Below are 230,686 nucleotides of genomic sequence, written 5' to 3' on the forward strand. Positions count from 1 at the left end.
AACGGGATGCCCATCAGCCACCCGATCCGCCGGGAACATCCCGCTTCGCGGGACGTTCCCGAAAACCAGGATCAACCCCCGCAAGCCGACGCCACCGGGGTTGACGAAACAGATAGGGGCACCCCCCCGCAGGGCCGGGCGGGTCCGGGTGACCGTCGCCGGTGCCGCACAATGTGCGGATGAACGGAGCACATCCTCTCCCTGACGAGCCCGCACCGGCCGGGACGGGGGCCGTCCACCGCCTGCTGGTACTGCCCGACCGGGACACGGCCGAGGAAGCGGCCGCCGAGGCGGTGGAGCGCTTCGGCCTGGGCAGGGAGCCTGAGATCGTACGCGAGGCGCTCGCCGGTGAGGACGACGCCGAGGACGCCCAGTGGCTGGTCGTGATCGAGGAGCCGGCCGCCGGCCGGGACCCGGTGGTGCTGAAGGCGCTGGAGGCGCTCGCGGCGGAATACGACGGCTGGCTCGAGTCCGCGTGACACCGGCACGCGGGAGGGCCGGAGGGGGCCGGACCGGGGCGGGCGCGGAGGAACGGACCATCCCGAACAGCCGTCCGGTGAACGGTGCGTGACGGGCCCGGTAATCCGTCTCCGGCCCCGCTGACCGTCCGTACCGTGCTCACGCCGGTCCGACCGTCCCCCGCGAGGTTCCGCTGTGAGAGTGCCCGAGACCGGGATCCTCCTGGCCGCGGCCGGCATCGGCGCCACCCACCTGCGGCATTTCCCGGGACGGCGGACTCACCGCCGGCTTCATGACCTATCCGCACAGCGACACCGCCAGGAACCCCTTGCGCGCCCACGCCCTCGTGCCCCGCGTCGACCGCCGCTCCCTGCCGGACGCGCTCTGCCTGCCGTGACGGCGGCACCCGGCCTGGCGGGCGGACCGGTCACCGCGATCGCCCCGTGCGTGTCCGTCCGCAGCACCACCGCGCCCCCGGCCCGGAGGGCCCTCAGCGTGCGCGGGGCCGGGTGCCCGTAGTCGTTGTCCGCGCCACAGGAGATGAGGGCGATCCGGGGCCGCAGACGGCTGAGCAGCCCCGGGTCCTGGTAGGCGGATCCGTGGTGGGCGACCTTCAGGATGTCGACGGGCGGCAGTTCGGACGACAGCGCCAGGCGCTGCTGGGCCGGCGGTTCCAGATCACCGAGCAGCAGCATGGTCAGCCCTCCGGTCCGGACCAGCATCGTGACACTGGCGTCATTGGCGCCCTCCGCCACCAGGCCCGGCAGCGGCCAGAGCACCTGCCAGGCGATCGGGCCCAGCCGGCGCGGCCCCGGCACGCTCCGCAGTACCCGCACACCTGCGGCGGCCGCGGTCCGCCGCACGAACGCGGCCTGGTCCGCGGGGTCGTCGAGCGTCGTGGTCTCGATGGCACCGACCGAGCGGCCCCGCAGCAGACCGGGCAGGCCGGCCACGTGGTCCGCGTGGAAGTGGGTCAGGACCAGGAGCGGGATGCGCCGGACGCCGAGGCTCCGCAGACAGCGGTCCACCGCCTCCGGCTCCGGTCCCGCGTCCACGACCAGGGCCCTGCCCCCGCCCGCCGGGAGCACCAGGGCTTCCCCCTGGCCCACGTCGCAGACGGCGAGCCGCCACCCCGGCGGGGGCCAGCCGGTGACGAACCTCGGCAGCGGCCCCGGGCGCAGTACGGCCGTCAGCAGGACCAGCGCACAGCCCGCGCAGAGCCACGGGTGGCGCACCAGCCGCGGGACCAAGGACACCAGCAGCGCCGTGACGGCGGCAAGCAGCAGCCCACCGGTCCAGCCGCCCGGCCAGTGCAGCTCCGCGCCCGGCAGCGCCGCCCCGGTGCGGGCCACGGCCGCGATCCACTCCACCGGCCACCCGGCGAGCCAGGCCAGTGTCTCGGCGGCGGGCATCGCCAACGGGGCGGCCGCGAGCGCGGCGAAACCGAGCACCGTGGCCGGGGCCACGGCCAGTTCGGCAAGCAGATTGCACGGGATTGCGACCAGGCTCACCCGCGCCGCCAGCACCGCGACCACCGGCGCGCACACGGCCTGCGCCGCCGCCGCTGCCGCCAGCACCTCGGCCGCCCTGCCGGGAACCCGCCGCCGCTGCAGAGCGGCACTCCAGCGCGGGGCGAGCGTCAGCAGCGCGCCGGTCGCCAGTACCGAGAGGAGGAAACCGTACGAGCGGGCGAGCCACGGGTCGTACAGAACGAGCGACAGGACCGCGGCGGCCAGCGCGGGCAGCAGCGATCTCCGCCGGCCGGTGGCGATGGCCAGCAGGGCGATCCCACCGCAGGCGGCGGCCCGCAGCACACTCGGCTCCGGCCGGCACACGACGACGAAGCCCAGGACGAGCAGTCCGCCGAGCAGCGCCGTACCGCGCAGCGGGATCCCGAACCGGGGGGCCAGTCCGCGCCGTTCGGCCCGGATGGCCAGATGCGGGGGCCCGATCAGCAGAGCCAGCACGATCGTGAGGTTGGCACCGCTCACGGACAGCAGATGCACCAGATCGGTGGCGTGGAACGCCCGGTCGAGTTCGGGCGGTACCCGCGAGGTGTCACCCACCACGAGCCCGGGGAGCAGCGCCCGCGCGTCGGCCGGAAGCCCGCCGGACGCCTCCCGGAGCCCCGCCCGCAGCCCTCCGGCCGCCCGCTGCACGGCGGTCGGTCCCCGCACCACCACCGGCGGCCCCTTGCCGGTGCCCCGCAGCACGGCGGCCACCCGGTCTCCCCCGCCCCGGGAGGGCACGGCACGCGCCTCCAGCCGCAGCCGGGTGGACGGCAGCAGCCGCAGCCACGCCGCCCGCTCGCGCGCCCCCGGGCGCCGCTCGCCCTCGGCTCCTCCGGGAACGGCCCGGAGCGGGATGATGACGAGCACCGGTGTGCGGACCTCGGTGGCCGTGCCGTCCGCGGCCGTGACCCGCCGGGCCTCGGCCGTGAGCACCACGGCGGGTGGGCCGCTCCGCGGACCGTGCACCCGCGGGCGGGTGAGCCGCGGATCACCGGTGACCGTCACCTCGGCCGTGATCTTCGCCGATTGCCGTGCCAGGCCGGGCAGCGGTCCCCGGTGCAGATCGGCGGCGTGGAGCGCCCCCGAACCGGCCGCGGCCGCCGCACAGAAGAGGGCCGTCGCCAGCGCGATGCCTGTGCTCCCCCGGCGCCGCACGGCCGGCCCCGGCTCCGTACCGGGCGGTTCCCCGGCCGTCCGGCCGGCGGTCCGGCCCCCGCCGGGGTCCTCCGTCCGGCCACGGGTGAGAGCCGCGTGCAACACCACCAGCCCCGCCACCGCACAGCAGACCGCGCCGCCCGCGGCCGCGACCGGCTGGACGCCGACCGCCACGGCGGCAGCAGCCCACGCGGCCAGCGCACAGGGCAGCAAGCGCAGATCCGGGCCCTCCGGGCGCGGGGTCGCGGAGTCAAGCCTCCGGCCGGGAGCGGCGGCGGGTGCGGGCGCCCCCCTCATGGCCGCACCAGGGGCTGGATGTCCGCGAATCGGCGGTCGCCGATCCCGTTGACCTCGCGAAGCTGGTCGACGGATGCGAACCCTCCCTGACGGTCGCGGTGTTCGAGGATGCGCCGGGCCAGAACCGGCCCGACACCGGGGAGGCCGTCCAACTGCTCGAGTGTGGCGGTGCTGAGACTGACCGGTCCGGCGGCAGCTCCCCCGGCCGCCGGACCGGGCGCGCCCGCCGCTGCCCCGCCGGTGCCGGGCGCGGCCGCGGGGCCGCCCACCACGATCTGCTCACCATCGGTCAGGACGCGCGCCCGGTTGAGCCCGGTGGTGTCCGTGCCCGGACGGACACCACCGGCCGCTTCGAGCGCGTCCGCGACCCGCGATCCCGCGGGGAGCCGGCGAATCCCGGGCTTGCGGACCTTGCCCGCCACGTCCACCACGACGGCGCGGTCCCCGCCCGGCCGGACGGGCCCGGGAACCGAAGCGGGCGGGGCCGGGTCCGTGGCCTCGGGCAGCGCCGCGGGACCGGCCGCGCCGGCCGGCTCGGCCGCCGGCACCCGCACGGTGGCGGGCCGTCCGGTCCAGAAATGGTGGGCCGCGAATCCGACCGCGACCACGAGGACGACGGCGAGCGCGGCAAGAGTCCTCGGCTCCGCCCCGCAGCGCAGACTCACCCACAGCGGCAGCCGTTCGCCGAGGGCGAGCCGCCATCGGGAGTGCCACGGCAGCGGACGCGCCTCCGTACTCCTCCGCCCCCGCGATTCCGGATCGCTCAGCGGTGTGGGCGCGGGTTCGGCCGGCGGCTCCGGTTCCGGGACGACCGGCTGACGGGCCGGAAGGCCGCCGAAGAGAGCCGTCGCACGCGCCCTCGTCCCGCCTGGTGCGTCCCGCCCGTACACGGGTACCGCACGAGGAGCCCGGTGCCGGCGCCGGACGCGGCGGTCCGCCCGGGGCCTCCCGGGCCCCCGCGTGGCACCACGGCCGGGACCCGACGCGGTCGTCACGGAGTGTGTTCGGATGTCCATGCGGCGACGGTAGGACGACTGGCCGCGCTCGGCGGAAATACCGGAAATGCCGTGGATAACTCGCCGGTTGTGGAAAACTCCGTGCCCGTTTCGGATGAATGTCCGCCTCTGGGCCACCAACTCGGCCCCGCTGCCGCTTCACTGCGGGGCATGACCCGTTTTCGTCTTCTCGCCGTGCCGATCCCCCGTCCACGCACCCTTCTGATGCGCTTCTCCCGAGTCCTCCGCATCCGGCCGCCCGGTGGTCCGGTCGCCGTGCCCGCCGGACTGCACGGCGCACCCCTTCCGCCGGCGGAGCAGGAAGTCGTTCCCGCGACCGAGTCCCCACTCCCCCGTCCCGCGGCGGCGTCCGGCCGCGGCACCGCCGGGCCGCGGTCAGATCCGCGGAGACACCACCACGCCCAGGAGCCCCGGCCCGGTGTGGGCGCCGATCACCGCACCGACCTCGCTGACCAGGAGTTCGGCCAGCCCGGGCACCCGCGTCCGCAACCGTGCCGCCAGGGCTTCAGCCCGCTCCGCCGCCGCGAGATGGTGCACCGCGATGTCCACCGGCCCCGCGGCGGCCCGCTCCACCACGATCTCCTCCAGCCGGGCGATGGCCTTCGACGCCGTGCGCACCTTCTCCAGCGGCTCGATCCGCCCGCCGCCCAGTCTCAGCAGCGGCTTCACCGCCAGTGCCGAGCCGAGAAGAGCCTGCGCGGCGCCGATCCGGCCGCCGCGCCGCAGATAGTCGAGGGTGTCCACATAGAAGTAGGCCGCGGTGTCCTCCGCGCGCTTCTCGGCCGCGGCCACCGCCTCGTCCAGACTGCCCCCTGCCTCGGCGGTCTCCGCAGCGGTCAGCGCGCAGAAACCGAGGGCCATCGCCACCATGCCGGTGTCCACGACCCGTACCGGGACCGGCGCCTCCCGTGCGGCGAGCACAGCCGCGTCGTACGTGCCGGACATCTCCGCCGACAGGTGGAGGGACACGATGCCCGGCGCCCCGGCCGCGGCCACCTCGCGATAGGTGGCGGCGAACACCTCCGGGCTGGGCCGGGATGTGGTCACCGGTGTCCGGTGTTGCAGCGCCTGGGCAACGGACCGCGCGGAGACCTCGGTGCCCTCCTCCAGGGCCCGGTCACCGAGCACCACGGTCAGCGGTACGGCCCTGATGGCGTGCCGTTCCATCGCCTGCGGTGGCAGATAGGCCGTGGAATCGGTGACGATCGCGACATGGCGGGACATGAAGGGGAGGTTATCCGGGGATGACGGGCGCGGACAGCGCGGGGGCGATCTGCGGGTCTCCGGTCCCGGCCGGAACGGACGGATACCGCGCCGGCAGGCCCGGCGCCGGAATACGCGGGACCGGCACACACCGGTCGGACGGCACCGGTTCGGGCGGCGGCCGTACGGCCGCCGCCTGCCGGACAGCCGCGGCTGGGACTGCCGCCGGGGGCACGCAGCACGCGCCGCCGCGGGGACGGCTCATGTGGTGCTCTCGGGGCGCCGGGTCTTCTCCCAGGGAAAACCGGTGCGCAGCCGGGGCTCGCGGGCCGTGAGGGCGGGCGGTGTCCGCGGGGCCTCCTGCGCTCCGGCCTGTCCGGGCTGCGCCTCCGGTCCTGCCGGATCCGCGGCCTCCACCGCGTCGGCGCCGCCGGCCCGCGTCCCCGTCGATGTCCCGGCCGGCGTCTCTGTCGGTGTCTCTGTCGGCGTCTCTGTCGGCGTCCAGTGCCGCAGTGCGCCCGCCTCCATCTGGATCTGTCCGGTGAGATCGCCCAGGTCGTCGTCGGCGAACTGACGGGCGCGGTCCTGTGCGGCCCAGCGCAGTGAATCCGCGGAGTGCACGATCCGCTCGGTGCGTTCCCGCAGTCCGGGAAGGCGTGTGGCGACCCGGCTCCGGTCGGGCTCGCTCTCCAGCCGCTTCAGTTCGGCGTCCAGTTCCCTGCCGTGCGCGCTGAGGCGGTCGAACAGGCTCAGTGCCTCGCCGAGCGACGCGTCCTCCGGCGCGGCCGCCCGCAGGGTCTCCTGGGTGGCGCGCATGGAGGTGCGGAGCGAGAGGCGCAACTGGGCCACTTCGCCCGCCGCCCCGGGCAGAGTCAACTGCCGGGCCCTGAGCGTGGTGTCCTCGACCGTTCGGCGGGCCTGGGCGACCGTGCGGTCGACACCGCGCTTGGCGGCCCCCACGGCCTTGGCCGTCGCGTAGACCCCGGTTGCGACGAAGAGCACGAAGAAAAGGACCACCACCAGAATCGCGGCTTCCATGAACGCTCCTCGCAGTCTTCCGTGTGCCGGTGCGCGGTGCCCGGAACCGTCGTCCGCACCGAGGGACAGCGCGTCCCTCCCTCCTACGGTAAACGCCCCGGGCGGGCCGGGGGGTGCGTGCGAACCCCCGGCCCGCCCGGGAAAAACCCTGAGAGACCCCTACGGGCAGGGGTCACGCCGGGACGATGTTGACCAGCTTCGGTGCCCGCACGATCACCTTGCGGATGTCCGCGCCGCCCAGCGCGGCACGGACCGCGTCCTGCGCCAGTGCCAGCGCCTCCAGTTCGCCCTCGTCGATGGACGGCGCCACCTCCAGCCGCGCCTTGACCTTCCCCTTCACCTGCACCACGCAGGTGACGGTCTCGTCCTGGACGTAGGCCGGGTCGGCGACCGGGAAGGGCTCGTGGACGACGGAGGCGGTGTGGCCCAGCCGGTGCCACAGCTCCTCGGCGATGTGCGGAGCCAGCGGCGCGACCAGCAGCACCAGCCGCTCGGCCACCGTCCGGGGCACCGGGCCGCCCGCCTTGGTCAAATGGTTGTTCAGCTCGGTGACCTTGGCGATGGCCGTGTTGAAGCGCAGCGCGGCCATGTCCTGGGTGACGCCGTCGATCGCCTTGTGCAGGGCGCGCAGGGCGGCCTCGCCGGGTTCGGCGTCGGTGACGGTCACCTCGCCGGTGTTCTCATCCACGACGTTGCGCCACAGACGCTGCAGCAGCCGGTACTGGCCGACGACCGCGCGGGTGTCCCAGGGCCGGGAGACGTCCAGCGGGCCCATCGCCATCTCGTACAGGCGCAGGGTGTCCGCCCCGTACTCGGCGCAGATCTCGTCGGGCGTGACCGCGTTCTTCAGCGACTTGCCCATCTTGCCCAGCAGCCGGGTGACCTTCTCGCCCCCGTACCAGTAGGCGCCGTCGCGCTCCTCGACCTCGGCCGCCGGGACCGCGATGCCACGGCTGTCCCGGTAGACGTAGGCCTGGATCATGCCCTGGTTGTACAGCTTGTGGAACGGCTCGGCGGAGGACACGTACCCCAGGTCGTACAGCACCTTGGACCAGAAGCGGGCGTACAGCAGGTGCAGCACGGCGTGTTCCGCGCCGCCCACGTACAGGTCCACACCGCCGTGCGGCTGCCCTGCGCGCGGCCCCATCCAGTAACGCTCGATCTCGGGGTCGACCAGCTTCTCGCTGTTGTGCGGGTCCAGGTAGCGCAGCTCGTACCAGCAGGAACCGGCCCAGTTGGGCATGGTGTTGGTCTCGCGCCGGTACATTCGCGGTCCGCGCCCGTCGCCCAGGTCCAGCCGCACGTTCACCCACTCCTCGTTCCGGGACAGCGGGGTCTCCGGGGAGGTGTCGGCGTCGTCCGGGTCGAAGGTGCGCGGGGAGTAGTCGTCGACCTCCGGCAGTTCCAGCGGCAGCATCGACTCGGGCAGCGGATGGGCGACGCCGTCCTCGTCGTAGACGATGGGGAAGGGCTCGCCCCAGTAGCGCTGGCGGCTGAACAGCCAGTCGCGCAGACGGAAGTTGACGGTGCCCTCGCCGATGCCGCGCTCGGTCAGCCAGTCGGTGATCCGCGCCTTGGCCTCGGTGACGGTCAGACCGTCCAGCGACAGGCCGTCGCCGGCGGAGTTGACGATCTGCGCGTCGTAGGAGGCGAAGGCGTCGTCCCAGTCGGCCGGGTCGGTACCGCGGCCGTCGGACGGCTCAACGACGCAGCGCATCGGCAGCTCGAAAGCGCGCGCGAAGGCGAAGTCACGGCTGTCGTGCGCCGGCACGGCCATGATGGCGCCGGTGCCGTACCCCATCAGCACGTAGTCGGCGATGAACACGGGGACGCGCTCGCCGCTGACCGGGTTGACCGCGTACGCGCCGGTGAAGACACCGGTCTTCTCCTTGGCCTCCGCCTGCCGTTCGACGTCCGATTTCGACGCGGCCTGCTTGCGGTACTCGGCGACGGCCTCGGCCGGGGTCGCGTGCCCGCCGGTCCAGACGGCGTGGGTGCCCTCCGGCCAGGCGGCCGGAACGATCGAGTCCTCCCCGGAAACCAGCTCGTGCTCCGGGGCCAGCACCATGTAGGTGGCACCGAACAGGGTGTCCTGCCGGGTCGTGAACACGGTGACCGCGCGCTCACCGCCGGCGGCCGTGCGCACCGGGAAGTCGACACGGGCTCCCTCGCTGCGGCCGATCCAGTTGCGCTGCTGCAGCTTGATGGCCTCCGGCCAGTCCAGTGCCTCCAGGTCGTCCAGCAGCCGGTCGGCATAGGCCGTGATGCGCATGTTCCACTGGCGCAGCTTCGCCTTGAAGACGGGGAAGTTGCCGCGCTCGGAGCGGCCCTCCGCGGTGACCTCCTCGTTGGCCAGCACGGTGCCCAGGCCGGGGCACCAGTTCACCGGCGCGTCGGAGGCGTACGCCAGCCGGTACTCGCCCAGCAGACCGGCTCGTCCGGCCGCGTCCAGCTCGCCCCAGGGGCGCCATCCGGCCGGGGTCTCCCGCTCCCCGCTCTCGAACTGCTCGATCAGGGTGGCGATCGGCCGGGCCTTGTCCGCCGCCTCGTCGTACCAGGAGTTGAAGATCTGCAGGAAGATCCACTGGGTCCACTTGTAGTAGTCCGGGTCGATCGTGGCGAACGACCGGCGCGTGTCGTGGCCCAGGCCCAGCCGGCGCAGCTGGGCCTTCATGTTCTCGATGTTCGCCTCGGTGCTGGCGCGCGGGTGCGTGCCGGTCTGCACGGCGTACTGCTCGGCGGGCAGCCCGAAGGCGTCGAAGCCCAGGGTGTGCAGGACGTTGTGGCCGGTCATCCGGCTGAAGCGGGCGTAGACGTCGGTGGCGATGTAGCCCAGCGGATGGCCCACGTGCAGTCCCGCCCCGGAGGGGTACGGGAACATGTCCATGATGTATTTCTTCGGCCGGTCGACCGCACCGGAGCCACCGTCCGCGGCCAGGTCGCCGGTCGGGTTGGGGGCCTCGTAGACGCCCTCGGCGTCCCAGAAGTCCTGCCAGCGTGCCTCGATGTCGGCTGCCAGGGCCGCCTCGTACCGGAAGGGCGCCGCGGCCGGCCCGGGGGCGGAATGGGTGTCGCTCATCGTCTCAAAGCTCCATCGATCGTCTCTGCCCTCTGCGAGGCACGTTCCGGAAATGGAAAAACCCCTCGCACAGGAGGGGACGCCGCGCCGATTCCGGCCCGGTGGTTCTTTCCACCGGCCGGGACTGATCAGCGCGGCTCGCTAAGCAGAAGGCGTACGGCACGCATGCGTGTCAGGGTACCGCAGCCGTCACAGCCAACGCACCGAGCCGGGATTGAACGCCGGGCGCCGCCGGTCCGTATTGGTCGTTCGAGCAAATATCCATACGCCCGGACGTTGCCCGACAGGCCACCTAGCATGCGGAGCCGGGACCCCTTCCTCGCGTCACAGGAGTCGCCTCGCATGAAACCTCATCGCAAGGTTCCACGGAACATGCCCTCCATCCCCAAACCGGCCGCGTCGCAGACGAAGGTCTTCGCCGCGTCGGTCGCGCTCCTGCTCGTCATCCCGCTCATCCTGGCCCTGGCCACGGGCGACCGCTTCCGTGCCTTCCTGGACTTCGGTGCCGGCGTCCTCTCGCTTCTCACGCTCACCGCGTCCGTGGTCTGGGGGCTGATCGCGGCCCACCGGCTGCTGCTGAACCCGCGGGACCGGCTGCTGGCGCAGGGGGTCCACCGTGCCGTCGCCGTCGCCTCGCTCGGCTTCCTGGTGGTGCACGTCGCGGTCAAGGTCTCGCTGGACCACGCTCCCCTGATCGCCGCCCTGGTGCCCTTCAGCCTGGGCATCACCGGCGCGGGCGGCCTGATCGGCATGGGCTCGATGGCCGCCTACCTGATGGTGGTCGCGGGTTCCACCGGCGCGCTGCGCAGCACCTTCGTGCCCAACAGGGAGGTCGCGGGCCGCTGGCGGGCCATCCACGCCGTGGCCTACCCGTCCTGGTGCTTCGCCGTGATGCACGGCCTGTACGCGGGGCGTCCCGCCGCGGGCTGGGTGACCGCCATGTACGGACTGTCCCTGCTGGCCGTGGGGCTGGCGGTGGCGGCGCGGCTGCTGCCCCAGCCGCAGCGCCGGCGGATCGCGCAACTGGTGCTGTCGGTGATGCAGCCGGACGCCGCCGGGCACCGGCCCGCCGCGGCGGCCGAGGAAGGCGCCCGCCGCGACACCTCGGTGTCCCCGCTGCCCGGTGCGGGGTTCCGGCCCCGCGGCGCGGCGGCGTCCGCGTCCGCGTCCGCCTCCGCCGGCGGCCGCGACGAGATGCGGCCGCCGCTCGACTCGACCCGGGCGGTGCCGATCGGCAGCAGCCTGGGATCAGGCCTGTCGGCGGGGTACCGCGCGATGTCGTCCGACCAGACGTCCGGCGGGCGGGGGGATCCCCTGTCGGGGCCCGCGCCGGGCGGCCAGGGCTTCGCCGAGGCTCCCACCCGGCAGATGCCGACCTTCGCGGAATCCGGTGACGGCACGGGCGGGTACGCGGGATACGGCGGATACGGCGGATACGGCGGATACAGCGGGGCGAACGGCGTGGCGGGTGAGCCGCTGACCGGCTCCGTGACGGGCCAGGGGGACCCGTCCGCGGAAGCCTTCCCCCGCCGGACGGGGGACCCGCTGGCGGGCCGCGGTCCGGACCCGCTGCGCGATCCGCTGACCGAACCGTTCCCCGGGGTGACGCATCTGGCATCATCCGAGCGCTGGCCGACGCCGTCCCCGCCGCCGCCGGCACCGGCCGAGAACATCAGGCCCGCGCCTCAGCCGGACCCGCTGACCGACACCTCGACCGGATTCTCGTATCCGCCCCCGCCCGGTGAACCCTGGCAAGAGACCGCAGGAGGCCGACCATAAACGCCGAGCTGCCCGACGTACTCGATCTCCGGGTCGTGGGAGTCCCCCAGCTGACCGCCGGCCTGGACCTCGCCCGCCGCCTGGATCTCGACATGCACCTGAAGGTGCACGGGCCACTCCAGCCCATGCCCGGCGAGCGCCTGGCCGAACTGGCCGAGCTCATCTCGCTGAAGGGCAAGGGCGGTGCCGGCTTCCCCTTCGGCAAGAAGCTGCGGGCGGTGGCCAAGTCCGCGATACGCCGCGGGGTCCGCCCCGTCGTCGTCATCAACGGCAGCGAGGGGGAACCCAATTGCCGCAAGGACACCCTGCTCATGAACCGGGCCCCCCATCTGCCGCTGGACGGGGCCCTGCTGGCGGCCGAGGCGCTGGGCGCGCGCACCCTCGTCATCGCCGTCACCCGCGACTCCACCGAGTCGTCCATGCGGCAGGCCCTGGCCGAGCGAGGGCTCTCGGACCGCCGCGGCCAGCCGCTGCGCGCGCGGGTCGTGCGCACGCCCGAGCGCATGGTGTCCGGTGAGTCCTCGGCGGTGATCCGGGCGGCGAACGGGGGGCCGTCGCTGCCGCCGGGCCGCAAGGTCCGCGCCTCCGACTCGGGTGTGGCCAACGCGCCCACGCTGCTGTCCAACTGCGAGACGTTCGCCCAGCTCGCCGTGGCCGCACGGCTCGGCGCCGACCGCTACGGCAGCATCGGCCTGAGCACCGAGCCCGGCACCGTCATGCTCACGGTCTCCGGTTCCGTGCCGCGGCCGCTGGTCATGGAGGTGCCCAGCGGGGTGCCGCTGCGGTACGTGCTGGAGCTGGCCGGGGCACCGCCAATGCCGCAGGGCGTGCTGTCCGGCGGCTACCACGGCAAGTGGATGGACGGGATGTCGGCGCACGGCGCCACCATCTCCCGGGCGTCCATGGACGCGGCGGGCGGCGCGCTCGGCGCCGGCGCGCTGCTCCCGCTGAGCCCGGACACCTGCCCGCTGGGCGAGTGCCTGCGGGTCGCCAACTGGCTGGCCGCCGAGACGGCGGGCCAGTGCGGCCCCTGCAAGCTCGGTCTCCCCGCCGCGGCGGCCGGGCTCGCCGAGGTGCTGGGCGGCGGCGGCCGTACGGCCCTGGAGGCGCTCCGGCAGGTCACCCAGTCGGTCAAGGGCCGCGGTGCCTGTGCGCACCCGGACGGCTCCGTACGGTTCCTCACCTCCTCGCTGAGCGCCTTCACCGACGACCTCGCGGCGCACGCGCTCCAGGGCGGCTGCGGCCGGCCCACCCATGGCGTGCTGCCGCTCCCGTCGCCCGGCTACCAGGAGGAAGGCATCCCCAGCGGTCAGAAGCTGATGGTGGACTGGACCCTCTGCAAGGGCCAGTTGATCTGTGTCGGGGTGCTCCCCGAGCTGGTCCGGCAGGGGCCGGACGGCTACCCGGTGCTGGCCGACACCCCCGTACCGCTGCATCTGCAGGGCGAAGCGCAGCGGGCCGTCCGCCGCTGTCCCGAGCTGGCGCTGCGCCTGGAGGAGGCCCCGGCGCCGCGCAACTCCCTGCCGTCCTCCGGCGGCCGCAAGGCGCTTCCCCGCGGCGGCGGATGACCCGGTCGCGCACGGCCGCCGCCGGTGCCCCGCACGCGTCGCGCCGACGCGTGCGGGGCACCGCGCTCCAGTGGCCCGCACGCCCCACCGGGGGGTGGGGAGAAGCGGCTGGGACGACGCGGGAGGGGGAGCAAGAACACCAGAGCGGGCCGTCCGATCGGACGGCCCGCTCTGTTCATTGTGGAGCTAAGGAGAATTGAACTCCTGACCTCCTGCATGCCATGCAGGCGCTCTACCAACTGAGCTATAGCCCCGTGCCTCCGCCCCGGTTCCCCGTGGCGGCTGCGCCAACATTACACGGACTCCACCGCTCAGCGCCAAATCATTGGCCGCGGCCGGATCACCGGCCGGGCGTCACCGGGGTAGCCGTCTGGTTAGCATCGGTCCCCGCACCCGGAGCACAGCCGGGTCCGTCCCCGACCCGACTGGAGCCCCGCAGCGTGAGCGCTACGGAGTCTGCCGACACGGCCCTCGCCCCGTCCCTCTCCCCGGCGACGCGTGAACTGATCCGGGGGCGTCCGCTGTCCACCGCTCTCGCGTGCTGCCTCCTCTCCTTCGCGGTGTTCTGGTGCGCTCAGCGCCTCGCGAACGTCACGATGCTCGACCTCATGGTCTACCGGGCCGAGGGCTGGGCCGCGCGCGCCGGTGCGGACCTGTACGCCATGCGGGCCACCGAGGCGCGGCTGCCCAACACCTATCCGCCGTTCGCCGCGCTCCTGTTCATACCGCTCACCCTCCTCGGGGTGGACGAGATGCGGACCCTGGCGACCGCGGGGAATCTGGTGCTGCTGGTGGTGCTCGTCCATCTCGCACTGCGGCTGGTGGGCCGCCCGCTGTGGTGGCCCCGCCCGGCGGCGACGCTCGCCGTGGCCGGCGCCGCGGTCTGGTGCGAGCCGGTCTGGACGACGCTGCGCTACGGCCAGATAAACCTGCTGCTGGCGGTGCTGGTGCTGTGGGACCTCTCCCGGCGGCCCGGGGACGCCGGCTATCGCTGGGCCGGTCTCGGTATAGGGATCGCGGCGGGGCTCAAGCTGACACCCGCGCTGTTCGCGGTGCTGCTGGCGGTGGCGGGCATCGTCAAGGGCCGGCAGCGGCTGCGCGGACGGGGGGCCGGGGCGGTGGGCGGGACCGGCCGGACGGGCTTCTGGAATCCCTTGCTGAGGCAGTCGCTGACGGCGGGTGCCGCGTTCCTCGGGACCGCCCTGCTGGCCGCGGTGGCGCTGCCGCGCGACTCACGGCGCTTCTGGACGGAGGTGGTGTTCAGCACGGACCGTCCCGGCCTTGTCGAGCAGACCGCCAACCAGTCGCTGCGCGGGGCGCTCGCCCGGCTACTGCACACCCCCGATCCCGGGCTGTGGTGGGCCGGGGCCGCCGCGGTGGTGGCCGTCGCCGGCCTGGCCGCCGGGACGGCGGCGCTGCTGGCGGGGCTGGACGCCTGGGCCGCCGTGGCCTGCGCCATGACGGCCCTGCTGGTGAGCCCGGTCTCCTGGTCGCACCACTGGGTGTGGTGCGTCCCCCTGCTGGTGCTGCTGGGGTCCGAGGTGCTGAACCGTTCCGGCCGGTGGATGTGGCGGGCGGCCGCGGCAGGGACGGCGCTGCTCTTCTGCTCGTACGCCCTGTGGTGGGTGCCGCACACGCCGGGCGAGCGGGCGGAACTGCGCCAGCACGGCGGGCAGATGCTGCTCTCGGCCGGTTATCCGCTGTGCGGCGCGGCCTTCATCGGTCTCACCGCGGTGGTCGCGATACGGGCCCTGCGGCGCCGGTCGGCGCCGGCGGCGGACACCGGGGCCGCCGCCGGCGTGGCGGTGCCGGCCGGCGCAGGGAGGGTTCAGGCGGTGGCGAAGGAGTAGAACCGTTTCAGCGTGCAGTATTCGTCGAGCAGACGGCCGTAGATGGGCTCGCCGTCGAGTTCGCGGTAGGTCTCGATGGGGTCGCCGACGATGATGAGGGCCCGCGCGCACTCCTCGCACCAGTACTGGTAGTCGGAGTTCAGCGGTTCCATGTCCCGCACGACGGGCGTACCGCTGCCGCACCAGTCGCATTTCCGGCTGTGGGCACCCATCAGTCACTCCAGCTGTGGCCGCAGGCCGTGCAGACGTAGGAGACTCCGCCGTTGTCCCCGAGCACCTGGGCCACCAGGGCCGACCCGCAGGAGGGGCAGTGGAGAAGGGTCACGGTACGGCCGGGAGGGCGGGCGGCCGCCTCGATTGTGCTCGTCGGCATCAGGCTCCTCCCCTTCCGGCGTCCGATTCTGCCACGGGAGGACCGGCCGGGTCAGCGCCCCGGCCGCCGGGGCCGCCGACCGCGGTCGCTGCCGCTGCCGTCTTCTCCCGCAACGCGACGATCCCGCCTCCCCGGAGGGAAGACGGGATCGAACGGCGGTGGAGCTAAGGAGAATTGAACTCCTGACCTCCTGCATGCCATGCAGGCGCTCTACCAACTGAGCTATAGCCCCGCGCTCGCCACGCGCCGACCGGGTCTCCGCCGCCGCGTTGTGAACGAGCAGAAGCTTAACCGGTGACCAGCCGGAATGAGAAATCCGCGGTCCGGCCCGCCACCGGCGGCCTCTCAGGTGTCGTCGCCGAGCACCGGCTCCGGCAGCGTTCCGGCGTTGTGCTCGGTGAGCCGCCAGCCCCGCACGCCCTCGCTCAGCACGGACCAGCAGCAGTTGGAAAGGCCGCCGAGCGCCTCCCAGTGGCGGGAGTCCAGGCCGAGCAGACGGCCGATGGTGGTGCGGATCGTGCCGCCGTGGCTGACGACGACGAGCGTGCCGCCGTCGGCGAGCTTGTCGGCGTGGCTCATGACCACGGGCGCCGCCCGGTCGGCCACCTCGGTCTCCAGCTCGCCCCCGCCGCGCCGCACGGGCTCCCCGCGCTTCCAGCGGGCGTACTGCTCGCCGTAGCGCTCGACGATCTCCTCGTGGGTCAGCCCCTGCCAGCTGCCGGCGAAGGTCTCCCGCAGGCCCGCGTCGTGGGTGACCTCCAGACCGCACAGAACGGCCAGCTCGGCTGCCGTGTCGGCGGCGCGCCGGAGGTCGGAGGCCACGATCGCCTGGGGCTCCAGCGCGGTCAGCAGCCGGGCGGCCCGGCGGGCCTGGGCGACGCCGGTGCCGGTCAGCTCGATGTCGGTCGTCCCCTGGAAGCGGCGTTCCACGTTCCAGGCCGTCTGACCGTGCCGCCAGAGGATGATCCGGCGGCCGCGGCCGCTGCTGCTGCCGTTCAGCTCAGCTCACCGTCCTGCCCGGCCTCGGAGGCCGCGCTCTTCGCGTACTCCTCGGACCGGCCCCGGGTGGCGGCGGCGTCGGCGGGCAGCTCCAGCTCCGGGCAGTCCTTCCAGAGCCGCTCCAGCGCGTAGAAGACGCGCTCCTCGCTGTGCTGGACGTGCACGACGATGTCGACGTAGTCGAGCAGCACCCAGCGGGCCTCCCGGTCGCCCTCGCGGCGCACGGGCTTCACGCCCAGCTCCTTGTTCAGCCGTTCCTCGATCTCGTCGACGATCGCCTTGACCTGGCGGTCGTTGGGAGCGGAGGCGAGCAGAAAGGCGTCGGTGATCGACAGCACGTCGCTGACGTCGTAGGCGATGATGTCGTGCGCGAGCTTGTCGGCGGCCGCCTGGGCGGCGGCGTTGATCAGCTCGATGGAGCGGTCCGTGGCGGTCACAGGCAGGCTTTCGGTCGGGGAACGTCAGTACCGGCCGCGGCGCCCCGGGGGGCACCGCGGCCGGTATCCAGGATCGCACGCCCGGCGGACGGCGCCGCACGGCTCCTCCGCCGGGGCCGCGGCCGGGGGTGCGGCCCTCCGCTACGGGGAGTCCGCCCCGGCCGGGTAGTCCCGGCCGAGGACGACCGTCACATCGGCGTTGGACGCTCCCTTGCCCTTCTGCACCGCACTCTCCGGCAGGCCCAGGGTGACGGCGATCTCCTTGGCCTCCGCCGCCCGGTCCGCGCCGGTGTACGTCACCTCGGAGAGCTGCTGCGCGGCGTCGGCACTGCCTCCGTTCACGACGGTGTAGCCGCCGTTGACCAGGGCGACCCGCGCCTTCTCGGCGGCGCCGTCGTCACCGGTGGCGTTGCGGACGCTGATCCTCGGGGCCGCGTCCGGGTCGGCGTTGGTGACCTTGCCGCCGAGTACGTCCTTGACCACGGTGTCGGCGGTCTCCGGAGCGAGGGTGCCGTCCGGGCGCACGGGCAGCAGCTCGGTCGCGTACTCGCCGCCCTTGGCCTGCTCCCCCAGCTCGGCCAGGGAGGCGCCGAGCTGTGCCTCGGTGAGCGAGGGGTCGGCGATCTGGTTGAGCGACCGGACGGTCTCGGTGGCCATCTCCGCCTCGCCGGGCATTTTCCGCAGCACGGCCCGCAGGACCCGGCCGAAGCGCTGGAGCTGGTCGGTCTGGTCCTCGCCCTTGCGCAGCAAGGTGGCGTAGCCGACGGCGGCCCGACCGCCGAGGCTCACGTCCTTCCCCTTCCGCGCGAGGGGTTCCTCGCCCTTCTTCTCGCCCGGGACGTCGGCGTCGGTGTCGACGGTGATGCCGCCCACCAGTTCGACGAGATTCTCCAGATACGGGGTGTCGAGCCGCCAGCTGTGCTCGATCTCCGAGCCGAGCAGCGTGTTCAGCGCGTCGCGGGTGGGGCCGTTGCCGTCCTCCTCGACGGAGGAGCCGAGGGTCGTGGAACCGCCGCCCTCCGCGGAGACCGCAAGGGCGTTCGGCAGCAGCAGGGTGGTGCCCTTGCCCGTGGTCTCGTTGTCGACCAGGAGCGCCGTGGAGCTGCCGCCGTCCTTGGTGTGCCGCAGATGCACGATGATCACGTCGCGCTTCTGGGGCCCGCCGGCCGCCTCCGCTCCCGCACCGGCCCCGGACAGACCGGGCAGCTTGCCCGCGTACCAGAGGTATCCGGCACCGCCCGCCAGGGCGAGGACGAGGACCACGACCAGGGCGACCAGCCGGTTGCGACCCTTGCGCTTGCGCTCGTCGCGCCGCTCGGTTCGGGTCTCGGCGAACTTCAGCCAGTCGATGACGTCCTCGGCGGCCTCGTCGGGCTCCTCGATGAACGAGAACTGCTCGGTGCGGTAACCACCGGGGTCCTCCCCGCCCACCGCGCCGCCGCCCGTGCCTCCCGTGCCGCCCGGGGACTCCGCGGTGCGGGTCTGCTGCGGGGGAACCCAGGTCTCCTCCCCGGCCTGCTGCGCCGGGTACGGGTACGGGCTCTCGTACGCCCCCGGCTGCGCCTGCCGCGGATGCTGTTGCCGCTGCCCGGTGGTGCCGGGACCCGCCGCGCCGTAGGCGGCCGAATCGTAGCCCTGCTGCCGCGGGTCCGGGTACGGCTGGTGGGGGCGGCCGTAGGCGTCGTACTGCTGCGGCTGCTGGTATCCGTACGGGTCGTAGGAGCCCCGGCCCTGCTCGCCGTAGGGGGCGCCATAGGGATCGTACGGGTGTTCCGGCTGGTCCGGGCGTCGCGCCTGCCCTGCCTGCGCCGGGTCGCCGCCGCCCTGGGAAGGGTCGTAGTACTGCTGGGTGTACGGGTCGTAGACGTAGGGGTCCCGGCCGTCCTCGGGCCTTCCGTACCGCCCGGAGTGTGCGTCGTTCACCAGTGCCCCTTCCCTTGCCGGACCGGATCGCTCAACCGGCGTCCCGGTACAGCCCGCGCTTGTCGATGTAGCGCACCACCCCGTCCGGCACCAGATACCAGACGGGTGCGCCCGCCGCCACCCTCGCCCGGCAGTCCGTCGACGAGATGGCGAGCGCCGGGACCTCGATCAGCGAGACACCTCCGTCGGGCAGACCGGGGTCGGAGAGCAGGTGTCCCGGCCGGGTGACACCGATGAAGTGCGCCAGGGAGAACAGTTCGGGGGCGTCGCGCCAGCCGAGGATCTGCGAGAGGGCGTCCGCTCCGGTGATGAAGAACAGGTCCGCGTCGGGGTTCCGCTCGCGCAGGTCCCGCAGGGTGTCGATGGTGTAGGTCTTGCCGCCGCGGTCGATGTCGATCCGGCTGACCGAGAACTGCGGGTTGGACGCCGTGGCGATGACCGTCATCAGATAGCGGTCCTCGGCCGGGGAGACGTTCTGGTGGCTCTTCTGCCACGGCTGTCCGGTGGGCACGAACACCACCTCGTCCAAGTGGTACTTGGCGGCGACCTCGCTGGCCGCCACCAGGTGGCCGTGGTGAACCGGATCGAACGTCCCGCCCATCACTCCCAGCCGGCGCTTCGCCGGACCGGTCACAGGCATGTCCTGCTCTCCCATGCGTGCAGAGCCTACTTCCCGGTCCGGGGCAGCGTCCCGGCCCTCAGCGGTCGCGGTTGAGCCGTGTGGTGATCCAGAGCAGCAGGAGCAGCGCGAACAGCGCGCCCCCACCGGTCAGATACGGGTTGAGGCTCTCGTGGTTCCCGCCGTGCTCACCGCCCTCGGCGGCGAGCGTGATCAGGGCGTGGGCGGAGCTGGGAAGACTCATCTCGCAGACCTATCCAGGTGTTCGTCGGGCAGGGACGCTTGGGTAGCGCCCTCATCGTAAGCGGGGCCCCGGCGCAACCTCACGCCGACTCCTGGCGTCCTACGGAGTCCGACCGGCGTCACCCCGCTGTCACCGCCCCGAACTAGGGTGGGGACCGCACGGGGGATGGGGCCACACATCCGGGCCGACAATGGGGGTCACGATGACCGAAGCAAGCCATGAGCGTGTGCCGGACCGCAACCGCAGGCGGTTCCCGGGGATCTCCTCGCGTGCCTACGAGCATCCCGCCGACCGGTCCGCGCTGGTCGCGCTGCGCAAGCTGAGCGGCTTCGACACCGTCTTCAAGGCGCTCAGCGGCCTGCTGCCGGAGCGGTCGCTGCGCCTGCTCTTCCTCTCCGATTCGGTGCGGGTGAGCGACCAGCAGTTCGCGCATCTGCACACCATGCTGCTGGACGCCTGCGACATCCTGGACCTGAAGAAGGTCCCGGCAATGTACGTGCAGCAGAACCCGCAGCCCAACGCCATGTGCATCGGCCTCGACGAGCCGATCATCGTGGTGAGCACGGGTCTGGTCGAACTGCTCGACGAGGAGGAGATGCGGGCCGTCGTGGGCCACGAGGTGGGCCACGCGCTGTCCGGGCACTCCGTCTACCGGACCATTCTGCTCTTCCTTACCGGGCTCGCCCTCAAGGTCGCCTGGATCCCGCTGGGCAACGTGGCGATCATGGCGATCGTGACGGCACTGCGCGAGTGGTTCCGCAAGTCGGAACTGTCCGCGGACCGGGCCGGACTGCTCGTCGGGCAGGACCTTGAGGCGTCCATGCGCGGCCTGATGAAGATAGCCGGCGGCAACCATCTGCACGAGATGAACGTGGACGCCTTCCTGGCCCAGGCCGAGGAGTACGAGGCCGGCGGTGACCTGCGGGACTCCGTGCTGAAGATCCTGAACGTGCTGCCGCGCAGCCACCCGTTCACCACGGTCCGCGCCGCCGAGCTGAAGAAGTGGGCGCGGAGCCGCGACTACCAGCGGCTCATGGACGGCCACTACCCGCGCCGGGAGGAGGACGGGGACACCTCGGTGACCGACTCCATCAAGGAGTCCGCGAGCCACTACGCCGACACGGTGCGCACCAGCAAGGACCCCCTCATGGGCCTGGTGCGGGACATCGCCGGGGGTGCGGGCGACCTGGGCGGCAAGCTGCGGGACAGGTTCACCGGCGCTGCCGGCGGCAACGGCAACGGCGGCGGTGGCGGTTCCGAGCCGCCCCGGAGCAGCTAGTGCTGTGACCGGGAGGGCGCTCAGCGCGAGCCGCGGGGCAGGTCCGGCTGGGCCGCGTCCGCGAGCTCCCCGCAGAGCGCGGGGGTGGCGCGACCCGGGGCGAACGGGTCGGTTCCTGCCGGGCCGCTCCGGTCCGGGCGCTCCCCGGCGAGCAGCGGCCTCAGATACCGGGCCGTGTCCGCGGCGCAGCTCATCGGTCCGGCGTGCACCTGGCTCTGCACCACTTCGACCCGGTGGTCCCGCAGGTCACCGCGGTCGAAGCGGAACCGGGTCTCGCGCCGCACGGTGAAGAGGGAAGCCTCCCCGCCCTCCCCGTCCCCCGCCCGCTCGGCGTCCGCCGCGCGGAGCGCGTAGACGAAGACGTGGTCGCCGGTGACCTCCAGCTGGTCCGGGCCCGCCTCGGTGACGGCGAGGCTGCCCCGCACGCGTATCCCCGGATCGGCCAGCGCCACCTCCCCGGGATCGAAGCGGACCAGCCACCCGGGGGCGGCATGCCGTCCGTCGCCGGCCGGGTCCTCCATACTGCGGTCGAACTGCTCCTGCTGTGCCGGATCCACCAGCACCCGTACCGGGCGCACCGTACCGCCGGTGAGCACGTCCGGGTCGAGGGAGGACCGGACGATGTACTCCTTCGCGGCGTCGAGCGCGGCGAGCACCTGGCTGTCGGAGAAATTCCCGGTGCGCCGGGCCGCCGGCAGCGAGACCCCGTCGGCGCCCACCCGGAAATCTGCCGCCGGGCTGTGCTCGAAGAGCGCACCCGGGGCCGCCCCCGGCACGCTGCCGCGCGGCGCCAGCGGAAGGACCGCGCTGCGCAGGGGGCCGGGATCGTGCTCCGCGGCCGCCTGGTAGGGGCTGCGCACACCGAGGTAGACGGCCGTGCCGAAGGCCAGGGTGATCAGAACGACCAGCATGAGCACCTGCCGGTGCCCCCGGCCGCGGTCCCAGGGGGAGCGGTCGCGGACCGCGGGGGCGCGGTCCGTGAGCCGTTCCCGGGCGGAGAACTCCTGAAGCCGGGCAGCACGGACGAACGATTCGTCGAAAACGACGGATCGGTAATCGTCGTCACCACCGCCCGGGACGCCCTCGGGTGTCCCCTCAGGTGGGTCTCCAGGACCGGCCATACCAACAGAGTAGGTCGGAAGGGCACCTGGTAAACGCGGGGATCCGGGCAAATTCCCAGGCGGCCGGGCTGGGCCGCACGGGTGACCGCCGGCCCTCAGCGCCCGGCAGCCGAGGCGGTGGGCCGGGGAGCCTCCGCGGTGGCGGGCGGCGGTCCGCCGAGTCCGCCGATCCGGTCGCCGTCCACCCCCGTGGTCGCGGGCGGCGGCGCGGGGTCCTGCCGGGTGCCGGACTCGCCGCGGTAGACCGCCGCGAAGGCGAGCGCCACCATGCCCACGCCCATCACCACGGCGAGGACCCAGGCCACCGGCCGGTGCCAGCGGACCCGGCCGCGGTAGGGGCGCAGACTGCCGCCGTAGGGTCCGTACGGGTCGTGTGGATCGTGCTCCGCGCCGGCGGCCTCGTACCAGGACTCCCCGGTCTCGCGCTCCGCGCGGCCGACACCGTAGAGCTCGTGCAATTCGTCGTCGGTCGTGGGAACGCCGGGCCGGGGGCGGCGGGCCGCCTCGGCCTCCGCCCGCGCCTGAGCGGCGGCCAGCATCCGCTCGACGGCGGTGGGTTCGTGGACCGGTGCCGCCCGGATGAAGTCCTCGTCGAACGCCACGGTCGCGAACTCCTCGTCCGCGGCCCCGTGGTGGTGGCTGTCGGGCTCGTCACCGTCCGGGAACGGCCTGCCCCCCACATCGTCCGGCACCCGTCCAGGTTAGCCCCGGGCCGGTGGATTTGGGCAGGGAGAGCTGAAAATCGGCCCGGCGCACCGGTGGCGCGCCGGGCCGGTGGACCGGTCAGCAGGCCGGGCGGCCGCCGCCGCGGACATGGCCGTCACCGGTGACGATGTACTTGGTGGAGGTCAGCTCCGGCAGGCCCATCGGGCCGCGGGCGTGCAGCTTCTGGGTGGAGATGCCGATCTCCGCGCCGAAGCCGAACTGGCCGCCGTCGGTGAAGCGGGTGGAGGCGTTCACGGCGACCGTGGTGGAGTCCACCAGCTGGGTGAACCGGCGGGCGGCGGCCTGCGACGTGGTGACGATCGCCTCGGTGTGGCCGGAGGACCAGAGCCGGATGTGGGCCACGGCCGCGTCCAGCGAGTCCACGACCCCGGCGGCGATGTCGTAGGAGAGGTACTCGGTCTCCCAGTCCTCGGTGGTGGCCTCGACCACGGTCGCCCCGGTCTCCGAGCGCCCGGCGATCTCCCGCACCCGCTCGTCGGCGTGCACGGTCACCCCGGCCTCGGCCAGCGCCTTCAGCGCCCGCGGCAGGAACGCCTCGGCGACGTCCTGGTGGACGAGGACGGTCTCGGCGGCGTTGCAGACGCTGGGCCGCTGTGCCTTGGAGTTGACCAGGATCTCCACGGCCATGTCGAGATCGGTCTCGGCATCGATGTAGACGTGGCAGTTGCCGGTGCCGGTCTCGATGACGGGCACGGTGGACTCCTCGACGACCGTCTGGATCAGCGAGGCACCGCCGCGCGGGATCAGCACGTCGACCATGCCCCGGGCGCGCATCAGCTCCCGTACCGACTCGCGGCTGTCGCCGGGGACGAGCTGGACGGCGTCCGCGGGCAGACCGGCGCCGCCCACCGCGTCCCGCAGTACGGTGACCAGGGCGTGGTTCGAGGAGGAGGCGGAGGAGGAGCCGCGGAGCAGCACCGCGTTGCCCGACTTGAGGCAGAGCGCGGCGGCGTCCACGGTGACGTTCGGCCGCGCCTCGTAGATGATCCCGATGACGCCGAGGGGGACCCGCACCTGGCGCAGGTCGAGGCCGTTGGGAAGCGTCGAGCCGCGGACGACCTCGCCGACCGGGTCGGGCAGAGCCATCATGGCCCGGACGTCGGAGGCGATCGCCCGGATCCGCTCGGGGGTCAGCGTGAGGCGGTCGATGATCGCCTCGCTGGTGCCGGCGGCCCGCGCCCGCTCCACGTCCTCCGCGTTGGCCTCGACGATCTCCTTGATGCGCACTTCCAGGGCGTCGGCGATCGCGCGCAGTACGTCGTCCTTGGCCGATCGCGGCAGCGGGGCGATCTCGTTGGCCGCGGCACGGGCGCGGTAGGCGGCCCGGATGACCGGGGACTGCGGCATGGGATCGGCGAGGGGCGAAGGGAAGACGCTCATGAGCCCAGGGTACTGAGCCGCGGGCGCGTATCCCCGCGTGTTCCGCAGCGCGAGACGGCCGGCCGCCCGGTCCGGGGACCGTCCGTACACCTGGGCGGTGGGCGGGGCCGGTCCGTCTCCGGGCGGCGGCGCCGCCCACCGCCGGTGACGGCCCGGGCCGGGCAGTGCCGGGCCGCCTCAGAACGGATGGACGCCGACCGGTGAGACGGGCGGCGGACCGTAGCCCTCGGTGACGCGCTGGTGGTACGTCTCCCGGTCCACGACCTCCAGTCCGACGATCTCCCAGGGCGGCAGCCCCGCCGTCGCGCGGTGCTCGCCCCAGAGCCGCAGGGCGACGGCCGCCGCGTCGTGCAGGTCCCGGGCCTCCTCCCAGTACCGGATCTCGGCGTGGTCGGCCGCGTAGCGGCCGGTCAGCAGGAAGGGATGGTCGTGGGCGAGCTGCTCCAGCCCCCTGCGGACCTCCGCCGGCGGCGTCCGCGCGCCGGAGACGCTCAGGGTGATGTGCCACAGCCGGGACGGCTCGCGCCGCCCCTCTCCCGGGCCGCCCGTCCACGGCCCCGTTCCGGCGGCGGGCGCGGCCGGGACGGCGGAGACGGGCGGGCGGGCGGTGCGGTCGCGGGCTCCGCCCGTGCCGGCCGGAGCCCTTCGCTCCGCCGCTGCCCGGCGCAGCGTCTCCAGGCGCCCTCGTCTCACCGGCGGTCTCCTGTTCCGATGCGGCGCTCCGCGCTCCCGCGGAGGCGCCGTGTGCTGCTGACGGGCCGTCTCCCCTCCGCGGAGCGCGGCCCCGGCCGCCGTCCCGGCGTCCGTACCAAGAGTTGACCAGTCCGCGGGCGGCCGTGCGGGGTTTTCGGAAAATGGCCGCCGGTGAAAAGGGGCGGAGCGCGGCCGTCCGCGGCGGAGTCCGCAACGGAGGAGTGGCGCGTCAGCCGGTGCTGCGACGGGGAAGGACGCCGGGCAGCCCGCGCGGCCCGGTGCGGTGCGGTGCGCCGCGGGGCACCGGCCCGCTACTCAGCGGAGCACCACGAGGTCGTCGCGGTGGACGACCTCCCGCTCGTAGGCGGGCCCGAGCTCGCGCGCGAGGTCGCGGGTGGAGCGGCCGATGAGCCGGGGGATCTCCTTGGCGTCGAAGCTGACCAGCCCGCGGGCGACCGGGATGCCGGCGGTGTCGCGGAGCTCGACCGGGTCCCCCGCGCTGAAGTCGCCCTCCACGGCGGCGATACCGGCCGGCAGCAGGGAGCTGTGCCGTTCGACCACGGCCCGTACGGCACCGTCGTCCAGGGTCAGTGCGCCGAGCGGGGTCGAGGCGTGGGCGAGCCACAGCAGCCGTCCGGCGGAGCGCCGGCCCGTGCGGTGGAAGTAGGTGCCGATGGGGCGGCCAGCGAGCGCGTCGGCCGCCCGGCTGGCGGAGGTGAGCACCACCGGAATGCCCGCGGCGGCGGCGATCCGGGCGGCCTCGACCTTGGTGACCATGCCGCCGGTGCCGACCCCGGCCCGGCCGGCGCTGCCGATGGAGACCCCGTCCAGGTCCTTCATTCCCCGGACCTCGGGGATGCGGCTGGTGCCCGGGGTGCTGGGGTCGCCGTCGTAGAGGGCCTCGACGTCCGAGAGCAGCAGCAGCAGATCGGCGCGGACGAGATGGGCGACGAGGGCGGCGAGCCGGTCGTTGTCCCCGAAGCGGATCTCGTCCGTGGCCACCGTGTCGTTCTCGTTGACGACGGGGAGGGCGCCCATGGCCAGCAGCTGGTCGAGGGTGCGGTAGGCGTTGCGGTAGTGGGCCCGGCGGCTGGTGTCGTCGGAGGTGAGCAGGACCTGGCCGACCCGGATGCCGTAGCGGGCGAAGGAGGCGGTGTACCGGGCCACCAGCAGGCCCTGGCCGACGCTCGCGGCGGCTTGCTGACGGGCCAGGTCGCGGGGGCGGCGGCGGAGGCCGAGCGGGGCGAGACCGGCTGCGATGGCCCCGGACGAGACGAGCACGATCTCCTTCGTGGCGGTTTCCCGCGCGTCGTTGCCGCGTGCGGTGACCAGGGTGTCGACGAGGGCGTCCACGCGGTCGGCGTCGAGCCCGCCCGCCGAGGTCGTCAGGGAGGAGGAGCCGACCTTCACCACGATCCTCCGGGCCGAGGTGACGTCGTCCCGGTCCGCTGTCGATCCCGCTGCCCCTGACACCGCGCTGCTTCCTTCTCTCTCGCCGGCCGACGAGGCCGGACCGGCCGGCCGGGTGATCGAACCGCTGTCCCGGAGAATCTACGCCAGGTCGCCGACGGCCCGCCCGGCCGTCCGCCTCGCGGGACGAGCCGCCCGGACGGCGGAGAACCACCCGTGCACCCCGACGCCCGTCCGCCCGGCCACGGGAAGACGGCCCCGCTGCCGTTCCCCCCTCGCGGCTCTCGGACCTCCCCCCAGAACGTTATGAAACGGTCATGACGGATCAGGTCGCCGGTCACCCCGGTGACACCCGTCACGTGAAATTGTCTTAGCGGCGGCGCACGTCATACGGTCAGTGGTTGTTCTCCGCGGCAGCCCGCGTTCAGTCCGCGGCGCGCGCACCGGACCCACGTGGTCGCCCCCCGTCCACTCCTCCCCGCCAGGAGCCCAGCTCGTGCCCTCCGCCGGACCAGCCACCCGCCGTGTTGTGCAGCTCACAGCACTCTTCGCGATGTTCGCTGCCTACACGGGCCAGCTCGTGGGCGCTCTGCTGCCCCATGTGCCGGTCTTCGTCGCCGCCTCGGCAGGGGGGCTGGCTCTCGATCTGTATCTGCAGCTGAAGCAGCCGGGCCTGCTGTCGCTGCTGAGCAAGGTCCGCTTCGACGTCACCGTCCGGCAACTGCTGCGCGACATGCTGATCGTGCTGGGACTTCTCCGGATGGAGGGCATCAACCCGATCGCGGAGCACTCACCGCTGACCATCGGGCTGCTGGCCTTCTACATGACGCACTTCGCGTGCCAGGCCACCGCGGTGCTGGTGCGCCGCAGCCGGACCCTGCCGATCGTCACCCGGAACATCGACACCTCGGCCCTGCGGCTCTCACCGGCGCCGCCGCGCATCCTGTCCCGCCGTCCGGGCCACCGGCTGCTGACCTTCTCCATGCCCGTCACCGCCGGTCTGCTGGCCACCGTGGTCACCCGGGACGCCCTGTGGGGCGGCCTCGGGCTGGCCCTCGCGCTGGCCGTCTCCATCACCGGCACCCTGTACCTCGCGGGCTGGCTGCTGCCGGCCAAGCGCTCGGCGACGGAGGCGCGGGTCCTGAAGTGGCTGGACGCCTGGCTGGCTGAGTACCGGCCCACGATCGGCATGTACTTCTCCGGCGGCACCACCTCGGCGTACCAGGCCAATATGTGGCTCTCCACACTGCCGCAGCTCGACGGGAAGCCGGTCATCGTGCTCCGCGAGCGCTTCATGGTGCAGAAGATCGATGCCACGGACGTGCCGATCGTCTGCATCCCGAAGGTCGCGCATCTCATGCATCTGGAGCACTCGACGCTCAAGATGATGCTGCACCCGGCCAACTCGGGTAAGACCTCGCAGGTTCTGCGCATCCCCTCGATCAAGCACGCGTTCATCAACCACGGCGAGAGCGACAAGCTCTCCAGCTGCAACCCCTACGCCAAGGCCTACGACGAGATCTGGGTGGCCGGTCCGGCCGCGCGCGAGCGCTACCAGCTCGCCGATATCGGCGTCGACGACCGGGACGTGGTGGAGGTCGGCCGCCCGCAGCTGTCGCCGATCCGCCCGTACGCCGGCCCGCCGGCCGACGACGGTCTCACCACCGTGCTCTACGCCCCCACCTGGGAGGGCTGGACCAACGACCCGGGAAACACCTCGGTGATCCTCGCCGGGGAGAACATCGTCCGCCGGCTGCTCGCCGACCCGGGCGTGCGGCTGCTCTACAAGCCCCACCCCATGACCGGCTCCGTCGACCCGCGCGCCGCCCGTGCCAACGAGCGCATCCAGTCCATGATCACCGAGGCCAACGCCCGCCGCGGCGGTCCCCGGCCCGGCCCGGAGGCCGCCGCCGAACTGCGCCGCCGCACCGTCGAACTGGACCGGCTGACCAGTACGCACTTCCGCCCCGACGCCGACGAGGCCGAGCGGATGATGATCCAGTCGACGCCCGACACCGACCGCGCCGCTGCCGTGGTGGCGGCGACGGCCGCCTGGGAACGCGCGTACTGGGCGTCCTTCCCGGAGTGGGAGCACCAGATCATCACCGGCCCCCGGCCCGCCATCTACACCTGCTTCAACCAGGCCGATCTGCTGATCAGCGATGTGTCCAGCGTCGTCTCGGACTATCTGACCAGCGAGAAGCCCTACGCCGTGGCCAACACCAGCGGGCTGAGCGAGAAGGAGTTCCGGGCCGGCTTCCCGACCGTACGGGCGGCGGCCATCCTCACCCCGGACGCCGACGGCCTTCCGGAGCTGCTGGAGGCCGTGCGCAACCCGGAGAAGGACACCCTCGCGGCGGCCCGCGCGGAGCTCAAGACCCATCTGCTCGGCCCCGCCGACCCGCCGTCCCTGGTCCGTTTCAACGAGGCCGCGGCCACCTTGTGCGCGAAGGCCGACGAGCGGCGCGCCCGAATGGCGGCCCGGGCGGCCTCCGATGTGCCCACGCAGCGCGAGGGCGCGGAGGAGACGGCGGCCGAGCTGGCGTCCGAGGAGATCGAGCTGGAGCCGACCGGGACCCGGGAGCCGGCCGGCACCGCGGACCCGGCCGACGCTCCGGAGAGCAGCGACTCGGTCAACGTCTGACCGCCGGCCCGGCCCAGTACCCGCGCGCCGGGCCGGCGGTACCAGGGGCGGGGCCCGGAGGCCGTCTCCGGGCCCCGCCCCTGTCCGTTCCCGCTGCCGCCGCGCTCCCGCCCGCGCACCGCCCGGCGCCGCGGACCCGCACCGTCCGGGCTCAGCCCGTGCCGGTCTCCGGGTGGCGGGCGCGCCAGCCGGCCCAGGCCGACTCCACCATCTCCCGCACTCCGTACCGGGCCGACCAGCCGAGCTCCCGGCCGATCAGTTCCGCCGAGGCGACCACCCGCGCCGGGTCACCGGGGCGCCGCTCCCGCACCTCGGGCCGCGCGTCCAGGCCGGTGACCGCACCGATGATCCCGATCATCTCGGTCACCGAAACCCCTTCACCCCGCCCGATGTTGAGCACCAGGGCGGTCTTCGGATCGGCGGTCAGCCGCCGGACCGCCGCCACATGCGCGTCGGCCACGTCCTCGACATGGATGTAGTCCCGGACGCAGGTGCCGTCGGGCGTGGGGTAATCGTCACCGAAGACCAGCGGCGCCCGCTTCTCGGACAGCCGCTCGAAGACCATGGGGACGAGGTTGAAGACGCCCGCGTCGCTCAGCTCGGGAGCGGCGGCACCGGCCACGTTGAAGTAGCGCAGGGAGACCGTCGCCATGCCGTGCGCCCGCCCGGCCGCGGCCACCAGCCACTCACCCGCCAGCTTGGTCTCGCCGTACGGGCTCATCGGCGCGCACGGAGTGGACTCGGTGACGAGATCGGTCTCCGGCATGCCGTAGACGGCAGCCGAGGAGGAGAAGAGGAAACGGCTGACGCCGGCGTCGGCCGCCGCTTCGAGGACGGTCCGCAGCCCGTCGACGTTCTCCCGGTAGTAGAGCAGCGGCTTCTCCACCGACTCGCCGACCTGCTTCTTGGCAGCGATGTGCACGACACCCGTCACGCCGTGCTCGCGCAGGACGCGGTCCAGCAGCTCGCGGTCGAGCACGGAACCCCGCTCCAGCGGGACCGCGGAGGGCAGCCGTCCCGCCTCTCCGGTGCTCAGATCGTCGAGCACCACGGCGCGTTCGCCGCTGCCGGTCAGTGCCTTCACTACATGGGAGCCGATGTATCCGGCACCACCTGTGATCAACCACGTCATGGCGCCACCCTACGCCGTGCGGAGCGACGGCAGGACGGCTCTCCGGGGGGCCCGCGGTCCGGGGCCCCGAGGTCAGGAGCCCCGAGGGTCAGGAGCCCCGAGGGTCAGGGGCGCGTCCGGCGTCCGGCGTCCGTGGTCCCTCCGTGCGGGTCGTCGGCCGTCCCGGGGGCGCGGCGCCCGGCCGGTCAGGAGAACGGGTCGAAGCCCCGGTACTCCGCCTCGGCCTCGTCCCGCTCCGCATCCCGGTCGCGACGGCGGACCGCGGCCGGGCGCGGCGCCTCCAGGCGATGGTCCTCGCCGCGGCGGCCGAGCATCTCGGCGCCCGCGGCCATGCTCGGCTCCCAGTCGAAGACCACCGCATCGTCCTCGGGGCCGATCGCCACACCGTCGCCCGCCCGGGCACCTGCCTTGACCAGCGCGTCCTCCACGCCGAGGCGGTTGAGCCGGTCCGCGAGGTAGCCGACGGCCTCGTCGTTGCTGAAGTCCGTCTGCCGCACCCAGCGTTCCGGCTTCTCGCCCCGCACGCGGAACAGGGCCTCCTCCTCCCGGGTGACGGTGAAGCCCGCGTCGTCCACCGCCTTCGGGCGGATGACGATCCGGGTCGCCTCCTGCTTCGGCTTGGCGGCGCGCGCCCTCGCCACGATCTCGGCCAGCGCGAAGGAGAGCTCCTTCAGCCCGGTGTGGGCGACGGCCGACACCTCGAAGACCCGGTAACCGCGGGCCTCCAGATCGGGGCGGACCATGTCGGCGAGGTCCTTGCCGTCCGGCACGTCGATCTTGTTGAGGACGGCGATCCGCGGCCGGTCGCCCAGGCCGCCGTAGCTCCGCAGTTCCTCCTCGATGGTGTCGAGGTCGGAGAGCGGGTCGCGGTCGGACTCCAGGGTGGCGGTGTCCAGGACGTGCACCAGCACCGAGCAGCGCTCGACATGGCGCAGGAACTCCAGGCCCAGACCTCTGCCCCGGCTGGCGCCCGGGATCAGCCCCGGGACGTCCGCGACGGTGTAGACGGTCGAACCGGCCGTCACCACTCCGAGGTTGGGCACCAGGGTCGTGAACGGGTAGTCGGCGATCTTCGGTTTGGCGGCGGAGAGCACCGAGATCAGCGAGGACTTGCCGGCGCTCGGATAGCCGACCAGCGCCACATCGGCGACGGTCTTGAGCTCCAGGACGATGTCCCCGCTCTGCCCGGGCTCGCCGAGCAGCGCGAAGCCGGGCGCCTTGCGGCGGGCCGAGGCCAGCGCGGCGTTGCCGAGACCGCCGCGGCCCCCCTGCGCGGCCACGTAGGAGGTGCCCTGGCCGACGAGGTCGGCGAGCACCCGGCCCTGCCGGTCGAGGACGACGGTGCCGTCCGGGACCGGCAGCACCAGGTCCTGGCCGTCCTTGCCGGAACGGTTGCCGCCCTCCCCCGGCTTGCCGTTGCCGGCCCTGCGGTGCGGGCTGTGGTGGTAGTCGAGGAGCGTGGTGACGGACTGGTCGACGACCAGCGTCACATCGCCGCCCCGGCCGCCGTTGCCGCCGTCGGGGCCCCCGAGCGGCTTGAACTTCTCACGGTGGACGGAGGCGCAGCCGTGGCCTCCGTTACCCGCGGCGACATGCAGTTCGACGCGGTCCACGAAGGTGGTCATACGGGTGCCTCCTGCTGTGCGTACCGGCCTTCCGGCCTGGTGACGGGGTTGTCCTGCGGTACTGCGGGTCCTGCTGCCGCACCCCGCGCCGCGCGGGACCTGCCGCACGGCCGAGGGGGTACGGCCTGGTCAACGCACCGAGGGCGGACCGGCTTCCCGCCGCGAGCGTGCGCTGCGCGGCGGGAAGGACGGCCCGCCCTCGGTGCTGTGTCTTCGCGTCCGGGCTGATTACTCGGCGACCGGGACGATGTTCACGACCTTGCGGCCGCGGCTGGTGCCGAACTGCACCGCACCGGCGGCGAGGGCGAACAGCGTGTCGTCGCCGCCGCGGCCGACGCCGTTGCCCGGGTGGAAGTGGGTGCCGCGCTGGCGGACCAGGATCTCACCGGCGTTGACGACCTGACCGCCGAAGCGCTTCACGCCGAGCCGCTGGGCATTGGAGTCGCGCCCGTTCCGGGTGGACGATGCGCCCTTCTTGTGTGCCATGTGTTCTCAGTCCCTTACTTCGCAGCCGCGGGGATGTCGGTGATCTTCAGCGCCGTGTACTGCTGGCGGTGGCCCTGGCGCCGGCGGTAACCGGTCTTGTTCTTGTACCGCAGGATGTCGATCTTGGCGCCCTTGTGGTGGTCCACGATCTCGCCCTGGACCTTGATGCCCGCGAGGACCCACGGGTCGCTGGTGACGGAGTCGCCGTCGACCACGAGCAGGGTCGAGAGCTCGACCGTGTCGCCGACCTTGCCGGTGGAAATCTTGTCAACCTCAACGATGTCGCCGACAGCAACCTTGTGCTGGCGACCACCGCTGCGCACGATGGCGTACACGCGGATCTCACTCTCTGCTCGAACGGGACCCCTGATGCCAGCCGCTCACGCGGAAGCCGGATCCGCGAAGGATCCGTACCCGCGGTTTCCGGAAGGACGAGCGGCCTCCCCCGGCGGACCGGGAGGGATGTGCTCAAGGGGGTGGCGTACACACGCCGACAGTCAAGATTACGGGGCCTTGACACGCCGGTCAAACCGGCCCTCACCGGCACCGGGGGCCCTGCGGCCCGGGCGGTCCCCGCCGTCCCCCGGCCCCGTCCCCCCGGCCGTCCCGCGGCCGTCCCGCAGCCGTCCCGGGGAACGCCCCGTACGACTCCCGGGGTCCGGCGGCGGCACCCGTGATCCTCCCGCCACCGGCGGCGACCGGCACGGCGCCGGGCCGGTGCTCCGCCCCCCGGAGGAGGAGGCACACCGGCCCGGCGCCCGCACGGACCCGTGGGCCCGCCCGCGGCTACGACTCGTCGGCCGAGGCCGCGACCGGGGCGGAGGACTGCTCCGCCGCCACGGTCTTCTTCGCCGTCTTCCTGGTGGCGGCCTTCTTCGCCGTGGCCTTCTTGGCGGCCGCCTTCTTCGCCGTGCCCGGTTCCTTCTTGGCCGCCGTCTTCTTGACGGCCGCCTTCTTCGCCGTCGCCTTCTTGGCCGCGGCGCGCTTCGCCGCCTTCTTCGCCGGGGCCGCCGCGGGCTCCCGGCCCTCGCCGGGTTCAGCGGCCTCCACGTCCTCCGCCGCGGGCGGCGCCGACGGCTCCGCGGCCGGCTCACCGGCGGGGACGACCACCACGGCCGTCTCCTCCGGCTCCTCGGTGCCCTTCGGCGGACCCGCGGGGGCCGAGGCCTTGCGGACCGCCCGGCGGCGGGTACGCGCCGGAGGCGCCGCCTCGGCGGCCGGAGCGGGCTCGGCCGCCGGCTCCGCAGTCGGCTCGGCCGCCGCTTCGGGCCGCGCCTCGGGCTCGGCCGGGGCGACGACCACGACCGCCTCCTCCGCGGCCGCCTTCGGGGGGCCCGCCGGGGCGGACGCCTTGCGGACCGCCCGGCGCCGGCCACGGCCGACCCGGGAAGCCGCGGCCTCCGCCTCGGCCGCGCTGCTGAACAGCTCCTCGTCCGGGCTGAACGCGGGCTCCGGCAGCGCCACCGGTTCGGCGGCCTCCGCCGCCACCTCGGCCGGGGTCTCCGGGGACGCCACCGCGGCCACCGCGGCCTCGCCCCCCGCTCCGACGTCCGACGGCTCAGGGGCGTGGATGTGCGGCTCCGCCGCGGCCCCGCCGCCCTTGCCCTTCTTCTTCCGCTTGCCACCGCCGCCGGGCGCCGACGGCTGCTCCATGTGCACGATGACACCGCGCCCGTTGCAGTGGACGCAGGTCTCGGAGAACGACTCCAGCAGCCCCTGGCCGACCCGCTTGCGGGTCATCTGCACCAGGCCCAGCGAGGTGACCTCGGCCACCTGGTGCTTCGTCCGGTCGCGGCCCAGGCACTCCAGCAGCCGGCGCAGCACCAGGTCCCGGTTGGACTCCAGGACCATGTCGATGAAGTCGATCACGATGATGCCGCCCAGGTCGCGCAGCCGCAGCTGGCGCACGATCTCCTCGGCCGCCTCCAGGTTGTTCCTGGTGACCGTCTCCTCCAGGTTGCCGCCCTGACCGGTGAACTTGCCGGTGTTGACGTCGACGACGACCATCGCCTCGGTCCGGTCGATCACCAGCGAACCGCCGCTGGGCAGCCAGACCTTGCGGTCCAGCGCCTTCATCAGCTGCTCGTCGATCCGGTACGTGGCGAAGACGTCGACGTCCGACGTCCACTTCTGCAGCCGGTCGGTGAGGTCCGGGGCGACGTGCGAGACATAGCCCCGGATGGTCTCCCAGGCGCCGTCACCGCTGACGATGACCTTGGAGAAGTCCTCGTTGAAGATGTCGCGGACGACGCGGACGGTCATGTCCGGCTCGCCGTAGAGGAGGGTGGGGGCGCCGCCGCCCTTGGCCTTCTTCCGGATGTCGGCCCACTGCTGCTGCAGCCGCTCGACGTCCCGGGCCAGCTCCTCCTCGGAGGCGCCCTCGGCGGCGGTGCGGACGATGACGCCCGCGTCCTCCGGGACGATCCTCTTCAGGATCTGCTTCAGCCGGGACCGCTCGGTGTCCGGCAGCTTGCGGCTGATGCCGGTCATCGAGCCCTCGGGCACATAGACCAGGTAGCGGCCGGGCAGCGACACCTGGCTGGTGAGCCGGGCGCCCTTGTGACCGATCGGGTCCTTGGTGACCTGCACCAGAACCGACTGGCCCGACTTGAGCGCGGTCTCGATCCGGCGGGGACCGCCCGACATGCCGAGCGCGTCGAAGTTGACCTCGCCGGCGTACAGCACGGCGTTGCGGCCCTTGCCGATGTCGACGAACGCGGCCTCCATCGACGGCAGCACGTTCTGGACCTTGCCCAGATAGACGTTGCCGACGTAGCTGGTGGCCTGCTCCTTGTTGACGAAGTGCTCGACGAGGACACCGTCCTCCAGCACGCCGATCTGGGTGCGCTCACCGCTCTGGCGGACGACCATCACCCGCTCGACGGCTTCGCGCCGGGCCAGGAACTCGGCCTCGGTGATGATCGGCACCCGGCGGCGGCCCTGCTCGCGGCCCTCGCGACGGCGCTGCTTCTTCGCCTCCATCCGGGTCGAACCCTTGATGGACTGCACCTCGTCGAAGCCCGTGCCGGGCTCCTCCTTCTTGCGCGGCTCGCGGATCTTGACGACCGTGCGCTCCGGGTCGTCCTGCGAGGCGTCGACCGGGTGGTCGCCGGCCTCGCCACTGCGCCGGCGCCGGCGCCGGCGGCGACGGCTGCTGCTGGTGCCGCCCGCACCGGCGCCGTCCTCCTGCTCGTCCCGCTCCTCGCGCTCGTCCCGGTCCCGGGTACCGGCACCCTCGCGGTCTCCGTCGGCGGAGGCCTCCCCGGCCTCCTCGCCCTCGGTCCCGGTGTCCTCCTCGCCGGTCTCCCCGGTCTCGCCGTTCCCCTCGCCCTCACCCCGGCGGCGGCGACGGCCACCCCGGCGGCGACGGCGGGACGGGCGCTCGCCGGCGTCCTCCTCACCGGCCTGCGCCTCCTCGGCCGCCTGCTCCTCCTCGGCGGGCTCGACGACGGCGCCGGCCTCGGGACCGGTGTCCTCCGCGGCACCACCCCGACGGCGGCGACGGCGCGTGCCGCCGGCCGCCGCGGCGGGCTGCCGCTCGGCGGCCTCCCCGGCCTCGCTCTCCTCTTCCGCGGCCTCGGCGGCGGCCGCCGCAGCGGCGCGCTCCGGCGTCTGGAACATGGGCTCGGTGAAGACCGGCGCCTGGAACACGGCCGTCGGCGGCCGGACGGCCCGGCGGCGGGTGCGGCCGGACGGCTCCGGCTCGGGCTCCTCGGCGGGCGCCGCGAACGGGGCGCGCCCGGCGGCACCGGCTCCCGCCTCCTCCGTCCCGGCATCGGCGACGGGCTCCGCGACGGGCTCCGTGACGGACTTCCGGCGCACGGCCCGGCGGCGCGAACGGGCCGGCTGCTCCTCGGCGGCGGAGCCCTCCACCGGCTCCGCCTCCCCGGGGGCCTCCCCGGTCTCCCCGCGGACGGGCACGGGGGCGTCGTCGGCCACCGGAGCGAGCTCCGGAGTGGCCAGACCGGTCTCGCTCCGGCGCGCGGAACGGCGGCGGGTGCGTCCTCGCGGCGCCTCCACGGCGTCGGCGACCGTCACGGCACCCTCGGTCAGCGGCTGCGCGGGGCTCTCCGGCGGGGCCTCCCCCTCGGGGGCGCCGCCCTGCACGGCCTCGCTCCCCTCGGCGGCGGCGGCCACCTCGGCCGGGGCACCGGCCGGAGCCGTGGCCTTGCGGACGGCACGGCGGCGGGTACGGCGCGGCGCCTCCTCCCCGGGCGGGGCGGAAGCGGTCTCGTCGGCCGGGGCCACGGCCGGGGTCTGGTCCCCGACGACCGTGGGCTCGGCCAGGTCACCGTCACCCGTGACGGTGGGTGCACCGGCCGGGGCGGTCGCCTTGCGGACGGCACGGCGGCGGGTACGGGCGCGGGGAGCGGCCTCCGCCTCGGCGGCGGGAGCGGCTTCGGCGGCCTCCGCCGCCGGAGTGCCGCCGGAGAGCTCGTCCTCCTCCACGGCGACCGCCTCGGCGGCGGCCTCCTCCTGAGCGGCGGTGGTCTCCTCGGCCGTCCCGGCCTCCTCCGGCTCCTCGGCGGAGCCGGGTGTCACGGCCTCGGGTGTCACGGCCTCGGGAGCGGCCTCGGCGGCCGTCTCCTGGGCCGACAGCGCCGTCAGGGCCGCCGGTGCGGCGGGCGCGGAGTCCGCGATCACCGTCGTGGCCCCGGCCTGCTCCCCTTCCGGTGTTCCCGCGTCCGGCGCGGCGGGCGGACCCGCCGGGCGGGAGGCCGCCCGGCGCCGCCGCCGCGGGGGCAGGGTGTCGCTGGGGCTGTTGTTCTCGGGGGTGTCCCCGGCGGCGCTGTCGTGCGCCGCCTCACGGGGCTCCATGGACTGGGACATGCGGGCGTTTCTCCCGTCACGCTCCCGGGCGCCGGGCCGGTGTCCGGTCGCGGGCCGCGTGATGTGCGCGGTCCCGCGGTCCGGGGCCTGGGCGCCGCACGGGAGCTGTCGTCTCACTCGCCGGTCCGTGGGGACGGCCCGGCGAAAGCTTCTGTGTCAACGCGTCGCCGGACCCGGGTGGCTCCCTGGTGCGTCGGCGACGCTTCGACGACCGTCCTTACGCGGTGCCCACCTGCGCTGCTCCGCCGAACGGCGGTGCCTCCGTCGCGGCGGCCGGTACGGCGGCCGTGGGTGGGGCGGCCGTGACAGCCTCGCGGTCGGGCACGAGCGGGTCGGTCACCGTGCCGGACTCCTCATCGAGCAGCCCCTGCGCCAGCCTGGTCACCGCTGCGGGGACCGGCGGCGCCAGGTCGGCCGTAGCTCGGAGGCCGGACAGGACGTCGTCGGGTCGTACGGCGGGTGTGGCATGCCGTACTACCAGGCGCAGTATCGCACAGGCCGTGTCGCCCGGCCCATCGGCCGGTGATTCCCCGGCCTCCAGCCGTACGACGGCGGCGCGCGCGTCGAACGTGCGGATCCCGTTCTTCGTCCGCCGCTCGACCTCCACCAACTCCGCCGCGAGAAAAGCGGCGACGGCCCCGCGGGCCTCCTCCGGACTCACCCCGGGAAGCCGCAGCTCCCACAGGGAAGCCTGCAGCCGGTCGGCCAGGCCGGAGGTCCGGGCCTCGACCGCGTCGACGACATCCAGACCGGCGGGCAGCGAAGCGTCGAGCAGCGCCCCGAGCTTCCCCGGGTCGCGGGGCTCGGTGAGGGCGATCTCCAGGAACTCGGCCTCACTGCCCGTGCCGGTGGGTGCGGCATTGGCGTAGGACACCTTGGGGTGCGGGGTGAAGCCGGCCGAGTACGCCATCGGCACCCCGGCACGCCGCAGGGCTCGTTCGAAAGCGCGCTGGAAGTCGCGGTGGCTGGTGAACCGGAGGCGGCCCCGCTTGGTGTAGCGCAGCCGGATGCGCTGCGCCACCGGTGCGGGCGGGGGGCCTTCGGGCTGTCGCTTGCCCAGGGTCGCTCAGTCCTTCGTGAGTCACGGTCGTCCTGCTTCCCAGGGTACGTGTGACGGGCACCGAAGGTTCCCGCAGGGCCGCCCGGCCGGAAGCGCACGCGGGAGCGCGGGAGCGCGAAGGCCCTCCGTTCCCGGTTCCTCCCGGGCCCGGAGGGCCTTGCGCACCGTCGGCCCCTTCGGGGACGGACGGCCCGGGGCCCGGCCCCGGCCGGCGTGTCCGGCTACTTGACGACCGTCAGCGGAAGCAGCTTCCTGCCGGTCGGCCCGATCTGGATGGACGTGTCCATCTGGGGGCAGACCCCACAATCGAAGCACGGGGTCCAGCGGCAGTCCTCGACCTCCGTCTCGTCGAGGGCGTCCTGCCAGTCCTCCCAGAGCCAGTCCTTGTCCAGGCCGGAGTCCAGGTGGTCCCAGGGCAGGACCTCCTCGTAGGACCGCTCACGGGTGGTGTACCAGTCGACGTCCACACCCTGCGGCGGAAGCACCTTCGCGGCGCACTCCATCCAGCGGTCGTAGGAGAAGTACTCCCGCCAGCCGTCGAAGCGGCCGCCGTCCTCGTAGACGGCGCGGATGACGGCGCCGATCCGCCGGTCGCCGCGGGAAAGCAGGCCCTCGACGATGCCGGGCTTGCCGTCGTGGTAGCGGAAGCCGATCGAGCGGCCGTACTTCTTGTCGCCGCGGATCTTGTCGCGGAGCTTGGCCAGCCGGGCGTCGGTCTCCTCCGCGGAGAGCTGCGGGGCCCACTGGAAGGGGGTGTGCGGCTTGGGGACGAAGCCGCCGATGGAGACGGTGCAGCGGATGTCGTTGCTGCCGGAGACCTCGCGGCCCTTGGCGATGACGTTGACCGCCATGTCACCGATCTGGAGGACGTCCTCATCGGTCTCGGTGGGCAGGCCGCACATGAAGTACAGCTTCACCTGCCGCCAGCCGTTGCCGTAGGCGGTGGCGACCGTGCGGATCAGGTCCTCCTCCGAGACCATCTTGTTGATGACCTTGCGGATGCGCTCGGAGCCCCCCTCGGGGGCGAAGGTGAGGCCGGACCGGCGGCCGTTGCGGGTGAGCTCGTTGGCCAGATCGATGTTGAAGGCGTCGACCCGGGTGGAGGGCAGCGAGAGGCCGATCTTGTCCTCTTCGTAGCGGTCGGCGAGCCCCTTGGCGATGTCGCCGATCTCACTGTGGTCGGCCGAGGAGAGCGAGAGCAGGCCGACCTCCTCGAAACCGGTGTTCTTCAGGCCCTGGTCCACCATCTCGCCGATGCCGGTGATGCTCCGCTCCCGCACCGGGCGGGTGATCATGCCGGCCTGGCAGAAGCGGCAGCCGCGGGTGCAGCCGCGGAAGATCTCCACGGACATCCGCTCGTGGACGGTCTCGGCGAGCGGGACCAGCGGCTGCTTGGGGTACGGCCATTCGTCGAGGTCCATGACGGTGTGCTTGGACACCCGCCACGGCACCCCGGAGGTGTTGGGCACGACGCGGGCGATCCGGCCGTCCGGCAGGTACTCGACGTCGTAGAAGCGGGGGACGTACACCCCGCCGGTCTTCGCCAGCCGGAGCAGCAGCTCCTCGCGGCCGCCGGGCCGCCCCTCCGCCTTCCACGCCCGGATGGTCTCGGTGATGGTGAGCACGGCCTGCTCTCCGTCGCCGATGACCGCGCAGTCGACGAACTCCGCGATCGGCTCGGGGTTGAAGGCGGCGTGGCCGCCGGCCAGGACGATCGGGTCGTCCTCCGTCCGCTCGGCGGCCGAGAGCGGAATCCCGGCCAGGTCGAGGGCGGCGAGCATGTTGGTGTAGCCGAGCTCCGTGGAGAAGCTCAGGCCGAAGACGTCGAACGCCTTCACCGGGCGGTGCCCGTCCACGGTGAACTGCGGTACCCCGTGCTCCCGCATCAGCTTCTCGAGGTCGGGCCAGACGCTGTAGGTGCGCTCGGCGAGGACGCCCTCGCGCTCGTTGAGCACCTCGTAGAGGATCATGACGCCCTGGTTGGGCAGTCCGATCTCGTAGGCGTCCGGGTACATGAGCGCCCAGCGGACGTCACAGGCGTCCCAGTCCTTGACGGTGGAGTTGAGTTCTCCGCCGACGTACTGGATGGGCTTCTGAACATGCGGGAGAAGCGCTTCCAGGCGTGGGAAGACCGACTCGACAGGCATCGCGGTGTCTCTCATGAAGCGGATAGGGGGACCATCCAGCGTACCGCCCGTCCCGCACCGGACGAACGCGTCGGCCGGGAGGACGGGACCGGGGGCGGCGCGGCGCCGCTCAGGCCGAGAGGGGCCGCTGCACCTTGATGGACTGGAGCAGGCCCACCGCGATCCAGACGGCGAACATCGAGGTGCCGCCGTAGGAGACGAAGGGCAGCGGCAGGCCGGCGACCGGCATGATGCCCAGGGTCATCCCGATGTTCTCGAAGGACTGGAAGGCGAACCAGGCGATGATGCCGGCGGCGACGATCGTGCCGTACAGCTCGGTGGTGTCCCGGGCGATGCGGCAGGCGCGCCAGAGGACGACACCGAGCAGCAGGATGATGAGCCCGGCGCCGAGGAAGCCGAGTTCCTCGCCGGCCACGGTGAAGATGAAGTCCGTCTGCTGCTCGGGCACGAACTGGCCGGTGGTCTGGGTGCCCTTGAAGAGTCCCGTGCCGTAGAGGCCGCCGGAACCGATGGCGATCCGGGCCTGGTTGGTGTTGTAGCCGACACCGGCCGGGTCGAGCTCGGGGTTGGCGAAGGCGGCGAACCGGTTGATCTGGTATTCGTCGAGCACGCCGAGCTGCCAGACGAGGACGGCGCCGGCGGCGCCGGTGCCCATCAGTCCGAAAACCCAGCGGTTGGAGGCGCCGGAGGCCAGCAGCACGCCCAGCACTATCACCGCCATGACCATCACGGAGCCGAGGTCCGGCATCAGCATGATGACGGCCATCGGTACGGTCGCGAGGGCCAGGGCCTGCACGACGGTCCGGTGGTCGGGGTGCACCCGGTCGCCGGCGTCCACCCGCGCGGCCAGCAGCATCGCCATGCCGAGGATGATGGTGACCTTGGTGAACTCGGACGGCTGGAGGGAGAAGCCGCCGATGTCGAGCCAGGCGTGCGCGCCGTTGACGGTGGTGCCCAGCGGTGTCAGTACGAGGGCGACCAGGACCACGGAGAGTCCGTAGAGGATCGGCACCGCGCCGCGCAGGGTGCGGTGGCCGAGCCAGACGGTGCCCACCATGAGGGCGAAGCCGATCCCGACGTTCAGGGTGTGGCGCACCAGGAAGTCGTACGGATCGCCGTTGTTGAGCTCCGTGCGGTTGCGCGTGGCCGACCACACCAGCAGCGAGCCGAGGCCGGAGAGCATCAGGGCGGCCAGCAGCATCGGCCAGTCGAGGCGGCGGAGTATCGAGTCGCGCGCGGTGAGACGGCCCCAGACGCCCTGTTGCGGGGTGTAGCGGCTGATGGAGAAGCCGAAGCCGTGCGCGGTCACTCGCCGCCCCTCCGTCCGGCCGCCTTGGGCATCTTGGCAGCCTTGATGGAGCCGTCCTCGCGGATCTCCGGCAGGTCCTTCTGCGGCTTGGGCAGCAGCGCCTTCTTCTTGTTGATGCCGCCCTTCTCGTCGATGCCGTAGAGCGCGTTGTAGAGGTTGCGCACGGCGGGGGCGGAGGCGCCGGATCCGGTGCCGCCCTGGGAGATCGTCATGACGATCGCGTAGTCCTCGGTGTACGTGGCGAACCAGGAGGTCGTCTGCTTGCCGTAGACCTCGGCGGTACCGGTCTTGGCGTGCATCGGGATCTTGTCCTGCGGCCAGCCGCCGAACCGCCAGGCGGCGGTGCCGCGGGTGGCGACACCCGCCAGGGCCTTGTCCATCTGCCGCATCGTCTTCTTGTCGACGGGCAGTTTGCCGCGTGCCTTCGGCTCGATCTTCTCGATCTCCTTGCCGTCGGGGCTCACGATCGCCTTGCCGACGGTCGGGGTGTGGAGGGTGCCGCCGTTGCTGATGGCGGCGTAGATGGACGCCATCTGGATGGGGGTGACGAGGGTGTCGCCCTGGCCGATGGAGTAGTTCACCGAGTCGTAGGCGTGCAGTTTCATGCCCCCCAGGCAGTTCTCCCGGGAGAGCACCGTGAGGTAGTCCTTCTTCTTCGGCCATCGCTTGGCGCGCTCGCACCAGTCGTCCTTGTTGGCCTCCCAGAAGTCCTTCTTCCACTGGCGGTCGGGGATCCGGCCGCTGACCTCGTTGGGGAGGTCGATGTCCGTCTTCTCCCCGAGGCCGAACTCGTGGGCGGTCCGGTAGAACCAGTCCTTCGCGTTCTTCTTCGGCTTGAGGCCGCCGTCCTTGCGCCACTCCTGGTGGGAGAGGCGGTAGAAGACGGTGTCGCAGGAGACCTCCAGGGCCCGGCCGAGGTCGATCATGCCGTGGTCCTGCGACTCGAAGTTCTTGAAGACCTGGTTGCCGATGCTGTACGAGCTGGTGCAGGCGTAGTTGCCGTTGAAGTCGTAGCCGGCCCTGACCGCGGCGGCGGTCGGGACGACCTTGAAGATGGAGCCGGGGGCGGCCTGGCCCTGGATCGCCCGGTTGAGCAGCGGGTAGTTGGACTTCTTGGCGGTCATCTTGGCGTAGTCCTTGCCGGAGATGCCGCCGACCCAGGCGTTGGGGTCGTAGTCCGGGTTGGAGGCCATGGCGACGATCCGGCCGGTCTTCGCCTCCATGACGACGACGGCGCCCGCGTCGGCCTCGTAGTTGCGGTTGGTGTTGCGGTCGTGCTGCTTGCGGGCTTCCTTCATCGCCTGGTGCAGTTCCTTCTCGGCGAGGGCCTGCACCCGGGCGTCGATGCTCGTGATCACGTTGTGGCCGGCCACGGCCGGGTCGCTCTCGGTCATGCCCATCACACGGCCGAGCTTGTCCACCTCGTACCGGGTGACACCGGCCTTGCCGCGCAGCCACTTGTCGTAGGAGCGCTCCAGGCCGGACCGCCCGACCTGGTCCGAGCGGAGGAAGGGCGAGTCGGTGTCCTCGGCCTCCTTGATCTCCTCGTCGGTGACGGGCGACAGATAGCCCAGGACCTGGGCGGTGTCGGCGCCGCCGGGCGCGGCGTAGCGGCGGACGGCGGTGGGCTCGGCGGTGATGCCGGGGAAGTCCTCGGCGCGCTCGCGGATCGTCAGCGCCTGCTGGGCCGTGGCCTCGTCGGTGATGGGGATGGGCTGGTACGGGGAGCCGTTCCAGCAGGGCTGCTTGGTCTTGGCGTCGCACAGCCGGACCTTCTCCATGACCTCCCTGGGCTTCATGCCGAGCACTCCGGCGAGTCGGGTCAGCACGGCCTCGCCGTCGTCCCGCATCTTCAGCAGCTCGGTGCGGCTGGCGGAGACGACGAGCCGGGTCTCGTTGTCGGCGAGCGGGACCCCGCGGGCGTCGAGGATGGAGCCGCGGACGGCCGGTTTGACGACCTGCTGGACGTGGTTTCCGGCGGCCTCGGCCGTGTACTCGTCGCCGTTGCGGATCTGGAGGTACCAGAGCCGCCCGGCGAGGGTGGCGAGGAGGGAGAAGACCAGGATCTGGATGGCGATGAGCCGGATGGTGACCCGGGAGGTCCGCCCGGTCTCCGGAATGTTGCTCACTGCGCTGCCCCCTGGAGTGCTGCCGCCGGCGGTGCCGTGTGCGCGGCCCGGCCGGCGCGGTCGTCGGGTCGTACGGGTGTGCCCCGGCGCGTCGTCACAGCCGCTTGACCCCCTTGATGCGGGCCGCCCGGACCCTGGCCGGGCGGCCGCCGCCCAGCAGTCCGCCGCGCTGGCCGCCGATGCGGCCCCCGGCCCGGCCGCCGCGTCCGGTCCCCAGCCGCTGCCCGGTGCCGCTGCTCAGCCAGTTGCCGTAGGCGCCCTTGCCGCTGCCGGTGCCGCTCGCGGATTCCGCCAGCGGGTCGATCTCGGTGCGGCGGGCCAGTGCCATCACCCCGGGGACGACGAAGGGGGCCAGCAGCAGGTCGTAGAGGGCCGCGGTGGCGAGCAGGCCGGGCAGGCCGACCTGGCGGGCGGAGGTGTCGCCGACGAGGGCGCCGACACCCGCGTAGAGGAGGGTGGTGCCGACGGCCGCGATGACGACCGCCAGCAGGGGGGCGGTGGCCGAGCGGAGCCGGCCGCTCTCCGGCTTGGCCAGGCCGGTGAGGTAGCCGATCAGGCAGAGGACCAGGGCGTAGCGTCCGACGGCGTGGTCGGCCGGGGGCGCGAGGTCGGCGAGCAGTCCGGCGCTGAAGCCGATCAGGGCACCGCTGACGTGGCCGTAGACGAGGGCCAGTCCGAGGACCACCAGAAGGGTGAGGTCGGGGACGGCGCCGGGCAGTTGCAGCCGGGCGAGAACGCTCACCTGGAGGACGAGGGCGACGACGACGAGGGCCGCGGAGAGCAGGATCCGGTTGAGGCGCATCGGTCAGTTCCCGTCGGGAGCGGGGATGGAGGGGGTGGCGGTGACCGTCACCGTGGGCGTCGGCTTGGGCCGCTTCGGCTTCGGCGGCAGCACGGTGTCCCGCGGGTCCTTGCGGGGCGGCTGGACGACGACGCCGACGATGTCGAGCTTGGTGAAGCCGACGAAGGGCCGGACCTGCACCGTACGGGTCAGCTCTCCCCGGGAGGGGTCGACGCGGGTGACCTCGCCGACGGGCACGCCGGCCACGAAGGGCTTGCCGCCCTGCGAGCCGAAGGTCACCATCCGGTCGCCCTTCTTGACCACGGTCTTCCCGTTGAGCAGCTGAACGCGCAGGTCGCGGCCGCCCTGGCCGGTGGCGAAGCCGAGTTCGCCGCTTCCTTCCAGCCGGGTGCCGACGGTGAAGTCCGGGTCGTTGGCGAGGAGGACGGTGGCGGTCGAGGGGCCGACGGTGGTGACGCGTCCGACGAGGCCGTCACCGTTGAGCACGGTCATGTCGCGGGCGATGCCGTCCTCGCTGCCGACGTCGATGGTGACCGTCCAGGAGAAGCCCTGGGCCGCTCCTATGGCGATGACCTGGGCGCCCTTGATGCGGTACTGGCCGGCGCCGGCGGTTCTGAGCATCTTGTCGAGTTCACCGGCCCGGCTGCGGGTGCGGTCGTCGCTGCCGAGTTTGAGCTTCAGGGCGGCGTTCTCCTGCTCCAGGGCCGCGATGCGGCTGTGCCGCTCGCCCGAGTCGCGGACCGCGCCGATGGCGTTGCCGATCGGGTCGACGGCGGACGCGACGCCGTTCTCCACCGGCCCGAAGGCCGATGCGGCGGCCTGCCGGGCGCCGTCCAGCGGTGACTCCTCGCCGCCGCGGATGTCCACCGTGATCAGCGCGAACGCGATGGCGATCAGCAGCACCAGGAGCAGCCGGCTCTCTCGTGTGTCCCTCACGTGCGACGGCGTGCCTTCCTCGTCGGACCGGCCGGCCGCGGCCGGGTCCGGTCATCATCGGGAGCTGTGGTCCTGGAACGGTCCCGTTCCGGAAGCGGTCCCGGGTGGCGGAACGGTGGGGGCCGCCGTGTGCCGCGGTCCCCGGGGAGGGGTGGTGGGCGGCGCGCCGGCCGGGCCGGCCGGTGCGCCGCCCGGGTCTAGCGGCGGGGCTGGGAGTCCAGCACCTGCTGGAGCGCCTCGAACTCCTCCACGCACTTGCCGGAGCCGAGCGCGACGGAGTCCAGGGGGTTCTCGGCGATGTGGATCGGCATGCCCGTCTCCTGGCGCAGCCGCTCGTCGAGCCCGCGGAGCAGGCCGCCGCCTCCGGTGAGGACGATGCCGCGGTCCATGATGTCGCCGGACAGCTCCGGCGGGCACTTGTCGAGCGTGGTCTTGACGGCGTCGACGATGGCGTGGACGGGCTCCTCCATGGCCTTGCGGACCTCGCCGGAGGAGATCACCACGGTCTTCGGCAGGCCGCTGACCAGGTCACGGCCCCGGATCTCGGTGTGCTCGTCCTCGCCGGAGTCGAAGGCGGAACCAATCGTGATCTTGATGTTCTCGGCGGAGCGCTCACCGAGGAGGAGGCTGTACTCCTTCTTGATGTGCTGGATGATCGCGTTGTCCAGTTCGTCACCCGCGACCCGGATCGACTGGGCGGTGACGATGCCGCCGAGGGAGATCACGGCGACCTCGGTGGTACCGCCGCCGATGTCCACCACCATGTTGCCGGTGGCCTCGTGCACCGGGAGGCCGGAGCCGATCGCGGCGGCCATCGGCTCCTCGATGATGTGCACCTGCCGGGCGCCGGCCTGCGTGGAGGCCTCGATCACGGCGCGGCGCTCGACCCCGGTGATGCCGGAGGGCACGCAGACGACCACCCGAGGGCGGGCCAGGTAGCGCCGCTTGTGGATCTTGAGGATGAAGTAGCGGAGCATCCGCTCGGTGATCTCGAAGTCGGCGATGACGCCGTCCTTGAGCGGGCGGACGGCGACGATGTTCCCGGGGGTGCGGCCGATCATCTTCTTCGCCTCGGCCCCGACCGCCAGAATTCCGCCGGTATTCGTGTTGATGGCGACGACCGAGGGCTCATTGAGGACGATGCCGCGGCCTCGGACATACACCAGGGTGTTCGCGGTGCCGAGGTCGACAGCCATGTCACGGCCGATGAACGACATGTTGTTCCCCATGAGGATATGTCTGGCCTTCCCAGCTGGAAATGATGACTTTTGAGGTCAGGCGGGGTGAGGACGATGGGTGTGAAGCTTCCATCGTAGTCACGACCGCGGCGGCTCCGCGCGACGGCCCTCCCATTGTCGGGGGAAGGAATGCCTGCCTCTGTAATGCTGACGTCGTGTCGGAGTGATGGGTTCCCCTCCGGGCCCCCGCATATGCCAAGGGGCGGCCGGTTTCCCCGGCCGCCCCAGGTCACACGCGGGTTACGACTGACAGATCGTCAGGCCACATGCCCCTCCGGAAGCGGTGCTCAGGCCGCCCCGGGGAAGAAGAGCTTGAACTCCCGCTCCGCCGACTCCTCGGAGTCCGAGGCGTGGATGAGGTTCTCGCGCACGATCGTGCCGAAGTCGCCGCGGATGCTGCCCGGACCGGCGGCGATCGGGTCGGTCGGGCCGGCCAGGGCGCGGACGCCCTCGATCACCCGTTCCCCCTCGACGGCCAGGACCACGACCGGACCGGAGGACATGAACTCCACCAGCGGCTCGTAGAACGGCTTGCCGACATGCTCGCCGTAGTGCTGCTCCAGCACCTCGCGGCCCAGCTCGCGCAGTTCCAGCGCGCTGATCCGCCAGCCCGCCTTCCGCTCGATACGGCCGATGATCTCGCCGATCAGATTCCTCCTGACCGCGTCCGGCTTGAGGATGACGAGCGTGCGCTGGCTCACGGCATGAGCTCCTTCGTGTCTGCGGGTGCGGGGTGGCACGAGGCTACAGGGGCGGCCGGAGCGGGCGGCACGCCGTGTCCGCGCCGGAACCCTCCCGGCGCACCCCTCCCGGAGCGCGCCACCGGACGGGGCGGATCAGGCCGCGGCGCCCGGGGCGTGCCGGGCCCTCGCCTCGTCGATCCTGCGCCCGTAGTGCACCGAGGCCCACCACAGGCCCGCGAAGACGGCGCCGAGGAAGAACATCGCCGGCACCACCAGGCCACTGGCGATCAGCGCCGCCTGAAGCGCCCACCCGGTCGCCACCGCGCCCGGCCGGGACAGCACACCGGCCAGGGCCAGGCAGAGCAGCATCGCCGTGCCGCTCACCGTCCAGACCAGCCCGGCGGAGAGGTCCGAGGTCCGCATCACGACCAGCCCGGCGAAGCCGATCACGAAGAACTCGCCGATCAGCGTGGACGCGCACAGTGTCCGCATCGCTCAGCCCCTGCCCTTCCCCAGCAGCAGCCGGGCCTCACCCACCGTGATCACCGAACCCGTCACCAGCACGCCCGCGGCGGCGAACTCGCCCTCCTCCTCGGCCAGGGTGATCGCCGCTTCCAGCGCGTCGTCCAACCGGGGTTCGACCTGCACCCGCTCCTCGCCGAACACCTCGACGGCGAGCGCCGCCAGTTCGTCCACGTCCATGGCCCGGTGGGTGGAGTTGCGGGTCACCACCACCTCCTGGAACACCGGCTCGAAGGCCTCCAGCAGGCCCTTGACGTCCTTCTCACCGCTCGGGCCGACCACGCCGACCAGATGGCCGAAGCCGAACGCCTCGGTCACCGTCGCGGCCGCCGCGCGCGCCCCCGCCGGATTGTGGGCCGCGTCCAGGACGACCGTCGGGCTCTTCCGCACGATCTCCATCCGGCCCGGCGACACCACCGAGGCGAAGGCCGTGCGCACCGTATCGGCGTCCAGCAGCCGGGCGTGCTCCGAGCCGATGCCGAAGAACGCCTCGACGGCGGCGAGCGCGACCGCCGCGTTGTGCGCCTGGTGCGCACCGTGCAGCGGCAGGAAGATCTCCGGGTACTCGCCGCCGAGGCCGCGCAGCGCCAGCAGCTGCCCGCCGACCGCGATCTCGCGGCTGGTCACGCCGAACTCCATGCCCTCGCGGGCCACGGTGGCGTCCACCTCCACGGCCTTCTTGAGCATGGCCTGCGCGGCGTCCACCGGCTGCTGGGCGAGGACGACCGTGGCGCCCTGCTTGATGATCCCGGCCTTCTCCACGGCGATCTCGCCGGTGGAGCCGCCGAGCCGGTCGGTGTGGTCCAGGTCGATGGGCGTGACGACGGCGACCCCGGCCTCGATCACGTTGGTGGCGTCCCAGCTGCCGCCCATGCCGACCTCGACGACCGCGACGTCGACCGGCGCGTCGGCGAAGGCGGCGTACGCCATGCCGGTGAGCACCTCGAAGAAGGAGAGCCGGTGCTCCTGCGCGGTGTCGACCATCTCCACGTACGGGGCGATGTCGCGGTACGTCTCGATGAACTTCGCGGCGGGCACGGGCGCGCCGTCGATGCTGATGCGCTCGGTCACCGACTGCACGTGCGGGCTGGTGTAGCGCCCGGTGCGCAGCTCGAAGGCGGTCAGCAGGGCCTCGATCATGCGGGCGGTACTGGTCTTGCCGTTGGTGCCGGTGATGTGGATCGACGGATACGAGCGCTGCGGCTCGCCGAGGACGTCCATCAGCGCGCTGATGCGGGTGAGGGACGGCTCCAGCTTCGTCTCCGGCCAGCGGCCCGCCAGCTCGGCCTCGACCTCCCGGAGCCGGCGGTCGGTCTCCGGGTCCTCGGGACGGGCGGGGGCCTCGTCGGCCCCCGGCGGACCGGCCTGGGTGCGCAGGGTCCGGCTGCCCGCCTCGATCACCGCCAGATCCGGATCGCGGCCGGTCTCCGCCTCGACGATTCTGTCGAAGGGGTCCTCGGGTTCGTCGGGCTGGGAATTCCCGTGCGGGGCGCGCTCACTCACGGGGGTCAGTCTACGGAGCCGTACGGGTGCCGGCGTCCGACCGGGCCGTGCTCCCGGTCACCCCCGCCGCGCCACGGCGGGCCGCCCGCCCCGCCCGGTGGATGAGGGGAACGGCGCGGGGAACGCCGCGTCCCCCGCGCCCGGCGGATCGGCCGGGCGCGGGGGACGGTGGCGTGAGACCGCCGGTCAGCCCTGGGGGAGGCCGGCGAGCTGGGCGGTGATGCGCTCGATGTCCGCCTCGGCGGTGCTCAGCCGGGTGCGGATCTTGTCCACGACGTGGTCCGGGGCCTTGGCCAGGAACGCGCCGTTGCCGAGCTTCGCCGTGGCCTGGGCCTTCTCCTTCTCGGCGGCCGCCAGGTCCTTGGTGAGCCGCTTGTGCTCGGCCGCGACGTCGATGGTGCCGGAGAGGTCCAGCGCGACCGTGGCGCCCGCGACCGGCAGGGTGGCGGTGGGCGTGAAGCCCTCGCCCTCCGGCTGGAGGCGGAGCAGCTGCCGGATGGCGGGTTCGTGGCCGGCGAGGTCCGTGCCCGCCAGGTCCAGCCGGGCCGGGACCTTCTGGCCGGGCTGGAGCCCCTGGTCGGCGCGGAACCGGCGGACCTCGGTGACCACCTGCTGGACCGTCGCGATCTCCCGCTCGGCCGCGGCGTCGCGGAAACCGCTGTCGCCGGGCCAGTCGGCGATGACGACCGACTCCCGTCCGGTGAGGGCCGTCCACAGCGTCTCGGTGACGAACGGGATCACCGGGTGCAGCAGGCGCAGCGTGACATCCAGGACCTCGCCGAGGACCCGGCGCGAGGCCTCGGCGGCGGGGCCGCCGGCCTGGAAGACGGTCTTGGTCAGCTCGACGTACCAGTCGAACACCTCGTCCCAGGCGAAGTGGAAGAGGGTGTCGCTGAGCTTGGCGAACTGGTAGTCGTCGTAGTACGCGTCGACCTCGGCGACGACCGCGTTCAGCCGGGAGAGAATCCAGCGGTCGGCCGGCGACAGCCCGTCCGCCGCGGGGAGTCCGCCCTCGACCGTGGCGCCGTTCATCAGGGCGAAGCGGGTGGCGTTCCAGATCTTGTTGGCGAAGTTGCGGGACGCCTGGACCCAGTCCTCGCCGATCGGGACGTCGACGCCCGGGTTGGCGCCGCGGGCCAGGGTGAAGCGAACGGCGTCGGAGCCGTACTTGTCCATCCAGTCCAGCGGGTTGACCGCGTTGCCGAAGGACTTCGACATCTTCTTGCCGAACTGGTCGCGGACCATGCCGTGCAGGGCGATGGTGTGGAACGGCGGGGTGCCGTCCATCGCGTACAGGCCGAACATCATCATCCGGGCGACCCAGAAGAAGAGGATGTCGTAGCCGGTGACCAGGACGGAGTTGGGATAGAACTTCGCCAGGCTGTCGGTCCGTTCGGGCCAGCCGAGGGTGGAGAACGGCCAGAGCCCGGAGGAGAACCAGGTGTCCAGGACGTCGGCGTCCTGCCGCCAGCCCTCGCCGGTCGGCGGCTGCTCGTCCGGGCCGACGCAGACCGTCTCGCCGTTCGGGCCGTACCAGACCGGGATGCGGTGGCCCCACCACAACTGCCGCGAGATGCACCAGTCGTGGAGGTTGTCGACCCAGCCGAAGTAGCGGGACTCCATCTCCTTGGGATGGATGGTGACCCGGCCGTCGCGGACGGCGTCGCCCGCGGCCTTCGCCAGCGGGCCGACCTTGACCCACCACTGCATCGACAGCCGCGGCTCGATGGTCGTCTTGCAGCGCGAGCAGTGGCCGACGGAGTGCGTGTACGGGCGCTTCTCGGCGGTGATCCGGCCCTCGGCGCGCAGCGCGGCGACGATGGCGCTGCGCGCCTCCAGCCGGTCCAGGCCCTGGAACGGGCCGTGCGCGGTGATGACCGCGTGCTCGTCCATGACCGTGAGGCTCGGCAGGTCGTGGCGCCGGCCGATCTCGAAGTCGTTCGGGTCGTGGGCGGGCGTCACCTTGACGGCACCGGTGCCGAACTCCGGGTCGACGTGCTCGTCGGCGACGACCGGGATCCGGCGGCCGGTGAGCGGCAGCTCGATCTCGGTGCCGACGAGGTGGCGGTAGCGGTCGTCCTCCGGGTGGACGGCGACGGCGGTGTCGCCGAGCATCGTCTCCGCACGGGTCGTGGCGACGACGATGGAGTTCTCGCCCTCGCCGTAGCGGATGGAGACCAGCTCGCCCTCGTCGTCCTGGTACTCGACCTCGATGTCCGAGATGGCGGTGAGGCAGCGCGGGCACCAGTTGATGATGCGCTCGGCGCGGTAGATCAGCTCGTCGTCGTAGAGCCGCTTGAAGATGGTCTGGACGGCGCGCGAGAGGCCCTCGTCCATCGTGAAGCGCTCACGGGACCAGGCGACGCCGTCGCCCAGGCGCTTCATCTGGCCGGAGATCTGCCCGCCGGACTCGGCCTTCCACTTCCAGACCCGCTCGGTGAACGCCTCGCGGCCCAGGTCGTGCCGGGACTTGCCCTCCTTGGCCAGCTCCCGCTCGACGACGTTCTGCGTGGCGATGCCGGCGTGGTCCATGCCGGGCTGCCACAGCGTCTCGTGGCCCTGCATCCGCTTGCGGCGGGTGAGGGCGTCGATCAGCGTGTGCTCGAAGGCGTGGCCGAGGTGGAGGGAGCCGGTGACGTTGGGCGGGGGGATGACGATGGTGTACGGCTCTTTGGCGCTCTTCGCGTCCGCCTCGAAGTAACCGCGCTCTACCCAGCGCTCGTAGAGCGGCCCCTCCGCGTCGGCCGGTGCGTACTGGGTCGGCAGGTGGGCGGGGGCGCTGCTGTGGGCCCCGGTCCCGGGGCGCTGGGAGTTGTCGGTCACGACCGTCAGTCTAAGGGCGGGGCCTCCGCTGTTACGAACCCGTTGCCGCCCCGGGGTAAAGCCCGCATAAGTCGTCGGGGAGGATGAGCCCAACTGTTCTGTGCACCGAGGGGGATTCATGAGTCACCACCAGCCGCCACCGCAGCCGGGCCCGTACGGGGGCGGCGCGCCCGGCCCGTACGGCCGGGGCGGTGCGGCCGGAGCCCCCGGCCCCGGCTGGTCGCCGCAGGCCCCCGGCCAGGTGCCTCCGCAGGGCTACGGGTATCCGCAGGGCGGACCGCCGCCCGGCCCGTACGGGCAGCCGCCGCAGCCCGGCCCGTACGGCGGCGCGCCGGGCCCCTACGGGCAGCAGCCCGGCGGCCCGCAGCCGCCCCACGGGCGGCCGCAGCCCCACGGCCGGATGCCCCCGCCCCCGCCGGGCGGCGGCAAGGGCAGGCGGGCGGGCGTCATCGTGGGTGCCGCGGTGGCGGTGGCCGCGATCGCCGGCACGCTGGTCTTCCTCACCGGCGGATCCGGCGACGACGGCCCGCACAAGCTGACCACGCCGCAGACGGTCGCCGGCGAGTTCGAACGCCAGGGCGAGGGCAAGGACGACTCCGGTGTCTCCGGCAAGGACCGGGAGTCGCTGGACCAGCTTCCCGGCGTCAAGGACCCGCATCCCGTCCAGGCCGAGTACGCGACGGCCTCCAAGAAGCAGATGCTGCTGACCGGTGTCTGGGGCACGGTCGACAATCCCGAGCAGGTCATCGACGCCATGTTCACCGTGCTGCGGACGATGGCCGAGGACGAGGGGACCGTCGAGGTCCTCGGCAGCCCCGAGGAGGCCGAGCCCGACGGTCTCGGCAGCGCCGTGATGAAGTGCCAGAAGTTCAAGACGACCAACGAGGACCCGAACGCCAAGGTGAAGGAGGCCGAGCTTCCCGTGTGCATCTGGGCGGACTCCAGCACGGTCGGCGGCGTCATGGTCATCGATCCGCTGGCCGTCCTCGCCGGCAAGGCGGACCTCGACGCGGTCGCGGAGACCACGGCCGAGGTGCGGGCGGACGCCCGGGTCGAGCTCGGCAAGTGATCCGGGCCCGGGGAGAGGACGAGCCGCGCATGAGCCACCAGCAGCCGGGTCCGTACGGCGGACCGCCGCAGCAGCAGCCGCAGGGCGGACCGGGTTACGGCCACCCGGGGCAGCCGGGCGGGTACGGCGGGCAGCCCGCCCCGTACCACCCCGGTGCGTACGGCGGGCACCCCCAGGGCCAGCCGCAGCCGTACGGCCGGGTGTCCCCGCCCGCGCCGGGCGGCGGCAAGGGCAGGACGGCCGGCATCGTGGCGGGCGCCGTGGTGGCGGTGGCCGCGATTGCCGGGGGTGTCGTCCTCTTCGGCGGTGGAGGCCCGGGCGGCGGCGGTGACATGGCCCCGTACACCGTGAAACTGCCGGAGAAGCTGGTCAACGGCGAGTACACCCGGGCCGAGGGCGGCGACGGGCAGGGCGGCGGGCTGGCCGGCGGGAAGGAGGCCGCGAAGCTGGGTGTCAGGAACGGCTCCTCCGTCTCCGGCAGTTACACCAACGCCGCGAACGACAATCTCGTCGTCGCCGGCCTGTATGGCGAGATCGACGACCCCGGGGCGGCGGTCGACCGCCTCTTCGCGCAGATGGAGAAGAACCAGGAAGCGGTCTCCGCCACCGTGCGGATCGACGAGGTCACCCCGGTCCGGGAGTACTCCCCGGACGGGTTCGACGGGACCGTGATGAAGTGCAAGACCCAGAAGGCGACGGCCGGTTCGGGCGCCGCCGAGGTCACCTCCGGGGCGACGTTCTGCGCCTGGGGCGACACCAGCGCCCTCGGGGTGGTCCAGTTCCAGATCACGTCGATGGACGACTCCAGCGAACTCAAGTCCACCGACGAGGTGGCGGAGATGACGAACACGGCCCGGGACGAGAGCCGCGTCGAGAAGTAGCCCGGAACGCCGCGCAGCACCCGGCGCGCCCCGGCACCCCGTATGTCCACAGCTCCCGGCGCACCCGGGCACCGGGAGCGAGAACCACCAGCAGCGCGTCCCGAGGGGGGACCTCATGAGCCACAACCAGCCTCCGCCGTCGCCCGGTCCGTACGGCGGCGGGCAGCCGCCCAACCCGTACGGCGCCCCGCAGCAGCCGGGCTACGGCTATCCCCAGCAGGGTCAGCCGCACATCCCGCAGCAGCCCCATCCGCAGCCGGGCTACGGGTACCCGCCGCAGGGCGGCCCCGCCGGTCAGCCGTGGCCGCAGACCCCGCCGCCGCCCCCGTCGCGCGGGCTGGGCAAGGGCGCCGTCATCGGGATCGTCGCCGGTTCGGTGGCGGTGCTGACCGTGGTCGGCCTCGGGGTCGCCGCGCTCCTCGGCGGTCCGGAGGGCACCGAGAAGCTCACCACGCCGCAGTCCCTGCTGGGCGGCGACTACGAACGCGCCGAGGACAGCGCGCAGTTGGAGCAGCAGCGCAAACTGCTCCAGGACGAACTGCCGTCCGACGGCACCGCGGTGGTCGGCCAGTACCTGAAGGGCGGCAGCATCGAGAAGGGTGCGCTGATCCTCTCCGGCGCCTGGGGGGACATCGACTCCGACCCGGCGGAGATGCGCAAGGACGCGCTGGACGGCATGGTGCAGGGCCAGCCGGGTTCGCAGGTCGTCCAGAAGCAGACGGACTACGAGATCAACGGTGACACGCTCAGCTGCCAGTTGGTGAAGGCCGGCCAGGGGCTGGCGAACATGTACATGCCCGCCTGTGCCTGGGCGGACAACTCCACCATGGCCGTGGTCGCCGTCGTCTCCGCCGACTACACCTCCGAGGGCTCCGTGGACCTCAAGGAGTTCTCCGAGACGGTCGGGAAGGTCAAGGAGGAGACCGTCCAGCCGAAGTGACGGCAGAACCCCCGGGCCCGCGGCCGCTCCGGCGCCGCGGGCCCGGCGACGCCGAAAGGGGCGGCCCGGTGCATCCCGGCCCGCCCCTTCGGCGTTGTGCTCACGGCGCCGTGCTGACGGCGCGGTGCCGACGGCGCCGTGCTCAGGCGCTCTTCTCGTGCCGCTCCCCCGGCTCGCCGCCGCGGCTGCGCGGCACGAGCGTCGGGTTCACATTGGAGTGCACGACCTCGGCGGTGATGACGACGCGGGCGACGTCCTTGCGGGACGGCACCTCGTACATCACCGACATCAGCACCTCCTCCATGATGGCGCGCAGGCCCCGGGCCCCGGTGCCGCGCAGGATCGCCTGGTCGGCGATGGCCTCCAGCGCCGGGCGGTCGAAGTCCAGCTCGACGTTGTCCAGTTCGAAGAGGCGCTGGTACTGCTTGACGAGCGCGTTGCGCGGTTCGACCAGGATCTGCAGCAGCGCCTCGCGGTCGAGGTTGTGCACGGAGGTGATGACCGGGAGCCGCCCGATGAACTCGGGGATCATCCCGAACTTCACCAGGTCCTCCGGCATGACCTCCTGGAACTGGTCGCTGGCCTCGATCTCCCGCTTGGAGCGGATGGTCGCGCCGAAGCCGATGCCCTTGGCGCCGGCCCGGGACTCGATGATCTTCTCCAGACCGGCGAAGGCCCCGCCCACGATGAACAGCACGTTGGTGGTGTCGATCTGGATGAACTCCTGGTGCGGGTGCTTCCGCCCGCCCTGCGGCGGCACCGAGGCGGTGGTGCCCTCCAGGATCTTCAGCAGGGCCTGCTGCACGCCCTCGCCGGAGACGTCGCGGGTGATCGACGGGTTCTCGCTCTTCCGCGCGACCTTGTCGATCTCGTCGATGTAGATGATCCCGGTCTCGGCCTTCTTGACGTCGTAGTCGGCCGCCTGGATCAGCTTCAGCAGGATGTTCTCGACGTCCTCGCCGACATAGCCGGCCTCCGTCAGCGCGGTGGCGTCGGCGATGGCGAACGGGACGTTGAGCATCCGGGCCAGGGTCTGCGCCAGCAGGGTCTTGCCGGAACCCGTCGGGCCGAGCAACAGGATGTTGGACTTGGCCAGTTCGATGCCGTCGTCCCGGCTGTCGCGGCTGTTCTCGCCGGCCTGGACCCGCTTGTAGTGGTTGTAGACGGCGACGGACAGGGCCTTCTTCGCGGCCTCCTGCCCGACGACGTACCCTTCCAGGAACTCGTAGATCTCGCGGGGCTTGGGGAGTTCCTCCCAGCGGACCTCGGAGGTCTCCGCGAGCTCCTCCTCGATGATCTCGTTGCAGAGGTCGATGCACTCGTCGCAGATGTAGACACCCGGGCCTGCGATGAGCTTCTTCACCTGCTTCTGGCTCTTTCCGCAGAATGAGCACTTGAGCAGATCGCCGCCGTCACCGATACGTGCCACGAGGTGCTTCCCCTTCGCCTGGGATCCGCCCTGATCATCGGACCCTGGTGCCTGTCTGGGTTGTCCGGAGTCCGCGACGCGGTCAGTCGTCACGGTCCGCCGCCCCCTCCCGACGGTACCTTGCCGGGCCCCCGGTCCGGGCCCCCCTTGGACCGACTCGGCCCAAGGGGGATACCGCAGTTATGCGGAAACGGAACTCTTCCGGGTCGAAACGATCTGGTCGATCAGACCGTACGCCAGGGACTCGTCCGCGTTGAGGATCTTGTCGCGCTCGATGTCGTCCTTGATCTGCTCGATCGGCGTGGTGGAGTGCTTGGCGAGCAGCTCCTCCAGCATCGAGCGGGTCCGGATGACCTCGTTCGCCGCGATCTCCAGGTCGGAGACCTGACCGCGCCCGATCTCACTGTACGGCTGGTGAATGAGGACCCGGGCGTTGGGGAGGGCCATGCGCTTGCCGGGGGTGCCGGCGGCGAGCAGCACGGCCGCGGCGGACGCCGCCTGGCCCATGCACACCGTCTGGATGTCCGGCTTCACGAACTGCATGGTGTCGTAGATCGCGGTCAGCGCGGTGAACGAGCCACCGGGGCTGTTGATGTAGATCGAGATGTCCCGGTCCGGGTCCATGGACTCCAGGCAGAGCAGCTGGGCCATGACGTCGTTCGCCGAGGCGTCGTCGATCTGCACCCCGAGGAAGATCACGCGCTCCTCGAAGAGCTTCGCGTACGGGTCGTACTCGCGCACGCCCTGGGAGGTGCGCTCGACGAAGCGCGGCACGATGTAACGGGACTCGGCCTGGTGACTGGTGTCGTACTGAGCGCGCAGACCCTCGGGGAGGCCGCTGCCGGAGAGATTGTTCATAAGACTGTTCACCGTCCTGGTGGCGATCTGTGGGCTGAGGGGTCTGGACTCGGGGCCGCCGTCAGGGCTCAGGCCCCGGTGCCGCCCCCGCCCGGAACGCCGGTGGCGGAGGGCATGACGTCGTCGATCAGGCCGTAGTCCTTGGCCTCCTGGGCCGTGAACCAGCGGTCGCGGTCGGAGTCGTGGGTGATCTGCTCGACGGTCTGGCCGGTGTGGAAGGCCGTGAGCTCCGCCAGCGTGCGCTTGTTGCGCAGCAGCCGCTCCGCGTGGATCTTGATGTCCGAGGCGGAACCGCCCAGGCCCGCGGACGGCTGGTGGATCAGGATCTCGCTGTTCGGCAGCGCGAAGCGCTTGCCGCGGGTCCCCGCGCTCAGCAGGAACTGGCCCATGGAGGCGGCCAGACCCATGCCGATGGTCACGATGTCGTTCTTGATGTACTGCATGGTGTCGTAGATCGCCATGCCGGCCGTCACCGAGCCGCCGGGACTGTTGATGTAGAGGAAGATGTCCTTGTCCGGGTCGGCGGCCAGGAGCAGCAGCTGCGCCGTGATCTTGTTGGCGATGTCATCGTCCACGGGCTGGCCGAGGAAGATGATCCGCTCATTGAGCAGCCGGTTGTAGACCTGGTCGCCGAGACCGCCGAAATTGGGCTCAGCGGCGGCGGAGGGCATCGGGATCGTCACGTGTCCACCTGCTCTAGTCGGACGGCGACGGGCCGTCTCAGCGTGTCTTTCGGGCCGGGGATCCGGGTGGTGCCGGGGCGCTCCCGGCGCCTTCCGGAGACTCCCCTGCCCCCGTATCTACGGACCCTAACGCGCTGGTCGGCGGGCGCCATCCCGCATTGTCAGCTGTTCGCTGTGAGCGCAGGCCCGGCGGCGCGGGGCGCCCGGACGGGGCACACCGGAACGCGGCAGGCCCGGACGCGGTGCGCGTCCGGGCCTGCCACAAGCGGTCCCCGCGGGTTCCGTACCGGGGGGCGCGGAGCGGAGGTTCAGGCGCCGGTCTCGCCGGTCTGCGCGGCCTTCTCGGTCGCCTCCTGACCGGCGGCGGCGGTGTCGCCGGACTCGGGGGCGGACTCCTCGGAGGCCGCCTCGGCCGTCTCCGCCGCCTCGTCCTCCTCCTCGTCCTCCAGGTCGACGATCTCGCCGTTGGTGTCCTTGACCGTGGCGGCCTCGACGACCACGGCGAGCGCCTTGCCCCGGGCGACCTCGCCGACGAGCATCGGCACCTGGCCGCCCTCGACGACGGCCTGGGCGAACTGGTCGGGGCTCATGCCGGAGGACTGGGCACGGCGCATGAGGTGCTCGGTCAGCTCCTCCTGGCCGACGGAGAGCTTCTCCTTGTTGACCAGCTCGTCCAGGACGAACTGGGTGCGGATGCCCTTCTCCGCCTGCTCGCGCAGCTCGGCGTCGAACTCCTCGGCGGTCTTGCCCTGGACCTTGAGGTAGCCGTCCAGGTCCATCCCCATCTGGCCGAGCTGGTGGTGCTCCAGGTTGTGCTTGCGGGTGTTGACCTCGTCGTCGAGGAGCTTCTCGGGGATCGGGACCTCGACCAGCTCCAGAAGGGCGTCGAGCACCTTCTCCTGGGCCTCGGTGGCCTGCTCGTACACCTTCGACTGCTCCAGGCGCTTGCGGCTGTCCGCGCGCAGCTCCTCCAGGGTGTCGAACTCACTGGCCAGCTGGGCGAAGTCGTCGTCCAGCGCGGGGAGTTCACGGGCGGCGACGGCGGTGACGTCGACCTTGACCTCGGCCTCCCTGCCCTGGGCGGAGCCGCCCTTGAGCTCGGAGGTGAAGGTGGTGCTGCCGCCGGCCTCCAGGCCGGTCACGGCCTCGTCGATGCCGTCGAGCAGTTCGCCGGAGCCGATGGTGTAGCTCACGCCCTTGGCGACACCGTCCTCCAGGACCTCGCCGTCGACCTTGGCCTCCAGGTCGATCGTCACCACGTCGCCCTCGGCGGCGGCGCGCTCGACGGGGGTGGTGGAGGCGAAACGGTCACGGAGCTGCTCGACCGCCTTGTCCACGTCCTCGTCGGTGACCTCGACGGCGTCGACGGTCACCTCGATACCGGAGTAGTCCGGGATCTCCAGGGACGGGCGGATGTCCACCTCGGCGGTGAAGGCCAGGACCTCGCCGTCCTTGAGCTCCGTGATGTCGACCTCGGGCTGGCCGAGCGGGTTGAGGTCGCCCTCGTTCACCGCGTCGGTGTAGAACTTCGGCAGCGCGTCGTTGACGGCCTCCTCCAGCACCGCGCCGCGGCCGAACCGCTGGTCGATCACCCGGGCGGGGATCTTCCCCTTGCGGAAGCCCGGCACCGTGACCTGCTGGTTGATCTTCTTGTACGCCGCGTCGAGGCTGGGCTTGAGCTCCTCGAAGGGCACCTCGACAGTGAGCCGAACCCGGGTCGGGTTCAGGGTCTCCACGGCGCTCTTCACGGTTCGGTCTCCTTGGGGCTGACTTCTGGGATGCTGCAGAGGGATCTCGACTCTCTGCCGATGGCGCCCCATGCGGTGATCGACTGGGTGGATCCACAGTGGATGACCGACACAGACGGACACGGGCACGCAGCTTGCATAGTAACCGCAAGCGGTATCCGGTCCCTAACGGGAGCGGGCCCGCCCGCGACCGCATCTCCCGGCGGCCGCGGTACCGGTGCCGCGGCCCGGAAAAAGCCGCGGTCCGTCGGTCACGGGGGGCGGGGAACGGCGGTGATGGTCGGGGTGGCCGGATTCGAACCGACGGCCTTCCGCTCCCAAAGCGGACGCGCTACCAAGCTGCGCCACACCCCGCTGGTGCGAGACGTAGGGTACATGGCCGCAGGTGCGGGAGGGCGCCGTAACGGGAGCGGCCGGTGACGGGTGTGCGAGTGACCGTCCGGACCCGCTACGATGCACACCGTGCCGCGGCGGCTCCGCCGGGCGGCGCGTGCGGGCGTAGCTCAATGGTAGAGCCCCAGTCTTCCAAACTGGCTACGCGGGTTCGATTCCCGTCGCCCGCTCCACAGGCATCGGGGCCGGATCCGGAAGATCTTCTTCCGGGTCCGGCCCCGGGTCTTTTCCACGGCCGGATCAGTAGGGTGACGGCATGGAGATCTGGGTCAACCCCGCCTGCTCGAAGTGCCGCTCCGCCGTACGCCTCCTCGACGACGCGGGCGCCGAGTACACGGTCCGCCGCTACCTGGAGGACCCGCCGAGCACGGACGAGCTGCGCGCCGTACTCGACCGGCTCGGCCTCGAACCGTGGGACATCACCCGGACCCGGGAGGCCGAGGCGGGGGAACTGGGCATCGGCGCCTGGCCGAGGGAGCCGGCCGAGCGGGAGCGCTGGATCGGGGCCCTGGCCGCGCATCCGCGGCTGATCCAGCGTCCGATCATCACCGCCGACGACGGCACCGCCGCGGTCGCCCGCGACGAGGACACCGTCCGGGACACCATCGCGCGGGGACGCTGAGGAACCGCGCGAGGGCGAGGAACCGCCCGAGGGCGGAGCCGGGAAGCGGGAGCGGGAGCCGGTGCGCGCCCGCGCGGAGCCTCCCGTGCGGGCGGCCCGCGGTCCCCGTGCGGCGGTGCGCCGGTCAGAAGCTGATCTGGTTGAGCGTGTCCGCGAGCGAGTCCAGCAGTCTCTGGATGGTCGGGGCCATGCCCGACGACGCCAGGAAGAAACCGAACAGCACGGCCACCAGGGCCGGTCCGCCCTTGAGCGACCCGGACTTCATCAGCACGATCATGATGATCAACAGGACGACAACAGCAGACAGCGAAATGACCACAACTGATCCCACCCTCGGTCGGAACGACGTCACCGGCCCCGGAAGTGCGGCCCCGCACCCCACGCCGGGACCATCGTGCCACCAACGCGGGACGGGGTTGTCCCCTGTTGGTATTTCGTCGGCCATCTGTTCACGCCAGCCCTATGCCCACGGCCGGCCCTCGGGCAAACGGCCGGGGCCGCGGCGGCCCGCGCCCGTGATCCATGTCATGTTCACGGACGGGGCCGATACCCATCAAACGGGCGGATCGTCCGCCTTGAGCTGCGCCGGACGGGGTAGCAGCCGTCATTGAAGGAGAGCAGGGGGAAGGTTTTACGGACAACGCCCCCCGACGCTATGGTGCCTCAGATGTTGCACGCTGCCCCGTCCCCCTCGTGCGCGGTGATGTCCCGGTCCGCCCTCCCCCAGTTGCGCTGGGAGGGCCCGTGACGAACGTGCTGCGCCCCCACGGCCACCAGCGGACGCCGCTCCCCCCGGAAACCCGCGCGTCCCCCCTCACCCCGTCCCACAGCTCCGCGACGCCGCATCCCGGGGGTTCCCCCACTCCCCCGGGCGGAAACGGCGCCGTCAAGAAGCGCGATCCGTTCTTCGACAACGCCAAGTACCTGGCGATCGTCCTCGTGGCCGTCGGCCACGCCTGGCAGCCGCTGACGGCCGACAGCCGTATCGCCGAAGCGGCGTACATGTTCGTGTACGCCTTCCACATGCCGGCCTTCATCGTCATCTCCGGCTACTTCTCCCGCAGTTTCGACATGCGGACCGACCGGTTGCAGCGGCTGGTCACCGGTGTGGCCGTGCCGTACGTCATCTTCGAGACGGTCTACAGCTACTTCAAGCGGTACGCCAACGACGATCCCGGCTACCCGATCAGTCTGCTCGACCCCTGGTACCTCACCTGGTTCCTGATCGCGCTGTTCGTCTGGCGGCTCACCACCCCGCTGTGGAAGATCGTGCGCTGGCCCGTCCCGCTCGCGCTCGCCATCGCCGTCCTGGCCTCGGTCTCCCCCGACATCGGCGACGACCTGGACCTCCAGCGGGTGCTGCAGTTCCTGCCGTTCTTCGTGGTCGGCCTGATGCTCAAACCGGAGCACTTCCAGCTGGTGCGCCGCCGCGAGGTGCGGATCCTCTCCGTACCGGTGTTCGCCGCCGCACTGCTCTTCTCCTACTGGGCGGCACCACGGATGGCGACGAGCTGGTTCTACCACCGCGACAGCGTGCAGGAGCTGACCGCACCCTGGTGGACCGGCCTGGTGATGACACCGGCGCTGTTCGGCTGCTCCATGGTGCTGGCCGCCTGCTTCTACGCCTGGGTGCCGCGGCGCGAGATGTGGTTCACCGCCCTCGGCGCCGGCACGCTGTACGGCTATCTCCTGCACGGCTTCCTGGCCAAGGGCTCCCGCTTCTGGGACTGGTACGACGCGGCCTGGGTGAACACCGCCTGGGGCGCCGCCGTGCTCACCGTCCTCGCGGCGGCCGTGGTGACGGTACTGTGCACCACGCCGGTGCAGCGGGTGTTCCACTTCGCCATGGAGCCGAGGATGGAGTGGGCGTTCCGGCGCGACGCGGCCGAACTGGCCCGCGGCCGGACGGGCGGGACCGAGAAGAAGCCGGCGGCACGGGCCGCCGGGGACGGCGAGGCGGCCGGCCGCGGCTGAGGCGCCCCACCGCCTCCTCGCCCGCCCCACCGCCTCCTCCACCGCACGGACGGCCCGAACGGGCACGGCGCCGCGGCCCCGGGTATTCCCGCCCGGGGGCCGCGGCGCCGTCGTGTGCCGTGGAGCGCCGTCCGCACCGGCCGCGCCGCCCGCACCGGCCCGCCGTCAGCTCCGGCGGTGGTGAGGATGTCGTAGTCGTCCACGAGGACGACGATCCGCGGGCCGGTGTACCAGGCGCCGTCGGCCAGCGCGTCCTGGTCGGCGAGGCCGTCGGGCATCCGCTTCTCCAGTTCCTTGGCGATGCCCGCCGAGAGCGCCCCGCAGATCTTGGAGTTGTGGGCGTAGCCGCCCCGGTACTCCCCGGGCACCAGGGTGCGCAGCCCGCGCCGCGGGTCCATGACGGCGAAGACGAGGTCGTCCTCGCCGTGGCGCGCCATGAGGCCGTTCGCGACCAGCCGCAGCAGATTGCTCTTGCCGCACTCGCTGTCGCCGAGCACCAGGAGATGCTGGTCGCGTTCGAAGAGGTCGACCAGGTCGGATCGGCGTCCGGTCAACAGCTTCAGCTCGATGGCCGCCTCGTCGCCCGCGCGAATGGGCCTCAGATCGCGGCGCGTCCTTGCCTGGTCTGCGATGACGCAGGCGTCGCGGGCGTCGGTCCTTCCCTCGCCGCGGTAGCCGTCAGCTGCCCGGTTGGCCAGGCGACCGGGGATGGGCTCGATCAACCCGATCAAGAACGTAGAGCCGCTTGACCTGCACGGACGTGATTCTCGGCACGCACAGTGCCGGGGACGGTCCACGGACGCGGGCGCGGTGACGAAGCGGGCGGGGCACGCGACGGCACGACGGGAAGGACCGCGCGGACGTATGCCACACGGTCTGGGAGGGGCATGTGCCACCCAACCGGGCTTGTAGCTGTGTGGCGGGAACAGCGTCAAGCAAGCACGACAATATTCTCATATCGGGCGGGGCGGGTGTCAGCCCTGGATTGCGTCCGCTTCTCCGGGGAGCGCGCCGGCGCAGGTCGCTCGCCCGAACTTGCCGACGGCGGTGGCGCTTTGGGCGTGCTTGCCGCGGACGGCGAGTGCACAGCGGGCCTGGCCGCCCTTCTCGCCCAGGACGATGCTGACGGTCGGCTCCTGGCCGAGGGGGACGTCCACCGTCTTGCGCCAGGGCAGGGTGGCCCCCTTGACGACGACGGCCTCGCCGGAGGTGTTGCGGGCCTGGTAGGTGATGTCGGCGGTGCCCTTGCCGGTGACTTCGTAGGTCACCGCGGCGGTGGGGGTACGGTCCGCCGGTTTCTCGTCGCCCTTGCCCGAGTCGAGCACACCGTACAGGGCGAGGCCGCCGCAGACGGCCAGGACGACGCCGCCGGCGAGCAGACCGGCGCGGTCGCCGGAGGGTTTCCTCGGACCTGGTGCATCCGTTTCCTCCGCTTCGGTTTCCTCGGTTTTTCCGGGCACGGTCGAATTCTCCTCAACGAGTGAATGGGAAGGCCCACAGGCTGCAGCCGGGCTGGTTATACACGATGCCACCGACCGATGACCAGCGAGCGGAAATATCGGACACCCCGCGTCCCCTTTGGCGTCAATTGCCCTGTATCTGAGATTACTTGACATGGCGTCATGAGAATGAATAGAAACCCGGCGCCGCTGCCTACGGCCTCTCGATCCGAGCTGGGAAGGCCGGTTTGCGGCAGCGGTGTTCGGACCATGACGGACAAGGAAAGGTTTGGCGTGAGACCCAGACTGGGCAGGCTTGTGGCGTGCCTTGCGGTGGCTGCGGTGACGAGTACCGCGCTGCCTCAGGTCGCTTATGCGGCGCCCGCTGATGATGGTGACGGAAAGGGAATTGTCGACACCATCAAAGGCTGGTTCGCGGATGACGGCGATGATGGCGGAGGATTGGACAAGCCTCCGTCGCATAACGAATTGGAGATGGCCGACCGGCAGAAACTGCCGAAGGGCAAAGCCGCTCCGAAGGCGAAGCGGGTCAAGGAGCTGAAGGGCCGGCGAACGGCAAACGCCCGTTTCTGGCAGCTGTCGGACGGCCGAGTGGAGGCGGAGCTGTCGGCGGTGCCGACGTCGTACCGTTCCGGCACGGGCGAGAAGACATCCTGGAAATCCATCGACACAACCGTGCGCGGTACGAAGGCGAAGGGTTTCGAGTTCGCCAATACCACGAACAACGGACGTACCTGGTTCGGCGGTGACGCCGGCCGTCTGGTGCGTTTCGCCTCGCCGAGCGGCCGTTCGGTCACCCTCGGCCTGGAGGGCGCGAGCGGCGACCTGAAGCCCACGGCCAAGGGCTCGACCGTCACGTACAAGGACGCGGCACAAGGCGCGGACCTGGAGTACGCCGTCGGCCCGGGCCGGGTGAAGGAGAACATCACCCTGGCCGAACGCCCGGACGGCCCCGTGCGGTTCACCTTCACGCTGGACACCGCCGGTCTCACCCCGAAGGCCCACAAGGACGGCTCGATCGCCCTGTACGGCGAGTTGCCGCACACGCCGGAGCTGGTCATCCCGGCGCCGTACATGACGGACGCGAAGAAGGCGGAGAGGTCCGTCTTCGGCCGGACCTACAGCACCAGGGTCAGCCAGAAGCTCACCAGGGACGGCGACTCCTGGAAGCTGACGGTCACGCCGGACACGAAGTGGCTGGCGGCCAAGGAGCGGCAGTACCCGGTCGTCATCGACCCGACGATCACCATCGCGCCGTCGCCGTCCGGCTCGCAGGACACGATGGTCCTGTCGGATCAGCCGTCGGTGAACTTCAACACCAGCTGGAAGCTGTCGGCGGGCAAGACCGACACGGGCACCTCCCGGTCGCTGGTCAAGTTCCCGCTGAGCGAGATCCCGGCGGGCACGCAGATCGACGCCGCGCGCCTGGAGATGTACTTCGACCAGGCACACACCACCAACGCCAACGACGTCACCATCGGTGCCTACCGGGCGACCGGGGCGTGGACCGAGTCGACGGCGACCTGGTCCAACACCAGTGCGCTGGTGGGTGAGCTGTCCGGCACCAGTGTGCAGGTCGACGACGGGGACCCCGGGACGACGGCGGCGGTCGGCACGTGGAAGCCGGGGTCGCAGACGTACGGGATCGACGGCGACTACCTGTACAACAAGGACTCGATCACCACCGACACCTACACCTGGCAGCCCAGGCTGCCGGAGACGGCGTCTTACCGGGTGGACGCACACTATGTGCAGTATTCGGACCGGGCCACGGCGGCCCCGTACACGGTGACAGGGCGGGACGGTACGGCCACCTACACGGTGGACCAGTCGGCGGGTTCGGGCGGGGTGTGGGCGCCGCTGAAGGGCGGCTCGCAGATCTGGTTCTCCAAGGGCACGGCCGGCAAGGTCGTCCTCGGGGACACGGATGCCTCGACCGCGGTCACCGCGGACGCGATGCGCTGGGTGAACCCGGCGTCGATCGTGAAGAACACCGGTGAGTACAACCAGTGGCACAAGTTCCCGGTCACGGACACGGTGCAGCAGTGGCTGGACGGCACCTCGGCCAACCACGGCTTCGTGCTGAAGGCGACGAACGAGTCCACCGCTCTGACCGGTGGCCCGCGCTATGAGGCCGGCGACGGCGACTACGGCGGCGAGACCTCGACGATCCCGCGGCTGACGGTCACCTACGGCAAGGTCGGCACGACGCTGAACTCGCCGACGGTGATCCACGGCACGGGCCCGGAGCTGTCGTGGAAGGCGTACTCCAACACCACCGGTGACAGCGGTCTGGACATCGCCGAGTACCAGCTGCACCGTTCCACGCAGCAGGCCTTCACGCCGTCGGCCGCGACGCTCGTCGCGCCGGTCGACAAGGCTGCCACCAGCTACACGGACACCACCGCGACGCCGACCCCGGACTCCTCGGCGAACGAGATCGGCCGCTCGTACTACTACCAGCTGGCGGTGCAGACCAAGAGCGGCGAGCTGCTCGGTTCACCGACCCGCGTCGTGGGCGTGCCGAAGGCGGGCCGCACGATGAAGCTGATCCAGGGCACGTCCGGGGTGACGGACACGACCCTGTCGTCCGCGCAGCCGAACACCAACCAGAACACCATCTCCTCCTGGGGCGTCGGGCAGAAGTGGCTGAGCGTGGGCAACAACTCCTCCACGTACGGCAAGACCCGCGCGGCGATGAAGTTCACCACCTCCGACATCCCCACCACGGCCACGGTGCTGGAGTCACGCCTCTTCATGTGGGGCGCGGAGACCACCACGGGCACCAACGGCGCGATCTACGAACTGCACGGACTGACCCGGGACTTCGCCGAAACCAGCGCCACCTGGAACAACGCCGACTCCGCCACCGCGTGGACGGCGCCGGGCGGTGACTACTCGGCGACCGTGTCGGACACCGTCGCGCAGATGTCGGAGGTGGGCCGCCACTGGTGGGACGCCACCTCGCTCACCCAGGGCTGGATCAAGACGCCGGCCGGCAACAAGGGCGCGATGGTCAGGCTGAAGGACGAATCCGCCACCGGCCCGCAGGAACGCACCCTGTTCCTGGCCTCGGAGACATCCGACCACCAGCTCGGCCCGCTGCTGCGCGTGATCTACGTCGACTCCACGGCGGAGGACACGTACTACGCGCCGCAGACCCCGGCCCGGATGACCCCGAACTCCACCTACACGGTGGACTTCACGGTCACCAACACCACGTCGAGTGCGTGGGCGAGCGGTGAGCGGGGGCTGTCGTACACGTGGAAGCTCCCGGACGGCACCGATGTCACGACCGGCGGCAACCAGCTCTCCACGGCGATACCGGCGCTGTCGCCCGGCCAGTCGGCGACGATCCAGGCGCAGGTCAAGACGCCGATCAACTCCGATTCCGGTAACAAGCGGACGGACTACGTGCTCGGCTGGGACGTGAAGAAGGTCTCCGACGGCAGTTGGCTGTCGGCCGGGACCGGCGGCATCGCACCGTTGAAGCAGAACGTGGCGGTGGAGGACCCCACCGCCAACACGCTCGGCCTGGAGAAGTTCTACTCCTACACGGGGAAGAACACGGGCGCGGGCTCGACGGTGATGAACAACCTGGCGTCGGGCAACAGCGTGTGGTCGTACAACGCGTTCACCAACCCGGGCCGAGGGCTGACGACGTTCGCGAGGTTCGCGTACAACTCGCTGGACACCTCCGACACCGTGTCGGGAGCGGGCTGGTCGGCGCAGCTGGCCGGGCCGATCCGGCTGGGCGCCCCGCTCGACTTCCACCCCAACCCGAACGCGAACGCGACGGAGATCCGTCTGCCGGACGGTGACGGCACCACACACGTCTTCACCCAGCAGGCCGACGGCACGTGGAAGGCCCCGGCCGGCGTCCACTACCGCATCACCATGAAGGCGGGCCTGGACTGCACCCCGGACAAGGACCCGGTACCGGACGCCTGGACCCTGCTCCGCCCGGACGGCACGCGCTTCTTCTTCGGCTGCGACGGCTACATGACGTCCGTCGTCGACAAGAACGGCAACACGCAGACGTACACGTACGAGGAACGCAAGTCCAACAACAAGCCGACCAAGTTCCTCACGTACATCACCGACCCGGCCGGCCGGCAGTCCCTGCGGGTCGAGTACTACAAGAAGGGCGACGCGTCGTACGACTACATCGACGACACGGGCGCCAAGGTCACCGGCTCGAACCTGACCAACTCGAAGATCTACGACCACATCAAGTCGATCACGGACATCTCCGGGTCCGTCTCGGGCCTGCCGGTCCGCAAGATCTCCTTCTTCTACACGCCGAAGGGTCTGCTCGGTCAGTTCACCGACGGCGACGGCTCCGGCCAGCCGAAGGTGTTCACGTTCACCTACGACGCCACCCAGGGCAACAAGAACGTCAAGCTGGTCAAGGCCACCGACCCGCGCGGCAACGGCACCGACCTGGCGTACTACGCCCCCAAGGAGGGCGACGACCCGAAGTATCACTGGTGGACGAAGACCGTCACCGACCGGCTCGGCCATGACACGGGCTTCGCGTACGCGGCGAACGCCACGAATACGGAGTTCACCGACACCACGGTCACCGACGCGGAGTCGCACGCCACGCAGTACGTGACGGACGATTTCGGCCGCCCCGTACAGACGACCAACGCCAAGTCCCAGACCAGCAAGTTGAGCTGGGACGCGGACAACAACGTCACCTACCTGGAGGAGGACAACGGCGCCAAGACCGCGTACTGCTACGACCAGAAGACCGGCTACCCGCTCTGGCAGCGCGACGCGGAGAACAACAAGACAGGCGTCCCGGACCAGACGACCACCTGCGTGACGGACACCAGCCAGTGGCCGGCCAACGCGGTCACGTACGAGTACCAGACGCGCGCCGACGGCTACTCCGCCGACCTGTTCCGCAAGACCTCCCAGGAGGGCCGGGCCTGGCAGTTCGGCTACGACTCCTTCGGCAACCTGACCACGGTCACCGACCCCAAGGGCGTCGCGACCACCTCGGTGCCGGACGACTACACCACGTCGTACGCGTACAACTCCTACGGCCAGCTGACCAAGGCGACCGACGCCAACGGCAACCCGACCGAGTACAAGGAGTTCGGCCCGACCGGATACCCGACGACGATCACGGACGCGAAGACCAACTCGACTGCGTACGAATACGACGAGCGAGGCCAGGTCACCAAGGTCACCGACGCCCACCAGAAGGTGACCACGCAGACGTACGACACCTTCGGCCGTCCGCTGGTCAACACGGTGCCCAAGGACCAGGCGGCGGGTGACCTGATCACCACCCCGGCACCGGTGTACGACGCCAACGACAACATCACCAAGTCGACGGCGCCGAACGGTGCGGTCTCCACGGCGGTGTACGACGACGCGGACCAGGTCAGCTCGGCGACGGCGCCGGCGAACAACCAGACCGACCCGCGCACCTCGACGTACACCTACAACAAGGTCGGCAACCTCAAGTCGACGACGGAGCCCAAGGGCACCGCGACGACGGCGGATTCGACCGACTACGTCATCACCAACCACTACGACGAGATCTACCAGCTCACCTCCGTCGTCAACGCCACGGGCGACAAGCTCTCGTACGAGTACGACAGCGTCGGCAACGTCACCAAGGTCATCGATCCCAAGAAGAACGCGACGACCGACACCACCGACTACACGACCAGGACCGACTACGACCTGAACCACCGGGTCACGGTCGTCACAGACACAGCCGGCAAGACCACCGAGAAGGGCTACGACAAGGACGGTCTGGTCACCTCGACCACGGACGCGGAGAGCAACACCACGCTCATCACCTACGACGAGCGCGGCAAGCAGACCGAGGTCAAGGTCCCGCACGACGGCACATCGGCCATCACGTACCGCACGACGAAGTACGAGTACGACCAGGTCGGCAACGCCACCAAGGTGATCACTCCGCGTGCCGTCGCGGCCGGGTCGACGGAGGCGTTCACCGCCCGTACCGAGTACGACGAGCTGAACCGTCCGGTCAAGCAGTACCAGCCCTACGACCCGGCGGACTCCCGCTACAACAACCCCGGCGTCTACACGCAGACCGTCTACGACAAGGTCGGCCGGGTGAAGAAGACCTCGCTGCCGCCGTCCGAGGGTGAGACGGTCCGCAACGAGACCACCAACAGCTACTTCGACAACGGCTGGGTGAAGTCGTCCACGGACCCGTGGGACATCGCCACCACCTACGACTACAACGAGACGGGCCAGCAGGCCAAGCGGACCCTGACCTCGGCGGGCGGCTCTTCGGACCGCACCATGACCTGGTCGTACTACCCGGACGGCTCGCTGAAGTCGCGGTCGGACGACGGCGTCCCGGTGGGCAAGTCGGTGGTCCTGGTGGACAACTCCGACACTCAGAACACAGCGAAGACCGGCACCTGGACGAAGGGAGAGGCCGCCGGTCAGCAGGGCTACAACCACGAGACCCACGCGGCGGGCACGGGCACGGACGCCTTCTCGTGGACGCTGAACATCCCCAGGGACGGCACGTACACCGTGTACGTGAAGTTCCCGGACGTGGCGGGCGCCGCGACGACGGCGAAGTACACGCTCACCCATGCGACCGGAACGGCCGACAAGACGATCGACCAGAGCACGGCCGCGAACCAGGACACCTGGGTTGCGCTGGGCTCCCACTCCTTCCAGCAGGGCAACGACGCCAAGCTGCAGCTGGTCCAGAACAGCGGTGGCACGGTCGTCGCCGACGCTGTCAAGCTCGTGCGTGACACCAGCGGCGACCCGGCCGACACGGAGAACAGCGACTTCGCCTACTCCTACGACCTCAACGGCAACCTGACCAAGATCGACGACACCTCGTCGACCGCGCAGATCGACGCGTACACCGTCACCTACACGGGCCTCAACCAGGTCCGGAAGGTGACCGAGTCGCTGTCCGGCACGGAGAAGAAGTCCACGTCGTACACGTACGATGCCAACGGCCAGCCGGAGACGGTCACCCACCCCGACCAGTTCTCCACGTACACGTACACCACGCGTGAGCTGGTGAAGACGGTCTCGGTCGGCAAGACGCCGACGGACGCCTCGCCCAAGGCGACCTCGTACACGTACACCGCCCGCGGCCAGAAGCTGCAGGAGACCAAGGCCAACGGCAACACCGTCGACTACGCGTACTACCTCGACGGCGCGCTGAAGACCTCGGTGGAGAAGAAGGGCAACGGCACCCTCGTCGCCTCGCATACCTATGCCTACGGCCCCAACGGCAACAAGGCGCAGGACGTCGCGAAGAAGATGAACGCCGACAACCACACGGCGTACCTCGAATCGACCACGGACTACACCTACGACCCGGCCGACCGGCTGGCGAAGTCGGTGAAGACAGGCAACGGGGCCGGGACGGAAACGTACATCCACGACGACAACGCCAACGTCATCAGCCAGACGGTCAAGGGCACCACAACCACCTACAACTACGACCGCAACCGCCTGCTGAGTGCCACCGCCGGTGGTGTGTCGGCGAGCTACACCTACGACCCATTCGGCCGCCAGGAATCGGTCACCAGCGGCGGAGAGATCATCTCCCGGAAGGTGTACGACGGCTTCGACCACGTCATCGAGTCCCAGAAGATGGATGACACGGGGACATTGAAGTCGACGACGTACGCCTTCGACCCGCTGGACCGTACCGCTTCCAAGACCGCGGACGGCAAGACCACCACGTTCGCCTACCTCGGCTTGGGCAGCGAGGTACTGAACGAAGCGGTCTCCGGCGAGCTGACCAAGTCGTACCAGTACAGCCCGTGGGGCGAGCGCCTGTCGCAGATCAAGCACAACAGCGACGGCACGACGGAGGACAGCTACTACGGCTACAACAGCCACACCGACGTCGAAACCCTCACCGACGACACCGGCAACACCATGGCGACGTACGGCTACACGGCCTACGGCAAGGCCGACGACGCCGAGTTCACCGGCATCGACAAGCCCGACGCCGCAGACCCCGGCAAGGAGCCCTACAACCCCTACCGCTACAACGCCAATCGCTGGGACGCCCACTCCGGCACCTATGACATGGGCTTCCGCGACTACGACCCGGGCCTGAACCGCTTCACCACCCGGGACATGTACAACGGCGCCCTCGCCGATATGAAGCTCGGCACAGACCCCTACACCAGCAACCGGTACGCCTTTACTGGGGGCAATCCGGTCAACTTCGTCGAGATCGACGGCCATGGCGCCTGCAAGGATCTCGGAATCTGCGAATTCGGCGGCGGCGAGTCCTCGGACGAGGTTGCCAAGGAAGTCGGCCTCGCCGGTTGCAGTTGGGTTCCCGTCGCAGGATGGGGCTGTGACCTGTACGACCTGAATCGGTCGATCGATGAAGGGGACGGGTGGGGAGTCCTAGCCGGTGTCATCGGCTTCCTGCCGTTCGGTGACATCGCCAAGGCGCCGCGTCAGCTGGACAGCATCAAGAAAGCCACCGACCTGAGGAAGTCCCCCGGCGGAGTCGTGGGCGGCAGCAAACTTCCAGATATCGACGGAAAGTGGCTCAAGGGTTCCGCCGGCAATGCCGGGAAGGTTCCGGGGCAGGTGGCGCGCGCCCTGCAAGGGCGAGAGTTCAAGGATTGGAACGAATTCCGAAAGGCGTTCTGGGTCGAGGTGTCCAAGGTTCCCGAGCTGGCCAAGCAGTTCGGCGACAGGGATTTCTACCGCATGCAGAACGGCGCAGCTCCGAAGACTGATCCCACGCAGGCGGTAGGGAAGAACAACAGTTATGTGCTGCATCACCGGACACCGATCCATGATGGTGGCGGCGTGTACGATCTCGACAATCTCGTGATTGTGACGCCGCAGTATCATGCTGAAGTGCTGGATCCCGGCTATCACTACGACTGAGGAGGTGCGGAGTGGCGCTGGGTGATCTTTCACGAGATCAGCTCGTCGAACTCGTGCGGCGTATCGTCGCCTTCGACGGCACCGAAGAAGAGGTCGACGCCATGGAGCAGCTGTTCGAGGAGAGCGTTCCGTATCCGGGCGCATATTCCTTGATCTACCGACATGACCCGGAGCTCACTCCAGAGGAAGTGGTCGACACGGCCCTCTCCTATGAGGCAATCGCGCCACCCCACAACCCGGGCGCGGCCTGACCGGGAACCGGCGGCCCACCACGTTCAGTGGTGGGCCGCCGGTCCATTTCCCGGATTGACCCGTCGCCGGGAGGTGTTCGGCGGGGCCGGCGGCTTGTGTCGTTGGACGGCACGCTGTTCGACGTGCCCGCCTCCGACGCCAATGCCGCCTTTTTCGGTAGCGGCGGCTCTCCTGCTTCACCGTGATCCGGATCCCCCTCCGGACGAATCATCCGGATGACCAGGGCGGAACCAGCACCATGGGCCCAGCTGGCCCGGGTCACCCGTGAACTGCGGAATCGCCTCGGGCTTGATCACACCGGCACCTGCCGGCCATGACCACCGTTGCCGCCATTGCCGCCGGCATCGCCCTGCCCCCGGGCAGCCTTCAACGCCGCCGGATCCCGGGGGGCCTGACGGGCACTCGTGTCCCCTCCGAGCGGGCAGGCGGACCGGCGGGCCGTGGCCGAAAGCCCGCGGGCCGGAGGGCAGGGGCGGAGGGTTCAGTCGCGGCAGATCATCAGCAGGGCGCGGTCGTCGTTGACGTCCTTCGCGACCGCCTCGATCAAGTGCCACGCGGCGCCGTGGAAGCCGGAGGCGACGTAGCGGTCGGCCTCGCCCGTCAGGCGGTCGAGGCCCTCGCTGAGTTCGCGCTCGGCCGACTCCACCAGGCCGTCCGTGAAGAGCATCAGGACGTCGCCCGGGCACAGGGTGCCCTTCACGGGCTCGAACTCCGCCCCCGCGTAGACCCCGAGCAGGGGGCCCTCGGCGCCTTTCTGCTCCCAGCGTCCCGTCCCGGCGCAGAAGTGCAGGCCCGGGGGGTGGCCCGCGGAGATGAGTTCGTAGTCGCCGCTGTCGAGGTCCAGGACGAGGTGGATGGAGGTGGCGAAGCCCTCGGTCCAGTCCTGGCGGAGCAGATAGCCGTTGGCGGCCGGGAGGAACTGGTGCGGCGGGAGCGAGCCGAGCAGGCCGCCGAAGGCGCCGGAGAGCAGCAGGGCGCGCGAGGCGGCATCCATGCCCTTGCCGGACACGTCGGTGAGGACGACCTCCAGGGTGCGGCCGCCGTTCGTGCGGGCCGCGACGACGAAGTCTCCGGAGAAGGACTGGCCGCCGGCCGGGCGGAGTGCCATCTCGCGGTGCCAGCCGCGGGGCAGGCCGGGGAGCTTGCTCTGGACGCGGATGCGTTCCCGGAGGTCGAAGAGCATGGTGCCGCCGCGCCGCCAGGGCACGCCGACGCGGCTGCGGAACTGGGCGATGATCAGCCCGGAGAAGCCGACCGCGCCGACGACGAGGATGTCGCCCGGGGTGACCACGGGAACGTTCGCGTACTCCTCGATCACCGACGCCTCGATGATGAGCGCACCGGCCGCCGCCGCGTACATCAGCAGCACGCTGGACGGCCGCAGCAGCAGCCCGGCGGCGACGATCGGGAGCACCAGGGCGGAGGGCGGGCACCACAGGGGCGCCGCCATGGTCCCGGCCGCGATGGCGGGGACGCTGAGCAGCAGGGCGACGAGGGCGATCCAGTCGGAGCCGTCACCGCGGAAGTAATCCACGGCGGCCTTGCGCAGCCCGATCCGGACCCGGTGCGTCCTTCTGCGCATGCGGGCCGTGAACGTCTCCACCCTCACCTCGTGTGCCATTTCACCGGGACCCTATCCACCCGTTCGGCGGCGCGTCGATTCACGGCGCGTCGGAATCCGCGGATCGTTGCGCCCGCCCCGCCTCCGTGCGCTCCCGACGCACCCGAAACCCGGTCGCCCGTTCGGAATGCTGCTGGTAGTGATGGGCTCATGACCACAGAGACGCGGGTACTGCGACCCGCGGAATGGGACGAATGGTATGGGCGGCTGGAACTGGCGTTCGGCGGGATCCCCGAAGCCCCGCAGGAACGCGAACTCTGGCGCGGCCTCACCGAGTACGACCGTTCGATCGGCGTCTGGGAGGACGGCAATTGCGTCGGCACGGCCGGCGCCTTCAGTTTCCGGATGACGGTGCCGGGCGGGGCACCGGCACCGGCGGCCGGGGTGACCATGGTGAGCGTCCTGGCGACGCACCGCCGGCGGGGGATTCTCACGGGCATGATGCGGCGCGTGCTGGACGACGTGCGCGCACTCGGTGAGCCGCTCGCCGTACTCACCGCCTCCGAGCCGGGCATCTACGGCCGGTTCGGATACGGCATCGCGTCCCAGGAGCTCGCTCTGGAGATCGACACGGAACGGGCCGGACTGCGGGTGCCGGACCGCACGGATGACGTAACGCTGCGGCTGGCCGCGCCCGGTGACGTCCAGGACCGGTGCGAGGCGGTCTACGCCCGGCGGGTGCCCGCCCGGCCCGGGATGCTCGCCCGGTCGCCGGGGTGGGAGCGGCTGCCGCTGCTCGACCCGAAGGCGAGCCGGGCGGGTGCCTCGCCGCTGCAGTGCGTGCTGGCCGAGCGGGACGGCGAGACGGCCGGCTACGCACGCTACGCGCTCAAGCCCGAGTGGGGCCCGCGGGGGGCGGACGGCACGGTCGTCCTGCGCGATCTGGAGGCGCTGGACCCGGCGGCGTCCGCGGCGCTCTGGCGCTTCCTCTTCGGGATCGACCTGACCTCGCGGCTGGCGGTGCGGAGCCGTCCGGTCGACGATCCGCTGCTGCATCTGGTGTCCGATGTCCGCCGCTGCTCGCCGCGGCTCCGCGACGGGCTGCATCTGCGCGTGGTGGACGTGGGCGCGGCCCTGGAGGCGCGGACCTACGCCTGCCCGGTGGACGTCGTGCTGGAGGTCACCGACGCCTTCTGCCCCTGGAACGAGGGACGCTGGCGGCTGAGCGGCGACGCGAAGGGCGCCACCTGTACCCGCACCTCGGACGCGGCCGAACTGTCGCTCTCCGTACGGGAACTGGGGTCCGCCTATCTGGGTGGCTTCTCGCTGGCCGCGCTGGCGGGCACCGGCCGGGTGCGCGAGGTGCACCGGCACGCTCTCGGCCGGACGTCGCGCGCCTTTCTCGGCGATGTCGCGCCCTGGCTGCCGCACGGCTTCTGAGCGGGGGGACCGGGCCGTGCTCCGGCTGCCGCGCGGCCGCGGAAGGGGGCGGCGGAACGCGGCTGCGCAACACGGCGGCGCCGGACGGGCCGGCGCGGCCGTTGCCGTCCCCTCGCGGGCCGCCGCCCCCACTCTCCGGCGGCGCCCGAGCGGGCTCAGCCGGGCTGGCAGCCGGGGCACCAGAAGAGGTTGCGGGCGGCCAGTTCCGCCGTGCGGACCTCGCCGCCGCAGATGTGGCAGGGCAGACCGGTGCGGCGGTAGACGTACACCTCGCCGCCGTGGTCGTCGACGCGGGGCGGGCGGCCCATCGCCTCCGGGGTGTGCTCGGGGCGGACGGTGTCGATCCGGTTGTTCCGTACGCCCTCGCGCATCAGCGTGACCAGATCGGCCCAGATCGCGTCCCATTCGGCGCGGGTCAGATCGCGGCCCGCGCGGTAGGGGTCGATGCCGTGCCGGAAGAGGACTTCGGCGCGGTAGACGTTGCCGACGCCCGCGACGACCTTCTGGTCCATCAGCAGGGCGGCGACGCTACTGCGGCTGCGGCTGATGCGCCGCCAGGCCCGCTCCCCGTCGTCGCCCGGGCGGAGCGGGTCCGGGCCGAGCCGGTCGTGTATGGCCCGCTTGTCCTCGTCGGTGAGCAGGGCACAGGTGGTGGGGCCGCGCAGGTCCGCGAACGCCTCGGGGTTCGCCAGGCGCAGCCGTACGGTCTCGGCGGGCGGCGGCGCGGGGGCCGGGCCGAAGCCCAGTTTGCCGAAGAGGCCGAGGTGGATGTGGATCCAGGTGGCGCCGGGGAAGCCGAGGAAGAGGTGCTTGCCGTGGGCCTCGGCGGTCTCCATGATCCGGCCGTCGACCAGGGCGGCGCCGTCGGCGAACTTGCCCTGCGGGCTGGTGGCGCGCACGGCGCGGCCGCCGAACCGGGAGAGGTGGTCGGCGGCCAGCCGGTGGACGGTGTGCCCTTCGGGCATGTGCTGCTCGGTTCCCCCGCTCAGTCCTGCCGCGGGTGGTGGGCCGGGATCTCGGGGAGCTTGCCGGTGTTCTCGTAGGCGCTGAGCATCTCGATGCGGCGGGTGTGCCGCTCCTCGCCCGAGTACGGGGTGTTGAGGAAGGTCTCGACGAACTTCACGGCCTCGTCCCGGCTGTGCATGCGGCCGCCGACGCTGATGACGTTGGCGTCGTTGTGCTCCCGGGCCAGTTCGGCGGTCTGTTCGCTCCAGACGAGCGCGGCACGGACGCCCTTGACCTTGTTGGCGGCCATCTGCTCGCCGTTGCCCGAGCCGCCGATGACGATGCCGAGGCTCTCGGCGTCGGCGGCGGTCCGCTCGGCGGCGCGGAGGCAGAACGGCGGGTAGTCGTCCTGGGCGTCGTAGATGTGCGGGCCGCAGTCGACGGGCTCGTGGCCGTGGGCCGTGAGCCACTCCACAAGGTGGTTCTTGAGTTCGAAACCGGCATGATCGGAGCCGAGGTACACGCGCATGGGAAGCAGTGTGGCACGGCCCGGCCGGGGCGTCGCCGAGGGGTGCGCCGAGGGGGTGGCCGTCCCGGCGGACACGGGGCGGCGGACAGCCCGGGACGCCCGGCGGACGCCGGACGCGGTACGCGGACGGGCGGTACGCGGACGGGCGGTACGCGGACGGGCGGTACGCGGACGGGCGGTACGCGGACGGGCCGGCCCCGCGGCCGCGGTGAGGCGGCGCGGGGCCGGCCGTCCCCGTACGGGACGCGGGTCAGCCGCGGCGGCCGGCGAGCTTCCAGGCGGCCGGCAGGGCGCCCATGGCGAGGGCGGCCTTCAGGGCGTCCCCGATGAGGAACGGCAGCATGCCGACGGCGACGGCCTTGCCGAAGGAGAGGTCCGCGGCGAGGGCGAGGTAGGGCACACCGACGGCGTAGATGATCAGCGAGCCGAGCGCCATGGTGCCCGCGGTGCGCAGCACGCCGCGGTCGCCGCCGCGCCGGGCCAGCGCGCCGACGACGGTGGCGGCGAGCAGCATGCCCAGGATGTAGCCGAAGGTCGCCGAGCCGGCGCCGCCCGCGAACCACGGCATGCCGGCCATGCCGGCGAGCGTGTAGAGGGCGAGCGAGAGGAAGCCGCGGCCGGCGCCGAGCGAGGCCCCGACGAGCAGCGCGGCGAAGGTCTGGCCGGTGACGGGGACGGGGGAGCCGGGCACGGGGACGACGAGCTGGGCCGCGGCACCGGTGAGCGCGGCGCCCCCGGCGACGAGGGCCGCGTCGCGCAGCCGGGCGCGGGTGGCGGTGGCCGCGGGCAGCAGGTCGGCGAGGACCGCGCCGGGGCGGCGGGGGCGGGTGACGGCGGCAGTGCTCATGGGTGCTCCGCGGGGTGAGGACGGCGGTGGGACAGAGTGACGCTAGCCGACGGGTCAACGATCGTTCACCATGAGCCGCCGACAAAGGCGGGACAGAAGGCTTGGTAGGTTTCCCATAACGGCCCGGTGGCGCCTGGGCGGGCGGGGGCGGGCCCCACGGGACCGCTCCGTGACTCTCGTCACGCGGAGCCGCCGGACAGAGTGGGGTCCGGAGTCGGCCGCCAAGGGCGGGCGAGGCCGCGGCAGATGGGGCCGGTCCTGTTGGGATCCACCAAAGCGGCTCCGGCCGGCCGGTGGCGCGTCGCCGACTCACCGGGGGCGCGGCACCGGGCCCGCGGGTTCCGCGGCGGAGGCGCGGGGCCACGGAGCGTCAGCCAGGCGTCCGGATATCGGTATGAAACCAGGCCGACTTTGTTGTGAGCGGAACACGCCAGGAGACTGAGGCGTCCCCCGACCTCTCGTGCACTGGACGTCACACCCATGAACCGGACGACCTCCCCGCCCTCCGCGCCCCCCGGCGCCGGGGCGGCCGGGACCCCCGAGCGCGGCACCCCGCTCTCCGGCGGCCTCAAACAGCGCCACCTGTCGATGATCGCCCTGGGCGGGGTGATCGGAGCCGGGCTGTTCGTCGGCTCGGGCGCCGGCATCGCCGCCGCCGGGCCCTCGATCGTGCTCGCCTACGCGCTGTCCGGCGCGCTGGTGCTGCTGGTCATGCGGATGCTCGGCGAGATGTCCGCGGCCCACCCCGCCTCCGGCTCCTTCTCCGTGCACGCGGAACGGGCCATCGGCCGCTGGGCGGGCTTCACCGCGGGCTGGATGTTCTGGACGCTGCTGTGCGTGGCCGTCGCCGCCGAGGCCATCGGCGCGGCCGCGATCATGACGGGCTGGCTGCCGGGCACGGAGTCCTGGATGTGGGTGGCCGTCTTCATGGCGCTGTTCTGCGGCACCAATCTGGCGGCGGTCGGCAACTTCGGTGAACTGGAGTTCTGGTTCGCCGCGTTGAAGGTGCTCGCCATCGCCGCCTTCCTGGTCCTCGGCGTACTGGCGATCCTGGGCGCGCTCCCCGGCACGGAGGCGCCGGGGACGGCCCATCTCACCGGCGACGGGGGCTGGCTGCCGAACGGCGTGGACGGCTTCCTCGTCGGTCTGCTCGCCTCGGTGTTCGCCTACGGCGGGCTGGAGACGGTGACCATCGCCGCCGCCGAGTCGGAGCGCCCCCGGCAGGGGGTCGCCCGTGCCGTGCGCACGGCGATGTGGCGGATCGCCCTCTTCTACGTCGGCTCCATGGCCGTGATCGTCACCCTGATCCCGTGGAACGACGCCTCGGTGGTCCGGCCGGGCCCGTATGTGGCCGTGCTCGACTTCCTCGCGGTGCCGGCCGCCGGGCAGATCATGAACGCCGTGATTCTCGCGGCCCTGCTGTCCGCGATGAACGCCAACATCTACGGCGCCTCCCGCATGGCGTACTCGCTGACCGCCCGGGGCGACGGCCCGGCGGCCCTGGGACGGGTCTCCGGCGGTGTGCCGCGCCGCGCCGTGGTGGCCTCCTCCGCCTTCGGTTTCCTGGCGGTGCTGCTGAGCTTCCGGTGGCCGGACACGGTCTTCGCCTGGCTGCTCAACATGGTGGGCGCCGCCGTGCTGGTGGTGTGGGGGTTCATCGCGGCGGCCCAACTGCGGGCCCGGCGGCGGCTGGAGCGCGAGGCGCCGGAGCGGCTGACCGTGCGCATGTGGTGGTTCCCGTATCTGACGTGGGTGGCGCTGGCCGGTATCGCGGCCGTGCTGCTGCTGATGCTGCGGGACGGCGCGACCCGGACGCAGCTCTGCTTCACCGCCGGGCTGACGCTCGTGCTGGCCGTCACCGGCCTGCTGCGGCAGCGGCGGGCGAACCGGCCCGCCGGAGACGGCACGCGCTGAGGGGCGCGACGAGCGCGGCCACGACGGCCCCGCGCGCACGGGTCGCGCGGGGCCGTGGCGCGGCCGCGGAGGCCGGTCAGTCGAAGACCGGCCCCTGGACGCGGGTCCGCTTGATCTCGTAGAAGCCGGGCGTGGAGGCGACCATCAGCGTGCCGTCCCACAGCTTCGCCGCGGCCTCGCCCTTGGGGGCGGGGGTGACGACGGGACCGAAGAAGGCGCAGGGCGCGCCGTCCGCGCCGGGCACGGCGATCACCGGGGTGCCCACCTCCTCGCCGACCAGTTCGATGCCCTGCTTGTGCGAGGCGCGCAGCTCCGCGTCGTAGGCGTCGGTGTCCGCGGCGCCGGCCAGTTCCGCCGGCAGCCCGGCGTCGCGGAGCGCGGCGGCCATGGAATCGCGCGAGACGCCCTCGCCGCGGTTGTGGAAGCGGGTGCCGAAGGCCGTGTAGAGCGGCCCCAGCACGTCGCTGCCGTGCTCCCGCTCGGCCGCGATGGCGACCCGCACCGGGCCCCAGGCCGTCTTCTCCAGCAGCTCGCGGTACTCCTCCGGAAGCTCGTCCAGCTTCGGTTCGTTGAGGACCGCCAGGCTCATCACGTGCCAGCGCACCTCCACCGGGCGCACCTTCTCGACCTCCAGCATCCAGCGCGAGGTGAGCCAGGCCCAGGGACAGACCGGGTCGAACCAGAAGTCGACGGGCGTCTTCTCGGGTGCGGTCACGGGAGTTCTCCTCATCAGGGGTTCGGTCCGCTGCACTGCGTGCTCAGGTGGTTCCCACGGTGAACCACTGGCGCTGTGTGACACATTCCCACCCGCCGGTGAGCGCGTGACACTATGGCGACTGTTCGCACTGTGAGACCGCGGTGCGTGACACATGTGAGTGACAGACGAGGCAAAGGAGCCGTCGTGCCCGGTGAGAACCTGACCCGTGACGAAGCCCGTGAGCGGGCCGGGCTGCTGACCGTCCACGGGTACGAGGTGGCGCTGGACCTGCGGTCGGCGACGGCCCCGGACACCTCCGGGCCGCGCACCTTCCGCTCCGTCACCACGATCCGCTTCGGCTGCGCCCGGCCCGGCGCGTCGAGCTTCGCCGACCTGCTCGCCCCGTCCGTGAACGCGGTCGTCCTCAACGGCCGCGAACTCGACCCGGCCGCCGTGTTCGACGGCACGCGGATCGCGCTGGAGGACCTCCGCGAGGAGAACGTCCTCACCGTCGACGCGCAGTGCGCCTACAGCCGCACCGGCGAGGGCCTGCACCGCTTCGCCGACCCGGAGGACGGCGAGGTCTACCTCTACACGCAGTACGAGCCGGCCGACGCGCGCAGGGTCTTCGCCACCTTCGAACAGCCCGATCTGAAGGCCCCGTTCACCTTCACCGTCACCGCCCCCGAGGGCTGGACGGTCCTGAACAACGGCGCGGCCGACGGCGAGCCCCTCCCCGCGGAGGGCGGCGGCGCCGTCTGGCGCTTCCTGCCGACGAAGACCATCTCGACGTACATCACGGCCGTCGTGGCCGGGCCGTACCACATGGTCCGCGACACCTACCGGCGCACGCTGGACGACGGCGGCGAGCTGGAGATCCCGCTCGGCGCCCTCTGCCGCAAGGGGCTCGCCCGCCACTTCGACGCGGACGACATCTTCACCGTCACCAAGCAGGGCCTGGACTTCTTCCACGAGCACTTCGGCTTCCCGTACCCGTTCGGCAAGTACGACCAGGCGTTCGTGCCGGAGTACAACCTCGGCGCCATGGAGAACCCGGGCCTGGTCACCTTCCGCGAGGAGTACGTCTTCCGCGGCAAGGTCACCCAGGCCTCGTACGAGAGCCGGGCCAACGTCATCCTGCACGAGATGGCGCACATGTGGTTCGGCGACCTCGTCACCATGGAGTGGTGGGACGACCTGTGGCTCAAGGAGTCCTTCGCCGACTTCATGGGCGCCTTCTCCCTGGTGGAGGCGACGCGCTTCGAGAACGGCTGGATCACCTTCGCCAACCGCCGCAAGGCGTGGGCGTACCGCGCCGACCAGCTGCCCTCCACGCACCCCGTCACCGCCGACATCCGCGACCTCCAGGACGCCAAGCTCAACTTCGACGGCATCACCTACGCCAAGGGCGCCTCGGTGCTCAAGCAGCTCGTCGCGTACGCCGGCCGGGACGCCTTCCTGGAGGGCGCCCGCCGCTACTTCCAGCGGCACGCCTACGGCAACACCCGTCTCGAACACCTGCTGTCCGTCCTGGAGGAGACCTCCGGGCGCGACATGGCCGAGTGGTCCCGCGCCTGGCTGCAGACCGCGGGCGTCAACGTCCTGACGCCGGACGTCGTGTACGACGCCGAGGGCCGGATCACCGAGCTGGCCGTCCTGCAGGAGGCGGCCCCCTCCCATCCGGAGCTGCGCCCGCACCGGGTCGCCATCGGCCTCTACCGGCGCGAGGGCGACAAGCTGGTGCGCTACCGCCGCACCGAGACGGATGCCGCCGGGCCCCGCACGGTCGTCGCCGAGCTGGCCGGGGCCGAGCGCCCCGATCTGATCCTCGTCAACGACGACGACCTCACCTACTGCAAGACGCGCTTCGACGCGCACTCCCTCGGCACCCTACGCGGGCACCTGGGCGACATCACGGACCCGCTGGCCCGCGCGTTGTGCTGGTCGGCCCTGTGGGGCCTCACCCGGGACGGGCTGATGCCCGCCCGCGACTTCCTCGACCTGGTGCTGCGCTTCGCCGGCCGCGAGAGCGACATCGGCGTGCTGCAGATGCTGCACGCCTGGGCGCACTCCGCGCTCGTCCACTACACCGCCCCCGACCGGCGCGAACAGAGTGGCCGGGCGCTGGCCGAGGGCGCGCTCGGCGAGCTGCGGCTGGCCGAGCCGGGCAGCGGCCACCAGCTGGCCTGGGCACGGTTCTTCGCGCTGACCGCGGGCAGCGCGGCCGATCTGCAACTGCTGCAGGGGCTGCTGGCGGGGACGGCCGGGATCGACGGTCTGGAGGTGGACCAGGAACTGCGCTGGGCCTTCCTCGAACCGCTCGCCGCGCACGGGGCCGCCGGAGCTGCCGAGATCAACGCCGAACTGGCGCGCGACGACACCGCCTCCGGCAAGCGCCACCAGACGCGCTGCCTCGCCGCCCGGCCCTCCGCCGAGGTGAAGGAGCAGGCCTGGGCCGATGTGGTGGAGTCGGACGCGTTGTCGAACACCCTGGTCGAGGCCACCATCGCCGGCTTGGACCAGCCCGGTCAGCGCGAGCTGCTGGCGCCGTACGTCCCGCGGTACTTCGCCGTGATCGAGCAGGTGTGGGAGAAGCGGTCCATCGAGATCGCGATGTCGATCGTGCGGGGCCTGTTCCCGATGCTCCAGGGCAACCAGGAGACGCTGGACGCGGCACAGTCGTGGCTGGACGAGCACCGGGACGCGCCGCCGGCGCTGCGGCGGCTGGTGCTGGAGGCGCACGCCGATCTGGCGCGTGCCCTGCGGGCCCAGGACTGCGACAGGGCGGCGGACTTCGCGGGCTGAGCACGCCCCGGCAACAGCGGAACGGCCGGCCGCCCGCTCCCGGGGTACGGGAACGGGCGGCCGGCCCGGGCGCGGCGGCGGGCGGCGGGCCGCCGCCGGCCGGCGGCCGGGTCAGGACGTTCCGCAGAACTCCGCCTCGGCGACGGCCCGTCCGTCACCGGCCCAGTCGCCGTTGACGTTGAAGGCCGCCGCGTGGTCCCCCGCCCGGGTGACGGTCGCCGCGGACGCCGAGCCGTGGATGCCGCCGCTGTGCCCCCAGATGGTGACGTCGCAGGAGAGGGTCTGCGGGTAGATGCCCAGACCGTAGCGCTCCAGGCCCTCCTCGCCGGTCGCCACGGTGGTCAGCATGGCCTTCAGCTGGCGGTCCGGCAGCAGCTTTCCGCGCACCAGGGCCCGGTAGAAGCGGTTGAGGTCGCCCGTGGTGGAGATCATCTCCCCGGCCGCTCCGGCGATGGAGGGGTTGAGCTCGGTGGTGTCGTAGATCTTCTCCTCCGGGTCGCCGCCGAGCGTGGAGTAGGCGCGGCCGTGCGGGCGGGGCATGTCCGGGTCGGTGCCGGGCACCGTGGTGGCGCGGAGGCGGAGCGGCCGGAGGATGCGGCGCTCGATCTCCTCGGCGTACTCCTCGCCGGTCACCCGCTCGATGACCATGCCGGCCAGGACGTAGTTGGTGTTGGAGTAGTTCCAGCCGGTGCCGGGCGCGAAGTCCGGCTCGTGGCTCGTTCCGATGCTCACGAGCTGCTCCGGCGTCCAGGTGTCGTAGCGGTGCTCCAGGAAGCCGGGGCCGAACAGCTTCTCGGCGAATGCGGCATCGGAGGTGTAGTCGAAGAGACCGCTGGTGTGGTTGAGGAGTTGCCGGACGGTGATCGTCCGGCCGTCGTTGCCCTGGCCGCGCACCACGCCCGGGAGCCACTTCTCGACGGTGTCGTCCAGGTCGATCCGCCGTTCCGCCTCCAGTTGGAGGAGGACGGTGGCGACGAAGGTCTTGGTGATGCTGCCGACGCGGAACCGGTCCTTCGGCAGCCGGGGCCGCTCGGTCTCCAGGTCGGCGACGCCGGAGGAGGCGTTCCAGGCCCCGTGGCGGTCGACGGCCTGGAGCAGCACCCCGGGGACGCCCGCCGCGACCTGGGCGTCCATGGCCTTCCGTGTCGCCTCGTGCCCGTGGCCGTGGCCCGGGGCCGGCTTCGCCGCCGCCTCGGCCGCCGGGCCCGCCGCCGCGACCGGGGCGGCGCCCAGCGCGCCGGCCGCCAGGGCCGCGGCCGTCAGGGCCGCGACGAGCGTGCCGCGCCGTCCTCTGCGTGAACGTGTCGCCATGAGTCCGTTCCCTCCGTTGCCTGCTACCGGTGGACCGCGCCGTGTCGGGCCGCGCGGCCGCGCCGGGGAGGACTCTCCGCCGGTGGCGGGGGTTGATCCCGTTCCGGCCCGGGCGGGCGGAGGGGCCGGTTCCGGCCGTCCCGCGGCGCGTTCCGGCCGGGGAGCGCGGCCGGGTGCTCCCGCGCTGCGGCAGCACCGGTCGGCGGCGGTCGGCGGCGGTCAGCTCCGGGCGAGCAGCAGTTCGGTGTTGCGGTCGCCGGGCTCTCCCGCGAGCGTGGTGCGCGCGCCGGGGGTGTTGAAGGACAACTCGCGGTAGAGGGAGGCCAGTCCGGTCTGGGAGAGGTCGGCGTGGTCCACCCGGTACGGGGCGGCCGACTCCACGAGCGTGGTGAAGAGGGAGAGCGTGCCGTCGTGGTTGTCCACCAGTTCGATCACCCGGGCGAGCTGGGGGAAGTCGACGTGTGAGGCGGTGGAGACCTCCCAGAAGCCGTCGCGCGGGGTGATGTTGTTCTTGTGGCTGTGCCCGTTGATCCAGGCCAGGACGTTGCGGTGGCGGCCGAGCAGGGCGAGCAGTTCCTCACCGCCGTGCCGTTTCTCGTCCGGCCGGGCCGGGTCGGGGCGCAGATTGCGCATGGTGGCGCCGGTGTGGTGGCTGAAGACCAGGACGTGCTCGTCCCGGTGCTCGGCGAGGGTCCGCTCCAGCCAGCGGAGCTGCGCGGTGCCGAGGGATCCCTCGTAGTGGCCGCCGTTGTCGGTGCTGTCGAGGCTGATGCCGAGGACGCCGTCGGCGATGCGGAAGGAGTAGTACAGGCGTTCCTCGGCGAGGTTGTCGCTGGTGTAGCCGTGGCCGCGCGGCCCGGGGCCGGTGTGCCACGGGTCCAGGTGCGCGGTGACGTATTCGAGCGGGGTGAAGGGGGCGCGGCGCTCGTCGGGGGTGACCTGGCGCATGCCCCGGGTGCGGGAGCGCAGCAGTTCTTCGAAGCGTCGGCCCTCCGGGTCGGCGGCCTTCCTGACGTTGGCCCAGAGGGCGGCGCCCTCGGCCGGGGGCAGGTTCTCCAGCTTGCGGCCGCCGACGGCGAACTCGGCGAAGAAGCCGCCGCGGGCGTAGGCGCCGCCGGGCAGGGTGTCGTGGTTGCCGACGGTTGAGTACCAGGGCATGCGCAGGCCGGGGCTGCGGACCTCGCGGATCGCGGCGCCGAGGAAGCCGTCGATGCGGGGGAAGCCGAGCTGCTTGTCGTTGTCGCGCAGGGCGTCCTCCGGCTGCCAGTAGAGCGGCAGGCCGCTGTTCTGCACGCCCTCGTAGCGGCGTTCGTCGCCGGTGTTGGGGATGATCCGGCCGCCGCTCATGGCGGTGAGGAACCACTGCAGTTCGGCCCGGGAGTTGTTGTCGGTGTTGTCACCGGTGGTCATGGCGAAGGCGAGCGGGCTGCCGGTGGCGGGGCCGCCGGGCAGCGCGTTGACGCGTTCGATGAGCGAGACGGTGCCGGCGACGGAGAGCGCCTCCTGCGGGCGCCAGGCGCTGGCCGTCGAGGCGCGCAGATACTCGTAGCGCAGCGGGTGCTGGACGTCGACGATGTGCAGGTCCGTGAACTGGACGAAGCAGGCGAGAGTGGTGCGCCGGCCGTCTCTGCCGCCCCGGGCGGACGCCAGTTCGGTGCGGACGACGCGGGGCCAGCCGGGGCCCTCCCCCAGCCGCCGGTAGCCCGTGGTGCCGCGCGGGGTGGCGACCGTGTCGAGCGTGGTGCCGTGCCGGAAGGAGGTGCCGCGGTCGCGGTCCGGCGGTGCGGCGGACGGCGCGGTGGCGGGCCCGGCGGAGCGGGGGCGGGGCGGCGCGGTGGCGGCCTCCGCCGGTCCGCCGCCGGAACCGAGGGCCGCGCCGAGGCCGGCGGAGACTCCGACGGCACCGGCGGTGGCGAGCAGGGCACGGCGGTGGAGGGCTGCGGAGTCGGTCGATCCGGTGCGGGACATGGGGGCTCCCCGGGTGCTGCGCGCGGACACGGCGGAAGCGGGGGGCGGGCCCCGCTCACCCGGATGCTTGGCACCGGGGGTGGCCTGCGTTTGAACGAGGCCGGAACGTCCGGCGCCCATCGCGGCACATCGATCACCGGTACGGGAAGCAGTCATCCGGCTCCGGCCCGCGGGTTCCCCGCCGCTCACCCGGAGTTCACCGGGCGCCCGCGCCGGGGCGGATGGCAGCACGACGACGGGACAGCGGTGGAGACCGCGGCAGCACGGCCTCCGGGGCGGCCGGGGAGGGCGTTCGCCCGACGTTCAACGAACTTTCACCACCGGCGAATTGGGGCTTGGCACCCGCTTCGCCCCCGAATGGCGGTGGCGGAAATACGCCACCGTCCGCTCAGCGGGCGCCCAACCCTCCCCAAACTCTTCGCACTTACATATAAGTGCGGTCAACCGGATCCGATTTCCGAACAAGGGTGGCCATGCCTTCTTCTCCCATACCCGAGCCGCCGTCCGGCCCGAGACGCGCGGCCCGCGCGGCGATCACCGCGGGCCTCGTGGCCGCGCTCGCCGCCGCCGGCCCCGTCCCGGCCTTCGCCGCGGACGGCGGCCCCGGCTCCTCCCCCGCCCCGGCGAAGTCCGCGGAGGACAAGCTCGGCTCCGCCGACGCCGAACTGCTCGCCGAGGCCAAGTCCGACGGCGACAAGAACATCACGATGATGCTCGCCACCGCCCCCGGGGCGACCGAGCGGGCCGTCGACGAACTGGAGTCCGTCAAGGGCGCCTCCGTCGGCCGCGCCTACGACAAGCTCGGCTACGTCCGGGCCACCGTGCCCACCCGCCGCGCCGACGCGGCCATCGCCAAGGCCGCGAAACTCTCCGCCGTCCACGGCATCGACCTCCGCCAGGAGATCGAGCTGCCCGACCCGACGCCGAAGGGCGACCGCGCGAAGGGCGCCAGGACCGGCCCCAGGGGCTCGTACGACGGCCCGGACGAGAACACCCCCGCGAAGAACCCGTACCAGCCGTCCCACGAGACCGGCGCCGTCGACTTCGTGAAGAAGCACCCGAAGGCGGACGGCCGGGGCATCACCATCGGCATCCTCGACTCCGGCGTGGACCTCGGGCACCCCGCCCTCCAGGAGACCACCACCGGCGAGCGCAAGATCACCGACTGGGTGACGGCGACCGACCCGATCGTGGACGGCGACGGCACCTGGCGCCCCATGGTCCAGGACGTCTCCGGGCCCACCTTCACCTACGCCGGCCGCACCTGGACCGCGCCCGAGGGCTCGTACCGCGTCAGCCGCTTCGCCGAGTCCGCCACCACCGGCGGCGACATGGCGGGCGACCTCAACCGGGACGGCGACACCACCGACACCTGGGGCCTGCTGTACGACCCGGCCGCCGGCACCGTCCGCGTCGACCTCGACGACGACGGGGACTTCGGCGACCAGGAGGCGATGAAGCCGTACAAGGACGGCTTCCAGGTGGCCTACTTCGGCACCGACGACCCGGACACGGCGATCGCCGAGCGGATCCCCTTCGTGGTGGAGATCCGCAAGGACGTGCCGATGGACCCGTACGGCGGCGACTGGACCGGCAAGACCGCCGACTTCGTCAACATCGGCGTCGTCGAGGGCTCCCACGGCACGCACGTCGCGGGCATCACCGCCGCCAACGGCCTCTTCGGCGGGAAGATGGACGGCGCCGCCCCCGGCGCGAAGCTCGTCTCCTCGCGCGCCTGCACCTGGTCCGGCGGCTGCACCAACGTCGCGCTCACCGAGGGCATGATCGATCTCGTCGTCAACCGCGGCGTCGACATCGTCAACATGTCCATCGGCGGTCTGCCCCCGCTGAACGACGGCAACAACGCCCGCTCCGAGCTGTACACCCGGCTCATCGACACCTACGGCGTGCAGCTCGTCATCTCCGCCGGCAACAGCGGGCCCGGCGCCAACACCATCGGCGACCCCTCGCTCGCCGACAAGGTGATCAGCGTCGGCGCCTCCGCCTCCCGCGAGACCTGGGCGGCGAACTACGGCTCCGTGATGCGGACCCGCTACTCGATGATGCCGTTCTCCTCCCGCGGCCCGCGCGAGGACGGCGGCTTCACCCCGACCCTCGCCGCGCCCGGGGCCTCCATCAACACCGTCCCGAGCTGGCAGCCCGGCCAGCCCGTCGCCGAGGCCGGCTACGAGCTGCCGCCCGGCTACGGCATGCTGCAGGGCACGTCGATGGCCTCCCCGCAGGCCGCCGGCGCCTCCGCGCTGCTGCTGTCCGCCGCGAAGCAGAAGAAGATCGAGCTCACCCCGGCGAAGCTGCGCACCGCGCTGACCAGCACGGCCCACCGCATCAGGGGCTTCCAGGCGTACGAGCAGGGCGCCGGGCTCATGGACGTGGTGGACGCCTGGTCCGCGATCCGCAACGGCGCGAGCGCCCACGAGTACACCGTCTCCGCCCCGGTGAACACCGTCCTCTCCGGCTACCTCAAGACCCCGCACCGCGGCACCGGCGTCTACGACCGCGAGGGCGGCCTCAAGGCCGGCCAGTCCCGGACGTACGACGTCAGCATCACCCGCACCAGCGGTCCGGACCGCCGGATCCGGCACGAGCTGAACTGGGCGAACAACGACGGCACCTTCTCCCTCGCGGGCTACGACACCGTCTACCTGCCGCTGGGCAAGCCGGTCACCGTCAAGGTCCGGGCCAAGGCCCGCACCGCCGGCTTCCACAGCGCCGTCCTGGAGCTCGACGACCGGCGCACCCGGGGCACCGACAAGCAGATCCTGACGAGCGTCGTGGTCGCCGACGAGCTGGCCGCCCCGTCGTACGCGGTGAAGAAGTCCGGCAAGGCCGAGCGGAACCGGAACACCTCGTACTTCGTCACCGTGCCGGAGGGCGCCAAGAGCCTGGAGATCCGGATGGACGGGCTCAAGGACGGCAGCCAGACCCGGTGGATCGCCATCAACCCGTACGGCGTGCCGGTCGACCCGAGCAGCACGATCTACTGCTACCCGAACTACAGCAGCCCCAACAACACCTGTGACCCGTCACGGCGCGGCTACGCCGACCCGATGCCGGGCGTGTGGGAGATCGAGGTCGAGTCGCGGCGCACCTCGCCGCTGCTGTACAACCCGTACACGGTGACGGCGACGGCACTCGGCACCGTGTTCGACCCGGCCGTGCGGACCATCGAGGAGGCCCGGATCGGCACTCCGGCCGCGGTGGACTGGAAGGTCACCAACGGCTTCGGTGCCATCGACGGCAAGCTGAAGGGCGGCGAGCTGGGCTCGGCCAAGAGCGCCCGCCCGTCCATCGGCGACGGCGCCTCGCAGGAGACCACCGTCGAGGTCCCGGAGGGCGTCTCCCGGCTGGACGTGACCATCGGCTCACCCTCCGACACCGGCGCCGACCTGGACCTCTCGGTCTACAAGGACGGCGCGCTGGTGGACTACGACGCGGACGGCGACTCCGAGGAGTCGGTGACGCTCACCGAGCCCGCGGCCGGCACCTACACCGTGGTGGTGGACGGCTACTCGGTGCCCGCGGGCACGACCGAGTACGACTACCTCGATGTGTTCTACGCCTCCTCGCTCGGCGAGGTGACCGTGGACGAATCGGCGGTCGTGAAGCTCGGCAACGGCGCGTCCGCGCAGGTGGGAGCCGAGGTCGTGGTGAACGGCGCGGCTCCGGAGGGCCGTGAGTTCTTCGGCGAGGTCAGCCTGCTGAACGCCCACGGCACGGTCACCGGCAAGGGCAGCGTCAAGATCGGAAAGGTCCTTCCGTAGCGGCCTGAGACACTGGACGGCGGGGCGGGCGCTCTCGGAGCACCCGCCCCGCCGGCAGTACGGCACCACAGGCAGCAGCACAGGAAGGCGTCCCATGAGGATCGGAATCGTCGGAGCCACCGGACAGGTCGGCGGCGTGATGCGGAAGATGCTGGCCGAACGCTCGTTCCCGGTGGAACGGCTGCGGCTCTTCGCATCGGCCCGCTCGGCCGGGAAGACCCTGGACTGGCAGGGCGAGCAGATCACCGTCGAGGACGCGACCACGGCCGACTACTCCGGCCTGGACGTGGTGCTCTTCTCGGCGGGCGGCGCCACCTCGCGCGCCCTGGCCGAGAAGGTCGCCTCCGCCGGCCCCGTGGTGATCGACAACTCCTCCGCCTGGCGGCTGGACCCCGACGTCCCGCTGGTCGTCGCTGAGGTCAACCCGCACGCCGCCATGCGGCGCCCCAAGGGGATCATCGCCAACCCGAACTGCACCACCATGGCGGCCATGCCCGTGCTGCGCCCGCTGCACGCCGAGGCCGGGCTGTCCTCCCTCGTCGTCTCCACGTACCAGGCGGTGTCCGGCAGCGGGCTGGGCGGGGTCCAGGAGCTGGACGAGCAGATCCGCGAGGCCGCGCCGTCCGCGACGGCCCTGACCCACGACGGATCGGCCGTGAAGTTCCCCGAGCCGCAGAAGTACGTGCGGCCCATCGCGTTCAATGTGCTGCCGATGGCCGGATCGGTCGTGGACGACGGGTCGGCCGAGACCGACGAGGAGCAGAAGCTCCGCAACGAGAGCCGGAAGATCCTGGAGATCCCCGGGCTGAAGGTCTCCGGCACCTGCGTCCGGGTCCCCGTCTTCACCGGCCACTCCCTCCAGATCAACGCCCGCTTCGACCGCCCGATCAGCCCCGAGCGCGCCAAGGAGCTCCTCGCGGGCGCCCCCGGCGTGACCCTGTCGGACGTCCCCACCCCGCTGCAGGCCGCCGGCCAGGACCCGACCTTCGTCGGCCGCATCCGCGCGGACGAGACGGTGGAGCACGGGCTGGCCCTCTTCTGCTCCAGCGACAACCTCCGCAAGGGCGCGGCGCTCAACGCCGTGCAGATCGCCGAACTGGTCGTCGCCCAGGCGGGCTGATCCCGGCCTGGTCCCCGGTCCCCCGGTCCCGGTCCGTCGCGGGCCGGGACCGGTCGTTTCCGGCACTGGTCCAGTCCGTTGCGACCAGCGGGGCGCCCTTCCGCGGCGGCCCCGGAGACCTGCCGGAACCGGGCCCGGCGGCTCGGCGAAACCTGCTGCGATCACGGGGGCGCCCCGTGCGAGGATGGCCGTTCCGTCCGACGAATGGGAGATGCCTACCGTGCCTGGCACGAACCTCACCCGGGAGGAGGCGCAGCAGCGGGCGCGCCTCCTGACCACCCACGCGTACGAGATCGAGCTGGACCTGAGCAACGCGCAGGAGCCGGAGGGGGGGACCTTCCGTTCGGTCACCACGGTCCGCTTCGACGCGGCCGAGGAGGGGGCCGGCACCTTCGTCGACCTGGTGGCGCCGGCGGTGCGCGAGGTGGTGCTGAACGGCGAGGCGCTCGACCCGGCGGAGGTCTTCGCCGAATCGCGGATCACGCTGCCGTCCCTGGCGGCCGGGCCGAATGAGCTGCGGGTGGTCGCCGACTGCGCCTACACCAACACCGGTGAGGGCCTGCACCGCTTCGTCGACCCGGTGGACCAGCAGGCGTATCTCTACACCCAGTTCGAGGTGCCGGACGCCCGGCGGGTCTTCGCCTGCTTCGAACAGCCGGACCTCAAGGGGACCTTCACGTTCACCGTGACGGCGCCCGAGGGGTGGACGGTCATCTCGGGCGCCCCGCTCGCGGACGGCGCGGAGAAGCCGGCGGACGGCGTCTGGCGGTTCGCGCCGACCCCGCGGCTCTCCACCTACGTCACCGCGCTGGTCGCGGGCCCGTACCACGGCGTGCACAGCACCTGGGAGGGCGAGGGCCGCTCGGTGCCGCTGGGGATCTACTGCCGCCCCTCCCTCGCCGAGCACCTGGACGCGGACGCGATCTTCGAGGTCACCCGGCAGGGCTTCGACTGGTTCCAGGAGAAGTTCGACTACCCGTACCCGTTCGAGAAGTACGACCAGCTCTTCGTACCGGAGTTCAACGCGGGCGCGATGGAGAACGCCGGGGCCGTGACCATCCGCGACCAGTACGTCTTCCGGTCCAAGGTGACCGACGCGGCGTACGAGACGCGCGCCGAGACCATCCTCCACGAGCTGGCCCACATGTGGTTCGGCGATCTCGTCACCATGGAGTGGTGGAACGACCTCTGGCTGAACGAGTCGTTCGCCACCTACACCTCCATCGCCTGCCAGGCGCACGCCCCCGGCTCGAAGTGGCCGCACTCCTGGACCACCTTCGCCAACTCCATGAAGACCTGGGCGTACCGGCAGGACCAGTTGCCGTCCACCCACCCGATCATGGCGGAGATCCGGGACCTCGACGACGTCCTGGTCAACTTCGACGGCATCACGTACGCCAAGGGCGCCTCGGTGCTCAAGCAGCTCGTCGCGTATGTCGGCACGGACGCGTTCTTCCGCGGCGTGCAGACGTACTTCAAGCGGCACGAGTGGGGCAACACCCGCCTCTCCGACCTGCTCGGCGCGCTGGAGGAGACCTCGGGCCGCGACCTGGGGGCGTGGTCGCAGGCGTGGCTGGAGACGGCCGGCATCAACGTCCTCCGCCCCGAGATCGCGGCCGACGGCTCCACGATCACCTCCTTCGCCGTACGCCAGGAGGCCCCGGCGCTGCCGCTGGGCGCCAAGGCCTCCGTGTCGGGCGAGGACGGCCCGCCGCTGGGCACGCTGCGCCCGCACCGCATCGCCATCGGCTGCTACGAGCTGCGCGACGGCAAGCTGGTCCGCACCGAGCGGATCGAACTGGACATCGACGGCGAGCTGACCGAGGTGCCGCAGCTGGCGGGGAAGAAGCGCCCCGCCGTGATCCTCCTCAACGACGACGACCTGTCGTACGCCAAGGTGCGGCTCGACCCCGAGTCGCTGGCCGTGATCACCCAGCACCTCGGCGACTTCACCGAGTCCCTGCCGCGGGCCCTGTGCTGGGCCTCCGCCTGGGACATGACCCGGGACGGCGAACTGGCCACCCGCGACTATCTGGAGCTGGTCCTGTCCGGGATCGGCAAGGAGTCGGACATCGGCGTCGTCCAGTCGCTGCACCGGCAGGTGAAGCTGGCCCTGGCCCTGTACGCGGCGCCGTCCTGGCGCGAGCTGGGCCAGGCGCGCTGGAGCGAGGCGGCCCTGGAGCACCTGCGGGCGGCCGATCCGGGCAGCGATCACCAGCTGGCCTGGGCCCGCGCCTTCGCCGCCACGGCCCGCACGGACGCCCAGCTCGACCTGGTGCGGGGACTGCTGGACGGCACGGAGACGGTCGAGGGGCTCACCGTCGACACCGAGCTGCGCTGGACGCTGCTGGAGCGGCTGGCGGCCACCGGCCGGGCGGACGAGCCGGAGATCGCGGCCGAGCTGGAACGCGACCGCACCTCGGCGGGCGAGCAGCACGCGGCGACGGCGCGGGCGGCCCGGCCGACGGAGGAGGCCAAGGCCGAGGCGTGGGCGTCGGTGGTCGGGTCGGACAAGCTGCCGAACGCCGTGCAGGGCGCGGTCATCGGCGGCTTCGTCCAGACCGACCAGCAGGAACTGCTCGCCCCGTACGCGGCGAAGTACTTCGCCGCGGTGAAGGACGTCTGGGAGTCGCGCAGCCACGAGATGGCCCAGCAGATCGCGGTCGGCCTCTACCCGGCGCTCCAGATCTCGCAGGCCACGCTGGACGCCACGGACGCCTGGCTGGACTCCGCGGAACCGACACCGGCCCTGCGCCGGCTGGTCACCGAGTCCCGGGCCGGTGTCGAACGGGCCCTCACGGCGCAGGCGGCGGACGCGGCGGCCGCTGTCTGAGGCCGCGACAGCGGCGCGAAGGGCGCCGGCCGGAGGCGTCCGACGGTTACGGAGAGGCGGGGAAGCGGAGAGCGGCGGGGCCGGCCGGTGCGTCACGGGCGCACGGCCCGGGCCCGCCGTTCGCGGCGCTCGCTCCGGACGGAGCGGGCCCCGGGGAGTCCGGGGCGGGCGGCGGACGCACAGCAGCCCCCGGACCACACGGGTTCCGGGGGCGGCGCGCGCCGGGCGCGGGGGTGCGGCGGCGGCTCAGGCCTGCCGCTTCTCCTGCTTGTGCGACTTGTCCAGCACCATCACCAGGCCGGCGATGACGAGGAAGGAGATCACCGGGAGGGCGACATAGAGCCCCAGGGTCTCGCCGACGCTCAGGCCCGGACCCGGGTCGTCACCGGCGTCGCGAACCAGTGCGAACGCGGGGGACGACATCAGCAGCATCATCAGCGTCGAACCGGCCATGACGGCACCGGTGCGCAGCACGTTCTTGTTGTCCACGGTGCCAACGTAGCGAACGTCCGGCGGGCCCGCGCGACCGGGTACCCCTTATGGCCGATCGGCCGCGCCGGTGCCGCCGCCCGCCTCCCCCGCGTCGTCCGCGTCGTCCGCGTCGTCCGCGTCCTCCGCCTCCCCCGGCGGTGCGGCGGCCAGGTGCTCGGCGAGGTCGGTCATCAGGGCGTGCAGGCGCGGTGACGCCGCGAGCTGTTCCAGGGTGACGGGGCGGCCGGTGGCGTCGGCGACCGGCAGCCGCCAGTTGGGGTACTGGTCCCAGGTCCCGGGCAGATTCTGCGGGCGCCGGTCCCCCACGCAGTCCGGCAGCCAGACACCGATCATGCGGGCCGGGGTGCGGCACAGGAAGCGGTAGACGGCACGGACGGCCGCCTCCTCGTCCCCCCGCCCCCCGGACAGCAGCCCGAGTTCGCTGAGCACCGCCAGCCAGTCGGCGATCTCCACCGCGTCCTCGGCCTGCTCCTCGGCCAGTGGCCGGGTCAGCAGGCCCAGCCGGTGCCGCAGTCCGACGTGCTCGCCCGTCAGCCGGGCGGCGGTGCTCGGCAGGTCGTGCGTGGTGGCGGTGGCCAGGCAGTCGGCCCGCCAGCGCTCGGGCGGCAGCGGCCTCGGCCGCTGCCGGGCGCCGGCGGCCGGGGCGGGGCCGGGGCCGGGGGCGGACGTACCGGCGGTCGCCCCGGTGGCCGCGGCGGCGCCGGCGGACCCGGCGGACTCGTAATCGCGTTCGAACCAGAGCACCGATGTGCCCAGGACACCGCGCTCCGCGAGCGCGTCCCGCATCCCCGGCTCCACCGTACCCAGGTCCTCCCCCACGACGACGGCGCCGGCCCGGTGCGCCTCCAGGGCCAGCACGGCGAGCATGGCCTCGGTGTCGTAGCGGACGTAGGCGCCCTCGGTCGGCGGGCGGCCCTCGGGGACCCACCAGAGCCGGGAGAGCCCCATGACGTGGTCGATGCGGAGGGCGCCCGCGTGCCGCAGCAGCCCGCGCAGCAGGTCCCGGAAGGGGGCGTAGCCGGTGCCGGCGAGGGCGTCGGGACGCCAGGGCGGCAGACCCCAGTCCTGCCCGTGCGGGCTGAAGGCGTCGGGCGGCGCTCCGACCGACATGCCGGCGGCGTAGACGTCCTGCCGCGCCCAGACGTCGGCACCGGAGGGGTGGACGCCGACCGCGAGGTCGTGCACCAGTCCGATGGGCATGCCGGCGTCGAGGGCGGAGCGCTGCGCGGTGCCGAGCTGGCTGTCGGTGAGCCAGGCGAGCCAGCAGTGGAAGTCGACGCGGTCCAGGATCTCGCCGCGGGCGCGGGCGGCCTGCGGGGAGCGCGGATCGCTCAGGCCGCCGGGCCAGCGCCGCCAGTCGGGACCGTGGAGTTCGGCGAGGGCGCACCAGGTGGCGTGGTCGTCGAGGGCCTGTCCCTGGTCGGCGAGGAAGGCGCAGTAGGCGGCGCGGCGGCCCGGGCCGAGGGGCACGGCGCGCACGAGTTCGAGCGCTTCGCGCTTGAGGCGCCAGACGGCGTCGCGGTCGATGAGCGCCCCCCGGCGCAGGACGCCTTCGCGCAGGGCCTCGGCGCGGGCGGCGACGGCGGCGGCGCGCTCGCGCTCCGGGGCGGGCAGCCGGACGTACTCGGGGATGTCCTCGACGCGTAGATGCACCGGGTCGGGGAAACGACGGGAGGAGGGCCGGTACGGCGAGGGGTCCGTGGGGCTTCCGGGCACGGCGGCGTGCAGTGGGTTGAGCTGGAGGAAGCCGGTGCCGAGTGCCCGGCCGGACCAGGCGGCGAACTCGGCGAGGTCGCCGAGGTCGCCCATGCCCCAGGACCGGGAGGAGAGCAGGGAGTAGAGCTGTACGAGGAAGCCGTGGGTGCGGCCGGGCGGTTCGGGCATCCGTTCGGGAGCGGTGATCAGGACGGCCCGGCCGGACCGGCCGCCGGGTGCCTCCGCGTGGAGCGTGTGGCAGCCGGGCGGCAGGGTCACGGCCGGGCCGGGGTCCCAGTCCAGGCTCTCGCCGGCCTCGGTGCGGACGCGCAGGACCGCGTCCTCCGGGAGGCCGGGGAGCGTTCCGGGCCGCGGCGGCCGGCCCGTCGTCACGACGACGGCCGGCGGCAGCAGCCGGTCACGCTCGGCCCGTTCCCGCCGGTCCAGGGCGGCTCGGACGGCCTGCGGGGTCGAGGCGTCGACCCCCAGCGAGGCCAGCACGGCGACGACGGTGTCCTCGGGGACCCGGAGCGTACGGCCCGGAGAGGGCTCGTACGACGTTGCGACCCCGTGCAGTGCTGCGAGCCGCGCGCGGCCCATTCAGACCTCCGTGCACTCCAGACCGGCGCCCATGCCGGTCGCCGTGGGTTCACTGGTCAGCGGAAGTTCGGTGGCGAGCGCGGGCTCGCTGGTGAGGGGGTTGCTGTCGGGCAGGGGTGGTTCGCTGGTGAGCGGGGGCTCGGAGTATTCGCCGGAGCTGGCGCCGTCGAGACCCGAGTCGATGTCCGTCAGTCCGTCGAGGTCCAGCGGATTGAACGGTTCGACCGGGTCGCCGGGTTTGGAGAGAGTCGAGAGGAGAAGAGCGGATGTGGCCACCTGGGCCTCCGTAGTTCGTGGTCGGTACGACACAGCAGCCCTACCCCGCTGGAGCCGTGGCAGACCCAAACGCGGGGCGAACGTGGCTCTCGTCACAATCGCTCCCCGATGGGTTGATTTCGCGGCCGGACGGCACTTCCGGCGCAGGGCTTGAAGCCGAAAGGGTAGTCACGGCGGCGGATTTCTTGCGAGAGCAACAAGGGGGTCAGTGGCGGAGGCAACGAAAAAAACGGGACATAACATCGCCTATCCTCCTGGTGAGCTCACCAGACGCGCGGACGCGGCCCCCAGCCCCACGCCCGCGGACGGGGCACGGCGGCCGCCTCGACCTGCGCGGCCAGCGCCAGCAGCGGGCCCTCGGCCCCGTGGGCGGCGCCGAGCATCATCCCGACGGGCAGCCCGTCCTCCGTCCATTCCACGGGCAGGGAGACCGCGGGCAGACCGGCGATGTTCCACGGCCCCGTGAACGGGGTGAAGGCCACCTGGGCGGCGAAATCGGCCGCCGGGTCCGCGTCGTTCCGCAGTGCGCCCACGGGCGCGGGCGGCTGGGCGAGCGTGGGGGTGAGCACGGCGTCACACCCGGCCACGGCCGCGGCGAGCCGCCGGCCGACCCGCTGCATGGACTCCAGGGCCCGCGCGTAGTCCAGCCCGGAAGCCTCGCGGCCGCGCTCCCGCAGCCACCGCGTCAGCGGCAGCAGTTCCGCCTCCCGCTCCGGGGGGACGGGCGCCAGCGCGGCCATCACCGCCCAGACCGGCGTGAAGGTGTCCCGGTCCCCCGGCCGCAGCGGCTGCTCCAGATCGACCACCTCGTGCCCCAGTCCGGCCAGCAGCGCGGACGTCCTCTCGTACGCGGCGAGCACCTCCGGCGCGACGGTGACACCGGGCACGTCCGGACGCGCCCAGCGGCCGATCCGCAGCCGGCCGGGGGTCCGGTCACACCAGCGGAGGAACGGCGTCTCCGGCGCGGCCAGCGGCACCGGGTCGCCGGGTACGGGGGCAGCCATCACATCCAGCAGCGCCGCGGCGTCCCGGACGGTGCGGGCGAGCGGCCCGGCGGTGGCCAGGCCGCTGACGTCACCGCCCGGGGCGGGACTGACCCGGCCCCGGCTGGGCTTCACACCGACGATGCCGCAGCAGCTCGCGGGGATGCGGATGGAGCCGCCGCCGTCACTGCCCTGCGCGGCGGGCGCCAGTCCGGCGGCCACGGCCGCGGCCGCGCCCCCGCTGGACCCCCCGGCGCCCCGCGAGAGGTCGTACGGCGAACGGGCGGGCGGCCCGGCCCGGCCCTCGGTGTAGGCGGGCAGCCCGAACTCGGGGGTGTTGGTCTTGCCCAGCAGGACGGTGCCGGCCTCCCGGAGCAGCGCGACGAGCCGGGGCTCCTCGTCGTCCTCGGGGACGGTGTGCCCGGCGAAGACGGCGGAGCCGTAGGTGCAGCGGACGCCCGGCACGGCGTCGAGGTCCTTGACCGGCAGCGGCACCCCCAGCAGCGGCGGCAGCCCGTCACCGCCGCCCGCGGTGCCGCCGCGGCCCGCCGTGCGCCGCGCGAGGAGGCGCTCGGCCCGCCGCGCGCCGTCCAGCGCGCGGTCGGCGGTGACGGTGAGGTAGGCGCCCACGGAATCGTCCAGGCGCTCGATGCGGCGCAGATAGTGCTCGGCGAGTTCGACCGGGGAGAGCTCCCCGCCCCGCACGGCCGTGGCCTGTTCGAGCATCGTCAACTCATGGGGATCCGCCATCCGCCCACTGTAGGACCGGGGCCGCCCCCGGCCGGCGGACGCGTCCGGCCAAGGCCGCCGTATACCCGCCCTGCTCCCGCCAACACCCCCGCCATACCTCGCCAATCGGGACATGCGGGGCCCGAACGTTGACACTTCTCCCGGGGCGGTGGTGGGCTCTTTCCGGTTGCCCGGGGTTCCGCCCCCCGAGGGGGCGGGCGGCCGGCAGGTCTGGACAGGGCGAGGAGACGACCGTGCAGTTCCGGTTCACCGGCCCGCTCGGTGGCGGCGCAGACGACGGACGGGGCGGCACGCGGACAGCGGGGGAACCCGCCGGGCCGCGCGACACGGGCTGCCGGCGCCGGGGCCGCCCCGCCGGCGGGCTGCGTCCCCGCGTCGCCGGAGCGACCGCGCTGGCCGCCGCGATGATCGGCGGACTCGTCGGAACGGCGCCCGGAGCGGCCGCGGCGCCCTCCCCCGCGGGCGGCCCGGCCTCCACGGCCGAGGACCGCAAGGGCGACGGCTCCGTACCGCCCGTCTGGCCCCGGCCGCAGGATCTGCGCGCCCAGGGGAAGCCCGTCCGGGTGACCGAGCGGGTGGCCCTGGTGTCCGACGAGCACACCGATCCGTACGCGCTGGACGCGCTGCGCGCCCTGCTGCGCTCGGCCGGCGCCCGGACGGTGCTCGACGTCCGCCCGGACGGCGAACCGCCCCGGGACGCCCTGGTGGTGCGCGCGGACGCCGGGAGCGCGGCGGAGGCCCTGCGTTCCCTGCGCGCGCCCTCGGCGGCGGATCTGCCGTCCGGCGGCTACCGGCTGGCGGTCGGCCGGACCGGCGGACGGGACACGGTCGCGCTCGCCGGCCGGGGCGCCGACGGCCTCTTCCACGCCGTGCAGACACTGCGTCAGCTCGTCATCTCCTCCGGGGACGGCGACGGAGAGAAAGGGGAAGAGGGCGAGGGTGACCGCGGCACCGCGGACCGTGCCGGCCGCTCCTTCGCCGGCGTCGTCGTGCGCGACTGGCCGGGCACCGCCGTGCGCGGCATCGCGGAGAGCTTCTACGGCACCCCGTGGACCCGCGAACAGCGCCTGCAGCAGCTCGACTTCCTGGGCCGCACCAAGCAGAACCGCTACCTCTACGCGGCCGGCGACGACCCGTACCGGCAGACCCGCTGGCGCGACCCGTACCCGGCCGGGCAGCGCGGGGAGTTCCGCGCGCTGGCCGAACGGGCCCGCGCCAACCACGTGACGCTGGGCTGGGCGGTGGCCCCCGGCCAGGCGCTCTGCTTCTCCTCCGACGACGACGTCAGGGCGCTCACCCGCAAGATCGACGCCATGTGGGCGCTGGGTGTCCGCGCGTTCCAGCTCCAGTTCCAGGACGTGAGCTACAGCGAGTGGCACTGCGACACGGACGCCCGGCGCTTCGGCTCCGGGCCGGAGGCGGCAGCCGAGGCCCAGGCCCGGGTCGCGAACGCCGTCGCCGGTCATCTCGCCGACCGCCACCCCGGCGCCGTCCCGCTCTCCGTGCTGCCCACCGAGTACTACCAGGAGGGCACCACCGCCTACCGCAGCGCCCTCGCGGGAGCACTGCGCCGGGAGGTGGAGGTCGCCTGGACGGGCGTCGGCGTCGTGCCGAAGACCATCACCGGCGGCGAACTGGCCGACGCCCGCGAGGCGTTCGGCCACCCGATCGTCACCATGGACAACTACCCGGTCAACGACTTCGCGCAGGACCGGCTCTTCCTCGGCCCGTACCGGGGACGGGAACCGGGCGTCGCCGTCGGCTCCGCCGCGCTGCTGGCCAACGCCATGACGCAGCCGGCCGCCTCCCGCATCCCGCTGTTCACGGCGGCCGACTTCTCCTGGAACCCGCGCGGCTACCGGCCGCAGGAGTCCTGGCAGGCGGCCGTCGACGCCCTCGCGGGCCCGGACGCCCGGTCCCGGCAGGCGCTGGGCGTCCTCGCGGCCCACGGCTCCTCCTCGGAGCTGGGCGGCAAGGAGTCGGCGTATCTGCGGCCGCTGATCGACGCGCTCTGGACCGCCCACAGCAGCGGTGACCGCGAGAAGCTGGAGAAGGCGGGCGAACGGCTGCGCGAGGCCTTCCGCGTCATGGGCCGGGCGCGGGACCACCTCGCCGGGCCGGCGGGCGAGGAACTGGCGGCGGACGGGGAGGCCGGTCCGTGGCTCGCGCAGCTGGCGCGCTACGGCCGCGCGGGCGAACGGGCCGTGGAGATGCTGCTCGCACAGGCGCGCGGGGACGGCGCGGCGGCCTGGCGGGCGCAGCTGGAGCTGCGGGAGCTCCGGAAGGAGATCGCCGCCTCGCCGGCGACCGTCGGCGAGGGCGTGCTCGACCCGTTCCTGAAGAAGGCGGCCGGGCGCGCGGACGCCTGGACGGGCGCCGACCGGGCCCGCCCCCGCGACGCGTACACGGAACGGCCCGGGGAGCTCCGCGTCGACCTGGGCGGCACCCGCCCGCTGGCCGCGGTGACCGTCCTGTCCCGCCCCGGCCGGGACACCGACGCGGCCGTCGAGGCGCATGTCCCCGGGGAGGGCTGGCGGAGCCTGGGCCGGCTGTCCGGGGACGGCTGGACGCAGCTGGGCGGGAAGGACGTCCGCGCCGACACCGTGCGGCTCACCTGGCCGCGCGGCGGGCGGCCCCCGGAGGTACGGGGCGTGGTGCCGTGGTTCGCCGACCTGCCCGACGCCCGGCTCGACCTGGCGGACGGCGAGACGGACGTCACCATCGGCGGCGAGGAGGAGGTCCCGGTCGAGCTGACCGCGGAACGGCCCTCGGACGTGCGCGGCCGGCTGGTGGCCACCTCCCCCGAGGGCATCGAGGTGAAGGTCCCGCAGGGCGTCACCGTGCGGCGGGGCACGAAGACCGAGGTGCCGGTGACGGTCTCCGTCCCGGAGGACACCCCCGCCGGCTCGTACGAAGTGCCGTTCGACTTCGCGGGTGAGAAGCGGACGCTGACCGTGCGGGCGTTCCCCGAGACCGGCGGGCCGGATCTGGCGCGCGGGGCCACGGCCACCTCCTCGGGCGACGAGACCGCCGACTTCCCGGCGCCGGCGGCGGTCGACGGCGACCCGGCGACCCGCTGGTCCTCCCCCGCGGAGGACAACGCCTGGTTCCAGCTGGAACTGGCCCGTCCGGCCCGGGTCGGCCAAGTGGTGCTGCACTGGCAGGACGCGTACGCGGCCCGCTACCGCGTCCAGGTCTCGTCCGACGGGCGCGTCTGGCGGGACGCGGCGGCCGTGCGGGGACGGCCGCGGCGGCCGGGAGTCGGTGCGGATGGACGCGCCGGACACCCGGTTCATCCGCGTCCAGGGCGAGAAGCGCGCCACCCGGTACGGCTATTCGCTGTTCTCCGTGGAGGCGTACGCGGTCGGAGGCTGAGCCCCGGGCCCGCCGCGGCATCCGCCTCCCCGCGCCCGGACGGCGCCGGCCCGCGCACGCCGCCGGCACCGGGCGCGCGGGCGGCACCGGGCGCGCGGGCGGCACCGGGCGCGCGGGCGGCACCGGGCCGCACGGCGGGCACAAGAGGGCCCGGATCTAGGCGGATATGCCGTCGATCCGGGCCATGGCGTCCTCGGCGCCGTAGGGCTGCAAATACGGCAGCCAGCGTGGGTCCCGATGCCCGGTGCCGATGATGCGCCAGGCCAGTCCGGAGGGGGGCGCCGGCTGGTGCCGCAGCCGCCAGCCCAGCTCCGACACGTGCCGGTCCGCCTTGACGTGGTTGCAGCGCCGGCAGGCGGCGACCACGTTCTCCCAGGAGTGCTGGCCGCCGCGGCTGCGCGGGATGACGTGGTCGACGCTCGTCGCGGTGGCACCGCAGTAGGCGCAGCGCCCGCCGTCCCGCGCGAACAGGGCCCGCCGGGTGAGCGGGACGGGCCCCCGGTAGGGCACCCGTACAAAACGCTTCAGGCGGACGACGCTGGGCGCGGGGACCGCCTGGGTCGCGCTGTGCATCAGGGCGCCGGAGTCCTCAAGGCTGACCGCCTTGCCGTTGAGGACGAGCACGAGGGCGCGGCGGAGCGGTACGACGCCGAGCGGCTCGTACGACGCGTTGAGGACCAGGACGTGCGGCACGGTGCCTCCTTGTACGCCGGCGGCGCGTGGCTCGCGCCGGGACGATCTGCAGATAGTTTCCCCTCAGCCCAGGTGATGGCGCCACCAGGTCCGCGTAACGCATCAGGAGTGTTTTCGACCACACGGTGTCCCGGCCCGCGGGAAGGGGTCGCTCCCCCGAGCGGAACGAACAGATGAACCCGCCCGTCCCGTTAGTCTGGTTGGTCTGCCGGCCGGACCATCCGGTGCCACCGGGCGGCCGGGTCGTACACGGAGGGTTTCGCTGTGTTCTGGTACCTCGCCGATGCCACCACTCCCGCCGCGCCGACGCTCCGGGAGGCACAGGAGAACGCCACCCAGGCGGCCGGATGGGTGGAGGAGAACTGGTCCGTCTGGCTGGGCGCGGGGCTGCGCATCCTGCTGATCGTCGTGATCGCCTTCGCCCTGCGGTCCGTCGTCCGGCGCACCATCACCAAGCTCATCAACCGGATGAACCGCGCCTCCCAGGCCACCGAGGGCCTTCCGCTGCGCGGTCTGCTGGTGAACGCCGAGCGGCGCCGGCAGCGCTCCGAGGCGATCGGCTCGGTGCTGCGCAGCGTCACCTCCTTCGTCATCCTGGGCACGGCGGCGCTGACCGTGCTCTCCGTGCTGAGCATCAACCTCGCGCCGCTTCTCGCCAGCGCCGGCGTGGCCGGCATCGCGCTGGGCTTCGGCGCGCGCAACCTCGTCACCGACTTCCTCTCCGGCGTCTTCATGATCCTGGAGGACCAGTACGGGGTGGGCGACGTGGTCGACGCGGGGGTGGCGAGCGGCGAGGTCATCGAGGTCGGTCTGCGCGTGACCAAGCTGCGCGGTGACGAGGGCGAGATCTGGTACGTCCGCAACGGCGAGATCAAGCGGATCGGCAACAAGAGCCAGGGCTGGGCGACCGCCTCCGTGGACGTGCACCTGCGTCCCGACGAGGACCTGGAGAAGGCCCGCAGGGCCATCGTGGAGGCCGGTGAGCGGATGGCCGCGGAGGAGCCGTGGAACGAGCGGCTGTGGGGCCCCGTCGACGTGCTGGGCCTGGAGTCGATGACGCTGGAGTCCCTGGTGATCCGCACCTCGGCCAGGACCATGCCGGGCAAACGGCTCGGAGTGGAGCGGGAACTGCGCTGGCGTGTCAAGCAGGCATTCGACGAAGCGGGCATCCGGATCGTCGGCGCCGGGCCCGAGCCCGCCGACGAGGCCCCGCAGCGGGACCCGCTGGCCGGGGTGGCTCCCCCGTCGGCCCTGGCCAGTCCCACCTCGCCGCAGTCCGTCAACGCCTCTCCGCTGCCGCAGAGCCCGCCCGCGCCGCCGTCGTCCCCGGCGTCCGGCCCGAACGTCCCCCACCTGTCCAAGTAGCGGCTGCGCACCACGGTCCGGCGGCCGGTCCTCCGGTGCGGCCGGGGAAGGGATGGCCATGCGACTCGCGGTCGTCGGCGGAGGATCCACCTACACCCCGGAGCTCATCGACGGGTTCGCGCGGCTGCGCGATGTCCTGCCGGTGGACGAACTGGTCCTGATCGATCCGGCGGCGGACCGGCTGGAGCTCGTCGGCGGCCTGGCCCGGCGCATCCTCGCCCGGCAGGGCCACCCCGGCCGGATCGTCCTCACCGGCGATCCGGACGCCGGGGTGGAGGGCGCGGACGCCGTCCTGCTCCAGTTGCGCGTCGGCGGGCAGGCCGCGCGCCGGGAGGACGAGACCTGGCCGCTGGAGTGCGGCTGCGTCGGCCAGGAGACCACCGGGGCCGGCGGCCTCGCCAAGGCGCTGCGCACCGTCCCCGTCGTCCTGGACATCGCCGAGCGGGTGCGGCGGCGCAGCCCGCGCGCCTGGATCGTCGACTTCACGAACCCGGTCGGCATCGTCACCCGCGCGCTGCTGGCCGCCGGCCACCGGGCCGTCGGCCTGTGCAACGTGGCCATCGGCTTCCAGCGGCGGTTCGCGGCGCTGCTGGACGCGGACCCGGCGGACGTCTCCCTGGAGCACGTCGGCCTGAACCATCTGACGTGGGAGCGCGGAGTGCGGCTGGGGGGCACCGACGTCCTGCCGAGGCTGATCGCCGAGCACGGCGGCGCCCTGGCGGACGCCCTGCGCCTGCCGCGCACCCTCCTCGAACGGCTCGGCGTCGTCCCCTCGTACTACCTGCGCTACTACTACCGGCACGACGAGGTCGTACGGGAACAGCAGGAGGGCCCCTCGCGCGCCGCCGAGGTGGCCGGGATCGAGCGGCGGCTGCTGGAGATGTACGCCGATCCGGCGCTGGACCACAAGCCGGAGCTGCTCTCCCGGCGGGGCGGCGCCTACTACTCGGAGGCGGCGGTGGCACTCACCGCCGCACTGCTGCGCCGGCCCGGGAGGAGCGGCGGGACCCGGGAGGACGGGGACCCGGGCGGCCGGAGTCCGGACGGCGAGGAGGACGTGCAGGTGGTGAACGTCCGCAACGACGGCACCCTGCCGTTCCTGCCCGGCGACGCCGTCATCGAGGTCCCGGCGGCGGTCGGCCCGGGCGGCGCCCGCCCACTGCCGGTACGCCCCCTGGAACCGCTGTACGCGGGCCTGGTCGCGCAAGTGACCGCCTACGAGCACCTCGCCCTGGAGGCGGCCCTCAAGGGCGGCCGCGACCGGGTGTTCGAAGCGCTGCTCTGCCATCCCCTCATCGGGCAGACCGACCACGCCGAGCGCCTGACCGACTCCCTGCTCGCGCACAACCGGCAGCACCTGGCATGGGCGTGACCCCCGGCCCCGCCGCCGGAACCCGGCCGCTCCCGGCGGCCGTGCTGGCCTTCGACGCCGGCAACAGCAAGACCGACGCGGCCCTGGTCGCCCCCGACGGCCGCGTCCTCGGCACCGGCCGGGCCGGGGGCTTCCGCCCGCCCGCCACCGGGATCGACGCGGCCGTGGACGTCCTCGCCCGCGCGGCCGCGGCAGCGGCGGAAGCGGCGGGACTGCCGTTCGGCGCCGCACCGGTCGCCGAGCGGGTGTCGGCCTGCCTGGCCAACGCCGATCTTCCCGCCGAGGAGCGGCGGCTGCGGGAGGCCGTGGCGGAACGCGGCTGGGGCCGCGCCACCGAGGTCGCCAACGACACCTTCGCCGTCCTGCGCGCCGGGGCGGACGAGCCCCGGGGGGTCGCGGTGGTGTGCGGGGCGGGCATCAACTGCGCCGGGATGACACCGGACGGGCGGACGGCCCGGTTCCCGGCCCTCGGCCCGCTCTCCGGAGACCTCGGCGGCGGCCGGTGGCTCGCCGGCGAGGCGGTCTGGTTCGCCGCCCGTGCCGAGGACGGCCGGGGCGAGCCGACGGCACTGGCCCGCGCCGTCCCCGCGCACTTCGGGCTGGCCACCATGGCGGAGCTGATCGAGGCCGTGCACCTCGGCCGCCTCGGCACCCGGCGCCTGCACGGCCTGGCGCCCGTGCTCTTCGCGGTGGCCGGAGCCGGCGACCCCGTCGCACGGTCCGTCGTCCACCGGCAGGCCGAGGAGATCGTCACCCTGGCCCGCGTGGCGCTGGACCGGCTCGGCCTGCTCGGCGAGGAGACCCCGGTCCTGCTCGGCGGCGGTGTGCTCGCCGCCCGCCCCCCTCTCCTGCTCGACGCGGTCACCCGGCTGCTGGCCGAGCAGGCGCCGAAGGCCGTCCCCCGCGTGGTCACCGCTCCGCCGGTGCTCGGCGCCGCCCTCCTCGGCCTGGACCGCACGGGAGCACCGGCCGGCGCCCGCGCCCGCCTGCGCGGGCACTACGCCGCCCGCGGGTGAACCCCTCCCGCCGCCCCGGTGATGCCCGGTGACAGGCCGCAACACGGCGCGCACCACCGCGAATCGGCGCGCACCTGGCAGGATCGGCACGGCGGAGCGCGTAAGGCGGGCGAGACCGGGGAGTATGACAGCGCGCCGCGGAAGGTGATCGGGGACGGCGACGCCGCGGCGGCCGCCACGCACACAGGAGAGGTGATCGATGGGGGTCCCGGGATCCGGCCCCGGCGCCACGGGGCAACCTCAGGGTCCGGTCATGGACGTGGAGGAGGTGGACCGTGCCCTGGCGCGGCTCTGCGCGGAGCACGAGGCGATCGAGACCTCCCTGCTCGCCCTCCAGGACCACGCGGGCCGCCGCCTGCTGGAGGGCGCCGAACTGACCGGTGTCACCAAGAGCCGCTGGGCGGCCACCGAGGAGGTCGTCGGCTTCCTCTGGACCTGTTTCGACGCCTGCACCGCCACGCTGAACCGGGCCCGGGAGCTGCGCTCCCGCCGGCGCTGGCCGACCGACGGCGAACTGGCCAAGCTGACCGCCCTGCTGCGGGACGAGGACGTCGTCCTGCCGCCCTCCGGGGACCCGGCTCTCGCCGGTGACGCGCCCGAGCCCGGTGAACGCTTGGCCCTCCGCACCGCCATCGACCGGATGAACAGCGGCTACGCGCAGGCCCTGGAGGTGGTGGTGGCCGCCGAGGCCGTCTGGTCGGCGCTGCCCGCACGGATCGACATGCTCGCCGCCGAACTCCGGCGCACGCGCTCCCTGGCGCACTCCGTCGGCGTCCGCCCCGGCGAGCACCCCGCGGGCGACCGCCTGGAGCGGATCACCGACGAGCTGACCGCGCTCCGGGCCGAGGTGGTCTCCGACCCGCTCGCCTACTGGACGCCCGCGCGCGGCAGTTCGGCTCCCGGTGGAGGCCGTCCCGACACCACCCGCTACGACCGCGAGGCCCGCGCCCTGGAAGACGTCCGGCGCGAGATCGAGGCAGTGCTCGACGTGCGGCAGGACGCCGAGCAGCGGCTGCACCGGCTCCGCGACGTCCTCTCCCGCGCCGACCGCACCCTCACCGAAGCCCGGGAGGCACGCGGCGAGGTGCTCGCCAAGATCGCCGCGTCGGAGGTGCCCGCCGTGAGCGGCCCGCCGACCGCCCTGCACGAACAACTGTCCACCGCCGCCGCGTATCGCCGGCACGGCCAGTGGCACCGCCTGTCGCCCCTGCTGGACCGCCTCGAACAGCGGGCCGAGGACGAGCTGTTGCGGGCGCGGGAGTCGCTGACGGCGGTGACCGCCCCGCTGGCCGTACGGGCCGAGTTGCGCGGACGCCTCGACGCCTGCAAGGCACGGCTCACCCGGCACGGTCTGGCCGGTGACCCGCTGCTGGCCGAGCGGTACGACACCGCCCGCCGCATGCTGTGGAGCGCCCCGTGCGACCTGCGGGCGGCCGAACGCGCGGTGCTGCGCTACCAGGAGGCGGCGGCGGAGGCCCTGGTGCCGCGCCGGCGGAGGCCGGAGGAATGAGAGACCCCCGGCATCCCGGCCGCGCGGCCGGCCACGGACACCCCGGCGGCGGGGGACCCCCGGACCGCGGTACGGCCGCGGCCACCGGCTCGCCGGCGGGTCCCGGTTCCGCGGCGGGTCCGGGCGGCCGCGCCGGAGCGCGGCCGTCGCCCCGTCCCGCGCCCGCCCCCGAAGCCCGTCCCGGGCCACCGACACCGGACCGCCCCCCGGCCGGACCGCTGCCGGCCGGAGCGGCGGGCGCCGCGGCCGGCCCGGCCGGCCTCCCCGGCGCGCCGGTGCCGGGAGACGACCCCCTGCCCGCCCACTCGGTACGGAGCTCCATGGAACCGGACGACTACCCGATCGCGGCGCCGCGTTCGGCCCCGGCGGCCGACCCGCGCGACCCCAGAGCCCCCGTCGCCCACGACCACGGGAACGGCGCCTCCGGTCCGCGCGGCGCGTACGGAACGGAGCGGCCGGACCGCCCCGCGGACACCCCCGGGGCGCGCCGCGGGGAGACTCCCGCCCCGGGGCCGCCGGGCACCGGCACGGCCGGTGGCGCCGCGGCCGGTACCGGTACGGCCGACGGCACGGCCGGGGAGGCGGCGGACGCGGGCACGACCGCCGGATCCCCCGGCGCGCTCTGCGTCGCCTGCCGCAAGGGCACGGTCGCCCCGGACGGCCGCTGCGAGCACTGCGGTCACGCGCAGCCCCGGGAACGCGACCACACGGAGAGCGAACTGGCCGGGACCGTCGCCGCGGTCACCGACCGCGGCCTGCGCCACCACCGCAACGAGGACGCGTTCGCGCTCTGCGGGACCGCCCTGCCGGGCGGCACTCCGGCGGTGGCGGCCGTGGTCTGCGACGGCGTCTCGTCGGCCACCCGCCCGGACGAGGCCTCGGCCGCCGCGGCCGGGGCGGCCCGGGAATCCCTGTCCGCCGCGCTGCCCTCCGGCACTCCGGTCCGGCAGGCGATGCACGACGCGCTGGTCGCCGCCGGGACGGCCGTCACCACCCTCTCCGGGGTGGACGGCACCGGCTACCGCTACGGGGAGCCGCGCCCCCATCAGAACGCCCCGGCCTGCACGATCGTCTCCGCTCTCCGCAGCGGTGACACGCTCACCGTCGGCTGGATCGGCGACAGCAGGGCGTACTGGGTGCCCGACGACCGCACCACTCCCGCCCGGCTGACCGAGGACGACTCCTGGGCGGCGCAGATGGTCGCGGGCGGACTGCTGTCGGAGCGCGAGGCCTACGCCGACCCCCGCGCGCACGCGATCACCGGCTGGCTGGGCGCCGACGCCTACGAACTGGCGCCGCACATCGCCACGTTCACCCCGGACCGGCCCGGTGTCGTGGTGGTGTGCACGGACGGCCTGTGGAACTACGCCGAGAGCGCCGGGGAGATGGCCCTGGCGGTGCCGGCCGACGCGCGTTCCCGTCCCCTGCACGGAGCGCGGGCACTGGTGGGGTACGCGCTCGACGGCGGCGGCCACGACAACGTGACCGTGGCCGTCCTCCCGTTCTCCGGCCCCCCGGCCGACGCGACGGCCTGACCCCGCCCGCCGCGCTGCCGGCGATCGCACGGCCGTCGATCGCCCCCGCCGTCGGTGATCCGACGGCAATACGGGGCGACAACGCGGTGAAACCGTTGACGGGTTGATTAGTGCGTCTGTGTAGAGCTGCCGGCCTCCCGGCCGGGACGGTCCGCGGCCCCGCCGTCCGCTCGCCCCGGCCGGGCGGACGGCGGTGGCCGCAGCCGCCCGGTGCCGGAAGCGCGGGCCGCCGTCGCACAGGCCCGCAGGTCACGAACGTCGGCAGCGGCAGCGGGGCGCCGGCCGCCACCGCCGTGAACGGAGCGAACCGTTCAGGCACGGTGCGCCTCCTCGAACAGGAGGAGCGTCACACCGTCCCGTGGTGGTGGGCGCTCCGTCCGCGGCGAACGGTACTGTGCGACAGAGGACAAGCACCGCGGAAACCGACGAGACGACGCTCAGATGCGCGCTCCTCCGGGACGGCGCGCGCCAGGCAGTGACACACCCGACGGGCTCTGAAGGGGCCCGGGGGAAAGGGGGAAGCACCGACATGCCGACCTGTCCGAACGGTCACCAGTCGGGGTCCGACAACTGGTGCGAGGTCTGCGGACTTCTCATGCCGGGCGCCGGCGCGCCCGCGGCCTCCGCTTCGCACGCACCCCCGCCCCCGCCCCCGCCACCTCCCGCGCCGGGTGCCGCGCCGGCCGGCCCGCACGGAGGGCACGGCGCCCCGGGGCCGCAGGGCCCGCCCGGCGGCTACGGCTATCCCGCTCCCCAGCAGGCGCAGACCGGCCCGCCGCCCCCGGGCCCCGGGGCGTACGGCATGCCGCCCGGCGCTCCGCAGGAGCAGTGCCCGCGCTGCCGCAAGCCGCGCGAGGCACCGGCGGCCTTCTGCACCGAGTGCGGCCACGCCTTCGACGCACCGTCGCAGGGCGGCTTCCCGCCGCCTCCCCAGCAGCCGGGCCACAGTCTGCTGCCCCCGGCCTTCCAGCAGCCGCCACCGGCACAACAGCAGCAGCCCGGCCGGCCCCCGCAGGACTCCGGCTACCAGGGCCCGCCGCCCCAGCAGCCGGGCCGCCCCGGCGAGCCCCCGGCCCCCGGCCCCGGCCCGCACCCGCATCAGCACCAGCACCAGCACCAGCACCAGCACCAGGGCGCCCCGCACCAGGCACCGCCGGCACCGCCGGCACCGCCCCAAGAAGCCGGCCCGTCCGGCGGGTTCCCGCCACCCCCGGCACCGCCCGGGCAGGGCTTCCCGGAGAGCGACTGGACCCTGCCGCCGCCCGGCCCGGCGGCGCAGCGGCAGCACCAGCCACCACAGCCGCCCGCCCCGGCCTTCGGCGACAGCCCGGCCTTCGGCGAAGGCACCGGCCACGGGAGCGGTCCCGGCTACGGCGCTCCGCCGCCCGGGCCCGAGGCACAGCGGGCCGCCGAACCGCAGCCGCCCCGGCCGTCCGCCGCCGAGCAGGAGTGGGTCGCCGTCATCGCCCCCGACCGCGAGTACTTCACGGCGATGCTGGCCCGCAGCGGCCCCGAAGCCGCCCAGCTGAACCTGCCCGCGTACTCCCCCGAGCAGCGGCTCGCACTGGACCGCCCGCAGATCACCATCGGGCGGCGGCGGCACAGCACCGGCGAGGCGCCGGACATCGACCTCTCCCAGTCCCCGGAGGACCCGGGCGTCTCCCACCAGCACGCGATGCTGGTGCGGCAGCCCGAGGGCGACTGGGCGGTCGTGGACCAGGACTCGACCAACGGCACCACCATCAACGGCGGCGAGGAACCGATCCAGCCGTATGTGCCCGTTCCGCTGCGCGAGGGCGACCGGGTCCACGTCGGTGCCTGGACCACCATCACGGTCCGCCGCGGCTGACGGCGTCCCGCCCGCCCCGGCCGTGACCCGGCCGGGGCCCGGCGGGCGGGCCCCGCGTCCCCCGGACGTCGTCCGGCGCGTCTGAGAGCATGGAAGGGTGAAAAGGATTCCGCGCGGCACGCTTCAGGAGCAGACCTTCTACGAGCAGATCGGCGGGGAGCCGACCTTCCGGCGGCTGGTGCACCGCTTCTACGAAGGGGTCGCCGAAGATCCCCTGCTGCGGCCGATGTACCCGGAGGAGGACCTCGGTCCGGCCGAGGACCGGCTCGCCCTCTTCCTCATGCAGTACTGGGGCGGCCCCACCACCTACAGCGAGAACCGCGGCCACCCCCGGCTGCGGATGCGGCACGCCCCCTTCACCGTGAACCGGGCGGCCCACGACGCCTGGCTGCGCCACATGCGCACGGCGCTGGAGGAACTGGAGCTCTCCCCGGAGCACGAGGAGCAGTTCTGGCGCTATCTGACCTACGCCGCCGCCACGTTGATCAACACCGACGACGACGCATGACGGCGGGCGCCGAGCCGGGCCGCTGAGCCGCCGGGCCGCTGAGCCGGCACGGCCCGGACCACGGGTCCGAGGGCTTTCCGGGCTGCCGGGAGCCCTCGGCAGAGCCGCCGCGTGCCGCTCGGACGGACGGGGAGCGGCCCGCAACCGATACGGGAAGCCCGGGCGCCGGGGAACAGGCCGAGCCGTTCCGAGGCGGCGTGCGCGTCGCCGAGCGCACCGGGGGAGGCCGGGCGGCCGGTATCGGCGCGGTCCGGCCGGATCCGGTCAGACCGGTGTGAGCGGCAGTCCCGGCGGGGTGCTGCCGCGCACGGCGATCGAGCCGTAGGGGGTGCGGAGGCGGAGCCAGGTGCCCGCGGCGAGGAGCGCCAGGGGCTCCTCCGGGACGGTGCGCGGGGCGACAGCGGTCGCCGAGGCCGTCGCGCTCGCCCTCACGGCCGTACCCCCGCGGGCGGGCCGGACCGGTCCGGCCCGCTCCGGGGCCGGGCGGAGGAAGCCGAGGGACTGCGCGGCGTGCGCGGCGCGCAGCGGAAGCCCCGTGCCGTCCAGCGTGCGGGACCAGATCTCGCGCCCGATGCGGTCGCGCTCGGCGCGGGTGCGGCGCGGCTCGGGAAGCGCCGCGTCGCGGGTGCGGAACTCGGCCACGGCGGCGGCGAGCGCCGCACGGATCTCCTCCGGTCCGGGCAGTCCGGGCAGCTGCCGCCAGCCGGTGCGCGGTGGCAGCACCCCGGCCCAGGGCGGGCCGGTGACGCTGCCGGGCACGCGGACGGACGCCCCGCCGTCCGGGTCACCGGACGCCGGGCCGGACGGGGACGCGGCGTCCAGCGCGTCGGCCAACTGACCGGCGGACACGGTCAGATCGAGCCCTCCCGGACGGCCGGCCGCGTCCGCGAGCCGTGCGGTGCGGATGGCGAGCACCTCGAAGGGCGCCGGGCGGCCGAAGACGGCGAGCAGGCCGCCCCCGGTCTGCAGGCGCACCGCAGCCGCGCGGTCGTAGTGGATCAGCCGGACCAGGAAGGCGGCGAGGTCCGCCGCCTCCCCGGTGTCCGCGAGACGCAGTGCGGTCATGCCGCGACGGCCTCCCCGGCGGGACCGCCGGCCTCCGGGTTCCCGGTGTCGGCACCGCCGGCGGCGTCGTCCGTGTACGCCTCCAGGAAGGCGCGTTCCTCGGCGGTGATGCGGCGCGGCCGGCCCTCGGCGAGGTTGTACGGGACGACGATGGTCGAGGCCCGGACGTACACCTGCTCCCGGTCCTTGACCTCGTAGGCGACGGTCAGCGACGCAGCCCCGATCTTCGTCACCCAGGTCTCGACGGTGACCGGCTCATGGCGGTGGACCAGCGGACGCAGGTAGTCGATCTCGTGCCGGGCGACCACCGAGCCGCCGGTGAAGGACGTGCTGCCCTCCCCCGGCGCCAGCCGGAACATGAAGTCGATGCGCGCCTCCTCCAGATAGCGGAGGAAGACCACGTTGTTCACATGGCCGAAGGCATCCATGTCCGACCAGCGCAGGGGGCAGGAGTAGACGTGTCGCACGCTCAGCCCCGGGTGAGCTTCTTGTGCGTGGCGCGGTGCGGACGGGCCGCCTCCGGGCCGAGCCGCTCGATCTTGTTCTTCTCGTACGACTCGAAGTTGCCCTCGAACCAGAACCACTTGGAGTCGCCCTCGTAGGCGAGGATGTGGGTCGCCACGCGGTCGAGGAACCAGCGGTCGTGGGAGACGACCACGGCGCAGCCGGGGAACTCCAGCAGCGCGTTCTCCAGCGAGGAGAGGGTCTCCACGTCCAGGTCGTTGGTCGGCTCGTCGAGGAGCAGCAGGTTGCCGCCCTGCTTGAGGGTGAGCGCCAGGTTGAGGCGGTTGCGCTCACCGCCGGAGAGGACCCCGGCCGGCTTCTGCTGGTCCGGGCCCTTGAAACCGAAGGCGGACACATACGCCCGGGAGGGCATCTCGACCTGGCCGACGTTGATGTAGTCCAGTTCGTCGGAGACGACGGCCCACAGCGTCTTCTTCGGGTCGATGTTGGCGCGGCCCTGGTCGACGTAGGAGATCCTGACCGTCTCACCGACCTTGATCGAGCCCGAGTCCGGGGTCTCGATGCCCTGGATCATCTTGAACAGGGTCGTCTTGCCGGCGCCGTTGGGGCCGATCACGCCGACGATGCCGTTCCGCGGCAGGGTGAAGGAGAGGTCCTCGATGAGGACCTTGTCGCCGAAGGCCTTGTTGAGCTTCTCGACCTCGACGACGACGTTGCCCAGGCGCGGGCCCGGCGGGATCTGGATCTCCTCGAAGTCCAGCTTCCGGGTCTTCTCGGCCTCGGCGGCCATCTCCTCGTAACGGGTGAGGCGCGCCTTGGACTTGGCCTGCCGGCCCTTGGCGTTGGAGCGGACCCAGTCCAGCTCCTCCTTGAGCCGCTTGGCGCGCTTGGCGTCCTTCTGGCCCTCGACCTTGAGGCGGGCGGCCTTCTTGTCGAGGTAGGTGGAGTAGTTGCCCTCGTAGGCGATCGCGCGGCCGCGGTCGAGCTCCAGGATCCACTCGGCGACGTTGTCGAGGAAGTACCGGTCGTGGGTGACGGCCACGACGGTGCCCTTGTACTTGGCGAGGTGCTGCTCCAGCCACTGCACGGACTCGGCGTCCAGGTGGTTGGTGGGCTCGTCGAGCAGCAGCAGGTCGGGGGCCTCCAGCAGCAGCTTGCAGAGGGCGACGCGGCGGCGCTCACCGCCGGAGAGGTTGGTCACCGGCCAGTCGCCGGGCGGGCAGCCGAGGGCGTCCATGGCCTGCTCCAGCTGGCTGTCCAGCTCCCAGGCGTTCGCGTGGTCCAGCTTCTCCTGGAGCTTGCCCATCTCCTCCAGCAGCGCGTCGGAGTAGTCGGTGGCCATCTGCTCGGCGATCTCGTTGAACCGCTGGAGCTGGTCGATGGTCTCGCGCACGCCGTCCTGGACGTTCTCCAGCACGGTCTTGGTCTCGTCCAGCGGGGGCTCCTGGAGGAGCATGCCCACGCTGTAGCCGGGGGTGAGGAAGGCGTCGCCGTTGGACGGCTGCTCCAGCCCCGCCATGATCTTGAGAACCGTCGACTTGCCGGCGCCGTTCGGGCCGACGACGCCGATCTTCGCGCCGGGCAGGAAGCTCAGCGTGACGTCGTCGAGGATCACCTTGTCGCCGTGCGCTTTGCGCGTCTTGCGCATGGTGTAGATGAACTCAGCCAAGAGAAACCGTCCGGCAATCGATGGGTGGGTGGGTACACCCATCTTGCCGTACCGCCGCTCCCGACCGGAAACCCGTTGTCCGCGTCGCGGGACGCTCGGGGCGCCGGCGCGGTACGCCCTGCCGTCCGGAGGCGGCGGGACGGGGACGGGCGCGGCGGCCGCGGGCCGTGAGAGCCGCGAACCGGCGCGGCCGGGGCATGGCGAAGGGCCGGAATCCGTGGATTCCGGCCCTTCGCTCGGGTGCTTCACAGGTCACCGCGGAGGGTGCGCGCCGCACCGGCCCGGTCCGCGGCCGGGGCGGCGGGGGTCACTCACCCGCGACGGCGGCCTTCTTCCGGCGGAGGAAGAAGACGGTGGCGCCACCGGCCAGCACCAGGGCGAACGCGACACCGGCGATCACCGGGGTGGCGCTGCTGCTGCCGGTCTCGGCGAGGTCGCCCTCACCGGCCGGGGTGCCGGAGTCGTCGCCGGCCTCGTCACCGGAACCGCCGGCCGTGGCCGGGCTCGGCTCCGAGGACGGCACGGGGCCCTCGCCGGTGCCGGTGGTCTCGCAGTCGAGGACGCCCTCGAAGGTCTTCTCGAAGCCGTTCGGGCCGGTGATGGTGAACTTGTAGGCCTGGTCCTCCTTCACCGGAAGGGTGACGGTCTCGGACTTGCCCGCCTCGATGGTGTGCTTCTGTCCGCCGAGCTCGAAGGTGAACGGCTCGTCACCCTCGTTGGCGGCCGTCACGTCCACGCCGTTCTTGGCGCAGTTCTCCTTGGCCGAGACGGCCGGGACGGGACCGGTCTTGGCCCACTCCGCCGTGGCCGTGGCGGTCACGGTGCTCTCGCTGGAGCCGGCCAGGATCTGCGTCTGGCTCTTGGTCGGGCTGGCGAAGGCCCGGCCGACCTCCACCTTGGTGGTGGCCTTGACGTTCAGCGAGGTGGAGCCGGCCGGGGTGTCGGTCGGCACGTCGAAGAACAGCTCACCGCCGTTGGCGATGCTGGTGACCGGCTGGCCGTTCTTGTCGACGACCTTGACGTCGGCCGCGGCGGCACCCGGCTCGACGGTGGCCGATTCGGCGTTCGTCTGCACCTTGATCGGGCCGAGCCGGTCACCGGGCTTGCCGGAGACGGCCGGCGGGTCCAGGACGAGCGACGCCTTCGGCTCCGCCAGGTTCTGCGCCGCCTTCTCCAGGTAGTCCGCGAGCTTCTCGGCCTCGGGGTTCTTGGCCTCGACATTCGCCTGGTCCGAGAAGCGCCAGATGGCGACCTGGGTGCCGGCCGCGGCGGTCTTCTCCGTCAGGCTGCCCGCACCGGCGCTCTTGGCCAGCGCGGCCAGGTCGTTCACCTGCGGGTAGGAGTTCTGCAGGATCCAGCGGATCTTGCCCGCGTCGGCGTTGTCGTGCAGCGAGGTCTGGTCCCAGGACTTCTCCTCGTACTGGGCCTTCTTCTGCGTGGGGTTGGCGATGTCGATGCAGTAGGTCTGCAGGCTGCCGCCCCCGTTGACGGTCATGCCGAAGAGGCCGGCGCCGACCTCCTGCTTCTCGCCGCCCTTGTGGGTGATGATCGCGTCATCGAACACCTCAAGACCGTTGAGGGTGGCGGTCACACCGCCCTCGAACGGAACGGCGTCGTCCGCGACGGCCGGCGCGGCGGTGGCTATCGCACCCGCCGCGACGAGGCCGGAGGCCAGAACCGCGGCGGCAAGGCGGGCAGAGCCCCGCCTGCGTACAGAGATCATGAAATTTCCCCTCCGAGCGAGGCAGCCTTGGGAGCGCCTCGCGGTCAAACCTGTAAGCCCCCGTGGCTACGCACGGGATCTTAGGAAGGAAGTGTGACCGAATGACCGGCCAGTTCAGCCGATAAGCGTTCCGAAGCGGAATCGTTATACGAGAGAGCGTTTCTGACCTGGGATTATCGATAAATCCGCACGCGGCCGGAGGGGCAATCACGGGGGATTGGGATCACACCCTCACGACCGGAACAGTCCACCGGAAGCCTCCGGATAGTCATCCAATCCGGACGCTCAGAACCCGGTGCCCGCGAGCCGCGGCGAGGCTTCCGCCGACGGCGGGCCCCCGGCCGCCGGGTCCGTTCCCGGCCGCGCTCCCGGCGGCGTTTCCCGGGGTTCGGGCGGCGACGCGCCCGGCGGCCCCGGAGCCGCGGCGGGCCGACGGGCCGTCACCTCCGCCGCCGGGCGCGTCACCCGGTGGAACGCCGAGGTGCCCCGCGCGAGGTCGTGGCCCACCGCCGTCGCGTCGATGTCCGCCGACACCCGCGGCCTGCCCTCGTGTTCCGTCTCCCGCACCCTCAGCCGGCCCCGCACGATGAGCGGTTCGCCGACGCTCACCGACGCCGCGACGTTCGCCGCCAGCGCCCGGCGCGTCCATACGGTGTAGAAGCTGGTGGGGCCGTCCGTCCACACCTCACGCTGCCGGTCCCAGCGCCGGGCCGTCGCGGCCAGCCGGAACCGGGCGACCATCAGCCCGTCGGCCGTCTCCCGGCAGTCCACCCGCGTCGCGGCGTTGCCCGTCACCGTCAGCACGGTCTCGTTCATCGCGTCCGCCTCCCCCTGGTCCCCGCGGTCCCGCTCTCGCGGCGCGGTCCGCATCCCGCCCTGTCCGTACGGCTGCCATCGTGGCCGGATCCGCCGTAGTCCGCTGGGGCCTGTGGACTACTCACCGGTTGTGGAGAACCGGCTCACCCGGAAGGAGGGCCGACAGCCGCGAGAACACCGGCCCCAAGTCCCGTGACCCACCTCACACCGGCTCCTGTCAGGAATCGCCGCGCCGTCCCGCTCAAGGAGCAAGCGATTCAGACAGGAGCCACACCATGAAGCACCGCATCCTCGTCCTCGGTGCCGGTTACGCCGGGGCCTTCGCCGCCGGCAGCCTGGCCCGCCGGCTCTCCCCCGCCGACACCGAGCTCACCGTCGTCAACGCCGAGCCGGTCTTCGTCGAGCGGATGCGCATGCACCAGCTCGCGGCGGGCCGGGAACGCCCGGCCCGGCAGCTCACCGACGTGTTCGCGGGCACCGGGGTACGCCTGCGCGTGGCGCGCGTCACCGCGATCGACCCGGAGCGCGGGACCGTCGCCGTGACCGGAGAGGACGGCACCGGCGAACTCGGGTACGACACGCTGCTGTACACGCTCGGCAGCCGGGTCGCCGACCACGGCGTCCCCGGTGTGGCCGAGCACGCCTTCGACGTCGCCGGGCGGCCGTCGGCGCTGCGGCTGCGCGCGCGCCTGGACGACCTGGACGGATCCGGCAGCGTACTGGTCGTCGGTGAGGGCCTGACCGGCATCGAGACGGCCACCGAGCTCGCCGAGGCGCGTCCCGGTCTTTCCGTGACGCTCGCGGCCCGGGGCGAGCTGGGAGCCCGGCTCTCCCCGGGAGCCCGGCTCCACCTCCGCGAGGCCTTCGACCGGCTCGGCATCACCGTCCACGAACACACCGTCATCGAGGCGGTCGGGGCGACGCACGCGGTCGGCGCGGACGGCACGTCCTTCCCCGCCGACGCGACCGTGTGGGCGGCCGGCTTCGCCGTGGACCCCTGCGCCGCCGCCGCCGGTTTCGAGGTCACCGGTGAGGGCCGGATCGTCGTCGACGACACCATGCGCTCGGTCTCGCACCCGGACGTCTACGCCGCCGGTGACAGCGCGTACGCGATCGGCGCGAACGGCCGGCCGCTGCCGATGTCCTGCGCCTCGGCGGGACACACCGCCCTGCAGGCGACGGACGCGATCGTGGGACGGCTGACCGGACGCCCGGTTCCGCGCGTCAAGAAGACCTACATCGGCAACCACATCGGTCTGGGGCGGTACGACGCGATCCTCCAGATGGTCGATGGCGGCACACGGGCGAAGTCCTGGTTCGTGGGCGGCCGGAAAGCCGCGCGGGTGAAGGCGGGCATCATCAGGGGCAGCCTGTGGGGCGTGACGCATCCGACCTTCGGCATGCCGAAGCGCAAGCGCCGCCTGACCGCCACCACAACTCCTGCCGTCACCCCGGCCGTTGCCACGGCGCCCGAGAATGCCGCCGCATAAGGTCGACCGCGTGGAGAGCACCGCCGCTGACCGCTTCGAGGCCGGCCGGGCCCGGCTGGCCTCGCTCGCGTACCGTCTGCTCGGCTCGGCAGCCGACGCCGAGGACATCGTGCAGGACGCGTACCTGCGCTGGCACGCCGCCGACCGGGAGCGGATCGAGGTGCCGGAGGCATGGCTGACCAAAGTCGTCACCAACCTCTGCCTGGACCGGCTCCGCTCGGCACCGGTGCGCCGCGAACGCGCGGCCGGCGCCTGGATGCCCGAGCCCCTTCTCGACGGCGATCCGATGCTCGGCCCGGCCGAGACCTTCGAGCAGCGCGAATCGGTGTCGCTCGCCGTCCTGACCCTGATGGAGCGGCTCTCCCCGGTCGAACGGGCCGTCTACGTCCTGCGCGAGGCGTTCTCCTACCCCCACTCCGAGATCGCCGCGATCCTCGACGTCTCGGAGTCCGCGAGCCAGCAGCACGCCCACCGGGCCCGGCGCCGGGTCGCGGCCGCGCGCCGCGGCGGCGGTGAGGTCGACCCGGAGTCCGCGCGCAGGGTCCTCGAGGAGTTCCTCGCCGCCGCGTCCTCGGGGCGTACCGAACGTCTGGTGGCCCTCCTCACCGACGACGCGACCGCGGTCTCCGACGGCGCGGGCCTCTTCAGAACACTGCGGCGCTACGAGACGCCCGAGCGCGTCGCCACCCTGATGCGGAACGCCGTCAAGCCCACTCCCGCGAAGCGGCGCCTGGTGGGCGGCTCACCCACGTTCCACATCGGGCGGGTCAACGGCCGGCCCGCCGTGCTCGCCGTGCTGGAGGACCGCATCGTGGGCGCCGCGGCGTTCGAGATCAGCGATGGCAAGGTCGCGGCGCTGCACGGCGTCGCCGCCCCGGAACGGCTCGCCCGCCTCACCGCGGCGTGGCGGCGGCACACACCCGGCGCGCCGCCCATCGGCCGGTGGTGACCCGCGTCGCCGCCGCCCCGCTCCGCCGCGCCGGGGTCCGCGTGACGGACGGCGGTGGAGCGCTTCTCCGGCCGGGGAGCCGGTGGGGCCGGGGGGCCGGGGGGCCGCGGCCCCACCGGGGCGTCCCCGGTGCCCGGCGGGTGCCGGGGACGCCCCTCAACCCGGCCGGGGGCCTCCGGCGGTGACGGCGTGCTGGGCCCGCGCCTCGCGGTAGCGCAGCAGTTCCGCGGCCATCGGTTCGAGGACCAGGGACCGGCCGCAGGCGGCGGACGCGTCGCGCAGCGACCGTTCCGTCTCCTCACCGCGGCGCCGGGCCGGGCCCCGGGACGCGATCCGGCAGAGACGGGCGAGCAGCGGGCCGCACACCGAGGCGGTGACCAGCAGCAGCGCGGGTCGCGGCCAGTCACCGGCCGGTCCGGCCGCCAGCCGCGTCATCAGCCAGACGGCGGCGGTGACGTGAAGGCCGAGCAGCAGCCACTGGGTGGCCGAGACCACCGCCCACCAACGGGGCCGGCCCGGTCTGCCGCCGGGCACCGGCCGGACGGCCGCCCGGTCCAGGGCTTCCGTCAGCTCTCCGGTACCGCCCACGGCGGAGTCCAGCACCGCGCGGGCCCAGGGCTCCGGAAGGCCGGCGGTCGCGTCGGCCGCCACGGCCCGCACGGCCTGCTCCACCACGGCGCGGGCGGCCCGCGGCCCGGACCCTCCGCCGCTGTCCGGTTCCGGGCCCGGGGGGCCCGAACCCGGGCCCGGGTTCGGGCCCCTGGACAGGCCCATGCCCGCGTCCGTGACCGGCTCGGCGGCCGGACCCGTGCCCGGGGCGGGTGCGGTGCCGGGTTCCGGGGCGGCCTCCGGGACGGCGGCCGGGCCGTCCCGCCGGGGCCGCCGGGCCGGGGCGCCCTCCCCCGGCTCGGGGCCGGCCGCCGAGCCGGTCACGGCCCGCGTCCCGGTCACGCTCCCCGTCCCGGCCACCACGGACCCGGGCGACCGCCTCGCCGCGAGGTGGTGGCGCAGCCTGGTCCACGGAGTGCCGCACGCCTGTTCCGACTGGCTCAGCCAGGCCCGTTCGGCCGCCTGCCCGGCCGCCACGGCACCGACCGACGCGGCCAGCCGGTCCTCGAACTCCTCGCGGCCCCGCGCCGAGAGACCGGTCCAGCCCTCGGCCAGGCAGACCGGAGCGAGCCGGTCGGCGGCACCGTCCACATCGGCGGCCAGTCTGCGCTCGGCGGCCTTGCGGGTCGCCACGAAGCGCGCGAGCTGTTCCCGCAGCTCGCCGACGCCCTCTCCGGTCAGTGCCGACAGCGCCAGCACCATCGCTCCCGGCTCGCCGTGCTCGCCGACGGCCAGTCCGTCCTCGTCCAGCAGCCGCCGCACGTCGTGCAGTACGCGGTGGGCGGCGTCGCCGGGAAGCCGGTCGATCTGGTTGAGGACCACGAAGGTCACCTCGTCGTAGCCCGCGAGCGGACGGAGATAGCGCTCGTGCAGCACCGCGTCCGCGTACTTCTCCGGGTCCACGACCCACACCACGGCGTCGACCAGGCCGAGCAGCCGGTCCACCAGCCGGCGGTGGCCGGGGACGGCGGAGTCGTGGTCCGGCAGATCGAGCAGGACCAGCCCGTCCAGGTCCGGCGCGGGGTGGTGCCCGGCACCCGGCGCGGATGCCGGTTCCGGTGCCGGTTCCGGTTCCGGCGCGAGGCCCGGCCACTGCCGGCACGGGTCGCCCGGGGCCCGGCGGCGCAGGGCGGAGGGCACGCCGAGCCGGTCCAGGAGACCGTCGGCCCCGTCCGACCAGGTGCAGGCCAGCGGCGCGGTGGTCGTGGGACGGCGGATGCCCGTCTCGGAGACCGGGGCACCGGCCAGGGCGTTGAACAGCGTCGACTTGCCGCTGCCGCACGCCCCGGCGAGCGCGACGACGGTGTGGCCGAGGGAGAGCCGGTGCCGGGCCACGGCCTCGTCGAGCACCTGTCCGGCCTCCGTGAGGAGGCGCGCGTCGAGCCGGGCGGCGGAGAGTCCGACGAGCTCGCGCAGCGCCTCCAACCGCGTCCGCAGGCCGCGGCTGAATCCGGCGGGCGGACGCGGCGGTTCCGGGGCCGGGTCGGCCGGAACGTGGCGTGCCGGGGAGGCGGTGCCACGTTCGCCGCGTTCGCCGCCCTCCTCGCCCCCGGCCCCGGTCCCGGCCCCGCGTGCCCCGGCGCCGGCGTCGTCCGCGCGGCTGCCCGGACGGGCCCGCTCGATGTCGTACGGACGGGCGGACCGGGGGACGCCTGCCCAGGGTGCGCGCCGGGCGATCAACCCGTCGTTCCAGGCCAGGTCTTCGGGTGCGGGCGGCTCTGCGGTCCGCTCCGGGCAGGGCCGGGGCTCCGCCTCCGGCCGCTCCTCCTCGCTCCGCGGCGCGTGGGAGGTCCGTGCCGGTGCCTCGGGTGGAGCACCGGCCCCGCGGTCTTCCGGTGCGGGCGCGGCTCCGTCGGGCCCCCTTACGGCCCCGTGTCCCGTGCGCGTCCCGGCGGGGCCGGGCCCGGCACCGGCCCAGGGGTGCGAGCCGGTGTCCGGGCCGGGCCCCGTCCTCCGGCGGGGACTCCCCGGCGCGGACGCGGACCGCTCCGGAGGCGCGTCCGGACCCGCGCCCCGGTTCTCCGGGTCCGCGTCCGCGCCCGCGTCCGGACCCGCGTCCGCGCCCGCGCCCGTGCCCGGATCCGCCTCCGCGCCCGGACCCGCGTCCGCGTCCGTGTCCGGCCCCGTGGCGGCGCGCACCGGGACGGACTCCGCGCCGGCCGTGCCGGCCGTGCCGGGCCCCCGGGCCTCCTCCGCCCGCGCGGTCGGCAGCAGTGGTGGCGGCGCCGGCTCCGCGGGCCGCGATCCGGCGGGGTCCGTGCCGGGCCGCGGGCGGTCGGCATCCTCGGGGCGGTCGGAGGTCAGGGCCATGCCGGTCACCTCTCCTTCTGCAGTACGGACAACGCGGCGATCAGCCGGGCCTGGTGATCGGGCGCCAGACGGAGGTCGTCGAGCGGCGCGAGCCGCCGGTCGCGCTCGCCGTGGAGGGTGCGCTCCCCGCATTCGGTGAGGAGCCGTTCCCCCCGGTCGCGAAGGCGTGCGGCGGCCTCCTCGCCCAGCATCCGGGCGAGCTGGTCGGCCGCCGTGCGGGCCCGGCCGCCGGCGAGAAGGGCGACGGCCAGCAGCGCGGCCACGTGGTCGGGATCGGCGGTGCCCGGACGGTGCGCCAGGGCGGCCTCCTCCTCGGCCAGTTCCTCGACACAACGGGACCAGCGCCGTACGGCCACGCCGACCCGGTCGGCGGAGCCGGCCGCGCGGGCGGACATCTCGGGGAGCGGGCCCGCTCCGGCGGCCCGGTCCCGCCGCCAGTCCCCGCGCATGCGTTCGTCGGCGTGGATGACGGCGCAGCACAGGTGCGCGGCGAGGCTGTCGGAGCACGCCTCCAGGAGTTCACCCGGTCCGCTGTGCCAGGGGTAGCCGCGCCAGCGGGCGAGGGCATCGCCCGCGAGGACCGCGCCGGCGGCCAGTTCACCGCGCGCCCGCGCCGCGGCCTCGTCATAAGCCTGTTCGACGCACTGGGACAGTCTGACGGCGGCGGAGTGCTGCGCGGCCGCCGCCGCTGCCAGGGCGGGCACCCGGACGTCCAGGGAGGCGAGTACGCCGTTCACCGTCCGGGTGGCGGCGACGGTCCGGGCCGCGGGGTCCTGCGCGCGCTGCGCGAGCCAGTCGCGGAGGCCGGCCACGGCGGTGGCGGGCAGCAGTCCGCCGCCGTCACCGGCCGACTCGGGAAGCTCGGGGACGGTGAAGCGGGGGACGTCCCCGAGACCGGCCCTGTCGAGCAGCGCCCCGTACTGCCGCGCGACCTCCGCGGCGACCTGGTGCGGCACCCGGTCGAGCACGGTGACGAGTGTGGCGTCGTACTCCTTGGCCGAGCGCAGCAGATGCCAGGGCACCGCATCGGCGTAGCGGGTGGCGGTGGTGACGAGCACCCAGACGTCCGCCGCGGAGATCAGCTGGGAGGCGAGTTCGCGGTTGCGGACGACGAGGGAGTCGATGTCGGGGGCGTCGAGCAGGGCCAGTCCGGGCGGGAGGCTGCTCGCCGTCTCGACGCGGAGAGCGGTCTCCGCGCCGTCCGTCCCGTCGTCGGCCTCCTCCAGTTCCTCCGCGAACAGGTCGTGCGCGTACGGCAGAAACTCACCGCGCCCGGCCTCCCGGCCGGCCGCGCGGACTCGCACCAGGTCGGGGAGCACCCGCCGGCCCGCGAACCAGTGGTGGTCCTCGGGATGGCAGACGAGCACGGGGGTGCGGGTGGTGGGCCGGAGCACGCCGGCGGGGCTGACGGGCCGTCCCACGAGCGAGTTGACGAGGGTGGACTTGCCGGCGCCCGTCGAGCCGCCGACGACGGCGAGGAGGGGCGCCTCGGGGGCTCTGAGCCGGGGGAAGAGGTAGTCGTCCAGCTGCGCCAGCAGCTCCGCCCGGTTCTGACGGGCGCGCACGGCGCCCGGGAGGGCCAGCGGGAAGCGCAGTGCGGCGACACGGTCGCGCAGTGCGGACAGTGCGTCGAGCAGCCGGGGCTGTGCATCCAAAGTCGCCACATGCGAAGAATGCCCGTTTTTAGTAGGTTTTTGAAGCGTATGACGGACCTGCGTGCCGGGAGATCGTGATACGGCTGTGACCCCCGGGGGCCAGGCATAACGAGTGCACAACACCCGACGGTTGAGACGTGAAAAGCGATGCGGGATTCGCACCTGCCTGCGATTATCGGGTTCGCTTCACTGAACCTCCACAAGGTGTCACGGAGGTGAAGCAAGCGGGACGAGGTGCACGGAGCCCTATCCTTGTCCCGGCAAGGCAAGGCCAAGGTACGCCGTTCTCCGGGCACCGGCACCACCGCCCGCAGCGCGGTCGGACCCGCTGGCGCCGGGGCTCCAGGCCGCCGAGGCCGCCATCCGGCCCCCGTAGCTCAGTGGATAGAGCAGGTGCCTTCTAAGCACTTGGCCGCAGGTTCGAGTCCTGCCGGGGGCGCCCAGAACATGGGAAGCACGGGACGCACGCGGCCCGGCGACTCCCTGCCCGCCACCGGGCTCCCGGCAGCCCGTAGCCCGTAGCCCGTAGCCCGTAGCCGCACGATCGGCCGGTCCCCGCGCCCCCGCAGCCGGGGAAGCCGCAAGCGGTTGCACACGGCATGAGGGCCCATCATCGACGGCGGCACCACTGATGGTGTGTCAGCGAACTCCTCCACCGAGCGGCTCTGCTTGGCCTTCAGCCGAATGATCTTGGTTCGGGGGGCTTCGATGCGGCCGGCATCGGCGTGCTGAGCCGTATCGCCCGCGTCAGCGAGCCGAGTGGCCGGCATCACGGGGAAACCTCGCCCCGCCCTTCGCATGGGCGCAGCGGACCATCGCAGGCGGACAAGCACCGGCTCCGGCACAGCGAGCGACCTGTGGCGCGCACGGCAGCGTGCGCTCATCGACAGCGGTCGCCGGAACCAGGCCAAGCAGATGAACGTCGACGAGATCAGGACGCTCTGCGGCACCAAGTACGACGCCCACATCGCCGATGTGATCGGCGGTCTCCGGCACAACGGGTAGTTCCACGCGTTGCTCACCCAACGCGGCTGGACGATCGACTACGACGTCCTGACGGAGCGACAGCGTGGTGCACGTGGACCCGGCGCTCGATCCTCCGCGTGGAGGCACCCGCGTTTCTCGGGATGAACGCTCGACGATGCCGTATCCGCCCCGAGCGCCCTCGGCGACCCCGAGGTGGTACGCCGCTCGGCCTCGTCGCTCGTCGCTCGTCGCCTGCGACAAGATCGTGATCCGGGCACTGTGCGAGGAGAACGAGAACGAAGTCTCGGCGATCGGGCTGTGGTGGCCCGGCGAGGGGACGGCCGCCACCTGGCTCCGCGCCTTTCCACCGCGGTCCGCAATCCTCTCCGTCAGCCCTGGGCGAGGCGACACGGTGCTGGTCCGGGAACTCGGGATCAACTCGGAGTCCCTGCGGGGCTGGGTGAAGAAGGCCGGCGCCGCCGAGCAGGCGAAGACGATCGAGATCGTGAGCATGCGGCCGCCTTCTTCGCGAAGGAGAGCGACGACCGGTGAGCACGGTATGCCGGTTCGTCCACACGGAGCAGGCGGACTACCCGGTCACGGCTGCTGTGCAAGGCGCTGGAGACGGCCCGGTCCACGTACTACGCGTGGGCCGCCCGGGCCGAGGCCCGGGCAGCGCGGCGACGGGCGGATGAGACCCCGGCCCACGAGATCACGGTGATCCACGCCGCCTCCCGGCGCGACTACGGCGTCCCGCGCGTCACCGCTGAACCGCGCCGCCAGGGCCGGGGGGTCAACCAGGCGGATGGAACGGATCACGCGGGAGCACGGCATCACCGGGAACAGCCGACGCACCGCCGTGGCACCGGCCGGGCAGCCCCGCGCGGCGGTAGGGCGCGGGGTGTGCGGGGCGGTGCCGGAGAGCCACGGCGGGGTCGGAGGGCCGACGGCCGGCGGCCGCGGCCGCGTCCCGCGCGCCGTGCCGCGGGGCAGCGCGGCGGATCGCCGTGGGTCCCGGCGGATCGCGCCGTGCGGCGGCGGTCAGCCCGCGGGTGCGGGAGCGGCGGAACCGGTGCCCGGGGGGTCACGGGCGACGGCGAGGAGGGCCATGTCGTCGGCCGACCTCCCGTCCGTGTGCGCCTCGATGTCTTCGAGCAGCGCGTCGAGGAGAGCCGTCGGCCCCGGGAAGCGGCGGCCGCTCAGCCGGGCCACCGGGTCGTAGAAGGCGCCCTCGGAGTTCCGCGCCTCGGTCACCCCGTCCGTGTAGAGCAGCAGCGTGGCCGACGGCGGGAAGGGCACCACGGCGCCGCCGTCCTCCGGCTCCTCGCCGAGCGCCAGGCCCAGCGGCAGCGCGTACGATCCCGGCTCCAGCGGCCGCACGGTGCCGTCCGGCAGGAGCAGCAGGGGCGGGGGATGGCCGCGGTTGACGATCCGCAGCCGGTCCGGTTCGCCGGCCGGGACCTCCGCGAGGACGGCCGTGACGAACCCCTCGTCCTCCTCCGTCCCGGCCCGCTGCCGGGCCTCCCGGCGCAGTGCGCTCTCGATCCATTCGGCGGCCTCCGGCAGGTCCGGAACGCGCTCGGCCGCCTCCCGGAAGGCGCCGAGCACGACGGTCACGGCGTCCACGGCCGACAGCCCCTTGCCGCGGACGTCCCCCACCACCATCCGCGTCCCGTACGGCGTGCTCTGCACCGCGTACAGGTCGCCGCCGATGCGGGCGCCCGTGTATGCCGCCTCGTACCGCACCGCGACGGACAGGTGGCCGATCCGGGCGGGCGGTGTCGGCAGGACGGCGATCTGGGCCGCCTCGGCGATCCGGCGGGCCGAGGCGAGCCGGACGACGCTGCGCCGCAGAGCGCTGTTGATGAGCGGGGACAGCAGGCCCACGAAGACGACCGTGGTCAGACGGACCAGCGCCTCCCCGGTGGGGATTCTGTCCCACCAGAAGGCGTTCACCGACATCACCGCCACCGCGACGGCCGACACGGTCAGCGTGCCGCGCAGGGTCCAGAGGGCCGCGGCCGCCAGCGGCGCGGCGGCATAGGTGGCGGAGACCGTCGTGCCCCTCGGCACCACCAGATTGATGACGACCCCGGTCAGGATCAGCCCGTACGGCAGCACCCACGGGGCGCAGCCGAACAGGCCGGTGCGGTGGAGGCGCTCCCAGGGGTCCTCACCGCTGCTGTCGTTCATCGGCCCGTGCCGCCCTTTCGCCCTTCCGGTGTCCGTGCCTCCGGCTCCGATTCCTCCGGCCCGCACCGCGCACGTCCTCGGCCTCCAATCTCCCGCCCGTCCGGTGCTCCGGCCAGCCGGTTGCCACCAGACGGACGAGATGCCGCGCAGGGACCGGGAGGGGCGTGCGATGCGCGGAGTGGCGTGACGTGCGAAGGGGCGTGACGCCGTGAGCGCCACGCCCCGCGAGGTGTTCGATGCCGGTCGATCGGGAAGGGGCCCGGCGCGGGCCGGGGACCCGGCGCCGATCAGGCCGCCGGTTCGCCTACGTGCGCTGCCGTCGGCCGCCTCCCGCCATGGCCGCGGTGGCGAAGGCCAGAAGGGCCGCGACGCCACCGGCGATGATGTTGGTCGTGAGGGTCCTGGTCGTCGACACGTCTCCGACGACGACCCAGGGCGCGACGACGGTCCACAGACCGATACCGGCCATCGCCCAGCTCATGCCGTGCGTGCGGTCGTAGGCGTCGCCGCCCATGCCGCGTGCCAGGAGGACGAAGGCCAGACCCGCGATGAGGTTGGTCACCGCCAGCGCCGTCAGGCCGCTGAATCCCACGATCCAGGGCGAAGCGGCGATGAAGAGGCCGGTCAGCAGGCTGAGGGCCTCGACCGCCTGAGCGGTCGGCGAGGCCACCGCCCGTTCGGACTGGGCCTGCAGGGCCATGATGTCGGGGTGCTGGGCGATGCTCGACGATGTCTGTGCAGTCACCTGGAACCCCTCCTTCCCTTTCGTCTGATGTGCCTACTACTAACGGCGTAACCAGGGGGTTCCCGCCCAAACGCGGCGTGTCCACCGGATCGGGCCGGGCGGACCGTCCGTGTCCGGACCGCCACGGTGCGCTTCCGGCCGGTGCTCCGGGACCGGAGCCGGTGCCATCCGGGCCCTCCTCCGCGCCGAGCGGGTCACGGCGGGCCGTGTGCTCCGCCCGGCCGGCGACCGCGATCCCGGGATGGCGCAGATCGAACGCCGGGAACGACCCGCCGTGTGACACGTCTCATGCCCGGCCGTACCGGCATGTGGCGCAGGTGAGTTGGGGACGCGGCCGGTGGTGTGCGGAGACACGGGGAGGGGAACACGGCATGCCCGCGCGCGCCACGGGTACGCGCGTGCTCGGCCTTCCGCGGCCGGACCGGTGACCGGCCCGTGCCGCACGGCCGCCCGCACCCTCGTCGACAGCGAAGGAACACCACCGTGGCCACGGCAACCGCGAACCCCCCGATCTACCAGCTCCTCGTCGAGGAGCACGGTGACGTGCTCGCCGCGACCCGGGACGCCGTCCGGGAGACGCAGCGCGCCGCGAGCGCCGCTCTGGACTGGAGCGATCTGCGCCCCGCCCGCCGGGCGGTGGAGCAGGGACGGGCGGACAACGCCGGGGGCGGCGCCCGGGACCGTACCCGGGAGCCCGGACGGGAGCCCGGGCCGAGGCCCGGCGCGACGGCCGGGACCCCTGCGGCCGGGGCGGAGGCCCCTGAGGCGGAGGCCCCTGAGGCCGGGAAGGGGAGCCCGGAGGCCGGGAAGGGGGGCCCGGAGGACGGGGCGGAGGCGGGCTGGTTCGGCCGCCCGGAACAGGCCGGGCCGTCCGGGCGGGAGACGCCCGGCACCGGCACTGCGGAGGAACTCCGGCGTTGACGTGCTCCCCGGCCCGGAGTCCGGGGACTCCCGGCTCGGGTCGTCCGGTCCTTCCGGGGGCTTCGTGCTTCATCGCGCTGTACGGGCACGGGTGCCCGTGTTGCCGGCGCTCCACCGGCATTCTGCGAGACTCCCGGGCGCCGGGGAATGCTTCACGGCGCCGGAACGGCTACGGCCGCCGTGCGCGGAGCACGGCGGCCGTGGTGCGCGGTCGGGCGCGGTGACGATGACCACCGCTGCCCGCCTCGCGGTTCGGATGCCCGTCCTTCCCCTCGGTCATGCGTTCCCTTCTGCGTTCCGCCGGCGCCTCAGTCGGTCGGGACCAGGACGACCGGGCAGTGCGCGTGGTGCAGCACCGCCTGGGTGACCGGGCCGAGCTGCAGCCCGAGGTGCCGGTGCGTGCGGTGGGTGGCGAGCACGATCACGTCGGCGGTGCGGCTGGCCTCGACCAGCGCGGGGGCCGCCGCGTTGCACTCGTGGTCCGGGATGACCTCCACGTCCGGGAACTCCGCCCGGAACGGCGCCACCTCGTACCGGGGCAGGGCCTCGGCCTCCTTGCGGCGCTCGTCGCCCTCCTTCGGGGGGACGTCGAAGGCGCCCATGTACGCGCCGGCCGGCAGCGGCGGGTACAGCCAGGCGTGCAGGGCCCGCAGCCGGGCTCCGCGCCGGGATGCCTCCTCGAAGCCGAAGCGCACCGCGTCGCCGTCCTGGTCGGACTCCACGCCCACCACCACGGTGCCGCGGGCGGCCGCGTCGGTGGCCTCACCCCGGACAATCATCAGCGGGCTCGCGCAGTGCGCGGCGACGCGGAGGCTGACCGAGCCGAGCAGAAGCCCGGTGAAGCCACCGTGGCCGCGGGTGCCGAGCACCGTCAGCGCGGCGGTCTCGCTGTGCCGCACCAGGGCGGGGACGACGGCCTCGCTGGTGGTCACGGGTATGACCTCCAGCCCGGGGTGGGTCGCGCGGACCTTCTCGACCGCCTGGCCGACCATCGCCTGGGTCTCCTCGGCGAGCGTCGGCGGCTCGTGCGGGGTCTCGCCGGGCAGCGGCGGCGGGTTCCACGGCCAGCCGCACAGGACCTCCAGCGCGGTGTCGCGCCGGACGGCCTCCTCGGCGGCGCGGTCGAGGGCGCGGAACGACGGTTCCGACCCGTCGAAACCGACGACGACGCGGCCGCGGATGTCTTCGTTCTTGCCGGTGGCGGTCATGACATTCCTCCCGAGTGATCCATCCGGTGCTGCGGTGGTGCGTGCAGCGGTCGTGCGGTGTGCGTGTGCGGTTGTGCGGTCCGGCCGGTCCCGGCCGGGGGCGGACGGCGCCGTCCCCGGCCGGGCCGCCGGGGCTATCCGGCGGCCGGGGCGACCCGGTCGCCGTAGTAGGCGGCGCGCATGATGGCCTGCATGTCGTCGAGCATCGGCATGCGCGGGTTGGCCGGTGCGCACTGGTCCTCGTAGGCGTTGAGCGCCTGCTGCGGCAGGGCCTCCAGGAAGGCGGTCTCGTCGACGCCGGCGGCCTTGAAGGACGGTTCGATGCCGGCCGCGTCGCGCAGCCGCTCGACCGCGGCGGCGTAGGACTCGACACCCTCCGCGGGGGTGGTGGCGGGCAGGCCCAGGGCGCGGGCGATCTCCTGGAAGCGTTCCGGTGCCCGGTAGCTCTCGTACTTGGGCCAGCTCGTGAGCTTGGTCGGCACGGTGCCGTTGTAGCGGATGACGTGCGGCAGCAGGATCGCGTTGGTGCGGCCGTGGGCGACGTGGAAGGTGGCTCCCAGGGTGTGCGCCATGGCGTGGACGATGCCGAGGAAGGCGTTGCCGAACGCCATGCCCGCGATGGTGCCCGCGTTGTGCACCCGCTCCCGGGCCTCCGGGCTGGCGGCCCGGTTGTTCACGGCCTGTTCGAGATTCTCGAAGATGAGCTTGATGGCGTGCAGGGCGGGGCCGTCGGTGAAGTCGTTGGCGTAGACGGAGACATAGGCCTCGGTGGCGTGGGTGAGGGCGTCGAAGCCGCTGTCGGCGGCCAGGGCCGGCGGCAGGTCGGCGGTGAGCAGCGGGTCGACGATGGCGACGCTGGGGGTCAGCGCGTAGTCGGCCAGCGGGTACTTGCGGCCGGTTGCCGGGTCGGAGATGACGGCGAACGGGGTGACCTCGGCGCCGGTGCCGGAGGTGGTCGGCACGCACACCAGGCGGGCGCGCTCGCCGAGGACCGGGAAGCGGAAGGCCCGCTTGCGGATGTCGGAGAACTTCTGCCGCATGTCGGCGAAGTCGATGTCCGGCTGTTCGTAGAGCAGCCACATCACCTTGGCGGCGTCCATCGGGGAACCGCCGCCCAGGGCGATGATGGTGTCCGGCTTGAAGTCCCGCATCAGGGCGGCCCCGCGCTGCACGGAGTCGATGCTCGGCTCCGGCTCGACGTCGTCGATGACCTGGACGGTGACCGGCTGCGGGCGGCGCTGCAGCACACGGTTGATCCGGTCGACGTAGCCCAGGCGGGTCATGGTGGCGTCGGTGACGACGGTGATCCGGTGGACGTCCGGCATGGAAGCCAGGTAGCGGATCGCCTGCGGCTCGAAGTAGATCTTCGGCGGCACCTTGAACCACTGCAGATTGTTGTGACGGGTGCTCATGCGCTTGATGTTGAGGAGGTTGGCGGCCGAGACGTTGTTCGAGACGGAGGTCGAGCCCCAGGAGCCGCAGCCCAGGGTCAGCGACGGCAGCAGGCTGTTGTAGATGCCGCCGATGGCGCCGTGCGAGGAGGGCGCGTTGACGATGACACGGACGGTCTTCATCCGGCGGCCGTACGCCTCGGCCAGCTCCTCGTCGGCGGTGTGGATGACGGCGCTGTGGCCCTGGCCGTGGAAGGCGACCATCGCCGCCGCCAGGTCGAAGCCCTCGTCGGTGGAGCCGGCGCGCAGCACGGCCAGCACGGGGCAGAGCTTTTCGCGGGTCAGCGGCTCGTCGGCGCCGACGTGGTCGGTCTCGACCAGGATGACGGAGGTCTCCGGCGGCACGGTGAAGCCGGCCCGCTCGGCGATCCAGGCCGGGCTCTGGCCCACGACGGCCGGGTTGACCTTGGCCTCGCAGCCCTCGCCGCCGCCGGCGCCGGCGGGGAAGAGGAACGCCTCCAGCTTCCGCTTCTCCTCGGCGGTGGCCCGGTGGGCGTGCAGCTTCGCGAACTCCGCGAGCGCGGCCTCGTAGATCTCCTCGTCGAGGATGACGGCCTGCTCCGAGGCGCAGATCATGCCGTTGTCGAACGCCTTGGACAGGACGATGTCGTTGACGGCCCGGCGGAGCACGGCGCTGCGGTGCACATACGCGGGGACGTTGCCGGCGCCGACGCCCAGCGCGGGCTTGCCGGCCGAGTAGGCCGCCTTGACCATGCTGTTGCCGCCGGTGGCCAGGATCATCGCGACGCCGTCGTGGTGCATCAGCGCGGCGGTGCCCTCGATGGACGGCTGCTCGATCCACTGCACGCAGTGCTCCGGCGCGCCCGCCGCCACCGCCGCGTCCCGCACGACGCGCGCCGCCTCGGCGCTGCACCGCTGGGCGCTGGGGTGGAAGGCGAAGACCACCGGGTTGCGGGTCTTCAGTGCGAGGAGCGCCTTGAAGATGGTGGTGGAGGTCGGGTTGGTGACGGGGGTGACCGCGGCGACCACGCCCACGGGCTCGGCGATCTCGACGAGGTCCTCGATGTCGTCGCGGCTGATGACGCCCACAGTCTTGGTCTTGGCCATGCTGTGGGTGACGTGCTCGCAGGCGAACATGTTCTTCGCCGCCTTGTCCTCGAAGACACCGCGGCCGGTCTCCTCAACGGCCATCCGCGCGAGCTGGGTGTGCTTGTCGAGGGCGGCGACCGACGCCTTGGCGACGATGTGGTCGACCTGCTCCTGCGTCAGGTGCTCGTACGCGGCGAGGGCCTTGAGGCCGTTGGCCACCAACGCGTCGACGGCAGAGGTGCGTTCGCCTGCCACGCTGCCGGTTGCCGCGCCGCCGCCCGCCGCGCCGCCGGAAGCCGGGCCGGTGACCGCCGCGCCGCCGGAAGCCGGGCCGGTGACCGCGCCGCCGGAAGCCGGGCCGGTGACCGCGCCGCCGGCGGGGGCCGGCTGGGCGGACTGCTGGTCGGACTTCGCGGGCTTGGCGGGCTTCGCGGCCTTGGCGGGCTTCGCGGCGGGCCGGGTGCCGGCGTCGTGTCGGGTCATTGCGGTGAGCCTCCGTCGTGGGGTCGCGTGACCGGTGCGGGTCGCGGGGCTCGGTCCGGTGGGGCCGTGTCCCGGGGGCTGGTTGCCGCCCCTCGTCCATCAGACTTCCGCAGCGACGAGGTGGTCCACAGGTCCCGAAGGTCCCGCCGCGGCAGGCCGATGGGGCTCCAAAACCAGGGTACGAAAGGGGACCCCGGGCCGGGTCCCGGCCGGGACCGCCGGGCCGGCGGGGACCTTGGGGCCCATCGGTCCCCCGCCCGGGGACGACAGGGACCTGTCGGGGCGCCGGTGCCCGGGGCGACCGTGGAGGCACGTCCTCACCAAGGAAGAGGCCCCACCATGGTCCGTTACGTGTACGACTTCACCGAGGGCGGCCGCGACATGGCCGGCCTGCTCGGCGGCAAGGGCGCCAATCTGGCGGAGATGACCCGGATGGGCCTGCCCGTGCCGCCGGGATTCACCGTCACGACCGAGGCGTGCCGGGCCTTCCTGGCCACCGGTTCCGAGCCGGAGGGCCTGGGGATCGAGGTGGCGGAGAGCCTGGCGGCGCTCGAACGGGACGCCGGACGGAAGCTGGGGCAGGCGGACGACCCGCTGCTGCTCTCCGTGCGTTCCGGGGCCCGGTTCTCCATGCCCGGCATGATGGAGACGATCCTCGACATCGGCCTCAACGACCGCTCCGTGCTGGGTCTCGCGGAGGTCTCCGGGCAGGAGCGCTTCGCCTGGGACTCCTACCGCCGCCTCATCCAGATGTTCGGCAGCACCGTCATGGGCGTCGACAGCGCCCTGTTCGAAGCCGCGCTGGCCGCGCTCAAGGAGCGCCGCGGCGCCTCGGACGACCTGCACCTGGACGCCGCCGACCTGACGGAACTCACCAGGACCTACAAGGAGATCATCCGCCGTGAGACGGGCGAGGAGTTCCCGCAGGAGCCCGAGGAGCAGCTCCAGCGGGCGATCCGCGCCGTCTTCGACTCCTGGAACGGCGAGCGCGCCCGCATCTACCGCCGGCGCGAGCACATCTCCGACGACCTGGGCACCGCCGTCAACGTGCAGCGCATGGTCTTCGGCAACCTCGGCCCCGACTCCGGCAGCGGTGTCGCCTTCACCCGCGACCCGGCCACCGGGCGCCCCGGCATCTACGGCGACTACCTGGCCAACGCGCAGGGCGAGGACGTCGTCGCCGGCATCCGCAACGCCGTTCCGCTGGAGGAGCTGGGGCGGACCGACCCCACCTCGTACGCGCGGCTGCGCGAGTACCTCCAGACGCTGGAGGACCACTACCGCGACCTGTGCGACATCGAGTTCACCATCGAGCGCGGCAAGCTGTGGATGCTGCAGACCCGGGTCGGCAAGCGCACCGCCGAGGCCGCCTTCGCCATCGCCTCCGAACTGGCGGACGAGGGGATGATCACGGAGGACGAGGCCCTGGCCCGGGTCTCCGGCGACCGGCTCGCCCGGCTGATGTTCCCCCGCTTCGACACCGACGCGGTCGGCGCCACCCTCGCGCGCGGCATCCCGGCCTCGCCCGGTGCCGCCGTCGGCGTCGCGGTGTTCGACTCCGCCGAGGCGGTGCGGCGCGCGGCGGCCGGGGAGAAGGTCGTCCTCGTCCGGCAGGAGACCACCCCGGACGACCTGCCCGGCATGATCGCCGCACAGGCCATCCTCACCAGCCGCGGCGGCAAGACCAGCCACGCGGCGGTCGTCGCCCGCGGGATGGGCAAGGTCTGCGTGTGCGGCGCCGAGGAACTGGCCGTGGACACCGGGGCGCGGCGGTTCACCACCAACGGCACGACGGTGACGGAGGGCACCGAGATCTCCGTGGACGGCTCGGCCGGCACGGTGCTCCTCGGGGCGGCCCCGCTGATCGACTCGGTCGTCATGCGGTACTTCGAGGACGGCGGCAGGATCGCGGAAGACGCCACCGCCGCCACCACCTCCGGCTCCGCCACCGCTGCCGGGGAGGACTCGGCGCCCGTCGTCGCGGCCGTGGACCGCATCATGCGGCGCGCGGACTCCGTGCGCCGCCTCCAGGTGCGGGCCAACGCCGACACCCCGGAGGACGCCGAGCGGGCCCGCCGGTTCGGCGCCCAGGGCATCGGCCTCTGCCGCACCGAGCACATGTTCCTCGGCGACCGCCGCAAGCTGGTCGAGTCGATGATCCTCGCCACCACGGACGAGGAGCGCGACGCGTCCCTGGCGGCCCTGCTGCCGCTCCAGCGGGAGGACTTCACCGGAATCCTCGCCGCGATGGACGGCCTCCCCGTCACCATCCGGCTGCTCGACCCGCCGCTGCACGAGTTCCTGCCCGACCGCACGGAGCTGTCGGTGCGTGTCGCCTCGACCGTGGCGCGCGGGGAGACCCCGGAGCCGCACGACGTCGAACTGCTGGCGGCCGTCAACCGGATGCACGAGGAGAACCCGATGCTGGGCCTGCGCGGAGTGCGCCTGGGCCTCGTCGTCCCGGGCCTCTTCGCCATGCAGGTGCGGGCCATCGCCGAGGCGGTGGTGGAACGCAAGCGGGCCGGCGGCGACCCGCGAGCGGAGATCATGGTGCCGCTCGTGGACACCGTCAAGGAACTGAGCCTGGTCCGCGAGGAGGCCGAGGAGGTCCTCGCCGAGGTCTCCAAGGCGTCCGGGGTGACGGTGGACCTCCCGATCGGCACGATGATCGAACTGCCCCGGGCCGCGCTCACCGCGGGCCGTATCGCGGAGGCCGCGGAGTTCTTCTCCTTCGGGACGAACGACCTGACCCAGACCACCTGGGGCTTCTCCCGCGACGACGTCGAGGCCGAGTTCTTCTCCGCCTACCTGGAGAAGGGCATCTTCCCGGTCTCCCCGTTCGAGACCCTCGACCGGGAGGGCGTGGGCCGGCTGGTGGAGATCGCGGTCGCCGAGGGCCGCGCCGCCCGCCCGGACCTGAAGATCGGCGTCTGCGGCGAGCACGGCGGCGACCCGGACTCGGTCCACTTCTTCCACGGCGCCGGTCTGGACTACGTGTCCTGCTCCCCGTTCCGTGTCCCGGTGGCCCGCCTGGAGGCCGGCCGCGCCGCGATCCCGGACGACGGCACCGACACGACGAAGTGACGTGACGATCGGCGACCGGGCCCGGCCCCCGAACCCCGGGGCAGCCGGGCCCGGCCCACCGCCCCGCCCGCAGTCCGCCGCCCTCCCCCGCGCCCGGACCCGGCATGTCAGGGCCGGGTCCGGGCATCGGCGGACGGAGGGCGGGGGCCTGGTCGCGTCGTCGCCCTGCCCACCGATCGGACCTTCCGGCCAGCGATCCCTACCCCGGCATGCCGGAGCCGCCGGCTCGGTACGGCGCGTCCGGGTCGGCGCCCGGCGGCTCCGGTGCCAACTCCGGTTCGGAGGTGGACAACCGCGCGGAGTGCTGTGCGGAGCCCTCGTTCGCTGACGTTGTCGTCAACTACTGCCGTCACCCCATACAGAAGCCCCGCCAGGACACACCTGACGGGGCTTCTGCATTGCTATCGCGTATGCCGGACTCGGCATCAGCTCGGCGCGATCAGTTGTCTATCCCCCGGAGGGAATCTGTCGCAGTAATTCACCGGACAGGAATTGCATGAATCCCTCGAAATCTCGCGCGATCACCTGTACCCCGGACTCTTCCACCTCATAAATATCACCGATGAGGGATCCGCCTTCCAGTCGAACAATCTCTCCGGTTTGACGATCGGCGGCAAACAATGCGCCGCCACCGTCAGAGCCAAACACGGCGACAGTCCGATCGGGAACGCTACTCACCTGCGTTGGCTGAGCACCACGCACTCCCTCAACCACATACTCGGCCTCGTCGACAAAGAACCCTGGACCGACATCAGGCAAGGAGATTTGTGCAACGTGCGAATAGAAGTCGATCAAATCCCTCGCACCCGCGTCGCTCAGGACCGCAGCGAGCGCGTCGCGACCGCTGCCATCTGCGGATCTTGACACATAGTGCTCACCGGGCGGATAGCCATGCATAGTCTCGAACCCTGCGACGAACCGTGAGGCTAGGCGCGACATTTCATCGATCCAGCTATCAACGTTCGGCCCAGAAATAGGCACCATATCCCCTATCAATCTGCCCCGCGAAGTCTTCTATTTGAGCTCGCGAGGGGTTCGGGTTCATGTCATGGAACCATTTCCATTGGTTGGTTATCTCTTGATGGACGTTGGCTCCACGAAACTTCATCCTACTGCCGGGCACCCCTCGCATGTTGGATGGCGCATCGAAATCAAAGTCACCAAGCTCCGGATGGTTTCGATACTCCTGCGGGATGGCATGGTGGGCATCCCAATCATCTGGCAGCCGCTTCATGCCGCTGCGGTGCAAGTGCGCCTGGAACCTACCTCGGTAGTTGCCGATGTCGATGGTAGGAGCTTCAGGCGCCTTACCCGTAGGACATCCGTTGCTGTTGTGAACGAGTACCGGAGTCTGCCCCGCCAGCACATAGTACGTGGGGGGACACGCATCAGCCCGGGGGAACGGTCCTGGGCCGGCGGGCAGCGGTACGCAGGTGTTGCCGGGTGTCCAGCCCGCCCCGGGATTGCAGTGGGCGACGCCGGTGTCGGGGTCGAGGAGGTTGCCGTTGGCACGTAGCCGTGGGACATTCCGTCACCCCGGAGGCACGCCAGTGTCCTCAGCATCCGCCGAATTCCGGATACAAAATTGCGCTCTCCGCCGACTTTTGGGATGCGAACAGAGAGGAAAGCATCGAGAACGAATGGTGGATATGCTTCACAGAGGTCAACGAAATCCGTGGGGAATTTCGTTCCGACTTCGCGTTCGACATAATTCCAGTCGATGCGCCGGCCACCACCGACTCGGCGGCTCGTGGGATTCCAGTGTCCTGATTCGTTAGTTCGTGTGCAGTATGCGGCGAGGGTTTCGAGGATCTGGTCTGCGGTCTTGGTCCACACGAACGGCTTGGGGTTCTTGTTCCATTCGTTGATCCAGCCGCGATGTCCCGTTCGAGCTCGACGACGCTGCGGTGGGCCGAGCGGCGCCGCCCCGGAACTCAGCTGGGCTGCTCCATGGAACCCTGGCTCAGGTACAACGAAACCCTGATAGGAGTATCATCGGGGTCAAGATGCTCAAGACCTAGGATGACGTGAACGTTGGCAACCTTCCAACAATCCACGTACACAAAGGGGAATTCGTCCTTGTCCAGCACCAAGTCTTCTGACCCAACCGAGAATTTCTGACCAAGTAGCTGAACAAGCCGGTTCGCCAGCTCCCGACAGTAATGGATTTGGTCCTTATACCCTTCGGATACAGCCTTGATGTAGTCGGCCGAATTCCAATCGACCTGCCACTCCTTTAGCGTAACACCGACGGCTACGGCGTCCCTGTCATATTCGATACCCAACAGAAGGCTGCCAAGCCCCAAGCGCTTCGGATACGGAAGAGACACTGAACCGACCGGTTCCCAGCCCGAAACGACGAGTTCAGACGAGATCTCCTCCGCGTCCCACGGACGTTCGAACCGTACAGCCACCTCTACGAGCTCAAGCACCGATTGCAGATCAACGTCAAAAATCATTTCATCCCCACTGTCGATACATGAAAGACCTGAAGTGCACCGCTTTCCATCTCCTCTGGGAACCATTCCTGGAAGACCGCCCGGTAAAATGCGGCACCACTGACATTTGAAACAGCATAGCGGACACCGCTACCGCCTAGAGCACCATTCAATCCGAGGAGGCGTCGCGCCTGGCCGACCGCGGTATCTTCATTGAAGACTGTTCGAGGATGCGAAGGGTTATAGAGACTCTTGTTCCAGGAGCCAGGGTGGTCATTTCCAGTCCACTTCGCCTCAGTGATGAAGCCATTCGCATCCGGCCCGCCGTCTACCTTGATCAACTGCCCGTTATGCTGCCACCACTGCTCTTCATCTGCACCGGTGACATATTCTTGATATCGGAACCCGACATTGCTCCGCTTCTGTGCTTCAGAAATTTTGTACGTGCCCTGGAAGACCGGACAGCCGCCTGACCCCACATGGTACGTGGGGGGACACGCATCAGCCCGGGGGAACGGTCCTGGGCCGGCGGGCAGTGGTACGCAGGTGTTGCCGGGTGTCGAGCCCGCCCCGGGATTGCAGTAGGCGACGCCGGTGTCGGGGTCGAGGAGGTTGCCGTTGCCGGTGCACTGGAGGCCGAGGAGGCCGCCGGCGCAGAAGCCGCTGCCGTCGGGGAACTGCTTGAAGTACTCCGCGAGATCCTCAGCGGAGAATTCGAGCTCCTTGAGCGACAGGGTGAAGGAGTCGTCGACGAACTCGTCGTGTTCGGCGTCGGTCCCAGCCTCGGGGCTCGGCCGGGCGGAGGGCGTGGTGAGCGCATCGGCGATCAGGTCCTCCCACGGCGGCGGAGGCGGAGGAGGGGGAGGGCCGACGTTGCCGCAGTCGTAGACGCACCCGCCAGAGCCGGGGCCAAGGCCGGGGCCGGGGCCGGGGCCATGACCGGAACCGGGGCCACTCGGGCTGATGACACTCCCCCGGTAGGGGCCGGTGCGGTAGTTGTTTCCTGGCGTCTTCTTCGGCCGGGGCTTGGGACCGCACGGCGGGCCACCAGGCAGCTCGCACGGGTGGGCCCCGAGGGTGCCCCCTGCGGTGTAGAAATCCCAGAACCAGCCGACGGGACCAAGGAGCCGTTTCCCGAGGGTGCGGGCAACCTGGCCAGGATGCCGGACTACCCAGCGCGCCCCCTTCTTCGCAAATCTTCCGGCTGTGTTGGCGTATCGCTCGGCCTCCCGGATGCCGTCATCGATCCACGTCGGCGTGCAGACCCCCCAAAGGCAGGCTTTGTGTCCGCTGGGGTCGGTGTTCAGCAGCGGGCTGCCGTTGCCGTAGCCGTACCGGTTGGCCGCGATGGACGGAACGGGGTTGAGCGTCCAGGTGTCGCGGGAGGAGAAGCCTCCGGTGGCCGGGTCGTACCAGCGGGCGTGCATGTTCACCTGGCCCGTGTCCGGGTCCGTGTACTCGCCCTGATAACCCAGCGTGCCGGTCGCCCCGGTCCGCGCGGTGACCTCGCCGAACGGCGAGTAGCCGGCCGAGCCGTCCAGCGCGCCGGTGGCCGGGTCGAAGGAACCCGTCACATCGCCGTGCTGGTCGGACAGGATCGCCGCGGCGCCCGTGCCGTCCGCGTCCGCCGAGGACAACGCCTCGCCCGACGGGCCGCGGAAGACCAGCTGTCCGCCGCCGGAGACCAGGTTGTTGGACTGGTCGGCGTAGGCCAGGGTCCGCGTGCCCTGCTCGACCAGGCGGCCCAGCGCGTCGTAGGCGTACGTCGTGCCATCACTGGTGATCATCCGGCCCTGCGCGTCGAACGCCGCCGTGTGACTGCCGTCCGGGCCGCTGCTGCCGGTGCGGGTGCCGCGCGCCGAGTACGTGTACGTCACGTCCCCGGCCGCCAGCAGGCGGTTGCGCTCGTCGTAGACCGCCGTCACGTCTCCGGCGCCGGTGCGGTTGCCCGCCGCGTCCCACGTGTAGTCGGTGACCGTGCCGTCGGCGCCCGTCCAGCTCGTCAGGCGGCCCGCCCGGTCGTAGCCGTAGGACTGGCTGCCCGAACCCGCCGTGCCCGTCGTCGTCCTGCCCGTCAGACGGGAGGCGTCGTCGTAGGCGTAGCCCACCGACGCCGTGGCCGTGCCGCCCGGTGCCTCAAGGGTGTCCGAGGTCAGGCGGTCCAGCGCGTCGTAGGCCAGGGACCGGGTGGCGCCGCTCGTGCCGTAGCCGATCGACGTCAGCCGCGAGGCCGCGTCGTAGCCGTATGTCCGCGTCGCCTGTGTCAGCGGGTCCGCCGCCGTCCGCAGACGGCCCGCCGTGTCGTAGCCGAAGGTGGCCTGGCCCGCCGCGTCCGTGCGGCCGGTCAGCCTGCCCTCCTCGTCGTAGCCGAAGCTCGCCGTGCCGGACGGGCCGTCGGAGGACAGCAGGTTGCCGCGGTCGTCGTAGGTGAAGGTGTCCGTGCCGCCCGGCGCACCGGCCGAGGTCAGCCGGCCGGCCGCGTCGTAGCCGAAGGTGTCCGGTGTCGTGGACGCCTCGGCGCCGGAGCCGGTGACCTCGGTGAGGCGGCCGAGCGCGTCGAACGTGCGTTGCAGGGTCACCCCGCCCGGCTGAAGCTCCCGCACCGGCCGGCCGGCCGCGTCGTACACCGTCGTCCAGGTGCGGTCCGCGGCGTCCGGGTGGGCCGTGGTGGACGGCTCCACCACCGACTCCGGCTCGCCGTGGCTGGTGTAGGTGTACCAAGTGGTGTTGCCCCGCCCGTCCGTCAGCCGCGTGCGGTTGCCCGCCGCGTCGTAGCCGTACGTCGTCGTGATCGACGTGTCCGCGTCGACCGGCTCGACCAGCTTCGTCAGCCGGCCCAGCGCGTCGAAGGTCTGCTCGACCGTGTGGCCCAGCTCGTTCGTGGCCTCGACCGGGTTGCCGTCCGCGTCGTACGCGGAGCCGCGGGTGCGCAGCACCGCTCCCGTGCCGTCCTCGTCCGTGACCGTGGTCGTCCGGCCCGCCAGGTCGTGGGACGTGCGGGTCGTACGGCCCTGCGGGGTGGTCACCGACGCCGCCAGGCCGGTCGGTCCGTAGGAGTACGCCGTCTGCCCGCCCGCCGCGTCCGTGACCGTGGTCGGCTGGCCGGCCGCGTTGTAGGCGCCGGACGTCTCAAGGCCCGTCGGGCTCGTCGTCGACAGCAGGTTGCCCGCGTCGTCGTAGGTGAGCGTCGTGGTGAACGCGCCCGGTGCCGGACGGCGTTCGATCCGGGTCGTGGTGATCTGCCGTCCGAGGTCGTCGTACGTGGCCTCGGTGCGGGCGCCGGCCGGGCCGGTGGCCGACAGCCGCTCGCCCAGCAGGTCGTGGGTGAAGGTGGCCACCGGGGCGGAGGCGCCCTCCGACGGGGCCGGCCGCGTCACCTTGGCGAGGTTGCCGAGCTGGTCGTAGACGTAGGCGGTGGTCTTGCCCAGTGCGTCCGTCTCACTCGCCAGGTTGCCGGCTGCGTCGTACGTGCGGGTGATCTCGGGCGTCAGGGGCGACGTGGCGCCCGGCGGCGTGTACTCCGGCAGCGTGGTGCCGACTTCGCGGCCCAGGGCGTCGAACGCCGTGTGCACGACCTCGCCGTTCGGGCCGCGGGCGTCGGTCGCCTCACCGAAGGTGTTGTAGCCGACGGTGGTGACCGGGCGCGCGGTGGCCGCCGCGGACTGCCGCGTCTCGACCGTCACCGGCGCCGAGCGCGTCTCGGTCAGGCGGCCGAGCGTGTCGTACGTGTAGTCCGTGGTGTGCGCCGCCGGATCAGCGCCGGTGACGTTGCCCCGCGGTGAGGTCTCGGACACCACCAGGCCCCGGTCGTCGACCACACGGGTCGTGACGAGGTCGTCGGTACCGTTCTCCACCGTCCGGCGGGTGACCGCCCCGGTGACGTCGCGCTCGTAGCGGACGTTCTCGGTGCGGGTGCCGCCCGCGCCGGAGTACGTCGCGGAGAGCACCGCGCCGGCCGCGTCGTAGGTGTACGCGGTGCGCCGGGCCAGGCCGCCGGGGTCGAGGACCTCGGCGGTCGTGCGGCCCGCGGCGTCGACCTCGTACGTCGTCGTGACCGCGCCGTTGCCGGTGGTCTCACCGACCAGGTTCCCGGCGGCGTCGTAGGTGCGGTCGCTCAGCACCAGGTCGCGGGTCGAGCCGTCCGGGTCGTGGAAGCCGGACAGGATCTCCTGCGCGGGCAGCCCGTCATCGTAGTAGGTGTACCGGGTGGTGCGGCCCATCGCGTCGGTGTGCTCGGCCAGCCGTCCGGCCGGGTCGTACGCGTAGGAGTCGAGGACCACATCGGCCGCGGCGGACGGGTTGTTCGGGTCGCCGGTCCAGCCGGTCAGGGTGACTTCGGCGAGCCGGCCGAGCGCCGTGTAGGTGTAGTGGTAGGCGCGGTCGCCGGGCAGGGTGCGGCTGGTCTGGTGGCCGTAGGCGTCGTAGCCGTAGCTCTCCTGACGCCCAGCCGCGTCGGTAAGCGTGGCCAGGCGGCCACGGCTGCCGTAGGTGCGCTCCACCGTGCGGGTCGCGTCGCCGCCCGCCAGGTCGGACACGGACTCCTTCAGGACCCGGCCGTCCGCGTCGTAGGTGTACGTGGTCCGCGCCTGGTGCCGGTCGCCCGTGATCCGGTTGGTGGTCTCGGGCTCGGTGACCGTCACCGGGCGGGACTCGCCGTCGTACACCGTGGTGGTGGTCACGCCGCTCGGCTGCGCGTCCGAGGTCACCGTGGCGCCGGTCTCCCGGCCGAGCGCGTCGTACGTGTAATCGGTGACGACACCGGCCGGGTCGGTGACCACGGCGAGGTCGCCGGCCGCGGTGTACGACCGCTCGGTCACGCCGCCGCGCGCGTTGGTCGTGGTGGACAGCAGCCCGGCCGGGACCGTGCCGCCGCCGACCGCGGTCTCGGTGCCGTCGGTGAAGGTGTGGGTCTCCGTGCGGCCGGAGGGGAAGTCCGGGGTGGCCGGGGTCGTGGTGGAGACCCGGTCGCCATGGCTGTTGTAGCCGTAGCTCGTCCGGTACGTGTCGTCCGTCGCGCTGGTCGAACGGGCGTCCCGCTCGGCGGTCAGCTGGTCGTTGCGCGGGTCCAGGGGATCGGCCGTGTTGAGGTAGTAGCTGAAGTGCGAGGTGTGGCAGGTGGCCTCGTCCCCGGCGTCCCGGCACGTGGTCTGGGAGATCTTGTTGCCGCGCGCGTCGTGGCCGAGGCGGGTGACCGTGCCGTCGGGCCCGGTGGTCGCCGCCAGGAAGCCGCCGGTGTCGTACGCGAAGCCGGCCGTGTTGCCGGCCACGTCGGTCTGGGCGACCAGCCGGTTGCCCTGGAGCGGGTCGTAGGTGTAGCTGGACGTCCGGTCGTCGGGATCGGTGACCGTCACGGTCACGGTGGGCTTCTCGGGTACCGCCGCCTGGTCGTCGGTGGCGGGTTTGCCGCCGCTGCCGGTGAGCCGGTGGGCGGAGAGCCGATAGGTGCCGCCGTTCGTGTCCGTGTAGGAGGACACGCGGTCGCGCACGGTGTCGTAGCTCACCTGGGAGTGCACCCGGCCGCTGGGCAGCGTCACCTTGGTGAGCTGCTGCGCGGTGGCGCGGGAGGCGTGGTGCTCGGCGACGGTGCGTGCGCCCAGCGGGCGGGCGTAGACCGCGGCCTCGTCGATGTCTCCGGCGAAGTGGCCGGTCGTCCCGGAGGTCGCGGGCCAGTTGTTCCAGTAGCCGGCCCCGAGGTAGACGAAGCGCTGGTCGTACTGGGTGATGTCACCGCTGAGGCTGCCGGCCCGGGCGCCGTCCAGGTACAGGGTCTGGGTATTGCCCGCCGCGGTCAGCGCGGCGTGGTGCCAGTTGCCGTCATTGACCGTGCCGGCCGAGGTGATGGGCGCGGTGGCGCCGTTCCAGAACTCGCCGCGCAGCTTGCCGTCCGTGCCCACATAGAGCGCGGGGGTGTACTTGCCGGGGGTGTTCTCCTCCAGGGTGTGGTCCTGATAGCTGAGGAGGACGCCGCTGCCGGTGGTGCGGAACCACAGTTCGACGGTCAGATACGGGGTGTCGGAGACCAGTTGGTCCGGCAGTTGCACGGACGACGTGCTGCCGTTGAAGGTCGCCGCGGTGTCCGGGCTTCCCGCCAGGGCGCCGGAGGTGCCCAGCTGGACGTTCCGGTAGGTGCCCGCGTGGTCGTCCCGGTCCAGCAGCAGATCGCTGGCCGCCGTGGTCGCACCCGCCTCCTCGTCCAGGCGCCAGTACGAGAACGGCCCGGCGTCCCGCACGACTGTGCGGTGGTGCGAGCCGTTGCCGTAGGTGTAGGCGGTGCAGGCACCGGCGGCGTCCTCGGGGCCGCAGACCTGTGTGAGCTGGTCGCCGTCGTAGGTGTAGGTCCAGGTGAGCGGGTCGGTGGTGGCGTCGGGCGCGTCGGTGGTGACGGTGGTCACATGGCTGCCCGCCCAGGTCAGGTGCAGGGCGCGGCCGCCGGTCGCGGTGACCGTGGTCAGTTCGCCCTCGGTGTTGTACGCGAGGGTCTGCTCGCGTCCCCGGAAGTCGGTCACCTCGGTGAGCCGCCCGGCGTCGTCGAAGACGTAACCGGTCCGGGCCTTGTCGGTCAGCCGCCAGCCGCCGCCGGTGCGGGCGGTCAGGGTGGAGAAACTGCCGTAGGGCGGTGCGTAGCTGCCGTCCGGGTTCTTGCCGAACCGCACCTGCCGGCCGCTGGGCAGGGTGATCACGATGTTGCCGGTGCCGTCGCCGTCCGGCTCGGCCCGCATGTCGTAGCGGGTGCTCCAGCCCGCCCCGAAGGCGTTGCCGGAGCGCGGGTCGCGGCTGTTGTAGGTGCGGGTGACCGTCAGGCCGGGTCCCACGGTCGCCACTTGGGCGTCGGTATCGGTGGTGGTGTAGTTGCCGATGCCGGGGTCCACCTCGCGGCCCGCGCCGTCCAGGCCCCGGCCGCCCAGGTGGGAGGTGATCGCGGGCTGCTCGACCGCAGTGGTGAAGGTGTAGTAAGGGCTGAGCGGTCCCTCGGTAGTGGCCTCACGGGACTTGACCCGCCACACGTACTGCTCGCCCCAGTTGAGCGTGGAGGACGGGACAGTCCAGGTGCGGTGCTCCACCCAGTCGGAGTCGACACAGTTCACGGGGACGTCGGTGGTGCCCTCGCAGAGCTCGAACCAGTAGTCGAGATCGGCGCCCGACGGGTAGTGGTCGAGGCTCTCGGCGTCCACGAACAGCGCGGGGGTGAGGGAGCCGACCTGTCCGCCGGGGTGCGGGTAGATGTCGGTGATGCTCGGCCCGACGTCCTGGGAGGTGACGGTGACGGTGGCGACCGGGACGCTCTGGCCGGAGAACCACTTCTGGCCGCGCAGCCGCTGCATATCGAAATTGATCTTGTACTTGCCCGGAGGCAGCGGTGGTATCCGGGCGCTGAGCGTCGCGTCGTCGCCGGGCGTGAGGCGCTCGGTGAGCCGGGTGAACGCGACGGCGTCGAGCAGGTCGCCGGTGTCGTAGTCGCGCACCCGTGCGCCGAGCCGCACCTCGTTCCAGCCGAGCGGCTCCCAGGTGAAGTCGCCGACGTTCTTCACGTTGACGGAGACCTCACCGCCCTGGTGGCCGGTCAGCGGCTCGGTCTGCGAGCCGACGCTGTACTTGGCGCCCCACGCGCTGTGGGTGATCGCCATGTAGGGCTTATTGGCGGAGTTGGCGCTGCCGAAGCGCTTCCAGGGGCCGCTGGTGGAGAAGTCCGCCCAGAGCGCCAGGCCGTGGTTGGCGGCGGTGCCCTCGACCCAGTCCTGGACCAGGTCGGTGCCCTTCTTGCCGAGGTCGATGACCCGCCATTTGGAGCCTCCGCAGTTCTCGCCGTGGGCGAAGGAGTCGGAGGCGATCACGTCGCTGTAGCTCGGCGGGCGGTTGTTCCAGGTGACCGTGGTGGAGCTCCATGCCCCGGTGACCTGGTGCACGGTCATCTTCTGCGCGGTGCAGCTGGACGACCAGACGTTGAACAGTCCCAGGTCGGCATTGAGGATGTAACGGTTTTTCAGCTGACTGCTGACGTTGTTGAACCGCATGTAGCTGATCGCGCGGCTCCCGCCCCCGTCGTAGCTGCCGATCTTGAGTTCGTCGTCCCCGGCGAAGTTCTCGTCCGGCCAGTCGTCCTGCACGAAGGAGTCGCCGTTGGTGTCGATGTCGTCCACGCTGGGGTCGACCCGCACGGGGTACTCACGCTCCGGCGCGTCCAGCCAGGCGTCGTCCAGCGCCACCTTCAGGGCCCACTGGTCCCCCTGCCGCTCCAGGCTGTAGGTGACGCCGCCGGACAGGGCCGGGCCACCGGTTCCCGGGTCGTGCGAGGAGTCCTCCATCCAGCCCTGCGGGATCACGGCCTGGGCCTCGCCCGCCGCGTCGCGCAGCAGTACGGCGCCATCGGCGTTGATCTCGGGTGTCAGTCCGTCGAGACCGAGCGGGAAGGTCCATTCACGGGGTGCGTCGGGTGAGTTGAGGACGATCGTCTCTTTGATCGCGCCGTGGTCCGCCTCCAGCACCACGTCCGAGTCCGGCCGGATGTTCTTGTAGTGAGCGGCGTCACCGTGCACCTCGGCGGCGGCGTCGGAAGCTCCGTCGACGCCGAACTCCACGCCGTGGTCGCCGCCGTCGACTCTCATCGAGGCCAGTGCGGGGTCGTCACCGCGGGACGCCAGGGTCAGCCCGGTGTCGTCGGATGCCGCGGCGAGGCGGTCGGCGCCGCTCGCGTCGCCGGCCTGGCCGCCCTTGGCCTCGCCGGCCGGGACCAGCGAGGTGTCGATCTCCTGCCAGGTGCCGGAGCCGTCCTGGTAGTGCACCGGTTCGGTGTAGAGCCGAGTGGTGTGCGTGCCGTCGGGGTTGCGGAACTCCTTGATGTTGGAGCCCCGTTCGCCGCTCACCTCCACGCTGTTCTCGCCGTCGAAGCCCGTGGGGGCAACCGCGTCGCCCTCGGCGGCCTGCCGCACGGCCTCCGGCTTCGCTTCCGGCTCGACCGGAGTGAACCCCGGGCCGCTCTCGTGGAGCGGGAGAGCCCCCTTGGCCGCCTTCAGGTCGGCGGAATCGATGCTGTTGCTGCCGTTGGCGTCCGTGCGCTCGGCACCGACCTCGTGCTTCCTGCCGGCCGCGGTACCCGTGCGCTGCGTCGGTGCCTCGGTGTCCGACCAGGGCGCGGCCCGCGCCACCGAGGTCAGCGCGGGGGGCGGCAGCAGGGTCGCGCACAGCGCCAGCAGCACGCTCCCCGACGTCAGGCCGACGGCGCGCGCCGGGCGCCCGCCGGGGTGACGGCGCCGGAAGCCCGGAAGCGTGCGCTGACGAGGTCGGCTGTGCACAGCACTCCTTCAAACCACAAGGCCGATCGCCCGCGTGAGGGGGCGACCGGCCAGATGCAGGACAGACGGATGCGCGCTGTGAAGGCGTGAAGCACCCGAGTGGCGTACACGTTAAATGATCAGCAACGTCAGCAGTGATGCCCATGACAACGCTTTTGTAACGAGATCAACCGAGATGTTCGACCTTCGCAAGTGGTTCACGGGCCCTCCAAGGGCCGTTCCCCCGGTGCCACAGGGGCAAACGGGCTCTCAGGACATCGGGCTCCGACCGACGTTGAACGGCTCCCGCCGTGATCAAGTCGAGATGAACGCGGGGATAACCTGCATCGCCGATCACGGCAGCGCGCATCTCGTTGCGGCAGCGCGCCGCGTACGCCACCCCCCGCAGCAGCGAAGGACGAGTGAAGGGCAGTCATGGCCGAGAAGAAGGCAAGTCCGCGCCGCCTGCGGAAATGGCATGCGGCGGTCGGTCTGCTCGTCTGCACGGGCGCGGTGGCCACGGCCGTTCTCGTCGCCGGTACCGGCGAACCGGCAACCGCGCCCTACGACTTCAACGGCGACGGCAAGCCCGACCTGGCCATCGGCCTGCCGGGTAACGCAGTCTCCGGTCACGCGGCGGCGGGCTCGGTCGTCATCGCCAACGGCACCGCGTCCGGGCCCGCGAGCACATCCGTGCGCATCGACCAGGAGTCCCCGGGGGTGCCCGGAGCAGCCGAGGACGACGACAGCTTCGGACAGGCTTTCGCCAGTGGAGACTTCGACAACGACGGCCACGCCGACCTCGCGATAGCCTCCCCGTTGGAAGCCGTCGACACCACCGAGGGCGCCGGAATGCTGACTGTGCACTACGGATCGTCCGGGGGCCTCTACGACTCCCGTACGGACGTCTTCACGGAAGACACGACCGGCATGCCCGGCGCCGTGGGCCGGGACGAGCTCTTCGCCTACTCCCTGGCCGCCGGGGACCTCAATGGCGACGGCTACAGTGATCTGGCGATCGGTCAGCCGCTCGACCTGGCGGGGGGCGATTCCAACGCCGGGTCCATCAAGGTGATGTTCGGTTCGGCGAGCGGCCTGACAGCCGGCTCGACCGTGTGGCTCGACCAGTCCACCGCCAATGTCCCCGGAACCCCGGAGCCCGGCGACCGCTTCGGCGAGCAGATCGCCATCGGCGACATCAACGGCGACGGCACCCAGGACCTGGTCTCGGCCACCATCGGCGAGCAGATCTCCGGCAGTTCGGACCGCGGCTCGATCCACGTGCTGTACGGACCCATTACGGACGCCCCGGCCTCCGGGGGGTACCTCGACTCCGGAAACGTCACCGGCATCGGCGAGTTCGCGGGCAGCGCACTCGCCCTCGGCCACTTCAACGACGACCCGTACACGGACGTGGCCATCGGCGTCTCCGACCAGAAGGTCGTCGAGGACGGTGCCGCCGGCCGCCTCGCGGTGGTCTACTCCGACGCCGAGGGCCTCTCCACCGACCGCGTGGAACTCTTCGATCAGGACACCCCGGGCATCGCCGGAGCCCCCGAGCAGGAGGACTACTTCGCCGCTTCGCTCGCCTCGGGTGACTTCGACGGGGACGGCGTGGACGACTTGGTCGCCGGCATGCGCAGCGAGGCGATCGGCTCGACCAAGGGTGCCGGAGCCTCCCTGGTTCTCTTCGGCAACGCAACCGGCGGCATCTCGACTTCCGGCGCTCTGTGGATCGACCAGGACACCGCCGGCGTACCCGGGGTCGTGGCCACGGCCGACCACTTCGGCTGGACCGTCGGCGCGCTGGACACGGACGGAAACGGCAGAGTCGAGCCGCTGATCGGGGCTCCCGGCAACGCGGCGGGCACAGTGACCGTGCTCGAGGCCGCCCCGGGCACGCTGGAGTCCGCCACCGCACTCGCAGAAGGCGACCTCGGCTGGTCCGCCGGGAGCGACGGCGACGCCTTCGGCATCGCGCTGCCGGCTCCGTAGCTTCTCCGCACGCCCGCACCGTCGCCGACAGGCATGGACCCGCACCGCACAGTCCGCGCCCGGGACGGTGGCTCGCGCCTCGGGCGCGGGCTTCCGTGCCGGGAAACCACTTCGTCCCCCTCTTCCGCGGCCTTCCGGCTGTGCGCGCCGAACCCTGGACGGACGCGATGGCGGCCGGTGCGGACAAAGCAGGCGCGGGCAGGGTCAGTTCAGCGACTTCTCGATCGCCTCGAAGATGTCCGCGTCGGTCTCCTGCTGCCAGGAGGGCAGCTCGGCCCAGTCGGCCACGTAACCGGGTTTCGGGTCCTCGAAGTGCTGGTACATCTGGGCGATCCAGCAGGTCGCGACATAGCGCCCCTTCTGCTCCCGGGTGAGGCGGGAGGCGTGCCCGCCGCTCAGTTCGAGGAACTGGCGCACCTGCTCGTGGACGGCCCCGGCCGCCGCCCGCTCCCACTCCGGCGTCTCGTCCCAGGGCGTCACATACCCGGGCTTCGGCTCACCGGGAAAGTGCGCGCGCATGCCCGCGATCCACGCCTCCCGGAACAACCTCGCGCCCTCGGTCCGGTCCATGCCTGCCCCTTGTCTGCCGTGGCTCTTCTCGCTGTCAGGTGTTGGCGCTCTGCCATGCTGCGGCGTGCTCGTCGAGCCTTGTGGCTTCGGCCGAGCCGCGGTTGCGGAACACCGTCAGGCTGCGGCGCATATCCGCTACGGCCTCCCGGGCGCGGGCCGAGTTCACTCCCCGCAACCCGCGCAGCGCCGTCGTCCAGGTGCCGCATGCGCTGTCCATCCGTCCCTGCCACAACTGCGCATGTCCCAGGTCGGCGAGAGTCAGTGCGTGGATCCGGGGGTGCGTCGCCGGGTTCCAGCAGCGGGCGGAGCGCCGGTACTGCTCTTCAGCGGCTTTCACGTCCCTCAGAGCGGTCAGGGCCTTTGCCGTCTGGTTGGCGAGCCGCGCCTCCGGCGGACCGCCCAGGCTTGCCCAGCCGGGCGGCTGGTCCGTCTTCGCGGTGTCCATCAGCCTCTCTGCGGTGGTGATGGCGGACAGGGCACCGGCACGGTTGCCCTCGGCCGCGTGAGCCCGGGCCAGGGTGAGCCAGAACAGGCTTTCCGTCTCCTTGTCGACCCGCCTGCGGACCCGGTTCAGCGCCGCGTCGGCCAGGTCCACGCAGTGCGTGTTGTGGCCGTTGTCGAACGCCTGGTGCGCCAGGATCCGCAGGACGTAACCGGCGTGCGCTCGCGGGTCCGCTTCCTCCGCCAACTGGAAGGAGTGCAGGTAGTAGCGCTGCGCCAGTCCCGCCCGCCCGGCATCGTGGGCTTTCCAGCCGGCGAGATACGCGAGTTCGGCGGCGGCTCCGAACATGCCGCGCCGCACCCCGTCGTCGGCGAACGTGCCACGGCAGTAGGCCGCCACGTCCGTGGCGAGATACTCCACGACCGCCGACCGGCCCGTGTCGCCGCCCAACCGCTCGTCAGCCCTGGTGAAGACCTTCGTCACCTCGCGGACGGTGGCGATCTCCGCTGCTCCGATACGCCCGCCGGCGTCGGCTCGCCGCGCTCGCTGTGCCGCCTCGGCGGTCCCCGGGGAAAGGGGCAGCGCCAGAGCGCTCACCGAGTACGCGGTGGTGCTGAGAAACCTGCGTCGGTCCACGTCCGCCCGTCCTAGGTGCGCGAGGGACTCGACCGGATCGGCTGCGAGTCCGGGGCCGCCCGCGTCTTCGGGCGACGGTAGCCCGATGTCGGCCGGCGTGACGAGACGCCCGAGTCTCCGGGAGAGAGCTTCGGCGACATAGCGGGTGGTTGTCGTCCTCGGCGGCGTCCCCGCCACCCAGTACGCCACGGCCGCGGAGCTCGTGCGGACCGTGTCGTCGCCGTTCTCCGCGGCCACCTCGCGAACGCGCCGCGCAAGAGCCGCGTAGCTCATCCCGGCTTCTTGCAGGACGGAACGGAGCGCCTCGTTCGGCTGCCTTCCCTGACGGGACATACCCCTCCCCTGGCGGCGGCATTGAGCACGTTGAGCGACCTGAGCCCACCGGGCCCGTAGTTACCCAAAGCTCCCATCAGTTTACTGAGCGTACGAAAGCCCGGAAGAGTGCGCTCGACGGAAGAGGTTCTTCGCCATGGCACCATCCCCCGCCTTCGCGAGCCGCGGTGCTCACGCCGATCTCCCGGACACGGCCGACGCGGCCCGCCCCGTCTCCGGGACACTCGTCAACCGCGCCGCTGACGGCCGCGTTCCGGCGTACGGCACCCCGGCCAACCGCGCCAACCGGCTGGACCTCGTCTTCGACCGTGCCGAGGACGGCGACCCATACCGCTGGCCGGGCCGCGCCCGCGTTGTGGTAACCGAGTACTTGATGCGCTGGGAACTCGCCGGCTTCGTGGACGAGATGCGGCTCTTGGTCTCAGAGCTCGTCAGCAACGCCGTACGCCACGGCTGGGGCGACCGGACGAGTCTCCACATGACCCGGGAGGACGGGAAGGTCCATCTCACCGTCGCCGGCGAGTCCACGGGCCGGCCCGGCCTGCGCGATCCAGGCCCGGACGAGGAGAACGGCCGCGGTCTTCAGCTCGTCGACCACATCGCCGACGTGTGGGGAACGGACGGCGACGGCACCGTGTGGTGCTCGGTCAGCACTGCTGCCGACGAGGATCCACGGCCCACGGCTACGAACGCAGACTGACTTTCGGTCAACGCTCCACCTCGTCCTGCCATCAGCAGGGGGGAGGCGGGCATGTCGCCGGACAACACCAGTGAGGAGCTGACGTGCCAGTACCCCATGACATCGCGGCGGAGCGCGAGCTCTGGGACGCCTACGCCGGCAGTGCCCGCAACGACGTGACGGATGCGGAGCCTGTCTTCAACTGGACGCAGTACAAAGGCCACGGTCCGGGGCCCGAGCTCCTCGGCAGGCCGGGCAGTGTGCTGGAGATCGGGTGCGGCACCGGACGTGCGCTCGCCTGCCTCGCTCAGCGGGGCGTCAAGGCGAAGGGGGTGGATCTCTCCCCCGTCATGGTCGGGAACGTCTCGAAGCGGTGGGGGCCGCTGGGGGTCGAGTTCGTGTGTGCGGAAGTCCTGGAGTTCCTGTCGGAGGACCGGGCGGCCTACGACGCCGTGTACTCGGTCTTCGGGGCCGTCTGGTTCTGCGACCCCGGCCGGCTCTTCCCGCTGGTCGCGCAGCGGTTGAACCCCGGTGGCGTCTTCGCGTTCTCGCAGCCGCCCGCCATTCCCGGGGCCTACGGGCCGCAGGGCATGTACAAGGGCGGCTTCGCCGGTCCGGCCCTGTTCACCTACCGCTACAGCTACAAGCCGGAGGTCTGGGCCCGCTTCCTCACTCGCGCGGGGTTCCGGGACGTTGACGTACTCGTGCTGGACGCTCCCGTCCCGGGGCACATCGGCACACTGATCGCCACGGCTTCGGCACCGCCGTGAACAGGTCCCCGGCCGGGCCCGTACGGCGGCCGCCTACACGGCGCCCGTCGAGGGCGGGCGTACGCCGCCGGGCCCCGTGAACGGCCGGGGAGAGGAGCCCTACGAGCTGGGCTTGATCGGCTTGTCCTCGTCACCGGACAGCAGCATCTGGGGGACCTGCCTGAAGGTCCACCCCTTCTTCGTGTGCTCGAACACCCACACCACGTCGAACCGGTGGCCCGGCCAGTGGTCCGGGATGTTCAGCCTGCTGCCGTCGGCTCCGGTCAGGTCTCGTGCGAGCTTGGGGATCGTCCCGTGGTGCCAGGCCACCAGGGAGGTCCCCTTCCGCCCGGCCAGCTCCTTGGCCAGCTTCTTCTCGTCGTCGTTGTCGTAGGAGGTGTCGATCGTCTTTCCGAGCTTGTCCGCCAGGGGGGTCACGGTCTCGATCGGGCGCCGGCTGACGGGCCGCCCGTGGTGCTCCGCAGAGGTGGCGTAGATCCGGTGCGGACGGGACAGGCCGGAGCGCGGAATGCCCTCGTACGGTGCGAACAGTTCCGCCAGCGCACCGGCCCGCTGCCAGCCCCGCACCGCGAGGGAGTCCTTGTCCTGCTCCCCGGACTCCTCGACCCCGTACGGAAGACTGCCGTCGTCGGCGGGCTTCTCCGCATGCCGGATGATCATCACGGTGGTGCCGGTCCCGTGGGCGGCCTGCCCGGCGCGCCCGGCGTCACCGGAGGCCGAGGCGGAACCTCCGGCCAGAGCCGGAACCGCCACCACCGCGGCGCAGGCGGCGGCCGACCTCTTCAGCAGCGTCCGGCGGGAACTCTTCACGGTCTTCACGGGGGTGTCTCCTCAAAGCCCTTCGGCATCGGCTTCTTTTCCCGCATCATCACCGCCGGGTCCAGAAGGCCGGGAGACGCCACAGCGCGCGCACCGCGAACCACCCGCCCAGCCGAGCCGGTTCGGCGGGACGGGGCGGGTGCCCGTCGGCGGTCCGGGGGCGGGCCCGGGCGTCAGCAGGGCGGGCCCGTCCGTCAGCGGTCGCGGACCAGGCGGACCGGGCGGCGCGGAGTGGCCGGGCCCACGGGGCCGTAGCCGAGGCGGATCAGCATCTGGATGTGGCGGGGGCGGCCGCGGCCGTCGCCGAGGGCCCAGCGCAGGTCCGGGTACTCCAGGCCCTGGTGGAGCAGGGACGCCCGGACGCCCTCGGCGGTGGCGACCAGCAGCACGTGTTCCAGGGCCTGCCCGGCGCGCAGCCAGTCGGCGCGGCGGTCGTGCGTGGTGGACAGGACGGCGATGACGGGGCGCCGTTCGAAGGCTGCGGTCGGGCGGCCGCTCGCGGGGCGCATCCCCGCGAAGTCCCGCATCGGCAGCTGCCCCGTGGCGTCCTGCGGGCCCAGGACGGAGCCGGGCATCCCGTCGAACGTTCCCTCCCGTATCCAGCGGCGGCTCTCCGCGCGCCGCATCTGGTCGTGGGTGTTGCGGCGCTCGCCCTCCGCGGTGACGCGCAGCAGCCGGGCCGTCTCGGTCGGGCCGGGGAAGGACAGCAGCACGCCCTCGGCGTGCGCGGCCTCGGTCAGTTCGGCCGGGAGTCGGCTCGGCAGGGGGTGCGCTGAGAACGGGAAGCGGCTGCTGTGCCGCTGCCACAGCGCGTCGTAGAGGTCCGGCCGGTGGCCGCCCGGGCGGGGCCGGCCGGCCAGGCGTACGGAGGCCAGCAGGTCGGGCTCGCCGGGGCGCGGCAGCAGGCGGACCACCGGCTCCCGGCCGAGGTGGGCCGCGGCCACCCGCAGGTTGAACAGGGCCGCGCCGACGGAGACGTGCAGCGCGCGGCCGACCGGGTCGGCGTGGCGCAGCGCGCGGTCGGCCGCCGCGCGGATCTCCACCACGGCGGTGGCGGGATCCATGCGGTAGCGCCAGGGCTGGGTGTTGTACATCGAGGGCGCGGCCACGGACGCGGAGATCAGCTTCTCCAGGGTGGCCGTGTCCGGCGGGGCGGTGGTCGTCATGTCGTCAGTCCTCCCGGTGCCCGGCGTGGGATGCCCGCGCCGTGGAAAACGCGCCGTCCGGGTCCCGGTCCCGCCCGGGCCCGGGTTTCAGCAGGGGCCGTGCTGCAGGGACGGCTGCGGCGCCGCCTGGGTGGCCAGGACGGCGGCCTGGATCCGGCGTTCCACGCCGAGCTTGGCGAGCAGCCGGGAGATGTGGTTCTTGACGGTCTTCTCGGAGAGGTAGAGCCGCCGGCCGATCTCGCGGTTGGTCAGCCCCTCGCCGATGAGGCCGAGGATCTCCCGCTCCCGCGGGGACAGATCGGCCAGCACCTCGCTCCGGACCTCCGCCTCCTCGTCCTCGCCGCGCAGGCTGGTCATCAGCCGGGCGGTGGTGGCGGGATCGAGCATGGACTGCCCGGAGGCCACGGTGCGGACGGCGGAGACCAGGTCGAGGCCCGTGATCTGCTTGAGGACGTAGCCGGAGGCGCCGGCCATGATGGCGTCGAGCAGCGCCTCGTCGTCGTCGAACGAGGTGAGCATCAGGCAGGCCAGGTCCGGCATCCGGTCGCGCAGCTCGCGGCAGACCGCGATGCCGTTCCCGTCGGGCAGCCGCACGTCGAGTACGGCGACGTCGGGGCGGAGCGCGGTGGCGCGGACGAGTGCCTGCTCGGCGGTGACCGCCTCGCCGACGACGTTGATGTCCGGCTCCGATTCCAGCAGGTCCTGGACCCCGCGCCGGACGACCTCGTGGTCGTCGAGCAGGAAGACCCTGATGGGCTTCTCCGGTACTGCCTCGCGTTCTTCCTCGGCCATGGTGTCCCTCGGGAGTGGTGAACCGTCGCTCCCCCGATCGTCACGCCGCCGGGGACGGGCCGGTTAGGGCCGAACGGTCCCTGGACGCCGTCCGTTGGTCACCGGCCCGGCGGGGTCCGGTACCTCGGGGCCGCGGGAGGACGGGAGCGGGTACGGGGCCGGGGCCGGGGGGGCCGTCGGGCGGGGCCGGGCCGGGCGCGCGGCGCACCGGGGGGCCTGCGGCGCGCCGGGGGGCGCGGCTCGCCGGGACCGTTGGGCGCGGACCGCCGTCCGTGGGCGTGCCCCGCACAGGCTTCCGGGGGCATGCCGCGTGTGCGGAGACGCCGGCGCGGATGCCTCCGGCGCGGCCGTTCCCGGCGCGGCGCCTCCGGCCCCGAAGTGCGCCGGGCCCCGGACGGGTCCCCTGACCCGGATCCGTACGGGGCCCGGCGCACGCCCAGCGCACGCCGGCGCGCACTCGGCGCCGCGGCCTGCCGGCCCGGCCGGTCCTGGCGGGCCCGGCGGTCCTGGCGGGCCCGGGTCAGGCCTCGGGCACTCCGCCGACGGCGAGCGGCGGGACGACCGGCGGGCACGGCTCGGGCCCGGCGAAGGCGCACTCCACGTCCACCACACCGGCCACCGCGCGGGTCAGCCGGGCCGCGACCGGGACCAGGGAGCAGTCCGGAATCCGCCCGGCGAGGACCACCATGCCCTGGTGCACACGCACCTCCACGGCCGCCGCCTCGCCGAAGAGCGGGCCGGTCACCTCGCGGCGCACCTCCTCCGCGATGTCCTCGTCGGTGCGGAGGAAGACCTTGAGCAGGTCTCCCCGGCTGACGACGCCGGCGAGGGTGCCCCCGGGGTCGGTCACCGGCAGCCTCTTGACCTTCCGCAACGCCATGATCCGCGCGGCCTCGGCGAGGGTGGCGCCGGCCCGCACGGTGACGGCGGGGGACGTCATCAGCTCTCCCGCGGTGTACGCCTCCGCCTTGACCACGTCACGCCGGCGTTCGGGATCGTCCAGGCCGGGCGGACAGAGCCTGCGGAACTCCTCCTTCGGCAGCAGATCGGCCTCGGAGACCACGCCGATGACGCGGCCGTCCTCGCCCAGCACCGGCAGGGCGCTGATCTCCCACTCCAGCATGGTCCGGACGATCTCCTTGAAGGGAGCGTCCCGGCCGACGCCGATGACCGTGTGCGTCATCACGTCATTGACGATGTGCTCTCCGCCCTGCACAGCTCCTCCTGGGTTCGTGTGGCGCTCGGGGGTACGGCCGGTCCTGCGGGTCCGGCCGGTCCTGCGGGTCCGGCCGGTCCTGCGGGTCCGGCCGTGGGAAGCCCGGAGCCGGAGCCCGGGCCGGCAGTCCGGGCCGGCAGTCCGGGCCGGCAGTCCGGGCCCGGTCGGGCCGGCCCGGACCGTCAGAGGCTGCGCAGCCAGTCGTCCACGGTGCCCTGCGCGGTCGACGCCTCGGCCGGCCGCAGCCGGGAGTCGTCGTACCGGGAGGTCAGCCGGTCGACCACCGAGACCACGCCGTCGATCTGCCCGGTCATCCGGACGGCGACGGGCACCTCGCTGCTGCGCTCCAGCTCGCCCTCCAGCGTGACCACGCCGTCGGTGACGGTGACCTTGATCGCCTGCGGCACCAGCCACAGGGTGCGGACCAGCACCTCGTCGATCACCTCGGCGCGGATCTCCTCGTCCGGCCGGAGGAAGACCTGGAGCAGGTCGCGGCGGGTGACGATGCCGACCAGCCGGTCCTCCTCGTCGATCACGGGCAGCCGCTCGACGCGGAACTTGGCCAGGGTGCGGGCCGCCTCCGCGATGGAACTCTCGGCGCGCACCGTGACCGCCGGGGAGGACATCAGTTCACCGGCCGTCAGCGCGCGGGCCTTGACGGCGGTCCGGTGAGCGGACGGGGTGAGGCGGAAGCGGTGGCGCCGCTCCCCCGAGTCCGTCTTCTCGGCCTGCCGGGCCATGAGGTCCGTCTCGGAGATCACGCCGAGGACCTTCTCGTCGTCGTCCACGACGGGCACCCCGCTGATGCGGTGCTCCGCGAGCAGGGCCGCGACGTCCTTGAACGGGGTGCTGCGGACGACCCGGACGACGTCGCCCGTCATCACGCTGCCGACCTTCCGCTGCTTCATGGCCATCTCCTCATCTCCCGGTCCTCGGCGGGCCGGTCCGGTGCCTGGGTTTCCTCGTCCGGCTCGTCCCGCCCGCCCGGTTCCGGTGGCGTTCCGGTACGGGCGGCGCGGCCACGGGTCCGCGATTCCACGATCCGTCCGGCCGCCGGCGCTTCACAGGGGCTGCCCGGGCCGGTCGCGGGGCCGTTCGGCCCCCCGGGGCCCGGGCCGTACGGCGCCCCGGCGCGGACCTCCCCCGGGAGCTCCCCCGGCCGCGCCCGGCCGGCTCCCCGCCCGGGGCCCGCCGCGGGCGGCCGCGGGCCGCCCGGCGTCCAAGAGGCCCGGGAAATGGGGGCCGTTGGGCCCGCCCGGTCCGGTCCTTCGGCACCCGGCGCACGCCGGTGCGGGGCGCCATGGTTGAAGCGTCACCCCGACCGGCGGCCACCGACCGGCAGCCCCGGACGGGAGACACCCGGAAGGGAGACACCCGGAAGGGTCCACCCCGAGCGAAGGAGCCCGTCATGGCCGTCATGCAGGAACCCCGTCTGAACCGCCGTATGCAGGTCCCGTCCCAGCGTGCGGCCCTGACCGCCCCGGAGCACGGCGCGGTCATGACCCCGGCGGGCGCGAAGACCTTCGCGATCGTCCGCATCGTGACCGGCTTCGTCTTCCTCTGGGCCTTCCTCGACAAGACCTTCGGGTGGGGCTACGCCACCCCCGCGGGCAAGGGCTGGATCGACGGCGGATCGCCCACCGAGGGCTTCCTGAGCCACGTGGCCGTCGGGCCCCTGGAGTCCTTCTTCCACGACATCGCGGGCGCCGGCTGGGCGAACTGGCTGTTCATGCTGGGCCTGCTGGGCATCGGCGTCGCGCTCCTCAGCGGTGTGGCACTGCGGCTGGCCGCCGTCGCCGGCTCCGTGATGATGATGCTGATGTGGGCGGCCGAATGGCCACTCGCACAACACCTGTCGGACGGCGCGCCGAGCATGTCGACCAACCCCGTGGCCGACTACCACCTGATCTACGCGCTGGTCCTGATCGCCCTCGCCGCCGCCTACGCCGGCAACACCTGGGGCCTGGGCCGCAAGTGGGCGGAACTGCCCATCGTCCGCAAGAACCGCTGGCTCCTCTGACCTCCCTCATGAGCCGCGGCGCGAAAGCTCCGACCGGGCCGGCGCCCAGCACCGCCGGCCCGGCCGGTGTGTCCGGGCCCGGCCCCGGGCCCGTCCTCGCACCGGGTGCCCGCGCCGCCGTCGCCACAGCCGCCACACACAACCGCCAGCACACGTTCCGGAGGAACGGAAAATGACCGTACGGGTAGGCATCAACGGATTCGGCCGCATCGGGCGCAACTACCTGCGCAGTGCCCTGGGCCGGACGGACGACACCACTCCGGTCGAGGTGGTGGCCATCAACGACATCGCGCCGACGGCGACCCTCGCCCATCTCCTGGAGTACGACTCCACCTACGGCCGACTCGGCCGCACCGTCGCGCACGACGCCGGCTCGATCACCGTGGACGGCCACCGCATCGCCGTCACCGCCGAGCGCGACCCGGCCGAACTCGCCTGGGCCGAGCACGGCGTGGACATCGTCATCGAGGCCACCGGCCGCTTCCGCACCCGCGAGGAGATCGCCCGCCACCTCAAGGCCGGCGCCCGCAAGGTGCTGCTCTCCGCGCCCGGCAAGGACGTGGACGCCACCATCGTCATGGGCGTCAACGAGACGGACTACGACCCCGAGCGGCACGAGATCGTCTCCAACGCCTCCTGCACCACCAACTGCGTGGTGCCGATGGTCAAGGTGCTCCACGAGCGCTTCGGCATCGTCAAGGGGCTGATGACGACCATCCACGGCTACACCAACGACCAGTCGGTGCTGGACAGTCCGCACAAGGACCTGCGCCGCGCCCGCACGGCCGCCGTCAGCATCATCCCGACGTCCACCGGCGCCGCCCGCGCCGTCGGCCTGGTCCTGCCCGAGCTGGCCGGGGTCCTGGACGGCATCGCGGTCCGCGTCCCCGTCGAGGACGGCTCGCTGACCGACCTCGCGCTGGTGCTGCGCCGCGCGGCCACCGCCGAGGAGATCAACGAGGCGTTCGCGGAGGCCGCCGAGGGCGGGCTGAACGGTGTGCTGCGCGTGAGCAGCGCGCCGATCGTCTCCCGCGACATCGTCGGCGACCCGGCCTCCTGCGTCGTCGACGCCCCGCTCACGCAGGCGCGCGGCGAACTGGTCAAGGTCTTCGGCTGGTACGACAACGAATGGGGCTACAGCAACCGGCTGCTGGACCTCACGGAGTACGTGGCCGCCCGGCTCTGACCGGGCGACCGCGCCCCACGGGCCCTTCCGCGCCGCCGCACCGCCCGGCGCGGAAGGGCCCGGCGCGTTCCGGGACCGCCGGTGCCCCGGCCGGGACTTGCGGCCCCTCCAACAGCCGTCTCCCGCCTGCGAGTCTGAAAACGAAGCAAGGACGTCACCACGGCGTTCACATCCCTGGAGGTAGCCACCATGTCCCGTCCCGTCACCCTCGGTCTCGACGGCTCCCGCGAGAGCATCGCCGCCGCCGACTGGGCGGCCCGCGAGGCTGAGCTCCGCGGACTGCCGCTGCGCGTCGTCCACGTCTGGGAACCGCTGCCCTACCCGCTGCCGCCGAGCACCGACGCCGAGGTCCAGCGCCACTGGGCCGAGCGCATCCCGCGCGAGGCCACCGACGAACTCGCCGCCCGCCACCCGGGCCTGGAGATCACCCGGGACCAGCTCCGGGGCCACCCGGTGGAGGTGCTGCCGCTGGTCGCGGACGAGTCGGAGCTGCTCGTCCTCGGCTCCCGCGGGCTCAAGGGCCTGACCGGCTTCCTGGTGGGCTCGGTCGGCCTGTCCACCGCGGCCCACGCCCGCCGGCCCGTCGTCCTGGTCCGGGCCGGGGAGCAGGGGGGCGACGAGCACCGGCCCGACGCGGCGGGGCGGGCCTCCACCGGCACCCCGTACAGGGACGTCGTCCTCGGACTGGACCTGGCCGGGCCCAGCGACGAGCTGCTGGAGTTCGCCTTCGACGCCGCCGCGCGGCGCGGCGCCCGGCTGCGCGTGGTGCACGGCTGGAGCGTGGCGCCCCACGGCGACCTGCCCGCGTCCGCCGACCTGGAGGCGGAGCTCGGCGAGCGGCGCGCCGGCGAGCTCGACGGGGTCCTGCGCACCTGGCGGCAGAAGTTCCCCGGGGTGGAGGTCGAGGCGCAGGCGGTCATCGGCAAGCCCGCCGACCATCTGCTGGAGTCGGGCTGCGACGCCTCGCTGGTCGTCATCGGCCGCCGTATCCGCCGCTCGCCGGTGGGGACCCACCTGGGCGCCGTCGCCCACGCGGTGCTGCACCACTGCTCGGTGCCGGTCGCGGTCGTCCCGCACGACTGAGGCCCGCGACTGAGGCCCGCGGCGGCCCGGTGCCGCTCCCGGCGGGGCGCGGCCCGGAGAAGGCGCCCGGCGCGGCCCGAACCGCAACGCGACAACGGCCCGTCGGCCGCCCCGTGAACCGGGGCCGGCCGACAGGCCGTAGCGCGGCGCGGACCGCGCGTGCGCGGCCGTTCCGGCCGGCGCCGACTGGCCGGCCTCCACGGCGTCGGGGCACCGGCGCACACCCCCCGCGTCGTCCGCCGGATGCGTGGCTGCGGCCGAGCAGGGCCGGACGGGCCGGAGGGGGCCGAGCAGCCCCGGACGGGCCGGACCCGGACGCGGACTACACCTGCGGGGCCGCGTCCCGGGACTTCCGTGGCGGCAGCGGAAGCGGCAGGCCGGGCAGACCGTCGATACTGGCCGCGATGTGCTCCTTCTTCTCGAAGTACCGGGCCAGGGACGCGTCGTCCTCCCGCTCGAAACGCTTGCGGTGCAGGTCGCGGTCGCCTTCGTAGGCCATGTACGGAACGGCGTAGCCGCAGGTGTCGCGGATGAGAGAGGCCGTCACGACGATGACGGCGCGCAGCCCGTGCAGGGCAGGGTCGATGTCCGGGAAGTGCGTGAGCAGTTCCTCGAAGCGCGGGTCGTCGCGGAAGACCGGCTCACCGCGGCCGTGGACGCGCACGATGTTCGGCGGGCCCTGGAAGGCGCACCACATCAGGGTGATCCGGCCGTTCTCGCGCAGGTGGGCGACGGTTTCGGCGTTGCTGCCGGCGAAGTCGAGGTAGGCCACGGTCCGTTCGTCGAGCACCGCGAAGGAGCCGGTGAGGCCCTTGGGCGACAGATTGACGGTGCCGTCCCCGTCCAGCGGCGCGGTCGCCGTGAAGAAGACCGGCTGCGCCTCGATGAAGGCCCGGAGCCTTCCGTCTATGCGTTCGTAGGTTTTCCCCATGCCCGCCATTCTGGTCGGTGCGGCCACCCGAGGCGGAAAATTCGCTCGAACCCGGAGGGTCCAGCGCCGTCACGGGTGCGGGGAGTCCGGGGCGACGGCCTCCAGATCGGCGATGTTGCCGGACGTCATCGTCCGCACGTGCTCGGTGGTGTGCTGCGCGGGCCGGTCCCCACCCAGGCCACCGTCAGGAGGCGTGACCTACGGCCCGGAGCAGCCGACGCCGCCCGTAAATCGCGTTGTGGCGCCAGGGGTCCGTCCATAGGGTCTGGGCATGTCGATACGTCTCCGTATGCGCCAAGCCCTCCCGGAAGCCATGCGCGCCCGCGACAAGGCGGCGGTGAGCGCCCTGCGTTCGACACTGGCCGCGCTGGACAACGCAGAGGCGGTGCCCGTGGGCGAGACCGGGGTCCGCACCGGGGCCCTGGAGGACTCGCCGGCGGGCGCCGGTGCCACCGAGGCGGCACGGCGTGAACTGAGCGAGGGCGGTGTGGTGGACGTCGTACGCACCGAGGCCGCCGAACGGCTGGCAGTAGCGGAGCAGTTGACGGCACCGGCGCACGCGGATCGCGCCGCCCGGCTCCGCGCGGAGGCCGCCGTCCTGCTCCGCTTCCTCGACGGGCCCGGTCACGCGTAGGGCACGGCGCCGCACCGGTCCGGCGATCCCGGCGCTACCGGACCGGGCCGGCGCGACGTCGGGCCCGGAGGACTGATTTCCCGTTCCGGCAACAGAGTCTTGCTGCTCCTCCGCGTAAGCCCCCATGAGCATCGGGTAGACAGACCGCGACTCGACCGAGGGGGCATCGTGCGCGTGACCAAACTGGCCAGCACCTGTGAGAACGGGGACTGCCCGACGCTTTACGCGACGGACCGGGACACGATCCTCATACGGGGAGAGACTCCGGTCGATCACGGGCTGGCGCTGCCCGCGCACGAGACCGTCGTCGAGATCCCCGTGGAACTCCTCCGGAAGGTTCTCCGTGATCAGCGCATCTGACGACCTGGCCGCCCGCTTCTCCTCCTTCGAGGAAGAGGCGTTCCGGTTGGAGACCCTCGACGACTACGGGCAGTCCGGCAACTCGGACGCCTACCGGGCCTTCCTCTCGGGGGAACCCAAGCCGGAGGGGTACAACGCCGCCTGGCTCAAGACGGTGCGCCGCGCGACGGAGAGCGGTAAGCGCATGCTGCGCGTGCATGTGCTGTCCCGGCCGCTGACCCCGTATCTCCGGTACGAGCTGGGCTGGGGCTATCTGACCAACATGACGGCCGGGGAGGAGTTCTTCATCCTGGACACGACCGACCGCGCGAACCCGCTGAAGGGAGCGCCGGACTTCTGGCTGTTCGACGGCCGCGAACCGGTCGTCCTGAACTACGACGAGACGGGGGCCTTCCTCGGCCCGGCCTTCCCGGCAGCCACGGAAGCGCCATCCGGTGGGGGGGAGTCCGAATTCACCACCTACCGCGACGTGGCCCTGGCCCAGTCGGTGCCGTTCACCGAGTGGTGGGAGAAGCACGGGGCGGAGTGAACCGGACAGAGCTGGGCGCGGCACTGCGGGCGCTACGGCAGGCAGCCGGCAAGGAGGCCAAGGCCGTCGCTCGCGGCGCCGTCATGTCCACGAGCAAGCTGAGCAAGATCGAGAACGGCCGCGCCGCGCCGAGCGTGGCGGATACGGAGCGCATTCTCACCACCCTCGGCGTCTCCGAAGAGGTCAAGTCGGAGTACATGGCCGCGGCCCGCGCCCAGGCCACGGAGGCGACGGCGTGGCGGCTCCACCGGCGGATGGGCTTCCACCGCAAGCAGGAGCAGATCCGCGCTCTTGAGCAGTCCATGACCCTGCTCCGCCTCTTCCAGCCCTCACTGGTCCCCGGCCTGCTCCAGACGCCCGAATACATGCGAGCCGTCCTGTCCGGCAAAGAACTGGGCGAGGAGATGCTGTCCCGCACGGTCGGTGCGCGGATCGCCCGGCAGACAGTGCTGTACGAACACGGGAAGGAACTGCGCTTCGTCGTCACGGAGCCGGTGCTGCGCTGGCAGCTCCTCCCGCCGCTCATGATGGCCCAGCAGTTGGACCGGTTGATCTCGCTGTCCCGGATGCCGCACGTGGACATCCGCGTCGTGCCCCTGTCCGTTCGGCAGCAGGATGTGCCCGGCCACTCCTTCGTGATCCGCGACGACCGCCTGGTGACGGTGGAGACGACGCACGCCGAGATGATCGTGACGGACCCGAGGGATGTGGCGCTGTACGCCGCCAAGTTCGAGCGCTTCTCCCGCACCGCCCTGGCCGGCGACGCCATGCGCGCCTTCGTCGCGGGTGTCCGGGACGGGTTCTTGCGCGAGCGGGAGACATGATGCCGGCCGCAGGCGCTCTCCGCTTCCGTTGCTGTCAGCCTTTGTGCGACGGGGCGGGACTCGGGCCGCCCGGCCGCTCGCAGCAGGTACGGAGTGCTGTCAGCGCGTCCCATCCGTTCCCCGGACCGAAAAGCCGGAGGGTGTCGCTCAGGGCGGCGTTCAGGATGACGTACTCCTCCGGGGCGCAGGACAGGTCGCCCCACGGCTCGCGGATGTGCGCGCGGGCCAGGACCCGGCCGCAGCCGGTGCAACGGATCCACGGGACCAGAAGGAGCTGATCGCGAAGGCCGGCCGCGGCCCCGGGCAGAGGCGCTCGCGTCGCGTCTTCGATCAGGCGCACAGCGGAGCCGCTCCCCTCGCCGGGGCACTGGGCGAGGACCGGCCCGAGCGGCCGGGGCCACATCCCCCACGCTTCGCAGACGACGGCGATCTCGGCCCGGGTGGTCTCGTCGATGACCACCTGTCGCCGCGACAGGGAGGAGACCAGCAGTTCGAGGCCGGCTTCCTGCTCGCCGATGCTCCAGAAGTCCTCGAATTCCCGCGCTTCTTCGGGCGGCAGGAGCGCGGCAAGCCGGTGCCACACGGCGGCTTCACCGGTCACGTGGCCGAGGACCGTGCGGTCCGGGGCCGGGGCCCGCACCCGAGGCCGGCGACAGGTCCTCCGCCGGACGCCTGCACCAGTTCGGCGAACGCCGTCAGCATCGCGCGCGGCAAGGGGGCCGGCTCCGAGGGAGCCTTGACGGACGCGGCGTAAGCGGTGGCGACGGTGTCATACGACTCCCGCACGGCGGTGAGATGGGAAGGCTCGGTCACACGGTGAATCTAGTGTGCCGCGCCGGAAGCGTTCCCCGTAAGCTCGCGGCATCCGGCATGGACGGGCCTCTGGGCCTTCTCCAGGCCGGCGACCGGCAACGAAGGAGCATGGGGTGAACGGCAATCCCGTGTACCACTGGATCGGGCTGGCCGTGTCGACAGCGCTCATGCTGCCGGTTCCGGTGGCGCTGCTGTCGGGCTGGGTACCGGCGTCGATGCGGAAGCGGCAGGCCGGGCTGCGGCTTCGCGCCTACGGCTTCCTGTGCTGCTACGCCCTCGTGCTCGTCAACGCCATCCCGCGGATCGCCGACGCCTCCTACGAGACGGTCATGGCCTGCATGCTCCTCGGCTTCGGCTTCATCGCCGCCGCTGCCGTCCTGTTCCTGCTCGCGGCCCGCAAGGATGCGCCGGCCCGGCCAGCCGACCCCCTCGCCTCTCGCCCGGGCTGAGTCCCCTGGCCCCGGGCCGCCCGCCCCGCCGCGTTACCGGCGCTGCGGTTTCCCCCCGCTCCGCCCACGCCGGCCTCGAAGACTGGCACGCCTCACCAGGTCTGCGCGGTCAGGTCAGCCCGCACCGCTTGGCCATCGTCATCAGCTCCGGCCTGGACCGCTGATGCATGACGAACAGGACCCGGAGCACCTCACGGCTCATCGGGTGGATCTCCGTCATCTGCGGGGCAATCCGGAACGATTTCTTCAGCGCTTCCTCTGCCCGCTCCCAGTTCCGCAGGGCCAGATGTGCCCGGGCCGTGTCGATGCACAACCGGCCGATACGGTTCGGCTTCAGCCCTGCCGGCGGGTCGTCCAGCAGCGACTCGGCCATCCGCACGGCTTGGTCCGGCTGGTCGAGTTCGATCCGGGCGGCCATCTCGTAGAGCGCCGTGTTGCCCGCGCCGAAGGTCAGCGTGTGCCGCACCACGTCCCGAGGCAGTTGCTCCGCCAGGTTCTTCGCCCTGCGCAGATGCTCGGACGTGGCGTTCTTGTCCTTGTGCCGGGAAGCGAGGACGACGCCCCGCAAGTGGAGCGAGCCCAGGTGGACGATGTGGTCGACGCCCTGTCCTCCGACCGCTTCGTAGCGGGCGATGGCACGCTGCACGATCGCCAGACCGTCGTCGTACTGGCCCGCGCTCTGGTAGCAGCCGGCCTCGTTCCACGCCGCGCCCGATTCGGCTTCCGGGTTCCACGTCTGCTGCGCGGCCCAGGACTGCCGGGAGACGATCATGTCGGCGAGGTCCGGCTGTGCGAGCCGGTGTGCCACCGAGTACGCGCAGCTGTAGACATCGGCGAGGGTGCCCCAGGCGGTGGCGTCCCCGTCCGAGGCCAGCGCGGTGGCGGTTGCCTGTCCGAGTAGTCCGGGGAGGACTCTCAGCAATTCCAGGTATTTCGTCTCCGCCCGGAGTTCGGCCGCTTTCGACAGGCAGGACGCCAGGACGCCGGGCTCGGGCACATCCTCCTTGGGCAACGTGTGCCGACGCACCGCGCTGCGCAGGTCGTTCAGGAGATCCGCCTGCTCGGACGGGCCGAGGAAGGGTTGCCCGTAGATGCGGGCCGTGGGGACGCGCAGCGCCTTGGCGATAGCGGCGACCACCGCCGGGGCGGCCGGCCGGAGCCCCGTCTCGATCTTGCTGAGGTAGGACACGGTGATGCCCGCGGCGTCGGCCAGCCTGCGTTGCCCGAGACCACGCGCCTTCCGCAGCACGGCGATGTTCTCGCCCGGGGCGGGTGTGCTCTCCATGCGCTCAGTGTTCCACGCCGAGGGCCGAGAACCCTATCAACTAAGCGTTGACCAAGGGAAGTTGTGCAAGTTCAGTGTGAACCGATCTTGATCTCCCGGAGTTGACTGATTACCGAAAGCGAACCGACGGAGGTCCCCATGCCGGATGGAATCAGAGACCCTGACTGCTCGAACGCCAGAACCGAGGCGGCGGACGAGTCGGTTCGCGATACGGCGATGCTGGACCTCGGCAGGGCGCCGGCTGAGCCTGTCAGCCGCATCGCCGAGTGGCTCACCGAGCGGGCCTGACCATGGCGACCGCCTGGGATTCCGCCGAACGCCGCTGGTCTGGTCCGGCGCCCAGAAACAGGCGGGCCGAACAGCCGCTCTCACCGAACCGCCAGGTGCCGGGAGCCTCCGCGTGGCCGCAAGACACTGCGCGGAGGCAGAGGGCCGCCCACGCCCGGACCGACCGCCAACAGGACCACAGCGAAAGGACAGAACGATGAGCAGGAGCATCAGCCGGGTACCGGCCACGCCCATGACGAGCGCAACATCCGGCGCCAACGCCACTGGCCGGCCCCGGCGATGTCCCATCCCTCCAACTCCGGCCACTGCCCGCCCCGCTGACGAACACGGCAGGACATCCGGCCCGCCCGGCCATGCCCGGCGCCCGGCACGCTGTCCTCAGGCCGGCCCCGTACTCGTCCCCCTCTCCCCGGAGCCCACCTCGTGACCACGTACGGACAGGTGGACGGGTGGGAAGTGCTGCGCTGCGTCGGGCGGCAGATCGGGGTGCTCCGCGGCCGGGCCGAGCTGACGCGGGCCGAACTGGGCGAGTCGATCGGCTACAGCAGCCACGCGGTCGCGGCGACCGAGCAGGGGCGCCGGCCACCGAGCCCGGTGTTTCTCGACGGGGCAGACAAGGCGCTGGAGGCCGGGGGTGTACTGACGGCCGCCGCCGAGCTGGTCGAGCACGTCCGGGCGGCGGGCTCGGCCACCTGTCCGGCGCCGTCGGTGATCGCCGCCTGGCACGCCTACGCGCCGTCGGTCGTACCCGAACTCCTGCGCACGGACGACTACGCCCGGGCGGTGCTGCGCGCCCTCCGGCCGACGGCGAGCGCGACGGAACTCGACGCCGAGGTCAGCGCGTCCGCGGCCCGCCGCGAAGTGCTCCACCGGAACTCGGACCTGCTGGTCACCTGCGTGCTGGAAGAGGCCGTCCTGCACCGCGCGTACGGGGGCCCCGAGGCGCTGCGCGGGCAGATCGCGTACCTGGCCGAGGTGGCGCGGCTGCCGCGGGTGCAGCTCCAGGTGATGCCGCTGGACGCGGTGGAGCACGCGGCTCCCGATGGGCCGCTCCTGCTGCTGGAGCCCGCCACGGCACGGCCCGTGGTGGCGCGGACCGGTCACCGCACGGTGACGCGCCCCGCCGAAGTCCGCGCGCTGCAGCAGCGCTACGGCACCCTGCGCGGCCAGGCCCTCAGCCCGGCGGACTCCCTGGCGCTCCTGGAGAGCCTGCAGTGCGCCAAGCCCCAAGGCGCCGAATAAGTGGCGCAGGCGTTGCGCGTTCGCTGCCGCACCAGGTCGCTGTACCCGAAGCGCGGTGAAGCGGGATCAGCGCCAGGCCTCGATGAGGTGGTCCGGGGTGAGGACGGTGACGCCGGTGGCGGTGGAGCCGCTGCGGGTCACGGCGAGGAGCGGGGTGGTCGCATCCGCACCGGGGAGCTGGGAGCGGTGGGTGTGCAGGCGGGCGAGGTCGCGCTGGTCGAAGGGCTTGTTCTCCAGCCACTTGATCGAGCCGACCGCCGTGATCCTCTTGGCGATCGGCGAGCGATCCGCGCCGACGATGTCGATCTCGGGGTCGTTGCTGCGGGTCCAGTAGCCGCCGATGATCTGGGTGCCCGCCGGGAGGTGGTCGTCGATGAGGCGCCACAGGGCCTCGCGGACCACGGGTTCGACGGCGCGCCCACGCCACGTTGTCCAGTGCGTGCGGATGGTGTCGAGGACACGGTCGCCGCGGCCGCGTTCGACGGTGGGGATCCCGGGGCCGATGAAGGAGAGCCAGAAGCGGAGGTAGGGGTCCTCGATGCGGTAGCGGGTCTCACGGCTGGGACGGGTGGACAGGGGGAGGTCGGCCGCCACCATGCGGCGCCCCGTGAGGAGTTCGAGGGAGCGGGTGAGGGAGCCGGGGTTGAGGCCGCCGGCAGCCCGGCCGATGAGGGTGAAGGTGCGCTCGCCGTGGCCGATGGCGCCGAGAACAGTGCGGGCCTGGGCTTCGGTGGGGAACTCCGCCGCCAGGGTGCGTTCGCCGCTGACCAGGAGGGCTGAGGTGGGGTGGCGGAGGGCGGTGTCCAGGTACTCCCACAGGTCCGCGCCGCGCGGCCACTCCTCCAGGATGAGCGGCAGCCCGCCGCTGACCAGGTAGGCGTCGAAGGCGTCGGCCGGGGACAGGTCGAGCATGTCGGCGACGTCGGCGGGACTGAGCGGCGGGACCACCATCTCCGTGCCGCGCTGGTAGAAGGGGCGGCCGTAGGTGTTGAGCTTCTCCATCATGGCGAGGTCCGAGCCGACGAGGATCAGCAGCACGGGGAGCCGGGAGAGGGTGCGGTCGAAGGCCTTCTGCAGGGCGCCTTCGAAGCTGGGGTCCTCGCTGACGAGGTAGGGCATCTCGTCGAGGACGACGACGCTGGGCGAGTCGGCGGGCAGCGCGGTCGCCAGCATGCCGAAGGCCGCGTCCCAGGACTGGGGGGTGCCGAAGCCGCTGAAGCGCGCGGCGTCCGGGAGGCCGGCCGCCGCGAGCTCGGCCCCGAAGCCGGCCAGGTCCTCTTTTTTCGAGCCTCCGACTGCCGTGAAGAAGAGGTGGGGCAGCCGGGAACGCTCGAGGAATTCCTCCACCAGCCGGGACTTGCCGACGCGGCGGCGGCCGCGCACGAGCAGCGCCCGCCCGGGGCGCCCCGTACGGCTCCCGGACCGCACCTTGCCCATGAGGTCGTCGAGGTGGGCGAGCTCCGTACGCCGTCCGATGAATCCGTCCACTGCCGACTGGTCCTTCCTCCCCGGAGATGCTTGCATGGATGATACTTTCATTGATGCAAGCATCTCCGGCTGCGGCCCTGGATGCACCCGGACGGGTGACGCAGTGCGGCTGCCCGGCGTCTGACGCCGAGGACCGGCACCGGCCATGGTCCCGGCCGGCCAGGACCTCTTCGCCGCCATCGGGCGGCCGTGGCGCCACCGCAGTCTTCCGTTCTCGCTGCGGGCAGACGGATCAGGCACCGGAGAGGGACACGCGTCGGCACAGCGGCGCACCGTTCGGGCCCCGAGCCGGAGCCGCGAAGAAAGGTCCGCGCTCGCCCGGCGGGCGGGTGCCGGGCGAGCGCGGTGGGGCCGGGGAGGACCCCCCTCAGGTCCTCCCCGGGCCCGGTTCCGGCGGCCGGCCGGGGCGCGGTCCCTCTGCCCCGGACGGCCTTCTCCGGTTCGGCGCGGTCAGCGGCGCCTTCGTGGAGGCTCCGGTCGGCGGCGCCTTCGTGGAGGCTTCCGTCGGCGGCCTGCGCGGAGACTGCCGGTCAGCGGCCCTCGCGGAGGCTTTCCGGCGGGCCCAGGTAGCTGGGCTCCAGGCCGCCGGTGTCGACCACCAGCTTCTGGACGACCACGGTCGGGTCCACCATCCACAGCTTGAGGAGGTGGCGGCCCGGCCTGGCGATGGTGTGCCGGGTGACGGTGAGGTTGGTGTTGTCGGAGGTGTTGCGGGCCCACTGGCGGTTCATGCGGGTGTCGTCGGAGCCGGTGGCCGCGATGACGTCCACCGTCTGCGGCTTGTCGTCGTCGAACGAGACGGCGTAGCGCAGGCCCTCGGTCGGCAGGACGTTGTTCCGCGGCGACAGGTACGCCAGCACCTCCACCTCGCCCGCCGTGACGAGCGTCAGCTCGTACTGCAGGTGCGGGCCGCGGCCGCCGGGCTTGCGGCTGGGCGCGGTGACGGGGAACGGGGTGACGCCGGAGCCGGTGCGGCCGATGTCGGGCAGGACCTCCCAGCGGACGCCGTAGGCTCCGACGGCGCGGGTGAAGTGGGCGGCCTCCACGGAGACGTAGCCGCTCGCCTCGATGAAGCCGCGGCGGGCGCGGCGCGGCAGCCGGGGGTTCTCGACGACGGCGCGGACCTCCACGGAGGTGCCGCCGGGCCCGGTGACGGTGATGGGCACCTCGGTGGTGCCCTGGGGGGCGCGCCGCCAGTCCACGCGCACCGTCGCCCGCACCTGCTTCTCGACCCGGCCCCGGCCCTTCTCGACGCGGATCCACGGCACGGACGGCTCGATGAGGTAACCGAAGGGCCGCGAGCCGCGGTTGAAGACCTCGATGTACTGGTCGGGGCGGGTCTGGTAGGGGCTGAAGGCCGGGAGCACCGCCGGTTGCTCCGCGTGCGGCCACCAGGCGTCGGAGCCGTCGATGCCGACGCCCATCTCGGCGCGGTCCGGCAGTTCGATGCGCTTGACGGCCGGGAAGACCTCGTCGGGCAGGGCGACGTGGTTGGGGGTCTGCGGCTGCTGCCAGCCGGCGTCGGGGCCGTAGCGCTCCGTGTCGCCGTAGCCGATCTTGGGCTGGGTCTGGAATCCCTTCCACTTCCCGCCCGCCAGGCGGTTGTTGTAGTGGTCCGACATGGCCTGGTCCTCGGCGAACCGGGCGTCGGTGGCGTCGGCCAGGTCGTTGGTGAGGGCGCGGCCCTGGGCGGCGTAGTGGATGTTGGTGAACTCGGCGAGGCGCAGGGCGTAGAGGTTGGCGGTGGCCTTCACCTGGTAGTACACGAGCTGGTAGTAGGCGTCCCGCCAGGCACGGGGGATTCTGCGGCGGATGCGCTCCGCCTCCCCGGCCAGTTCCTCCCACTCCTCGGTGACGCGCTCCAGCTCGCGGTAGTGGTTGAGGCGGAAGGGACTGGCCTGGTCGTCGTAGACGACGGCGTCGGAGTCGGTGGCCGGGTCCTTCGCCGGGTCGAGGGTGATGCGGCGGTTGAGGAGTTCGGGCTTGCGGCGGGCCTGGAGGACGCCGTAGGTGTGCAGCACCTCGGCGATGGCCTCGGCCCGGCCGGGGCCGAAGTTCTCCTCGGCGTAGGCGCGTTCCCACTCCTCCAGGCGGTGGAGCGGCCAGCGCTCCGGGTCCCAGGCGTAGTCGAGGAAGAACTGCAGCGGCAGTTCCTCGGCCTTCATGTCGCCGACGTTGACGACCCAGAGGCGGTCGACGCCGTAGGCGTGGGAGAGGTGGAGCTGCTCCCAGGTGCTGGCCAGGTTGACGGTGTCGACCCACTTGTAGTTGCGGCCGGCGCCCACGTAGTCGAAGTGGTAGTAGATGCCGTAGCCGCCGGCGCGGGCGGGCAGCGACTGGTCGGGCAGCTTGCGCAGGTTGCCCCAGTTGTCGTCGCAGAAGACGACGGTGACGTCCTCGGGCGGGCGCAGGCCCTTGTCCCAGTAGCGCTGAACCTCCTTGTAGAGGGTCTGCACCTGCGGCACTTGGGTGAGCTGCTTCTCGCCGAAGAAGTCGGTGAGGATGCCGCGCTGGGCGGCGATGATCGACTCCATCAGGTCGATGCCGTCGCCGTCGGGCAGGCTGACGTCGCCGTTGCCGCGCATGCCGAGGGTGACGACACCCTCGAAGTCCTGCTCCGTCATGCGGCGGATGCCGTCGGCCCAGTACTTCTTGATGGCCTCGCCGTTGCGGCGGAAGCTCCACTCGCCGGTGCCGCCGTAGGGGTCCTCGCCCGGCTCGGTGATGTTCCCGTTCTCGTCGCGCTTCGCGGGGGTGGCGTGGCGGTTCCACTCCTCGATGCCGCGCATCATCGGTGCCTCGTGGGAGGTGCCCATGACGACGCCGTAGCGCTGGGCGGTGGCGTGGTTCTCCGGGTCGTCCTCGGCGAAGGCGCGGCCCCAGACGGCGGGCCAGAGGTAGTTGGCCTTCAGCCGCAGCATGACCTCGAACACCTTGGCGTAGAAGGCGCTGTTGAAGCCGTTGGGGAAGCCCTCGGCGTGGCCGGGGCCGAAGAACTCGGGCGCCCAGGTGCCGAGGGCGGGGTTCTCGTCGTTGATGAAGAAGCCGCGGTACTTGACGGCGGGGGTGCCCTGGCTGTGGCGGCCGGGCAGCGCGTACAGCTCCGCGCGGCGGCGCGGCGGTACGTCGTCCCACCAGTGCCAGGGGGAGACGCCGATCTGGCGGGAGGTCTCGTACGCGCCGTAGATGGTGCCGCGCTGGTCGCTGCCGGCGATGACGAAGGCCCGGTCGACGCCGGGCATGGGGTGGCGCACGACCTGCTGGAGTGAGGTCTCCCACGTGCCCTCGATGCCGCGCACATCGAGCTTGCCGGCCTCGACGAGACCGTCGATCAGCGGGCTGCGGCCGATGGTGCCGACGATGACGAGGTCGCGGTGCGGGGACTTCGCGGCCTCTGCGGCCTTCGCCGCCTCCGCCGCCTTCCCCGCCTTCGCGCCGTCGGTGACGGCGGGCTGCACGCCGGTGACGCGCTCGATGTCCGCCCGGAGGTCGTCCACGACGCGGACCACTCCGGGGTGGTCGTCCGGGCTGACCGCGATCGGGGCGGCCTTGCCGCGGGCGACGAGCGGGAAGGCGTCGCGCCGCGCCTCGAAGGCGATGAACCGGCCCCGGCCGGTCTTCCCCGGCGTCACCCGGCCGAAGGCGGAGCCCTGCTCGGCCGCCGCGGCGGCGGGGGCGGTGGCGGTGGCCGCCGCGGCGGTGGCGGCGGTGGCCACGGCGGCTGCCAGGAGGGTGCGGCGGCTCGGACGGCTCGTCGGTGCGGGGTCCGGGGCGGTTCCGAAGGATCTCATGAGCGCGATCTCCGCAACGGTGGTGGAGGGAGTGGTGCCGCGAAAGTTATCGGAGATATTCCGGAACAACAATGGATCGGGCAGCCTGCTCATGACGCGCGCTCAGAACCGCAGGCCATACAGGCCTGTTGTGGAACGGGTTGACGGCCCGGCCGTTACCGGATGTCGACCGAAAGCTTTCGGGGCCCGCGGTCGTACCCCAGCCGTGCCCGGGCCGTGCCCGGGCCGTGCCCCGGCCGCGCGTCAGGCCGGGGCGTCGGTGACCGGAGCGAGCGCCGCCGGCAGTTCCGAGCGGCGGCGAATTCCCAACTTGCGGTAGGCGCTGGTCAGATGGGTCTCCACGGTGCGCCGTGCCAGGTGCAGCAGCTCGCAGATCTCCGCGTTGGTCCGCCCCTCGGCGGCGAGCCCGGCGATCCGGCGCTCGCTCTCCGTCAGCGCGGCCGGTCCGCTGTGGACCCGCACCACCCGCGCCCCGCTGTTCACCAGCGACCGCTCGGCCGCCGCCACCATCCGCCGGGCGCCCAGCTCCTCCGCCAGGCCCGCCGCCTCGCGCAGCACCGTACGGGCCCGGCCGCGCTCCCCGGCGGCGGTCAGCCGGTCCCCCAGCGCGATGAGGGCGAGCACCAGTTCGCGTTCCCCGCCCTCGGGGGCGGTGCGCAGCACGGCCACGGCCCGCCGGCTCAGCTCGGTGCCGCGGCGGCCGCCGGTCACGGTGCCCAGCACCCGCAGGGCCCGCCCCACGGTCCGGGGGGTGCCCCAGACGAGCGCCAGCCGGTACTCCTCCTCGGCGAGTTCCAGCGCCTCCGCCGTCCGGCCCAGCCGCCGCAGGCACTCGGCCGCGCCGGACCGCCAGGGGGTGACGACCGGGCTCAGCACGTCGCGGTCCGTCTGCCGCCGGCCGCACTCCCGGAAGTCCGCGAGCGCGGCGGAGTGGTCGCCGTCCGCGGCCCGCAGCACGCCCCGGGCGTAGAGGAAGCGGTTCCACTCCCAGGAGTCGCGCGGGCCGTCCGCGGCGATGCGGTCGGCCAGCCGCCGCGCGTCGTCGCGGCGTCCCGTCTCCAGCAGGGCCTGGACGGCCTGGGACAGCACATTGACGGAACCGTGCGGCACGGAGCCGTCCGCCGGGGCGCCGGGCCGCGGGTTCTCCAGGGCCGCCCGGACGGCGGGCTCGGCCAGCAGTTCGCCGTAGCGGCCGCGGGCCGCGGCGGCGTCGGCGCGGGTGTCCGCCAGGGCGTGCAGGGCCGGGCTGAGCGCCACCGGCCGGTACGCGGAGAGCCGTTCCTCCGTGATCCGGTCGACCTCGTCGTAGCGGTCGGCCCACTGGAGGACGGCGGCGACGGTGGCCAGGACGTACGGGGCCAGCGCGGGGTCGGCCGGGGTCTTCGACAGCGCGCAGAGACGCCCCACCGCCTCCTTGGCGGAGATCAGCCCGGCGGTCGCCTCGTAGCGGACCAGCAGGGCCTGTTCGGCCTGGTCGAGGCGGTCGGGCGAGTGGGCGGCGACATGGCGCAGCCCGGCCATCACCCGCAGCCAGCTCGCCCGGTCGTACGCGGCGAGCAGTGCGGCGGCGGCCTGCGCGGCCCGGGCCTGGGCCGAGCGGTCCGGCAGTTCCTCGCAGAGGGTCCGCAGGATCTCCAGGGCCGCGTGGACGTCCCCGCCGCGCGCCAGGGCGGTGCCGAGGGCGACGGTGGTGCGGAGCCGGCCGGAGCCGGCCGGCTGCCGCAGCGGCACGGCCTCCGTGAGGTGCCGTACGCCGACCCGGCGCCCGGCGTCGGCCTCCAGGCAGCCGAGTTCGGTCAGGACCTGGCCGCGGCGTTCGCGCGACAGGGGCTCGTCCAGGGCGCGGCGCAGGAAGTCGCCGGCGGGCCGCGTCCGGCCCTCGCGCACGGCGGCGGCCGCCGCCTCCAGCAGCGCGTGCACCGCCCAGTCCGCGCCGACGGCGGGGACGTCCAGCAGCCGGCGGGCCACCGCGTCGGCGGACTCGCCACGCTGGTACAGGAGTTCGGCCGCCCTGCGGTGCACCTCCTGCCGGCGCCGGTGCGGCCAGCCGTCGAGGAGCACGTCGCGCAGCAGCGGGTGCGCGACACGGGGCGGGGCGCCGGGGGCGGCCCGGACGAGGAGTCCGGCGGTCGCCATGGCGTCGATCCAGCGCCCGGTCCGGCCCGGGTCGGTCCCGGCGACGTCCGCCAGCAGCCCGGTGTCGCCGGTGGTGTCCAGCTCGGCGAGGGTGCGGGCGAGTTCGGCCGTGGCGGGCCCGGCGCTCTCCAGGGCCCAGGCGAGCATGGTGGGGTAGCTGCCGGAGTGCAGCCGCGCCCCCGTGTCCGGGAAGGGACCGGTGCCGCCGGTGACCGCCGCCAGCCGCGCCAGGTCGTCCAGCAGGGCGTGGAGGAGCAGCGGGACACCCGCGGTCGCGCGCAGGCAGCCGTCGATCCAGCCGGGCGGCAGGCCCGCGCCCAGCCGTTCGCGGACGAGTCCCGCCGCGGCGCGGAAGCTCAGCGGGCCGAGCGTGTGCACGCTGAACAGGGTGGACGGCAGGGTGCGCAGCAGGCACGGCCGCGGGGGGTCCAGGTCGTACTGGGAGCGCTCGGTGAGGACCAGCAGGACGGGTAAGCGGTCGAGGAGGCGGGCGGCCCGGACGAACCAGCCGCGGGAGGACGGGTCGGCCAGGTGCACGTCGTCCACCGCGAGCAGCAGCGGCCCGTCGGCCGCGTACGAACGCAGCAGCCGCCAGAGCGCGGCGGCCTGGCCGGTTCCGTGCAGGGAGTGGTCCTCCCCGGTTCCCGGCTCCTCCCCGGTTCCCGGCTCCCCGCCGGGGCGCCGTCCGGGTTCCCGGGCGGGGGGCCGCAGTTCCGCGTCCAGGAGCCCGGCCACGGCGGCGAGGTCCGTGCGCGACTCCTCCCGGGAGCAGCGGACCCGCAGCACGCGCGTGCCGCGCCGCGCCTCCCGGGACGCGACCGCCTCCAGCAGCGCGCTGCGGCCGGTGCCGGTGGCGCCGCACACCATGACGAGACGGCCGGTGCCGGCCCGGGCTCGGACGGCGTCGGCGCACACCCGCTCCAGCACGTCACGGCGTTCGCGCAGGGCGGTGAGATCGCATTCCTCGGCGGTCGCGCTCGTCATCGTGCTCCCGTTCATGGGGACCTCTCCGGTGTCTGCGTCGCATCCCGGCGGAGCGGGGCTCCGCGGTGGGGCCGGCCGGCGGAACGGCACTCTCCGCGCCGCCCGAAGAGATGCGGGGAGCGCTCCCATGGTTGAGTCCGTGGTCTTCTCGTGGTTGACCACGATTGCAGGACGGCCGCCCCGGGGGGAAACCTGTGCCCGGTGGCGTCGGACACAAATCGCGTCACAGAACGAACTTTTGTCGCCCATATCCCGTCAACGGCGGTACGAGGCCGGCGACATACGGTCCCCCGGACAGCGGTGCCGATGTCGCCGCCGCCGTCCGGCCGCCGAGCAGCAGCACACGGAGCCGGTGACCCGGGCCTCCGGAAGTGGGGGAAGACGTGCGTACGACGTTCCAGAGCACGATGACGGCCGACCGCATACCCGTGGTCATCCACGCCTCCGACCCGATCACCAGAGCCGGTGCGGTCAGCCAGCTCCGGCAGCGCCCCGAGGTCGAACTCCTCGGCGAGAGCCGGGGGATGGAGCCCCGCGCCGCCGGAGTCCGGGCCGCCGGGGAGATACGCGCCGGGGAAGCACGGGCCGGCGAGGCACGCGCCGGCGAGGCACGGACCGGCGAGGCACGCGCCGGCGAGGCACGCAGTGGTGCCCGCACCGTCGCCGTGGTGCTCGCGGACCGGCTGGACGAGACCACGATGCTGCGGCTGCGCAGACTCGTCCGCACCGACGGCCTGAACGCCGTCCTGGTCACCGGTGTCATCCGGGAGGCCGAACTGCTCCAGGTCATCGAGTGCGGGGTCGGCGCCATCCTCTGGCGCCACGAAGCCACCGACCAGCGGCTGCTGCAGGCCGTGGTGGCCGCGGCGCGCGGCGAGGGCGACCTGCCGTCCGATCTGCTGGGACGGCTGATCAACCAGGTCGGGCGGCTCCAGCGGAACGCCGCGCAGCAGCCGGGCGGCAGTCCGGCCGGACTGGCGCCGCGCGAGATCGACATCCTCCGGCTGGTGTCCGAGGGCCTGGACACCCGGGAGATCGCCGGAAAGTTGTCCTATTCCGAGCGCACCGTGAAGAACGTCCTGCACGGGCTGACCACCCGGCTCCAGCTCCGCAACCGCGCCCACGCCGTCGCCTACGCGCTGCGCGAGGGCTACATCTGAGCCCGTGCCCGAGCCGTCTCGCGCGCCGCCGTGGGGGCCGGCGCACGAGCGGCCGCCGCGGGCTGCGGCCCGTACGGCCCCCGTTGCCCGCGCGGACGGCGACGGGGGCCGTACGGGCAACGGACGCTGCCCCCGCGCCGTCCCCCCGCTACGGGACGGACGGGCCCCGGCCGGGACAGGATGCCGCGGGGGAACGCCGTGCGGGAGCGCGGGACAGCGGAACGGGAAGGGCCGGGCAGCACGGTGATTCACGAGGTCGACCACGTTCTGCAGGGCCTCCTGCGCGGTGGTGTGTTCTCCGGAACGGATGTGGAGATCTCCTTCGATGCCCCGAGCCGCGACTGGGCCGCGCGCCGCAACACCCCCACGATCGACGCCTATCTGTACGACATCCGCGAGGACACCGAGCGAAGGCAGCGCGGCGCGGTCTCCGTGAAGGATGCCCGGGGCATCGTACTGAAGCGCCGTCAGCCACCCCGCTGGTTTCGGCTGTCGTATCTGGTCACCGCCTGGACCAAGCGCCCGGAGGACGAACACCGGCTGCTGTCGGCCGTCCTCGCCACTCTGCTACCCCACGAGGTGCTGACCCCCTCGGAGCTGACGGGCGCGCTCGCGGAGCTGGGGCTCTCCGTACCGATCACCATCGGGGTGCCGCCGTCCGAATCGCGCTCCCTCGCCGACATCTGGTCGGCGCTGGGCGGCGAACTGAAACCGTCGCTGGACGTGGTGGTCACCGCGCCCTTCCCGGCCGTACCCGAGTACGCGGCGGGGCCGCCGGTCACCGAGGGCGCGGGGGTCCGGGTCCGCGGACTGGATGGCGGCCCGGACGGATCACCGGAGCGGCACCACCGGCCGCGCCACCTGCGGCGGTTGACCGGCGGCGCGGCCCCGGCGAGCGGGGCCGGCCCCCGTCGCGGCGGACGGGACGGCGGGGACGACGGGGATGACGGGGACGGCCGGGGCGACGGGGACGGCCGGGGTGGAAAGCCGGACGGGGACGGTGACGCGAACGGGGGCACGCCCGGTGACGCCCCGGGCGGCGGACCGGGGCCCGGAAGCGGTCCCGGGCCGGCGGCCGGAACCCCGCCCGGTGACCGCTGGACCGCCGGAGCGGCGGACCGCCGGACGGGCGGAGCGCGGCCCCGGTGACAGCTTTCCCTACCTCACGGACAACCCCGAGCACATGAACGACCCGGAGCGCACTGATCACAGGAACCACACAGAACAGCCGGACCGGATGGACCACTTGAGCCGGATGAACCACACCGAGCACACAGACCGCTCGGACCGATCCGACCGCTCCGACCACTCGGGCCGTTCCGACCGTTCCGACCGCTCGGGCCGCTCGGGCCGCTCGGATCGCCGGACGTCCCGCCCAGCCGCGGCACTCGTCGCCCGGCTCGCCCGCCTGCGCGAACACACCGCGGCCGTGGTGGAGTCGCGCAGCACGGGCGACCCGACCGCCGACGACCCGCTGCGCGGTCTCTATCTGTCCCCCGACGCGATCACGCACGCGCTGCGCACGGCCGGCGGCACACCACCACGCACCGGCGAGAACGACACCATCGACGCGCACGACGACGGTGACGGCGCCAGCCACGGCGGCGAGGACGACGCCGGCGAGGACAGCGGCGCCGCCGCGGGCCGGCCGCCCGGCCGGGCCACCGCGCACCCGGACGACCGGCTGCCCCGGCTGGCGGCACGGTTCGGACTCGGCCGGCTGGACATCCGGATCCTGCTGACCGCACTCGCCCCCGATGTCGACCGGGCCTTCGAACCCCTCTACGGCTATCTCAACGACGACGTCGGCAGGCGCCGCGCCACCACCGGACTGGTGCTCGACCTGTGCGGCCTGCCCGCCGCGTCGGCCGCCGCCCGGGCCCGGCTCCATCCGTCCGCGCCCCTGCGCGCGACCGGCCTGCTTCTCGTCGAGGAGGACGAACGCCCCTTCCTCTCCCGCTCCTTGCGCGTGCCCGACCGGGTCACCGCCCATCTGCTCGGCGACGACACCCCCGACGCCGCCCTCATCGGGCACGCCCGGCTGCTGCCGGCAACGGGTCCGGCCGGAGCCGGTGCAGCCGGTGCGACCAGTGCGGCCGGTGCCACCTGTGCAGCCCGTGCGGCCGGTGCGGCCCGTGCGGCCAGTGCGGCCGGTGCCGCCGGTGCGACCGGTGCGGCCGGTGAAGCCGGTGAAGCCGATGGCACGGGCGGCGGCGGGCGGCCCGATTCCTTCACGGGACGGCTCGCCGCACGGCTGACCGCAGGGCCTGCCACGGGGCCCCAGCTCGTACATCTGCGCGAACACCGTCCCGGCGACGGCCTCTCCTGCGCCCTGACCGCGCTGCGGGCGGCCGGCCGGGAGGCGCTCCTCCTCACCCCGGCCCCGGCGACCGGAGCCACGGCCGGAGCGGACGGCCACCACCACACTGACCCGGCGGCGGCCCCCACGCCCACGCACTCCGGCCCGCCGCCGCTCACCGCGCTGCTGCGCGAGGCACGGCTGCGCGACTGCGCGATCGTCGTGGCCCCGCTGCCGGACGGCGAGGCGGCGGCGACGCTGGTCCGGGGGCTGTCCACGGAGGACGTACCGGTGCTGCTGGCGGGGCCGGACCCGTACGACCCGCACTGGTCCGGCGAACACCCCGCGCCGCTGGCCCTCGACGCCCCCCGGCGCGCGGCCGGGGCGACCGCCGTCTGGGCCGAGGCGCTGGGCCTGGACGACGACGGGGACGGCCCGGATCGCGGCGAGGGCAGTGACAGAAACGGGAACGACGGCAGCGGGAGCAGCGGTACCGGCACCGGTGACGGGCTCGACCTGGCCCGGGTCACCGCCGCCTACCGGCTCGGTGACGAGCAGATCCGGCGCGCCGCCGGGGCCGCGCGCGGTCTGGCCGTCTTCGACGGCACTCCTCTCACCGCCGCCCACATCCGGCTGGCCGCGCGCCAGCAGTCCGCCTCGGGGCTGGAGCGGCACGCCCGCCGTATCCGGCCCGCCGTGGACTGGGACGATCTCGTCCTCCCCGAGGCCCCGCTGGCGCAGTTGCGCGAGCTTGCCCTGCGGTCCCGGTTCCGGGACCGGGTGCTGGGCGAGTGGCGGCTGAGTGCGGGCGGCGGCCGGGGCCGCGGCGTCCTGGGCCTGTTCGCGGGCGAGTCCGGCACCGGCAAGACCCTGTCGGCCGAGGTGGTGGCCGCCGAACTGGGCCTCGACCTCTACGTCGTCCAGCTCTCCTCCGTCGTCGACAAGTACGTGGGCGAGACGGAGAAGAACCTCGAACGCATCTTCACCGAGGCGGACCGCACCGACGCGGTGCTGCTCTTCGACGAGGCCGACGCCGTGTTCGGCAAGCGCTCCGAGGTGAAGGACGCGCACGACCGCTACGCCAACATGGAGAGCGCCTATCTGCTCCAGCGGCTGGAGTCCTTCGACGGCATCGCGCTGCTGACCACCAACCTCCGGGCCAATATCGACGAGGCGTTCACCCGCCGGCTCGACCTGGTGGTCGACTTCCCGTTCCCCGACGCGGAGCAGCGCCTCGCGCTGTGGCACAACAGCCTGGCGGCCGTTCCGTGCGAGGACGGCCTCGACGCGGGGCCGTGCGCGCGGGAGTTCGAGCTGTCCGGCGGCGCCATCCGCAGCGCCGTGGTCACCGCCGCCTACGCGGCGGCGGCCCGGGGCGGGGCCGTGGGCCCGGAGGATCTGCTGGCCGGGGCGCGTCGCGAGTACCGCAAGGCCGGCCGGCTGGTCCCGTCGGCCGGCCGGGGCTGGTGACCGTACAGGGCCGGAGGCCGTGTGTGCCGCGCTAGTGTGCCGCGCTAGGCCCCGGGGCCGGTCACCCGGGAACTCATCAACTGACCGTACTCGTCAGCCCTCTTCGACGCTCCGAGTGCCGTATGCCAAGAAGGTGCCGTAGCCGGGGCGGCCCGCGCACGCCCCGGCTACGGCACCACCGCCGACCACTTCCCCCGCCGGAGGCGCACGGTGCCGTCCGGGTCGATGCGGACCTTGGCCCCGTAGACCGGCAGGGCGCCCTCGGTGTTGAGGCGGGTTCTGATCCGCTCCAGTTCGTCCCACAGCCGCCGGGGTCCGCTCTGGTGGACCTCCGGCGGGTCGGTCCAGGAGGCGGTGGCCCGGGCCCAGGAGCCGTCGGGGTGCGCCATCCAGGCGGTGCGCCGCCGGCCGGGCCCCTCCTCGAAGCGGTGCTCGATGCCGGGGGCGGTCAGCTCCAGCATCGACCACACATCCCACGCCTCCTGCACGTTCAGGACGGGATAGCGGCCGGTGCCGACGTGCTCGCCCTCCTGGTCGCGGGCCGCGGCGAACTGCTCGCCGAGCCCAGGCCCGAGCCCGGGCGGGTGCGGATAGTCGGTGCCGTGGCGGGCGCGCATGAACCCCGCACGGTCCCACTGCACTTCGCCGTCCGCGCCTCCGTCCTCGCTCTTGTCGGCGGTGACGATGACGGGCATGTTCTCCAGGGTGGTGACGAGCCGCCCGCCCGGGCGCAGCGCGGCCAGCCACGAGGCCGGGACGGGCCGGACGGCGACCATGGAGACGATGCGGTCGTAGCTGCCCGGCAGCGGTCCGGTGGCGTCCAACTCCCGTACGGCCGACGCCAGGCCGGCCGACGCCAGACGTTCGGTGGCGGCCTTCACCAGGTAGCCGTCCACGTCCACGCTGGTCACCCGGCCGGCGCCGAGGCGTGCGCAGGCCAGGGCCGTGGAGTAGCCGGATCCGGTGCCCACGATGAGCAGGTCCGCGCTGTCGCTGATCATGCCGTGCCGCAGCATGCGCACCACCAGGGACGGGTGGGTGGAGGAGGAGGTCGGCAGGCCGGTCGGCCGGTCGCCGGGGCGGGCGTGGTCGGCGTGCAGAGGTCCGACCCGGGTCACCAGCGATCCCGCGTAGCTGTAGGCGGCCGACGCCCACCGGGCTTCGTCGGCCGGGCCGTCGCGCAGCTCCCAGCCGTCGCCGTCGGGCTGCCACCAGCGGGGGACGAAGAGGTGGCGGGGCGTGGACGCCACGGCGGGCCGCCATCGCGACACCGGGTGCGTCACCGCGGCGGCAAGCCGTTCGGCGGGCCCGTTCCAGTCCATGGCCGGCTCTTTCATTCGTAGGCCGGATCGCAGGCCGGCGTCTCCGCCGGGGAGCAGTCGGAGCCGTCGCTGTTCGGGTTGCAGCCGGTCGCGGTCCGGCACTTGGGGATCCGGGCGACCAGATCGGCCATGTCGGCGCTCCCCAGAATGGTCCCAAGTGGTGTGGCCCGGACGTTACCGGCCGGGGGCAGGAAGCGGGAGAGCACGCACGGCCAGACGTCCCCGTGCGGGCCGATGGCGGCACGCCCGATCCCGCACTTGCCGCACAGTTCACCAACGGCGGGCGCCGTGGTGGCGGCGGCCCGGCCGATGCCGCGCTGCCGGTCGGTGTGGATGCGCTGGACCCCGAGGGCTTCCAGCTCCCCGCGGGCCTGTTCGACGCGCTGCCCGTCGAAGGTGTCGATGATGCCGACCCTGAGTGGGATGCCGAGCCGCACGGCCCTGCGGATGTTGTCGCGGATACGGCGGTGCGAGGCCCGGCGGCCGGTGACCCAGGCATGCTGGTCGGCCGCGTCGCTGTAGTAGGACGTGGCCAGGGACACCGCCGGGTGCCGCAGACGCTCCCACAGCGACTGCCGGACGGCCACGAGGTTGGAGAACACCTCGACGCGGAGGCCCTGAGCGAGCGCGTGGTCCAGCAGCTCGGGGAAGTCGGGGTGAAGGGTCGGCTCGCCGCCGATGAACTGGACGTGGGGCACACCCATGCCGGCGGCCTGCCGGAGCACCGACCGCCAATCGCCGGCCGTCATGGTGCCGTGCCCGCCGGAACGGCCGGAGTCGGCGTAGCAGTGGGCGCAGGCGAGCTGGCACTTTCCGGTGATCTCCAACTCCAGGGATTTCGTCGTGAGTGGGGTCGCTGTTGTCATGGCCGGTCTTCCTCTCGGTGTCGGTCCCGATCTCGGTCAGGTCGGCAGAGCTGTTGCGGTGGTGGTTGCGGTCGGACGTCATATCGGCTTGGCGGTCTCGGCTCCGTTCGGGTCGGGCGCGGGGTCCTGGCGGGCCGGTGTGTCCTGATATACCCGGATGTTCCCGGCCAGTTGCTGCATCTCGTGGCCGATGACGGCGGGGTCGGCGTCGGTGTCGGCCACCACGACCAGCCGACTGTCCTTCCCGGCCGAGGAGATGAGGACCAGCCGGGTGTCCAGTTCCGCGGCGATCTGCCGCACCTGGTCGTCGCTGTTCAGAAGCCTCCCGGACCCGCCGGCCAGGGAGTACATGCCGCAGGCCACGGCCGCGAGATGAGCGGCGGTGTCCCGGTCCGTGCCGGAGAACGTCTTCACCAGCCCGTCCCGGGAGAGGAGCACCGCCGTCAGGGCGCCGGGTACGTGTGCTGCCAAGCCCTCCAGAAGCCACGTCAGATGGCTGCCGGGAACGTCTGCGTGCACGGTCATGCGGGGTCTTTCTCCTGTCTGTGGTGGGCGGGTGTGTTCGACACCCGGCGTGGTGGGCCGCCCGACCGCCCACGGGAGAAGCGGTCGAGCGGCCCGGGTGCCTCGCAGGGACCCGAACGGGGGGCCGCGGCCGCTGCGAGGCGGCTTCGGGGGACCGGCGCGATCAGGCCCGGCGGCAGGTCGGACCCGCCCTGGAGGTGGGTCTGCGCGGGCCCCGGGTCGGGATGGCACGCGCCCCGGGTCAGGATGGAGGAACGCGAGGTCAGCCGGCGGCGGCTACTTCACACTCCGGCTCGTCGGCAGGGGCAGCGGCGGTGAGAGTGCACCACACGCGGCTGACGTCTTCGCTGACGCCCCAGTCTTCGGCGAGGGCCTGGACGAGGAGGAGCCCGCGGCCGTTCTCGTCGTCCTCGCTGGGTGAGGGCAGGTTCTCCGGACCCCACGCGCACGGCTGGTTCTGGGCGGCACCGGTGGTCGTCACGTCGAGGCGAACTTCGCCGTCGCGGCAGGTCAGCCGGAGGGCGACGTCTCCGTGGCCGTGGCACACCGCGTTGCTCAGCAGCTCCGACACCACAAGCCGCACGTCGTCGACCAGGCCGCCCAGCTTCCACAACTCCAGCTGCTGGGCCGCCACTTCACGCGCCCGGCCCGGCCACCGGCGTCCGTCACCGTCCACGGCCCTCCGGAACACCAGGTCCAGGCCATCGCCGCGAAGGGTGAGGGCACCGCGCCCCGGGAGACAGCCGTCAGGGGCGCGGCCAGACGGTGTCCCGGGAGCGGGGCGTGCTGTGCCCGCCGTGTCCGGCGTCACGAGGTCCGCGCCGGGGTCTGCGGCGGTCGGGGGAAGCGCGGGCATGAGGGGACCTCTTGGTGTGAGGCCGGCGGGCAGGCCGGCAGCCGGCGCGCGGTGGCGGGTAGCTGGGCCCGGTATCGGCAGTGAACGTCGCAGGGCGGGGTTGGTATGCGAGGGAAAACCTGTCGAGGCTGCGTCAGCCAGGGCCCATAGGAGGATGCGTTCAGCCAGCGGGCGGCTGCGGTGGGTGCTCACGGTGCATCCGCCGCGCCGACGAGGAGTGCGCCGACTTCGGCGCAGAGCCGGAGAGCTTCCTCAGCCGTGACGACAAGCTCCAAGTCTTCGGCTTCGGTGCCATCACCGTGACTGATGCGTAGCGGGATGGCGAACCGGCCGGCTTCGGTCATCCGGACGGCAGCCCCGGACGTACGTTCGGCTCGCTTACCCCACGGTTCCGTGACCGTTGAGTGACTTGTAGTCATGAAGAGAACCGTAGAACCAAAGCGGCTGGTCACCCCTGAGAAGAATTCAGGGCTGACCAGCCGTAAGGGGGAGTGAGGTTATGCAGACATGCCGATGTGCCGTGCAACTGCCCGCAATTCCATCTTGAACAGTGGCTTTTCCCGCTTGAGTAGGTCAGCCACCGCCTCGCGGACCAAGGGCGAGTAGACGATTTCTTCCGGTGACTCGGCCTTCAAACGACCCAGCATGTGCACGGTTGCGTAGTCGTCCCGCTGAGCTCGACTGCAGTTCATGACCTCGATGAGATAGCGGGTACGCCGCTCGAGTGGCGTCTTGTCGCTGAGGGGGATGCTGTCCGCCAGTCGCATGGCCTCACTGCTGTTCCCTTCCTCAGCTGCCAAGTGCACGCTGTGCATGGCCACGTTGCCCGGCCCGAAACAGGTGTGCCAGTCGTTCCGGTCCGTACCGATACGCTCGGCGACACGCTCGGCCCCGCGGTAGAGGTCCCAGGCCACTGTGTCCTGGCTGGTCCGTACGGCAGCCACGGCCCCTTGCAGGTGCAGGGCGCCGTACGCCGACAGGTGCTCCACACGGGCGTCCTCGTCCGGGGCGCAGTTGGCGATCATCTCTCGTGCGAGTTCGACGCTGTCCCTCACGTCGCCAGCGGATGTGAGCACACACGACAGATTCCACGCGGCTGCAGCCAGGAGACCCGGATCACCGACGCTGTCAGCCAGCGCCAGCCCACGGTCTGCCGCAATCCGCGCCAGCGCCGGTTCACCCAAGCGGCGCAGCCAAATCTGAAAGAGTCCGTACAGGCTGATCATGTCCTGGATGACGGGCCGCTCGCTCGTCGCATCGACATCCCGCAGCAGGGCGTTGCCCCACCCCAGCAGACCGGGAAGCAACTCCCCGACATCCGAATACCGGTTCTCCCTCTGGGTCTCGTAGACCTCCCATGCCTTGGCCACAGCATCGGCGAACTTCTCGGACGTCTCGCTTCCCATGCCGTTGGCCAGCAGGGACGACGGCATGGACAGGGCGCGGCGGATTGCCGGCACGGCTGCGTGCTGCGCATCGCTGCCGTCCACCGCGCCGGAGAGCACTCCGCCCGTCAGATCGGAGAGGTCCCGGACGCCCAGTACCTGTGCGAGATCCCACAGGACCGAGATGCGGTCCACGGGCAGCAGTCCGTGCTCCACCTTGTAGATCCAGTTCTCCGACCTGCCGACCAGCTCGGCCAGGTTCCTTTGAGAGAGCAAGCGCCTTTCGCGGTAGTACCGGATGCGCTCCCCGACAGTGAAGTGTCGTTCGTACGGCATGGATTGGCCTCCCTGGCGCTGCGTACGGGGCACTTGTAGCCAGCGTAGGCCCGGCAGTTCGGCCCAAGGGGTGATACTGGACGTCTCTCCCTCGGGAAGGGCACTCACGGCTTCTTGTGGACGTGAGTGCGGGGCCACCAGTTCACGCACGTCGGTGAGGAGTGCCTTTGAGTTACCACGGTTTGATCCTGGATTTCGGTGGTGTCCTCACCACTCGCATGCGACTCAACGGCGAAGCCTTTGAGCGGTCCGAAGGCCTGCCCCCGGGTGCCTATTTTCACGCCCTGAACGAACACCCGGACGGGGTCGCCATCTATGCCGACCTGGAGGTCGGCCGCGCCACACAGACCGAGTGGAACCAGGTGATCGGCGGCATCCTCGGCATCGACCCCACCAATCTCATGGGCCGGGCCCTGGCCAACCTCCGACCCGAAGCAGCGATCGTAGAAGCTGCCGACCGGGCCAGAGCTGCCGGTGTCAAAGTGGCGATGCTCTCCAACTCTTTCGGCCTGGAGCCGTACAACCCGTATGCGGCGCTCGGTATGCACGAAGGATTCGACGTGGTTGTGCTCTCTGAGCAGGTAGGGGTGCGGAAGCCGTCCACCGCCATCTACCAGCACGCCCTGGATGAGCTCGGCCTGGCCGGGCCGGAATGCGTGTTCGTGGACGACCACGCCCAAAACCTCCCGCCGGCCGAGGCGCTCGGAATCCGCACCGTTCACCACACAGACGCCGGCTCGACCGCCACGCAGCTCGACGCGTTCTTGTCGGCCCGCACCGGAGAGGGCCCGCTCGCGGTCCGGTAGGGGACGCCCAGCGGCCTGACCGTGGTTGCCGCGGCTGCGTCCAGCGGGAGCGGTTCCGCGTCGCTCGGACTCCGAAGGGCGTTGCCGGGCACGGTGTGGGGGAGTCCTTCGGCGGCGGCGTCAGCCAGGGCACCTCGGCGTGTGCGCGGCCGAGCCGGGGGGTTCGTCGTCATGGTTCGGCTCCATGTCGGAACGGTCAGTGACGACATGGTGACCGGATGGCCAGACCCCAACTATCACGAGTTGGTGATAGTTGGGGCCATGGCTTCGCCGGGTGTCACTTGGGTGCGGGTCCAAGCCAGGATCCATAGGCCGGGAAAGTGTCCGGCAGCCGCCGGTGGGCCGCCTCCAGTCCGGCGTAGGTATCGCGGACCGTCGGGTGGTACTTCGCCTGCTGGGGAGCCGCTTTGCGGGCCATGAGCAGGCTGGCGAACGCGTCGCCGAGCCTGCCGGTCCACAGCTGGGCACGTGCGACTTCCGCGTGGTGGTGGCTGGTGCGGGAGTTCGGCCAGTCCGCGGGAATGTGCGTCCTGTCGGCCTCCTTCACGGCTCGCCCGTACTGGTCGAGTTCCGCGAGGACCGACACGCGATGCACTTTGGCTTTCGTCGGGGACCGGGGCCCGAGTCTCAGCCCGGCAGACGGCCGTTGTACTTCCAGAGCTGGTTGGTCGCGCCGTTGCAGGGCCACAGCACGGCCGTGCTGCCATCGGCCTTCTGGTGGTCGAAGATGTCGACGCACTTGCCGGAGTCCACGGCGAGCAGATACCTGTCCTCGTGGAACCGGAACTGCTGGGCGGGCTGCCCGTTGCAGTTGGCGATCTGGATGTCGGTGAAGTCGTCGTGCTTGCCCCAGGCCACGTCCATGCACATCCCCTGGGAGCGGAACGTGCCGTCGTTCTCCGCCTTCCAGGTCTGCCCCGCGGAGCCCTTGCGGCAGGTCTCGATGACGAGCTGGGTGCCGTCCAGGCCGTCGGTGCTGCTCAGGCACTTGCCGGAGTCGTCGCTGACGAAGGTGCCGGTGACCGACGGCGCCTTGTTCTCCTTCGCGGGCGCCGTCTCCTCGCCGCCACCGCCACCGCCGCCCGCGTCGTCCTCGCCGCCTTCGCTGTCCTTCTCCTTCTCCGGGGCGTCCGCCGGCTTCTTCGGCTTCTCGTCCTCCGCCGGGGCCGACGGCTCGGGCGCGGATGCCGAGGGACTCGCGGACGGCGGTGCGAGTTCCTGGGGCTGCTCCCCGGCGGCCGCGGCCTTCTCGGTGGCCAGGGTCTTGACCTGCGGGCCCCGGGCGAACCAGAGGATCGCCAACGTCATACCCAGCGCGAGCAGCAGAGCGAAGCCGGCCAGCACCCAGTGCGGGAAGACGCTGCGCTGGACGTAGGTGCCCTCGACGGGCAGCGGCTCGGTTCCCGAGCGCTGGAGGGCCAGGGCGAAGGGGCGGATCTCCTTCCGCCCGAACCAGCTGACCTCCTTCGGCCGCACGCTCGTCTTCACCCACGCGGCCCGGCCCGGCTCGATCTGCAGACTGCTCGGATGAACGTCGAAGCCGAGCTGGTCGCTGGGATCGCCGCCGGTCACCGAGGCGGTCAGCCGGGTGTTGCCCAGATTGTCCACCGCGAGGACGGGACGGCCGCGGAAGCGCCCCTTGGTGACGGGAGGCACCAGTTCGGCCCGCACCTCCGTGAACGGCGTGATGGTGAGGTTGCCCTCCACCACCGTGGCCGCCTCCGGGTGCTCCGTCGGCACGATCTGCACACCGTACGGATTGGGCCCGGCGGTCGCGTCGGGCGAACGCGGCGGTGAGAACCGCAGCTCCACCGTGCCCGTCTGCCCCGGATACACCTTCAGGGCAGCTGGCTCCGCGCGCACCCAGAGAGCCGGATCGCCCACCGGGACGACGCGGTACTCGTCCACCACGTCCCCGGTGTTCCGGATTCGCAGCCGCACCATCGTGGTGCCGCCCGCGTCCACCGTCGTCGAAGCCGGCTCAAGAGAAGTCCACATACTCACGCGCCCGACGCTAGCCATCCGGCCGGAGCCGGTCACCAGGAGACGAGGCAGGGCCGATGCCCCAACGGACCTCCCCGTTGCCTTTTCGGCACGGCGCGGTCCCGGCGCGCGCGAGGCGGACGGGCCGGCCGGCGCCCCGGGCGGGCCGGGTGCTGGCGGGGTGCTGGCCGGCCGCGGGCGGCGGGCGGTACGGAAGGGCAGGCGACGCTGCCCCCGGTTGCGCCCCGCCGGACAGCGTTCCCCGCCCCGCAGAGGGGATTACTTGACTGTCCGTGCCCGTGGCCGCGAGCCCGGAGGCGGAAGGCGGCACGGCGCGGGCGGCGGATCGTCCGCCGGGCCCTCGCCTCCGGCCGGCCCCCGCGTCCGCCTCGTGCGGCGGCCCGTCCCGTTCCCGCGCGGCGGACGGCTCCGGTGCGGTGCACGCCCGGAACACCGGGCCGCCCCGGGCGCCGGCGCCCGGGTGACGGCCCCCGCGCGGCCCCCGGCGGCGGGCCGCCCGGTCGGCGCGCGCCAACTGCCCGTACGGGCAGCCCTCTTGCCCCTGGTCCGGTACCCGTGACCGTTTTCGCCGGACGCGGGCTCGGCGAGGCTGGGCGGCGTCACATCGCGTACTCCGAGGAGAGCCCAGCATGCCGTCGTATCTGTCACCGGGCGTCTACGTGGAGGAGGTGGCCAGTGGCTCTCGTCCCATCGAGGGGGTGGGCACCTCCGTGGCGGCCTTCGTCGGCCTCGCGCCGGAAGGGCCGCTCAACGAACCGACGCTGGTGACCAACTGGACGCAGTACGTGGCGGCCTTCGGCGACTTCACCGACGGGTACCACCTCGCCCACTCCGTCTACGGCTTCTTCAACAACGGCGGCAGCGCCGCCTATGTCGTCCGCGTCGGCGGCGTGCCCGGCGGGGAGTCGGGGACGGCCGCCGGCGCGGGCGGCTCGGCGAACGGGAAGAGGGCCGCCGGGGACGGTCCCGCGGCCCTGCCCGCCGGGGAACCGCGGCAGCTCGGCAAGTTCCGGGTGGCCGCGATCGCCGCCGCCGAGAGCGGCGCCGGACTGAGCGTCGAGGTCGCCGACCCGGAGGGCGAGGGGCCCGCCGAGCGCTTCCGGCTGATCGTCAAGGACGGCGACCGCCCGGTCGAGACCTTCGACGTCACGGCCAGCAAGAAGAGCGGCCGCACCTACGTCGTCACCCAGGTGCGGGAGCGCTCCCGGCTGATCACCGTGGAGGAGGCCGCGCCCGCCGCGCAGCTCGCCCGCCCGGAGAACCAGACGGTGGCGCTGCCCGCCCCGGCCGGTGCCGTGGCGACCCGGGGCGCGGAGGGCGGCGGTGTGGCTCCGGCCGGCGGCCAGGCCGGGCCGGGTGAGTACCTCGGTGACTCCGCCGACCGCACCGGCTTCGGCGGTCTGGAGGCCGTGGACGAGATCTCCATGGTCGCCGTCCCCGACCTGATGGCGGCCTACCAGCGCGGCGCCCTCGACCTGGAGGCCGTCAAGGCCGTCCAGCTCGGGCTCATCGCGCACTGCGAGCTGATGGGCGACCGCGTCGCCGTCATCGACCCGCCGCCGGGGCTCAACGCCCGCGAGGTGCGGGTCTGGCGGCAGGAGACCGCGGGCTACGACTCCAAGTACGCGGCGCTGTACTACCCCTGGATCAAGGTCTTCGACCCCTCCTCCGGCCAGCCGCGGCTCGTTCCGCCGAGCGGCCACGTGGCGGGCATCTGGGCGCGCAACGACGCCGAGCGCGGCGTGCACAAGGCACCCGCCAACGAGGTGGTGCGCGGCGCCGTCGACCTGGAGCTGCAGATCACCCGCGGCGAGCAGGACCTGCTCAACCCCGTCGGCGTCAACTGCATCCGGGCCTTCCCCGGCCGCGGCATCCGCGTCTGGGGCGCCCGCACCCTCTCCTCCGACCCGGCCTGGCGCTACCTCAACGTCCGCCGGTACTTCAACTACCTGGAGGAGTCGATCCTGATCGGCACCCAGTGGGTGGTGTTCGAGCCCAACGACCACGCGCTGTGGGCCCGGATCCGGCGGAACGTCTCGGCGTTCCTCGTCAACGAGTGGCGCAGCGGCGCCCTGTTCGGCGCCCGCCCGGAGGACGCGTACTACGTCAAGTGCGACGAGGAGACCAACCCCCCGGAGTCGGTGGACCTCGGGCGCGTCATCTGCGAGATCGGCGTGTCGCCGGTGAAGCCGGCCGAGTTCGTGATCTTCCGGCTGGCGCAGTTCTCCGACGGCGGCGGCCAGTTGGACGAGTGAGCCGCGCGGCGCCGCCGCGGGCGCGCGCCGGCTCCTCCCGGCCAACCGTCATTCAGTCAGCAGCCGTCACGCCTTCCCGCCCCCGGGGAGGACACGGGCAGTCCGCCGCGCCGCGTGCCGGCGAACCGAGTAGAAGGACCACAGCTCCATGAGTCTGCAGCCAGGTGACGCCCTCACCTCACACAATTTCGGCATCCAGATCGACGGCGTCATGGTCGAGTTCCTGCAGGAGGTCAGCGGTCTGACCCGGGAGCAGGACGTCATCGAATACATGCAGGTGTCCGAGCAGGGCAAGCCGGTGACGAAGAAGATGCCGGGCGTGGCCAAGGCCGGCGAGGTCACGGTCGTGCGCGGCGCGACCCAGTCGTCCGTCTTCAGCGAGTGGATCGACACCTCCATGGCGGGCACCATGGCCTCCGCCCGGAAGAACGCCACGATCGTGGTGATGGACTACGAGAACAACCCGGTCAAGCGGTACAACCTGCGCCAGGCGTGGGCCCGCAAGGTGGACACCAGCACGGTGAAGGCCGGCGAGGCCTCCGCGCTCACCGAGACCGTGACCATCACCTACGAAGAACTGGTCATGGACTGATGCGCCGTTCCGTCAGCGGGCTCGCCGCGCCCCCCGCTCCCGACGCGCTGAGCGCCGAGGAGCGGGCGGCCATCGGCACCGCCCCGGCCCCGCCTCCCGCGCGGCAGCAGCGGCGGCGGCTGCAAACCGAGTTCGAGTTCGAACTGCCGCGCGGCTACGTGGACGACGCGGGCGCGGTGCACCGGCACGGCGTGATGCGGCTGGCGACGGCCCGCGACGAGCTGGTCCCGCTGCGGGATGTGCGGGTCCAGGAGAACCCGGCCTATCTGTCGGTGGTGCTGCTCAGCCGGGTCATCACCCGGCTGGGCACACTGCCGGCGGTGCACGACGGGATCGTGGAGCAGCTGTTCGCCTCCGACCTGGCCTTCCTGCAGGACTTCTACCGCCAGGTCAACGCCGAGGGGCACACCCGCGCCGGGGTGACCTGCCCGCACTGCGAGCAGCCGTTCGAGGTCGAGCTCGGCGGGAGCCGCCTGGGGGAATCGTGACGTACGCGACCGACCGCATCCAGGAGGAGATCGCGTACATCGCCTACCACTTCCACTGGACGCTCGACGACATTCTGGATCTGGAGCACGGCGACCGGCGGGCCTACGCCCGCCGGATCGCGGAGCTCGTCACGCGCGCCGGCGCGGAGGGGTGAGGGGGAACGGTGGGAATCCTCGACCGGCTGCGGAGGCGCGGTGCCGGCGGCCCCGGTGACCGCGCGGGCACGGAGGCCGGCTCGGACGCGAAGGCCGACGTGGGCGCCGGAGCCGACGCGAGCGCCCGAGCCGGCGCGGGTGCGCCGTTCACTGCGCCGTTCACCGCGCCGTCCTCCGTACCGCCGCCGTCCCCTTCGCGGCCCTCCCCGCTCCCGCCGTCCGCCACGGCGGGTCCGGCCCCGGCGTCCGCGTCCGTCCCCGGAGCGCCGGGAGGGAGACCCGGCACCGCTCCCGGCGCCCCGGGACACCGGGCCCCGGCACCGGCCGGTCGTCCGGGCGGGGGCGCGCACCAGCCGGGTGACCGGTCCCCGCTGCCGCCCATCCAGCGGACGACCGCCCACGGGGGGCCGGTGGCGTCCACGGAATTCGGCCGTACCCTGCGCACCTGGCAGAACCCCTCCTTCTCCGGGCCGGGCCTCTCGCACGCCGTCCTCGACGACGCGCCGACGGGGATCGTCCACGGACTGCTCCGCAGCCGCGGCGCGGACGGCTCCGTCCCGGCAGCGGCGGCCGGTTCCGCCGGTCAGGGCGGGCGGCTGGGGGGACCGGCCGCCAGGGAGGCTTCGGATTCTCCGCGTTCTCCCGGCGCTCCCGGCGCTCCCGGCGCTCCCGGCGCTCCCGGCGCTCCCGGCGCTCCCGGTGCTCCCGGCGCTCCCGGTGCTCAGGAGAGGGCCGGCACACCGTCCGCCGACGCGTCGGTGCCCGCTCCCGACCGGGCGGTCCAGCGGGCCGTGGCGGCGGCGCGGCCGACCGGGCCGGCCGTGGCCCCGGTCCGTACGTCCCCCGGCACCGGCCGGTCCGGACCCGCGCTGACCACGGCCGCGCGCGGTGGCACGCTGCCGGCCGATGGCCTGCGCGCGCTGCCCGTCGCCGCCCGTGCGGCATCCGCGGGGGAGGCCGGGCGGCGCGGCTCAAGCACCCTTGCGGAAAGCGTCACTTCGGCCTCCCGTTCCCTCTCCGCACCCCCCTCCGTCACGGTCCCGGCGACCGTGCACCGCTCCGCGAGCGCCGAGGGACCGGGCGGCCCCGGCCCCGGCGCAAGGCCGGGCGCGGGGCACGGCTCCCGCCCGGCGTCCGCGCCCTCCGGGCCGGCTTCTTCCTCCGGGCCGGCCTCGTCCTCCGGGCCGGCGACGGCCCGCCGGTCCGGCGAGGCCGGGCGCGGACGGCCGCCGCTGGGAGCACCGGTGGCCGGCCCGCCCGCCGGTGCCGTACCGCTGACCCGTCCTTCGGCCGGTGAGGGCACCCCGATACAGCGCGCCACAGCCCCGGACTCCCCTGCCGGACCGAACGGTTCCGCGACGGGACCGGTCCGGCGCGCCGATGGCCCGTCCGGCGGGGAAGCGGCCGGACGGCTCTCCGGCGCTGCCAACGGAGCGAACGCGAGACCGGACGGCCCCGGTCCGGGGCCGGGCTCCGGTTCCGGTCCGGGGCCGGGGCCGGGCTCCGGTTCGGCGCCGGGTTCCGGTCCGAGGCCGGGTTCCGGCCCGGCTTCGGGCTCTGGTTCGGGGCCGGGGCCGGGGCCGGGGCCGGGCTCTGGTTCGGCTCCTGGTCCTGCTTCGGGCTCTGGTTCGGGGAGGGCGGCGACAACGTCCGCTCCGGCCACCGCCCGGGGGGCCGTTGCCGCCACGGGTACGGACTCCGGTACTGCCTCGCCCTCCGCCACCCGCTCCACGCCCGCCGTCCGCGTGACACCGCCTCCGGTCCGGCCGCTGGCCACGGCACGGCCGATACGGCTCGCCGGCGGCGGCCCGGCCGGGCTGCCCTCCGTGCAGCGTTCCGCCACGGCACCGGCGGTCCGCATGCGCCGCCTCGATCCCGCGCCCGCGTACCGGGCGGCCCGGGACGGCTCCCCGGCGGGGCGGGCCCCCGACAGGACGCATCAGCCGGGCGTGACGTCGGTGTCCGGCCCCCCGCAGGGGGACGCCGGGCCGGGCCCGCGAGACCGGCGTGCCGCCGCGCCGTCCCCGGCGTCCGGGGCCTCGGGTCCCATCCGGGCGGCGCCACCGAGCGGATCCCGAGCCGGGGACCCCGGCACTGGCCCGGCTCCGGCGCCGGGCGCCCCCGGCCACCGGCGCGGCCGGGGCCTCGGCGCACGGCTCCGTGACGCCCTCGGGCGGCGCGGCGGCACCGCCGACGTGCCGGGTCTCCCCGCGACGGCCCCGCACGGGCCGTCCGGTGGCGCGGACCGGGCCACGCCGGTGCAGCGCCGTGCCCGCGCCCACCCGTCGTCGTCCTCCCCGGACGCCGGCAAGCGCCCGGGCGGTACGAACGGTGGCGCGACGGACAGTGCGCGGCGGTCCGCTCCGGCCGCCGAGCCCGGTGACCGGGCGGCCTCCGGACGGGCAGGTGATCCCGGCTCCGGTCGCGTCCCGCCGCTGCCTCCTGGCGTGCGGGGCGCGGCCGTCCCCTCCCCGGTGCAGCGGGCGCCTGCGGTGCCCGGGGCCGGCCCCGGCACGCCGTCCGGCGCGGCGGGAGCCTCCCGCCCGGGTGACCGGGCCACCGGTCCGGGCCTCTCCGGCAGCGGCCCGGTCGTGGGGGGTACGGCGACGGCAGCGGGCGGGGCACATACGGACGTCGGGTCCGCTGCCGTGCGGCGGTCCGCCGCCGCGCCCGGCTCCCGGCGCTCCGGGGCGCCGGGTTCCGTCGCCGCCGGCGGCGACGGCCCGGTCCGGGCGTCCCGGCGGGAGCCCCACGCGAACGTGCCCGGGCGCACCGCACCCTCGAACTCCGTTCCGCCGACGCCCACTTCAGCCGGCCACCCGGACGGCAGCGTGCAGCGACGGGTGTCCGGTCAGCCGTCCCGGTCCGGTGAACGGGCCGCGGGCCCGGGCGTGCCGGGCACCGGAGCGGCCGCACCGCGTACCGCCGCCCCGTCCCCGGGCGCCGGAGGGGAGCCGCAGGTCTCCGTGCCGTCCGGCGGGCAGGCGCCGATACCGGTGCAGCGGGCTGCCGCGGCCGGGCCCGCCCCTCACCCGGCCACCGCCGGGGGAACACCGGCTCCAGCGCCGGGCACGGCGCCGGCCTCCTCCGCCGGCGTGCCCTCCGCCGACGCGCCGTCGTCTGGCGGCGCCGGCGGGGCCCACGGGGCCGGCGGGGCCGGCGGGGCCATCGCCGCGTCCACCGTTGCGATCGGCCCCGCGAGCCCACCTGCTCCGGACGCGCTGCCCGTCCAGCGGCTCGCCGCCGCCCCGGACGCGGCCGGTGCCTCCCCGGCCGAGGCACCGGGCGGTTCGGCGGCACCCGGCCCTGTCGCACCCCTCGCGGTCCCCGGTTCCGCGTCGCGGCGGACCGCCGTGTCCTCCGGAGCGCCCGGCGGACAGGGCGGCGGCACCGCACCGGCGCTCGGGGGGACGGCGGTCCAGCGGCTGTCCGCCGCTCCGGCCGCGCCGCGCACCCCCGAGGCGGGACCGTCCCTCTCCGGCTCCGGTGCGGGACCGTCCGTCTGGCCCGGTGCGGGACCGTCCGTCTCCGGGCCCGTGGCACCCCCCGGGGCGCGCCGTACAGCGGGTTCCCCGGCGGCCGGGCCGGTGGCGGGCTCCGCTGCCGCCCCCGCGCCGCGGCTGGTCACGACGTCCTCCCGGACGGACACGCCAAGTGCGGCGCCGCCCGTGGCCGGTCTCGGCGTGCCGCGTTTCCGGGCGGTCTCCCGTACCGGAACGGCGCCGGCCCCCGGTGCCGGCGCGGAGCGAAGCGGCCGCCCGGCCGGCGCACGGGCCGTTCCCGGTGCGATCCCCCCGGCCGACACGCCGGCGGTGCAGCGCGCGGGGCCGGGCACGGCGCCGGACGGCCGGGCTCCGGCGTGCCGCTCACGGCGGCGGCCGCCGCTCCGCTCGTCCCGCTGCCGCTCCAGCGCGCCACCACCGCCGGATCACCGGACCGGTCACCGGCCGCTCCTCCGGAGCCGGAACCGCGACAGCCGCCCGGCGTCACGGTCGTGCAGCGCGCGCCGGCCGCCGTGACGGCGCCCCGAGCACCGCGGCCGCCGTCGTCCGCCCCGGCGGGACCGCCGGGCGGCCCCGGCGCCGGCTTCGCCCCGGAGTCGCTGACACACCACCAACTCGACCAGCTCGCGGACCTGTTGCTGGCACCACTGGTGCGGCGGATCCGCAAGGACAAGGAGGAGAGGGACAAGCTGGCCCGGCTGCTGTTCCACCCGACCATGCGGCTGCTGAGGGACAACAGCCGGCTGGACGAGCTGGCCCGGGTGCTGCTCGGTCCGATGTCCCGGCTGCTCCGTGCCGAACTCCGCCAGGAACGCGAACGGATCGGCAGGCTCCGCGACTCCCGCCGCTGACCGGGGCGCCGCCGCGCGGACCGGCACCGGCCCGCACCACAGCACTGCCACAGCACCCTCCGGAACAGCACCCTCCGGGACAGCACCGTCCGGGTCCGGACCGCTGAGAAGAGCGCCGCCCGGAACGGCACCGCAGACCCGCACCGCACAGACCCGCACCGCACGCAGGCACCGGAACAGCACCGCCGAACCGCGCTCCCCGGCAACGGTCCGGACCGCCGCCCGGCGGCCGCGCCCCGGCCACCCACGAGAGAGAACCGGAAGGTCGACCCATGAGCACCGAGGATCCCGGCTCCACCCTCTACTTCACGCTGTCCATCGACGGCCAGAGCCTGGGCTCGTTCAACGGGTGCGAAGGGCTGGCGTCCAGCGTGGAGGTCGAGCAGCGCCACGAGGGCGGCAACAACGACTTCGTCTGGCAGCTCCCCACCCGGATCGTTCACTCGAACATCCGGCTGACCCGCCCCCTGACCCCGGACACGGCGCGCGTCGCCGCCTGGATCTCCGAGGTCGCCACCGGCGTCACCCGCCCCACCGCGCAGATCTCCGCCCTCCGCGCGGACGGTTCGCTCGTCGCCCGCTGGGGTCTCATGGACGTGCTGCCGGTGAGCTGGACCGGTCCGACGCTCGACCCGGCGAACCCGAGCGTGGCCACCGAGGTGCTGGAGATCGCCCACCACGGCTTCACCGACGCGGGAGGCGAGTGATGCCCGGCTGGAAGAGCGCCGGGAAGGGCGGCGCCGCACTCGGCAGCGCCGCCCAGGGCTGGGCCGGCCAGAGCCTCGTGCGGGCCACCCTCCGGGTCCACCAGCCACCGACCGGCAACAGCAACTCCCCCGGTGCGCTGATCAAGGAACTGGAGTTCCAGTTCAACCCCTCCGAGCTGTCGCTGAGCCGCCGCTCCACCTGGAAGAGCACCGCCGCGGCGGCGGTCCGCGACGCGCCGCCGCCGGAGTTCATCGGCCCGGAGCCGCGCTCCCTGGACGTGGAGGTGTTCTTCGACCGCTCCGACGACCCGGGCTCGAACGACGTGCAGAAGGCGTGCGAAGTGCTGCTCTCCTGCTGCGAGGTGACGGAGGCCAGCATCGCCGCCAAACGGCCTTCGACGCCCTGGGTGAAGTTCCAGTGGGGCAACTTCTCCACGGTCAGCTTCAACGCCTACGTCGGCTCGGTCGACGTCGAGTACACGCTGTTCGCCTCCAGCGGCCTGCCGATGCGCGCCACCTGCCGGCTCCACCTGGAGGAGATCCCGAGCGGCAAGCCCGGCCAGAACCCGACCTCCGGCGCGCTGACCACCCGGCGCGTGCACCGGGTGGTGGCCGGTGACTCGCTGCCCTCGCTGGCCTTCCGCGAGTACGGGGACGCCACCGCCTGGCGCCTCATCGCGGAGGCCAACGGCATCGACGATCCGGCACGGCTCCCGCCCGGCCGGGAGCTGCTGCTCCCGGCGGCCGAGGAGGTGGGCGCGTGACCGGCCCTGCGGCTCCCCGCGCCGGGGCGCGGGGCGGCGGGCGGGCACCGTGCGGCCCGTTCCGCAACCGGACGGGACGGCCCACGGCCCGCACCCGCGCGCCGTAGCACGGCAGCACGGCAGCACGGCAGCACGAGAACACCGCAGGACGAGAACACCGCAGTACGGGAACACCGCAGGACGAGAAGGAACACAGGTCACCGACGTGCCAGAAGCAACCCGCTCCCGCGTGCTGGAGGTCAGCATCAACGGCGCCGTGCTGCGCGGAGACGACGCCCTGCTGCTCATCGAGGGCTGGGTGGACTTCGCCGCCGGGGTACCGGGCGCCTTCCAGCTGACCTTCCGCGACGAGGACCGCGAGGCGCTGCGGCTGGTGAACGCCGAGATCGGCGCCCCCGTGGTGCTGACCGCCGTCTCCGGCCCGCAGCGCACGAAGCTGCTCACGGGGGAGATCACCGGCCTGGAGACCGACTACGACGGCCAGGGCAGCTTCAGCATCGTGCGCGGCTACGACGCGGGCCACCGGCTGCTGCGGAAGAAGCGGGTGGCCGGCTACCGGGGCATGAACGCGGCCCTCATCGCGCAGCGGCTGCTCGCGGACGCCGGGGTGCCGGCCGGGAGGATCGGCCCCACCCCGGGCACCTACCCGTACATCACCCAGGCCGGGGTCTCCGACTGGGACTTCCTCTGCCGGCTCGCGGACGAGAACAACGTGGTGATGTCGGTGGACGCGGACGGGAAGTTCCAGTTCGCCCCGGCCAAGCGGGCCTCCGGGGCACCCGCCGCCGGCTCCCCGCTCTCCCCCGCCGACAACCCGCGGGAGCTCCGCGGCGGCCAGGAGGTGAAGCGCTGCCGTTCCACCGTCACCGCCTCCGACCAGGTCGCGCGGGTGGAGGTGCGCGGCTGGGACGTCTCGGCCAAGAGCGCCCTCACCGAGAAGGCGTCCGCGCGGGCCGCCAACAAGGGCGCCCTGATCGGCACCACCCCCGGCACGGCCCTGGCGGGCTTCAAACCGGCCAAGGAGGTCGAACTGGCGCGCACCGACACGCCGTTCGACAACCAGCGGCAGGTGAAGAAGGCCGCGGAGGCGCTCGCGGACGATGTGACCGGCGCCTTCGCCGAGGTCGAGGTCTGTGTGCACGGCGAGCCCACGCTGCGGCCCGGTGTGCCCGTCACGCTCACGGACGTCGGCAAGCCGTTCGAGGGCAAGTACACCGTCACGGGCGCCCGCCACGTCTACGCGGCCGGCGCCGGCTACGAGACCTGGGTGACCGTCACCGGCCGCCAGTGGCGCTCGTTCTACGGCCTGGCCTCCGGCGGCGGCGACGGCTTCGGCGGTCGGCTGCCGAGCGTCGCCAACGCCCTGGTCACCGATGTGCAGGACCCGCTGCGCCAGGGCCGGGTCAAACTGAGGTTCCCCTGGCTGGACGACACGTACATCAGCGACTGGACGCGCACCGTGCAGTACGGGGGCGTCCAGGGCGGCGGGCTGATCACGCCGAGCGTCAACGACGAGGTGCTGGTGGCGTTCGACCGCGGCGCGCTCGACCACCCGTACGTCATCGGCAGCCTGTACAACGGCCGGGACAAGCCCGGCCGCGGCGATGTGCAGTACTACGACAAGCTGGGCCGGGTCGTCCGCCGCACCCTGGCCGACCGCGCCAACAACCGGCTGGACCTGCTGGACCAGCCGACGATGCGCCGCAAGCGCGGCGTCCGGCTGAGCACCGGCGACGAGAAGCTGACGGTGCATCTCGACCGGACGAGGACCGAGATCACCGTGGACAGCAAGGGCGCGGTCTCCATCACCGGCGGCACCGACGTCACCGTCAAGGCCGGCCGGGCCCTCACCCTCCAGGCGGGCGGACCGATCTCGATGCGCAGCGGCGGGGCCATCACCCTGACGGCCGCGACGCGCGTCCAGACCACCGCCCCCACCGTCGGCCTCACCGGATCGACGACGGTGAGCATCAGCGGGGCCGCCACGGATGTGAAGTCCTCGCTGGTGAACGTGAGCGCCGGGGCCGTGAACGTGGTGTCGGCCGCGGCGCTCAGCCTGCAGGCCACCGCCGCGGTCTCGATCCGGGGCGCCACGATCCCGCTGCTGGGCCTCGTCACCGCCAACGGCAAACCCGTCATCTGACCGCCCGTCCGGACCCGGCCCCTCCCCTTCCACTCCCACCCGTCCGTCCCGTGACCGCTGGAGCCCCGCTCATGCATCCGACCGCACCGACCACCGCGCCGCAGCACCGCGCCGGCCCCGGCCCCGGCCCCGGCCCCCGTCACGGAACCGGCCCCGGTCCCGGGAGGGCGGTCCGCCATGGCTGAGCAGTTCGTCGGTTCCGGCTGGGCGTTCCCGATGCGCATCAGCCCGTCCGGAGGCATCGCCCTGGTCAGCGGGGAACGCGAGATCGAGGAGGCCATCCGGCTGGTGCTGGGCACCGCGCCCGGTGAGCGGCCCATGCGGCCGGAGTACGGCTGCGCCATCCACGACCTCGTCTTCGCACCCGTCAACGAGTCGACGGCGGGCCGCATCCAGAGCGAGGTCCGTGCCGGCCTCGACCGCTGGGAGCCGCGCATCGAGGTGGACGAGGTGGAGGTGACGGCGGGCGAGCCGGCCGTGCTCTACATCGACGTCCGCTACCGCGTGCGCGGCACCAACAACCCGCGCAGCCTCGTCTTCCCGTTCTATGTGATCCCGTCCCACGACGAGCCGACGTCCGCCTCCGCCGAGGACGGCGGACCAGCCACAGAAGGCGACCGCTGATGGCCCTGCCCTCCCCCAACCTCGACGACCGTCGCTTCCAGCAGTTCGTCGACGACGCCAAGCGCTACATTCAGCAGCGCGCCCCGGAGTGGACCGACCACAACGTGTCCGACCCGGGCGTGACCCTGGTGGAGACGGTCGCGCACATGGCCGACCAGATCGTGTACCGGCTCAACCGGGTGCCGGAGAAGAACTATCTGGCCTTCCTCGACCTGCTCGGCATCACCCTCTTCCCGCCCTCCGCCGCCCGCGCCGGCGTCACGTTCTGGCTCTCCGCCCCGCAGCCCCGGCCGATCCTGCTGCCCGCGGGCACGGAGGTGGCCACCGAGCGCACCGAGACCGAGGAGGCCGTCGTCTTCGCCACCGAGGACGACCTCAACGTGCTGCCCTGCTCGCTGCGGCACGTCGTGGTGCAGCCCGGCGGGGAGACGGCCACCGACCGGACCCACGACGTGGCCGAGGGCCAGGACGTCACCTGCTTCGCGGACGCGCCGCGCCCCGGCGACGCGCTGCTGATCGGGCTCAGCAGCGCCGTGCCGCACTGCGCGGTCGTGCTCGAACTCGGCAGCCGCGTCGACGGAGTCGGCGTCGACCCGCGGCAGCCGCCACTGGCCTGGGAGGCGTGGACCGCCGACGGCTGGGCGCCCTGCGAGCTGGAGGAGGACACCACCGGCGGCCTCAACCGCCCCGGCGAGGTGGTCCTGCACATGCCCGGCGGGCACATCCTCTCCCGCACCGGCCGGCACGAGGCGGGCTGGCTGCGCTGCCGGGTCACCGAACCCGCCGCCGGCCAGCCCTTCTACACCTCCTCCCCGACCCTGCGGTCCGCCGACGCCTTCACCATCGGCGGCACCACCCGCGCCGTGCACGCCGAAGTGGTCGCGGACGAGGCGCTCGGCGAGGCCACCGGCCTGCCCGGGCAGCGGCTTCGGCTGGCCCGCCCGCCCGTGGTCGCCGACACCCCGCCGCTGCATCTCCAGGTCGTCGCGGACGACGGCTGGTCCGACTGGGAGGTCGTACCGCACTTCGCCGCCTCGGGCCCGGACGACCGGCATGTGACGCTCGACCCGGCCACAGGCGAGGTCGCCTTCGGTCCGTCCGTCCGCGAACCCGACGGCACCCTGCGCCAGTACGGCGCCGTGCCCCGGAAGGGCGCCGTCATCCGCGCCCACCGCTACCGCACGGGCGGCGGCCGGTCCGGCAACGTCGCCCGCGGCACCATCCAGGTGCTCCGCAGCTCCGTGCCGTACGTCACGCGGGTGGAGAACCGCGAAGCGGCGAGCGGCGGTGTGGACGGCGAGACGGTCGAGGAGGCCAAGGTCCGGGCGCCCGTCACGCTGCGCGCCCAGGACCGGGCCGTCACCCTGCGGGACTACGAGCAGCTGGCCCGCCGCGCCGCCCCGGAGACCGCACGCATCACCTGCCTGGAGGCGGACCCCGAGGAGCACGGCGCCTACGCGGTGCGGGTGCTGGTCGTCCCCGACGCCGTACCGGACCGGGGCGGCCGGCTGCGCTTCGAGCAACTGGTCCCCGCCGACGACCTGCTGGAGCGAATCACCCGTTACCTGGACGAACGGCGCCTCATCGGCACCCGGCTCGCCGTGGGCCCGCCCTACTACCAGGGCGTCACGGTCGTCTCCACCCTGCACGCCTTCCGGGGCGTCGACCACGACACGGTGCGGCAGCAGGCGCTGGACGCCCTGTACCGGCATCTGGACCCGCTGGCCGGCGGCGCGCACGGCAAGGGCTGGCGGTTCGGGCATCCGGTGCAGGCCGGTGAGGTCTTCGCCGTCCTCCAGCGCGTCCCCGGGGTCGAACTCGTGGACGAGGTACGGCTCTACCCGGCCGACCCGCTGACCGGCAAGCGCGGTGACGCGACCGACCGCATCGACCTGGAGCGGCCCGCGCTGGTCTTCTCGTTCGACCACCGCGTCCGCGTGATCGGGGGCTGAGCACGGTGCGCGGATCGATCGACGGGCTGGGCAGCGCGCAGCCGCTCGGCCTGATGCTCCCGGCGCTCTACGCGGACGACGAGCTGGCGCAGCGCTTCACGGCCGGCCTGGACGAGGTGCTCGCCCCGTTCCTGAACGTCCTGGACTGCCTGGAGGCGTACTTCGACCCGGCGCTGGCCCCACTGGACTTCACCGCCTGGCTGGGCGGCTGGGTGGGCGCCGAGACGGAGCAGGACTCCGCGGACGGGTCCGCGGGCGGCCGGCCGCGGACAGCGGGCGCGGCCGGCGGACCGGCGCACGGTGCGGGCGGGAACGCGGGCGCCGGACCGGATGCCGGGGCCGGACCGGATGCCGGGGCCGGTGTTCCGGCGGAGCCCCCGCTCGACGCCCCGGCGGAGGCGCGGCTGCGCGAGGCCGTGGCCGTCGCCGCCACGCTGCACCGGCTGCGCGGCACCCGGCGCGGACTGGCCACGGCCGTCCGGCTGGTGTTCGGCGTGGAGCCCGAGATCACCGAAAGCGGCGCGGCGAGCTGGGCGGAGCGGCCCCTGGGCGCCGTCCCCGGCGAGCGCCGCCCGCGTCTGCACGTGTCGATCCGGCTCCCCGAGCCGGATCCCGGGGCCGAGCCCCGCCTCGACGAACTGGTCGCGGCGGCCCGCCCCGCCCATATGCCCTACACGGTCACCGTGACCGTCGCAGAGAGGACGACCCGAACGTGAACAGGGACAGCCGAACGGAACACCGCGATCCCGGCCGGCCCGACGCCTGCGCCGAGTGCGGTACGCGGGCGGAACCGGGACAGCCCTTCTGCGAGGGCTGCGGAGCGGTCCTCGACTGGGGCCCGGCCGGGGGTACGGGAACCGGCGGCCGATCGGGTACCGGCCGTACCGGTGCGGACGGCGCCGGTTCCGACCGTCCCGGAACGGCCGGAAGCGGGGCGGCCGGAAGCGGACCGACGGCGCGCGGCGCGGCCAACGGCCCGGGAAGCGGCGGTGCCGGCCCGACCGGCGGGTCCCGGAACGCCCCGGCCGGCGGCCCGCCGGGCAGGAGCCACGACACCGGTGCCGGCAGCGGCGCCGCCCCGGCCGGCGGCCGTGCGGCCGCGGCCCACGGCGGACCCGCCACACCCCCGCCGCCGGCCGCACCCCCCGGGGCCGCGCCGGCGCCGCCCACCGCACCGCCTGGCGCCGCGCCCCCGCCGCCCGCCACGCCACCGCGGGCCGCCGCTCGGGGAACGGCGCCCGCGGCCGGGGGGACGAGCCCGGCGCCGCAGCCCGCGGCGAGCCGGGGCGGGGCCGCCCCGGCGCCCCACGCGCCGCACCCGGCCGCCGCAACCGCCGCGGCCGGCCGCACGGGCAGCGCCGGCCGGGGATCCGCCCGGCCCGCCGCCGGTTCCGCACGGGCGCTCTCCGACGACGACCCCACCGTCCGCAACGACGTCGTCCCGGCGGCGGGCGCCCCGGCCTCCTCCGCACCCCCGGCCCCGGCGGGCGTCCCGGGCACGGGCGTCCCGGGCACGGCGGCAGCCCCCGCAGGCCCGCCCCCCGCCGACGCCCCCGGCTCAGCCCCGCACGGAGCGGGGGGCGCCGTCGCGCCCCCGCCCCACGGCGGGCAGCCCGGCGTGCTCAGGAGCGCGCCCCCCGCCGGGAGCGCTCCGGGTCCGGCCGCGCACGTCCCCGCGCCCGCCGGGAGCGCCCACGCCTCCCCCGCCCCGGACGGCCCGCGCCCTCCGGAACCGCCCACCCTCCGCAACTCCACCGTGCCCGCCCCGCGCGGCACCACCGAACGCACGCCGCAGGACGAAGCCGCCACCCGGGCCCGGGCCCTGCTCGTCCCCCTGGCGGAACCGGAGCCGCGCGCCGCCGCGCCGGCCCCGGTCGCGCCCGTGCTGCCGGGACGGCCCGACGCCGCCCGCCCACAGGTGCGCCGGTCCGCCACCGAGGTCGAGGAGACCGGCGCCGTCTGCCCCTGGTGTTCCACCGGCAACCGGCCCGACCGCCACTTCTGCCGCCGCTGCGCCCTGTCCCTCGCGGGCGCGCCCGGCGGCGGCGGGCGGCTCCCCTGGTGGCGGCGGCTGTTCTCCGGGCGGGAGGAGAGGCGGTGGGCCGGTGACCGGCCGCGGCTGCGCCGGGGCCTGGCCTGGCTGCTGCCGCTGGTCGGCTGGGGTCTGGTGGCGGCGCTCGTCGTCACGGCGGTCTTCACGGCACCGGCCGCGATCCAGGCGGTGAAGGACCATTTCGCCAAACGGGCGCCCGTCTCCCCGGACACCTTCGCCGCCTCCCGTTCCTACGCCGGCCACGGCCCCGAGCTGGCGTTCGACAAGTTCTCCAACACGTACTGGGGCCCGGGCATCACCGGCGACGGCGCGGGCGAGTGGATCGAGGCCCGCTTCGCCCAGCCCGTCGACTCCCTGGACGTGCTGGTCACGCCCGGCGTCTCGGCACGGTCGAACGAGCAGGGCCAGAGCGCCCGGCCGAGCCGTCTGGAGGCGCTGGTCACCACCGCGGACGGCACGAAGGAGACGCGGATGCTGACCCTCGACCAGGGCGCCCGGCAGGAGCGTCCGCTCCGGGCCCGGGACGTGGTCTCCGTGCGGTTCACGGTGGTGTCCTCGTTCGGGGCCGCAGCCGACAAGCAGGTGGCGATCGCCGAGATCGAGTTCTTCGGCCCCTCGGGCTCGTACTCCCGCCGGTGAACGGGGTGAACGGTGGCCGGTCACCCGGTGCCCCGGTGCGTGCGCCGGTGACCGGCGCCCCGGTGACCGGCGCGGGGGCGTCCTCCCCGCCGCCCCCGCCCGCCCCGTTCGCCCCGGAATTCACCCGGGCGGCGGGAACCGTCTTCGTCCCGCGCCCGTTGCACAGTCGGGCAAAGAAATCGTCAAGGGCGCTGCCCGCGCCGGATTGAGCAGGGGATTCCATGGGTGTCAGCCTTTCCAAGGGCGGCAATGTCTCACTGAGCAAGGAGGCACCGGGTCTGACCGCGGTCACCGTCGGGCTGGGCTGGGACGTCCGTACGACCACGGGAACCGACTTCGACCTGGACGCGAGCGCGCTGCTCGTCGACAGCGCCGGCAAGGTCCTGTCGGACCAGCACTTCGTCTTCTTCAACAACCTCAAGAGCCCCGAGGGCGCCGTCGAGCACACCGGCGACAACCTCACGGGGGAGGGCGAGGGGGACGACGAGCAGATCAAGGTCGCGCTGACCACGGTCCCGGCCCAGGTCGACAAGATCGTCTTCCCGGTCTCCATCCACGAGGCGGAGACCCGCCAGCAGAGCTTCGGCCAGGTACGGAACGCCTTCATCCGCGTGGTGAACCAGGCCGACAACAACGAGCTGGCCCGCTACGACCTGACGGAGGACGCCTCGACGGAGACGGCCATGGTCTTCGGCGAGCTGTACCGGCACGGCTCGGAGTGGAAGTTCCGCGCCGTCGGCCAGGGCTACGCCTCGGGCCTGCGCGGCATCGCCCAGGACTTCGGGGTCAACGTCTGACTGCCGCAGTCACCAGGTCCTGACCTGCGCCTTTGCGGGTCAGAGGCCACAGAGGGCACAGCGGGGCACTCGGCGCGGCAAAGGCGTTGTCGAGTGCCTTCCGCGTCTTGTTCTCCGAGTCGGGGAACAGGTGGCTGTACACGTTCAGGGTCATGGCCGCGTTCGTGTGCCCGAGCCGCTCGGACACGACCTTGACCGACTCCCCCGCAGCGATCAGCAGACTCGCGTACGTGTGGCGCAGGGCGTGCATGCCCGTGCCCTTGGGCAGTCCGGCCCGCTGCACAGCCTTCCGCCACACGTTGTCGTAGAACCAGGTACGGGCAACCGGCCCGCCGTCGGCGCCCCGGAACACGAAGCCTTCCCGCCCCGTGGGGTGCGCCTTCAGAAGCGCCGCCAGTGCCGCAGCGGACGACCCCATCAGCGGGATACACGGCAGGGGAGGGAACGGACCTTCTTTACGACCTGTTCGGCAGTCTTGCGGAACCGTATGTGATGCAGCCTGCGGCCGGTTGGCTCATGCGGAATGCCACGCTTACGGCCATTCGGAAGCACAAGGGGACGACAGGCGAAACGGCCGGTACGGATTTTGTGACCGACGGCCCGGCCAGCGCGTTCGGCGCAATGATCGGGAAGCCCGTTTTCATTGACCCGTATGTGCCTGCTATGGCCGCGAACGCTAAGTCTGTTCTCTTCGGGGACTGGTCGCGCTATGTCGTTCGCATGGTCAACGGAATCCGGTTCGATCGGTCCGACGACTACGCCTTTAACACGGACCTTGTGACGTTCCGTGCTCTCCTGCGTGCGGACGCTGCGCTTGTCGATACGACAGGCGCAATCAAGTATTTCGCTCACTCTGCCACCTGACAGGCAGCACTAAGGGCCCCGGTACTCTCTCGCGTTTGCGGGACGGTACCGGGGCCCTTTTCTGCGTTGCGGGAAGAATGCTGCCGTGCCCTATGCTGCTTCTTTCGCCTTACGCAGTGCTTCGCGGTGTTCCCAGGTCCACGGGGCATTTCTCAAGTCATCCGGGAGTTGCGCGAGGCCGGAAGACAGATGATCGACAGAGTCGCCATAGCGCCCTAGGGCTAGCGTGCAGAGTCCGAGGTTGAGACGGTTGAATACTGGCGTAAGCCAATAGGACGTCCTGGGCGGCGGCAAGGCAGCCGCCTTATCCGTCAATTGCTCCGCTTCCTCGACCATGCGCAAGGCTTGGTCCTTTTGCCCTAGCTGAGCCATACCGGCTGCCGCTTGAAGAATGTCACCGAGCCTTTGGGCGGGATGCGCACCGGGTGTATGTGCTGCGGCAGCGAACCAGCGGGCAATGGCTTGCGGGCGCGCTTGCTGCCGAGCAACGTACCCTTTGAAGTTCAGCGCTTGAGCGGCAAGGGTCCCGTTCCCGACTTCGTCGGCCAACTCTAGAGCATCGTTGAGAAGCCTTACAGCGTCGGTGTCTTCCCTGGCTTGAGCAAGCATCCATCCTGCGAATTGCACAAACTCCGACGCTACTTCTGCCAACCGATCCCGGTGCGGTCCCCTGGCATTCTTGAGGAGTTGAGTTACCTCTTTCGTTTGCGCCATTGTCGCAGGGATTACTGACTCCGGCTTTGCCGTGTCGTCCAAACGCCGGTAAGCCGCCAGGACTCCGGCCAATGCGTCAACGGTTCCTGCGTCCAGTCGGGAAGGCTGGGCGGTGCTGCGCGATACTCGGGACTGATCGTCCGAGTTCAGCACTATTCCGGCCAGCGCACCGCCTGTCCCCAGGAGATTGTCTAGCGATTGCACGAGCTTTTCGGAAGGCGCCTGTTTCCCGTTGAGTACCCGAGAGAGGTAAGCCGGATCGTAATTCATTGCGCGTGCGGCGGCTTTCATCGAATAGCCGTTATCCCGCAAGGATCTGCGTGCAAGATCGGCAAAGTCGCTCATCCTGGCCCCCAGGGGGTTGACCGTTGACCCCTCCAGGGTAGTCAACGCCGGTCAACTCCCGCGTGAGCTTTGCGTACTCCAAGCATTGTCGATGCAAGGACCCCCGCGACCGTCCGACCGGCCCGGGGGCATGGCCGACGCTGCGAGGAGCGACGACATGAGGGATCTTATCGAGAGTGCACTCGAATGGGTGAGAGCAGTCCTATGCGGGCCGCGTACCGATGGCAGGCACAGCCGCGCCTATCTCGCCGAGAGGCAGCCTGCCGACCGGGTGCAGTCGCAGGAGTGGCGCCCCGACCCGTACGACGCCCGTTGGCGCCGCTGGGCGAGGAACGTCGAACGCTGCCGCTTGGACGGGCGACCGCTGCCGCACTTCCCCGGACCGTGGCAGCAGGAGCCAGCCGGCCCGGTGCCGCCGTCCGACTGTGAGGAAGACCCCGGGGAGTTGGTCCGGCCCTACGTCGTGGCGCACGCCCGAGCGGCACAGGAGAAGCAGCGGTGAGCGCCCAGGAGAGCCCAGAAGCGCCGGAAGTGGGGACGCTCGCGCGAGACGTCCAGGGGGACCGCGTAGGGGTCGTGGTGGACCGTATGGGCGGGCACGTGTGGCTCAGGCCCCGGAAAGGCGGACGGGAATGGACGGTGCCGGTCGGCGGAGTCGAGCCGCTTCCCGAGCCTGCCGACGACTTGAGCGCCCGAGTGGCCGAAGCCAACAAGCAGAGCCGAGACAGGGGGTTGCTGTGACGCGCTCGATCCTCCGTGCCGCCGAGTGGACCCTGGGCGTGGACATCGACGAGGAAGCGGCACAGGGCGTGTCCGCCGTGTGCCTGGCGTGCGGAAAGCAGTCGGCAGTGTCCGCCGATGACCGCCTGGCCGTCGAAATCTGGGCGCTCAAGCACACGGGCTTGAACCCCGGCCACCGGCGCTACAAGGCGACGGCAGAGACGCACTGGCGAGTCACACCGGCAGAGGGCAACCCCTACCGGGAGAGCGACGACCGGCACGACCGGGCGGACGAGTAGGCGCCCGGCCGGGACAAGCCGCGCCCCCGTCTGCCTGAGCTACCGGCAGACGGGGGCGCCTCGCTGTGTTCACGGCCGGGCGGACCGGGGCACAGGGAGGGCACACGAGGGCGGGAAACAGTGGCAATCGCTGAGATGCGCCGAGAGTGGTTTCCGCACGTCAAGTGCCTTTGCACGGGAAAGGCGCAGGCCAGGACCAGACTGGAAAAACTTCGGGGTCAACGTCTGAGCGCGGGCGAGCCGCCGCACGGCCGGCCCGCGCGCGGCCCGCACCGCGCCAGTCCGCCGCAGGGGCGGTCCGGGGTTTCCTCCCGGACCGCCCCTGCCACACGCCGGGCCGGCGCCCACGCGCAGCCGTACAGCCGACCCGCGCCGCGCACACCCGGTCCGCGCGCCCCGCGCCCCCCACGCCATCGGCCCCCACCTTCCCGGCGCCCCGGCACGGCACCGGCCCCCGGCACGGCACCCGCCCCCGGCGACCACGCGCGTGCCCCCGGGGCCCGGGCGGCGGCAGGGACACCCGCGCCCCAACACCCGGCGTTCGCCGTCGGCTTCAGTCCGGCGCCCCGCCGCTCAGGCCCATCATCAGCGTGACGACCACACCCACCGCGCCCGGCACGATGTCCAGGCGGTCCGTCAGCTGCCGGGAGAGCCACAGGCCCCGGCCGCTCTCCCCCGTCAACTCCCCGGGCGCGTCCGCCGGAACGGCGTCCGCGGTGCAGCCGGGGCCCTCGTCCGTCACCCGGCAGTGCAGCGTGCCGTCGGCGCGTTCGAGCACCAGGTGTCCTCGCCCACCGCCGTGTTCGACGGCGTTGCAGGCCACTTCGTGGACGGCGAGGACGAAGTCGCTGCGCCGCGGCTCCGGCAGTCCCGCCTCCGCGGCACATTCACCGACGCGCAGCCGGAGCCCGGGGAGGTCCTCCACGCCGAACGACAGTTCCAGCAGGGGTTTTCGCGGTGCCTGGGGGTCGGGTTCGCGTGGTGGTCCGTCCGTCCGCACGCTCATGGCCTCGCCACCTCGACCTCCATCGGCCCGGCCGCCGCTCTCCCGCACCGGCAGCCGGTCCCGGAACGACGGGCACGGCCGCCCCGGCCCGCGCGGCCGCGGCCGCGGCCTTCGGTACGGGCTCCTTGCCTTCAGTGCCGGACAGACACTACTCGGAGTCATCAACCAACACCACGCGTAACCGCAATTGCTTCGCTGCCCACCGCTCTTGACCGGATGCACCGGAAAGCCGACCGGAAGCGTCGTTGTAGTGTCCGCAACCGTGCCATCGCGGAGATGATCAGCCGCGTATATCGCTATCACACGGGGAGAACTCGCCCATGAGCATCGTCAGTTGGATCGTCCTCGGCCTGATCGCCGGAGTGGTGGCCAAGGTTCTGCTGCCCGGGCGCGACCCGGGCGGCCTCCTCGGCACCACCCTCATCGGCATCGCCGGCGCCTTCATCGGCGGCTGGCTGTCCTCCGAGTACCTGGACCGGCCGATCGACAAGGACTTCTACGACCCGGCCCTCTGGGTGGCCGCCGTCGCCGGCTCGCTGGTCCTGCTGATCGCCTACCGCATCCTCTTCGGCCACTCGCGCGAACGCCGCTGAGGGCACCGACGGCACGGGCGGCTCCGGCGCGGGAGCCGACGCCGGAGTCACCGCCGGAGCCGGCTCCTGCCGGGCGGACCGGGTGATGGCCGCCTCCACGGCCGCCACCCGGTCCGCGAGCAGCCCCAGAGCACCCACGGCCCGCGCCAGCGGATCCTGACCGGCACCGCCCAGCGCCCGGTCCCGCAGGTGGCCGTCCACGATCCCCCGGCGGCGGGCCTCCTGTTCCGGCGTGATCCGGCCGCGCAGTTCCGCCAGCTTCAGCAGGTTGAACTCCGCCTCGCCGTGGAGGGTCTGCGCCTCGGCCGCGTAGTGGTCGTCGAGCAGCGCCTCCAGCTCGGCGCCGTTCATCACGGGGGCGATCCGTTCCGCGATCTTGTTCATGTCGCGGTAGGAGCCCTGAAGCCGGAAGGGCGGCTCGGTGCGGGAGGCGTCGGACCGGGCCGCCGAGGCGATGTACGCGGCGTTGACCGCCAGGACGGTGCGCCGCGCCGCGAGCAGCAGCCGCAGCACGGCCGTGATCCGCTCCAGCTCGGCGGGCGGGTACGGGTGGGCGAGCCGGTCGGGCCGCGCGCCCTCGTCCCCGCCGGCCATCCGGACGAGCAGTTCGAGGTCCGCGCGGTCCCGGCCGGCGAGCGGGGCCAGCACCGGGTTGGCGGTCAGCGCGTTCTCGACGAAGCTGAGCGCGAAGACGTCCTCCCGGCCGGTGAGCACGTCGCCGAGGTTCCACACGTCGGCGCGGTTGGCCAGCATGTCCGGCAGCCGGAAGCGCTCCCCGGACTCGGTGTACGGATTGCCGGCCATGCAGACCGCGAAGCGCTTGCCGCGCAGGTCGTAGCGGCGCGGCCGGCCGCCGTGCACCCCGTCGATGCGGCGCTGGGCGTCGCAGAGCGGGATGAACTTCTGCAGCAGCTCGGGCGAGGTGTGCTGGATGTCGTCCAGGTACAGCAGGACGTTGTTGCCCGCCGCCAGCGCGAAGTTGATCTTCTCGACCTCCTGCCGCGCGGTCGCGTCGGGGGCCCGTGCCGGGTCGAGCGAAGTGACGGAGCGGCCGAGCGCCGGTCCGTCGATCTTGACGAACATCAGCCCGAGCCGGTCGGCCACGTATTCCATGAGCGTCGTCTTGCCGTAGCCGGGCGGTGAGAGCAGAAGCAGCAGACCGCTGCTGTCGGTGCGCTTGGCGTCGCCCGCCGCGCCGAGCTGCTGGGCGAGGTTGTCGCCGACGAGCGGCAGATACACCTCGTCGATGAGGCGGCTGCGGACGAAACCGGTCAGCGGCCGCGGCCGGAACTCATCCAGCCGCAGCCGGGCCCGCTCGCGGGCCACCAGGGCCGTCCGCCGCCGCTGGTAGGCACGGAAGCCCGGCACCCGCTCCTCGCGGAACCTCCGCGTCCGCTCCAGGAATTCGTCCAGCCGCAGCCGCAGGGAACCGCCGGTGACGCGCGGGTGCTCGCCCAGCAGTCCCTCGACGGTGACCTCCGTGGCGGCGTCGCACGGGTAGCGGGGCAGGTCCGGGCAGAGCTCGGCGGCGACCGCCTCGGCGAGGTCGCCGTCCGCCGCGCCGCCGGAGGCGCGGGCGTACGAGCCCAGCCAGGCCGCGGCGAGCTGACGGCGGGCCGGAAGGTCGTCACCGAGCGCGGCCAGGTCCGCGGCGCAGCCCCCGCCGGCCGCCGAGTCCCGGAACGCTTCGGTCAGCCGCCGGGCGCCGGGGCCGCTGACGAACCCGCCCGGCTCCGCGGCCAGTTCCTCGAACAGGTACGCGGCGGCGCTCCGGTGGTGGCCCGCCGGGGTCCGGCCGGCCGGCTCGCCGCGCTGTCCCCGGCCCGGAGCCCGTGTCCGGTCCTGTCCCGATGCCCGGCCCTGTTCCCCGGCCGCGGCGCCGGGCGGCGGCCCATCCGGGCCGGGGCCGGGCGGCGGCCCGGATGGGCCGGGGCCCGTTCCCCCTGCCCCGGGCGTCACCCCCGCGGTCACCCCCGCCGTCACCCCGGCCATCCCCTGGTCCCGGTCCGTTGCCGTGCCCGTCACCCCGGCCGTCCCCGTGCCCGTCCCCCGGTCCACGCCGGCCCCGGCGCCCGCGCCGCCGCTCTCCGCCTCGAACGCCGCCAGGGCGGCTGCCAGTTCGGCCACCAGGTCGCCGATCTCCGGTGCGCTCCCGAACGCCGCACGGGCGCGGGCCAGCGACGCGGCCCGCCGCGCCCAGGCCGAGCGGGCCCGCGGCGTCGTACCGTGCGCCCAGAACAGCTGTGCCGCCGCGCGCGCCCGGCCGCCGTGGCGGAGCAGCCCCGCGTCCGCGCGCAGCCGCAGCAGGGCGGCCAGCAGCAGGGCCGCGTCGTGGTCGTGGACCCCGCGCTCGTGCCCCTCGTCGTACGCGGCGTGGGCCGCCTCCCGCACCAGCGCGAGCAGCCCGCCCTCCTCGGCGGCCGCCTTCCGCAGCCGGTCCTCGTCCTCCGTGTGCAGGACGGTCGCGGCGAGGTGTTCCGCGCGGTAGACCTCCGCCGTCTCGGAGGGCAGGGTCTGGCCCCAGTACGGCCGGGTGGCCGCGAACTCCGGGTCGGTGACGGGCTCCCGGTAGTCCGTGCCGGTGAGCGCGAGGGACATCCCGTCGCCGGACGGCAGCAGGGCGAGCCCGGCCGGCCGGGTGGTGACCGCGAAGCGGTGCCGGCCGAGGCGGATGGTGCCGCCGCCGTCGCCGTAGAGGTCGGCGCGGTCGCGCTGGGCGCGGGCGGCCTCCTCGCGGGCGGCCTTGAGGCGGCCCCGCAGCTCCTCCGCCCGTACGGTGTCGCCGAGCCCGTCCAGTTCGTCGGCGGTGGCGCGCACCTTGGCGGCCATGGGGTCGGTGGCGAAGAAGGTGTGCACGGCCTCCGGCCCGTCCAGGGCGGCGGCGCGGCGGCGGACCGTGTCGAGGACGCGGCCCGCGGAGTCCGCCAGCCGGCCCGCGTGCCGGGCGCGGTCGTCCCGCAGGCTCTGGGCGCGGCCGGCGAACGCCTCCTCCACCTCGGCCCGTTTGGCGTCCAGTTCGGCGCTGAAGTCGTCGAACGCGGCGAACCGCGCCTGCGCCTGTTCGATCCGCAGCAGCAGTCCGGCGAGCTGCTCCTCGCAGTTCTCCGGGGTGGAGGCGGCGGCCAGCGCGGCGGTGGCGGCCTGGCCGAGGAGGGCGAACTCGGCGGCGTAGGCGGCCCGGCCCTCGTGGTCCAGCAGTGCGCGGCGGCGGGCGGCGAGCACGGCGCGGGCGCGGTTGACGCCGCCGAGCGTCTCGGCGATCCGCTCCAGGATGACGGTGCGCACGGTGGCGTCGGCGATGTCCAGGCCGCCGACGACCTCGGTGACGGTGCGCAGATCCTCCGCGAGCGCGTCCAGGCGTCCGCCGAGCGGCTCCGCCTCGGCGGCCGTGCCGGCCCGGCCGGCGGCGTCCGTCAGCGCGGCGGTCTCCTCGCGCTGGGCGGCGAAGGCGTCGGGGCGGCCGAGGAAGGCGACGGCTCGCTGCCCGGCGGACTCCAGGTCGTGCTCCAGCGCGGCGGCCAGCTCCGTGATCTTCTCCCCGTCCGCGTACCGCAGTTCGCGCACGCTTTCGAGCCGGCCCCGGCAGCGGCGGAGCTCCGTCAGCCGGGCGATCCACTCGCCGGCGTCCGCCGGGGACTCGCCGCGCACCCGGCGGACCACGGAGGCGATGTGCTCCGCCGTCTCCTCCAGCGCCTCGGCGGCCCGCCGCCGGAGCGCGGTGACGGCCTCGAACTCGTCCAGCGCCCGGCGGGCGGTGTCCCGCAGCGCGGTCAGCGGCTCGTGCAGAGCACCGCAGTCGCCGGCGGCCAGCCAGTGGTACCGGTCCGCGACCCGTTCGCAGGACTCGGCCAGGGCGCGGTACACGGCCGCGGCGGGCCCGCTGTCCTCGACGGCGCGCACCACGCCCAGGCAGGCCGAGATGCCGCCCACCAGATCGGCGTTGCCGATCCGGGCCAGCGGGCCGCCCCCGGCCGGCGGACGGGCCGCCGCGTGGGTGTCGGAGGTGTACGGGGTGTGCCAGAGCTGCACCGGATGCACGCGGGCGGGCTCGTCGTCCTCCCGCTCGCGCAGCACGACGAGGGTGCCGTCGTCGAACAGGGCGTGGCCGCGGCAGGCCAGCGGAGGGGCGACCTCCTTGCGGATGACGTTGTACGACAGCAGCAGCGCGCGGCCCCGCGCCCGGTCCCGGAACGCGTACAGCACGTCCTCGCCGTTCGGGGAGCGCACGGTGCGTTCGAAGGCCAGTCCGGCGGTGTCCGCGGCGTCGAATGTCTTGACGGCCCCGGTGGCCAGGCAGTAGCCGCCGGGAAAGACGATGCCCTCGTCGCCGGGGAGCCGGCGGCAGGCGCCGCCGATGCCGTCGAGGCGCACCGCACTCTCCGTGGTGCTGTTGAAGACGTAGTGGCGGTCGGTCTCCTCCTTGTACGGGCGAACGCGCAGCAGCACCAGCGGGCCGACCCGGGCGTGCGCCACCGCCGCGTCGGCGAGCGACTGCAGAGGCTCGTCGACGGGCTCGCTCAGGATGCCGCCGGGGGTCTCCGTGTCGTCCGCCGTCTTGAGCACCAGGGCGCCGCCCACGCAGGACACGTACAGGCCGTCGGTGACGCGGACGTGCGGGTGCCGGCCAAGGACGTGGTCCTCGCGGGTGGCCTCGGTCCAGGTGACGTCGTGGGCGGGCTCGGCGGTGTCGTCGCGGTCGCCGCGCCCGTCGAGGAACTCGGCCGTTCCGTCCGCCGTTCCGTCCGCTGTTCCGCCGTCGGCCAGCCGCCAGCGCAGCACGCGGGTGTCGGTGGGGCCGGTGCGGAAGACGGCGAGCAGCTTCTCCCCGGTCCGGCGGAGCCGCAGCAGTTCCGCGTCGCGGTAGTAGCGGCGCAGCTCGGCGAACTCCCGTACGAAGCCGGGGTCCACCAGCACCGGGTCCGCGTCGCGCTCGACGAGGGTGAAGCCGGTGCCGTGGCCGCCGGGGCCGCCGGGGCCGCTGTGGCCGTCACCACTGCTGTCACCGCTGCCGCTGCCGTCGCCGCCGGCGTCAGCGCTGCCGCTGCCGTGGCTGCCGTCACCGCGGTCGCCGTCCCGTTCGAGCCCGTACGCCATGAGGACGGCGCCGTCAGCGGCGGTGTTGGCACCCACCAGCAGCCGGCCGCCGACCGCGACGACGTCCCGGACCACCCCGGGCTGCGCGGTGCGCACCGTCCCCGTGCCGAGGAGCCGCAGCCCGCCGGTGCCGAAGACGGCCGCCCGCCGCTCGTTGAGCGCCTCGGCACGCCGCGCCAACTCCCGGGCCTGCGCCGCGAGCCGGGCGCGCAGCACCTCGTGGGTGCCGGCGTCGACGGCTTCCGTCCGGGCGCCGGCCGTTGCCGTGTCGGCGTCCACCGCTTCCGTCGCGCCGTCCGCGCCGGCCCGCCGCTCCTGCTCCGTACCCACATCGACCTCTCAGCCCGTTCCGCCCGCCGGTCCGCACCGGCCGGGTCCTGCTTCCGTCACGACAGGGCCGCACCCGCCGTCTTCCGCACCTTCCGTGCGGGGCTCCGCTGTGTGGTCCCGCCGGTGTCGGCGGGCTCCGGCCCCCTGAACCGGGCGGTTCCGCCACGCCCGACCGGTGCGCCGTCACGGGCCCCGTGCGGGCCGCCGGCCGGGACTTGGCCACCGGGCCGGCGCCGATCGCCGCCCCGGCGGTGGACGGGGCACACCCCCGTCGTGCCCCGCCCACCGTTCCGGGAAGACGTGGAGTACCGCCCGGCGCCGGACCCGCGAACGGACAACCGTGCGGATCCACCGTCCCGTTGAGCAGGCGGCACGGCGGGCGACACCCCCGTCGCCTCCCGCCGTGCCCCGCCCTCCCCGCGACACCGGCGCGCGCCCCGACCCCCGTCCGGGGCGCGCGCCGTGCCGCGCTACGCGGCGGTCTTCGTCCCCGACCCGTTCAGGCCGGGGCCGGCCACCGGCAGGTCCGCCAGGCCCAGCCGCTCGGCCGTGTCGAGGAGTTCGCGGAGGCCGCCCGCCCGGGCACCCTCGCCGCCACCGGCCTTCATGAGCTTCATCAGCAGCGCCGACACCGTCAGATCCCGTACGTCGGCCGGGCCCACCGAGCCCAGGACGCGGGTGAGGTCCTCGGTGAAGGACGCCTCGCCGTTCAGCCACGGACCGGCGAGCGCCCGCGCCGTCCCGGAGTTGGCCACGAACCCGTCGACGCTCTTGCCGAGCGTGACCGCGCCCGCGATCCGGTCGAAGAAGGCGCTCTCGCCGCCGACGATGGAGATGTCCGCGCTCTCCAGGCCGGTGGCCAGCACCGTCGCCTGCGCCTCGGCCACCTGCCGCTGCGTCTCCAGCCCGGCCAGCCGGATGTCCTTCTCCGCCTCCAGCCGCAGCCGGTACTCCTCGTGCTCCCGGGAGGCGGCGTCGAGTGCCGCCATGGCCGCGGCCTTCTCGGTGAGCCCCTCGGCCTCCGCCTTCAGCCTGCTGCCGACGGCCTCCGCCTCGGCCAGCGCCCTGGCCCGGGCCCCCTCCGCCTCGGCCCGCAGCCGCGCCTCGGTGGCCTGCGCCTCGGCCAGCCCGGTCTTCTCGATGGCCTCGGCCTCCTTCTCCCGCACCTGCACCCGGGCGAGCCCGGCCGCGGCCTCCTCGGCCTGGATGCCCTCGGCGAGCCGCACCTTGGCGCGGGCGTCCATCTCCGCCGTCTTCTGGCGGGCCTCGGCGAGCGTCAGTTCCTCGGCGGCCCGGTGCGCGGCGGCCTGCTCCGCGGCCTCGGCGGCCTTGATGTCCTTGACGAGCTTCTCCTGGGCCTCGGCCTCGGCGGCGATGACGAGGGCCTGCCGCTCCCGCTCGGCCTCCTCGACGGCGCGCAGCCGCTTGATGCTCTCCTCCTGCTCGGCGACGGTGCGGTCGACGGCGACGCGCTCCCGGATCACCTCGGCGATGTCCCGCTTCTCCGCCTCGACCTCCTTCTCGGCGGCGATCCGGGTGAGCTGCGTCTCCCGCTCCCGGGCGATGACCTCCAGCAGCCGGTCCTTCTCGATCCGCTCGGACTCGATGGCGATGACCCGCTCGCGGTTCTTGCCCGCGACCTCCACCTCGCGCTGCTGGTTCTCCCGCTGGATGCCGAGCTGCTCCTCGGTGCGCAGGAACGCGGCCTGGGCGCGCAGCCGCTCCTCCTCCATGACCCGTGCCGTCTCGGCCTCCTCGCGGGCCCGTACGGTCTCGATCTCCCGGCGCTGCTTGATCTCGGCGTCCGCCTGCCGGCGCTCCAGTTCGAGGACGGCCTCCCGGGCGTCCACGTTCTGGCGGGTGATCTCCTTCTCCTCCTGCCGCTGGAACTCGTTGGTGCGGACGTGCTCGACGGCGGTCAGCTCGGTGATCTTGCGGATGCCCTGGGCGTCGAGGATGTTGGCCGGGTCGAGCTGCTGGAGCGGGGTCTGCTCCAGGTAGTCGATGGCCGCGTCCTCCAGGCTGTAGCCGTTGAGGTCGGTGCCGATGACCTGGATGATCCGGTCCCGGAACTCGTCCCGCTTGGTGTAGAGGTCGGCGAAGTCGAGCTGCTTGCCGACGGTCTTGAGCGCCTCGGAGAACTTGGCGTTGAAGAGTTCCTGGAGCGTCGCGCGGTCGCTGGCGCGTTCGGTGCCGATCGCCTGGGCGACCTTGATGACGTCCTCCACGGTCTTGTTGACCCGGACGAAGAACGAGATGCGGATGTCGGCGCGGATGTTGTCCCGGCAGATCAGCCCCTCGCGGCCGGTGCGGCCGATCTCGATGGTCTTCACCGAGATGTCCATGACCTCGGCCCGGTGGAGCACGGGCAGCACGACCTGCCCGGTGAAGGTGACGTCGACCTTGCGCATCTTCGAGACGATCAGCGCCTTGCCCTGCTCCACCTTGCGGAACAGCCGGCTGATGACGAAGACGAGCGCGATGACGACGAGGAGCACGACGGCGATGAACACGCCGATGCCCAGGGTGATGGCATCCATCGGAAGTCCCTTGCGGCAGAGATGAGTTGAGCGGAAAGAACAAGCGGGGGAGGCGGCCCGGGGCGGAGGCCGGCACGGCACGCGCTCCCGGCGGGGCGGAGGAGGACAGGCCGGGGCGGGCCCCGGGGGCCGGAGCCTCAGGGCCGGTGCACCGGCGGTCGCGGTACGGCCGTCAGGCGGCGGTACTCCGGGGATCGAGCGCCGGATCGTACGGCGCGGCCCAGAAGAACTCCCGTTCCTCGTCATAGGCGTAGAGCAGCGCCGTGGATCCCGAGGTGAGGCCGGGATCCCGGCCGTTCTGCCGGACCTGCACGAGAGCGGTGGAGCCGTCCCGCGCGGCCACCTCCGCCTGGCCGAAGCCGGGCCCGACCGAACCGGTGCGGATGGTGCAGGTGAGACCGACGAAGTCCTGCCGCGATGGCTCGGGCGCGGTGGCGAAGACCCGGCGCAGCGGCCGCACCAGCAGCGCGGTCACCCACCAGGAGAGCAGCAGCGCCGCGAGCAGCAGTCCCACGGAGGCGGCGCCGCGGCCGAGCCCGGCGAGGCCCGTGCGGTCCAGGAGGACGGTGCCGGTGAGGCAGGTGAGCCAGGCGACCGGCACCAGCAGCGAGAAGGCCACCGCGACCGGGACCCCGCCGAGCCCCAGCGCCGCGGAGTCCACGTCCCCGTCGAAGATGTCGTGCTCGGCCGTGCCGATCCCCACCAGCAGCCAGAAGGCGGCGATGACGATGACCGCGGAGCTGAACAGAACGGTCGGGAAGGCCACTGCCGCCGCCAGGAATTCAGCCACCGGGTTCCGTCCTCTCACTCCGCGCACCGTAACGGGGAAGCACGGCCCCGGTGCCGGATCCCTTCCGGAGTCCGGCACCGGGGCAGCCCCCGTTTCCCCGTGGCACCCATCCTGACAGCCGACCCGGACCCGGCACATTGCCGGTTTCCGGCAACCTTTACGGTGGATCCCATGCCGGGGAGCCACCGCTCGGCGAATCCCGGGCGCGCCGGGAGTACCGCGGAGGGGGACACGTGACGCCAGTGGAGGAAGAGCCGGACCGGGACGACTTCCTGGCCGGTTACGCCGAGATACTCGCCGAGGTCTCCGCCACCGGGCGCCGCCTCACCCGCGACGAACTCGCCTCCCGGCGCCGGGCCGGCGAGCGCGCCGCCGAACGGGGCTACGGACTGCGCAAGCTGGTCGCGGAGCACCTCGACGCGACCCGCACCGGCTGGTCCGCCCTGCCCGGCGCCACGGCCGCGAACGGCGTCCGGGAGCTGCGCACCGTCGTGGACTGCGTCCTGGCCGCCACCCACCAGACCGTCGACGCCGTCGCCGAGGGCTACGAACGCGCCCAGCGCCTCGCCGTCCGCCAGGAGGAGGCCGCACGCCGGGAGTTCATCGACGACCTCCTCTACGGCCGCAGCGACCTCGGCCGCCTCGCGGAACGCGCCGAACGGCTCGGCCTGCGCCTGGCGCACGAGCACACCGTCGCCGTCGCCGACGGACCGGACCTCTACGACGAGACCCACCCGGTGACGCGCCGGGTGGAGGCGGCGCTGCTCGCCCGCTTCGGGGACCGGCGCATCCTGCTGACGACGAAGGACGGCCGGATCGTCCTGGTGGCACCCGGCAGCCACGAGGAGGTCGTCCGCCACTTCGCCAAGCAGGCCCACGTCGCCATGGGCGGCGGGGGAACGGACCGGGTGGCCGTCGGCCGCTCCCACCCCGGGCCGGGCGGTGTCGTCCACAGCTACGAGGAGGCGCTCACGGCCCTCGAACTGGCCGACCGCATGGGCCTCCCGGGCCCCCTGCTGCGCGCCGCGGACCTGCTGGTGTACCCGGTGCTGACCCGCGACCGGCAGGCGATGGCCGACCTCGTCCGCACCACCCTCGGCCCGCTGGAGAAGGCCCGCGGCGGCGCCGAGCCGATGCTGCGCACCCTCTCCGCGTACTTCGACGCGGGCTGCGTGGCGGCGGAGACCGCCCGCCGCCTCTCCCTCAGCGTCCGCGCCCTCACCTACCGCCTGGCCCGCATCCACGAACTCACCGGCTCGGACCCCTCCGACCCGATGCACCGCTACACCCTCCAGACGGCGGTCATAGGCGCCCGCCTCCTGGACTGGCCGACCCAGAAGCTCTGACCGTCCGGACCGAGCACCAGCAGCACGGCCGGCGCCGTGGGCCCCGGCCCGATGTGGACGGAAACCCACGCCATGCTGCGGGGAGCGGGGAGAGCGTGAGCTGACCTCGGCTTTTCACTTGAGCCGGCATCCGCATCCTGAACGGGAAAGCGAAAGCACCTTCCAACCTGCGACGACAGACCTTTTTCAGGTTCACGTTGTTCCAACAGGAAGGTACTTCCACCAGCACACCACGGGTTCGCGCCCTCGGTTTGTCCTCTCGGCCAACGGCCATGGAGTGCCCAGTTACACCGAGGCCCAATCGCTGGCCGATGGTGCTACCACCGGCGTGACCACGTCTTCAGTAGCGCACCGCGGCGGTCGCGGCTCAGGCGCACCCATCACCACGGCCCCGACCTGCTCACCGGCACGGACAGCACTGGAGCCGCCAAGGCGTTCCTCCATCACATACACACCCTGTGCGCCCGTGAAATCCGCACTTTTCGCATTTCGCGCCTGGCGGGCAATGGTGATCTCGCCCGAGATCCTGCACTGCGGTTCGCAGTCGGCGAGGAGCTGTGCCGGGGTACGCCCTCAGCCATCATGTCGGCGTCTTCCGGGTTCTCGGAGAACTGAGGGCAGTCGGCGGGGCGGCCGGGGAAGAGCACTTCAAACCGGGTCTGCTCGGTCCAGCACAGACGGAAGACTCGCCATCATCAACAGCGGTGAGGACGGCAGAAGGGAACAGTGGGCGCCGGCGTCTGACAGCCCTTCGCACCTCATGTCAACGATCGAGCGCTGCATATCGAACCAGAGAAATTGAGTCCATTCGCCTGCGGTGAAAGGGAGCGCTCACGCAAGATGCCATACAGCGCTACCGGTAACAGAAATGGAAATCCGGTGTTATCGCGCAGGCATGAGGAAACTAGTGTCCTGAGTCGCTAGTTCGTGTGCAGTATGTGGCGAGGGTGTCGAGGATGTCGTCAGCGGTCTTCGTCCAGACGAACGGCTTGGGGTTCTTGTTCCACTCGTTGATCCAGCCGCGGATGTCCCGTTCGAGTTCGATGACGCTGCGGTGGGCCGAGCGGCGGAGTTTGCGGCAGGTCAGCTCGGCGAACCAGCGCTCGACGAGGTTGAGCCAGGACGCCGAGGTGGGAGTGAAGTGAAGGTGGAAGCGCGGGTGACGCAGCAGCCACTTCTTGACCGGCTCGGTCTTGTGGGTGGCGTAGTTGTCCAGGACCAGGTGGAGTTCGAGGTCCTTGGGGACGGCGGCGTCGATGACCTTCAGGAAGCGGAGGAATTCCTGGTGGCGATGGCGGCGGTAGTGCTGGGCGATGACCGAGCCGGAGGCGATGTCCAGGGCGGCGAACAGGCCGGTCGTGCCGTGCCGGACGTAGTCATGGGTCATCTTCGCCGGCGTGGTCGGTGCCATCGGCAGCACGGGCCGGGTTCGGTCCAGGGCCTGTATCTGCGATTTCTCGTCCACGGCAAGGACCAGGGCGTTCTCGGGCGGGGCGAGGTAGATGCCCACCACGTCGCGGACCTTGGTCACGAACTGCGGGTCGGTCGACAGCTCCAGGTCTCCACGATGTGCGGCTTGAGGCCGAACGCCCGCCAAATCCGCGAGATCGCCGATTGCGACATCCCGGCCGTCCGGGCCATCGAACGCGTCGACCAGTGCGAATCACCCGTCGGTGGCGCCTGATCCAGGGTTTTGGCGACCAGGGCTTCGACCTGCTCGTCCGTGATCTTCCGCGGGGCCCCCGAGCGCGGTCGGTCCACCAGACCTTCCAGCCGGTCCGCAGTGAACCGGGCCCGCCACTTGCGTACGGTCTCCCGCGAGACACCCAGATCCTGCGCGATCTGCGCGTTCGGCCGGCCCTCCGCGCACGCCAGCACGATCCTCGACCGCAGTGCCAGTGCCTGAGTCGCCGTCTGCTTGCGCAACCAGCCCCGCAGCACCCTGCGTTCGCGATCGGACAACTCCAGCAACAACGGCTTCGGACCAGGCATCACCCCACCCTACAACCGCCCGCGAACTTCTGACTCAGGACACTAGGAACTCCCGCTGAGCGCCATCCATACCGCACCGGCGACAGAAATCACGACACTCAGAGCCAGGGAAAAGTCGGCTGGTGTGCACCGTGTCCAGCGGACGAGCAAGGTCGTCTTGACTTCACTTACTGGCCGACGCGAATCAAGCCAGTCGTCTATTTTTCGTTTAGCGCCCTCGCTTGAGCCAACGTAGTGGTCGATAAGAGAGCCCCCGAAGGCGAAGGCCGGGATTTTCCGATATTCGTCGATGCGCACCTCCAGAGTGCCGTCATCGCTGACCGACGCACCACCGATCAGCCCTAGCGGAATAGTGTGGGTGCGCAGTGGATTAATCACCAGTAGGTCTGCCTCGCGTAGGACCACCTTGCAGTTTGCGATGCGTCCAGACACGCCCGCAAGGGCCAGATATATGGGTACTCCTTGCCATCCAGTACGGAAGCCGCTCATCGAGCTCACCTTCAGTACGGCGAAACTCATTCCAACCCCCAACCCGACAACAAGAATCCCGAAAATAATCGGCCAAGAACGCCGTCTCAGTATACGCGGGACTACCTGCACATCCATCGCCTTCATTTTCTGCTATCCGGAGCGTTTCGGTCGTGACGGAAAATTCCTGTTCCCTCGCGTGCTCAATTTCTGCGGCTGTTCGGCTTTCGCGACAAGGTTGACGTTTTTAAAAAGGTTCACCCTCAGCACCACCCCGCGGCGCTTCCGGGGCTCGCTGCACCCGCACCGCAGAACGTAGTAGAAAGACCCGTGTTGATGCTTACGTTGGCGTAGGTGGCCCCCCAGTCTACTGTTTTGCGATACCCGTAAATGGTAACGTTCTCAGCCTGATGTACCGTCCTAACACGCGTACGGGTCACAAAAGCCGATCCCCGCCATCCCCCTGCGAGCTTCCTCGCGGCAGCCCCTCCCATAAGGGTCCATGCGAGCCCCCTGGCGGCCGTTGCGTAATTCCAGCTTCCCGTTGTCACTCCATCACCAATGAAAGTAGCCCCCACGACAGCCACGCCTGCTGCTGCACAGGTCCCTGCCGACACAACCAAACAGGCTCCAAAAGCTGCTCCAGGTAGAACTCTGTTTTTCCAGCCGTCCCATGTGCCGAAGGTGTCCTTCGTCCAACCCCAGGACGATTCACCCAATTTTGACCAGAATCCCTCGTCCTTCTTGTTTCTTTCTGCTTGTGCTTTCGTGTATGCGAGGCGGCGTTCTTCGCGGTATGCGTCGTTGTATTCTTTTTGGGCGGCGGACGTGGTTTGGCCGTAGGAGTTGTGGCCGCGGTGGCCGTAGGAATTGTAGCGACCCTTGGACGGATTGGCGAAGATGCGTTTCTTGCTTCCGGGGGTCCAGGGAATGTAGGAGCCGGAGTTGCCGGGACTGCCGGGGTTTCCTCCTGAGACGGCAGAGTTGATCTTGGGCGTGAGCTTGGGCAGGCCACCGCTGCAGGCGATCTTTCCCTGCACGCATTCTTCGATGGCTTCTCCGGTGGGGTCGGCGTTGGTGGCGGGGTTGTTGTTGCCGTAGGTGTAGGGGTTGTGCTGGGTGGGGTCGTCGGTGAGGAGGAGGGGGTCGACGGAGAGGAAGCGGCCCAGGTCGGGATCGTACTCGCGGGCGCCGAGGTGGGTGAGTCCGGTGGGGTCGGTGGTTCCGCCGAGGAAGCCGCGGTCGCCGGGCCAGTTGGAGGTGCCGCTGCTGGTGCGGGGGCTGCCGAAGGGGAGTTGTTTGCGGCGGGTGACGGCTTGGCCGGCGCCCCAGGCGACGGCGATCAGTGCGGTGCCCTGGCGGTCGCCGAAGAGGAAGTGGATGCCGGAGCTGTTGCGGACGGCGATGGTCTCGTCGCCGTGGGTGTAGTAGCGCGTGGCGGTCTTCGTGCCGGTACTGGTGGTCTTCAGTTCGTTGCCGCCGGGCAGGTAGGCGGTGGCGGACCCGTCTGCTTCCTTGGCCAGCAGGCGGTTGCCGGAGGAGTCGTAGAGGTATTCGGTGGTCTTGCCGTTCTCGGTGAGGGTGGCGAGTCTGCCCTCCGGGCTCCAGGTGAGCTGCTGGTCACGGGGGCCGCCGGTGCGGCTGGTGGTGTTGCCGGCCTCGTCGTAGGTGAAGGTTTCCGTGGTCCCGTCCTCGGGCCCGCCGGCGGTGGTCACCGAGCGCAGGGCGTGCGGGTTGTCGTCCGCCGGTGTGCCGGGGGTGTAGGTGCGGGTGATATCGGCGGATCCGGCCGCGGTCGCGTGCCGGGTCTCCTTGGTGCGATGGCTCGCCACGTCGTAGGTGTAGGAGTGCCAGTAGGCGTCCGGGCCGCCGACGGTGGAGGCGGACGGGCCGGCGGCGCAGGTGTCGTCGGCGTTCTTGGTGGTCCAGGCGTCTGTCATCCGGCGCAGGGCGTCGACGCTGAAGCACTGGGTGTCGGTCGAGGCGGTCTCGCCCTGGCCCGAGGTGCTGGAAACACGCTGGACATTGCCGGCCGCGTCGTAGCCGTAGCGGGTGTCCTCGATCCGCAGTACCTCATCACCGTCGAGGGTGCTGCGGGTCAGGTCACCGGTGTGCTCGTCCCAGTTCTGCGTCCGGTAGACCTTACGGCCCAGGACCCCGTACTCGGTACGCACCGGACGGGAGAACACATCATGCGACGTGGCATTCACCAACACGATCGAGCCGATCGTGGTCTTCTGCGGGAGGTCGCCCTCACCGAAGACCGTGGTCTGGCGCTCGCCGGGCAGGTTGCCGAGGGCCGGGTGCTTCACCCACTCCTGAGTGCCGGTGTACTTGTTGTAGCCGAAGGTCCAGGTGTAGTCACCGGCCAGGGCTCCCGCACCGGCCGGGAGGGTGGTGGTCGACGACATCGGCTGATAGCGGTCGTTGTAGGTGTTGACGCGTGTCGCGTAGGACTGGCCGTCCACATGGCTGGTGCTGGAGGAGGGCAGGCCCTTGGCGGCGACGTCGTACGTCCAAGAGGCGCGCAGTTCGCTGCCCTGCTTCAGCTCTTTCTGCCGACCGAGTTCGTCGTAGATCGTGGTGAGTTCGATGCCCCGGGCGTCGGTGACCTTGAAGGGCCGGTCCGCGTCGTCATAGGCGGTCCTGGTCAGGCCCTTGTCGGGGTCGTCCGCTACGGTCTGCCGGCCCCGGGCGTCGTAGGTCCAGGTCCACACGGTGCCGGACGGGTCGGTCATCTTCGTCAAGTTGCCACGCCGGTCATAGGCGTAGGTGGTGGCCTGGAACTCGGTGCGGTCGGCGTTGGTGTGGGCCCGCGACTCGGTCTTCCGGCCCAGAGCGTCCGTGATGGTGGTGGTCGCCGTACCGCCCTGAGGGGGGATGACCGTGGTGCGGTCGCCGCCGTGCACGGTCGTGGTCCGCTTGGTCTCGTCGCCGAACTTCAGCGCGATCGCGGCCGTCGTCCGTCCGGCGCCGTCGTACTCCATCTCCATGCCCGCCGGAACCTTGGTGTCGTCGCCCTCCCGCAGAGTCGTCGAGGGCTTGACCGGCGCGTAATAGGCACCGTAGGTCTTCCGGGTCTGGCCGCGGGTGTCGTAGAGGTTCTCGGTGATGACACTTCCGCCGGCATCGCCAATGGCGGGGGACTGGGTCTCGCGCTGGCGCAGGAGACCGTCGTAGAAGGTGTAGGAGGTGTCGTACTCGCCGAGGCGGTTGATGGTCTTGGCGGTGACGACGTTGGGGCTGGTCCGGGAAATCCGGTAGGCGTACTCGGCCGACGGCTGCGCGGGGTGGTCCGCCTTCGCCCAGCCCGGCGCCCAGGCCCGCAGGACCCGGCCCAGGGCGTCGTACTCGACATCGGTGCGCTTGTCGTTCGCGTCGACGGAGGCGGTGATGGTGCCGCGGAGCGGATCGGTGAACTCGGCCGTCGCGTGGCCGAGTTCGTTGGTGGAGACGGTCTCGGTGGGTGTCTGGCCGGCGGCCGGGGTGCGGCTGATCGTCGTGGTGGCACCGGAGGCATCCGTTGCCGCGGTCTGGCGCCCGAAGGCGTCGTAGGTCGCGGTGCTGACGGTCACGAAGCCGGTGCCGGCCCCGTCGTTCTCGTCGCGCCGGGTCTCATCGCCCTTGGTGGGGGCCGCGTCCAGCGTGGTGGCGCCGTCGTAGTAGGAGCGGTTCACCGAGATGAGATCGCCGGGCAGGTCGGGTGTGGTGCCGCACGGTTTGGCGACCGTGGTGGACTCGGCGACCAGAGTGAGGATGTTCTTGTCCGTGTTCCGTGCGTAGGTGGTGCTGGTGCACCGCTCGTCGCCGCTCTTCGCGGTGTCGCCCGTCCGGGACACCGAGTCGACCTTGCCGTACGAGTCGAAGGTTCGGCTGGTCTCGGTGCGCCGCAGCGCCGCGCCCGCGACGGTGGTGCGGGAACGGTCCTCCTTCACCCCGGTCCGGTAGGCGTGCACGGCCGGCAGCCCGTCCGCCGTGCGGGAGTGCGTCGCGGTGGCGCTTGAGCGCC

159 protein-coding genes, 5 tRNA genes and 7 pseudogenes (1 of these 171 cut by a window edge) are annotated in these 230,686 nt (G+C 72.7%); 69 read left to right on the forward strand and 102 right to left on the reverse strand.

Annotated elements, in window-relative coordinates:
- The first annotated feature begins 179 nt into the window (after window positions 1-179).
- Entirely contained in the window at window positions 180-479 is a 300-nt protein-coding gene (locus KBZ10_RS02265) for a hypothetical protein (protein ID WP_247701709.1), read from the forward strand.
- Between the two features lie 270 nt (window positions 480-749).
- On the opposite strand, the gene KBZ10_RS02270 is transcribed toward KBZ10_RS02265, so the two are convergent.
- The 5 genes from KBZ10_RS02270 to leuS all read right to left on the reverse strand — a co-directional run bounded on the left by KBZ10_RS02270 (window position 750) and on the right by leuS (window position 9,758).
- The gene (locus KBZ10_RS02270; protein WP_210985774.1) at window positions 750-3,422 is read right to left on the reverse strand and encodes a ComEC/Rec2 family competence protein; all 2,673 of its coding nucleotides are present in this window, start codon (window positions 3,420-3,422) and stop codon (window positions 750-752) included.
- Window positions 3,419-4,087 carry a ComEA family DNA-binding protein gene (locus KBZ10_RS02275; RefSeq protein WP_307847138.1) on the reverse strand — a complete coding sequence of 223 codons (669 nt, stop codon included), beginning with the start codon at window positions 4,085-4,087 and terminating at the stop codon, window positions 3,419-3,421. The genes KBZ10_RS02270 and KBZ10_RS02275 overlap by 4 nt, the downstream gene beginning before the upstream one ends.
- 726 nt (window positions 4,088-4,813) lie before the next feature.
- Window positions 4,814-5,662, reverse strand: coding sequence for a DegV family protein (locus tag KBZ10_RS02280; protein WP_210985776.1), 849 nt, complete (start codon window positions 5,660-5,662; stop codon window positions 4,814-4,816).
- A gap of 240 nt (window positions 5,663-5,902) precedes the next feature.
- Entirely contained in the window at window positions 5,903-6,679 is a 777-nt protein-coding gene (locus KBZ10_RS02285; protein ID WP_210985777.1) for a hypothetical protein, read from the reverse strand.
- A 172-nt stretch (window positions 6,680-6,851) separates the two neighbouring features.
- A complete protein-coding gene (gene leuS / locus KBZ10_RS02290) occupies window positions 6,852-9,758 on the reverse strand; it encodes a leucine--tRNA ligase (protein WP_210985778.1) in 2,907 nt (968 codons plus the stop codon).
- 342 nt (window positions 9,759-10,100) lie between these two features.
- Between leuS and KBZ10_RS02295 the strand changes: the two genes are divergently transcribed.
- Together KBZ10_RS02295 and KBZ10_RS02300 are read left to right on the forward strand one after the other, a co-directional pair.
- Window positions 10,101-11,537, forward strand: a complete 1,437-nt coding sequence (locus tag KBZ10_RS02295) for a hypothetical protein (RefSeq protein ID WP_210985779.1) — start codon at window positions 10,101-10,103, stop codon at window positions 11,535-11,537.
- Entirely contained in the window at window positions 11,534-13,105 is a 1,572-nt protein-coding gene (locus tag KBZ10_RS02300; protein ID WP_210986053.1) for an NADH-ubiquinone oxidoreductase-F iron-sulfur binding region domain-containing protein, read from the forward strand. The genes KBZ10_RS02295 and KBZ10_RS02300 overlap by 4 nt, the downstream gene beginning before the upstream one ends.
- A gap of 181 nt (window positions 13,106-13,286) precedes the next feature.
- Here the strand turns inward: KBZ10_RS02300 and KBZ10_RS02305 are convergent.
- A tRNA-Ala gene (locus KBZ10_RS02305) sits at window positions 13,287-13,359 on the reverse strand.
- Between the two features lie 186 nt (window positions 13,360-13,545).
- On the opposite strand from KBZ10_RS02305, the gene KBZ10_RS02310 reads away from it, so the two are divergent.
- The gene (locus tag KBZ10_RS02310) at window positions 13,546-14,955 is read left to right on the forward strand and encodes a glycosyltransferase 87 family protein (protein WP_374223292.1); all 1,410 of its coding nucleotides are present in this window, start codon (window positions 13,546-13,548) and stop codon (window positions 14,953-14,955) included.
- Here the strand turns inward: KBZ10_RS02310 and KBZ10_RS02315 are convergent.
- From KBZ10_RS02315 to KBZ10_RS02350, 8 genes are all read right to left on the reverse strand, one after another.
- Window positions 14,934-15,167: a hypothetical protein gene (locus KBZ10_RS02315; protein WP_210985781.1), complete on the reverse strand. Its 234-nt coding sequence runs from the start codon at window positions 15,165-15,167 to the stop codon at window positions 14,934-14,936. The genes KBZ10_RS02310 and KBZ10_RS02315 overlap by 22 nt on opposite strands.
- Window positions 15,167-15,328 carry a hypothetical protein gene (locus KBZ10_RS02320; RefSeq protein WP_210985782.1) on the reverse strand — a complete coding sequence of 54 codons (162 nt, stop codon included), beginning with the start codon at window positions 15,326-15,328 and terminating at the stop codon, window positions 15,167-15,169. The genes KBZ10_RS02315 and KBZ10_RS02320 overlap by 1 nt, the downstream gene beginning before the upstream one ends.
- Window positions 15,329-15,487: 159 nt before the next feature.
- Window positions 15,488-15,560 (reverse strand) — tRNA-Ala (locus KBZ10_RS02325).
- Between the two features lie 113 nt (window positions 15,561-15,673).
- Window positions 15,674-16,327, reverse strand: coding sequence for a histidine phosphatase family protein (locus tag KBZ10_RS02330; RefSeq protein ID WP_210986054.1), 654 nt, complete (start codon window positions 16,325-16,327; stop codon window positions 15,674-15,676).
- Window positions 16,324-16,764: a ribosome silencing factor gene (gene rsfS / locus KBZ10_RS02335; protein WP_210985783.1), complete on the reverse strand. Its 441-nt coding sequence runs from the start codon at window positions 16,762-16,764 to the stop codon at window positions 16,324-16,326. Before rsfS ends, KBZ10_RS02330 begins: the two co-directional genes overlap by 4 nt.
- A 141-nt stretch (window positions 16,765-16,905) precedes the next feature.
- Window positions 16,906-18,687: a LytR C-terminal domain-containing protein gene (locus tag KBZ10_RS02340; RefSeq protein WP_307847140.1), complete on the reverse strand. Its 1,782-nt coding sequence runs from the start codon at window positions 18,685-18,687 to the stop codon at window positions 16,906-16,908.
- 31 nt (window positions 18,688-18,718) lie between these two features.
- Window positions 18,719-19,342, reverse strand: coding sequence for a nicotinate-nucleotide adenylyltransferase (gene nadD / locus KBZ10_RS02345; RefSeq protein WP_210985784.1), 624 nt, complete (start codon window positions 19,340-19,342; stop codon window positions 18,719-18,721).
- A 43-nt stretch (window positions 19,343-19,385) separates the two neighbouring features.
- Window positions 19,386-19,550, reverse strand: coding sequence for a hypothetical protein (locus KBZ10_RS02350; RefSeq protein WP_210985785.1), 165 nt, complete (start codon window positions 19,548-19,550; stop codon window positions 19,386-19,388).
- A gap of 202 nt (window positions 19,551-19,752) precedes the next feature.
- Here KBZ10_RS02350 and KBZ10_RS02355 point away from each other — a divergent pair, with 202 nt between their 5' ends.
- Window positions 19,753-20,829 carry a M48 family metallopeptidase gene (locus KBZ10_RS02355; protein WP_210985786.1) on the forward strand — a complete coding sequence of 359 codons (1,077 nt, stop codon included), beginning with the start codon at window positions 19,753-19,755 and terminating at the stop codon, window positions 20,827-20,829.
- 20 nt (window positions 20,830-20,849) lie between these two features.
- Here KBZ10_RS02355 and KBZ10_RS02360 read toward each other — a convergent pair whose 3' ends face one another.
- From KBZ10_RS02360 to proB, 5 genes are all read right to left on the reverse strand, one after another.
- Complete coding sequence (locus KBZ10_RS02360; protein ID WP_210985787.1) at window positions 20,850-21,950, reverse strand: hypothetical protein; 1,101 nt, start codon at window positions 21,948-21,950, stop codon at window positions 20,850-20,852.
- 95 nt (window positions 21,951-22,045) lie between these two features.
- Window positions 22,046-22,642 (reverse strand): hypothetical protein, encoded by a 597-nt coding sequence (locus KBZ10_RS02365; RefSeq protein WP_210985788.1) that lies wholly within the window; start codon window positions 22,640-22,642, stop codon window positions 22,046-22,048.
- A gap of 91 nt (window positions 22,643-22,733) precedes the next feature.
- Entirely contained in the window at window positions 22,734-24,056 is a 1,323-nt protein-coding gene (locus KBZ10_RS02370) for a glutamate-5-semialdehyde dehydrogenase (protein ID WP_247701710.1), read from the reverse strand.
- 177 nt (window positions 24,057-24,233) lie between these two features.
- The gene (locus KBZ10_RS02375) at window positions 24,234-24,749 is read right to left on the reverse strand and encodes a hypothetical protein (protein ID WP_307847141.1); all 516 of its coding nucleotides are present in this window, start codon (window positions 24,747-24,749) and stop codon (window positions 24,234-24,236) included.
- Between the two features lie 315 nt (window positions 24,750-25,064).
- Window positions 25,065-26,222 carry a glutamate 5-kinase gene (gene proB / locus KBZ10_RS02380; protein WP_210985789.1) on the reverse strand — a complete coding sequence of 386 codons (1,158 nt, stop codon included), beginning with the start codon at window positions 26,220-26,222 and terminating at the stop codon, window positions 25,065-25,067.
- Between the two features lie 433 nt (window positions 26,223-26,655).
- On the opposite strand from proB, the gene KBZ10_RS02385 reads away from it, so the two are divergent.
- Window positions 26,656-28,803 (forward strand): hypothetical protein, encoded by a 2,148-nt coding sequence (locus KBZ10_RS02385; RefSeq protein WP_210985790.1) that lies wholly within the window; start codon window positions 26,656-26,658, stop codon window positions 28,801-28,803.
- A gap of 151 nt (window positions 28,804-28,954) precedes the next feature.
- Here KBZ10_RS02385 and galE read toward each other — a convergent pair whose 3' ends face one another.
- The 16 genes from galE to KBZ10_RS02465 all read right to left on the reverse strand — a co-directional run bounded on the left by galE (window position 28,955) and on the right by KBZ10_RS02465 (window position 52,028).
- Window positions 28,955-29,935 carry a UDP-glucose 4-epimerase GalE gene (galE, locus tag KBZ10_RS02390; protein ID WP_210985791.1) on the reverse strand — a complete coding sequence of 327 codons (981 nt, stop codon included), beginning with the start codon at window positions 29,933-29,935 and terminating at the stop codon, window positions 28,955-28,957.
- 185 nt (window positions 29,936-30,120) lie between these two features.
- On the reverse strand, window positions 30,121-31,560 hold the full coding sequence (obgE, locus tag KBZ10_RS02395) for a GTPase ObgE (protein WP_210985792.1): 1,440 nt from the start codon (window positions 31,558-31,560) through the stop codon (window positions 30,121-30,123).
- A 228-nt stretch (window positions 31,561-31,788) separates the two neighbouring features.
- Window positions 31,789-32,046, reverse strand: coding sequence for a 50S ribosomal protein L27 (gene rpmA / locus KBZ10_RS02400; RefSeq protein WP_019709074.1), 258 nt, complete (start codon window positions 32,044-32,046; stop codon window positions 31,789-31,791).
- 14 nt (window positions 32,047-32,060) lie between these two features.
- Window positions 32,061-32,381, reverse strand: coding sequence for a 50S ribosomal protein L21 (gene rplU, locus KBZ10_RS02405; RefSeq protein ID WP_210985793.1), 321 nt, complete (start codon window positions 32,379-32,381; stop codon window positions 32,061-32,063).
- Between the two features lie 451 nt (window positions 32,382-32,832).
- Window positions 32,833-36,876 (reverse strand): Rne/Rng family ribonuclease, encoded by a 4,044-nt coding sequence (locus KBZ10_RS02410; RefSeq protein WP_247701711.1) that lies wholly within the window; start codon window positions 36,874-36,876, stop codon window positions 32,833-32,835.
- 217 nt (window positions 36,877-37,093) lie between these two features.
- Window positions 37,094-37,936, reverse strand: a complete 843-nt coding sequence (locus KBZ10_RS02415) for a TIGR03936 family radical SAM-associated protein (RefSeq protein ID WP_210986058.1) — start codon at window positions 37,934-37,936, stop codon at window positions 37,094-37,096.
- A 221-nt stretch (window positions 37,937-38,157) separates the two neighbouring features.
- Window positions 38,158-40,083, reverse strand: a complete 1,926-nt coding sequence (locus tag KBZ10_RS02420) for a TIGR03960 family B12-binding radical SAM protein (protein ID WP_210986059.1) — start codon at window positions 40,081-40,083, stop codon at window positions 38,158-38,160.
- 109 nt (window positions 40,084-40,192) lie between these two features.
- Complete coding sequence (rodA, locus tag KBZ10_RS02425) at window positions 40,193-41,392, reverse strand: rod shape-determining protein RodA (RefSeq protein ID WP_210985794.1); 1,200 nt, start codon at window positions 41,390-41,392, stop codon at window positions 40,193-40,195.
- The gene (mrdA, locus tag KBZ10_RS02430; protein WP_210985795.1) at window positions 41,389-43,521 is read right to left on the reverse strand and encodes a penicillin-binding protein 2; all 2,133 of its coding nucleotides are present in this window, start codon (window positions 43,519-43,521) and stop codon (window positions 41,389-41,391) included. The genes rodA and mrdA overlap by 4 nt, the downstream gene beginning before the upstream one ends.
- A gap of 94 nt (window positions 43,522-43,615) precedes the next feature.
- Window positions 43,616-44,323, reverse strand: a complete 708-nt coding sequence (gene mreD / locus KBZ10_RS02435; RefSeq protein ID WP_210985796.1) for a rod shape-determining protein MreD — start codon at window positions 44,321-44,323, stop codon at window positions 43,616-43,618.
- Window positions 44,324-44,326: 3 nt separating this feature from the next.
- Entirely contained in the window at window positions 44,327-45,259 is a 933-nt protein-coding gene (gene mreC / locus KBZ10_RS02440) for a rod shape-determining protein MreC (protein WP_210985797.1), read from the reverse strand.
- Window positions 45,260-45,456: 197 nt separating this feature from the next.
- Window positions 45,457-46,476 (reverse strand): rod shape-determining protein, encoded by a 1,020-nt coding sequence (locus tag KBZ10_RS02445; protein ID WP_210986060.1) that lies wholly within the window; start codon window positions 46,474-46,476, stop codon window positions 45,457-45,459.
- 308 nt (window positions 46,477-46,784) lie between these two features.
- Window positions 46,785-47,198, reverse strand: coding sequence for a nucleoside-diphosphate kinase (gene ndk, locus KBZ10_RS02450; RefSeq protein ID WP_210985798.1), 414 nt, complete (start codon window positions 47,196-47,198; stop codon window positions 46,785-46,787).
- Window positions 47,199-47,333: 135 nt separating this feature from the next.
- Entirely contained in the window at window positions 47,334-47,672 is a 339-nt protein-coding gene (locus tag KBZ10_RS02455; protein ID WP_210985799.1) for a DUF4233 domain-containing protein, read from the reverse strand.
- A gap of 3 nt (window positions 47,673-47,675) precedes the next feature.
- Window positions 47,676-49,205, reverse strand: a complete 1,530-nt coding sequence (locus KBZ10_RS02460) for a folylpolyglutamate synthase/dihydrofolate synthase family protein (protein ID WP_210985800.1) — start codon at window positions 49,203-49,205, stop codon at window positions 47,676-47,678.
- A gap of 186 nt (window positions 49,206-49,391) precedes the next feature.
- Complete coding sequence (locus KBZ10_RS02465; RefSeq protein WP_307847143.1) at window positions 49,392-52,028, reverse strand: valine--tRNA ligase; 2,637 nt, start codon at window positions 52,026-52,028, stop codon at window positions 49,392-49,394.
- 118 nt (window positions 52,029-52,146) lie between these two features.
- Between KBZ10_RS02465 and KBZ10_RS02470 the strand changes: the two genes are divergently transcribed.
- The 3 genes from KBZ10_RS02470 to KBZ10_RS02480 all read left to right on the forward strand — a co-directional run bounded on the left by KBZ10_RS02470 (window position 52,147) and on the right by KBZ10_RS02480 (window position 54,918).
- Window positions 52,147-53,097: a hypothetical protein gene (locus KBZ10_RS02470; RefSeq protein WP_210985802.1), complete on the forward strand. Its 951-nt coding sequence runs from the start codon at window positions 52,147-52,149 to the stop codon at window positions 53,095-53,097.
- Between the two features lie 29 nt (window positions 53,098-53,126).
- The gene (locus KBZ10_RS02475; protein WP_210985803.1) at window positions 53,127-53,978 is read left to right on the forward strand and encodes a hypothetical protein; all 852 of its coding nucleotides are present in this window, start codon (window positions 53,127-53,129) and stop codon (window positions 53,976-53,978) included.
- Between the two features lie 115 nt (window positions 53,979-54,093).
- Window positions 54,094-54,918, forward strand: coding sequence for a hypothetical protein (locus tag KBZ10_RS02480; protein ID WP_210986099.1), 825 nt, complete (start codon window positions 54,094-54,096; stop codon window positions 54,916-54,918).
- Between the two features lie 142 nt (window positions 54,919-55,060).
- Here KBZ10_RS02480 and clpX read toward each other — a convergent pair whose 3' ends face one another.
- The 5 genes from clpX to KBZ10_RS02505 form a co-directional block, all read right to left on the reverse strand.
- Window positions 55,061-56,347 (reverse strand): ATP-dependent Clp protease ATP-binding subunit ClpX, encoded by a 1,287-nt coding sequence (gene clpX, locus KBZ10_RS02485; protein WP_210985804.1) that lies wholly within the window; start codon window positions 56,345-56,347, stop codon window positions 55,061-55,063.
- 180 nt (window positions 56,348-56,527) lie between these two features.
- Window positions 56,528-57,205 (reverse strand): ATP-dependent Clp protease proteolytic subunit, encoded by a 678-nt coding sequence (locus tag KBZ10_RS02490; RefSeq protein ID WP_282107768.1) that lies wholly within the window; start codon window positions 57,203-57,205, stop codon window positions 56,528-56,530.
- Window positions 57,206-57,273: 68 nt separating this feature from the next.
- On the reverse strand, window positions 57,274-57,876 hold the full coding sequence (locus KBZ10_RS02495; protein ID WP_210986061.1) for an ATP-dependent Clp protease proteolytic subunit: 603 nt from the start codon (window positions 57,874-57,876) through the stop codon (window positions 57,274-57,276).
- A 320-nt stretch (window positions 57,877-58,196) separates the two neighbouring features.
- On the reverse strand, window positions 58,197-59,636 hold the full coding sequence (gene tig, locus KBZ10_RS02500) for a trigger factor (RefSeq protein WP_210985805.1): 1,440 nt from the start codon (window positions 59,634-59,636) through the stop codon (window positions 58,197-58,199).
- A 277-nt stretch (window positions 59,637-59,913) separates the two neighbouring features.
- Window positions 59,914-59,990 (reverse strand) — tRNA-Pro (locus KBZ10_RS02505).
- A 138-nt stretch (window positions 59,991-60,128) separates the two neighbouring features.
- Here KBZ10_RS02505 and KBZ10_RS02510 point away from each other — a divergent pair.
- Window positions 60,129-60,202, forward strand: a tRNA-Gly gene (locus tag KBZ10_RS02510).
- 83 nt (window positions 60,203-60,285) lie between these two features.
- Window positions 60,286-60,651 (forward strand): ArsC/Spx/MgsR family protein, encoded by a 366-nt coding sequence (locus KBZ10_RS02515; RefSeq protein WP_210985806.1) that lies wholly within the window; start codon window positions 60,286-60,288, stop codon window positions 60,649-60,651.
- Window positions 60,652-60,775: 124 nt separating this feature from the next.
- On the opposite strand, the gene KBZ10_RS02520 is transcribed toward KBZ10_RS02515, so the two are convergent.
- Window positions 60,776-60,970, reverse strand: a complete 195-nt coding sequence (locus KBZ10_RS02520; RefSeq protein ID WP_030547231.1) for a hypothetical protein — start codon at window positions 60,968-60,970, stop codon at window positions 60,776-60,778.
- 425 nt (window positions 60,971-61,395) lie between these two features.
- On the opposite strand from KBZ10_RS02520, the gene KBZ10_RS02525 reads away from it, so the two are divergent.
- On the forward strand, window positions 61,396-62,625 hold the full coding sequence (locus KBZ10_RS02525) for an acyltransferase family protein (RefSeq protein WP_210985807.1): 1,230 nt from the start codon (window positions 61,396-61,398) through the stop codon (window positions 62,623-62,625).
- Window positions 62,626-63,114: 489 nt separating this feature from the next.
- On the opposite strand, the pseudogene KBZ10_RS02530 reads toward KBZ10_RS02525, so the two are convergent.
- Together KBZ10_RS02530 and KBZ10_RS02535 are read right to left on the reverse strand one after the other, a co-directional pair.
- Window positions 63,115-63,335, reverse strand: a pseudogene (locus KBZ10_RS02530) (transposase); the annotation flags it as partial.
- Between the two features lie 264 nt (window positions 63,336-63,599).
- A complete protein-coding gene (locus KBZ10_RS02535; protein ID WP_307847147.1) occupies window positions 63,600-64,085 on the reverse strand; it encodes a hypothetical protein in 486 nt (161 codons plus the stop codon).
- A gap of 474 nt (window positions 64,086-64,559) precedes the next feature.
- Here KBZ10_RS02535 and KBZ10_RS02540 point away from each other — a divergent pair, with 474 nt between their 5' ends.
- Together KBZ10_RS02540 and KBZ10_RS02545 are read left to right on the forward strand one after the other, a co-directional pair.
- On the forward strand, window positions 64,560-72,980 hold the full coding sequence (locus KBZ10_RS02540; RefSeq protein ID WP_247701713.1) for a DNRLRE domain-containing protein: 8,421 nt from the start codon (window positions 64,560-64,562) through the stop codon (window positions 72,978-72,980).
- An 11-nt stretch (window positions 72,981-72,991) separates the two neighbouring features.
- Window positions 72,992-73,231, forward strand: coding sequence for a hypothetical protein (locus tag KBZ10_RS02545; protein ID WP_210985808.1), 240 nt, complete (start codon window positions 72,992-72,994; stop codon window positions 73,229-73,231).
- A gap of 482 nt (window positions 73,232-73,713) precedes the next feature.
- Here the strand turns inward: KBZ10_RS02545 and KBZ10_RS02550 are convergent, their stop codons facing one another.
- Complete coding sequence (locus KBZ10_RS02550) at window positions 73,714-74,853, reverse strand: PP2C family protein-serine/threonine phosphatase (RefSeq protein ID WP_210985809.1); 1,140 nt, start codon at window positions 74,851-74,853, stop codon at window positions 73,714-73,716.
- A gap of 150 nt (window positions 74,854-75,003) precedes the next feature.
- Here KBZ10_RS02550 and KBZ10_RS02555 point away from each other — a divergent pair, with 150 nt between their 5' ends.
- Complete coding sequence (locus tag KBZ10_RS02555) at window positions 75,004-76,233, forward strand: GNAT family N-acetyltransferase (protein WP_210985810.1); 1,230 nt, start codon at window positions 75,004-75,006, stop codon at window positions 76,231-76,233.
- A gap of 155 nt (window positions 76,234-76,388) precedes the next feature.
- Here KBZ10_RS02555 and KBZ10_RS02560 read toward each other — a convergent pair whose 3' ends face one another.
- From KBZ10_RS02560 to KBZ10_RS02570, 3 genes are all read right to left on the reverse strand, one after another.
- Window positions 76,389-77,198: an Fpg/Nei family DNA glycosylase gene (locus KBZ10_RS02560; RefSeq protein WP_210985811.1), complete on the reverse strand. Its 810-nt coding sequence runs from the start codon at window positions 77,196-77,198 to the stop codon at window positions 76,389-76,391.
- Between the two features lie 20 nt (window positions 77,199-77,218).
- The gene (locus KBZ10_RS02565; RefSeq protein ID WP_210985812.1) at window positions 77,219-77,707 is read right to left on the reverse strand and encodes a ribose-5-phosphate isomerase; all 489 of its coding nucleotides are present in this window, start codon (window positions 77,705-77,707) and stop codon (window positions 77,219-77,221) included.
- 250 nt (window positions 77,708-77,957) lie between these two features.
- Entirely contained in the window at window positions 77,958-78,554 is a 597-nt protein-coding gene (locus tag KBZ10_RS02570; protein ID WP_210985813.1) for a biotin transporter BioY, read from the reverse strand.
- 480 nt (window positions 78,555-79,034) lie between these two features.
- Between KBZ10_RS02570 and KBZ10_RS02575 the strand changes: the two genes are divergently transcribed.
- On the forward strand, window positions 79,035-80,468 hold the full coding sequence (locus KBZ10_RS02575; protein WP_210985814.1) for an amino acid permease: 1,434 nt from the start codon (window positions 79,035-79,037) through the stop codon (window positions 80,466-80,468).
- Between the two features lie 76 nt (window positions 80,469-80,544).
- Here KBZ10_RS02575 and KBZ10_RS02580 read toward each other — a convergent pair whose 3' ends face one another.
- A complete protein-coding gene (locus KBZ10_RS02580) occupies window positions 80,545-81,198 on the reverse strand; it encodes a DsbA family protein (RefSeq protein ID WP_210985815.1) in 654 nt (217 codons plus the stop codon).
- A 171-nt stretch (window positions 81,199-81,369) separates the two neighbouring features.
- Here KBZ10_RS02580 and pepN (KBZ10_RS02585) point away from each other — a divergent pair, with 171 nt between their 5' ends.
- A complete protein-coding gene (gene pepN / locus KBZ10_RS02585) occupies window positions 81,370-83,970 on the forward strand; it encodes an aminopeptidase N (RefSeq protein ID WP_210985816.1) in 2,601 nt (866 codons plus the stop codon).
- Between the two features lie 111 nt (window positions 83,971-84,081).
- Here pepN (KBZ10_RS02585) and KBZ10_RS02590 read toward each other — a convergent pair whose 3' ends face one another.
- Window positions 84,082-85,281 (reverse strand): serine hydrolase, encoded by a 1,200-nt coding sequence (locus tag KBZ10_RS02590; protein ID WP_210985817.1) that lies wholly within the window; start codon window positions 85,279-85,281, stop codon window positions 84,082-84,084.
- A 219-nt stretch (window positions 85,282-85,500) separates the two neighbouring features.
- Window positions 85,501-87,249 (reverse strand): TIGR03767 family metallophosphoesterase, encoded by a 1,749-nt coding sequence (locus tag KBZ10_RS02595; protein ID WP_210985818.1) that lies wholly within the window; start codon window positions 87,247-87,249, stop codon window positions 85,501-85,503.
- A 473-nt stretch (window positions 87,250-87,722) separates the two neighbouring features.
- Here KBZ10_RS02595 and KBZ10_RS02600 point away from each other — a divergent pair, with 473 nt between their 5' ends.
- The 3 genes from KBZ10_RS02600 (at window position 87,723) to pepN (KBZ10_RS02610) (ending at window position 94,984) form a co-directional block, all read left to right on the forward strand.
- Window positions 87,723-91,031, forward strand: coding sequence for a S8 family serine peptidase (locus KBZ10_RS02600; RefSeq protein WP_210985819.1), 3,309 nt, complete (start codon window positions 87,723-87,725; stop codon window positions 91,029-91,031).
- Window positions 91,032-91,125: 94 nt separating this feature from the next.
- Window positions 91,126-92,151, forward strand: a complete 1,026-nt coding sequence (locus tag KBZ10_RS02605; RefSeq protein WP_210985820.1) for an aspartate-semialdehyde dehydrogenase — start codon at window positions 91,126-91,128, stop codon at window positions 92,149-92,151.
- A gap of 220 nt (window positions 92,152-92,371) precedes the next feature.
- On the forward strand, window positions 92,372-94,984 hold the full coding sequence (gene pepN, locus KBZ10_RS02610) for an aminopeptidase N (protein ID WP_210985821.1): 2,613 nt from the start codon (window positions 92,372-92,374) through the stop codon (window positions 94,982-94,984).
- A 246-nt stretch (window positions 94,985-95,230) separates the two neighbouring features.
- On the opposite strand, the gene KBZ10_RS02615 is transcribed toward pepN (KBZ10_RS02610), so the two are convergent.
- The 4 genes from KBZ10_RS02615 to KBZ10_RS02630 all read right to left on the reverse strand — a co-directional run bounded on the left by KBZ10_RS02615 (window position 95,231) and on the right by KBZ10_RS02630 (window position 99,780).
- Complete coding sequence (locus tag KBZ10_RS02615) at window positions 95,231-95,473, reverse strand: hypothetical protein (RefSeq protein WP_210985822.1); 243 nt, start codon at window positions 95,471-95,473, stop codon at window positions 95,231-95,233.
- 48 nt (window positions 95,474-95,521) lie between these two features.
- Entirely contained in the window at window positions 95,522-97,771 is a 2,250-nt protein-coding gene (gene malQ, locus KBZ10_RS02620) for a 4-alpha-glucanotransferase (RefSeq protein WP_210985823.1), read from the reverse strand.
- The gene (locus KBZ10_RS02625; protein ID WP_210985824.1) at window positions 97,772-98,047 is read right to left on the reverse strand and encodes a hypothetical protein; all 276 of its coding nucleotides are present in this window, start codon (window positions 98,045-98,047) and stop codon (window positions 97,772-97,774) included.
- 263 nt (window positions 98,048-98,310) lie between these two features.
- Window positions 98,311-99,780, reverse strand: coding sequence for an amidase (locus tag KBZ10_RS02630; protein ID WP_210985825.1), 1,470 nt, complete (start codon window positions 99,778-99,780; stop codon window positions 98,311-98,313).
- A 404-nt stretch (window positions 99,781-100,184) separates the two neighbouring features.
- On the opposite strand from KBZ10_RS02630, the pseudogene KBZ10_RS02635 reads away from it, so the two are divergent.
- A pseudogene (locus KBZ10_RS02635) lies at window positions 100,185-103,155 on the forward strand (beta-N-acetylglucosaminidase domain-containing protein).
- A 156-nt stretch (window positions 103,156-103,311) separates the two neighbouring features.
- Here KBZ10_RS02635 and KBZ10_RS02640 read toward each other — a convergent pair.
- On the reverse strand, window positions 103,312-103,848 hold the full coding sequence (locus KBZ10_RS02640; RefSeq protein WP_030548415.1) for an HNH endonuclease: 537 nt from the start codon (window positions 103,846-103,848) through the stop codon (window positions 103,312-103,314).
- A gap of 264 nt (window positions 103,849-104,112) precedes the next feature.
- Here KBZ10_RS02640 and KBZ10_RS02645 point away from each other — a divergent pair, with 264 nt between their 5' ends.
- The 7 genes from KBZ10_RS02645 (at window position 104,113) to KBZ10_RS02675 (ending at window position 113,003) form a co-directional block, all read left to right on the forward strand.
- The gene (locus KBZ10_RS02645) at window positions 104,113-105,213 is read left to right on the forward strand and encodes a mechanosensitive ion channel family protein (protein ID WP_210985826.1); all 1,101 of its coding nucleotides are present in this window, start codon (window positions 104,113-104,115) and stop codon (window positions 105,211-105,213) included.
- 58 nt (window positions 105,214-105,271) lie between these two features.
- On the forward strand, window positions 105,272-106,585 hold the full coding sequence (locus KBZ10_RS02650) for a 6-phospho-beta-glucosidase (protein ID WP_210985827.1): 1,314 nt from the start codon (window positions 105,272-105,274) through the stop codon (window positions 106,583-106,585).
- Window positions 106,576-107,601, forward strand: coding sequence for an N-acetylglucosamine kinase (locus KBZ10_RS02655; RefSeq protein WP_210985828.1), 1,026 nt, complete (start codon window positions 106,576-106,578; stop codon window positions 107,599-107,601). The genes KBZ10_RS02650 and KBZ10_RS02655 overlap by 10 nt, the downstream gene beginning before the upstream one ends.
- Before the next feature lie 199 nt (window positions 107,602-107,800).
- Entirely contained in the window at window positions 107,801-109,111 is a 1,311-nt protein-coding gene (locus KBZ10_RS02660; protein WP_210985829.1) for a hypothetical protein, read from the forward strand.
- Window positions 109,112-109,431: 320 nt separating this feature from the next.
- Entirely contained in the window at window positions 109,432-110,646 is a 1,215-nt protein-coding gene (locus KBZ10_RS02665) for a PP2C family serine/threonine-protein phosphatase (protein WP_374223293.1), read from the forward strand.
- A gap of 802 nt (window positions 110,647-111,448) precedes the next feature.
- On the forward strand, window positions 111,449-112,495 hold the full coding sequence (locus KBZ10_RS02670) for an FHA domain-containing protein (RefSeq protein ID WP_374223294.1): 1,047 nt from the start codon (window positions 111,449-111,451) through the stop codon (window positions 112,493-112,495).
- Between the two features lie 97 nt (window positions 112,496-112,592).
- Window positions 112,593-113,003, forward strand: coding sequence for a globin (locus KBZ10_RS02675; RefSeq protein WP_210985832.1), 411 nt, complete (start codon window positions 112,593-112,595; stop codon window positions 113,001-113,003).
- A 264-nt stretch (window positions 113,004-113,267) separates the two neighbouring features.
- On the opposite strand, the gene KBZ10_RS02680 is transcribed toward KBZ10_RS02675, so the two are convergent.
- The 5 genes from KBZ10_RS02680 to KBZ10_RS02700 form a co-directional block, all read right to left on the reverse strand.
- Entirely contained in the window at window positions 113,268-114,068 is an 801-nt protein-coding gene (locus tag KBZ10_RS02680; protein WP_210985833.1) for a hypothetical protein, read from the reverse strand.
- Entirely contained in the window at window positions 114,065-114,535 is a 471-nt protein-coding gene (locus KBZ10_RS02685; RefSeq protein WP_210985834.1) for a thioesterase family protein, read from the reverse strand. The genes KBZ10_RS02680 and KBZ10_RS02685 overlap by 4 nt, the downstream gene beginning before the upstream one ends.
- A gap of 2 nt (window positions 114,536-114,537) precedes the next feature.
- Complete coding sequence (ettA, locus tag KBZ10_RS02690) at window positions 114,538-116,202, reverse strand: energy-dependent translational throttle protein EttA (RefSeq protein ID WP_210985835.1); 1,665 nt, start codon at window positions 116,200-116,202, stop codon at window positions 114,538-114,540.
- 307 nt (window positions 116,203-116,509) lie between these two features.
- Window positions 116,510-117,925: a thioester domain-containing protein gene (locus KBZ10_RS02695; RefSeq protein WP_210985836.1), complete on the reverse strand. Its 1,416-nt coding sequence runs from the start codon at window positions 117,923-117,925 to the stop codon at window positions 116,510-116,512.
- 285 nt (window positions 117,926-118,210) lie between these two features.
- Window positions 118,211-118,741: a single-stranded DNA-binding protein gene (locus KBZ10_RS02700; protein WP_210985837.1), complete on the reverse strand. Its 531-nt coding sequence runs from the start codon at window positions 118,739-118,741 to the stop codon at window positions 118,211-118,213.
- A 275-nt stretch (window positions 118,742-119,016) separates the two neighbouring features.
- Here KBZ10_RS02700 and KBZ10_RS02705 point away from each other — a divergent pair, with 275 nt between their 5' ends.
- Window positions 119,017-120,231 carry an NAD(P)/FAD-dependent oxidoreductase gene (locus KBZ10_RS02705; RefSeq protein ID WP_210985838.1) on the forward strand — a complete coding sequence of 405 codons (1,215 nt, stop codon included), beginning with the start codon at window positions 119,017-119,019 and terminating at the stop codon, window positions 120,229-120,231.
- 10 nt (window positions 120,232-120,241) lie between these two features.
- Window positions 120,242-121,180, forward strand: a complete 939-nt coding sequence (sigJ, locus tag KBZ10_RS02710) for an RNA polymerase sigma factor SigJ (protein WP_210985839.1) — start codon at window positions 120,242-120,244, stop codon at window positions 121,178-121,180.
- A 156-nt stretch (window positions 121,181-121,336) separates the two neighbouring features.
- Here the strand turns inward: sigJ and KBZ10_RS02715 are convergent, their stop codons facing one another.
- Together KBZ10_RS02715 and KBZ10_RS02720 are read right to left on the reverse strand one after the other, a co-directional pair.
- Window positions 121,337-123,469 (reverse strand): GTPase, encoded by a 2,133-nt coding sequence (locus KBZ10_RS02715; protein ID WP_307847152.1) that lies wholly within the window; start codon window positions 123,467-123,469, stop codon window positions 121,337-121,339.
- 635 nt (window positions 123,470-124,104) lie between these two features.
- The gene (locus KBZ10_RS02720; protein WP_210986064.1) at window positions 124,105-125,754 is read right to left on the reverse strand and encodes a dynamin family protein; all 1,650 of its coding nucleotides are present in this window, start codon (window positions 125,752-125,754) and stop codon (window positions 124,105-124,107) included.
- Window positions 125,755-126,120: 366 nt separating this feature from the next.
- On the opposite strand from KBZ10_RS02720, the gene KBZ10_RS02725 reads away from it, so the two are divergent.
- Window positions 126,121-126,193, forward strand: a tRNA-Arg gene (locus tag KBZ10_RS02725).
- 359 nt (window positions 126,194-126,552) lie between these two features.
- Entirely contained in the window at window positions 126,553-126,759 is a 207-nt protein-coding gene (locus KBZ10_RS02730; RefSeq protein WP_210985841.1) for a hypothetical protein, read from the forward strand.
- Window positions 126,760-127,761: 1,002 nt separating this feature from the next.
- Here KBZ10_RS02730 and KBZ10_RS02735 read toward each other — a convergent pair.
- A complete protein-coding gene (locus KBZ10_RS02735) occupies window positions 127,762-128,913 on the reverse strand; it encodes a PP2C family protein-serine/threonine phosphatase (protein ID WP_210985842.1) in 1,152 nt (383 codons plus the stop codon).
- A gap of 304 nt (window positions 128,914-129,217) precedes the next feature.
- On the reverse strand, window positions 129,218-129,658 hold the full coding sequence (locus KBZ10_RS02740; protein WP_307847153.1) for an SPW repeat protein: 441 nt from the start codon (window positions 129,656-129,658) through the stop codon (window positions 129,218-129,220).
- Window positions 129,659-130,141: 483 nt separating this feature from the next.
- Between KBZ10_RS02740 and KBZ10_RS02745 the strand changes: the two genes are divergently transcribed.
- Window positions 130,142-130,579 (forward strand): hypothetical protein, encoded by a 438-nt coding sequence (locus KBZ10_RS02745; protein WP_210986100.1) that lies wholly within the window; start codon window positions 130,142-130,144, stop codon window positions 130,577-130,579.
- Window positions 130,580-130,887: 308 nt separating this feature from the next.
- Here KBZ10_RS02745 and KBZ10_RS02750 read toward each other — a convergent pair whose 3' ends face one another.
- The gene (locus tag KBZ10_RS02750; protein WP_210985843.1) at window positions 130,888-131,787 is read right to left on the reverse strand and encodes a universal stress protein; all 900 of its coding nucleotides are present in this window, start codon (window positions 131,785-131,787) and stop codon (window positions 130,888-130,890) included.
- Window positions 131,788-131,921: 134 nt separating this feature from the next.
- Window positions 131,922-134,771, reverse strand: a complete 2,850-nt coding sequence (gene adhE, locus KBZ10_RS02755; protein WP_247701715.1) for a bifunctional acetaldehyde-CoA/alcohol dehydrogenase — start codon at window positions 134,769-134,771, stop codon at window positions 131,922-131,924.
- Between the two features lie 339 nt (window positions 134,772-135,110).
- Here adhE and ppdK point away from each other — a divergent pair, with 339 nt between their 5' ends.
- Window positions 135,111-137,855 (forward strand): pyruvate, phosphate dikinase, encoded by a 2,745-nt coding sequence (ppdK, locus tag KBZ10_RS02760; protein ID WP_210985844.1) that lies wholly within the window; start codon window positions 135,111-135,113, stop codon window positions 137,853-137,855.
- Between the two features lie 447 nt (window positions 137,856-138,302).
- On the opposite strand, the gene KBZ10_RS02765 is transcribed toward ppdK, so the two are convergent.
- The 5 genes and pseudogenes from KBZ10_RS02765 to KBZ10_RS02780 form a co-directional block, all read right to left on the reverse strand.
- Window positions 138,303-138,839 (reverse strand): hypothetical protein, encoded by a 537-nt coding sequence (locus KBZ10_RS02765; protein ID WP_210985845.1) that lies wholly within the window; start codon window positions 138,837-138,839, stop codon window positions 138,303-138,305.
- Window positions 138,811-139,089, reverse strand: coding sequence for a hypothetical protein (locus KBZ10_RS02770; RefSeq protein ID WP_210985846.1), 279 nt, complete (start codon window positions 139,087-139,089; stop codon window positions 138,811-138,813). Before KBZ10_RS02770 ends, KBZ10_RS02765 begins: the two co-directional genes overlap by 29 nt.
- A 527-nt stretch (window positions 139,090-139,616) precedes the next feature.
- Window positions 139,617-139,777: pseudogene (locus tag KBZ10_RS29080) on the reverse strand (IS630 family transposase); the annotation flags it as partial.
- A 12-nt stretch (window positions 139,778-139,789) separates the two neighbouring features.
- The gene (locus tag KBZ10_RS02775) at window positions 139,790-140,287 is read right to left on the reverse strand and encodes a hypothetical protein (RefSeq protein WP_210985847.1); all 498 of its coding nucleotides are present in this window, start codon (window positions 140,285-140,287) and stop codon (window positions 139,790-139,792) included.
- 23 nt (window positions 140,288-140,310) lie between these two features.
- Window positions 140,311-149,583, reverse strand: a complete 9,273-nt coding sequence (locus KBZ10_RS02780) for a DNRLRE domain-containing protein (protein WP_210985848.1) — start codon at window positions 149,581-149,583, stop codon at window positions 140,311-140,313.
- A gap of 414 nt (window positions 149,584-149,997) precedes the next feature.
- On the opposite strand from KBZ10_RS02780, the gene KBZ10_RS02785 reads away from it, so the two are divergent.
- On the forward strand, window positions 149,998-151,557 hold the full coding sequence (locus KBZ10_RS02785; protein WP_210985849.1) for an FG-GAP and VCBS repeat-containing protein: 1,560 nt from the start codon (window positions 149,998-150,000) through the stop codon (window positions 151,555-151,557).
- Window positions 151,558-151,761: 204 nt separating this feature from the next.
- Here the strand turns inward: KBZ10_RS02785 and KBZ10_RS02790 are convergent, their stop codons facing one another.
- Window positions 151,762-152,127, reverse strand: a complete 366-nt coding sequence (locus KBZ10_RS02790) for a hypothetical protein (RefSeq protein WP_210985850.1) — start codon at window positions 152,125-152,127, stop codon at window positions 151,762-151,764.
- Window positions 152,128-152,161: 34 nt separating this feature from the next.
- Entirely contained in the window at window positions 152,162-153,538 is a 1,377-nt protein-coding gene (locus tag KBZ10_RS02795; protein ID WP_210985851.1) for a hypothetical protein, read from the reverse strand.
- Between the two features lie 136 nt (window positions 153,539-153,674).
- Here KBZ10_RS02795 and KBZ10_RS02800 point away from each other — a divergent pair, with 136 nt between their 5' ends.
- Both KBZ10_RS02800 and KBZ10_RS02805 read left to right on the forward strand, forming a co-directional pair.
- Entirely contained in the window at window positions 153,675-154,238 is a 564-nt protein-coding gene (locus tag KBZ10_RS02800) for an ATP-binding protein (protein ID WP_210985852.1), read from the forward strand.
- An 83-nt stretch (window positions 154,239-154,321) separates the two neighbouring features.
- The gene (locus KBZ10_RS02805) at window positions 154,322-154,987 is read left to right on the forward strand and encodes a bifunctional 2-polyprenyl-6-hydroxyphenol methylase/3-demethylubiquinol 3-O-methyltransferase UbiG (RefSeq protein ID WP_210985853.1); all 666 of its coding nucleotides are present in this window, start codon (window positions 154,322-154,324) and stop codon (window positions 154,985-154,987) included.
- Between the two features lie 99 nt (window positions 154,988-155,086).
- Here KBZ10_RS02805 and KBZ10_RS02810 read toward each other — a convergent pair whose 3' ends face one another.
- The 5 genes from KBZ10_RS02810 to KBZ10_RS02830 form a co-directional block, all read right to left on the reverse strand.
- On the reverse strand, window positions 155,087-155,806 hold the full coding sequence (locus tag KBZ10_RS02810; RefSeq protein WP_210985854.1) for a hypothetical protein: 720 nt from the start codon (window positions 155,804-155,806) through the stop codon (window positions 155,087-155,089).
- Between the two features lie 194 nt (window positions 155,807-156,000).
- Window positions 156,001-156,972, reverse strand: a complete 972-nt coding sequence (locus tag KBZ10_RS02815) for a hypothetical protein (RefSeq protein WP_210985855.1) — start codon at window positions 156,970-156,972, stop codon at window positions 156,001-156,003.
- An 87-nt stretch (window positions 156,973-157,059) separates the two neighbouring features.
- Window positions 157,060-157,764 (reverse strand): response regulator transcription factor, encoded by a 705-nt coding sequence (locus KBZ10_RS02820; protein ID WP_210985856.1) that lies wholly within the window; start codon window positions 157,762-157,764, stop codon window positions 157,060-157,062.
- A 520-nt stretch (window positions 157,765-158,284) separates the two neighbouring features.
- Window positions 158,285-158,980 (reverse strand): CBS domain-containing protein, encoded by a 696-nt coding sequence (locus KBZ10_RS02825; RefSeq protein WP_307847155.1) that lies wholly within the window; start codon window positions 158,978-158,980, stop codon window positions 158,285-158,287.
- Window positions 158,981-159,162: 182 nt separating this feature from the next.
- Window positions 159,163-159,888 carry a CBS domain-containing protein gene (locus tag KBZ10_RS02830; RefSeq protein WP_210985857.1) on the reverse strand — a complete coding sequence of 242 codons (726 nt, stop codon included), beginning with the start codon at window positions 159,886-159,888 and terminating at the stop codon, window positions 159,163-159,165.
- A gap of 500 nt (window positions 159,889-160,388) precedes the next feature.
- On the opposite strand from KBZ10_RS02830, the gene KBZ10_RS02835 reads away from it, so the two are divergent.
- From KBZ10_RS02835 to KBZ10_RS02845, 3 genes are all read left to right on the forward strand, one after another.
- Window positions 160,389-161,000: a DoxX family membrane protein gene (locus KBZ10_RS02835; RefSeq protein WP_210985858.1), complete on the forward strand. Its 612-nt coding sequence runs from the start codon at window positions 160,389-160,391 to the stop codon at window positions 160,998-161,000.
- Between the two features lie 172 nt (window positions 161,001-161,172).
- The gene (gene gap / locus KBZ10_RS02840) at window positions 161,173-162,186 is read left to right on the forward strand and encodes a type I glyceraldehyde-3-phosphate dehydrogenase (protein ID WP_210985859.1); all 1,014 of its coding nucleotides are present in this window, start codon (window positions 161,173-161,175) and stop codon (window positions 162,184-162,186) included.
- Between the two features lie 189 nt (window positions 162,187-162,375).
- Complete coding sequence (locus KBZ10_RS02845; RefSeq protein ID WP_210985860.1) at window positions 162,376-163,269, forward strand: universal stress protein; 894 nt, start codon at window positions 162,376-162,378, stop codon at window positions 163,267-163,269.
- 322 nt (window positions 163,270-163,591) lie between these two features.
- On the opposite strand, the gene KBZ10_RS02850 is transcribed toward KBZ10_RS02845, so the two are convergent.
- Window positions 163,592-164,200: a pyridoxamine 5'-phosphate oxidase family protein gene (locus KBZ10_RS02850; protein ID WP_210985861.1), complete on the reverse strand. Its 609-nt coding sequence runs from the start codon at window positions 164,198-164,200 to the stop codon at window positions 163,592-163,594.
- A 313-nt stretch (window positions 164,201-164,513) separates the two neighbouring features.
- Between KBZ10_RS02850 and KBZ10_RS02855 the strand changes: the two genes are divergently transcribed.
- The 4 genes from KBZ10_RS02855 to KBZ10_RS02870 all read left to right on the forward strand — a co-directional run bounded on the left by KBZ10_RS02855 (window position 164,514) and on the right by KBZ10_RS02870 (window position 166,547).
- The gene (locus tag KBZ10_RS02855; RefSeq protein WP_210986068.1) at window positions 164,514-164,834 is read left to right on the forward strand and encodes a hypothetical protein; all 321 of its coding nucleotides are present in this window, start codon (window positions 164,514-164,516) and stop codon (window positions 164,832-164,834) included.
- Window positions 164,835-165,002: 168 nt separating this feature from the next.
- A complete protein-coding gene (locus KBZ10_RS02860; RefSeq protein WP_210985862.1) occupies window positions 165,003-165,194 on the forward strand; it encodes a hypothetical protein in 192 nt (63 codons plus the stop codon).
- Window positions 165,178-165,723, forward strand: coding sequence for a DUF6879 family protein (locus tag KBZ10_RS02865; RefSeq protein WP_210985863.1), 546 nt, complete (start codon window positions 165,178-165,180; stop codon window positions 165,721-165,723). Before KBZ10_RS02860 ends, KBZ10_RS02865 begins: the two co-directional genes overlap by 17 nt.
- Window positions 165,720-166,547: a helix-turn-helix transcriptional regulator gene (locus tag KBZ10_RS02870; protein ID WP_210985864.1), complete on the forward strand. Its 828-nt coding sequence runs from the start codon at window positions 165,720-165,722 to the stop codon at window positions 166,545-166,547. The genes KBZ10_RS02865 and KBZ10_RS02870 overlap by 4 nt, the downstream gene beginning before the upstream one ends.
- A 34-nt stretch (window positions 166,548-166,581) precedes the next feature.
- Here the strand turns inward: KBZ10_RS02870 and KBZ10_RS02875 are convergent, their stop codons facing one another.
- Both KBZ10_RS02875 and KBZ10_RS02880 read right to left on the reverse strand, forming a co-directional pair.
- On the reverse strand, window positions 166,582-167,148 hold the full coding sequence (locus KBZ10_RS02875; protein WP_210985865.1) for a hypothetical protein: 567 nt from the start codon (window positions 167,146-167,148) through the stop codon (window positions 166,582-166,584).
- Window positions 167,149-167,159: 11 nt separating this feature from the next.
- Window positions 167,160-167,360 (reverse strand): annotated as a pseudogene (locus tag KBZ10_RS02880) (SAM-dependent methyltransferase); the annotation flags it as partial.
- Window positions 167,361-167,473: 113 nt separating this feature from the next.
- On the opposite strand from KBZ10_RS02880, the gene KBZ10_RS02885 reads away from it, so the two are divergent.
- Window positions 167,474-167,809, forward strand: coding sequence for a hypothetical protein (locus tag KBZ10_RS02885; RefSeq protein WP_210985866.1), 336 nt, complete (start codon window positions 167,474-167,476; stop codon window positions 167,807-167,809).
- Between the two features lie 109 nt (window positions 167,810-167,918).
- On the opposite strand, the gene KBZ10_RS02890 is transcribed toward KBZ10_RS02885, so the two are convergent.
- A complete protein-coding gene (locus tag KBZ10_RS02890) occupies window positions 167,919-169,094 on the reverse strand; it encodes a helix-turn-helix transcriptional regulator (RefSeq protein ID WP_210985867.1) in 1,176 nt (391 codons plus the stop codon).
- 138 nt (window positions 169,095-169,232) lie between these two features.
- On the opposite strand from KBZ10_RS02890, the gene KBZ10_RS02895 reads away from it, so the two are divergent.
- Window positions 169,233-169,382 carry a hypothetical protein gene (locus KBZ10_RS02895; protein ID WP_210985868.1) on the forward strand — a complete coding sequence of 50 codons (150 nt, stop codon included), beginning with the start codon at window positions 169,233-169,235 and terminating at the stop codon, window positions 169,380-169,382.
- Window positions 169,383-169,805: 423 nt separating this feature from the next.
- Window positions 169,806-170,624 (forward strand): helix-turn-helix transcriptional regulator, encoded by an 819-nt coding sequence (locus KBZ10_RS02900; protein WP_210985869.1) that lies wholly within the window; start codon window positions 169,806-169,808, stop codon window positions 170,622-170,624.
- A gap of 66 nt (window positions 170,625-170,690) precedes the next feature.
- Here the strand turns inward: KBZ10_RS02900 and KBZ10_RS02905 are convergent, their stop codons facing one another.
- From KBZ10_RS02905 to KBZ10_RS02915, 3 genes are all read right to left on the reverse strand, one after another.
- The gene (locus KBZ10_RS02905; RefSeq protein WP_210985870.1) at window positions 170,691-172,112 is read right to left on the reverse strand and encodes a DUF234 domain-containing protein; all 1,422 of its coding nucleotides are present in this window, start codon (window positions 172,110-172,112) and stop codon (window positions 170,691-170,693) included.
- A gap of 530 nt (window positions 172,113-172,642) precedes the next feature.
- Window positions 172,643-175,903: a glycosyl hydrolase 115 family protein gene (locus tag KBZ10_RS02910; RefSeq protein ID WP_210985871.1), complete on the reverse strand. Its 3,261-nt coding sequence runs from the start codon at window positions 175,901-175,903 to the stop codon at window positions 172,643-172,645.
- A gap of 243 nt (window positions 175,904-176,146) precedes the next feature.
- The gene (locus tag KBZ10_RS02915) at window positions 176,147-179,038 is read right to left on the reverse strand and encodes a LuxR family transcriptional regulator (protein ID WP_247701716.1); all 2,892 of its coding nucleotides are present in this window, start codon (window positions 179,036-179,038) and stop codon (window positions 176,147-176,149) included.
- Window positions 179,039-179,430: 392 nt separating this feature from the next.
- On the opposite strand from KBZ10_RS02915, the gene KBZ10_RS02920 reads away from it, so the two are divergent.
- The 3 genes and pseudogenes from KBZ10_RS02920 (at window position 179,431) to KBZ10_RS02930 (ending at window position 183,952) form a co-directional block, all read left to right on the forward strand.
- Window positions 179,431-180,183, forward strand: a complete 753-nt coding sequence (locus KBZ10_RS02920; RefSeq protein WP_247701765.1) for a response regulator transcription factor — start codon at window positions 179,431-179,433, stop codon at window positions 180,181-180,183.
- Between the two features lie 243 nt (window positions 180,184-180,426).
- A pseudogene (locus tag KBZ10_RS02925) lies at window positions 180,427-181,101 on the forward strand (DUF4255 domain-containing protein); the annotation flags it as partial.
- A gap of 172 nt (window positions 181,102-181,273) precedes the next feature.
- Window positions 181,274-183,952, forward strand: coding sequence for an ATP-binding protein (locus tag KBZ10_RS02930; protein ID WP_307847156.1), 2,679 nt, complete (start codon window positions 181,274-181,276; stop codon window positions 183,950-183,952).
- A 167-nt stretch (window positions 183,953-184,119) separates the two neighbouring features.
- On the opposite strand, the gene KBZ10_RS02935 is transcribed toward KBZ10_RS02930, so the two are convergent.
- The 6 genes from KBZ10_RS02935 to KBZ10_RS02960 form a co-directional block, all read right to left on the reverse strand.
- Complete coding sequence (locus KBZ10_RS02935; protein ID WP_210985873.1) at window positions 184,120-185,274, reverse strand: methyltransferase domain-containing protein; 1,155 nt, start codon at window positions 185,272-185,274, stop codon at window positions 184,120-184,122.
- An 11-nt stretch (window positions 185,275-185,285) separates the two neighbouring features.
- Window positions 185,286-186,140 carry a radical SAM/SPASM domain-containing protein gene (locus KBZ10_RS02940; RefSeq protein ID WP_210985874.1) on the reverse strand — a complete coding sequence of 285 codons (855 nt, stop codon included), beginning with the start codon at window positions 186,138-186,140 and terminating at the stop codon, window positions 185,286-185,288.
- Window positions 186,141-186,218: 78 nt separating this feature from the next.
- A complete protein-coding gene (locus KBZ10_RS02945; RefSeq protein WP_210985875.1) occupies window positions 186,219-186,665 on the reverse strand; it encodes a roadblock/LC7 domain-containing protein in 447 nt (148 codons plus the stop codon).
- A gap of 262 nt (window positions 186,666-186,927) precedes the next feature.
- The gene (locus KBZ10_RS02950; protein ID WP_210985876.1) at window positions 186,928-187,341 is read right to left on the reverse strand and encodes an ATP-binding protein; all 414 of its coding nucleotides are present in this window, start codon (window positions 187,339-187,341) and stop codon (window positions 186,928-186,930) included.
- Window positions 187,342-187,709: 368 nt separating this feature from the next.
- Complete coding sequence (locus tag KBZ10_RS02955) at window positions 187,710-187,940, reverse strand: hypothetical protein (RefSeq protein WP_210985877.1); 231 nt, start codon at window positions 187,938-187,940, stop codon at window positions 187,710-187,712.
- Between the two features lie 78 nt (window positions 187,941-188,018).
- Complete coding sequence (locus KBZ10_RS02960) at window positions 188,019-189,242, reverse strand: helix-turn-helix transcriptional regulator (protein WP_210985878.1); 1,224 nt, start codon at window positions 189,240-189,242, stop codon at window positions 188,019-188,021.
- A 161-nt stretch (window positions 189,243-189,403) separates the two neighbouring features.
- Between KBZ10_RS02960 and KBZ10_RS02965 the strand changes: the two genes are divergently transcribed.
- Window positions 189,404-190,048, forward strand: coding sequence for an HAD family phosphatase (locus KBZ10_RS02965; protein WP_307847158.1), 645 nt, complete (start codon window positions 189,404-189,406; stop codon window positions 190,046-190,048).
- Window positions 190,049-190,325: 277 nt separating this feature from the next.
- Here KBZ10_RS02965 and KBZ10_RS02970 read toward each other — a convergent pair whose 3' ends face one another.
- Both KBZ10_RS02970 and KBZ10_RS02975 read right to left on the reverse strand, forming a co-directional pair.
- Window positions 190,326-190,634, reverse strand: a complete 309-nt coding sequence (locus tag KBZ10_RS02970; protein WP_374223295.1) for a hypothetical protein — start codon at window positions 190,632-190,634, stop codon at window positions 190,326-190,328.
- 41 nt (window positions 190,635-190,675) lie between these two features.
- Entirely contained in the window at window positions 190,676-192,046 is a 1,371-nt protein-coding gene (locus KBZ10_RS02975) for a ricin-type beta-trefoil lectin domain protein (RefSeq protein ID WP_247701766.1), read from the reverse strand.
- 635 nt (window positions 192,047-192,681) lie between these two features.
- Between KBZ10_RS02975 and KBZ10_RS02980 the strand changes: the two genes are divergently transcribed.
- The 13 genes from KBZ10_RS02980 to KBZ10_RS03040 all read left to right on the forward strand — a co-directional run bounded on the left by KBZ10_RS02980 (window position 192,682) and on the right by KBZ10_RS03040 (window position 209,576).
- On the forward strand, window positions 192,682-194,307 hold the full coding sequence (locus KBZ10_RS02980) for a phage tail sheath subtilisin-like domain-containing protein (protein WP_210985880.1): 1,626 nt from the start codon (window positions 192,682-192,684) through the stop codon (window positions 194,305-194,307).
- Window positions 194,308-194,455: 148 nt separating this feature from the next.
- On the forward strand, window positions 194,456-194,899 hold the full coding sequence (locus KBZ10_RS02985) for a phage tail protein (protein ID WP_030542455.1): 444 nt from the start codon (window positions 194,456-194,458) through the stop codon (window positions 194,897-194,899).
- Window positions 194,899-195,387: a hypothetical protein gene (locus tag KBZ10_RS02990; RefSeq protein ID WP_210985881.1), complete on the forward strand. Its 489-nt coding sequence runs from the start codon at window positions 194,899-194,901 to the stop codon at window positions 195,385-195,387. The genes KBZ10_RS02985 and KBZ10_RS02990 overlap by 1 nt, the downstream gene beginning before the upstream one ends.
- The gene (locus KBZ10_RS02995; RefSeq protein ID WP_210985882.1) at window positions 195,384-195,542 is read left to right on the forward strand and encodes a DUF6760 family protein; all 159 of its coding nucleotides are present in this window, start codon (window positions 195,384-195,386) and stop codon (window positions 195,540-195,542) included. Before KBZ10_RS02990 ends, KBZ10_RS02995 begins: the two co-directional genes overlap by 4 nt.
- Before the next feature lie 3,860 nt (window positions 195,543-199,402).
- Window positions 199,403-199,897, forward strand: a complete 495-nt coding sequence (locus KBZ10_RS03000) for a hypothetical protein (RefSeq protein WP_210985883.1) — start codon at window positions 199,403-199,405, stop codon at window positions 199,895-199,897.
- A 272-nt stretch (window positions 199,898-200,169) separates the two neighbouring features.
- Window positions 200,170-200,604 carry a phage tail protein gene (locus KBZ10_RS03005; protein WP_210985884.1) on the forward strand — a complete coding sequence of 145 codons (435 nt, stop codon included), beginning with the start codon at window positions 200,170-200,172 and terminating at the stop codon, window positions 200,602-200,604.
- On the forward strand, window positions 200,604-201,368 hold the full coding sequence (locus tag KBZ10_RS03010) for a LysM peptidoglycan-binding domain-containing protein (protein ID WP_210985885.1): 765 nt from the start codon (window positions 200,604-200,606) through the stop codon (window positions 201,366-201,368). The genes KBZ10_RS03005 and KBZ10_RS03010 overlap by 1 nt, the downstream gene beginning before the upstream one ends.
- Window positions 201,369-201,573: 205 nt before the next feature.
- On the forward strand, window positions 201,574-203,511 hold the full coding sequence (locus tag KBZ10_RS03015; RefSeq protein ID WP_210985886.1) for a VgrG-related protein: 1,938 nt from the start codon (window positions 201,574-201,576) through the stop codon (window positions 203,509-203,511).
- A gap of 177 nt (window positions 203,512-203,688) precedes the next feature.
- Window positions 203,689-204,135, forward strand: coding sequence for a GPW/gp25 family protein (locus tag KBZ10_RS03020; RefSeq protein ID WP_210985887.1), 447 nt, complete (start codon window positions 203,689-203,691; stop codon window positions 204,133-204,135).
- The gene (locus KBZ10_RS03025; protein WP_210985888.1) at window positions 204,135-206,087 is read left to right on the forward strand and encodes a putative baseplate assembly protein; all 1,953 of its coding nucleotides are present in this window, start codon (window positions 204,135-204,137) and stop codon (window positions 206,085-206,087) included. Before KBZ10_RS03020 ends, KBZ10_RS03025 begins: the two co-directional genes overlap by 1 nt.
- Window positions 206,088-206,092: 5 nt before the next feature.
- The gene (locus KBZ10_RS03030) at window positions 206,093-206,803 is read left to right on the forward strand and encodes a phage tail protein (RefSeq protein ID WP_307847161.1); all 711 of its coding nucleotides are present in this window, start codon (window positions 206,093-206,095) and stop codon (window positions 206,801-206,803) included.
- A gap of 1,040 nt (window positions 206,804-207,843) precedes the next feature.
- On the forward strand, window positions 207,844-208,779 hold the full coding sequence (locus tag KBZ10_RS03035; RefSeq protein ID WP_210985889.1) for a zinc ribbon domain-containing protein: 936 nt from the start codon (window positions 207,844-207,846) through the stop codon (window positions 208,777-208,779).
- Window positions 208,780-209,000: 221 nt separating this feature from the next.
- Entirely contained in the window at window positions 209,001-209,576 is a 576-nt protein-coding gene (locus KBZ10_RS03040; protein ID WP_210985890.1) for a TerD family protein, read from the forward strand.
- Here the strand turns inward: KBZ10_RS03040 and KBZ10_RS03045 are convergent.
- Window positions 209,566-209,994, reverse strand: coding sequence for a site-specific integrase (locus KBZ10_RS03045; RefSeq protein ID WP_210985891.1), 429 nt, complete (start codon window positions 209,992-209,994; stop codon window positions 209,566-209,568). The two genes, KBZ10_RS03040 and KBZ10_RS03045, sit on opposite strands and share 11 nt — an antisense overlap.
- Here KBZ10_RS03045 and KBZ10_RS03050 point away from each other — a divergent pair.
- A complete protein-coding gene (locus tag KBZ10_RS03050) occupies window positions 209,973-210,440 on the forward strand; it encodes a phage major capsid protein (protein WP_210985892.1) in 468 nt (155 codons plus the stop codon). The genes KBZ10_RS03045 and KBZ10_RS03050 overlap by 22 nt on opposite strands.
- A gap of 90 nt (window positions 210,441-210,530) precedes the next feature.
- Here the strand turns inward: KBZ10_RS03050 and KBZ10_RS03055 are convergent, their stop codons facing one another.
- A complete protein-coding gene (locus KBZ10_RS03055) occupies window positions 210,531-211,499 on the reverse strand; it encodes a helix-turn-helix transcriptional regulator (RefSeq protein WP_210985893.1) in 969 nt (322 codons plus the stop codon).
- 157 nt (window positions 211,500-211,656) lie between these two features.
- Between KBZ10_RS03055 and KBZ10_RS03060 the strand changes: the two genes are divergently transcribed.
- The gene (locus KBZ10_RS03060; RefSeq protein ID WP_210985894.1) at window positions 211,657-212,001 is read left to right on the forward strand and encodes a hypothetical protein; all 345 of its coding nucleotides are present in this window, start codon (window positions 211,657-211,659) and stop codon (window positions 211,999-212,001) included.
- Between the two features lie 235 nt (window positions 212,002-212,236).
- Window positions 212,237-212,518, forward strand: coding sequence for a hypothetical protein (locus KBZ10_RS03065; RefSeq protein WP_210985895.1), 282 nt, complete (start codon window positions 212,237-212,239; stop codon window positions 212,516-212,518).
- 553 nt (window positions 212,519-213,071) lie between these two features.
- On the opposite strand, the gene KBZ10_RS03070 is transcribed toward KBZ10_RS03065, so the two are convergent.
- A complete protein-coding gene (locus KBZ10_RS03070) occupies window positions 213,072-213,524 on the reverse strand; it encodes an ATP-binding protein (RefSeq protein WP_210985896.1) in 453 nt (150 codons plus the stop codon).
- Window positions 213,525-213,844: 320 nt separating this feature from the next.
- Here KBZ10_RS03070 and KBZ10_RS03075 point away from each other — a divergent pair, with 320 nt between their 5' ends.
- Window positions 213,845-214,117: a GlsB/YeaQ/YmgE family stress response membrane protein gene (locus tag KBZ10_RS03075; protein WP_030542528.1), complete on the forward strand. Its 273-nt coding sequence runs from the start codon at window positions 213,845-213,847 to the stop codon at window positions 214,115-214,117.
- A gap of 72 nt (window positions 214,118-214,189) precedes the next feature.
- Here the strand turns inward: KBZ10_RS03075 and KBZ10_RS29090 are convergent.
- The 3 genes and pseudogenes from KBZ10_RS29090 to KBZ10_RS03095 form a co-directional block, all read right to left on the reverse strand.
- Window positions 214,190-219,490: pseudogene (locus tag KBZ10_RS29090) on the reverse strand (DNA repair ATPase); the annotation flags it as partial.
- A 521-nt stretch (window positions 219,491-220,011) separates the two neighbouring features.
- Window positions 220,012-222,081: an SPFH domain-containing protein gene (locus tag KBZ10_RS03090; protein ID WP_210985897.1), complete on the reverse strand. Its 2,070-nt coding sequence runs from the start codon at window positions 222,079-222,081 to the stop codon at window positions 220,012-220,014.
- Window positions 222,082-222,253: 172 nt separating this feature from the next.
- Complete coding sequence (locus KBZ10_RS03095; RefSeq protein ID WP_210985898.1) at window positions 222,254-222,871, reverse strand: hypothetical protein; 618 nt, start codon at window positions 222,869-222,871, stop codon at window positions 222,254-222,256.
- 242 nt (window positions 222,872-223,113) lie between these two features.
- Between KBZ10_RS03095 and KBZ10_RS03100 the strand changes: the two genes are divergently transcribed.
- The gene (locus KBZ10_RS03100; RefSeq protein WP_210986074.1) at window positions 223,114-224,217 is read left to right on the forward strand and encodes a CdaR family transcriptional regulator; all 1,104 of its coding nucleotides are present in this window, start codon (window positions 223,114-223,116) and stop codon (window positions 224,215-224,217) included.
- Between the two features lie 904 nt (window positions 224,218-225,121).
- Here KBZ10_RS03100 and KBZ10_RS03105 read toward each other — a convergent pair.
- The 3 genes and pseudogenes from KBZ10_RS03105 to KBZ10_RS03115 all read right to left on the reverse strand — a co-directional run.
- Window positions 225,122-226,209, reverse strand: a pseudogene (locus KBZ10_RS03105) (IS630 family transposase).
- Between the two features lie 42 nt (window positions 226,210-226,251).
- Entirely contained in the window at window positions 226,252-226,824 is a 573-nt protein-coding gene (locus tag KBZ10_RS03110; protein WP_210985899.1) for a hypothetical protein, read from the reverse strand.
- A gap of 116 nt (window positions 226,825-226,940) precedes the next feature.
- Window positions 226,941-230,686: the 3' portion of an RHS repeat-associated core domain-containing protein gene (locus KBZ10_RS03115; protein ID WP_307847162.1), read on the reverse strand. Its footprint extends 2,545 nt past the window's final position; 3,746 of the gene's 6,291 nt are visible here — the last part of the coding sequence; the start codon falls outside the window, past its right edge; the stop codon is at window positions 226,941-226,943.

Origin of the sequence: Streptomyces sp. F63 (assembly GCF_018070345.1) — a bacterium.
Classification (GTDB): Bacteria; Actinomycetota; Actinomycetes; order Streptomycetales; family Streptomycetaceae; genus Streptomyces.

Excerpts from the sequence above, each read along its gene's own strand:
- KBZ10_RS02370 (WP_247701710.1), bottom strand. The coding sequence starts at position 24,056 with ATGAGCGTCTTCCCTTCGCCCCTCGCCGATCCCATGCCGCAGTCCCCG.
- KBZ10_RS02795 (WP_210985851.1), bottom strand. The coding sequence starts at position 153,538 with ATGTCCCGTCAGGGAAGGCAGCCGAACGAGGCGCTCCGTTCCGTCCTG.
- KBZ10_RS02800 (WP_210985852.1), top strand. The coding sequence starts at position 153,675 with ATGGCACCATCCCCCGCCTTCGCGAGCCGCGGTGCTCACGCCGATCTC.
- KBZ10_RS03060 (WP_210985894.1), top strand. The coding sequence starts at position 211,657 with ATGAGGGATCTTATCGAGAGTGCACTCGAATGGGTGAGAGCAGTCCTA.
- rpmA (WP_019709074.1), bottom strand. The coding sequence starts at position 32,046 with ATGGCACACAAGAAGGGCGCATCGTCCACCCGGAACGGGCGCGACTCC.
- KBZ10_RS02960 (WP_210985878.1), bottom strand. The coding sequence starts at position 189,242 with ATGCCGTACGAACGACACTTCACTGTCGGGGAGCGCATCCGGTACTAC.
- KBZ10_RS02320 (WP_210985782.1), bottom strand. The coding sequence starts at position 15,328 with ATGCCGACGAGCACAATCGAGGCGGCCGCCCGCCCTCCCGGCCGTACC.
- KBZ10_RS02765 (WP_210985845.1), bottom strand. The coding sequence starts at position 138,839 with ATGGTGCCTATTTCTGGGCCGAACGTTGATAGCTGGATCGATGAAATG.
- galE (WP_210985791.1), bottom strand. The coding sequence starts at position 29,935 with ATGACGTGGTTGATCACAGGTGGTGCCGGATACATCGGCTCCCATGTA.
- KBZ10_RS03075 (WP_030542528.1), top strand. The coding sequence starts at position 213,845 with ATGAGCATCGTCAGTTGGATCGTCCTCGGCCTGATCGCCGGAGTGGTG.
- KBZ10_RS02915 (WP_247701716.1), bottom strand. The coding sequence starts at position 179,038 with ATGAACGGGAGCACGATGACGAGCGCGACCGCCGAGGAATGCGATCTC.
- ppdK (WP_210985844.1), top strand. The coding sequence starts at position 135,111 with ATGGTCCGTTACGTGTACGACTTCACCGAGGGCGGCCGCGACATGGCC.
- KBZ10_RS03090 (WP_210985897.1), bottom strand. The coding sequence starts at position 222,081 with ATGGATGCCATCACCCTGGGCATCGGCGTGTTCATCGCCGTCGTGCTC.
- KBZ10_RS02565 (WP_210985812.1), bottom strand. The coding sequence starts at position 77,707 with ATGCGCGTGTACCTCGGCTCCGATCATGCCGGTTTCGAACTCAAGAAC.
- KBZ10_RS02835 (WP_210985858.1), top strand. The coding sequence starts at position 160,389 with ATGGCCGTCATGCAGGAACCCCGTCTGAACCGCCGTATGCAGGTCCCG.
- KBZ10_RS02785 (WP_210985849.1), top strand. The coding sequence starts at position 149,998 with ATGGCCGAGAAGAAGGCAAGTCCGCGCCGCCTGCGGAAATGGCATGCG.
- KBZ10_RS03005 (WP_210985884.1), top strand. The coding sequence starts at position 200,170 with ATGAGCACCGAGGATCCCGGCTCCACCCTCTACTTCACGCTGTCCATC.
- KBZ10_RS02845 (WP_210985860.1), top strand. The coding sequence starts at position 162,376 with ATGTCCCGTCCCGTCACCCTCGGTCTCGACGGCTCCCGCGAGAGCATC.
- KBZ10_RS02695 (WP_210985836.1), bottom strand. The coding sequence starts at position 117,925 with ATGATCTCTGTACGCAGGCGGGGCTCTGCCCGCCTTGCCGCCGCGGTT.
- KBZ10_RS02850 (WP_210985861.1), bottom strand. The coding sequence starts at position 164,200 with ATGGGGAAAACCTACGAACGCATAGACGGAAGGCTCCGGGCCTTCATC.
- KBZ10_RS03025 (WP_210985888.1), top strand. The coding sequence starts at position 204,135 with ATGGCCCTGCCCTCCCCCAACCTCGACGACCGTCGCTTCCAGCAGTTC.
- KBZ10_RS02605 (WP_210985820.1), top strand. The coding sequence starts at position 91,126 with ATGAGGATCGGAATCGTCGGAGCCACCGGACAGGTCGGCGGCGTGATG.
- KBZ10_RS02655 (WP_210985828.1), top strand. The coding sequence starts at position 106,576 with ATGGGCGTGACCCCCGGCCCCGCCGCCGGAACCCGGCCGCTCCCGGCG.
- KBZ10_RS02660 (WP_210985829.1), top strand. The coding sequence starts at position 107,801 with ATGGGGGTCCCGGGATCCGGCCCCGGCGCCACGGGGCAACCTCAGGGT.
- KBZ10_RS02355 (WP_210985786.1), top strand. The coding sequence starts at position 19,753 with ATGACCGAAGCAAGCCATGAGCGTGTGCCGGACCGCAACCGCAGGCGG.
- KBZ10_RS02790 (WP_210985850.1), bottom strand. The coding sequence starts at position 152,127 with ATGGACCGGACCGAGGGCGCGAGGTTGTTCCGGGAGGCGTGGATCGCG.
- nadD (WP_210985784.1), bottom strand. The coding sequence starts at position 19,342 with ATGGGAGAGCAGGACATGCCTGTGACCGGTCCGGCGAAGCGCCGGCTG.
- KBZ10_RS02270 (WP_210985774.1), bottom strand. The coding sequence starts at position 3,422 with ATGAGGGGGGCGCCCGCACCCGCCGCCGCTCCCGGCCGGAGGCTTGAC.
- KBZ10_RS02940 (WP_210985874.1), bottom strand. The coding sequence starts at position 186,140 with ATGACAACAGCGACCCCACTCACGACGAAATCCCTGGAGTTGGAGATC.
- KBZ10_RS02480 (WP_210986099.1), top strand. The coding sequence starts at position 54,094 with ATGAGCCACAACCAGCCTCCGCCGTCGCCCGGTCCGTACGGCGGCGGG.
- obgE (WP_210985792.1), bottom strand. The coding sequence starts at position 31,560 with ATGACCACCTTCGTGGACCGCGTCGAACTGCATGTCGCCGCGGGTAAC.
- KBZ10_RS02580 (WP_210985815.1), bottom strand. The coding sequence starts at position 81,198 with ATGAGGAGAACTCCCGTGACCGCACCCGAGAAGACGCCCGTCGACTTC.
- KBZ10_RS02295 (WP_210985779.1), top strand. The coding sequence starts at position 10,101 with ATGAAACCTCATCGCAAGGTTCCACGGAACATGCCCTCCATCCCCAAA.
- KBZ10_RS02890 (WP_210985867.1), bottom strand. The coding sequence starts at position 169,094 with ATGGAGAGCACACCCGCCCCGGGCGAGAACATCGCCGTGCTGCGGAAG.
- KBZ10_RS02815 (WP_210985855.1), bottom strand. The coding sequence starts at position 156,972 with ATGACGACCACCGCCCCGCCGGACACGGCCACCCTGGAGAAGCTGATC.
- KBZ10_RS02560 (WP_210985811.1), bottom strand. The coding sequence starts at position 77,198 with ATGCCCGAAGGGCACACCGTCCACCGGCTGGCCGCCGACCACCTCTCC.
- KBZ10_RS02975 (WP_247701766.1), bottom strand. The coding sequence starts at position 192,046 with ATGTGGACTTCTCTTGAGCCGGCTTCGACGACGGTGGACGCGGGCGGC.
- KBZ10_RS02315 (WP_210985781.1), bottom strand. The coding sequence starts at position 15,167 with ATGGGTGCCCACAGCCGGAAATGCGACTGGTGCGGCAGCGGTACGCCC.
- KBZ10_RS03045 (WP_210985891.1), bottom strand. The coding sequence starts at position 209,994 with ATGGGGTCGTCCGCTGCGGCACTGGCGGCGCTTCTGAAGGCGCACCCC.
- gap (WP_210985859.1), top strand. The coding sequence starts at position 161,173 with ATGACCGTACGGGTAGGCATCAACGGATTCGGCCGCATCGGGCGCAAC.
- malQ (WP_210985823.1), bottom strand. The coding sequence starts at position 97,771 with ATGGGCCGCGCGCGGCTCGCAGCACTGCACGGGGTCGCAACGTCGTAC.
- KBZ10_RS02490 (WP_282107768.1), bottom strand. The coding sequence starts at position 57,205 with ATGAACAATCTCTCCGGCAGCGGCCTCCCCGAGGGTCTGCGCGCTCAG.
- KBZ10_RS02445 (WP_210986060.1), bottom strand. The coding sequence starts at position 46,476 with ATGTCGTTCATCGGCCGTGACATGGCTGTCGACCTCGGCACCGCGAAC.
- KBZ10_RS02700 (WP_210985837.1), bottom strand. The coding sequence starts at position 118,741 with ATGAACGAGACCGTGCTGACGGTGACGGGCAACGCCGCGACGCGGGTG.
- KBZ10_RS02830 (WP_210985857.1), bottom strand. The coding sequence starts at position 159,888 with ATGAAGCAGCGGAAGGTCGGCAGCGTGATGACGGGCGACGTCGTCCGG.
- KBZ10_RS02980 (WP_210985880.1), top strand. The coding sequence starts at position 192,682 with ATGCCGTCGTATCTGTCACCGGGCGTCTACGTGGAGGAGGTGGCCAGT.
- KBZ10_RS02590 (WP_210985817.1), bottom strand. The coding sequence starts at position 85,281 with ATGGCGACACGTTCACGCAGAGGACGGCGCGGCACGCTCGTCGCGGCC.
- KBZ10_RS02990 (WP_210985881.1), top strand. The coding sequence starts at position 194,899 with ATGCGCCGTTCCGTCAGCGGGCTCGCCGCGCCCCCCGCTCCCGACGCG.
- KBZ10_RS02495 (WP_210986061.1), bottom strand. The coding sequence starts at position 57,876 with ATGCCCTCCGCCGCCGCTGAGCCCAATTTCGGCGGTCTCGGCGACCAG.
- KBZ10_RS02650 (WP_210985827.1), top strand. The coding sequence starts at position 105,272 with ATGCGACTCGCGGTCGTCGGCGGAGGATCCACCTACACCCCGGAGCTC.
- KBZ10_RS02665 (WP_374223293.1), top strand. The coding sequence starts at position 109,432 with ATGGAACCGGACGACTACCCGATCGCGGCGCCGCGTTCGGCCCCGGCG.
- KBZ10_RS02410 (WP_247701711.1), bottom strand. The coding sequence starts at position 36,876 with ATGTCCCAGTCCATGGAGCCCCGTGAGGCGGCGCACGACAGCGCCGCC.
- KBZ10_RS02470 (WP_210985802.1), top strand. The coding sequence starts at position 52,147 with ATGAGTCACCACCAGCCGCCACCGCAGCCGGGCCCGTACGGGGGCGGC.
- KBZ10_RS02455 (WP_210985799.1), bottom strand. The coding sequence starts at position 47,672 with ATGCGGACACTGTGCGCGTCCACGCTGATCGGCGAGTTCTTCGTGATC.
- KBZ10_RS02750 (WP_210985843.1), bottom strand. The coding sequence starts at position 131,787 with ATGACCGCCACCGGCAAGAACGAAGACATCCGCGGCCGCGTCGTCGTC.
- KBZ10_RS02910 (WP_210985871.1), bottom strand. The coding sequence starts at position 175,903 with ATGAGATCCTTCGGAACCGCCCCGGACCCCGCACCGACGAGCCGTCCG.
- KBZ10_RS03055 (WP_210985893.1), bottom strand. The coding sequence starts at position 211,499 with ATGAGCGACTTTGCCGATCTTGCACGCAGATCCTTGCGGGATAACGGC.
- KBZ10_RS02575 (WP_210985814.1), top strand. The coding sequence starts at position 79,035 with ATGAACCGGACGACCTCCCCGCCCTCCGCGCCCCCCGGCGCCGGGGCG.
- KBZ10_RS02670 (WP_374223294.1), top strand. The coding sequence starts at position 111,449 with ATGCCGCCCGGCGCTCCGCAGGAGCAGTGCCCGCGCTGCCGCAAGCCG.
- KBZ10_RS02630 (WP_210985825.1), bottom strand. The coding sequence starts at position 99,780 with ATGGCGGATCCCCATGAGTTGACGATGCTCGAACAGGCCACGGCCGTG.
- KBZ10_RS02420 (WP_210986059.1), bottom strand. The coding sequence starts at position 40,083 with ATGCCTGTCGAGTCGGTCTTCCCACGCCTGGAAGCGCTTCTCCCGCAT.
- KBZ10_RS03070 (WP_210985896.1), bottom strand. The coding sequence starts at position 213,524 with ATGAGCGTGCGGACGGACGGACCACCACGCGAACCCGACCCCCAGGCA.
- KBZ10_RS02285 (WP_210985777.1), bottom strand. The coding sequence starts at position 6,679 with ATGGAAGCCGCGATTCTGGTGGTGGTCCTTTTCTTCGTGCTCTTCGTC.
- KBZ10_RS02680 (WP_210985833.1), bottom strand. The coding sequence starts at position 114,068 with ATGACCGCACTGCGTCTCGCGGACACCGGGGAGGCGGCGGACCTCGCC.
- KBZ10_RS02570 (WP_210985813.1), bottom strand. The coding sequence starts at position 78,554 with ATGAGCACTGCCGCCGTCACCCGCCCCCGCCGCCCCGGCGCGGTCCTC.
- KBZ10_RS02515 (WP_210985806.1), top strand. The coding sequence starts at position 60,286 with ATGGAGATCTGGGTCAACCCCGCCTGCTCGAAGTGCCGCTCCGCCGTA.
- KBZ10_RS02595 (WP_210985818.1), bottom strand. The coding sequence starts at position 87,249 with ATGTCCCGCACCGGATCGACCGACTCCGCAGCCCTCCACCGCCGTGCC.
- KBZ10_RS02730 (WP_210985841.1), top strand. The coding sequence starts at position 126,553 with ATGGGCGCAGCGGACCATCGCAGGCGGACAAGCACCGGCTCCGGCACA.
- KBZ10_RS02705 (WP_210985838.1), top strand. The coding sequence starts at position 119,017 with ATGAAGCACCGCATCCTCGTCCTCGGTGCCGGTTACGCCGGGGCCTTC.
- KBZ10_RS02350 (WP_210985785.1), bottom strand. The coding sequence starts at position 19,550 with ATGAGTCTTCCCAGCTCCGCCCACGCCCTGATCACGCTCGCCGCCGAG.
- KBZ10_RS02360 (WP_210985787.1), bottom strand. The coding sequence starts at position 21,950 with ATGGCCGGTCCTGGAGACCCACCTGAGGGGACACCCGAGGGCGTCCCG.
- KBZ10_RS02735 (WP_210985842.1), bottom strand. The coding sequence starts at position 128,913 with ATGAACGACAGCAGCGGTGAGGACCCCTGGGAGCGCCTCCACCGCACC.
- KBZ10_RS02770 (WP_210985846.1), bottom strand. The coding sequence starts at position 139,089 with ATGAAGCGGCTGCCAGATGATTGGGATGCCCACCATGCCATCCCGCAG.
- KBZ10_RS02985 (WP_030542455.1), top strand. The coding sequence starts at position 194,456 with ATGAGTCTGCAGCCAGGTGACGCCCTCACCTCACACAATTTCGGCATC.
- KBZ10_RS02600 (WP_210985819.1), top strand. The coding sequence starts at position 87,723 with ATGCCTTCTTCTCCCATACCCGAGCCGCCGTCCGGCCCGAGACGCGCG.
- KBZ10_RS03010 (WP_210985885.1), top strand. The coding sequence starts at position 200,604 with ATGCCCGGCTGGAAGAGCGCCGGGAAGGGCGGCGCCGCACTCGGCAGC.
- KBZ10_RS03110 (WP_210985899.1), bottom strand. The coding sequence starts at position 226,824 with ATGAAGGCGATGGATGTGCAGGTAGTCCCGCGTATACTGAGACGGCGT.
- leuS (WP_210985778.1), bottom strand. The coding sequence starts at position 9,758 with ATGAGCGACACCCATTCCGCCCCCGGGCCGGCCGCGGCGCCCTTCCGG.
- KBZ10_RS02855 (WP_210986068.1), top strand. The coding sequence starts at position 164,514 with ATGCGCGCCCGCGACAAGGCGGCGGTGAGCGCCCTGCGTTCGACACTG.
- KBZ10_RS02265 (WP_247701709.1), top strand. The coding sequence starts at position 180 with ATGAACGGAGCACATCCTCTCCCTGACGAGCCCGCACCGGCCGGGACG.
- KBZ10_RS03020 (WP_210985887.1), top strand. The coding sequence starts at position 203,689 with ATGGCTGAGCAGTTCGTCGGTTCCGGCTGGGCGTTCCCGATGCGCATC.
- KBZ10_RS02935 (WP_210985873.1), bottom strand. The coding sequence starts at position 185,274 with ATGGACTGGAACGGGCCCGCCGAACGGCTTGCCGCCGCGGTGACGCAC.
- KBZ10_RS02555 (WP_210985810.1), top strand. The coding sequence starts at position 75,004 with ATGACCACAGAGACGCGGGTACTGCGACCCGCGGAATGGGACGAATGG.
- KBZ10_RS02540 (WP_247701713.1), top strand. The coding sequence starts at position 64,560 with ATGGCCGACCGGCAGAAACTGCCGAAGGGCAAAGCCGCTCCGAAGGCG.
- KBZ10_RS02820 (WP_210985856.1), bottom strand. The coding sequence starts at position 157,764 with ATGGCCGAGGAAGAACGCGAGGCAGTACCGGAGAAGCCCATCAGGGTC.
- KBZ10_RS02920 (WP_247701765.1), top strand. The coding sequence starts at position 179,431 with ATGACGGCCGACCGCATACCCGTGGTCATCCACGCCTCCGACCCGATC.
- KBZ10_RS03040 (WP_210985890.1), top strand. The coding sequence starts at position 209,001 with ATGGGTGTCAGCCTTTCCAAGGGCGGCAATGTCTCACTGAGCAAGGAG.
- adhE (WP_247701715.1), bottom strand. The coding sequence starts at position 134,771 with ATGACCCGACACGACGCCGGCACCCGGCCCGCCGCGAAGCCCGCCAAG.
- KBZ10_RS02280 (WP_210985776.1), bottom strand. The coding sequence starts at position 5,662 with ATGTCCCGCCATGTCGCGATCGTCACCGATTCCACGGCCTATCTGCCA.
- KBZ10_RS02475 (WP_210985803.1), top strand. The coding sequence starts at position 53,127 with ATGAGCCACCAGCAGCCGGGTCCGTACGGCGGACCGCCGCAGCAGCAG.
- KBZ10_RS02955 (WP_210985877.1), bottom strand. The coding sequence starts at position 187,940 with ATGACTACAAGTCACTCAACGGTCACGGAACCGTGGGGTAAGCGAGCC.
- KBZ10_RS02895 (WP_210985868.1), top strand. The coding sequence starts at position 169,233 with ATGCCGGATGGAATCAGAGACCCTGACTGCTCGAACGCCAGAACCGAG.
- KBZ10_RS02550 (WP_210985809.1), bottom strand. The coding sequence starts at position 74,853 with ATGGCACACGAGGTGAGGGTGGAGACGTTCACGGCCCGCATGCGCAGA.
- mreD (WP_210985796.1), bottom strand. The coding sequence starts at position 44,323 with ATGCGCCTCAACCGGATCCTGCTCTCCGCGGCCCTCGTCGTCGTCGCC.
- KBZ10_RS02945 (WP_210985875.1), bottom strand. The coding sequence starts at position 186,665 with ATGACCGTGCACGCAGACGTTCCCGGCAGCCATCTGACGTGGCTTCTG.